Source organism: Marichromatium gracile, assembly GCF_004343155.1.
GTDB classification, from domain to species: Bacteria; Pseudomonadota; Gammaproteobacteria; order Chromatiales; family Chromatiaceae; genus Marichromatium; species Marichromatium gracile.
Window position 1 is genome coordinate 1 of sequence record NZ_SMDC01000006.1, and the last position, 207,512, is coordinate 207,512.

The window sequence follows — 207,512 nt, forward strand, 5'->3', positions numbered from 1 at the left end:
GCCGCCGTCACCGCCATTCGCTACAACCCTCACGTCAAGGACCTCTACGAACGCCTCCTGGCGCGCGGCAAGCCCAAGATGGTCGCCCTCGGCGCCGCCATGCGGAAACTCGCCCACATCTGTTTCGGCGTGTTCAAGAACCGTCGTCCCTACCAGCCCGATTACGCTTCCGCGGCTTGACGGGAAAGACGGTATCTTTGCGGTTCAATCCCTGGCCGCTGGCCGCTGGCCGCTGGCCGCTGGCCGCTGGCCGCTGGCCGCTGGCCGCTGGCCGCTGGCCGCTGATAGAGTGTCCCCACCGAAGAAACTGCTCTGTGGAGGGATCGCCGATGTCGGCTGCGCTGATGATCCGGCGGGGGTTGGTGGTGCTGGCGCTCGCCGGCGCCGTGGTGCTCGGGTTCCGGCTGGTGGAGGATCTCGGGCAGCTGCAGCGGCTCGAGGGCGATCGTGCCGAGCTGCGTCACGCCCGCTATGGCATGCTCGACACCGAGCAGTGGACCCGGCGGTTGAGCGCCGTGCTCGCCGAGCGCATCGCCGACTTCGAACTCGACGAGCGCACCCGGCCGCGCGTCCTCGCCACCCTGACCGAGGCGATCAAGGCGCTGATCGGCGAGATCGAGCGCCAGTTGTCGCTCAACGCGCCGCCCCGTGGCGGTGACTGGCTGACCCAGCTCCAGGGCACGCTGCACCAGCAGTTGCAGTCGCGGCTGATCGACTTCGACGCCCTGCGCGCCCAGGCGCCACGCTATGCCGAGCGGCTGCTCGCGGCGCTCGAGGGGCCGGGCACCGAGGCGGCGATCCGCGCCGAGCTGCTGGGGCTGCTCACCGCCGCCACACCCACCGAGGTCGAGCACTCGCCGGTGCTGAAGGCCCTGCTCGAGCGCCATGGCTGTGCCGAGGTCGGGGCCTGCGCCGCCGCGCTCGAGCGCGAGGCGGCGGCGTTGCGTCCGGCAATCGACCAGCAACTCGGCGTGCTGATCGGTCTCGCCGCGCTGATCTTCGCGCTGGTCGCCTGGGGACGGGTGCAGGAGCGCCGGGTCGACGGTTTCGCGCTGGGCGCCGCGATCGCCATCACCCTGCTCCTGCTGCTCACCGCGCTGTTCAGTCCGATGCTCACGATCGAGGCGCGTGTCGACCGGCTCGGTCTCGAGTTCCTCGGTGAGTCGGTGGTGTTCACCGATCAGGTGCTCTACTACCAGTCCAAGAGTCTGTTCCAGGTGGTCGAGATCCTGATCCGCGCCGGGGGGGCGGACCTGTGGCTGGTGGCGTTGCTGATCACCCTGTTCAGCGTCGTCTTCCCCGCGCTCAAGCTGCTCGCCACCCTGGTCTATCATCGCGCCGCCGGCGCGCCGGTCGCGGCACCGGTGCGCTTCTTCGCGCTGTGCTCGGGCAAGTGGTCGATGGCCGATGTGCTGGTGGTGGCGCTGTTCATGGCCTATCTCGGCTTCGACGCGCTGGTGGCCAATCAGCTCGACACCCTGGGCGCCACCGAGGCGACCGTGCTCACCACCAATGGCACCGCGCTCGCGCCCGGTTTCTATCTGTTCCTCGCCTTCGTGCTCGCCAACCTGGTGTTGTCGAGCCTGATCGAGCGTGGCGCCGGGGAGCGGCGGCGATGAGTCGGCGCTGGGGTCTGGTGTTTGCAGCGGCGCTGCTGATCCCGATGGTCGTGGCGGCCGACGGCGAGTGGCGCGCCGGGCTCTCCGCTGGCGGCGAGGTGCGCGTCGAGCCGGAGACGCGTCGTGCCTGGCGGGTGGGCGAGGACGGTGAGCGTCGGCCGCTGTGGGACGGGGTGCATCGGCTCGAGGACGGCTCGGTGGTGATCGTGCGCGAGGGCACCGTGGTGCCGAGCGCGTCGATGCAGCAGCAGTGGTCGACGGATGTGCCGATGACCGAGGGGGAGACGGTGGCGACACCCTCGGACTGTGATGCGCTGGTCGAGCAGGTCTGTGGTCCGGCCGCCGGCTGTCTGCGCTCCGAGTCCTGTCGGCTGGCGCTGGAGCTGCGCGCGCTGGCGCTGGACGAGGCGCGCGCCGAGGGCGATGCCACTGAGACCCGGGCGCAGTGTCGTGAGGCGCTGGCCGAAGGGCTACTGGGGCGCTGCGGCGATTGAGTGCACCTCAGGGCAGGATCAGGGTCATCCCGGGGGTGAGCCGGTCGGGGTCGTCGAGCAGGTGGCGGTTGCCCGCGAACAGGCGTTGCCAGCGCCCCTCGGTGCCGTAGACGCGCCGGCTGATCAGTGCCAGCGAGTCGTTCTCCTCGACCCGATAGAGACCGCGCGCGTCGGTCAACACGGCGAGTAGCGCCTGATCGAGCTGGAGCTGGGTGCGGGCGCCGGCGACCTCGATCTTCCGTCCTGCGCCACGCGCCGGCTGTTGCAGGGTCTCGACGAGCACCCGGTAGGAGGTCGCCGCGGCCGCGCGCGCCTCGTCGATCTCCAGGGTGCCGCCGAGCGCCGGCGGCAGCCGCCGCAGCAGCTGGTCGAGCCGGTGGGCGTCGGTGCGTGCTTCGTCGAGTGCGGCGCTGGCGTCGAGATGCGCTTGCGATTGGGCACGTAGCGCCTCGCCGAGTGCGGCGCGGGCGTCCTCGCTCCTGGCCAGCTCCTGGCGCAGCCGTTCGAGGGTCTGGGTGCTGGTGGCGAGACGGCGCTCGGCCTCCATCCGCGCCTGATCGGCGGCCTTGCGCGCACCGGCCGACTCGCGCAGCTTGTCCTGCATGCCGGCGATATGGGTCTCCAGCTCCTCGATGCGCGAGGGCGGGGCGACGGGCTCGGCGGTGGTGAGGACGGCGGGCTCGGCGACCGCGCGGGTCGCGCTGCACAGAGCGAGGGCGAGGACGAGGTTACGCAAGGCGATCAACTCCATCCGGCGAGTCGGGACTGTCACCGCCGCCACCGTCCCTGGTGGTGTCGGTGCCGGGGGGCGGTGCGCTGGGCAGCCGAACCCCGGGGCGTGGCGACCGCGTCAGTCGACGCTGGGCAGCCCGGCGAGGGCCATCGCGACCTCGCTCTCGGCATAGTCGAGGTCCTTGAGCTTGCCGCCGAGATAGTCGGTGTAGGCCTGCATGTCGAAGTTACCGTGACCGCTGAGGTTGAACAGGATGGTCTTCGACTCACCCGACTCACGGCACTTCTCGGCCTCGTGGATCGCGGCGCGCACCGCGTGGTTGGACTCGGGCGCGGGCAGGATGCTCTCGGCCTTGGCGAACTGCAGTCCGGCGGCGAAGCACTCGAGCTGATTGTAGGAGCGCGGGTCGATGTGGCCAAGTTCGGTGAGGTGGCTGACCAGCGGCGCCATGCCGTGATAGCGCAGCCCGCCGGCGTGGAAGCCCGGGGGCACGAAGCTCGCACCGAGGGTGTGCATCTTGCAGATCGGCGAGATCTGGGCGGTGTCGCCGTAGTCGTAGGCGAACTTGCCCTTGGTGAGCGAAGGACAGGCCGAGGGCTCGACGGCGATGCACTCGACCTTGCGTCCGCCGCGCAGGTGGTCGCCGATGAAGGGGAAGGCGATGCCGGCGAAGTTACTGCCGCCGCCGGTGCAACCGATGACCATGTCGGGCTCGGCGTCGGCCATCTCGAGTTGCTTCTGCGCCTCGAGTCCGATCACCGTCTGGTGCAGCAGGACGTGGTTGAGCACGCTGCCGAGGGCGTACTTGGTGTCGTCGTTCTGCGCGGCCAGCTCGACCGCTTCGCTGATCGCCATGCCGAGGCTGCCGGTGTTGTCCGGGGTGTCGGCAAGGATCTTGCGGCCGCACTCGGTGGTGTCGCTGGGGCTGGCGATGCAGCGGGCGCCGAAGGCCTCCATGAAGGCACGACGGTAGGGCTTCTGGTTGAAGCTCACCTTGACCATGTAGACCAGCACCTCGAGCCCGAACATCGACCCGGCGAGCGACAGCGACGAGCCCCATTGGCCAGCGCCGGTCTCGGTGGTGAGCCGCTTGACGCCCTCGATCTTGTTGTAGAAGGCCTGGGCGACGGCGGAGTTGGCCTTGTGGCTGCCGGTGGGGCTGACGCCCTCGTACTTGTAGAAGATCTTGGCCGGGGTATCGAGCGCCTGCTCCAGTCGACGGGCACGGTAGAGCGGCGAGGGGCGCCACTGCCGCAGCACCTCGCGCACCGGACCGGGGATCTCGATCTCGCGCTCGGTGCTCATCTCCTGCTCGATCACGCCGCGCGGGAAGATCACCTCCAGCTCGTCGGCGCTCAACGGCTGCCGGGTGACCGGGTTGAGCGGGGGATACATCGGTTCCGGCAGATCGGCGTTGATGTTGTACCAGAAGCGGGGCAGGTGCTGCTCATCGAGCAGGTACTTGACTGGGTCGCTCATGCTGTCGTCTGACCTCGGTGATGGATGGGGCGGCCGATGGCGAATCCGCCGCGCTCTCGTTCGCTCGCGACGCGCGGGTGGTCGCGCGCTTGGGTTTTCTGGTTGCGGAGGGATGCCCCGGATGACGCGATCCCCGGAATGACGGGGGATGGTGGCGCAAAAGCGCGCGGCGCGCGTTGCCTGACATCAATCGGGGGGCGAAATTCCGCCGCATGGCGGGGCGATTGATCGCTGCGACGGCGTTCCGGGGTCGTCCGGCTGGAGGCGTCGCGTCATGCCGGTCGGCGTGGGTGTCGCGCCCGGCCTCTGGGGTTCCGCGCGGTCATGATACCGCGCGATCGTGTGCGGGGTCGAAGCGTGTGTCCGTCGCTCGGTGGCTAGTGGCCCCAGCAGGCGGCGGCGTCGCGGCTGGCGTCGCTGCCGACGCGACGCTGGCCGACATGGTTGAGGGTGAGGGTGCCGCAGGCGTCGCCGCTCATGGTGCCGGTGGGCACCGCCTCGAGCTGGAAGCCCTGGGCGCCGCTGCGGGCGTTGTCGTAGCCGATGCTGTAGTAGGCGCCGCCGCTCGCCGGTACCTGGGTGATCGGCAGCGTGGGCAGGTTGGCGCCGTCGAGGTAGCTGCTGCGCTTGGCGTAGTGACGCTCCAGGAACTGGGCGTTCTGCAGCAGTGCGGTCTTGGCCTCGGCGCGATAGGAGCGCTCGATGTAGATGCGGTAGCTCGGCAGCGCGACGGCGGCGAGGATGGCGACGATGGCCACGGTGATCATCAGCTCGATCAGGGTGAAGCCGTGGGGCCGGGTGTTCTTGGTCTGGTGCATGGTGATGGTGTCGTTGCGCCGACCGGGCTTGCGCGCCCGGTCGGGTGGATGGGTCAGAGGAGCTGGCGCCAGTCGATACGGTGCATCTGGCCCCCGTAGGGCGGCTGGCCCTGCTTCCTCGGGATGTCGTCGGGATCGGCGTTGCCGGTCGAGCTGGCGGTGTAGGTGACGACGTGTCCGCTCTCGTCGCGCATCAGCAAGGCGCCCTTGGTGAAGCCGCTCTGCGGGTCGAGCACCACGCCGATCACCGGGCTGCCGTCGTCGCCGCCGACCCGGTCGCCCGAGTCGAAGCTGCCGTCGTCGTTGATGTCGTAGAGCGAGTCGCCCTCGGGCAGGTCGCCGGTGATCAGCGAGAAGGTGTAGTCGGTCTTGTGACCGCCGCGATCGCAGGGGTCGTTCGAGGGGGTCTTGGTGATGAAGGTCACCCAGCTGGTCGCCTCGCTGAACTGCTGCACATTGGGCATGTAGTCGAAGCGCTCGGCGGGGTTGCGCCCGTCGTGGTCGAGGTCCAGATACCAGCCCCGGTCGTCCATCCAGCTCACCGTGCCCTGGGCGGTGAAGGTCTTCACCCGGCGTCCGTCCTTGACGGTCTCGGTGGTGCGTCGTGAGATGAGATCGGCGCGCTCGAGTCCGGCGCGCCCCTCGTCCTTGTCGAAGATGACATAGAAGCTCTGCTGCTGGGTGTCGGTGATGTCGGTCTGGGAGAGATAGCGCCCGGTGCCGACATAGACGATCACGCCCCCGCCCTCGGGTGAGGTGACGACCGCCGGGCGGGCGGTGATCGGCTGGCGCGCGCCGTCGTCGTCGGTGGCGATGAACAGCGGCGCCGGGGTGCCGCCGGCGTCGGTGGCCACCGCCCAGTCGCCGTCGGACTCGCGCTCCAGCTTCCACAGGTTGCCCTGGAGGTCGCCGACATAGATGCGGTCGACGATGCCGTCGTTGTTGGCGTCATGGAGCGCCGGGGAGGACAGGCCGTTGTCGCCGGCGGTTGCGGGCAGGGTGATCTTCTCGCGATCGGACTTGCCGCCGAGCGAGACCAGATAGAGCACCGCGCGCCCGTTGTCGCTGTTGTAGCCGTTGCCGAAGATCAGCGCCCAGTGATCGGGAGCGGTGGCGGCGATCTGCGGGGCGCTGTAGGTCAGTCCGAGATCGCGGTCGTCGGCGTCGGTGAACTCCCAGATCACGTCGTCGGCGTCGAACGTCTCGGGATCGCTGACGTCGAGCAGGAAGACGCCCCGCCCGCCGCCGCCCAGCGCGCCGGCGAGATAGGTGCGCCAGGCGTCACCGACATGGGCGTCGCCGAGGGTGAGCGGACCGTCGACGAAGGGTCGATGCTGATAATTGATCTCGGGCAGCGCGTCGAGGTCGTGATAGACGGCGTAGGGGACATAGGCGAACAGCTCACGGCCCGAGGCCGGATCGTCGAGATCGGCGCGGAAGCCGTGCAGCATGCCGTCGTTGGCGCCGACATAGAGCATCGGCAGGCGTCGCTCCTTGGCGCGCAGATAGGCCGCGTAGCCGTCCTTGCCGCTGACCCCGGAGCTGGTGGCGCCATAGCCCTGATCGGTGGCGCCGCTGTAGATCGGGTCGGCATTGAGCACGTCGCCGAGCTGGCTGGTGGCGCGGTCGCGCAGGGTGGCGTCGTGGATGCGGCCATAGCGTGGCTGTTCGTCGGCAGCCGGGTCATGATAGCTGCCGACGCCGTTGCAGCCACTCGCCTGCAGGGCGACGCCGAGGGTGTCGGCGGTGGTCTCCACGACCCGGAAGCGTCCGTTGTAGTGCGGCGAGTCCACCGGCCCCTGGTCGTCCTCGACCTGCACCCCGGTGATCACCACCTGGTCGCCGGTGCTGAAGGGGTGTCCCTTGACCGTGAAGGTGGCGAGGGTGTCGCCCGAGGATCTCGAGCAGTCGGCCCCCTCGATGCGCCCGTCGCCGCGCAGCCAGGCCAGTCGTCGCGTGCAGTCGGCGCCGAGTGCCGCGCCCAGGGCGCCGTTGCAGCGGTCGAAGGCGGTGGCGCCGGCGGCGCCGTTGGTGGTGAAGATGCGGCGCGCGTAAGGGGGAGGCAGGCGTTGGGAGGCGCGCCATAGCTCGGCGTCCTCGCGCGCCGGGCTGGTGGCGACGACATCGCCGCTCCAGTCGGCATTGAAGCTGGCGGTGAAGATGGCCGTCCCGGCATCGTTGAGCCACTCACCGTTGGCCGTCGGGGTGGCATAGGTGCCCGAGTCGGTGGTCGAACTGATCGCGCCGATGATCTCCTCGAAGGCCGCGGTGAGCGAGGCGGGGTCCTCGGCGCTGTAGAAACGGCCGCGACTGTTGATCGCCGCGTGCCACAGGTCGTAGACCTTGAGTGGATCGTAGGAGCGGATCTCGAAGCTCGGCCAGGACTTGCTGCCCGCGAGCAGCGCCTGGTAGTCGCCGCCGTAGGTGCTGCCGCCCCAGGCGGGGTCGGTCATGCTCGCCCCCAGCCCCAGGCCGACGGTGAAGTTGGTCATGTGCTGCCAAGTCGCCGGGTCGTTCCTGGGGTTCCAGTAGCGCGTCTTCTTGTCGCCCTGGGTGTCGAACTCGAACACCGGCACCTTGTCGCAGGTGGCGCCGGTGCAGTCGGGCTGGCGATCGCCCGATCCCCGGCGCAGGTCCGTCGCCCAGTAGTAGAAGGCGAGATCGCTGATCGTCGCCGAGTACATCGCGTCCTCGTAGGGCGGCCGGGCTTGGTACTTGGTGCCGTCCGGCAGCGTCCAGTTGCGGTTGGTGGCGTTGGTGGCGCCAGAGAAATTGTTGCCGTGGCCCTCGTCTTTGGAGTTCCAGATGCCGTCGGTCATCATGATGTGAAAGTTGCGCCGACAGCCGTGGGATTCGCGGTTTCGCCCCGATGACGAGTCCTCGTAGGGCGCGCTGGTGGTGAAGTAGTCGCCGGCGCGCTGCATCGCCGGGCGCAGCGGGGTGCCGCCATTGGTCTGGATCTGGGAGACCCAGTCGAAGAAGTTCTCGCGGTGGGTGCCGCTGAAGGTGTCGATGCGGTTGTCGCCACGCCGGAATTGCTGGCGCGTGCCACGACAGTTGCTGTAGCTGTCGAGCGGGCATTGATTGAGCGTCTGCCAGGCGACGCGCGCGCTGTCGTCGAGCCGTGCGAAGCTCAGGGTCGCCGCGGTCATGGTGGCGAGGTTGCGCGAGCGATAGAAGGCGTACCAGTTGGCGAAGTTCCGTCGCTCGTCGCTGCCGTCGGGGCCGGAGTCCTCGTCGACCTGAACCAGGGTGTAGCAGTCGTTGTCGTCGAGCTCGCCGTTGCAGCGCCGGTTGCCCGGCTCGAAGCGGTAGTAGTAGGCACGAACGTCATTGCTCCATCTGCCACCGTAATCGTCGTCGTCGTCGCCGTATCGCCTGACATAGACCTCGTCCGAGTAATGCGGCATCCAGCTCTCCTCGAGCCGGTTGCCGTAGCGCCACGACAGCCTCCGCGTCGGACGATAGTTGTCGGTCAGGTCGCGTGTGCCGTGGTCCGGCTCGTAGCCGTTGCGGTAGGCGGTGGCGAGTGCCCGCTCCGGGGTCGATGTATCGCTCGACGAGGGCAGGGGGTTGCCGTCGCTATCGCTCGGCGGGGTATAGAGGGTCTCGGGATCGTAATAGATGCCGTTGTAGTCGCTCGACTTGAAGTAGCGCTCCTCGAAGTCCTCGCTATCGCGCTGATCCGGTGCATAGCCGTAGCTCATGCTGCCCGAGTCGTCGATGGTCAGCAGGATGTTGGGCTCGACGCCGGCGCTGATGAGGAAGGGCGGGATGTCGGAGATCTCGATCGCCGGTGCCGCCGTGGCCGCCAGCAGCAGTCCGAGCAGCAGCCCGCGCAGTCGTTGTGGGGATCGCGTACGCATGCTCACTCCAATCGATACAGGCTCTGCAGGATGACCACCGAGGCGGGGTCGGCACCGACCCCGCGCGCGCTGACCCGGTAGTAGGCGCACTGTCTGGTGCCTCCCGGTTCGCACGGGGCCTCGGAGAGTCGCTCGATGACGTAACGGGGCTGTTCGGCGAGACCGTCGAGCGCGGTGCTCACGCTGACCACCTGGGTCTGGCCCCAGTTGAAGCGATCGCGCCGGTAGGCGGGCGTGTTGTCGGCATCGTGGGCGATGGTGTGGTCCTGCTCGAACTGGTCTCGGTCACTGATGGTGTCGGCCATCAATGCCTGATCGGCTGCGCGCAGCGCCGCCTCGGCGGCCTGGAAGGCGAGGTCGTGGTTGCGGATGCTGGTGCTCATCCGCTCCTGCTGGGTGTTTTGTACGGCGCTGGTGGTGCCGATCAGGGCGAGCACGGTGAGGAAGATCAGGGCGATGATCAGTACCGCGCCGCGTTGTCGGTGTTGGAGAGGATTTGGGCTCATGGCTGGATCAGGCGGTTTCTCACCGCGATGGTGCCGCTGACGATGCGATCGTCGAGCGTCCCGTCGAGGTCGTTGGTCGGGGTCAGGGTGAGGGTGAGGCGGATGGCGAGGACCCGTCTCCAGTCCTCGGCGCGCGCGCTCGCCGTGGTGGCGCTGCTGACCTGATCGGCGCGGACGTAGCGATCGACACTCTTGTCCGCGTCATCATCGATCCCGTAGAGGATCTGCAGGTCGGAGATGCCCTCGACGAGTTCGGTGTCCGTACCGTCCTGGCGCACCATCAGCGCGGGCTCGCCTTCGTCGTTGGTGCCGACGAAATAGCTGTGGGCGATCAGCGGATAGAGCCTGGGGGTGGCGGTATCGCTGCCGAAGCCGCAGGCGGTGGTCGAGTCCGACACCAGGGTCAGGGTGGTCGCCGAGCCCGTCGCGCAACCGGCGCTCGGGTCGGTGGAGGTCACCGCGAAGGTCTCGGTGAAGTAGGGGCTGGTGGCGATCCAGGTCTGACCGGCCAGGGGGAAGTGGGTGGGCTGACACGCCAAGGTGAAACGCGCCGCGCCGGCGCCGCCCTGGCAGGCCGTGTCGAGCACGAATGCATGATCGGTATCGGCGCGCACCAGATGAAGCACGTCTCCGCCCGTACGCCCGCTCATGGTGATGGTGTCGTGCTCGTCGTCGAGTCCGTGCAGTGGGTTGGCGATGTCGGTGGTCTCGGGCGGCCAGCTCGCGGGGGCGCTGTCGAGCTGGTAGCCACCGGTGTAGCCGGCCATGCGCACGTCGCGGGTCAGCGCGAGGAAGGCGTAGCGCGCGTCCTCCTGGAGCATCGCCAGGGTCTGGGTGGTGCGCTGGGTGGTGCGGGTACTGACCATCACCGCGCCGAGCGCGGCGATCATCATCAGGCTGATGGTGGAGGCGATCATCAGCTCGATCAGACTGAAGCCGCGTTGACGGATCATGGTGTGGGCTCCGGCAGCAGGGTCTCGGTGGCGAAGCTGACCCACTCCAGCGTCGGGTCGGCCTCGGCGCTGGTCGGCAGTCGCGTCTCGCGCCAGCGCAGCGTGATCGCGACCTTGTCGCCGTCGAGGGTGATCCGGCCCTCGCCGCTCGGCAGGTCGGCGGCGAGGGCCTGTTTCCAGCGCTGCAGGTCCTGGGCGCTGACCGAGGTGCCGGAGACGCTGTCGGTGAATCCGGTGGCATAGCTCGCGCGCTCGGCGCGATTGGCGCGCATCGACTCGATGATGTCGTGGGCGTGCAGGGTGGCATAGCTGCGCTGCAGCGCGCCGAGGTTGCTCTTCATGGTCAGCGCCTGCAGCGCGCCGAAGCCGAGCAGCCCGACGGCGAGCACGACCATGGTCACCAGCACCTCGATCAGGGTCAGGCCGCGCTGGCGGCGACCGGTGCGTGGGTATCTAGCCATCACAGCCCTCGTCGAGTCGTACCTGGCCGGTGCGCTTGACCCGCAGACAGCGCTGCTCGCCGTCGGTGACCCGGATGGTGAAGCGGGTCTCGGCGGCCTCGCCCAACGGTGGGGTGAAGACGATCGGGTCGCCGCCGCTGGCGGTGAGGGTGGCGGCCCCGAACGGGCGCACCACCTTGAGCAGACGGTCGTCGGCCCGCCCGTCACCGTCGATGTCGGTCTTGACGCCGGTGGCGTCGGCATCGTCGCGCACGAACACCAGCCAGCCGTCAGCCCAGTCGGTGGTGATGGTGCAGGTTGGCTGATCGGCATCGGCGTCGCCGGTCGCGCAGACGGCGACGGTCTGGCCCCGGCTCAGCGACTCGACCCGGGCCTGCTGGAGGCTGGCGCTGAGGCTGTTGGTGAGGCCGGTGAGTCGCGAGTCCTGCAGCAGGTGCTGGAAACCGGGGACGGCCAGCGAGAGCAGGATGACGGCGATGGCCAGGGTCACCATCAGCTCGATCAGGGTCACGCCACGAAGACGACGGGCCGCTGTCATCGATGTTCTGGGTGCGGCCACGTCGGTTGCTGAGGCCGGCCGGTGGCGGGGAACGGGAGGGACTGCTGACGACTGGGCATCGGGTTCCTTGCTGCTCCTTGCGCAACCGGGGCGTCCAGGTGTCCCGGTATCTGGGCTTTCATTGTACACGGCGTTGATATCGGTGGTGAATTGTGCGTCCGCGGGGTTGATCCGCGCCATTCGAGGCGGTCGCACCGGGTAGCCCCGGTGTCTTTGTGTCGTGGGTCGCGCGCTCGATCGTCAAGCATGGAAGCATGACGGATGAGACGAGGCGCGTCTGCAGGATGGATAAGGTTTCGGACATCGGCGCGCGCGCCGATGTCCGCGGGCGGCTCAGCGCAGCGAGTGCATATAGGCGACCAGGTCGGCCAGTTCCTGCGGCGTCAGCTCGGTCTTGGGCATCTGCGCGCCGGGCAGGGTGGCGGTGGGATCGAGCAGGTAGTCGCGCAGCCACTGCGCGCTGCGCTCGGCGCCGACCTGGTCGAGCGTGCCGCCGAGTGCGGCCATGGGGCCGGACTCGCCGCCCAGGGTGTGGCAGAGGTTGCACATCTTGGCCTCGTAGACCTGGGCGCCGCGTGCGGCGTCGCCGCTCGGGTCGGCCAGGGCGGTGGCGCTCAACAGCGTGGCGCCGATCAGTAGCGGGATGGCACGGACGGACATCTTCACTCCTCGTTCGTGGTGGTGGGAAGGGCGTCGCCGGCGAGGTGTGCGCGCAGATCCTTGTGGCCGACGTGGGGGTGGCAGTCGGCGCAGCTCAGGGCGTTGTCCGGCGCGAAATAGGTGCGGTGTCCGAAGGCCGCGGCCGGGCTCTGCTCGGGGGCGTGTTCGAGTGCGGCGTGACAGTTCAGGCAGGCCGAGTCGTAGAGGAAGTCGTTGCGTTGCTCGAGGCTGGTGACCCAGTCGGGCTCGAAGACGAGCGAGACCACCTGTCCCCAGCCGGCCTTGAGACCGAACAGTCCCTTCTGCACGAAATAATTGGCGGGGCTGTCGTGGGGCAGGTGGCAGTCGGCGCAGTCGGCCCGCAGTCCCTGGGGGTTCTGGCCGCCGTGGACGTCCTGATCATAGGAGGCGACGAAGGCATCCATGGTGTGACAGCTGCTGCAGAATTCACGGTCGGACGTCGCCTGGAGGGCGGTCTCGGTGACCATCCAGCTCCCGCTCGCCAGCCCCGCCAGGAGCAGCACGCCCCCGCTCCCGAGCAGCAGCCATGTGCGTTTCTTCATCGTTTCCTCCACAAGCCCTCGCCGTGGTCGGCGGGAGAACGGCTGCGCCCGCGGCAGCCGACGAAAACAGGGTGCAGGTCTCGTTTCCGTCGAGCTTCAAGGCGTCGCCCAGGGGCGGTGGAGTCTTGCAGTGCGCGGCGGTCGGTGAAACCTGCGACGGCTGACCGGCTCGTCCGCATGACCTTCATGCCTCCGCTGCAACGAGGGCGTCTGCTCGTTGGCGTGGCCGGGTCGAGTGCGGTGGCTCGAGCGATCGCCTGGACTATATCAATTGGATCGGGGGCGATCGCCGAGGTTCGCCGAAAATTACCGACTTGATTGCTTGGGATCATCGCTCGGGTGTTTTTACCCGGATCGCCAGACGTTGCCCGGGGTCGACTCGTTGGCTTACCCTGCCGCGCCGCGACCTCAGACCCTCTCTCCACCGATGAGCCACCGTTCTCTCCGCCACTTGCCGAGATCCATCCAGACCAAGGGCATGCTGCCATGTCGCTGAACATCGAGCTGTCGCTGATCCTCGGCGCCGTGCTGCTCGATGCGCTGCTCGGCGACCCGGTCTATCGGCTCCATCCGGTGCGCCTGCTCGGTGGCTGGATCGCGCGCTCGGAGCAGGCGTTGTTCGCGCGCGGGCTCGACGGCTATCTGGGCGGCGTCCTGCACTGGCTGCTGGTGGTCGGTGGCGCGCTTGCCGCCTGGTGGGGCGTGCGCCTCGGGCTGGCGGCGCTGCACCCGCCGCTCGCGCTCGGCTGGGATCTGTTCATCGCCTATAGCCTGCTCTGCACCCGTGACCTGCTCGAACACGGTCGGCGGGTGCTGGCGCCGCTCGTCGCCGGCGACCTGCCCGGCGCCCGCGCGCAACTGGCGATGCTGGTGGGGCGGGATGTCGAGCCGCTCGGCACCGACGGGGTGACGCGCGCGACCATCGAGAGCCTGTCGGAGAACCTCACCGACGGCGTGCTCACCCCGCTGTGGGCGCTCTGCCTGTTCGGGGTGCCGGGGCTGGTGGTGGTCAAGGCCGTCTCCAGCCTCGACTCCATGGTCGGCTATCGCAACGAGCGTTATCGCCGCTTCGGCTGGGCCGGTGCGCGCTCGGACGATCTGGTGCACTGGCTCCCGGCCCGGCTCTCGCCGCTGGTGGTCGCGCTTGCCGCGGTGCTGCTGCGCGAGCACCCCGGGTTGGCGCTGCGCGCGGCCTGGCGCTATCACGCGCTGCTGCCGAGCCCGAACTCGGGCTGGAGCGAGGCGGCCTGTGCCGGGGCGCTGCGGGTGCGGTTGATCGGACCGGTGTGGTCCGGCGGGCGACTGGTCACCGATCGCTTCCTCGGCGATCCGACGTGGCCGGCGGCGCTCGGCGCCGTCGATCTGCAGCGTGCGCTGCGGCTGCTGGGGTGGAGCTCGGTGGTGGCGCTCGCCTTTGGGTTGGGGTTTGCGGCGCTGGGCTGAGGCCGCTCAGCCCGACTCCAGACGGAAGATCACCGGCACCGTGAGCTGTGCCGCGACCGCGCGTCCGGCCTGCCAGGCCGGTGCGAAGCGCCAGCGCTCGACCGCGCGCAGTGCGGCGTCGTCGAGCAGGCGATGGCCGCTGCTCTCGATCAGGGTGGTGGCGCCGACCCGCCCGTCGGCGCCGACCGCGACCCGGATCAGCACCCGACCCTCGACCCCCTGGCGACGCGCCAGTCGCGGGTAGCGCGGCGGTGGGTTGCCGGCGAGGGGGCGAGCCGGACGGTCGGTGCCGGTCTGCTCGGCGCGTCTGCTCGGGGTCACGTCCGCATGCGTCGTCGAGCTGGGGCGTGCGGGCGCGACGGGCGTCGCCGACTCACTTCGAGTCGGCGGCGGTGGTGGAGGGGGGGGCTTGGCGCTCGCGCGTGGCGCCGCGATACTCGGCTCTGGCTCTGGCTCTGGCTCTGGCTCTGGCTCTGGCTCTGGCTCTGGCTCTGGCTCTGGCTCTGGCTCTGGCTCTGGCTCTGGCGCTGGCGCTGGCGCTGGCGCTGGCGCTGGCGCTGGCGCTGGCGCTGGCGCTGGTTGGGTGGGCGTCGGTTCGGCGCTCGCTGGTGCCGCGTCGGCGATGTCGGCGGGTGCGTCGGGCGTTCCTCTACCCTGGAGCGAGAGTCGGATCTCGCCCGTCCCGAGCGTCGGTTCGCGCAGCGGCGGCAGCAGCCAGGCGAGGGCCAGGTGCGCGCCCAGCGCCAGGATCAGCGCCACGCCCCACAGCAGGCGGGTCGTCGTCCGGCTCATGGCGACTCCCGGGTGATCAGCGAGAGCGCGTCGACCCCCTGCGCGCGCAATATCGCGAGTAGATCGAGCAGGGTTCCGCTCGGGGTGTCGGCGTCGGCCTCGACGGCGATCGCGCGCCCCGGCTCGTCCGCCACGCGTGCGGCGATCTCCGCGTCCAGCTCCGCACGGGTGATCGGCACGCCGGCGAGGGCGAGCCGGCCGTCGGCGGCGAGTACGAGCCGCAGGCGGCCATCGGGCAGGCGCTCGCCCGGCGCGGCCTCGGGGGGCGTGACCGGTAGCGGCGAGGGTGGCTCGAGGGTGCCGACCAGGAGGAAGAACACCAGCAGCAGGAGCACGACGTCGACCAGCCCGCTCATCGGGTCGCGCTGGCGTCTGCGGGGTGGTCCGGGGATCTGCATCCGTGTGCCCTCAGGGCTCGATCAGGGCGAGCTGTTGTGCGCCAGCCAGGCGCGCCAGGTCGGTCATCTGGACCAGGGTCTGGAGCGGTGTCTCGCGCTCGGGGACGATCACCAGCGTGCTGCCCGGTTCCGCGGCGAGCCGCGCGCGCAGCCGTGTCACCAGTGCATCGTGCGGGCAGGGCACGCCGTCGAGCCGCAGCCCGCCGTCGGCGGCGACATCGAGTCGCAGCGTGGTCGCGACGCTGTCGGCGGTGCCGCCGTCACGGGTCTCGATCGGCAATTGTTGCAGTGGGTCGAGTCGGGCGGCGAGCAGGAAGAAGAGCAGCAGCAGGAAGACCACGTCGACCAGCGGCGCGAGTCCGATGCCGCGAGCGCGGCGGCGCAGCGGCTCAATGTGCATCGGCCACCGGCATGGTGAACAGCCGGGTCAGGGCGTCCTCGGTGTCGTGACGCGCGCGCTCGATGATCGCCTCCAGCCAGTGCAGCGCCGCGGCGGCGGGGATGGCGATCGCCAGGCCCGCGGCGGTGGTCAGCAGCGCCTCCCAGATGCCCCCGGCGAGCAGCGCCGGGTTGGCCTGTCCGCCGGCCTGCTCGAGGGTGCGGAAGGCCTCGATCATGCCGAGTACGGTGCCCAGCAGTCCGAGCAGCGGCGCCAGGGTGACGATGGCGTCGAGTCCGCGCAGATGGGCGTTGAGCCGCTGCTGCTGGGCCGCCGCCTCGCGCAGCACCTCCTCGCGCAGCTGCTGCGGGGTGCGCCCGCCGTCCGCCAGTCCGTCGATGGCCACCGCCAGCACCGCGGCGATCGGTTGAGGGGCGGGGGCGAGCGCGCCGCGCGCCTCGTCGAGCCGTCCGGCGGCGCAGGCGGCGAGCGTCGGCGCGATGAAGGCGCGCGCGCCGACCCGCAACCGCGCGAACTGCAGCAGCTTGAACAGCACCAGGGTGAGCGCGAGCAGCGAGAGCGCGCACAACACCAGCATCACCGGGCCGCCGGCACGGACGAATTCGAGCGCGGCCTGTGTGGCGGCAGAGAGCTTGGCGAGATCCATGTCGACGGGCGCCTCCAGGCGGTGTTGCTGGGCGGGGCGGTGGATCTCGGGGGAGGGACTGGACGGTTGGCACGACCGGCCCGGTGAGCGGACGCCGGGGCCGGGCAGGGCGCCAGTGGGTCCCACCCTCGGCACACCCCGTCCGACGGTCAGGCGATCGGTGTCTCGATGGCAGGTCTCCTGGCTCGCGGGTCGGGGTCGGGCGCCCGGCCTTCCCGGTCCGGTTCGGACCAGTGGCGTCATGAGGGGGCGCGGACTCGCCGCTGACAGTTGCGGGGGCAGCCACGGCCTTGGCCCGAACGGGCCGCACCGTGTTCCCTTTTGATCCCCTCGCGGGGAACCATCGCTGGCCGAGCATCATACCGCCGGTCGAGGGCGAGTCAAGCGGTTAGCCAGTGGCGACACGGATTCTGAACCGCGAAGACACAAAGGGCGCGAAGGGAGGGTAAAAGCGAACGGTCGCCGGTCTCCAGTCGTGGACGCCAATCCGCTCTGCCAGCTGGGAGCTGGCAGTTGAGTAAGATCCCTTTGTGTACTTCGCGCCTTTGTGGTTCGACGCTGCCGCGATTCAAGGGTTGCCCGCGTCAGCCTGCCTCCAGCCGTCCCTGGTCGAGTCGGTAGTGGCGGGTGGCGAGGGTCTGGCGCAGTGGGGTGTCGTGGCTGACCAGCACCAGGGTCTGATCGAGGTCGGCGAGGATCTGCAGGAGACGGGCACGGGTGGGGTCGTCGAGCGCGTTGGTCGGCTCGTCGAGCAGCAGCACCTCTGGCTCCATGGCGAGCACCGCGGCGAGGGCGACCAGACGACGCTCACCACCGGAGAGACGGTGGGTGACGCGGTCGCGCAGGTGTTCGAGCCCCAGTCGGGCGAGGGTGCGCTCGACCGTCGCCCGGGCCTGCGCCGGCGACTGACCGAGGTTGCGTGGACCGAAGGCGATGTCCTCGACCACCGTGGGACAGAACAGCTGGTCGTCGGCGTCCTGGAACACCAGCCCGGCGCGCCGACGTACCGCATGGAAGTCGTGCTCGACGCGGCGGGGTGCGCCGAAGGCGACCAGGGTGCCGGCGGCGGGGCGCAACAGCCCGACCATCAACTGCAACAGGGTGCTCTTGCCCGAGCCGTTGGCACCATGGACGGCGATCCGTTCACCGGACCGGATCGTCAGCTCGACCCCGCTGAGTACCGGCGGTCGGCCAGGATAGGCGAAGTGGATGTCGGTGAGTCTGAAGAGTGGATCCATCCGGGATGCTCGAATACGGAAGATGGGGAACGCTATCAGCTTCCAGCTTCCAGCTTCCAGCTTCCAGCTTCCAGCTTTCAGCTTTCAGCCGCCAGCCGCCAGCTACCAGCCGCCAGCCACCGGCGCCAAGCTTTCCCACTGGAGGCTGAGGGCTGGAAGCTGGAGGCCTGCAATCAGCTGCCAGTCGCCAGCCAGCGGCGCCAGGCTTCCCCACTGGAGGCTGGGAGCTGGAAGCTGGCAGCCCGCAATCAGCCGCCAGCCGCCAGCCAGTGGCGCCGAGTTTCCCCGCTGGAGGCTGGGAGCTGGAAGCTGGCGGCTCGCAATCAGCCACCAGCTTGCACGAACCCCGGGCAACTGGCAGATTGACCGATTGTTTTCCAGCCAGCCATCGCCACCTCGATCCGCGCGCCTCAGCATGACAGCCACCATCGTCCCGATCCATTCCGATCTGCCCCGTCCCGAACACGGCGGGCGGCTGCGTCAGGCCGCCGCGCGCTACGACATCCCGCTGACCGACTGGCTCGATCTCTCGACCGGTATCAACCCCAATGCCTGGCCGGTGCCGCCGCTGCCGCGTGCGCTCTGGGCGCGCTTGCCCGAGACCGGCGATGGGCTGGAGCAGGCGGCGGCGAGCTATTACGGCGCTCCCGGCGCGCTCGCGCTCGCCGGCTCGCAGGCGGCGATCCAGGGCCTGCCGCAGCTGCGCGCGCCCTGTCGGGTCGGGGTGCCCGAGGTCGGCTACCAGGAGCACGCCCATGGCTGGCGGCGGGCCGGTCACCAGTTGGTGCGCCTGCCCGATGGCGATCCGCGTGGCCGGATCGAGGCCGACGCCGCCGAGCCGCTCGACGTGCTGGTGGTGATCAACCCCAACAACCCCACCGGGCGGCGCTGGTCGCGCGAGACCCTGCTGAGTTGGCATGCGGCGCTGGCCGCACGCGGCGGCTGGCTGGTGGTCGACGAGGCCTTCATGGATGCCTCCCCCGAGCACAGTCTGCTCGATGCGGTCGGCCGACCGGGTCTGGTGGTACTGCGCTCGCTCGGCAAGTTCTTCGGTCTGGCCGGGGCGCGGGTGGGTTTCGCCTGGACCGAGGCGCAGTTGCGCCAGCGCCTCGACGCCTGGCTCGGTCCCTGGACGCTGTCGGGACCGGCGCGCGAGCTGGCGCGCCTGGCGCTGCTCGATACCGCCTGGCAGGGCTCGGCGCGGTTGGCGCTGGCGCGCGACTCGGCGCGCCTGGCGGCGTTGCTCGATCGTCACGGGCTGACGCCGAGCGGTGGCAGCGCGCTCTTCCAGTGGGTGCGGACCCCGGCAGCGGTACGTCTGCACGAGGCGCTCGCCCGCCAGGGCATCCTGGTGCGCTTGTTCGAGCAGCCGTCGAGTCTGCGCTTCGGTCTGCCCGGGGACGCGGCCCAGTGGCGCCGCCTGGAGCGTGCGCTGGCCGGACTGGCGGTGTCCGAGGGTGCCTTCGGGTGAGGCCGTTGTGGCTGAGCGTGCCCGCTGCCGCCGTGGTGGCGAGGGACGGGCCGGTGCGCTCGGTATGGATGACGTCGAGCGATGTACCCGCCGAACCGAGTGCGCTCGATGGCGAGCGGATCGCGTTGCCCGAGTGCGCTCCGTGCGGCGCGGTGCTCTCGGTGCACCGGCTCGACGTGCTGCTGAGTATCGGTCGACATGCCGCCGAGCGGGCGCGGCTCGCCGGGGTCGCGCGGTTGCGCGGCGAGGGTCCGTTGTTGCGGGTTGCGATACCGCCGCTCGGTGATCCCTACCCATGGCTCGCCCGGCACGGTGATCCGGTGCTGGTCGCGTTGGTGGGGTTGTGCGTCGCCGCCGGGCAGATCGGGCTGCGCGCCACCGTCGACCCGGCGGTGGCGCGCGCCGCGCGCGCCCTGCACCCGGGGGTGGCGCCCTGGCTCGATCATGCGCCGCCGCCGTGCCCGGTGCCGGTGGCGGCGCGGCGCCCGGCGCCGACACGCCCGCCGCTGGTGCTGGCCGGCTGAGCGCGGCCGCACCACGCTGGGGGGCGTCCGTCTATCCCCGCTCGAACCCGATCTCGCAGCTGTCGGGGTGCGCCGGCGGCGCGTCCTCGAGGATGCGCCGCTTGCCTTCCAGCAAGAAGTCGATCGCCCGTTGCAGGTCGGCCTGGGCGACGCGCTGCTCGGACTCGGGACGCATCGCCGCGTAGGAGGCGGCGAGCAGTACCGCGTTCTGGATGTCGCCACCGGCGGCGCCCTCGGAGTGCGCGGCCAGATCCTGATGGTCGACGTCCGCGGCCAGCGGCAGCTCGGCGGGGATGTGTGCGGCCCAGAGACGCGCGCGCTCGTCGGGGCCGGGGAGCCGGAACTCGACATGGGCGAGCATCCGTCGCAGGAAGGCGGTGTCGTAGTTGCCGACCAGGTTGGAGGCGAAGATCACCGCGCCTTCGAAGTTGTCGAGTTCGATCAGGGTGGTGCTGCGCGCGACATTGATGCTGTTGTCGGCCGATTGCGAGATGTCGCGCAGCCGTCGCCCGAGGATCGAGTCGGCCTCGTCGAAGAACAGCAGCGCGCCGCTCTCGCGCGCGCGGGCGAAGGCCGCCTGGATGTTCTTCGGCGTCTCGCCGACATACATCGACTCCAGCTCGGCATAGCTCACCCGCAGGATCGGTCGGTCGAGCAGATCGGCGATGGCATCGGCGGCGAGGGTCTTGCCGGTACCCGGCGGGCCGTAGAAGTTGAGCGCCAGGCGTCGCCCGGTGCGTGCCACCGCGGCCAGGTTCCAGGTGTCGTAGATCAGCCCCTGGGCGAGCAGTACGTTGGTCGCCTCGCGGATGCGGGTGAGGGTCTCGGGGTCGAGGATGAGTTGGTCGAGGCGGTGACGGGGGCGCTCCGGGGTGATCCAGTCGAGCCGTGGCGTGACCGTGGGGGCGGCGCTTGCCGCCTCGGGCGCGGCCGGTTCGGTCGCGCTCGATTCGGCGAGGGCCTCGGGCTCGGGCGCGAGCCCGGCGGCGCGGGCGATCTCGGGGTCGATCGGCGCACCCTCGGGGTTGGCGTGGGCGCGGCGCGCGAGGGTGGCCTGCCAGGGGTTGAAGTCGATGCGGACCTTGGGGCGCAGCAGTGCGCCGGGGAAGCGGCTGCGCGCGAGGGTGCGCCCGAGCCGCTTGATCAGCGCGTTGGTGGCCGCCGGTTCGGCCTCGATGGTGTAGGGCTCGCCCTGCTCGCGACAGCGCGGGCAGTCGTACATGGGCACGCCCACGGCCTCGATCAGCGGGTGGCCGGGGAGGCGCTTCTCGCCCTGGAGGACGAGTTCGAGCGGGCAGTCGTGGGTCGGGCAGCGTGGGGTTCGGTTGATCAGTGACATGGTCGCGGGTCTGGGCGCCGGCCTGGTGTGGCCGGCGCGACTGTGGGCCGTGGATCAGGGATGGTGGGTGAACACCAGGTTCAGCATGGTCAGCGAGACCACCAGGAACAGCACCGTCATGATACCGCCGGCGCGCAGGAAGTCGGCCACCCGATAACCGCCCGGCCCCATCACCAGGGCGTTGACCTGATGGGTGGGGATGAGGAAGGAGTTGGAGGTGGCGATCGCCACGGTCAGCGCGAACAGCGCCGGATCGGCGCCGACCCCGAGCGCCATGTTGACCGCCAGCGGCACCAGCAGCACGGTGGCGCCGACGTTCGACATCACCAGGGTGAAGGCGGTGGCGAGGATCGCGAGCACCGCCTGCACCACCCACACCGGCACCGCGCCGAGCGCCCCGAGCGCCTGATCGGCGATCCAGGCGGCGGTGCCGCTCTGCTCCACCGCCAGCCCCAGCGGGATCAGCGAGGCGAGCAGGAACACCGTCTTCCAGCTCACCGCCGCGTAGGCCTCCTCGATCGACAGCACCCCGGTGAGCACCATGCCCACGGCGCCGGTGAGCAGTGCGACCGACAGGCGCAGGTCGGTGAACAGGATCAGCCCGAGGGTGAGCACGAACAGCGCCAGCGCCACCGGGACCTTGTGCGGGCGCAGCGCCTCGTGCGGGTACTCGGTGGTGACGACGACGAAGTTGCGGTCGCGCTCGAGCCGCGCCAGATCGGCCCAGGTGGTGTGCACCACCAGCGCGTCGCCGGCGGCGAAGGGGGTGTTGCGCACCCCGCCGGTGGTGTAGTTGATGATGCTGCCGCCGCGATGGATCGCCAGCAGCGACAGCCCGTAGGTCTTGCGCAGCCACAGATCGCGCGCGCTCTTGCCGACCAGCGCCGAGCCCGGCGGCACCACCAGCTCGGCGATCCCCGCCCTGGACTCCGAGACGACCTCGGCGAAGTGGTCGAGTTCGGCACTGCGTTCGAGCCGGTTGGCGGCGACGAAGGCGTCCATCGCCGGTGCGGTGCCGATCAGCGCCAGGCGGGTGTCGGCGGCGATGCCGAGGGCGCGGTTGACCCCGTCGGCGCCGACCCTGAGCCCGTCGCCCTTGTCGAGCGCGACCACCCGCACCGTCCAGGTGCGCTCCATGTCGTCGACGCTGGTACCGACCAGCGGGCTGTCTGCCGGTACCCGCAGCTCGTGGACCGCGCAGCCGTCGAGTTGATAGGTCTCGGCGAGATAGGCGCGGGTGGTCGCGGCCTCGTGCAGCTCGGTCTCGCCGCTCCCGCCGCGCGGCAGCACCAGGCGTCCGGCGATGACGAAATAGAGGATGCCGGTGATCAGCAGGGCGATGCCGATCGGGGCGACGTCGAACAGCGCGAAGGTGCGCAGCGGCGCGCTGTCGGCGGGGAGGGCGTCGTTGGCCTGGAGGATGAGGTCGTTGAGCAGGATCAGCGGACTCGAGCCGACCATGGTGATGGTGCCGCCGAGGATGGCGCAGAAGCCCATCGGCATCAGCAGTCGCGAGATCGGTAAGCGGGTGCGCGCGGCGATGCGCCCGACCACCGGGATGAACAGCGCCGCGGCGCCGACGTTCTGCATGAAGCTCGAGATCACCCCGACGGTGCCCGAGACCAGCGGGATGATGCGCGTCTCGGTGGCGCCGCCGAGACGCATGATCAGCCCCGCCACCCAGGACATGATGCCGGTGCGATCGAGTCCGGCGCCGACGATCATCACCGCGATGATCGAGATCACCGCGTTGCTGGCGAAGCCGTCGAACAGGCGCTCGGGCGCGACCAGTCCCTGTTCGAGTCCGATCCAGGGTGCGACCAGGCTGCTCAGACCGAGCAGTACCATCACGCTGATCGCGGCGACGTCGACGCTCACCACTTCGAAGGCGAAGAGGAAGACGGTGAGCAGCAACACGGCGCTGACCCAGGCGATCTCGACCGAGGGGACGATCCCGGCGAGATAGATGGCGAACAGGGTGAAGAGTGCGGCGGCCAGGTGCTCCCTGGGCAGGGCGCGGATGGCGTCGGTCATCGGGGGTCCTCCTCTCGGCGCGGGCGATGGGTGTGAACCGGCGATCGATCATACATTAACGTTTGCTTATATTTTTCGCTTTTTTCGTCGGCCTGTTAGCCTTGCCGCGATGAAGCGACATGCCCTGATGCTGGTGGTGATGGCCGCGCTGGCGAGCGCGGCGGGGGGAGGCGCGCGCGCCGCGCCCGAGGTCGAGGTGGCGAGTGCGCTCACCCGGCTGGCCGCGCGGCACGACTTCACGGTGAGCGGGATCGAGCAGGTGCGCGGACGCCTCGGGCGGCTGCGCGAGGGCGCGCTGGAGCGGCGGCTGCGCCATCTGCTCGCCGGGATCGATCATGTCATCCTGCGCACCGCCGATGGCCGCGTGCAGCGGGTCATCCTGCCCGGCGGTCGGGGGGCGGTCGCGACGGCCTCGGTGGCATTTGCGCCGGCGCCGCGACCGCCGGCGGTGCTGGCGCTGCGCCGCAAGGGCGCGGCACTGGTGGTGGTGCTGACGCTCGAGTCCGCCGAGGGGCGGCCGAGGCCGCAGCCGTTGCTGGTCGATTCGGGGGCCGCGCGCACCCTGCTGCCGGCGCCGCTGTGCGCCGAACTCGGGCTCGATCTGGAAGGGGTGGCGCCGGTCGCGATCGCGCTCGGCGACGCCGAGGTGCGGGCGCTGCCGGGGCGGCTGGCCGCGGTGCGCGCCGGTCCCAGGCGTCTGGTCGAGGTCGAGGTGGGCTGTGTCGAGGGGCGCGCGCTCGGCGGCAACGCATTGCTCGGCGAGGATCTGCTCGGGCGTCTCGGCGCTCGGCTCGATCGCGACGGCGCGCGTCTGGTGCTCGATCCCGCGCCGGGCGACTGAGTGGTCTCAGAGGATGCTCGGTCCCGCCTCGGTCTCGTCCTCGGGATCGAGCGCGACGCGATACTGCTCGACGGCCTCGACCGCGCTCTCCAGGACGCCGAAGCGGGCGATGTGATAGAGCGCCTCGCCCTCGGTGACCAGCGGCAGGTTGGTGCGACCGATGACGATGCCGCTGCAGGGCGCGCGCACCGGCTCGTCGGCGGGGCGGAAGGGGTCGGTGAGCACCCCCAGGGTGTCGCCGCGCTCGACCTGGGCGCCGAGCGCGGTGAGCGAGAGCAGCACGCCGCTCTGCGGGGCGCGCACCCACAGGCTCGAGCGTGCCACCACCGGGGCGCGCACCCGGGCGCGGCGCCCGCCCGAGGCGCGGATCATCCCCAACCGTCGCATCACCCCGAGGATGCCGCGCACCCCGGCGCGGATCGAGAACTCGTCGAAGCGCAGCGCCTCGCCGGCCTCGAACAGCAACAGCGGGATGTCGTGCTCGGCGGCCACCGCGCGCAAGGAGCCCGGGCGTGGGTCGGCGTCGAGGATCACCGGCGCGGCGAAGGCGCGCGCCAGCTCCGAGGTCTCGGGGCTGGCGTCGAGGGTGGCGCGGATCTGGGGCAGGTTCTCGCGATGCAGCGCACCGGTGTGCAGGTCGATGCCGTGGGTCGCCTTGGTGACCACCTCATTGATCAGGGTGGCGGCCAGGCGCGCGGCCAGCGAGCCGGTGTCCGAGCCGGGGAAGCTGCGGTTGAGATCGCGTCGGTCGGGGAGGTAGCGCGACTGGCGGACATAGCCGTAGACGTTGACCACCGGCACCGCCAGCAGGGTACCGCGCAGGTGACGCAGCGCCGGATGGGCGAGCAACCGGCGGATGATCTCGACGCCGTTGATCTCGTCGCCGTGGATCGCCGCGGTGATGAACAGCCGCGGGCCGTCGCGCCGCCCGCGCAGCACGTGCACCGGCATCGCCACCGGGGTCTGGGTGTAGAGGTTGGGCAGGGTGAGGTCGATGCGGGTGCGCTCGCCCGGCGAGATCTCGTGCCCGGCGATACGCACTGGCTCGGTCATGAGCGCTGCTCAGCCCTGCCCACGGGTGCGGGTCTTGCCGGCGGCGGCGTTCTTCTCGATGAAGGCGATCACCTGGTCGGCGACGTCCTTGCCGGTGGCCGCCTCGATGCCTTCCAGCCCGGGCGAGGAGTTGACCTCCATCACCACCGGGCCGTGGTTGGAGCGGAGGATGTCGACGCCGGCGACGTTGAGCCCCATGATCCGCGCCGCGCGGGTGGCGGTGGAGCGTTCCTCGGGGGTGATGCGGATCAGCGAGGCGCTGCCGCCGCGATGGAGGTTGGAGCGGAACTCGCCGGCCTTGGCCTGACGCTTCATCGCCGCCACCACCTTGTCGCCGATGACGAAGCAACGGATGTCGGCGCCCTTGGCCTCGCGGATGTACTCCTGCACCAGGATGTTGGCCTTGAGTCCCATGAAGGCCTCGATCACGCTCTCGGCGGCCTGCTGGGTCTCGGCGAGCACCACGCCGATGCCCTGGGTGCCCTCGAGGAGCTTGATCACCAGCGGCGCGCCGCCGACCATCTTGATGAGATCGGCGATGTCGTCCGGGGCGTGGGCGAAGCCGGTGATCGGCAGCCCGATGCCCTTGCGCGAGAGCAGCTGCAGCGAGCGCAGCTTGTCGCGCGCGCGGGTGATCGCCACCGACTCGTTGAGCGGGTAGACGCCCATCATCTCGAACTGGCGCAGCACCGCGGTGCCGTAGAAGGTCACCGAGGCGCCGATGCGCGGGATCACCGCGTCGAAGCCGGTCAGCTCCTCGCCCTTGTAGTGGATCGAGGGGGCGTGCGAGGTGATGTTCATGTAGCAGCGCAGCACATCGAGCACCTTGGTCTCGTGGCCGCGCGCGCGCGCCGCCTCCACCAGTCTGCGGGTGGAGTAGAGCGAGGGGTTGCGTGACAGGATTGCAATCTTCATCGCATTCACTGGTCCCTGATGAAGAAAAAGGACCGGGGTGTTGTGCCCCGGGTGGACGACCCTCCCTGGTCGTTGCCGGACACGCCGGCATCAGTCCAGGTGGCGCGGTTCGGGCTGCTCGAACAGGGTGACGATCAGCAGGATGACGACCCCGATGCTGATCGCGCTGTCGGCGACGTTGAAGGCCGGCCAGGGGTTGAACAGGTCCATCGGCAGGAAGGGCAGATAGACCTGGACGAAGTCGATCACATGACCGAGCACCACCCGGTCGATCAGGTTGCCGAGCGCACCGCCGAGCAGCAGCGCCAGTGCCGCGGCGCTCCAACGCTGGTCGCGGCGCAGCCGCCCCAGCCAGATCACCAGCGCGACGCTGACGGCCACGGCGATCAGCGCGAACAGCCAGCGCTGCCAGCCGCCGGCACCGGCGAGCAGGCTGAAGGCCGCGCCCTCGTTGAACACCAGGGTGAGGTGCAGGGTCTCGGTCAGCGCGATCACCTGGAAGGGATCGAGCAGACCGTAGACCAGCCACTTGCTGGCCTGGTCGAGGACCAGCACCAGCAGCGACAGCCACAGCCAGGAACGGGCGCCGGACTCAGCCATAGCGGCGGGTCTCGCCGGCGCCGGCGACGTTCTCGACGCAGCGTCCGCACAGCTCCGGGTGCTCGGCATCGGCGCCGACGTCGGCGCGGCGGTGCCAGCAGCGCACGCACTTGGGGTGGCTGCTCGGCGCGACCATCACCCGCAGCCCCTCGAGCTCGGTGTCCTGGGCCTCCGCGGGCGCCCGCTCGAGCGGCTCGAGCCGCACCGCCGAGGTGATCAGTACGAAGCGTAGCTCATCCTCCAGCCGCTCCAGGGTGGCCAGCAGCTCGGGCGCGCAGTAGAGGGTGAGTTCGGCGTCGAGGGCGGCGCCGATTGCGCCGTCCTTGCGCGCGGCCTCCAGCGCCGGGCCGGTGGCGGCGCGTACCGCGATCACCTGATCCCAGAAGGCGCGGCCCAGCGGCTCGTCCTCGGCGAGGGTGAACAGCCCCGCATACCACTGCTCGATGAACGGGGTCTCGCCGCGCTCGCCGGGGATGTGGCGCCAGATCTCGTCGGCGGTGAAGCTCAGGATCGGTGCCATCCACCGCGCCATCGCCTCGATGATGTGATACATCGCGCTCTGACAGGAGCGTCGCGCCAGGCTGTCGGCCTGGGTGGTGTACTGACGGTCCTTGATGACGTCGAGATAGAAGCCGCCGAGATCGACCACGCAGAACTGCTGCAGCTTCTGGCAGATCAGGTGGAACTGGTAGTCGTCGTAGGCGGCGACGATCTCCTGCTGGAGACGCGCGGCGCGATCGACCGCCCAGCGGTCGAGGGCGAGCATCTCGGCCGGGTCGATCAGGTCGCCGGCCGGGTCGAAACCGTTGAGGTTGGCGAGCAGGAAGCGCGCGGTGTTGCGGATGCGCCGGTAGCTGTCGGCGGTGCGTTTGAGGATCTCGTCGCTGACGCTCATCTCGCCGCGATAGTCGGTGCCCGCGACCCACAGCCGGATGATGTCGGCACCGAGGTTCTTGACCACCGTCTGCGGGCTGACCACGTTGCCCTTGGACTTCGACATCTTCTCGCCCTTGGCGTCGACGGTGAAGCCGTGGGTGAGCACCTGGCGATAGGGCGCGTGACCGTGGATCGCGGTGGAGGTCATCAGCGAGGACTGGAACCAGCCGCGGTGCTGGTCCGAACCCTCGAGATAGAGATCGGCCGGGCGACCGAGTTCGGCGCGGCGGTCGAGCACGCAGGCGTGGGTCACCCCGGAGTCGAACCAGACGTCGAGGGTGTCGTGCACCTTGTCGTAGTGCGCGGCCTCCTCGGCGCCGAGGAGTTCGGCCGGATCGAGCGCGAACCAGGCCTCGATGCCCTCGCGCTCGACGCGCTCGGCGACCTGCTCGATCAGCTCGGCGGTGCGCGGGTGCAGCGCCGCCGTCTCCTTGTGGACGAACAGCGGGATCGGCACGCCCCAGGTACGCTGGCGCGAGATGCACCAGTCGGGACGGCCCTGGACCATCGCCTCGATGCGGTTGCGGCCCCACTCCGGCAGCCACTCGACCTTGGCGATCTCGCCGAGTGCCGCGGCGCGCAGTCCGGCCTGCTCCATGCTGACGAACCACTGCGGGGTGGCGCGGAAGATGATCGGCGTCTTGTGGCGCCAGCAGTGCGGGTAGCTGTGGGTGATGCGGGTCTCGAGCAGCAGTGCGCCGCGCGCCTTGAGCACCTCGAGCACGTGCTCGTTGGCCTTGAACACGTGCTCGCCGGCGAACAGCGCGGTGTCGGGCAGGAAGCGCCCGTCGCCGCCGACCGGATTGTCGACCGGCAGGCCGTAGCGCTGACCGACGAGATAGTCGTCGAGACCGTGGCCGGGGGCGGTGTGTACCGCGCCGGTACCGGCGTCGAGGCTGACGTGCTCGCCGACGATCACCGGCACCTCGCGATCGTAGAAGGGGTGGCGCAGGCGCAGCCCCTCGAGATCGATGCCGCGGGCATAGCCGAGCACCCGGTAGCGCTCGATGCCCCAGCGATCCATGGTGTCCTTGAGCAGGCCCTCGGCGACGATCAGCCGCTCGCGTCCGCCCGGGGCGTCATCGTGCTCGGCCTCGACCACCACGTACTCGAGCTCGGCGTTGAGCGCAACGGCCTGGTTGGCCGGCAGGGTCCAGGGCGTGGTGGTCCAGATCACCACCGCCGCCGGGCCGCTGCCGGCACCGTCGGGGGCGGTGTGACAGCGACCGTCGAGGGCGTCGGGGTCGACCAGCTGGAAGCGCACGTCGATGGCGATCGACTGCTTGTCGGCGTACTCGACCTCGGCCTCGGCCAGCGCCGAGCCGCAGTCGACGCACCAGTGCACCGGCTTGAACCCCTTGTGGACGTGCCCATTGTCGATGATGCGGCCGAGCGCGCGGATGATGTCGGCCTCGAAGCCGTAGTCCATGGTGAGATAGGGGTTGTCCCAGTCGCCGAGCACGCCGAGACGCTTGAAGTCGGTGCGCTGACCGTCGACCTGGCGCGCGGCGTAGTCGCGACAGGCGCGACGGAACTCGGCGGCGCTGATCTTCTGACCCGGCTTGCCCTTCTTCTTCTCGACCTGGAGCTCGATCGGCAGACCGTGACAGTCCCAGCCCGGCACGTAGGGGGCGTCGAATCCGTTCAGGGTGCGCGACTTGACGATGATGTCCTTGAGCACCTTGTTGACCGCGTGGCCGATATGGATGTCGCCGTTGGCGTAGGGCGGGCCGTCGTGCAGCACGAAGCGCTCGGCGCCGGCGCGGGCCTCGCGGATACGCGCGTAGAGATCCATCGATTCCCAGCGTTTGAGCATCTCGGGCTCGCGCTGCGCCAGGTTGGCCTTCATCGCGAAGCCGGTCTTGGGAAGATTGAGCGTCTGTTTATAGTCTGTCACGTCGATCTCAGCGGGTCGGAAAGAGTGGGGCGCGCCGTCCCGGGGCGCGCGTTCGGGGCAAGCTACAAGTCGCCCCGATGATAATCAAGCGGGGGCGTCAACCGTCGGTGGCGCGCCTGGGCCCTGTGTTGACCGCCCGGGTCCCGGTCGCTAGCTTACGGCCACGCCGGAGACCGGCGCAGGTGTGGCGCGCTGTGTGGTGTCGGTGCCGTGCGCGACACGAGATCGTCGGTGAGTCGGCGTGACGCGAGCGGGCCGGTTCGAGTGTCGGGTCCAGTGTCGGTCAATGCAGGTTGCGCCGTGAGCGATAACACACAACACAAACCCAGGCTGCGGATCGGGATGTTCGTGCATCTCGATCTGCCCTGGATGGCGCACCCCTTCTTCACCAGCAGTTTCAAGATCCGCACCCGCAAGCAGCTCGAGACGCTGATGCAGCTCGATCTCGGGCGGGTGCGGGTCGATCTGGCGCGCAGCGACCCGGAGCCGGAGGACCTGCCGGCGGACGACGAGCCCGAGGGCGACGGTGACGCCGAGGTACGCGATCAACTGCGCGCCGATCTCGAGGCCTCCCTGTGGGAGGAGAAGAACGCGCGCATCCGCGTGCTCAAGGAGCGGCGCAAGCGGCTCAACCTCTGCGCCAAGCGCTACCGCCAGTCGGTGGTGCTGGCGCGCAAGCTGATGTCGCACCTGCGCTCGGCCCCGGCGCAGGCGGCCGAGGAGGCCGACGCGCTGGTCTCGCAGATGGTCGAGGACCTGACCGCCGATCACGAGGCCACGGTGCAGCTGGTCAACCTCAAGAGCCAGGACGAGAACACCTATCATCACGCCATCAACGTCATGGCCCTGGCGCTGGTGCTCGGGCGCAAGCTCAAGCTCGATCGCGAGAACCTGCGCCTGCTCGGGCTCGGCGCGCTCTTCCACGACCTCGGGCTGCAGCGCATCCCTTCACAGATCCTGCACAAAAAGGGCGACTGGAACAAGCCGGAACGCGCCCTCTACGAGCAGCACCCGCGCTACGGGGTGGAGATCGCCCAGGCCATCGGCACCCTGCCCGATGCGGTGATCGAGGTCATTGGCCAGCACCACGAGCACCTCGACGGCAGCGGCTACCCGGACGGGCTGAGCGGCAAGGCGCTCGGCGCGCTGACCCGCATCGTCAGCGTGGTCAATCGCTACGACAACCTCTGCAACGGTACCTATAGCGGACGCGGACTGTCGCCGCACCAGGCCGTCTCGAGCATGTATACCAAGGACCGCGCGCGTTACGACCCGCGGGTGCTGACCACCCTGATCACCAATCTCGGGGTCTATCCCCCGGGCACCGTGGTGCGGCTCGAGGACGAGCGCGTCGCGGTGGTGATCTCGATCAACCCCGACGACCTGCTCAGGCCCAACGTGCTGGTCTACTCACCCGAGATCCCCAGCGATCAGGCGCTGATCCTCGATCTCTCGGAGGAGGAGGGCGCGATCCGCGAGAGTCTGCACCAGTCCGAGCTCACCGAGGACATCATCGAGTATCTCAACCTCTCCGACAAGCTGAGCTATTACGTCCAGTCGAGTCCGGCGAAGGGGCGCTGAGCCGTGCTCGGTGGTGCGCGACTCCGGGTTGGCGTAAGTTGAACTCGAACCAGGGGGGGCCGCTCAGCGGCGCCGGGCACCTGTCCGGGCGCCCGCGATCTGGCACAATGCGCCGCCTGCGCGTCGGGCCTGCGCCGGTTCGAACCCATCCCGCCCATCGGTCACGGTAACGAGAACATGTCCTATCCGACCATCGAAGACTTCGTCGGCAACACGCCGCTGGTGCGTCTGCAGCGTCTGCCCGGCGAGACCTCCAACCTGATCCTCGCCAAGCTCGAGGGCAACAACCCCGCCGGCTCGGTCAAGGACCGTCCCGCGCTCAACATGATCCGTCGCGCCGAGGAGCGCGGCACCATCCGCCCCGGCGACACCCTGATCGAGGCCACCAGCGGCAACACCGGCATCGCGCTGGCGCTGGCGGCGGCCATCCGCGGCTATCGCATGGTGCTGATCATGCCCGAGAACATGAGCGCCGAGCGCCGCGGGGCGATGCGCAGCTATGGCGCCGAGATCATCCTCACCCCCGCCACCGGTGGCATGGAAGCGGCCATCGATCTCGCCCTGGAGATGGAGGCGCGCGGCGAGGGCGTGCGTCTCGACCAGTTCTCCAACCCCGATAACCCCGAGGCGCACACCCTCGGCACCGGCCCCGAGATCTGGCGCGACACCGAGGGGCGGGTGACCCACTTCGTCAGCTCGATGGGCACCACCGGCACCATCATGGGCACCGGGCGCTATCTCAAGGCGCAGAACCCGGCGGTGCAGGTCGTCGGCGTGCAGCCGGCCGAGGGGGCGAGCATCCCCGGCATCCGCCGCTGGCCCGCAGCCTATCTGCCCAAGGTCTACGATCCGGCCGGGGTCGATCGCATCATCGACGTCACTCAGCAAGAGGCCGAGGAGACGATGCGTGCGCTGGCCGCGCGCGAGGGCATCTTCGCCGGCGTCTCCTCGGGCGGTGCGGTGGCCGCGGCGCTGCGTCTCTCCGCCGAGGTCGAGGACGCGGTGATCGTGGCGATCATCTGCGACCGCGGCGACCGCTATCTGTCGACCGGGGTGTTCCCGGCCTGAACCCAAATCATCCATAAACGAACGAGTATCCAAGTCCGTGTCGAGAAGAAAACGCAAGCCGCTCCCCCAGGACCCGGTCGAGGTCGAGATCGAGAGCCTGACCCACGAGGGTCGGGGCCTCGCCCACCTCGACGGCAAGGCCGTGTTCGTCGACGGCGCCCTGCCCGGCGAGCGCGTCCGCTTCCAGTACACCCGGGTGCAGCGTCGCTACGACGAGGGCCGGGTGGTCGAGGTGCTGCACGCCTCGCCCGAGCGGGTCGAGCCGCGCTGCGCGCACTTCGGGGTGTGCGGCGGCTGCTCGCTGCAGCACCAGGACACGGCGGCGCAGATCCGCGCCAAGCAGGCCAGTCTCGCCGACGTCTTCACCCGCATCGGCAAGGTCGAGCCCGAGCGTTGGCTCGATCCCCTGGTGGCCGATCATTGGGGCTACCGGCGCAAGGCCCGGCTCGGGGTGCGCCGGGTGGAGAAGAAGGGACGCACCCTGGTCGGCTTCCGCGAGCGCGGCAACGCCTTCCTCGCCGATCTCGAACGCTGTCCGGTGCTGCATCCGGCCGTCGGCGAGCGGCTGGTGGAGATCGGCGCGGCGATCGACGCGCTGAGCATCCGCGACCAGGTGCCGCAGATCGAGGTCGCCGTCGGCGACAGGTCGTGCGTGCTGGTGTTCCGCGTGCTGCAGACCCCGACCGACGCCGACCTGGAGGTGCTGCGCGCGCTCGGCGAGCGCGAGGGCTACCACATCTATCTCCAGGAGGGCGGCCCGGAGACGGTGCGCCCGCTGCCCGGGCACGAGATCGACCTGTCCTACAGCCTGCCGCGTCACGGCCTGACCCTGGAGTTCCTGCCCAACGACTTCACCCAGGTCAACCTCGAACTCAACCGCGCGATGATCGACCAGGCGCTCGGTCTGCTCGACGTCCAGCCCGACGAGACCGTGCTCGACCTGTTCTGCGGGCTCGGCAACTTCACCCTGCCGCTGGCGCGCCAGGCCGCCAGCGTGGTCGGGGTCGAGGGTGACGCCGGGCTGGTGGCGCGCGCCGAGCGCAACGCCGCGCGCAACGGCATCGACAACACCCGCTTCCACACCGCCGACCTCTACGGCGAGCTGGAACTCGAGCCGTGGATGCGCGAGCGCTTCGGCAAGGTGCTGCTCGACCCGCCGCGCAGCGGTGCACTGCAGGTGCTCGACTGGCTGCCGCGGCTCGGTGCCGAGCGTATCGTCTATGTCTCCTGCTACCCCTCGACCCTGGCGCGCGACGCCGATCGCCTGGTCAACGGGCTCGGCTATCGGCTGCGTGCCGCCGGGGTGATGGACATGTTCCCGCACACCGGGCACGTGGAGTCGATGGCGCTGTTCGAGCGCGCCTGAACGGACGCGGCGGGCATTGCCCGCCGTGCATCCTGGAGGTCAGTCATGGCAATCGAGATCGAACGCAAGTTCCTGGTGCGCGACGCCGGCTGGCGCGAGGCGGTCAGCCGCAGCACCCGCATGGTGCAGGGCTATCTGGTGGCCGAGCCGGGGTTGACGCTGCGGGTGCGGATCGCCGGCGAGCAGGCCTTCCTCACCCTCAAGGGGGCGAGCCGCGGCATCGCCCGCGCCGAGTACGAGTACCCCGTCCCGGTGGCCGACGCCGAGGCGATGCTGCGCGATCTGGCCTGCACCGCGCTGGTCGAGAAGGTGCGTCATCTGGTGACGGTCGCGGGCCGGGTGTGGGAGGTCGACGAGTTCGCCGGGGCCAACGCCGGACTGGTGCTCGCCGAGCTCGAACTCGAGGACGAACGGGCCGTCTTCGTCCGCCCCGACTGGCTCGGCGAGGAGGTCAGCGACGACCCGCGCTACTTCAACGCGCGCCTCGCCCGTCACCCCTACCGCGACTGGTGAGCGGCGCGCGGTCGCTCGCGCTCGGCGCCGCCGCCGTGCTCGGCGGCTGCGCCCGGGGGGCGCGCGAGGACGCGGTGATCCGCTTCGCGGTGGCGCGCCCGCCGCGCAACCTCGATCCCCGTCTGGCCACCGACGCCACCTCCGAGCGGGTCAACCGGCTGCTATATCGCACCCTGGTACGGCTCGACGCGGCCGCCCGGCCGGTGCCCGGGCTGGCGCGCTGGGAGCAGCTGGGGGCGACCCGTTACCGCTTTCGGCTCGGCGAGCAGGGGCGTCTGTTCAGCGACGGCAGCCGGCTCACCGCGCACGATGTCGTCGCCACCCTGGCCTCGATCCGCGCGCCGGGCTCGCGCTCGCCGCACCGCGCCGCGCTCGCCGGGATCGCGGCGCTGCGCGCGCGCGACGACGACACCCTGGAGCTGGCGCTGCACGCGCCCGACACGGCGCTGCCGAGTCGGCTGGTGCTCGCGGTGCTGCCGGCGGCGGCGATCGCCCGCGACCACCCCTTCGTCACCGCGCCGATCGGCAGCGGACCGCTGCGTCTGGTCGAGCGACCCGGCCCCGACGCGCTGCTGCTCGAACGACGCGCCGACGGTCAGCGGATCGCGCTGGTGACGGTACGCGACCCCAGCGTGCGGGTGATGAAGCTGTTGCGCGGCGAGGTCGATCTGTTGCAGGGCGACCTGCCGCCCGAGCTGGTCGATCATCTGGCGCGCGCGCCGGGCATCGCGGTGCGCGCCGTGCCCGGCGCCAACCTCTCCTATCTCGGCTTCAATCTCGAAGACCCGCGCACCGGCTCCCTGGCGGTGCGTCGCGCCATCGCCCAGGCGATCGACCGCCCCCTGCTGATCGACACCCTGCTCGGTGGTCGCGCGCGACTCGCCGAGTCGATCCTGCCGCCCGAGCACTGGGCGGGGCGGGGCGATCTCGCGCCCTGGCCTCATGACCCCGAGCGCGCCCGAGCGTTGCTCGCGGGCGCCGGGTTCGGCCCCGGGAACCCGTTGCGCCTGACCCTGAAGACCTCGAGCGATCCCTTCCGGCTGCGCCTGGCCGGGGCGCTGCAGGCGCAGCTCGCCGCGGCCGGGATCGCGCTGGCGGTGCAGGGGCACGACTGGGGGACCTTCTTCGGCGACGTCAAGGCCGGGCGCTTCAGCCTCTATGCGCTGACCTGGGTCGGGGTGCGAAGCCCCGACATCTTCCGCTACGCGCTGCACTCCGAATCGCTGCCGCCGGGGGGCGCCAATCGGGGGCGCTATCGCAACGCCTCGGTCGACCGGCTGATTGCGACCGCGGCGCGCGCGCCCTCGCTTGCCGCCGCGCGCGCGCCCTATGCCGCGCTGCAGGCGATCGTCCATGCCGAGCTGGCGTTGGTGCCGTTGTGGTACGAGGATCAGGTGGCGGCGCAGCGCGCGACCATTCGCGGCTATCGACCGGCCGGCGACGGCAACTATGATGGGCTGGCGCAGGTCGTGCGCGTCCCGGTCGCAGCAGAGGAGGAGTGATGAGCGAGCGCCGTATCCTGATCGATGTCCCTACCCAGACCCTGACCCTGTCGGCCGGCACGCGCGTGCTCGCCCGCTACCCGGTCTCGACCGGGCGCAACGGGGTCGGTGAGCGCAACGGCAGCGGTTGCACCCCGCGCGGGCTGCACCGGGTGCGCGCACGCATCGGCGATGGCTGCGCGCCGGGGACGGTGTTCCGGGGCCGCCGACCCACCGGCGAGATCTGCGACGCGGCGCTGCGCGCCGCCCACCCCGGGCGCGACTGGATCACCACCCGCATCCTCTGGCTCACCGGCTGCGAGCCGGGGCGCAACCGCGGCGGCGAGGTCGACACCCTGCGCCGCTATATCTACATCCACGGCACCCCGCCGAGCGAGCCGCTCGGCGAGCCGCGCTCGCACGGCTGCATCCGTATGCACGACGCGGGGCTGATCGCGCTCTTCGATCAGACCCCGGTCGGTACCCCGGTGGAGATCCGCGGCTGAGATGGGCGCGCTGCTCGGGCGTCTCGGCGAGGCGGCGGCGAGCCTGCTCGGGGTCTGCACCCTGGTGTTCCTGCTCATCCATCTGGTGCCGGGCGATCCGGTGGCGGCGATGCTGGGGGAGGGCGCGCGCGCGGTCGATCAGATCGAGCTGCGCGCCGCGCTCGGGCTCGATCGGCCGCTGTGGACGCAGTACCTGGACTATCTCGGCGGGCTCGCGCGGCTCGATCTCGGGGCCTCGCTGCACAGCGGTCGGGCGGTGACGGCGCTGCTCGCCGAGCGCGCCGGGCCGACCCTGGAGCTGGCCGTGGCCGCGCTCGCCCTGGCGGTGGTGGTGGCGCTGCCGCTCGGGGTGCTGGCGGCGCTGCATCAGGGGGGATGGATCGATCGCGTCGCGATGGGCTTCTCCATGCTCGGCGCGGCGATCCCCAACTTCTGGCTCGGGCCGCTGCTGATCCTGGTCTGCTCGCTGTGGCTCGGGTGGACGCCGGTGAGCGGGCGCGACGGGCCGCTGTCGCTGCTGCTCCCGGCGCTGACCCTGGGCACCGGGCTGGCGGCGGTGCTGGCGCGGATGGTGCGGTCGAGCCTGCTCGAGGTGCTCGGCGAGGACTATGTGCGTACCGCCCGCGCCAAGGGCGCGGGACCGGTGCGGGTGTTGTGGCGCCACGCCCTGCGCAACGCCTGGCTGCCGGTGCTCACCCTGCTCGGGCTGCAGTTCGGCGCGCTGCTCGGCGGTGCGGTGATCACCGAGACGGTGTTCGCCTGGCCGGGGCTCGGCAGCCTGGTGGTGGAGTCGATCCAGGCGCGCGACTACCCGCTGGTGCAGGGCGCGGTGCTGGTGATCGCGCTCGCCTATCTCGTCGTCAACACCCTCACCGACCTGCTCTATCTCGCCCTCGATCCGCGTATCCGCAGCCGTTGATCACTCCGAGTAGCGTCCGCGCGAGTTGGCGTCGCGCACGTCGCGGGCGTAGTAGCTCAGCTGTCCCATCGGCACCACCGTCACCCCGCCGGGGCTGATCTGGAAGCGTTCGGCGTCGCGGTCGCGGTCGAAGCCGATGCTGTCGCCCGGCTCGATCATGTTGTGACGATCGACGATGACGTTGCGCAGCCGGGCGCCGCGCCCGATGCGCACGTAGTCCATGATCACGCAGTTGTCGAGCTCGACGTCCTCCTCGATCACCGTCTCGCGACGGATGATCGAGTCGCGCACCCGCGCCCCCTCGTGGATCACCGTGGCCGCGCCGAGCAGGGTGTTGCGCACCTCGCCGCCGAGCAGCTTGGCCACCGGGCCCTGGTAGTTGCTGGAGAAGATCGGCCACTCGGGGTTGAACATGTCGAAGGCGGGATCGGCGCCGAGCACGTCCTTGTGGGCGTCGAAGTAGGCGTCGATGGTGCCGACGTCGCGCCAGTAGACCTGGTCCTCGTAGGGTTGGATGCCGGGGATGCGGTTGGTCGAGAAGTCGTAGGCGTAGAGCCTGTGGGTGCGCAGCAGACGCGGCAGCACGTGCTGGCCGAAATCGGTCTCGCCGGCGTCGCGACAGGCCTTGAGCGCCTCGAGCAGCACCTCGGTGTCGAAGATGTAGTTGCCCATCGAGGCGAAGGCCATCGCCGGGTCGTGGGGCATCGGGGTGGGGGAGGCCGGTTTCTCCTCGAAGCCCTGGATGCGTCCCTCGGGATCGGCGGCGATGACGCCGAAGCTCGCGGCCTCGGCCAGCGGCACCGGCAGCGCGGCGATGGTGACGTCGGCCTGGCGCTCGCGATGGAAGGCGAGCATCTGGCGCACGTCCATGCGATAGATGTGATCGGCGCCGAATACCGCGACCCGGTCGGGGCGGTGTTCCTCGATCAGGTTGATGTTCTGGTTGACCGCGTCGGCGGTGCCCTGGAACCAGTGCTGCCCGGAGAGCATCTGCGGCGGCACCACGGTGACGAACTGGCTCTGCAGCAGCGGCGAGATGGTCCAGGCCTTGCGCACGTGCTCGATGAGCGACTGCGACTTGTACTGCACCAGCAGATAGATGGTCTGGATCTGCGAGTTGACCAGGTTGCTGAGCACGAAGTCGACGATGCGATAGCGCGAGCCGAAGGGCACCGAGGGTTTGGAGCGGGCGGCGGTGAGCGGCTGCAGGCGCGAGCCCTGGCCGCCGGCCATGACGAAGGCGATGATGCGATCGGTGTTCATAGTGTGCTCTCCTCCGGGCCCGTGCCGGGCGGTCTGTTGTCGTGGCGGTGGTGCTGCATCCCGGCCGGACCGATCGGGGCCGGATTCTTGCGCCGATCATAAACCTGTCACCTTAAGGTTTCTTGATGATCGTCATCGATGCGTCCATCTCTGTGCAAAAGGGGGCATGGAGGTCCGGAATCGGGGCGCGACGGGCGATCGACGACCGTCAGCGGTTAAACTAGACGGTTTTCCAGTCGTGTGGACCCATCCCGGTGCCGCGTCCCCACGAACCCGACCGTGTTCCGAGGAGAGAGCGATGAGCGACCCCATGCAGCAACTGCCCCGTCGTCCGGTGATCCTGATCATCCTGGACGGCTTCGGCGTCAACCCGGCCAAGGCCAACAACGCGGTCGCGATCGCCGACACCCCCAACCTCGATCGCTACTTCTCCAGCCATCCGCACACCACGCTGATGGCCTCGGGGCAGGCGGTAGGGCTGCCCGACGGGCAGATGGGCAACTCCGAGGTCGGTCACATGTCGATCGGCTCGGGCTGTGTGGTGCGTCAGGACCTGGTGCTGATCGACGACGCCGTCGCCGACGGTAGCTTCTACGACAACGCCACGCTGATCGCCGCGGCGCGCGCTGCGGCCGCGGCCGAGCGGCCGGTGCAGCTGATGGGACTGGTCTCCGACGGCGGCGTGCACAGTCACGTCAACCACCTCGCGGCGCTGATCGAACTGTGCCGCCGTCAGGGAGCGCGCGCCCAGGTGCATCTGTTCGCCGATGGGCGCGATACCCCGCCGCGCTCGGTGCTCGGCTATCTCGATGCCTTCGAGCCGGCGTTGCGCGAGGCCGGCGGTCAGATCGCCACGGTCAGCGGTCGCTTCTATGCGATGGATCGCGATAACCGCTGGGAGCGCACCGAGCAGGCCTGGCGCGCCATGGTCGACGGCGAGGGGCGGCGCGCGGCCGACGCGCGCGCGGCGATCGCCGCGGCCTATGAGGCCGGCGAGGACGACGAGTTCATCGTGCCGACGGTGCTCGAGGGCGCCGAGCTGATCCGCGACGGCGATCAGGTGATCCACTTCAACTTCCGCAAGGACCGCCCGCGCCAGCTGGTCGCCGCCTTTGCCGATCCCGCGTTCGCCGCATTCGACCGCCGCGGGGTGACCGGCGTGCGGGTCACCGGGATGATGGAATACGACCCCAAGTACGGCCTGCCCGCGGCCTTTGCCAGCGACGCGCCGCGCACCACCCTCGGCGGGGTGCTCGCCGAGGCCGGGCTGGCGCAGTTCCACTGTGCCGAGACCGAGAAGTACGCCCATGTCACCTTCTTCTTCAACGGCGGCGAGAACGAGCCGCTGTCGGGTGAGGAGCGGGTGCTGATCCCCTCGCCCAAGGTCGCCACCTACGACCTGCAGCCGGAGATGAGCGCTCCCGAGGTCGCCGACACCCTGGTCGAGGTGCTCGGGCGGCGCGCCTTCCCCTTCGTCGTCGCCAACTTCGCCAACGGCGACATGGTCGGCCATACCGCGGTGCGCGAGTCGGTGATCCGCGCCGTCGAGACCCTGGACCGCGAGGTCGGGCGGGTGCTCGACGCCGCCGTCGCCGCCGGCTACTCGGTGATCCTCACCGCCGATCACGGCAACTGCGACGAGATGGTCGACCCGGTCACCGGCGCGCCGCACACCCAGCACACCACCTATCCGGTGCCCTGCCTGGTGATCGACGAGCAGCCCTGGCGGTTGTCGCTCAGTGGCGCACTCAAGGATCTTGCGCCGACGGTGCTGGCGCTGATGGGACTCGATCCCGACCCGCGCATGGACGGGCGCTCGCTGCTGCTCGGTCCGGTGGGCTGAGCGATGCGCGTCTATCTTGATTTGCTGCGCGACGTGATCGACAACGGTCACGATCGCGACGACCGTACCGGGGTCGGGACCCGCTCGGTGTTCGGGCGTCAGGTGCGCTTCGATCTCGCCGCGGGCTTCCCACTGCTCACCACCAAGCGCGTCCACCTCAAGAGCGTGGTCCACGAGCTGCTGTGGTTCCTCTCGGGCTCGACCAATGCCGCCGACCTGCAGCGCCACGGGGTCAGTATCTGGGACGAGTGGGCCGCGCCGGACGGCGACCTGGGGCCGGTCTACGGTGCCCAGTGGCGCAGCTGGCCGGCGCCCGACGGGCGTCGCATCGATCAGCTCGCCGAGCTGCTCGAGGCGATCCGCGAGCGTCCGCACTCGCGTCGGTTGGTGGTCAGCGCCTGGAACCCGGCCGACCTTCCCGACGAGGGGCTCGGGCCGCAGGACAACGTCGCCGCCGGGCGCATGGCGCTCGCCCCCTGTCACTGTCTGTTCCAGTTCCAGGTGGCCGGCGGACGGCTGTCCTGCCAGCTCTACCAGCGCAGCGCCGACCTCTTCCTCGGCGTGCCCTTCAACATCGCCAGCTACGCCCTGCTCACGGCGATGATCGCCCAGCAATGCGATCTCGAGCCCGGCGAGTTCATCCACACCTTCGGCGACCTGCATCTCTACCGCAATCACCTCACCGACGACATCGTCCATGCCCAGCTCGCGCGCGAGCCCCGGGCGCTGCCGCGGTTGCGGCTGCAGCGGGCGCCGAGCCTGTTCGACTACCGCTATGAGGACGTGGTCATCGAGGGCTATGACCCGCACCCGGTGATCCGCGCGCCGATCGCGGTCTGATGTCCTGTCGCCCGTTGCCCGAGGATCCCCCGCGATGCCGCCATTGATGGAGTTGTTGTTCGACTACGGATTGTTTCTCGCCAAGACCCTGACGCTGCTGCTGGCGTTTGCCGCGCTGCTGCTGATCCTGGCGCGTGCCCGCGGTGCCGGAGATGCGTCCTCCCCGGTGCGGCTCGAGGTCGTCGATCTCGGGGCGCGGCTGCGCGAGCAGGCCGCGCGGCTGCGTGAGGCGACCCTCGCGGGCAAGGCGCTGCGCGCGTACCGCAAGGCCGAGCGCAAGCGCGACAAGGCGCGCGCCCAGGAGATCGCGACCCGCCCCCGACTGTTCGTGATCGACTTCAAGGGGGATATCCGCGCCAGCGCGGCCGCCGCGCTGCGCGCCCAGGTCAGCGCTCTGCTGCTCGAGGCGCGGCCCGAGGACGAGGTGCTGGTACGCCTCGACAATGCCGGTGGCATGGTCACCGAGCACGGCCTGGCCGCCTCGCAGCTGGCGCGGCTGCGCGAGCGCGGCATCCGCCTGACGGTGGCGGTCGACAAGGTCGCGGCCAGTGGCGGTTACCTGATGGCCTGTGTCGCCGATCGCATCATCGCCGCGCCCTTCGCGGTGATCGGCTCGATCGGGGTACTCGCCGAAATCCCCAACTTCCACCGTCTGCTCGAGCGCCACGGGGTCGACTTCGAGCTGCACACCGCCGGCGAGCACAAGCGCACCCTGACCCTGTTCGGCGAGAACACCGAGGAGGGACGGCGCAAGCTGCGCGAGCAGCTCGAGGAGACCCATGCGCTGTTCAAGCGTTTCGTCGCCGACTACCGCCCCGCGCTCGACCTCGATCGGGTCGCCACCGGCGAGTACTGGCACGGCGCGCGCGCCGTCGAACTGGGCCTGGTCGACGCCATCCAGACCAGCGACGACTATCTGCTCGCCGCGCGCGACAGCCACACCCTGCTGGGGCTGCGCTGGCGCGAGCGCAAGGCCCCGCTCGAGCGGCTGATCGAGGGCGGGCGATCCGTGCTCGAACAGGGCGTGGCGCACTGGTGGCGGTCCGGCGGCTGAGTCCTCGGGAGGCGCGCGCACGCGGTGGGGCGGGAGCTGGCACCGACCGTCACAAAGGCGCAAACTAGCGCACATCGGGTCGGGTACCAATGGAGTTCACCGCTCTGACCCCGCAGGGAATAGCCTGGATGATGCGCGAGGAGAGTCACGAGGAACGCCGAGTCAGGGAGGTTGCGGTCAGCGACCGCCGCGGTCGGGGGCGTCTCGCGTCTTTGCTTGTGTGGTGTTGCATGATTGAAATCAGTGTTGGTGGGGACGTCTCGGTCGATGCGGGGCGGCTCGCCCCCGGGTGTCCCGGGCCGTCGCTCGGCGGGGTGGCCGATGTCCGGGGTTGAGGGCGCAAAGGTGTCGGAGCGTCGGCGTCAGCGCCGCACCCCGGTCGATCTCCCCGCCGAGCTCCGTGCCCCTCATCAGCCCCTGCTCGCCTGCCGGGTCCGTAATCTCTGCAGCGGAGGCGCGTTGCTCGACATGGGCGAGCACGAGGCCGAGCTGCGTGTCGGCGCCGGCGAGCGTTGCGAGGTCCGCTTCAGGGTGGCGCTCGATGGCCGGCAACGCACCCTGCAGGCGGTGGTGGTGCTGGTGCATCGGGCCGAGCACGGGCTGGGCGCGCGTTTCATCCACTTCGCCGCCAATGGCCAGATGCATCTGGAGCGTTTTCTCGCCGGCTTGAGTGCGTCGCCACGACGTGGCGCCGAGGCGAACGGTGCGGCGCGGGCGCGAGGGCTGCTCGAGCAGGTCGGTCGCGCGCGGTTGCCGCCGTTGTTCGATGCCTTGCTCGAGACCCTGATCGATGCGCTGTGGATGCACGCGGAGCGTGCCGCGAACGATGCCCAGCGCGCCCGTTTCGTCGGTGAGCTCGGCCAGCTCGGTCGTACCATCCAGGCCGGGAGCCTGGCGCGGGGTCTGACCGACGAGGTGCTCGATGGCTTGATCTTCGCGCCGACGCAGCGGTTGTCCGACTCCACCGATGAGGCGCCCGGGCAGGCCGCGCTGTCGCTGGTCGAACCACATGAGTTCGAGTTGTGGCTGGCGCGCTCCGAGCTGGTCAACCGACTCGAGCAGGAGCTTGCCGAGGTGCTGCGATCATTGCGCGGGCATCTCGTCGGGGTCTTCGGCGACGCCCAGGTCGCGCTGGAGCCGGAGCCGTTGGTCGAGGCCCTGGCCGGGGCGCTGCGTCGTGGCGGGCTGGAGGACGAGCTGCTCGGACGCGCCCTGCGGCTCGCCGCCACGCCGCTGGTGGGTAACCTCGGCGCCTTCTATCGCGAGCTGTTGCAGCTGTGGCGCGAGCACGGGCTGCCGGCGTGCGCGCCGCCGCCGTTGCGGTCACCCCCTCGAGAGCGGGAGGCTGCGCCATCGTCTGTCGCCTCGCCGCTGCCGAGGCCAGAAGGGCAGGCGGATGCGACCGGGGCGCCGGCGCGAGCCAGGTCCGCGGGACTTGGCCTCGGCGAGTTGCTGACCCGGTTGCAGACGGGGGGCGTGGATGGCGAGGCCGGAGCCGACCTCGACGCCATGGCGCGATTGCTGGCCGCGCGCACGACTGGGACCGGCGATCCGGGGCGTCTGCGTGCACCGAGGGTGCGCGAGCGGGTCGAGGTGACCGACCAGATGCTCTCGCAGATCCTCGACGACCCGCACGCCCCCCAGGGCATCAAGGCGTTGATCCGGCGGTTGTCGATCCACTTCCTGGCGATGGCGGTCAGTGACCCCGGCCGACCGGGCGAGCATGACACCCACCCGCTGGTCGGGCTGATGGATCAGCTCGAGCAGCTCTCCTCCTTCCTGCTCAACGGCGAGGCCGATGACCGTGCCTTGAGCGGCGAACTCGAGGAGTTCGTCCATCGTCTGGTGATCACCGACGCCGGTGATCTCGACACCCTGCGTGCCATCTCTTCCGGCCTGCAGTCACTGCGCGAGCGTGTCGGGTCGCGTTATCGCGCCAATGTCTCGCGCTGGGTCGGCGCCAACGAGGCGCGCGAGTGCGAGCGGCGCGCCCATGAGCGGGTGCGCCAGCGTCTGCAGTCCAGCTTCGGCGGTGAGCCGGTGCATCCGCTGTTGCCGACCCTGCTCGATGCCGGCTGGCGGATGCTGCTCGAGTCGGTCTGCAACTATGCCGGGATCGACGGCGCGCGCTGGCGTCATTACTGGATGCCGCTGTGGACACTGCACCGCGCCAGTCGTGGCGAGACCGAGGTCGAGGACATCCAGGCGTTGGTGGCGACCCTGTACGAGGGGTTGATCTATATCGGTCACGATCCGTTCGGGGCCGAGTCGCTGGTCGAGCGGGTCGAGCAGGTGCTGCGTCGGGCCGCGCGCGGGGCGCTCGATCGCGAGGACTGGGTGGTGTTCGCCATCGATCCGCCGGAAGAGGCCGAGGCGGCGCTTCAGGAGCCCCCGAGCGGGGTGTCCGAGGCCGACTGGCAGGCGGCCCGTGAGCGGATCGAGCAGCTTGCCCTGGGCTCCGTGGTGTGGCTGACCGAGCAGGGTGGCGAGCGCGCCTACCGGCTGATCTGGCGCAGCGAGGACGGGCGTCGTCTGGCGCTGAGCGACCCGATGGGTCGGCGTGTCCGCACCTTCACCCCCGAGCGTCTGGCCGCCGCCCTGGCCGAGTCGCGGGCGCGGGTCGAGGCGCCGCCGCGCCAACCGCTGATGCAGCGCGCCACCGAGGCGACCCTGAGCGAACTCGGCGAGCAGGTGCGCGCGCAGACCGTGGAGGACTCGCTGACCGGGCTGCCCGGCCAGCGTTGTCTGGTCGGGGTGCTCACCGGGCTGCTGAGCCGCACCGCCGCGCCCTGTCCGCATCTGCTCGGTTTTCTCGAACTCGATCGCTTCGATCTGCTGACCGCAGCCCACGGCTATGCCGCCGGCGAGCGGCTGCTGGCGCTGATGGCCGAGCGGCTGCGGGCGCTGCTGCCCGATGCCCCCTGTCTGGCCTATCTCGGCTGGAACCGCTTCGCGTTGATCGCGCCTGCCGAAGGTGTCGAGGCGGCGCAGGCCAGCGCCGAGCGGATACGCGAGGCGCTCGAGGCGGTCTCGCTCACCTGGCTGGGACGGGTCCTGCAGGTCTCGGTGAGCCTCGGGGTGGCTCTGGTCGATGCTGCGTCGGAGAGCCCGGAAGGGGTGCTCTCCGCGGCCAATGTCGCCTGTCTCGCCGCCCAGCACAGCGGCGGTGGTCGGGTGGTGTGCTATGCCGAGGACGATGTCCAGGTCGCCGCGCAGCTCGAGCGCATGCGTGGCTGGGCCCAGGCCGAGGAGGCGATCAAGTCGGGCCGCAAGCGGTTGCGGTTGCAACCGATCGCGACGGTGGGGGAAGGGCCTGAGCACGGCGCCTTTCATCATGGCGAGGTGTTGCTCAGCGTCTATGACGCCGACGATGCCCCGCTACCGCTGGCGGCCTTCATCGCCGCGGCCGAGGCGATGAACCTGATGCACGAGGTCGACCGTCAGGTGATCGAGGAGACGCTGCGCTGGTTGCACGACAACCCCGAGCTGGCGCGCGCCTACGGCGGCGTGGCGATCAACCTCTCCGGTCAGTCGCTGAGCGATCCCGGGCTCGACGCCTTCATCCGTGGGGCCTTCGCGCGTTGGCAGGTGGCGCCGGGACTGGTCGGCTTCGAGGTCACCGAGACCGCAGCCATCGTCCATCTCGATCAGGCGGTGCGGCTGCTCGAGTCGCTCCAGTCGATGGGCTGTCCGATCTCGCTCGACGACTTCGGCTCGGGGATGTCCTCCTACGGTTATCTCAAGCAGTTGCCGGTCGACTTCGTCAAGATCGACGGCTCCTTCGTCAAGGATATCCTCAGCAACCCGCACGACCGGGCGATCGTCAAGTCGTTCAACGAGATCGCGCACTTCATGGGCAAGGAGACCATCGCCGAGTACGTCGAGAACCAGGAGATCCTGGCGCTGCTGCGCGAACTCGGGGTCGACTACGTCCAGGGCTACGGGATTGCGCGCCCCTGCTTCGTCGACGAGCTCGATCCGCCTGCGGCGGTGTGTGCGACGGCCTGATCCCACCTCTATAGATACAGCCGGTCGATCTCGCGGTCGCTGTCGCTGCGCTCCCACATCTGCATGAAGCTCTCGCGGAGTCGTCGTGCCTCGGGGGTGTCGGCGGCGGCCGCGGTCGCGCGCTGGCCGTCGGCGCGGTGCCGATGGACATAGCCCCGGGCATCGACGACGAGAAAGGCGTCGGTACGCGTGCGGTCGTCATCCCCGCTGCGCCGGATGGCGATCCGTGAGGTGAGGCGACGTGCCAGTTCGATCAGGCGATGCCCCTGCTGGAGCGCGTCGCGGGTCTCGTTGACCAGGATGCGCACCGGGAGGTCGGGGCGTTCGAGCGCGAGTCGTCGTATCGCTTCGAGCAAGGCTGGCTGGTCGTAGAGATCGGGCTCGAGGTGGGGGCCGAAGATCAACAGCTCGCGCCGCGCCTGGGTCGCCAGCGCGATGGCAGCGTCGCGGATCGATGCACGTGTCTCGAGAGGGGAGGGCTCGGTGTTGGCGCTGGTCATGAACGCTGCTCCATGGCGAGGGACGACAGGGTGTTGGTTTCCGGACATTTCCGGCCCCGGGGAGGTCGTGGCGATGCGGCGCCGGCGCTGTCAGTAGCTAGCTGTTGTTTTCTGATGACTTTCGTTGTAAATATGTTGCGGTCGGCGAAAAAAGTTGCACTTTTGCGGCGGCTGTAGGCTAGAATGTCTGTGTCCCGAGTGTGGTCCCTGGGGTTCACGGGGTCTGGATCGGATTGAAAACCCGCGTCGGGGGCCAGACATTCAGCATCTGGTGAGATCAACGCACCACGTTGTTGCTTTTTGCTGACATGTGCTACAGCTTGTTAACCTGTCGCCGATCGGACCACTCACCCACCTGAAACAGGAAACCGTGAAGATGCGCAAATTCAAACAGTCCTCCCGCGCCGCGGCCGCCGCTGCCTCCCTGGCCTTGGTCTTGGGCGCCCCGCTGGCGGCCAATGCCGCCGACATGATGGACCACTTCTGGTCGGCCAAGCCGACCGGGACCGCTTGGGTCACCGGTTACGGCGAGTGCTGGCAGAGCACCCAGGGTCCGAACGACCTCGAGCCCTGCGTCAAGCCGGTGCCGGCCGAGTTCGTGGTGCGTCTGAACTTCGAGTTCGACAAGTACCGTATCGAGAACGTGGTCAACGATACCGAGCTGGCGCGTCTCGACGACTACATCGCCGACGTCAACGCCACCCAGTCGCGCGAGCAGCTCACCCTGGTCGGTCACACCGACGCCAAGGGTTCGGAAGCCTACAACGATACCCTGGGGCTGAACCGCGCCAATGCGGTGCGTGACTACATGGTCTCCAAGGGCATCCCGGCGAGCGATATCGTTTCCGTCGAGAGCCGTGGCGAGCGCGATATGCTGCCCGAGTTCGACGTCTACTCGGTCAAGCAGCGTCGCGTGACCATTCGCTCCGAGGTCGAGGGCTGATTCAGCGCCCTCACCGCGCGCCAGGGATCGGCGCCCGCCGCTCCAAGCCGACACGCCGATACGGCCTCACGGTCGGTCGGCGTGTGTGGCGACCCGCCGCGCACTCCGAACTCCACCGTTTTCAGTCGTTCGTCCGGTCTTGCCGGGCGACGCAAGGGTCCAGTTGAGCCCCACTCCCCCCCGACAGGGGCTTGATGGAAGGCCGGTCACGCTCCCCGCGTGACCGGCCTATTTTTTTCGCTGCCCGAGCCCACCGTGGTCGCGCCAGGCGACCACGGTGATCCCGGGTTCAGCTCTCGCGTGCCAGCCGGACGGCGTCGCCGAGATAGCTCGCCGGGGTCAGCGCCTTGAGCTCGGCCTTGGCCGCCTCGGGGATCTCCAGCCCGTCGACGAACTCGGCCAGCGCCTCGGGGCCGATGCGGTGACCGCGGGTCAGCGCCTTGAGCTTCTCGTAGGGCTTGTCGACGCCATAGCGACGCATCACCGTCTGGATCGGTTCGGCGAGTACCTCCCAGTTGTCGTCGAGGTCAGCGGCCATGCGCTCGGGGTTGGCCTCGAGCTTGCCGATGCCCTTGAGCGCCGACTGCAGCGCAATGGTGACGTGGGCGAAGCCGACGCCGAGGTTGCGCAGTACGGTCGAGTCGGTGAGGTCACGCTGCCAGCGCGAGATCGGCAGCTTGCCGGCGAGGTGCTCGAGGATGGCATTGGCGATGCCGAGGTTGCCCTCGGCGTTCTCGAAGTCGATCGGGTTGACCTTGTGCGGCATGGTCGAGGAGCCGACCTCGCCGGCGACGGTGCGCTGCTTGAAGTAGCCGACCGAGATGTAGCCCCAGACGTCACGGCAGAAGTCGATCAGCACGTTGTCGAAGCGCACCACCGCGTCGAACAGCTCGGCCATGTAGTCGTGCGGCTCGATCTGGATGGTGTAGGGGTTCCAGGTCAGGCCCAGCGACTCGACGAAGCCCTGGGCGAAGCCCGGCCAGTCGACCTCGGGGTAGGCGACACGGTGGGCGTTGTAGTTGCCGACGGCGCCATTGATCTTGCCGAGCAGGGCGACCTCGGCGCAGCGTGCACGCTGCCCCTGCAGGCGCCGTGCGACATTGGCCATCTCCTTGCCCAGGGTGGTGGGCGAGGCCGGCTGGCCGTGGGTGCGCGAGAGCATCGGCTGCTCGGCGTAGCGCTGGGCGAGCTCCTGGATCGCGCCGATGACCTGGTCCATCTCGTCGAGCAGTTGCGCGCGCCCGCGCGCGAGCATCAGCCCGTGGGAGAGGTTGTTGATGTCCTCGGAGGTGCAGGCGAAGTGGATGAACTCACCCACGGCGGCGAGCTCGGGCAGCTCGGCGGTGCGCTCCTTGAGGAAGTACTCGACGGCCTTGACGTCGTGGTTGGTGGTGCGCTCGATGGTCTTGATGCGCTCGGCCTCGGCGAGGCCGAAATCGGCGACGATGGCATCGAGGTGCTGATTGGCCGCGTCCGAGAAGGCGGGGATCTCGGGGATCTGGGGGTGCGCGGCCAGTGCCTGCAGCCAGCGCACCTCGACCTGCACGCGATGGCGGATCAACCCATACTCGCTGAAGATCTCCCGCAGCGCGGTGGTCTTGTTGCCATAGCGGCCGTCGACGGGGGAGATGGCGGTGAGTGAGGATAGCTCCATCGGCATGAGTGACTCCGGGTGGTGATGTTCGGTGTCCGGCTGGCTCTGCGCAGCGACGGACGGGTTGTTGGGTGGGGGCGACGTCGTCAGTGGCGACGTCCTCATCCGTGATGCGCGGCTGACGGGTTGCGGCCCGCGCGCGGCGCTGGCGGCGCCTCGTCGTGGCGCGGTGCTGTGTCCATTATGGCGCGCTCGTCAGCGCAGCGCTCAGGGCGCGCGGCGAATTTCGCCTGCACACAACGCAGATCGCCCGAGCCCCGGACGGGGGACTCGGGCGATCGTGCCGGGGCGCCGCGCGCGGCGCCCGTGGGGTCGGCCTCAGCCTGCGGCCAGCTTGCGCAGCACGTAGTGCAGGATGCCGCCGTTGCGATAGTAATCGACCTCGTTGGGGGTGTCGATCCGCACCTTGGCGGTGAAGCGCTTGACGCTGCCGTCGGCGGCGGTGGCGGTGACCTCGACCTGCTTGGCCTCGCCGTTGTTGAGGCCCTGGATGTCGAAGGTCTCGGTGCCGGTGAGGCCGAGCGACTCGGCGCTGTCGCCGTTGATGAACTCCAGCGGCAGGATGCCCATGCCGACGAGGTTGGAGCGGTGGATGCGCTCGTAGCTCTCGGCGATCACCGCGCGCACCCCGAGCAGACGGGGACCCTTGGCCGCCCAGTCACGCGAGGAACCCGAGCCATACTCCTTGCCCGCGACCACGATCGCCGGGGTGCCTTCCTCCTGATAGCGCATCGCGGCGTCGAAGATCGACATCTGCTCGCCGCTCGGCTGGTGCAGGGTGACGCCGCCCTCGGTGCCGGGGGCCATCAGGTTGCGCAGGCGGATGTTGGCGAAGGTGCCGCGCATCATCACCTCGTGGTTGCCGCGCCGCGAGCCCAGGCTGTTGAAGTCCTTGGGATCGACGCCCTTCTCGATCAGGTACTTGCCTGCCGGGGAGTCGGGCTTGATGGCGCCGGCCGGGGAGATGTGGTCGGTGGTGATGGAGTTGCCGAGCAGCGCCAGACAGCGCGCGCCGGTGATGTCACCGACCGGGGCGACGTCGAGCGACATGCCCGCGAAGTAGGGCGGGTTCTTGATGTAGGTCGACTCGGGCCAGTCGTAGGTGTCGGTCTGCGGCGCCTCGAGACCCTGCCAGCGGGCGTCGCCGGAGAACACGTCGGCGTAGGCGGCGGTGAACTCCTCGGCGGTGACGAAGTCGCGGATCGCACCGCTGACCTCGGCCTCGCTCGGCCAGATGTCCTTGAGATAGACCGGGTTGCCCTTGGCGTCGGTGGCCAGCGGATCGTTGAACGGGTCGATGTCGATGCGTCCGGCGATGGCGTAGGCGACCACCAGCGGCGGGCTGGCGAGGTAGTTCATGCGCACCTCGGCGTGCACCCGGCCCTCGAAGTTACGGTTGCCCGAGAGGATCGAGACGGCGCACAGGTCGTTGTCGGCGATCGCCTTGGAGATCGGCGCCGGCAGCGGGCCGGTGTTGCCGATGCAGACGGTGCAGCCATAGCCGACGTTGTGGAAGCCGAGCGCCTTGAGCGGCTCGGTGAGCCCGGCGCGGTCGAGATAGCGGGTGACCGCCATCGAGCCGGGACCGAAGGCGGTCTTGACCCAGGGGGCGCGCTCGAGACCGAGCGCGGCGGCCTTCTTGGCGACCAGACCGGCGGCGATCAGCACGCTCGGGTTCGAGGTGTTGGTGCAGGAGGTGATGGCGGCGACCACGATGGAGCCGTCGGAGAGTTCGAACTGCTTGCCGTCGAGCTCGACCTTGGCCGGACCCTTGGTGGGGATGCCGCGCTCCTCCTTGAGGGCCGAGAGGGCCTTGGGGAAGTGCTCGGTGATGGTGTCGAGGGCGACGCGGTCCTGCGGGCGCTTGGGGCCGGCGAGCGAGGGCACGACGTCGCCGAGATCCAGCTCGAGGGTCTCGGAATAGTCGGCCTCGGCGGCCTCGGCGGTGTGCCACACGCCCTGCGCCTTGCAGTAGGCCTCGACCAGGGCGATCTGCTCCTCGCTGCGACCGGTCAGGCGCAGGTAGTCGAGGGTGATCTGGTCGATCGGGAAGAGACCGCAGGTGGCGCCGTACTCGGGACCCATGTTGGCGATGGTGTTGCGCTCGCCCATCGGCAGCACGCTGATCGCCGGGCCGTAGAACTCGACGAACTTGCCGACCACGCCGTGCTGGCGCAGCCGCTCGACGATGGTCAGCACCAGATCGGTGGCGGTGACGCCCTCGCGCAGCTTGCCGGTGAGCTTGAAGCCGACGACCTTGGGCACGAGCATCGAGATCGGCTGGCCGAGCATCGAGGCCTCGGCCTCGATGCCGCCGACGCCCCAGCCGAGCACGCCGATGCCGTTGACCATGGTGGTGTGCGAGTCGGTGCCGACACAGGTGTCGAAGTAGGCCTGGGTGGCGCTGCCGGCATCCTTGGCGAAGATCAGGCGCGAGAGGTACTCGACGTTGACCTGGTGGACGATGCCGGTGTCGGGCGGCACCACCTTGAAGCCGTCGAGCGCGTTCTGGCCCCACTTGAGGAACTGGTAGCGCTCGCGGTTGCGCTGGAACTCGAGCTCGGCGTTGAGCGCGAAGGCGTCGTCGGAGCCGAAGTGATCGACCTGCACCGAGTGATCGATGACCAGCTCGGCGGGCTGCTGCGGGGTGATCTTGCTCGGGTCGCCGCCGAGCTTGGCCATGGCGTCGCGCATCGCCGCCAGGTCGACCACCGCGGGCACACCGGTGAAGTCCTGCATCAGCACGCGCGCCGGACGGTACTGGATCTCCTTGGAGGGCTCGGCCTTGGCGTCCCAGTTGGAGAAGAACTCGATGTCCTCGCGGTTGACGGTGACCCCATCCTCATTGCGCAGCAGGTTCTCGAGCAGGATCTTGATCGAGTAGGGCAGGCGCTCGCTGCCGGGGACGGCGTCGAGACGGTAGATCTCGTAGTCCTTGCCGGCAACACTCAGGGTGGACTTGGCGTTGAAGCTGTTGGTCATGCAATGGCTCCGGATGTGGCTATCGTCATTTCGCGCAAACGCGAAATTCTAGCGTCCAGGAGGGCGGCGCGCCATACACCGTGCGCTGACGGGGCGCGGCGGATCCCTCCGGGCGGGTGTTGGCGGGGCGTGTTCAGGCCCCGTCGGATGAAGGCGGTTCAGTCTTCGTGACGGTCGAGATAGGTGCGCGCGTCGTCGAGGATCTGGCGGTTGCGCAGCAGCAGGTGCCAGCGCGAGCCGCCGACCTGGCGCCACAGCATGGCGGCGCGGATGCCGGCGAGCAGCAGCGCGCGTACCCGGCTCTGGTTGTCGGGGTTGCCGAGGTGCAGCTCGTTGCCCTGGACCATGACCCGCGGGGTCAGGGTGCTGATGGTCTCGCTGTAGAGGTCGGCGAAGTGACCGAGGATCGCCGGGTGCAGCAGCGGGAAGTGTTCGAGCTTGTCGCGCGCCGCCTCGATGCCCTCGCCGAGTCGGGCGAGTCGTCCGGGTTCGCGCGCGAGCGCACGCTCGAGTCGGATCAGGGTCACCACGTAGCGGGTGAGTTCGAGGTTGCGCTCGGGTTGTCCGGTGAGCTGGGCGATGACCTGGCGCGCGCCGGGGGCGAGTGCGCCGGGCGCGCCGAAGACCGCGGCGGTGCTCTCGGCATCGACCTGGAGCAGGCTGTAGATGCACGGCTCCATCATCTCCACATCGGCGCTGCCGCGGTGGGCGATGCGGGTGACGCAGGCGGCGGCCTGGTGGAGTCCGGCGAAGGCGATGAGCCGGTCGAGGTTGTCGTAAGGCATGGGGCTGGATTCTCCGGTGCGGCTCAGGGCGCGGCGTGCTCGACCACGGCGCCGCCGAGACAGGCCTCGCCCTGATAGAAGACGATCGACTGGCCCGGGGTCACCGCGCGCTGCGGTGCGGCGAAGCGCACCCGGCAGCCCTCGGGGCCGAGGGTCTCGACGGTGCAGCGCTGCAGCGGCTGACGGTGACGCAGTCGCGCCAGACAGTCGAAGGGGGCGGCGGCGGGGGGCTCCCCGGCGATCCAGTGTGGTGGCTGGGCGTGCAGCGATCCGGCCATCAGCAGCGGATGGTGCTTGCCCTGGACGACGATCAGGCGGTTGTGCTCCTGGTCCTTGGCGGCGACGAACCAGGGGGCCTCGTCGCCCCCGGCGATGCCGCCGATGCCGAGCCCCTGACGCTGGCCGATGGTGTAGTAGGCCAGTCCGTGATGCTCGCCGAGCACCTGCCCCTCGGGGGTCTCGATCGGCCCTGGGGTGCGATCGACATAGCGCGCGAGGAACTCCCCGAAGCGCCGCTCGCCGATGAAGCAGATCCCGGTGCTGTCCTTCTTCGCGGCGTTGGCCAGGCCGAGCCGGCGGGCGATGGCGCGCACCTCGGGCTTGCTGAGGTCGTGCAGCGGGAAGCGGGTGTGGGCGAGTTGGTGCTGGTCGAGCAGATGGAGGAAGTAGGTCTGGTCCTTGTTGGCGTCGGCGCACAGACAGAGTCGATGGCCGCTCGCGCCGTGCTCGACCCGGGCATAGTGGCCGGTGGCGATGGCCTCGGCGCCGAGGTCCAGGGCGTGTTCGAGGAAGGCAGCGAACTTGATCTCGCGGTTACACAGGATGTCGGGATTGGGGGTGCGCAGCGCTCGGTACTCGGCGAGGAAGTGCTCGAACACCCGATCCCAGTACTCGGTGGCGAAGTTGACGGTGTGCAGGCGGATGCCGAGCCGTTCGGCGACGGCGCGCGCATCGGCCAGGTCCTCGGCAGCGGCGCAATAGCCGCCGTGCGGGTCGTCGTCCTCTTCCCAGTTCTTCATGAACAGCGCCTCGACCTGATGGCCCTGTTCGAGCAGACGGTGGGCGGCGACGGCCGAGTCGACACCGCCGGAGAGGCCGATGATGATGCGTTCTGGGCGAGATCGGGCGGCGCGGACGGTCATGGCGCTATCAGGGGTAAGAGGACGGATGGGGCGTGCGTCGGACACATCCCGTCGGCCTGGGCGACGGCGGGACGCGCTGCCGATGTGGCATCGGGTCTGCGCAACGAGTAAACGAGGATGGTAGCATATTCCTTTTTGATCACCCGATAGAGAAAACTGCTCATGGCCTACGACAAGATTTCTGTCCCCAACGGCGAGAAGATTCAGGTCAACGCCGATCTGTCGCTCAATGTGCCCGACCGTCCCATCATCCCCTTCATCGAGGGTGACGGCATCGGTGTCGACGTCACCCCGGTGATGCGCTCGGTGGTCGACGCTGCCGTCGAGAAGGCCTACGGCGGCGCGCGCAAGATCGAGTGGATGGAGATCTACGCCGGCGAGAAGTCGACCCGCACCTATGGCGAGGACGTGTGGCTGCCGGAGGAGACCCTGGCGGCGGTCAAGGAGTTCGTGGTCTCGATCAAGGGGCCGCTCACCACGCCGGTCGGCGGCGGTATCCGCTCGCTCAACGTCGCCCTGCGCCAGCAGCTCGATCTCTATGTCTGCCTGCGCCCGGTGCGCTACTTCAACGGCACCCCGAGCCCGCTGAAGAAGCCCGAGGACACCGATATGGTGATCTTCCGCGAGAACTCGGAGGACATCTATGCCGGCATCGAGTGGCAGCAGGGCAGCGCCGAGGCCGAGCGTCTGGTCGACTTCCTGCGCGAGCAGATGGGGGTGACCAAGATCCGCTTCCCCGAGACCTCCGGCATCGGCATCAAGCCGGTCTCGAAGGAGGGCACCGAGCGTCTGGTGCGTCAGGCCATCCAGTACGCGATCGACAACGATCGTCCGTCGGTGACCCTGGTGCACAAGGGCAACATCATGAAGTTCACCGAGGGTGCCTTCAAGGACTGGGGCTATGCCCTGGCCAAGGCCGAGTTCGGTGCCACCGAACTCGACGGCGGTCCCTGGTGCAGCTTCAAGAACCCCAAGACCGGTCGCGAGATCGTGATCAAGGACGTCATCGCCGACGCCTTCCTGCAGCAGATCCTGCTGCGTCCGAAGGAGTACTCGGTGATCGCCACCCTCAACCTCAACGGCGACTACATCTCCGATGCGCTGGCCGCGCAGGTCGGTGGTATCGGCATGGCGCCGGGTGCCAACCTCTCGGACTCGGTGGCGATGTTCGAGGCGACCCACGGTACCGCGCCGAAGTACGCCGGCAAGGACCAGGTCAACCCCAGCTCGCTGATCCTCTCGGCCGAGATGATGCTGCGCCACCTCGGCTGGACCGAGGCCGCCGACCTGATCATCAAGGGTGTCGAGGGCGCGATCGAGGCCAAGCAGGTCACCTATGACCTGGACCGACTGATGGAAGGCGCCACCAAGCTCAGCTGCTCGGGCTTTGGCCGGGCCGTGATCGAGCGCATGTAAGGCGTGAAACGTGCGAGGGGCGCGACCCTGACGGATCGCGCCCCTCGGCATGATGGTCCGGGGCACGGCGGCTCCGGACCGTGATCAGGTGTCAGCTGAGACGATGCACCTTGGCCGCGTGCAGGCCCTTCGGCCCCTGGTTCAACTCGAATTGCACCTTCTGTCCCTCCCTGAGCGTCTTGTAGCCCTCCATGTCGATCGCCGAGAAGTGGACAAAGACGTCTTCGTCTCGCCCATCGGGTTGCACGAACCCGTAGCCCTTTGCGTTATTGAACCATTTAACGACTCCGGTGATCATTGGCGCAGTCCTCCAGGGTTTGCGGGTCTTGCCTTGGTGGTCGATCATCGCTTTTTGTTGTCAGGCGCCATTGCCTTGAATCGGCTCCCTGGCACCCTAGTTCGCTAGTATAGTGAACTGTTTTCGTTGGTCAAACAGGGCGTCGCGCGGTTCCGCGCCGCCGTTGATCGGTCCCCTCGGGGCGCGCATGTGCAGTGCGTTGGCCGGCCTGACGCCCCCTCAATCCTTTGTCTAGAATCCGCAATCATGAGTGACGATATTCCGAGCGAGGACGGCGAGTCCGGGCTGACGTTGCAGGAGGCCCGCCCGCAGTTGCGCCGCCCCCCACAGTTCAAGGTCCTGCTGCTCAACGACGACTACACCCCGATGGACTTCGTGGTCGAGGTGCTCGAGGGCTTCTTCGGTATGAATCGCGAGAAGGCGACCCAAGTTATGCTCCAGGTGCATACGCGTGGGGTCGGGGTCTGCGGCGTCTACACCAAGGATATCGCCGAGACCAAGGTCGCCCAGGTCAACGACTACGCCCGTACCAACCAGCATCCGCTGATGTGCACCATGGAAGAGGCTTGAAATCGGCGCCGCGCGCGCGCATGGCGGCACTCAACCACCACGGTTTTCTCAACCCCCTGCTTGGAACAGGTCGATGCTGAGCAAAGAACTCGAATTTTCGCTGAACCGGGCCTTCAAGGAGGCGCGCGAGAAGCATCATGAATACATGACCGTCGAGCACATGCTGCTGTCGTTGCTCGACAATCCCACCGCCGCGCGCGTGCTCAGGGCCTGTGGCGCGGATGCCGAGCGGTTGCGTCGCGAGATCTCGTCGTTCATCGACGAGACCACGCCGCTGATCCCCGAGCACGAGGATCGCGACACCCAGCCGACGCTCGGCTTCCAGCGGGTGTTGCAGCGCGCGGTGTTCCACGTCCAGTCGGCGGGCAAGAAGGAGGTCACCGGGGCCAACGTGCTGGTGGCGCTGTTCAGCGAGCAGGACTCGCAGGCGGTCTATCTGCTCAACCAGCAGGACATCACCCGCCTCGATGTCGTCAACTTCATCTCCCACGGCATCTCCAAGGTCCCCGGCGAGACCCAGGAGGACGAGGTGCCGGGCGAGGTCGACGAGTCGCGCGCCGAGGACAAGGAGAACGCCAGCCCGCTCGAGAGCTTTGCGACCAACCTCAACGAGCTGGCGCGTCAGGGGCGGATCGATCCGCTGATCGGTCGCGCCGCCGAGGTCGAGCGCACGGTGCAGATTCTTTGCCGGCGGCGCAAGAACAACCCGCTGTTCGTCGGCGAGGCCGGCGTCGGCAAGACCGCCATCGCCGAGGGGCTGGCGAAGAAGATCGTCGATGGTGACGTACCCGAGGTGCTGGAGTCGGCGGTGATCTACTCCCTCGATCTCGGCGGCCTGGTGGCCGGCACCAAGTATCGCGGCGACTTCGAGAAGCGACTCAAGTCGGTGCTCGCCCAGCTCAAGCGTCAGCCGCACGCGATCCTCTTCATCGACGAGATCCACACCATCATCGGCGCCGGCTCGGCCTCGGGCGGGGTGATGGACGCCTCCAACCTGATCAAGCCGGTGCTCGCCTCGGGCGATCTGCGCTGCATCGGCTCGACCACCTATCAGGAGTATCGTGGCATCTTCGAGAAGGACCGCGCGCTGGCGCGCCGCTTCCAGAAGATCGACGTGCCCGAGCCGAGTGTCGAGGAGACGGTGGAGATCCTCAAGGGGCTGAAGTCGCGCTTCGAGCAGCACCACCAGGTGACCTACACCAGTACCGCGCTGCGCGCCGCGGCCGAACTGGCCAACCGTCATATCAACGATCGTCATCTGCCCGACAAGGCGATCGACGTCATCGACGAGGCCGGGGCCAACGTCCAGCTCAAGAGTGGCGCCAAGCGGCGCAAGCGCATCGACGTCGCCGATGTCGAGGCGATCGTCGCCAAGATCGCGCGCATCCCGCCGAAGCGGGTCTCGGCCTCCGACGCCGAGGCGCTGAAGAACCTCGATCGCGATCTCAAGATGGTGGTCTATGGCCAGGATCCGGCCATCGAGGTGCTGACCTCCTCGATCCGCATGAGCCGCTCCGGGCTCGGCAGTCTCGAGCGCCCGATCGGCTCCTTCCTGTTCACCGGTCCGACCGGCGTCGGCAAGACCGAGGTCACCCGTCAGCTCGCACGCATCCTCGGCATGGAGCTGATCCGCTTCGATATGTCCGAGTACATGGAGCGTCACACCGTCTCGCGGCTGATCGGCGCGCCGCCGGGCTATGTCGGCTTCGATCAGGGCGGGCTGCTCACCGAGGAGGTCAACAAGCATCCGCACGCGGTGCTGTTGCTCGACGAGATCGAGAAGGCCCACCCCGATGTCTTCAACCTGCTGTTGCAGGTGATGGACCACGGCAGCCTCACCGACAACAACGGGCGCAAGGCCGACTTCCGTAACGTGGTGCTGGTGATGACCACCAACGCCGGCGCCGAGGAGACGGCGCGGCGCTCGATCGGCTTCACCGAGCAGGATCACTCGAGCGACGGGCTGGAGGCGCTCAAGCGCTATTTCTCGCCGGAGTTCCGCAACCGTCTCGACGCCGTGGTGCAGTTCTCGCCGCTGGCCGAATCGACCGTCGCCAACGTGGTCGACAAGTTCATCTTCGAGCTCGAGCAGCAGCTCGAGGAGAAGAAGGTGGCGCTCAGTGTGGATCAGGACGCCCGTGCCTGGCTCGGTGCCAAGGGCTACGATCCGCAGATGGGTGCACGCCCGATGGCGCGGGTGATCCAGAACCACATCAAGAAGCCGCTCGCCAGCGAGCTGCTGTTCGGCACGCTTGCCAATGGCGGTCAGGTGCGGGTGGGGGTGCGCGACGACGCGCTCGCCTTCGAGATCAACGGCGAGTGGCGTGAGCTATAGGTGCTGGTCGATGGGGTGACGTGGCGGCGAGCAGGTCCCTCGCCGTGGCGGCGCCGTCAGTCTCGGCGATGACCAACCGCGACGCGCAGCCCCGCCGTGCCGACTCGGCCCGATGGCGAGCGGCGAGGTCGCGTGTGACGGTTCGCGCGGTTGCGCGATGAGTCCGGGCGCTCGGCGAGAGCCGGCGCGCGCATGCCCGACGGGCAGGCGTGATCAGCGGGCGCGGTAGACGATGCGGCCCTTGGTGAGGTCGTAAGGGGTCAGCTCGACGGTGACCTTGTCGCCGGTGAGGATGCGGATGTAGTGCTTGCGCATCTTGCCGGAGATATGGGCGGTCACGGTGTGGCCGTTCTCGAGCTCGACCCGAAACACGGTATTGGGCAGGGTCTCGGTGACCGTGCCTTCCATTTGAATGACGTCGTCTTTTGCCATAGTCGAATTACTGAAGACAGCTCCGTTTTTAAAGCCGCCGGATTATACCATATCCATTGTGTCGATCACCGTCGATGCATCGATCCTGTGTTACCTTCCCGCGCACAGGCGAGGCCGGCCTCATGGTTGGCGTAGTACGGCGCCGCGCGCGAGCTGTCTCCAGGCGCGCCCATCCCAGGCCTCGAGCGGGCGAAAGCGCGCCTTGTAGGTCATCTTCTCGCAGCCCTCGACCCAGTAACCGAGATAGAGATAGGGCAGTCCGAGCCGCCGTGCCAGCTCGATCTGGGCGAGGATCGCGAAGGTGCCGGGGCCGAGTACGGCGAGCGCCGGATCGTAGAAGGTGTAGACCGCCGAGAGCCCCTGCTCGAGGCGGTCGGTCACCGCGACCCCGAGCAGTCTCTCCTCATCGAGCCAGAACTCGATGAACAGACAGGGGCCGCCCCAGGGGTCGACGAGGAAGCGCCGATAACTCTCCTCGCTGGCATCGTCGGCCATGGGCCCGTCGCCATGACGTCCCAGCAGATAGTCGCGATAGAGCGCATAGTGCGCCGGCTCGAAACTGGCGGGGCGCTCGCGCAGTGTGATGCGTGGGGCGTTACGCTGCCAGTTGCGTCGTTGCGAGCGGTTGGGGAGAAAGTCCGCGACCGGGATGCGGACCGGCACGCAGCGGGTACAGCCACGGCAGGCCGGTCGATAGATGTGGCTGCCGCTGCGGCGAAAGCCAAGGTCGATCAGCAGCTGATAGGTGGCGGTATCGATCCGGGCGTTGGGGTCGACGAACAGGGTGCGCGCGCGCGTGTCCTCGAGATAGGAGCAGTCGTGCTCGCCGGTGAGATAGAGCGCCAGATGGCGTCCCGGCCGGGTGATGTCGTCCTGGTTCATCGGTTGTGCGCCTCGTCGTCCCAGCTGTGATCATGGCCGGGCAGGGCGCAGAACCGCTCGAGCCGAGCGATGAAGTCACGCCGGGGGATCTCCTCCGCGCCCATCCGCTGGAGATGATGGGTGTGCATCTGGCAGTCGATCAGCCCGAAGCCCCACTCGGCGAGGCGTCGGCACAGCTGTACCAGGGCGATCTTGGAGCCGTCGCTGGCGCGGCTGAACATGGACTCGCCGAAGAACGCCTTGCCCACCGCCACCCCGTAGAGCCCGCCGATCAGCTCATCGTCGCGCCACACCTCGACCGAGTGGGCGAGGCCCTGGGCGTGCAGTCGCTCGTAGGCATCGATCATCTCCGGGACCAGCCAGGTGCCGGCCTCGTCGGCGCGTGGCGCGGCGCAGGCGCGGATGACCGCGGCGAAGTCGCGATCGAAGGTGACCCGATGATCGGCGCGCCGTAGCCGCTTGGCGAGGCTGCGCGAGACGTGCACCTGCTCGGGTATGAGCACGCTGCGCGGGTCGGGCGACCACCACAGGATGGGATCGCCCTCGCTGTACCAGGGGAAGATGCCGTGACGATAGGCCTGGCGCAGTCGCGTGGTGCTGAGGTCGCCGCCGACGGCGAGCAATCCGTTGGGCTCGCGCATCGCCTGCGAGACGTCGGGGAAGTGGATGCGGTCTTGCGGATCGAGCAGGGTGAGCATGTCCGGGCTAGTCCGAGGGTGACGGTGACGGCCTGCGGTACGGGCTGTGGTCCTGCATCCGGCGCAGATACTCGCGCATTCCCAGGGTCTCGCGCTCGAGCGCACGGGCGATCGCCGCGCGCAACTCGGGGTCGGCGATCCAGTGCGAGGACCAGGTCGGTGTCGGCAGGAAGCCGCGGCTGACCTTGTGCTCGCCCTGGGCGCCGGGCTGGAAGTGGTCCAGCCCGGTGGCGATGCAGTGCTCCAGGCCCTGATAGTAGCAGGCCTCGAAGTGGAGACTGTGGAAGGCGTCGCTGCATCCCCAGTGGCGGCCGTAGAGGGTTCGGGCGCCGACCAGGTTGAAGGCTGCGGCGACGATCCGCGCTCCCTGATAACAGAATACCACCAGCAGCGACTCACCCATGGTCTCGCCGAGCGCGGTGAAGAACGCCAGCGACAGGGTGGGGACGCCGCCGCGCCGTTCGAAGGTGTCGCAGTAGAGCCGGTGGAGACTGGCCCACTCGGCGGCGTCGAGCTGGTCGCCGCGCAGTCGTGCGATGCGCAGACCGGCCTCGGCCACGCGTCGGCGCTCGCGTCGCACCTGCTTGCGCTTGGCCGAGGTGAACCGTGCGAGCAGGCCGTCGAAGTCGCGCTCGTCGCCACGGCGCCAGTGGAACTGACAGCCGAGTCGTGGCAGCAACCCCTGGCTCGCGAGCGCCTCGCCCTCCTGCTCGGTGTGGAACAGCCAGTGCATCGATGAGACCCCGAGCCGTTCGGCGAGGTGTCGCGCGCCCTCGATCAGCGCTCGGGCGTGGCGTGGGCGCTCGGCGTCGTCGGCGCTGAGGATGCGCGGTGCGACCGCCGGGGTGTAGGGGGCGGCGATCACCAGCTTGGGGTAATAGTGGAGTCCGCGGCGGTGGTGCGCCTCGGCCCAGGCCCAGTCGAAGACGAACTCGCCATAGCCGTTGGTCTTGAGGTAGCAGGGCGCGGCGGCGCGCAGCACGCCGTCGGCGTCGCGCAGCGCCAGGTGCAGCGGGATCCAGCCGAACGTTTCGCCGACGCAGCCGTGTCGCTCCAGGGCGGCGAGGAAGCGGTGGTCGAGGAAGGGGGCGTCGTCGCCGACCAGTCGATTCCAGTCCGTGGCGGGGATCTCGTCGATCGCGCCGTGGGTGGTGAGTCTGAGCAAGGGGGGAGATGCATCGTGCATGTCCCCTCAGGTTGGGGCGGGTGGTGACGGCGCAAGCCGGTTGCGCGGTCACCGTCCCGGGGTCAGGACTGGGCCTGCTCCAGGGCCAGGGCGTCGAGATACTTCTCGGCGTCGAGCGCGGCCATGCAGCCGGTGCCGGCGGAGGTGATCGCCTGACGGTAGATCTGGTCCATGACGTCGCCGGCGGCGAACACCCCGGGGACCGAGGCGGCGGTGGCGTTGCCCTGCAGCCCGCTGGCGACGCGGATATAGCCGTTGTCCATCTCCAGCTGCCCGGTGAACAGCTCGGTGTTGGGCTTGTGACCAATGGCGACGAACACCCCGGTGAGGGCGAGTTCGCGGGTGCGCGCGTCCTTGGTGCTCTTGACGCGGATGCCGGTCACCCCGCTGGCGTCGCCGAGCACCTCGTCGAGGGTGTGGTCCCAGAGGATCTCGATGTTGCCGTGCTCGGCCTTCTCGAACAGCTGGCGCTGGAGGATCTTCTCCGCGCGCAGGCTGTCGCGGCGATGGATCAGGGTGACCTTGGCGGCGATGTTGGACAGATACAGCGCCTCCTCGACGGCGGTGTTGCCACCGCCGATCACCGCGACCTCCTGGTTGCGGTAGAAGAAGCCGTCGCAGGTGGCGCAGGCCGAGACCCCGCGACCGCGGAAGGACTGCTCCGAGGGCAGGCCGAGATACATGGCGCTGGCGCCGGTGGCGATGATCAGGGCATCGCAGGTGTAGGTCGCCGAGTCGCCCTCGAGGGTGAAGGGGCGGTTGCCGAGGTCGGCGGAGTGGATGTGGTCGAAGATGATCTCGGTCTCGAAGCGCTCGGCGTGGCGGCGCATCCGCTCCATCAGCTCGGGGCCCTGGACGCCGTCCGGGTCGCCGGCCCAGTTGTCGACCTCGGTGGTGGTCATCAGCTGGCCGCCCTGCTCGAGGCCGGTAACCAGCACCGGGTCGAGGTTGGCGCGCGCGGCATAGACCGCTGCGGTATAGCCGGCGGGGCCGGAGCCCAGGATCAGCAGCCGGCAGTGCTTGGTGTCGCTCATGTCGATGGTCACTCCAAAGGGGATGGGTCGCCGTGTCTGCGGGGTGTGCGACAACGGGCGCGAAAACAGTGGCGGCCGGGGCTGGCCCCAGGCCGGTGATGAGTCGCCGTAGACTGTAAGGGCTGGTTTGGGGCGCGTAAAGCAGCGTGCTGGCAGGGGGCGTGATCGGGGGCGCTGCGCGGCGCCTCGCGGGTTGTCGGCGAGGTGCTGTCGAGGTGCGCCCCGGTGCCTTCGGGGCGGCGTGTCGAGCGCTACGCGCCGGCCAGCTTGACAAGCATGTCCGGCTTTTCTAGATGTATGTCATACAGCATCTTAGAAGCGATTGTTGCAATCGACTATGAGAAATAAAGCGATCTCTGCCGGTGTGTTCGCCGGGGCCCTCGTGGCGTTCGTGTCGCTCGCTGGCTGTGCGACCACGGGAGGGGCGCGCCAGCAGGTGGTCGAGGCCGGGCTCGCCCAGCTCGGGACGCCTTATCGTTACGGTGGCGAGGATCCGCGGACCGGGGTCGACTGCAGCGGCCTGACCTATTACGCCCATCATGTCGCGGGGATCGACATCCCGCGTGTCTCGGTGGCGCAGCTCGCCCGCGCCCGCCCGCTCGCCAAGGGGCGGGCGCGCGCCGGCGATCTGGTGTTCTTCCGCACCGGGCCGGGGGTGCACCATGTCGGCCTGATGGTCGATGACGAACGCTTCGTGCACGCCTCGACCTCGCGCCGCGAGGTCCGTCTGGCCCGGCTCGACGCGCCCTATTGGCGGGCGCGCTACCTCGGCGCCGGCACCTATCTCGACTGAGCCGGTCCGTCTCGGCGGTCTCTTGCACTCGCCTTTTAGGGACTCATGTTGCACAATGATCGGCGGCCTCCGGGTTTTCCGGGGGTGTCGAGATCACCAAGTGTGCCTTTTTGAAGGAGTTGATCCCATGTCCGATAAGCCAATTTGCAAGAGCCGTCGTGACGCCGTCAAAGTGATGCTGGGTACCGCTGCCGCAGTCCCGGTGATCAACCTCGTTGGCTTCGGTACCGCGCGTGCCGAGGTTCCTGCAAACGCTGTGACCGAGAGCGATCCCACCGCGGTTGCGCTGAAGTATCACCGTGATGCGGCTCAGTCCGAGCGCGTTGCCGCCGCTCGCCCGGGTCTGCCGCCCGAGGAGCAGCACTGCGAGAACTGCCAGTTCATGCTGCCCGACCAGGGTGCTGACGAGTGGCGCGGCTGCAGCCTGTTCCCCGGCAAGCTGATCAACCTCAACGGCTGGTGCGCTTCCTGGACCCTGCGCGCAGGCTGATCCGGGTTGACGTTCCCCTCCGGGGGTGCACTGACGGGGCCGCATGGCCCCGTTTGTCGTTTCAGGACCGCCACTCGTCGGCGACATCTGGGTCCCGGTTCACGTGGGCGCGCTGACATCCCTGCTTTAATCCAGAGACGGCGACCGTATTCTCTGACGGAAGCACGCTCGCGATCGGGTTCCTGCCTCTTGCCCGATCCACTCCAGGCAGCAACAGCGGTAACCCGGTCATGTCTCTATCCCGCCCCCAAGTCTTCTCCTCCCATTATTGCGATGTTCGCGTCCACGACCGCCTCGAGCCCGCGGTGAGTCGTCATGGGGTGCGCTGGCGACTGCTGTTTCTGCGCACCATCGTCTGGTGTCTGATCGGGCTGATCCATGCCCCGCTGTTCATCGGGCTGGTCGAGTTGCTGCGCGTGCACGGCTGGTCGCATTGGGCCTATGTGCCGGCCGCGGCCCTGGCCGGCGCGATCGGCGCGGTGCTCTACGGTGCGCGCGAGATCTCGCTGATGGCCACGGCCATCGGCGGCGTGGTCGGGGTCGGGGCCTTGATCGCGCTCAACGGCACGCTCGGCTTCATCGAGTCGGCGCTGCTCGCCGCCGTGCTGGCCGCGGTGGTCGGGGCGCTGGTGCCCTTCCGCGCGCGCTGTTCGCGCCATGTGCCGGGCAAGACCCTGGCCGGTCTCATGACCGGCGCGCTGGTGGGTACCGCGGTGGCCCTTGCCGATTCACTGCAGCCTGGTGGTTTTGCGGTGTTCGCGGTGTTGCTGTTTCTGGTCAGCGTCAACGGTGTGCTCTATGTCTCGACGGTGCGCGGCTGGGTCTGTCTGTCGCGCCGGTTGCTGCTCGAGTCACGCCCCTGTCAGCTCATCGAGGCACTGGTGATGGCGCTGCTCGCCGGGGTCGCGGCCGGTAGTGTCTGGCTGATCAGCGGGCCGCTGATCGCCGTCGAGCAGGGTTGGTGGATGCAGGCGAGTCTGGCGCTGCACCAGGATCTCGCCCAGGCGGTGGTGGGCGCCGTACTCGGCGGCGCGCTGGCGGGGATGCTGCTCGAACTCTTCCGTTTTCCCTGGGTCCACGAGTTCTGAGCGCGCCTCGATCGGCTCGGCCGGGCGCGCCGGCCATCCCCGGGCTGTGGTTCAATAGCGCATCCATGCGCGCGGATCCCCCGTGCCGCACCAGTCCACCGGTTTTTCGATCCATGGCAAGAAGCAAGTCCAGTCGTCGCTGGCTCGACCGTCACGTCGGCGACCCCTTCGTCAAGCAGGCGCAGCAGGACGGTTACCGTTCGCGCGCCGCCTACAAGCTGCTCGAACTCCAGGAGCGCGACCGTCTGCTCGCCCCGGGGATGCGGGTGGTCGATCTCGGCGCCGCGCCCGGGAGCTGGTCGCAGGTGGCCGCGCGCCTGGTCGGCAAGCAGGGGCGGGTGGTCGCGCTCGACCTGTTGCCGATCGACCCGTTGCCGGGCGTCGAGATCCTCCAGGGCGACTTCCGCGAGCAGGCGGTGCTCGAGCAGCTCGAGGCGGCGCTCGAGGCCGCACCGCTCGACGTGGTGCTCTCGGATATGGCGCCGAACATCACCGGGACCGCGGTGGTCGACCAGGCGCGGGTGATGTATCTGGTCGAACTCGCCCTGGAACTGGCCCGGGCCCGGCTCAAGCCCGGCGGTGCGCTCGCGGTCAAGGTGTTCCAGGGCAGTGGCTTCGACGACTATCTGCGTACCCTGCGTCAGTCCTTCTCGCGGGTGGTCACGCGCAAGCCGAAGTCCTCCAGATCGGCGAGCCGCGAGGTCTATCTGGTGGCCAAAGGCTTTAATCCTTGAGCGGTCGATGCTAGTTTCATCGGCTTGAGTGACGACATTGCCGCGCCGGCAACCAACCAGACTAAGGGCACCAGGCCGTGAGTGACATGGCGAAAAATATACTTCTTTGGGTGGTCATCGCCATCGTGCTGATGTCCGTGTTCAACAACTTCACCACCACCCAATCGACCTCGAGCAAGCTCGACTACTCGACCTTCATCGAGCAGGTCAAGCAGGGCGACGTCAAGGAGGTGACCATCCAGGGTCGGCAGATCGAGGGTCTGACCGCCTCCGGGCAGCGCTTCACCACCTTCAGCCCGGGCGATGACGGTCTGGTCGGCGACCTGCTCAACAATGACGTGGTGATCAAGGCCGCGCCGCCCGAACAGCAGTCGGTGCTGATGCAGGTGCTGATCAACTGGTTCCCGCTGTTGATCCTGGTCGGGCTGTGGATCTTCTTCCTGCGCCAGATGCAGGGCGGCGGCGGTGGTCGTGGGGCGATGTCCTTCGGCAAGAGCCGCGCGCGCATGCTCTCCGAGGACCAGATCAAGGTCACCTTCCAGGATGTCGCCGGCGCCGAGGAGGCCAAGGAAGAGGTCGTCGAGATGGTCGACTTCCTCCGCGATCCGGGCAAGTTCCAGAAGCTCGGCGGCAAGATCCCCAAGGGCGTGCTGATGGTCGGCCCCCCGGGCACCGGCAAGACGCTGCTGGCGCGTGCCATCGCCGGCGAGGCGCGGGTGCCCTTCTTCACCATCTCCGGTTCGGACTTCGTCGAGATGTTCGTCGGTGTCGGCGCCTCGCGGGTGCGCGACATGTTCGAGCAGGCGAAGAAGCATGCCCCCTGCATCATCTTCATCGACGAGATCGACGCCGTCGGTCGCCATCGTGGCGCCGGGCTTGGCGGCGGGCACGACGAGCGCGAGCAGACCCTCAACCAGCTGCTCGTCGAGATGGACGGCTTCGAGGGCACCGAGGGGGTGATCGTGATCGCCGCCACCAACCGTCCCGACGTGCTCGACCCGGCGTTGTTGCGCCCGGGCCGCTTCGACCGTCAGGTGGTGGTGCCGCTGCCCGATGTGCGCGGGCGCGAGCAGATCCTCAAGGTGCACATGCGCAAGATCCCCGCCGCCGAGGACGTCCAGGCCTCGGTGCTGGCGCGCGGCACGCCCGGCTTCTCCGGTGCCGACCTGGCCAATCTGGTCAACGAGGCGGCGCTGTTCGCCGCGCGGCGCAACAAGAAGCTCGTCGACATGGACGACATGGAGCAGGCCAAGGACAAGATCATGATGGGTGCCGAGCGGCGCTCGATGGTGATGACCGAGGACGAGAAGCGGTTGACCGCCTATCACGAGTCGGGGCATGCCATCGTCGGCCGACTGGTGCCCGATCACGACCCGGTGCACAAGGTCAGCATCATCCCGCGCGGTCGCGCGCTCGGCGTCACCCTGTTCCTGCCCGAGGACGATCGCTTCAGCTACAGCAGGCAGCGGCTCGAGAGCAGTATCTCGAGCCTGTTCGGCGGGCGTGTCGCCGAGGAGCTGGTGTTCGGTACCGAGAGTGTCACCACCGGCGCGCAGAACGACATCCAGCGCGCCACCGAGATCGCTCGCAACATGGTCACCAAGTGGGGGCTGTCCGATCGTCTCGGGCCGCTGACCTACGGCGAGGACGAGCAGGAGGTCTTCCTCGGTCACTCGGTCACCCAGCACAAGAACGTCTCCGACGAGACCAGCCATCTCATCGACGAGGAGATCCGCGACGTCATCGAGCGCAACTATGCGCGCGCCCGCGAGATCCTCGAGACCCATCGCGACAAGCTCGAGGCGATGACCGCAGCGCTGATGAAGTTCGAGACCATCGATTCGGGTCAGATCGACGACATCATGTCCGGCCGCCCGCCGCGTCCTCCGCGCGACTGGGAGGACGATCAGCCGCAGCGTCCGACCGGACCGGATGCTGCGAATCAGGCCGAGGAGGGGCACGTCGGCGGACCGGCGGGTGAGCACTGAATGCGTAGATACTTCGGAACCGACGGCATCCGTGGGCGGGTCGGCGAGGGCATCGTCACCCCCGACTTCGTGCTCAAGCTCGGCTGGGCGGCCGGGCGGGTACTCGGCAATGGCGGTGGCGGCAAGATCCTGATCGGCAAGGACACCCGCATCTCGGGCTATATGTTCGAGTCGGCGCTCGAGGCCGGGCTGGTGGCCGCCGGGGTCGACATCCGCCTGCTCGGGCCGATGACCACCCCGGCGGTGGCCTATCTCACCCGCACCTTCCGCGCCGATGCCGGGATCGTCATCACCGCCTCGCACAATCCCTATCAGGACAACGGCATCAAGTTCTTCTCGTCCGAGGGCGACAAGCTCCCCGACGCCCTGGAGGCGGCGATCGAGGCCGAACTCGAGCAGCCGCTGCGCACGGTCGACTCCAGCGCCCTGGGCAAGGTGGTGCGGGTGGGGGATGCCGGTGGTCGTTACATCGAGTTCTGCAAGGGCACCATCCCGTCGTCGATCAATTTCCGCGGGCTGAAAATCGTCGTCGATTGTGCCAACGGGGCGACCTATAATACCGCCCCCCATGTCTTCGAGGAGCTTGGCGCCAGCGTGGTACGTCTGGGTGTCGAGCCCAATGGGTTCAATATCAATCGCGACGTTGGATCGACCCGGCCCGAGGCGCTGTGCGAGGCGGTGCTGCGAGAGGGTGCGGACCTCGGTATCGCCTTCGACGGTGACGGCGACCGGGTGCTGATGGTCGATTCGCGAGGTGAGCTGGTCGACGGCGACCAGCTGCTCTACATCATTGCCAAGTCCAGGCTCGCGGCCGGTGCGATGCGCGGCGAGGTGGTCGGTACGCTGATGAGCAACCTCGGTCTGGAGCATGCGCTGGCGCGGCTCGGTACCGGGTTCGTCCGCACCAAGGTGGGCGATCGCTACATCATGGAGGCGCTCAAGCAGGCCGATGGCATCCTCGGCGGCGAGCCCTCGGGCCACATCATCTGCCGCGATCGCACCACCACCGGCGATGGGATCGTCTCGGCACTGCAGGTGCTGGCCGCGCTCAACCGGCTCGACTGCTCGCTCGACGGGCTGTGTGCCGAGGTCGAGCGTTATCCGCAGGTACTGATCAACGTGCGTCTCGACCGACGTCGGGATCTCGGTGAGCTGCCGCGGGTGCGCGAAGCGGTCGCCGAGGCCGAGCGCGAGCTCGACGGCGGCGGCCGGGTGCTGCTGCGGATGTCGGGGACCGAGCCGCTGGTGCGAGTGATGGTCGAGGGAACCGACGAGGGGCAGGTGCGCCGTGTGTGCGAGCGGCTCGCGGACGTCGTACGCGAACAGATCGCAGTTTAGGAGTTTCGACACATGGCCGTCACTTCCATCCATGGGATGTGGTCCACACGTCTCGCCTTCATCCTTGCGGCCAGCGGTTCGGCCGTCGGTCTGGGCAACATCTGGCGTTTCCCCTATGCCGCCGGCGAGTACGGTGGCGGGGCATTCGTCCTGGTCTATCTGATCTGCGTCGCCGCCATCGGCATCCCGATCATGATGGCCGAGATCATGCTCGGTCGGCGCGGACGCCAGAGCCCGATCAACACCATGCGCACCCTGACCGCGCAGGAGGGGCGCGCCGGTAGCTGGCAGGTGGTCGGCTGGATGGGCATCGTCACCGCCTTCCTGATCCTGTCCTTCTACAGCGTCATCGCCGGCTGGGCGCTGGCCTATGTCTTCCGCGCCGCCGCCGGTGCCTTCAACGGCATCGACGGCGTCGCCGCCGGCGAGATCTTCGCGTCGCTGGTGGGCGATGCCGAGCGTCTGCTCGCCTGGCACACCATCTTCATGGCGATGGTGGTGCTGGTGGTCTCGCGCGGGGTCGCCAGTGGACTCGAGAAGGCAGTGCGCTATCTGATGCCCGCGCTGTTCGTGCTGCTGGTGGTGATGGTGATCTATGCCGCCAGCGCCGGTGACTTCGCCGGGGCGGTCGACTATCTGTTCGCGCCCGACTTCGAGAAGTTCAAGGGGCATGCCGGCGAGGCCATCCTCAGCGCCATGGGCCAGGCCTTCTTCAGTCTCAGTCTCGGCATGGGCGCGATCATGATCTACGGCTCCTATCTCGGTCGCGACGCCTCGATCGCCCGCAACTCGGTGATCGTCGCCTCGATGGATACCCTGGTCGCGCTGCTCGCCGGTCTGGCGATCTTCCCGGTGGTGTTCGCCAACGGTCTGGCGCCCGACAGTGGTCCGGGACTGATCTTCCAGACCCTGCCGATCGCCTTCGGCGAGATGCCGGGCGGGCAGCTGTTCGGCGCGCTGTTCTTCGTGCTGCTGGTGTTCGCGGCCTGGACCTCGGCGATCTCGCTGCTCGAGCCGCTGGTCGCCTGGCTGGTGGAGAACCTCAGCTTCAGTCGGGTGCGCGCCTCGATCCTCGCCGGGCTCACCGTCTGGCTGCTCGGTATCGCCTGTCTGCTCTCGCTCAACGAGTGGTCCGGCTTCACCGTCTTCGGTAAGGGGATCCTCGACCTCTTCGACTTCCTCACGGCCAACATCCTGTTGCCGCTCGGCGGGATCCTCATCGCGATCTTCGCCGGCTGGAAGATGGCTCGCGCCTCCTCACTCGACGAGCTGCGCCTCGGCGAAGGTCTTGTCTATCGGGCGTGGCGGATGCTGATCCGTTATGTCGCGCCGACGGCGGTGATGCTCGTCATGCTCAATGCCCTGGGCATCCTCAAATTGATTGGTCTTGATTAGTTGTGGCTACAGTCAGAAAAAGCGCCCTGGTGCCGTACTCCGCGGCCCAGATGTTCGATCTCGTCTATGATGTCGGCTCCTATCCGCAGTTCCTGCCCTGGTGCAAGAGCGCCCGGGTGATCTCGGAGAGCGCCGAGCAGATCTGCGGTCAGATCGAGGTGTCGCGGATGGGGATCCATCAGACCTTCAGTACCTGCAACCGCTACGAGCGGCCCGCGCGCATGAGCATCAACCTGCTCGACGGTCCCTTCCGCAAGCTCGTCGGTGGTTGGCGTTTCACCGAATTGCGCGAGGACGCCTCCAAGGTCGAGCTGGAGCTGGACTTCGAGTTCTCCGGGCGGTTGATCGACAAGGCCTTCGGCACCGTCTTCAACCAGATCGCCAACACCCTGGTCGACGCCTTCTGCAAGCGTGCCGACGAGGTGTATCGTGACTGATTACCTGCAGGTCTCGGTGGCCTATGTCGGCGAGCAGGGACAGATGCTGCGTGCCATCGAGGTGGCACGCGGTACCCGGCTCGAGGAGGCGCTGCATCAGTCCGGGGTGCTCGAGCGTTTCCCCGAGATCGATCTGGCGCGCAACAAGGTGGGGGTCTTCGGCAAGCTTGCCAAGCTCGATCAGGCGCTCGAGGACGGTGATCGGATCGAGATCTATCGACCGCTGATCGCCGACCCCAAGGCGGCGCGCAAGCGCCGCGCGGCGGGGGCGGGCTGAGTGCCCGTCGCGCCTACTCCTCGGGATCCAGTCCGACGGCCTTGAGGCCGCGTTCGACCAGCCCCTTGCGTCCCTCGTGGTCGGGCACCTTGACCAGGATCTCCCTGGGCTCGCGTGACTCGGCCCGGGCGGGGTCGGGTTTGATGTCCCCTTCGATCCGCACTAGGCTGTCCTCCGCGAAGTACAGCGTCAGATAGCGGATCTCCATCGGCTGGTGTCCACGCTTGATGGTATAGGTGTAATCCCAGCGATCGTTATGGAAGAAATCGGTCAGCAGCGGGGTGCCGAGCAGGTACTGCACCTGCCGTCTGGTCATGCCCGGCTGGAGCTGATCGATCATCTCCTCGGTGATGATATTGCCTTGCTGCACCGTCATCTTGTAGACGAATGGCAGGTTCTCCAGCATGGAGGATCGGTACTCGTCGGGCCGCTTGTCCCGCGAACAACCGCTCGCGACGATAATCAACAAAGAACCGAGGATCGAAAACGTGAGAATCTTTCGCATTGTTTTGCGTCGATGACTGTGCGAATAACCGTGGCATGATACAGCAGCGCCGGATCCCGATCACCGGGCGGCGCGTGAGCAACGCAGTCCGGGCGGTCGCCGACGCCCCCGGGCTAGACGGGGAGAGCGGTTTTGGAAAATCAACAGATCAAACGTGCGGGCCTCAAGGTCACGGCCCCGCGGGTCAAGATATTGGGCATCCTCGAGAAGAGCCGCAAGCGCCATCTCAGTGCCGAGGACGTCTACAAGCAGTTGCTGAGCCAGGACGAGGAGGTCGGTCTGGCGACCGTCTACCGGGTGCTCACCCAGTTCGAGAGCGCCGGGCTGGTGTGCCGACGCAACTTCGAGGGCGGGCAGTCGGTGTTCGAGCTCAACAGCGGAGACCATCACGACCACCTGGTGTGCGTCAAGTGCGGCAAGGTGGTCGAGTTCGTCGATACCCTGATCGAGGAGCGTCAGTCGCAGATCGCCGCGGACAAGGGCTTCCGTATCCAGGACCACTCGCTGGTGATCTACGGCGTCTGCCCGGGCTGTCAGTCGCAGGACTGAGGCCCGCTCAACGGCCCTCGCCGGTGAGCCGCTCGACGAGCTGTTCGACCTGGCGCAGACGCTGCTCGGGTTCGGGCATCTCGCGATAGAACCTGAGCGTGTCGCCGCCATCGAGTCGATAGACCTTGGGTTGCTCCTGGATCAGCCCGATCAGTCGGGCCGGATCGATCCGCGGGTTGTCCTCGAAGCAGATCCGGCCACTGCCGGCCCCCACCTCGATCTTGACGATCCCCCACGGCTGGACCCGCAGCTTCAGTGCGGTGATCTCCAGCAAACGCTTGGCCGGTTCGGGCAGCAGCCCGAAGCGGTCGATCATCTCCACCTGTAGCTCCCGCAACGCCTCCTTGCTGGTGGCGCTGGCGATGCGTTTGTACATCACCAGTCGGGCGTGCACGTCGGGCAGGTAGTCGCTCGGCAGCAGCGCCGGGACCCCGAGGTCGATCTCGGCGCCGTGGCTGAGCGGTCGATCGAGTTCCGGGGTGCGCCCGGCCTTGAGCGCCTCGACCGCGCGCTCGAGCAGCTCCATGTAGAGCGAGAAGCCGACCTCGGCGATCTGCCCCGACTGGTCGTCGCCGAGCAGTTCGCCGGCGCCACGGATCTCGAGGTCGTGGGTCGCGAGGGTGAAGCCCGCGCCGAGGTCCTCCATCGACTCGATCGCCTCGAGGCGCTTGATCGCGTCCGGGGTCATCGCCTTGGTCGGCGGGGTGATCAGATAGGCATAGGCGCGGTGGTGCGAGCGCCCGACCCGGCCACGCAGCTGATGGAGCTGGGCCAGGCCGAGCTTGTCGGCGCGATTGATGATGATGGTATTGGCGCTGGGCACGTCGATGCCGCTCTCGACGATGGTGGTGCACACCAGCAGGTTGAAGCGCTGGTGGTAGAAGTCGCGCATGATCCGTTCGAGCTCGCGCTCGCGCATCTGACCGTGGGCGACCTGGACGCGCGCGCTCGGGATCAGCGCCTCGAGCTTCTGTGCCTGGTTCTCGATGGTCTCGACCTCGTTGTGGAGGAAGTAGACCTGACCGCCGCGCTTGAGCTCGCGCTGTACCGCCTCCTGCACCAGACCGTCGTTCCACGGGCTGACGAAGGTCTTGATCGGGTGGCGCTCGACCGGCGCGGTGGCGATGATCGACAGATCGCGCAGTCCCGACATCGCCATGTTGAGGGTGCGCGGGATCGGCGTGGCGGTGAGGGTGAGGATGTCGACCTCGCTACGCAGCTGTTTGAGCCGCTCCTTGTGACGCACCCCGAAGCGATGCTCCTCGTCGACGATCACCAGCCCCAGGTCGTGGAAGTCGATGCCCGGTTGGAGCAGCTTGTGGGTACCGACGACGATGTCGATGGTGCCATCGGCCAGCCCGGCGAATACCTGCTTCTGCTCGCGCGCGGTGCGAAAGCGCGACAGGCTCTCGACCTTGATCGGCCAGTCGGCGAAGCGGTCGGAGAAGTTCTCGAAGTGCTGCTGGGCGAGCAGGGTGGTGGGCACCAGCACCACCACCTGTCGCCCGCCGTTGGCGGCGACGAAGGCCGCGCGCATCGCCACCTCGGTCTTGCCGAAACCGACGTCGCCGCAGACCACCCGGTCCATCGGCTTGGTGTCGGCCATGTCGGCGAGCACGCTGTCGATCGCGCGCAGCTGGTCCGGGGTCTCCTCGAAGGGGAAGGCGGCGGCGAAGGCGCCATAGTCGGTATCGGGCGCGGGACTGGCCACGCCCTGACGGGCGGCGCGTCGGGCGTAGACGTCGAGCAGTTCGGCGGCGACGTCGCAGGCCTTCTGCGCCGCCTTGCGCTTGATCCGCTCCCATTGCTCGCCGCCGAGTCGGTGCAGCGGTGCCTGCTCGGGGGTGGCGCCGGTATAGCGCGAGATCAGGTGCAGCGAGCTGACCGGGACATAGAGCTTGTCGCCCTTGGCATAGCCGAGGGTGAGGAACTCGGTGCTGCTGCCGCCGACCTCGAGCGTCTGCAGCCCCAGATAGCGCCCGACGCCGTGCTCCTCGTGGACCACCGGGGCGCCCTCGGTCAGTTCGGTGAGGTTGCGCACCACCGCGTCGCCGTCGCGCTCGCGGGCGCGACGGCGACGCTCCTGGCGCACCCGCTCGCCATAGATCTGGGTCTCGGTGATCAGCGCCAGTCCCTGGTCGGCGAGCCGCAACCCCTGTTCGAGCGGCGCGACGGTGAGCGCGAGCGACAGATCGCCGGCGACGAAGCTGCCCCAGTCGCTGACCTGGGTGGCATGGATGCCGAAGTCGCGCAGCTGTTCGGCGAGCAGCTCGCGGCGTCCGGTGCTCTCGGCCACCAGCAGCACCCGCTGCCCCGGGGTGTCGAGGAAGCGCTGCAGCGCCTGCGCCGGCTCGGCGGCGCGGGCCTGCAGCTCCAGCGCTGGCAGGTCGAGGGTGGCGAAGTTGTCGACCCCGGCATAGCCCTTGGGGCGAGTGTCGAACGGTGCGGTGCGGTAGTTCACCCCGGGCATGCGGTTGAGCGCGGCGGCCAGTTCGTCGGCGCCGAGATAGAGCCGCGCGGGGGCGAGCAGCGGGCGCTCGGCGTCGTGGCGACGCTGCTCATGGCGCTCGGCGACGGTGGCGAGGAAGCCCGCGCCGGCCTCGCGACCGCTCGCCGGTTCGATCGCCAGGGTGGTGGCGGGCAGATAGTCGAAGAGGGTGGCGGTGTCGTCGAAGAACAGCGGCAGATAGGACTCGATGCCGCCCGGTGTGCGCCCCTCCGAGACCTCGCGATAGATCAGGCTGCGTTGCGGATCGCCCTCGATGCTGGCGCGATAGCGGCTGCGGAAACCGGCGATCGCCTGCTCGTCGAAGGGGAACTCGCGCGCCGGCAGCATCCGCACCTGCTCGATGCGGTCGTGCGAGCGCTGGGTCTCGGGATCGAACAGACGAATGCTCTCGACCTCGTCGTCGAACAGGTCGATGCGCAGCGGTTGCTGTCCGCCCATCGGGAAGACATCGAGCAGCGAGCCGCGTACCGCGTATTCGCCGTGTCCCATCACCTGCGAGACACAGCTGTAGCCGGCGTGTTCGAGTCGCAGTCGGGTGGCGTCGAGATCGAGTCGGTCGCCGCAGGCGAGCACCAGCGAGTGGGCGTCGACATAGTCGCGCGGCGGCAGGCGCTGGAGCAGGGTCGCCACCGGCACCACCAGTACGCCACGGGTCAGCCCCGGCAGACGGTGCAGGGTCAGCAGCCGCTCCGAGATCAGCTCGGGCAGGGGCGAGAAGACGTCGTAGGGCAGGGTCTCCCAGTCGGGGAAGCCGAGCACCGGGAGATCGCTGCCGGTGAGGAAGAAGCCCAGCTCGGCGTGCAGCCGTCGCGCCGCCTGCACGTCCTCGGCCAGGGCCAGCACCAGTCCGGGGTGACGTCTGGCGGCGGTGGCGATGGCGAGCGCCGCGCCGGCCCCGTGCAGCCCGCCCCAGCACCTGCGTTCACCCGCCCCTTCGGGCAGCGGTGGTTCGAGCGGGGAGTGCAGGGTGGCGGATGTGGCCTGGTTCACGAACGGGTCCTCGTCATTTCGACAAGCGTGGAATTCTCGCACAGCATGAGCGGATGTGCAGACGGGGCGGCGGGGGCCGTTCTGTATGAGTACGGGCAGGGCAGTCGTCGGTTTTTTTTACGGTTTTCGTGCTCGCTTTTGCTCGTGGTGTGCTGGTTTTGAAGAAACCTTTTAGCCTTCAGTTGGTTGTCTTTATATGGCATGGGACGTGCTCTAAGTGTCGAGTCGGGTGCGCGCCATCGTTGCGAGACGGGATGGCCCCGGTGCGGCGCACGATGCTCCGCGAGGATGGATCCGCCCCGGCACAAGGAAGACAACGGAGTTGAGTCAACATGATGAAGCGAATGGTGATGAAAAAGATGGCGCTGGCTGCCCTGGTGCTAGGGGCCTTGGGCAACGCGGTCGCCGGACCGGTGGTGACCCAGTGGGGATACAGCGCCGATGCACGTTTCGTAGATAATCGGTTCTCAGGGTCGAGTGGTGAGATTCAGGTCACCGGCAGCGAGTTGTCCTGGGGGAGCGGATCTTATTGTTCCGGTATGGATACTTGGCTTGGGTGTTGGGGCACAACGGTGACGCCTGATTTCCGTAGCCCCAGCACCGACGCCGATCACAACCGCAGCGCCTTGACCATCGGCAATGGCGTGACCAATGACCTGACCGGCGGCGGCCCGGCCGTCGGCTCGGTCGCGACGGTCGTCGACGGCAGCGCTGATGACGCCGCCGAGATCGGCGTCGGCACCAGCCTGACCCACTGGAACAATCGGCTCTCGTCGCGCTACTCGACCCTGGAGTGGGGGCGTGTCGCGACCAGTCTGACCTTGACGCCAGAGCTGCCCGCCAGTGGCGCCAGCGTCGATACCCGGACCCTGGACTTCGAGTTCTTCTTCAAGGAAACGGCGAACCAGGGGACGTGTGCCGGCGACAGCACCAACCCCTGTCCTGATCTGTTCGGGTTGCTCGCCGTGCAGACCCTGGATATCCCCTTCCTCTACGATGGCAACGAGTATCTGGTGAGCCTGCTGCTGCAGGATGCCAGCGGCGGGGTCGCACCGATCGCCACCCTGCACGAGGAGGAGTGCGCCGCGCTCGGGCTGGGCGCCGGGTGTCAGGGCTTTCGCACCGCCGAGGAGCAGGCGACCACCTTCCAGTTCGCCTTCGCGGTCAGCACCGAGGCGCTGTTCCCGCCGGCCGCGGCCCAGCCGGTCCAGTCGGTGCCGTTGCCGGCTCCGCTGGGGCTGATTGGCGGCGGGCTCCTTGCCGCGGGGCTGTCGCGTCGGTTGGGTCGTCGCGGCCGCTAGGGCGTGGCGAAGACCCGGGTCGGGGCTTGTCCTCCCCGATCCGGGTTCGACGATCTCGGCGCGATCGCTGCAGGTGTGCGCCGTTTCAATCAGATGGCGCAGATCGACCGGTTTTGGATCGGGCGCCATCAACAGTCGTTCCGCGTGTCGGCGCTCGCCGGTCCCGACGCCGTCGGGCCGGGGCCGTCGCGTGCTGACACCCGCCCGGGCCTCCTCGGACATGGCTGAGCTGAATCAGCGTCTTGGTCTTCATCGCATGCTCCTGTTGTCACGGACCTCGGTGAGGGAGAGTCGACACCCCTGGTGTGACGTCTCCCCCGTGGCGGCGGCCTGGCGCGCTCGCCTGCCATCGCTGTTCGGACATCCCTGAAAAACAGACAAGCCTGTCTTTTTTACCGCCTGTCATGACCCCGGTGTCACATGGGAGTGAAGCAGTGCCGTGGCAGCCCGCGGGGTGCGGGCGCGGATCTTGAAAGCCTTGGCGCTATGCGTAAAACAGACGAGTGAAACCCCGGGCGCGATCACGGTTGCGCCAACCCGGGATCAATCGATTGTTGGGCGGGCATCTTCGGTGCTTCCGCGTCCTCCGGACAGTGCGGTCAGACGTTGCACGCGATTGATCACATTTGACAGTATTCGATGAAGTTGCGCTAAACTGCGCCGCCGTGCAGCGAAATTGATCGCTTCTACGCCGTCCTTTCGGTGACGTCGGTGCCGTGTCGCGGTGTGCATCCTTTGCACCCAGACCGCCTTTGGGTATATTGCTGCAAAGCAGCAAGTGCAGCCGAACGATCCTCACCGTTCTGACTCGGTCCACTGAACCGGCCATTCCTGAGGCTAACCAATGCTTCGAAAGATACTGATCGCGAACCGCGGAGAGATTGCGGTGCGTGTCATTCGCGCCTGCGCCGAGATGGGCATCCGCTCGGTGGCAATCTATTCCGAAGCGGATCGCCATTCGCTTCATGTCAAGAAGGCCGACGAGGCCTATAGCCTGGGCAGCGATCCGCTGGCCGGTTATCTCAATGTCCACACCATCGTCAACCTGGCCGTGGCCACCGGCTGCGATGCCATTCATCCCGGCTATGGCTTCCTCTCCGAGAACCCGGAGCTGGCCGCTGCCTGTGCCCGGCGTGGGCTGACCTTCATCGGTCCGAGCGCCGAGGTGATCGCACGGATGGGCGACAAGACCGAGGCCCGTCAGGCGATGATCCGCGCCGGGGTGCCGGTCACGCCCGGCAGTGATGGCAACCTCGCCAACCTCGACGAGGCGCTGGCCTGCGCCGAGCGTGTCGGCTATCCGGTGATGCTCAAGGCCACCTCGGGTGGCGGCGGTCGCGGCATCCGGCGTTGCGATGACGCCGAGGCGCTGCGCCACAACTACCAGCGGGTGATCTCCGAGGCGACCAAGGCCTTTGGCCGTGCCGAGGTCTTCATGGAGAAGTGCGTGGTCAATCCGCGCCACATCGAGGTCCAGGTGCTCGCCGATCACCATGGTCACTGCGTGCATCTGTTCGAGCGCGATTGCTCCATCCAGCGGCGCAATCAGAAGCTGATCGAGATCGCCCCCTCGCCGCAGCTCGACGAGGCCGAGCGCCAGTACGTCGGTGGTCTGGCGGTACTGGCCGCGCGCGCCGTGGGCTATACCAATGCCGGCACGGTCGAGTTCCTCCAGGATAGCGACGGGCGCTTCTACTTCATGGAGATGAACACCCGCATCCAGGTCGAGCACACCATCACCGAGACCATCACCGGCGTCGACCTGGTCGAGGAGCAGATCCGCATCGCCGCCGAGCTGCCGCTGCGCTTCGCCCAACACGAGATCCAGCGCCGCGGTTTCGCCATCCAGTTCCGCGTCAATGCCGAGGACCCGAAGAACAACTTCCTGCCGAGCTTCGGGCGCATCTCGCGTTATTACGCCCCGGGTGGGCCGGGCGTGCGCACCGATGGCGCCATCTACACCGGTTATACCGTCCCGCCCTATTACGATTCGATGCTCGCCAAGGTCATCGTCTGGGCGCTGAACTGGGACGACGTGATCAATCGTGGCGACCGTGCACTGCGCGATACCGGGTTGTTTGGCGTCAAGACGACCATCCCCTTCTACCAGGAGATCCTGCGTCACCCGGATTTCCGCGCCGGAAGCTTCAATACCAGCTTTGTCGAGTCGCATCCCGAGCTGCTCGAATACTCGACCAAGCGCCGAAGCGAGGATGTTGCCGCGGCACTGGCCGCAGCGATCGCCGCACACGCCGGGCTCTAGCCGCCGGGGCGCGGGCGCCGCTGCCCGTGCGATGCTTCAATCCCTCACGGTGCCGGGCAAGCCCCGGCCGAGAACGAGACCATGCCGAAGATCAATATCACCGACGTCATCCTGCGCGATGCCCATCAATCGCTGATCGCCACCCGGATGCGCACCGAGGACATGCTACCGATCTGTCCCAAGCTCGACGCCATCGGGTTCTGGTCGCTCGAGTGCTGGGGCGGGGCGACCTTCGACGCCTGCGTGCGCTTTCTCAAGGAGGACCCCTGGGAGCGATTGAGCCGGTTGCGCGAGGCGCTGCCCAACACCCGGCTGCAGATGTTGCTGCGCGGTCAGAACCTGCTCGGCTACCGTCACTACTCCGACGACGTGGTGCGTGCCTTCGTCACCCGTGCCGCGGCCAACGGCATGGATGTCTTCCGCATCTTCGACGCGCTCAACGATCTGCGTAACCTCAAGACCGCGATCGAGGCGACCAAGGCCGCCGGCAAGCACGCCCAGGGCACCATCTGCTACACCGTCAGCCCGGCGCACGATACCGCGGGCTTCGTGCGCATGGGACGCGAACTGGCCGAGATGGGTTGCGACTCGATCGCCATCAAGGACATGGCCGGGCTGCTCACCCCCTTCGCCACCGCCGAGCTGGTCAAGGCGCTCAAGGACAGCGTCGAGCTGCCGCTGCACCTGCACTCGCACGCCACCTCGGGGCTGGCCGACATGTGCCATCTCAAGGCGATCGAGAACGGCTGCGACACCATCGATACCGCCATCTCGGCCTTCGCCGGCGGCACCTCCCACCCGCCGACCGAGAGCCTGGTGGCGGCGCTGCGCGGCACCGAGTACGACTCCGGGCTGGACCTGGAGGCGATCCAGGAGGTCGGCATCTACTTCCACCAGGTGCGCAAGAAGTACCACCAGTTCGAGAGCGACTTCACCGGGGTCGACACCCGCGTCCAGGTCAACCAGGTGCCGGGCGGGATGATCTCCAACCTCGCCAACCAGCTGCGCGAGCAGAACGCGCTCGATCGCATGGAGGCGGTGCTCGCCGAGATCCCCAAGGTCCGCAAGGATCTCGGCTATCCGCCCCTGGTCACCCCGACCTCGCAGATCGTCGGCACCCAGGCGGTGCTCAACGTGCTCACCGAGAAGCGCTACGAGAGCATCACCAACGAGGTCAAGGGCTATCTCCAGGGACGCTACGGTCAGGCCCCGGCGCCGGTCGACGCCGCGTTGCAGCGTCAGGCGATCGGCAACGCCGAGGCCATCGACTGCCGCCCGGCCGATCTGCTCGAACCCGAGCTGGCGCGGCTGCAGGGCGAGATCGGCGCGCTCGCCGAGGGTGAGGAGGACGTCCTCACCTACGCCATGTTCCCCGAGATCGGTCGCGCCTTCCTCGAGCAGCGCGCCGCCGGCACCCTCCAGCCCGAGCCGCTCGAGCCGCCGCCGAGCGAGACGGCGGCCAACGCCCCGACCGAGTTCAACGTCGCGGTCCACGGCGAGACCTATCACATCAAGGTCACCGGCGCCGGCCACAAGGGGCAGGCCGATCGTCACTTCTACTTCACCATCGACGGTGTGCCCGAGGAGGTGGTGGTCGAGACCCTCGACGAGCTGGTGCTCACCGGCGGCGCCGAGGGTGCGGTGGCGCAGAAGATCGCCGGCAAGCGTCCGCGTCCGAGCGCGCCCGGGCACGTCACCACCTCGATGCCGGGCAACATCGTCGACGTGCTGGTCGCCGAGGGCGACCGGGTCGAGGCCGGTCAGCCGCTGCTGATCACCGAGGCGATGAAGATGGAGACCGAGATCCAGGCGCCGATCGCCGGCACCGTGACCGAGGTCTTCGTCGCCAAGGGTGACTCGGTCAGCCCCGACGAGGTGCTGATCGCGATCGAGGCCTGATCGCGGCGCCGGGCGTCCTCACCAGGGCGCCCGGCCCCGATCGTGGGCCTCGGCGAGTGCCCGTCCGCGCTGCTCGATCACCCCGCGGGCGCCGAACAGCGCGGCGGCGAACAACAGCAGACAGAGCAGGATCGCGCTGTGCAGCCCGAGCAGCCCCTGCACCAGCCCGATGGCGAGCAGCCCGAAGGCCCCGGCGAGCTTGGTCGCCAACCCCCAGAAGCCGAACAGCTCGGCCGCGCGCGAGCGTGGCGCGAACAGCCCCACCAGGGTGCGGGTCGAGGACTGACAGGCGCCGAGACTCAAGCCCGCCACACAACCGACCACCAGAAAGACGTGCTGCGCCTCCCAGTCGAGCCCGAAGCGGCTCTGCGCCTGGCTGGCGATCTCCGGGGTGAGATAGATCAGCGCGATGGCCGCCAGCCACATCCACAGGGTGATGCGATAGGTGCGCAGCGCCCCCAGCCGATCCTGCACGAAGCCGAAGCCCAGCGCCCCGAGCGCGGCGGTGATCTGCACCAGCACGAACATCAGGGTGCGCACCTCGCCGTCCCAGCCGATCACCTGGGCGCCGTAGATGAAGGCGTAGGTGATGATGATCGAGATCCCGCTCATCGAGAAGAACACCGAGACCAGCAGCAGCGCCAGGTCGGGGTGCCCGCGCAGGTGGGCGAGGGTCTGCGCCACCCGACCCAGACCGAGCCGCAACGCGCCCTGGCCGGGCGGCCGCGGTCGCGGTCGCGCGCGCTCGCGCACCCAGAGGAAGGTCGGGATGGCGGCGAGCAGGAAGAACACCGCCGCCCAGGGACCGACCCAGCGGATGCGCTCGAAGTTCTCGGCACTGACCTCGCCGAGCACCAGCAGCACGAAGATCGCCGAGCACATGCCGCCGATATAGCCGAGCGCCCAGCCGAACCCCGAGATCTTGCCGAGGTCCTCGGGCGGGCCCAGCCCGGGCAGGAAGCTTGCGATGAAGGACTCGCCGAGCGAGTAGGCGAGGTTGGAGACGATCAGCAGCACCACCCCCAGCCAGGCAAGCCCCGGGGCGACGAAATAGAGCGCGGCGGTGGCGAGCACGGTGACCAGATAACTGGCGAAGAGAAAGCGCTTCTTGCTCGCGTCATAGTCCATGATCGCCCCGGCCACCGGGGCGCAGACCACCGCCAGCAGATAGCTCGCCGCCAGCGCCAGGCTCCACAGCAGATTGCCGATGCGATAGTCCGGCGCGTCCCCGACGATCACCCGGGTGAACAGATCGCCGAACACCACGGTGATGATCAGCAGCGTATAGGACTGATTGGCGAAGTCGAACATCGCCCAGCCGAACAGCTCGCGCGCGGGTGCGCGCTGGCGGGAGGCGGTCGGGGTGGTGGTCGTCGCGGTCATCGTCGGCCCAATCCTCGGTCTCGGTCGGGGGATTGAACCGCAAAGGCGGGGAGAAAGCGAACGTCGTCAGCGGCCAGTCGCCAGTCGCCAGTCGCCAGTCGCCAGGGGATTGAACCGCAAAGGCGCGAAGGGTTTTGTCGGGTGGGGGAGGGCGCGGCGTGTCCGCCGGGGGGGCGGCATCCGGTCTTCGGCTCGCAGCTCAGGCGGGTTGCTGTCTGATCGCGGCTCGGGTCGGGTTTTCGCCGAACGTCAAAAGGCCGACCGCTCAGGCCCTCTTTGTGTGCTTTGCGACTCGTGGTTCAAGTCGGTCTTCAGTCGCCAGGGGATTGAACCGCAAAGGCGCGAAGGGTTTTGTCGAGTGGGGGGGTGCGCGGCGTGTCCGCCGGGAAGGGCGGCATCCGGTCTTCGGCTCGCGGCTCGGGCGGGTTGCTGTCTGATCGCGGCTCGGGTCGGGTTTTCGCCGAACGTCAAAAGGTCGAGCGCTCAGGGTCTCTTTGTGTGCTTTGCGGCCTCGTGGTTCAAATCGGTCCCCCGCCGCCCTCGTTGAGGGCTGGCGTCCGCTGGCGGCTGGGGGCTGAAGGCTGGCAGCTCCGCTCCGCGGCTTTGTTCTGGTGCGTCATGCACCGTCAATGACATTTTTTGGTTCTCGCGTATTTGCCTATAATCCCCGTGGACATGGCCGCGCGTCCTGGGCGGGTGGTCGACAACTGGGGGAGGACGATGGCAAGCACCGAGACCTTCTACGAGGTGATGCGCCGGCAGGGGATCAGCCGCCGCAGTTTCCTCAAATACTGCAGTCTGACCGCCGCCGCGCTCGGTCTGGCGCCGAGTTATGCCGGGCGCATCGCCGAGGCGATGGAGACCAAGCCGCGCACCCCGGTGCTGTGGCTGCACGGGCTGGAATGCACCTGTTGCACCGAGTCGTTCATCCGCTCGGCCCATCCGCTGGTGCAGGACGTGGTGTTGTCGATGATCTCGCTCGACTACGACGACACCCTGATGGCCGCCGCCGGGCATCAGGCCGAGGCGATCCTGGAGGAGATCCGCGAGCGTTATCGCGGCAACTACATCCTCGCCGTCGAGGGCAACCCGCCGCTGGCCCAGGACGGGATGAGCTGTATCATCGGCGGGCGGCCCTTCCTCGATCAGCTCCAGGAGGTCGCTGCCGACTGCAAGGCGGTGATCGCCTGGGGTTCCTGCGCCTCCTGGGGCTGTGTCCAGGCCGCCCGTCCCAATCCCACCCGCGCCACCCCGGTGCACGAGGTGATCCGCGACAAGCCGGTGATCAAGGTGCCCGGCTGTCCGCCGATCGCCGAGGTGATGACCGGGGTGATCACCTACATGCTCGCCTTCGACCGGCTACCGCCGCTCGATCGCCAGGGTCGGCCGCTGATGTTCTACGGTCAGCGCATCCACGACAAGTGCTACCGCCGTCCGCACTTCGACGCCGGTCAGTTCGTCGAGTCCTGGGACGACGAGGGCGCGCGCAAGGGCTACTGTCTCTACAAGATGGGCTGCAAGGGCCCGACCACCTACAACGCCTGTTCCACGGTGCGCTGGAACGACGGCGTGTCCTTCCCGATCCAGTCCGGTCACGGCTGCATCGGCTGTTCCGAGCGTGATTTCTGGGACAAGGACAGCTTCTACGAGCATGTCACCGATACCCATGTGTTCGGCATCGAGGCCAACGCCGACCGCGTCGGTCTTGCCGCCGCCGGCACCGTGGGCGCGGCGATCGGGGCGCATGCGGTGGCCAGCGCGCTGCACCGGACCAAACAGCGCGATCAAGCGCAGCACGAGGAGCGTGAAGAATGACGGTGAAGACGCCGAACGGTTATTCCCTCGACGACTCGGGTCGGCGCGTGGTGGTCGATCCGGTCACCCGCATCGAGGGGCACATGCGCTGTGAGGTCAACCTCGACGACGACAACGTGATCCGCAACGCCGTCTCCACCGGCACCATGTGGCGCGGGCTGGAGGTGATCCTGCGCGGGCGCGATCCGCGCGACGCCTGGGCCTTCACCGAACGGATCTGCGGCGTCTGTACCGGGACCCACGCGCTGACCTCGGTGCGCGCGGTGGAGGACGCACTCGGCATCGCCATCCCCGAGAACGCCAACTCGATCCGCAACATCATGCAGTTGACGCTGCAGGTGCACGACCATCTGGTGCACTTCTATCACCTGCACGCGCTCGACTGGGTCGACGTGGTCTCGGCGCTCGACGCCGATCCGCGCGAGACCTCGCGTCTGGCGCAGTCGATCTCGGCCTGGCCGCTGTCCTCGCCGGGCTATTTCCGCGACGTGCAGAACCGGGTCAAGCGCTTCGTCGAGTCCGGCCAGCTCGGTCCCTTCATGAACGGCTACTGGGGCAATCCGGCCTACAAGCTGCCGCCCGAGGCGAATCTGCTGGCGCTCACCCACTATCTCGAGGCGCTCGATTTCCAGAAGGAGATCGTCAAGATCCACACCGTCTACGGCGGCAAGAACCCGCACCCCAACTGGCTGGTCGGTGGCGTGCCCTGCGCGATCAACGTCGACGGGACCGGTGCGGTGGGCGCGGTCAACATGGAGCGGCTGAACCTGATCTCCTCGATCATCGACCGCACCATCGAGTTCATCGATCAGGTCTATGTCCCCGATCTGATCGCCATCGCCGGTTTCTACAAGGACTGGACCTATGGCGGCGGGCTGAGCAGCCAGGCGGTATTGTCCTACGGCGACATCCCCGAGCACGCCAACGACGACTCGGCGGAGAACCAGCTGCTGCCGCGCGGGGCGATCATCAACGGTCGCTTTGACGAGATCCACGACGTCGACCTGCGCGACCCCGATGAGATCCAGGAGTTCGTCGATCACGCCTGGTTCAGCTATCCCGATGAGTCGCGCGGACTCCACCCCTGGGACGGCATCACCGAGCCCAACTTCACCCTCGGTCCCAACACCAAGGGGACGCGTACCCGCATCGAGCAGATCGACGAGCGCGCCAAGTACAGCTGGATCAAGGCCCCGCGCTGGCGCGGGCACGCCATGGAGGTCGGACCGCTGGCGCGCTGGACCATCGGCTACGCCAAGGGCATCCCGGAATTCAAGGAGCCGGTCGACAAGCTGCTGACCGATCTCGGGCTGCCGTTCGATGCGCTGTTCTCGACCCTCGGACGGACCGCCGCGCGCGGACTCGAGGCCTCCTGGGCGGCGCACAAGCTGCGCCACTTCCAGGACAAGCTGATGGCCGCGATCGCCGCCGGCGACACCACCACCGCCAACGTCGAGCGCTGGGAGCCCTCGACCTGGCCGAAGCGCGCCAAGGGCGTGGGCACCAGCGAGGCGCCGCGCGGCGCGTTGGGTCACTGGGTGGTGATCGACTCGGGCAAGATCGAGAACTATCAGGCGGTGGTGCCGACCACCTGGAACGGCTCGCCACGCGATCCCGCCGGCAACATCGGCGCCTTCGAGGCGGCGTTGCTCAACACCCCGGTGGCGCGCGCCGACGAACCGTTGGAGATCCTGCGCACCCTGCACAGCTTCGATCCCTGTCTGGCCTGCTCGACCCATGTCATGGGGCCCGGCGGCGAGGAGCTGACCCGGGTCAAGGTCCGCTGAGGGCGTGCGCTCAGCCCCACCACCCAACAATGCGGAGGTTGCAGCCATGTTGCCAGACGTCCCCACGGTCAAGCAGACGGCGGTCTATGTCTATCAGGCCCCGGTGCGGGTGTGGCACTGGGTCAACGCGCTCTCGATCCTGGTGCTCGCCGTCACCGGCTATCTGATCGGCGCGCCGCCGCCGACCCTCTCGGGGGAGGCGAGCGCGCACTATCTGATGGGTGATATCCGCTTCCTGCACTTCGCCGCGGCCTATGTGTTCGCCGTCGGCTTCCTGTTCAGGATCTACTGGGCGCTGGTCGGCAACGCCTACTCGCGCCAGCTCTTCAGCCTGCCGTTCTGGCGTCGGCGCTTCTGGCGCGAGCTGGTGCACGAGCTGCGCTGGTACGCCTTTCTCGAGCGCGAGCCGTGCAAGTACATCGGCCACAACCCGCTGGCGCACCTGTTCATGGTCGCCATCATCACCGTCGGCGGGCTGGTGATGATCGTCACCGGCTTCGCCCTCTATGCCGAGCAGACCGGTCTCGGCTCCTGGCAGGACGAGCTGTTCGGCTGGGTCATCCCCTGGGTCGGGCAGAGTCAGGACGTGCGCATGTGGCACCATTGGGGGATGTGGGTGATCGTGGTGTTCGTGATGCTCCACGTCTATACCGCCATCCGCGAGGACATCATGTCGCGCCAGAGCCTGATCAGCACCATGATCAGCGGCTGGCGGATGTTCAAGGACGACCGGCCATGAGCGCGCCCGCAGCACCTCCGCGTACCCTGCTGCTCGGTATCGGCAACCTGCTGTGGGCCGACGAGGGCTTCGGCGTGCGGGTGGTCGAGCACATTGCCCGGCACTACCGGTTCGGCCCCGAGGTGCGGCTGCTCGATGGCGGCACCCAGGGGATCTATCTGGTCGATCAGGTGCGCTGGGCCGAGCTGCTGGTGATCTTCGATGCGGTCGACTACGGGCTGGCGCCGGGCACGCTCAAGCTGGTCGAGGGCGAGGCGGTGCCGCGTTTTCTCGGCGCGCGCAAGATGAGTCTGCACCAGACCGGGTTCCAGGAGGTGCTGGCGCTCGCCGCGCTGCTCGGCGACCTGCCCGAGCGGATGCTGCTCGTCGGCGTCCAGCCCGCCGAGCTGGAGGACTTCGGCGGCAGTCTCACCCCCGGGGTGCGGGCGATGATCGAGCCGGCGGTGGCCGCCGCGCGCGACTGGCTCGCGCCCCATGGGGTCGAATGGACGGCGCTGGCGCAGCCCTCGGAGCCGGGCGCGCTCGCCGACCTGCCGCATGGCGCGCTGGCGCTGGGGCGCTATGAACAGGAGCGTCCGAGCGTCGAGCAGGCCTGTCGCAGCGGCGATGCGCGGGTGCTCGAACGGCTGCGTGAGGACTGAGCCATGTGCATCGGCGTACCGATGGAGGTGATCGAGAGCGGTCCGTGCTGGGCCTGGTGTGTCGATGGCGAGCGGCGCTTGCGGGTCGACATGCGTCTGGTCGGCGAACAGCCGCCGGGGACCTGGGTGCTGGTCTTTCTTGAGAGCGCGCGCGAGGTGATGGACGCCGGCGAGGCGCAGCGGGTGCGTGATGCGCTGTTGGCGATGCGTCTGGCGCTCGACGGCGAGTCGGTCGATCATCTGTTCGCCGATCTGATCGAGCGCGAACCCCAGCTCCCCGAGCACCTGCGCGCCAAGGACTGAGTCCCCGGAGACCCTGATGCAACCGACCATCCCCCCGATCCTGCTGGGGCCGGGCAGTCAGGCCGACGAGGCCGATCTCGCCACCCCGATCGGCGTGCCCATGTCGGCGCCGATGCAGACCTATGTGCCGCCTGTCTCGATCGACTCGCCCGGTGGTGTCGCCGAGCAGGAGGCGTTGCGTTGTCTCGACGCGCTGCGGGCGCTGCTCGAGCGTCCCGTGCCCCAGGGGCTGGTGCTCGATTTCTCCAGTTCGAACGCGCGTGCGTTGGTTGCCCAGGCGCTCGGGCGGGGCGAGGTCGAGGTGGCCTGTGCCCACCGGCCCGAGTTCAGTGTCCGCGAGACCCGGCTGACCGGGGTCTGGTGGGTCGTCGATGAGCGAGGGGAGCGGTTGGAGGTGGCACCGATCCCGGCCTGCGTGTCACGGATCGCCGCCGCGGTGGCCGCTGAGCGGCTGCGCGAGGTCGATGACTGGGGGGCGGCGCTGGGCGCGCGTGCGGTCTGCGCCGAGTTGAGCGCGGCGCACGACGGCTGGTGTCCGGGGGATGCCCCGCGGGTGATCAATCTCAGTCTCTCGCCGCGTGGTCCGGCCGACCCGCCGATGCTCGAACAGGTCCTCGGGCGTGGTCCGGTGGCGATCCTGTCGCGTGGTTACGGCAGTTGCCGGATCGAGTCGACGCGGCTGCGCCACTGTTGGTGGGTCGGCCATTTCAACCCCGAGGGTCGGGCGGTGCTCGAGACCCTGGAGCTTGCCGAGGTGCCAACCGCCGCGCTGGCGACCGCCGAGGACATCGCCGACGCCGCACCGCGACTGGACGAGATCCTCGCCGCCTTGCGCTGAGCCGAAGGATTAGCCGTGGCTGGCCAGCCGTGAAGCGCAGGCGCGGATGCGATCGCGGCCCAGGGTCTCCTCGGGCAATCCCTGTGCGAAACCGCGGATGAAGCCGTAGAGATCGCTCACCGAGTGCTCGAAGCGCAACTCCACCTGGTGCAGCGGCGCCCATTCATGTCCGGGCAGTAGCTGGCGCGCCTGATCGATCACCCGCGCGCGCAGGGCCAGCTCGCTGCTCATCTCGGTGCCGGCGATCGACAGGCGGATGCTCTGGTCCTCGCGGTAGGCTGCGGTGGTGGTCACCATCAGCCCGCCGGCGGCGATCTGGCGCAGCACGTCGCAGATGTCGTCGGGGTCGTTGTAGACCAGCTCGAGACGTTCGCTCAGGGGGAGTGCGGCCTGCTGGCCGCCGAGCTGCGCGAGCATCATCTCGAGTCGTTGTTCGCTCATCGGCGGGACGCGGAAGAAGCGGGTGGCGACGATCAAGCGACCGTCGTCGAGCGCCTCGCGACGGACGATCTCGGCGTCGGCGCAGAAGCTCGAGTTCTGCTGCCAGGGGAAGAACAGCCGCAGGGTGTTGCTGCCGGTCTCGAGCGCGCGCTCGGTGACGAAGCGCGCCCCGCCCCAGGAGAGGTCCTGGTTGATCGCCTTGAGCGGCGTGGGGTGGTCCTCGAGCAGCACATCGATCGGCATCTGGATCGGGATGCGCCGTTGGGTGCGCTTCTCCGCCTGGACGAGTTGTTGCAATTGCATGCCCGTGTCTCCCAATGTCGTTGATCGTTCTGATGGTCGTATCCATACAGATCTGACAACCGACCGGGATTCCTTCCCGCGCATTCTCAAGCGTTCCCGGCGCGTCTCGGGACGCGTCGGGCGGGGCCGACCGGTCGTGGTCGGCTTGTTGCGTTTACTCGTCCGATATCTTGACGTCCTCGCCCGCGGCGAGCAGGGCCGCGGTCTTGGCGTCGATATAGTCGAAGGGGTCCGCGTGGTCCTGATAGTGACCCGCGCCGACATACTCGAGCATGCCGATGAAATGATAATGATAAAGCATATTGTCGATGCGCGTTCGCTCCTGCCCCTGATCGAAGAGCACCAGGGTGGGGCGGTAGAGGATATCGAGGTCGCGGGCCAGCGCGCGCGCGGTGGTGGCCGTGCCGTCGGGGGCGATGATCGGTGTCTCGGCCCCGGCATCGAGTCGCACCAGGGTGAAGGCGGCGAGCGCCTCGCGCACCTCGGGATCGGCGAGATGACCGTCGTGGAGTGCATCGCAGGCGCTGCAGGCCGTGTCCTCGAAGAGGATCGCCAGCGGACCCTCGATCGCTGAGAGGTCCGCGATCTCGCGGATCTGCGGGTGCGCGCGCAGCTGGTAGCGCCCCTGCTCGCGGTGGCTGCGCAGATAGTCGGCCAGCGACTGCTCGGTATAGGCGCGCGCGTTGACATAGTCGAGGATGCGCTTGAGGTCCTCCGGATTGCGATAGCCGCCGATCTTTGCCACCGGGGTGTTGGTGGCGTCGAGGAAGATCAGCGTGGGGGTCGTCTCGACCCGATAGAACTCGGCCAGCGCCTTCTCCGGCAGGCGGGTGTCCGGGGTGATGGCGACCTCGCGATCCCCCTTGATGTTGAGCGCGATGACGTCGAAGTGGGTGCGGATGAAGTCGCGATGCGGGCCGTGCTTGAAGTTCTCCTCGACCATCTTGTAGCAGTAGGGGCAGCCGTTCAGCTCCATGTACAGGATCAGGTGGCGCCCGGCAGCAGTGGCCTCATCGACGTCCTCGGCGATCTCGAGGAAGCTCTCCTTGAACCACGTCGGGTGTTCGCTGGTCTTGGCGCCGAGCAATCGGCCCGCCGAGTCCTCGGCCTGCGCCAGGGGGGCGCAGAGCAGCACGGTCAGCGTGGCGAGCAGGGCGGTGGTGCGGGGGCGCTTGCCGGTGGTTCGCATCGCCTATCTCCCTGAATCGGTTGCGATAGGTCGATGCTAACCGCACTCGGTGTGGATGCGCCAGCGTTGTCGTGTGCCGGTGCCCGCGTTCAGATCAGCGGGCCGACGGCGGTGCCGATGAGCAGCACCGCAGAGGCGGCGACGGTGATCAATACATTGTCGTCGATCGGGCCGAACTCGTAGCGCTCGACCACGGTTGCCACCACCGCCGAGATCAGCCCCCACACCGGGATCGCCGGGGTGGCCAGCGCGCCGATGTACCAGCCCATCGGCGCGCTCACCGCGAGCATCGCGATGTTGCCCACCGGGCTCTTGGAGCGGCGCCGGATCAACGCGTTGCGCACCACCCCGGTGACCCCGTCGCCGAAGGCCATGTAGAGCGAGGGCAGGATCGCCAGCCAGGGGTTGTCGAGCAGCCACCACAGCAGCGACACCGACAGCGACCACATCAGCGCGAACTTGACGTCGTTGCGGTTCTCGGTGATCTGGAACCAGTACAGTCGCCAGCCGCTGACATGGGCGACGAACACCGCCAGGGTGAGCAGCAGGCCGCTGACCAGCGGGAACCAGGGGTCGGTGAACACCAGCGGCACCATCAGCGAGCCGACGCCGCCGGCGAGCATGTGGACGATCTTGCGGGTGTAGTAGACGGCGCGGATCGGCTCCATGCCGCGCGCCACCATCCAGGCATAGGGCAGTCGGGTGGCGATGAGCACGACGAGGATGTAGAGCCCGAGGGCGCAGGCCCAGAGCAGTTGGGTCGAGAAGGACATACGGATCAGCATCCCCCTGGATGACGGTGAGACGAGCGGTGGTCCGGCCGCTGGTGCGGTCGGCGCAAAACGTTATATTGTATCTTTTCGTGTCCCCGAATCCATGTCCGCGAGGTCCATCCCCATGTCCCTGATCACGCGCCTGCTGTGCCCGGTGCTGCTGGCCGCGTCGCTGCCGGCGGTGGCCGCCGAGCCCGAACCGCTGGAGGTCTTCGTCAGCCTCGCCCCGCAACAGACCTTCGTCGAGGCCATCGGCGGCGATCGCGTCGAGGTGCATGCCCTGGTCGCGCCGGGCGAGAGTCCGCACCTGTTCGAGCCGCGCCCGCGCCAGATCGCCGCGCTGGCCGAGGCCGACCTCTTCGTGCGTATCGGCGCGTCCTTCGAGGAGGGCTGGTTGGCGCGGTTGCGTGCGGCCAACCCCGAGCTGCCGATCCTCGACGCCCGCGAGGGCATCGAGCTGCGCCAGCTCGCGACCGATCACGACGCCCATCACGATCACGACCATGGCCACGATCATCATCACGGCGAGATCGATACCCACATCTGGACCAGTCCGCCGCTGGTGCGGGTGATGGCCGGACACCTGCGCGATACCCTCGGCGCGCTCGACCCGGCGCACGCCGAGTACTTCGCCGCCAATCATGACCGCTTCGTCGCCGAACTCGACGCCCTCGATGCCGAGCTTCGCGAGCGGCTGGCCGGGCTCGCACACCGTCGATTCATGGTCTATCACCCTGCCTGGGGCTATTTCGCCGCGACCTATGGGCTCGAGCAGGTCGCCATCGAACGCGCCGGCAAGGAGCCCGGGGCACGGGCGCTGACCGCGCTCATCGAGCAGGCGCGGCGCGAGGACGTGCGCCTGATCCTGGTGCAGCCGCAGCTCGATCCGCGCGCCGCCGAGCGCGTCGCCGAGGCGATCGACGGTCGGGTCGAGGTGCTCGATCCGCTCTCGCCCGAGTATTTCGCCACCTTGCGCCGTCTTGCTGCGTTGCTCACCGCCGAGGAGGCTCGATGAGCGCGACCCCGGCGATCGCGGTGCGCGATCTCAGCTTTGCTTATGACGGCGCGCTGATCCTCGAACGGGTCGACCTCACCGTGCTCCCCGGTGAGTTCGTCGGCCTGGTCGGACCCAACGCCGGGGGCAAGAGCACCCTGCTCAAGCTGATCCTCGGGCTGCTCAGCCCGCAGCGTGGTCAGATCCATGTCTTCGGTGAACCGCCGCGTCGCGCCGCGCGTCATATCGGTTATGTGCCCCAGTTCCCCGGCTTCCCGCGCGACTTCCCGATCGCCGTCGAGCAGGTGGTCGCCATGGGACGGCTGGGACAGGGGCCCTGGTGGGGCTGGACCCGTCACACCGATCGTGAGGCGGCGCGACGTGCGCTCGCCGCGGTCGGCGCCGAGGGGCTGGCCGAGCGGCGCATCGGTGCGCTCTCGGGCGGGCAACTGCAGCGCGTGCTGCTCGCCCGCGCGCTGGTCACCGAGCCGCGTCTGCTGATCCTCGACGAGCCCACCGCTAACGTCGACCAGCGCGCCGAGGGCGACATCTTCGACCTGCTCGCCGGGCTCGATCCGCGCCCGACCATCCTCGTCGTCTCGCACGACATCGCCTTCATCTCGGCCTATGTCCACCGGGTCGCCTGTCTCAACCGCACGCTCACCTGCCACCCCACCGACGCGCTCGACGGCGAGCTGGTGCAGCATCTCTACGGCACGCGGCTGCGCGCCGTCGCCCACGATCTGCCGGGCCCCTGTCCCGGCGCGCACCGACACCACAGATGAACGCATTCCTCGACGCATTGATCCACTACGACTTCCTCCAGGGCGCGCTCGTCGCCGGGTTGCTCGCCAGCATCGGCTGCGGCGTGGTCGGCACCCTGGTGGTGGTCAAGCGCATCGCCTTCATGGCCGGGGGTATCGCCCACTCGGTGCTCGGCGGTATGGGCGCGGCGCTGTATTTCGGTGTCGATCCGCTGCTCGGTGCACTGTTCGCGGCCATCCTCTCGGCACTGCTGATCGGCGGCGTGCGCCTGGCCTGGGCGGCGCAGGAGGACACCCTGATCGGCGCGCTCTGGGCCATCGGCATGGCCGTCGGCATCCTCTTCATCGCCAAGACCCCGGGCTATGCTACCGATCTGATCAGCCTGTTGTTCGGCAACATCCTGCTGGTGCCCGAGCGCGCGCTCTGGTTCATGGGGGTGCTCGATGTGGTGCTGCTGGTGGTCGTCGGGCTGTGTTATCGCCAGTTCGTCGCGGTGATCTTCGACGAGGAGTTCGCCCGGCTGCGCGGGGTGCCGGTGGCCTTCTTCTATCTGCTGCTGCTGTGTCTGGTGGCGGTGACCGTGGTGCTGCTGATCCAGGTCGTCGGGCTGATCCTGGTGATCGCGCTGCTCACCCTGCCGGCGGCGATCGCCGGGCACTATCTGCACTCGCTCGGCGCCATGATGGTCGCCGCGACCCTGCTCGGCATGGTCTTCACCAGCGGCGGGCTTGCGCTCTCCTACGGTCCCGACCTGCCCGCCGGGCCGACCATGATCCTGCTTGCCGGTGCCGCCTACGTGTTCTCGGCCCTGGTCGCGCGGCTGCTGGCGCGCCATCGCGCCGCGCAGCGGGCGAGGGCGGGCGGATGAGCGCCGAGGAGCGGCTCGAGCGGGCGACGCGGCTGTGCGCCGGGCGCGGTGCCCGGCTCACCCCGCAGCGCGCCCGGGTGCTGCGCATCCTGATCGAGGCCGAGCGCCCGCTCGGCGCCTACGAGATCCTCGCCGAGATGGCCGAGGGGCAGCGCGCGCTGGCGCCGCCGACCGTCTATCGGGCGCTGGAGTTCCTGCTCGCCCAGGGCCTCGTCCACCGCCTCGAGACCCTCAACGCCTTCATCGACTGCCGTCATCCCGAGCGTCCGCACCCGGCGCAGTTCCTCATCTGCAGCGCGTGCGGCCGGGTCGTCGAGATCGACGACGAGGCGATCGCCGCGCGTCTGCTCGATGCCGCCACGCAGAGCGGCTTCGCAGCGAGCCGCAAGGTGGTCGAGGTGATCGGGGTGTGCGAGGGGTGTCGGTGAGCCTGCGTGACACGCGTGCGTCGGCCTGGCCGTCATGACGTACTGTCGCGATGTCGAGCGCCGTTGTTCCGCCGCCTTTTCCTTGACCGAGGAGACCATCGACGATGGATGACGCTGACCTGCGACTCCTGATCGACCTGCACCGGGACGCCGCGCGCCAGGGGCCGGGGAGCGATGCGGAGACCGCGCGTGCGCTCGATCTGGCGCGAATCGACCGTGCCGCGCCTCTGCGTGTCGCCGACATCGGCTGCGGCACCGGCGCCTCGACCCTGGCGCTCGCGCGCCTGCTGCCGGCCGCCGAGATCGCCGCCGTGGACCTCCTCCCGGCGTTCATCGAGGGGCTCGGGGCGCGGCTGGCGCGCGCCGGGGTGGCCGAGCGGGTGCGACCGCTGTGCCGCTCGATGGATGATCTGCCGTTCGCCGATGCGCAGTTCGACCTCCTCTGGTCCGAGGGCGCGATCTACAACCTGGGGTTCGAGCGCGGCGTCGAGCAGTGGCGGCGCTATCTCCGCCCCGGTGGTGTCCTCGCCGTCTCCGAGATCACCTGGACGACGGCCTCGCGTCCGCCCGAGGTTCAGGCGCACTGGGCCGCCGACTACCCCGAGATCGACACCGCCGCGGCCAAGCTCGCCGTACTGGAGCGTCACGGCTATGCCCCGATCGGCTATCTGGTGCTGCCGGAGTCGTGCTGGGAGGCGCATTACTATCGACCGCTGCGGGATCGTTTCGCGGCCTTCCTGGCGCGCCATGCCGGGGATGAGCGGGCACGCGCGATCGTGGCCGCCGAGGAGGCGGAGATGGCGCTCTATGCGCAATACGGAGCCTTCTACAGCTACGGCTTCTATGTCGCCAGGAGGCTTTAGGCGAGACGAATGGGGTCGGATGCAACGGCGGGTGGCTGCATGGCCTCCGGTGGTGTCGATCGGTTAGGGTGATGTGCCTGATCTCAGCGGAACTGAATCTGTCCCCTTTCCGGGGAGGGAGCCCTCATGCACGAGTCGATCCTCTCGGCCCTACTGATCCTGGCCGGGTTCATCATCCTGCTCGGCGGCGGTGAGCTGCTGGTGCGCGCCGCCTCGGCGCTCGCTAAGGCGATGCGGATCAGCCCGCTGGTGGTGGGGCTGACCGTGGTCTCCTTCGCCACCAGCGCCCCCGAGCTGGCGGTGACGCTGCAGTCGGCCTGGGCGGGCGCGGCGGATCTGGCCGTCGGCAACGTCGTCGGCAGCAACATCGCCAACGTCCTGCTGGTGCTGGGCGCGGCGGCCCTGACCGCGCCGCTGGTGGTGCATCGTCGCGCGGTGCGGATCGACCTGCCGCTGGTGCTGGCCGCCTCGGTCGCGCTCTGGCTGCTCGCGCTCGACGGTGGGGTGGGGCGGGTCGACGGCGGGTTGCTGTTCGCCGCGCTGCTGGTCTATCTGGTGTGGTCGATCCGCCAGGGGCGCGGCGAGGGCGCCGTGGCCGACGAGACGACGGCGCCACATTCGCCCTGGGCGCTGCTCGGTCAGCTCGCACTGCTCGTCCTGGGGCTGCTGCTGCTGGCCATCGGGGCCCGCCTGCTGGTGATGGGGGCGGTCGACATCGCCCGGGTACTGGGTGTCGACGAGCTGGTGATCGGGTTGACGGTGGTCGCCATCGGCACCTCGCTGCCGGAGGTGGCGACCTCGGTGATCGCCTGTCTGCGCGGTCACCGCGATCTCGCCGTGGGCAACGTGCTGGGCAGCAATCTGTTCAACATCCTCGCGGTGCTCGGGCTCGGCGCCCTGGCCGCGCCGGAGACCATCGCCATCTCGCGCCAGACCCTGCTGGTCGATCTGCCGATCATGATCGCCGTCGTGCTGCTCTGCCTACCGCTGTTTCGCGGTGGGATGGCGCTCGGGCGGCGGATCGGCGCGCTGTTTGTCGGCGCCTTCGCGCTCTATCTCGCCCATGTGACGCTACGCGCCACCGGGGCGTCGCTGCTGCCCGTCTTCGAGTTGGTGGTGCTGTCCCTGTCGTTGCCGTTGTTGCTGTGGTCGGGCATGGTGTGGCGGCGCGGCGCGGGTCGTTGAGGATCCGCGTGCCGGTGCGGCGTGGGTGTGTTCCGTGCCGACGCCCCCACATGGAGCCATGGACCCAACAACCCGAGGACGGCGCGCGACGCCAACCAGCCGGAGACCCCAAGCAGTGGCAAAGCATCCCCTGACCCGTATCGAGATCAGCAAGGAATATCTGAATTTCAGCGCCGGACACTTCACCATCTTCTCGTCCGTTGCGCGTGAAAACCTTCATGGACACAACTTTCGGGTCCGCTGCGCCGTGACCGCCGGGATCGGCGCCGATGGCATGACCTTCGACTACGTGGTGCTCAAGCGCGTGCTGCGCGAGCTGTGCGACGCGCTTGACGAACGCATGCTGTTGCCCGAACTCTCGCCGTACCTGCGCATCGAGCGCGGCGAGGGCATGGTGTTCGCGTGCTTCGATCGCGAGCGCATCCCCTTTCTCGAACGCGACGTGCTGCTGTTGCCGTTGCGTAACGTGACCATCGAGGAACTCGCCGAGCTGTTGCTGGCGCGGCTGCGCGATCGCCCCGAGCTGATCGGCGCCGACGTGCGCGGTATCGAGCTGGGGGTCTCGTCGGGGCTCGGGCAGTGGGCCTATTCAACCTGGGAGTCAGAATGAATCGATTGATCGTCACCGGTGCCAGCTCGGGGATCGGGCGCGCCATCGCCACGCGTTTCCTGGTCGACGGCTGGAGCGTACTCAATCTCTCGCGTCGTCCCTGCCCGGATGCGGGCGTCGACAACCTCGCCTGTGATCTGGCCGCTCCCGGCGCGCTGGAGCAGTGTGCCGGGGCGCTGCAGGAGGCGCTCGCCGGTGCCGAGCGGGTGTGTCTGGTGCACAATGCCTCGGTGATGCACGCCGATCGCGCCGATGCGCTCGAGGCCGAGCACCTGCGCGCGGTACTCGAACTCAACCTGGTGGCCGCCGCCACCCTCAACCGGCTGTTGCTGGGGCGGATGGGTGCCGGTTCGAGCGTGATCTATATCGGCTCGACCCTGGCCGAGAAGGCGGTGCCCGGGGTGGCGAGCTATGTCATTGCCAAGCACGCGCTCGCCGGGATGATGCGCGCAACCTGTCAGGACCTGGCCGGGCGCGGCGTCCACACCTGCATGATCTGTCCCGGTTTCACCGATACCGAGCAGTTGCGCGGGGTGATCGACGGCAATGACGAGACCCTGGCGGCCATCACCGGTCTGAGTGCCTTCGACCGGTTGATCGAGCCCGAGGAGATCGCCGAGACCGTGGCCTTCGCCGCCGGCGCGCCGGTGCTCAACGGTGCACTGATCCACGCCAACCTCGGACAGCGCGAGCGATGAGCGCGACGACGCCACGGGTGGTCTGTGTCAGCGGCGGCACCTCGGGGATCGGCGCGGCGCTGGTCGGACGCTTTCTCGAACTCGGCGCGCGGGTCTACACCTTCGGTCGCGACCCCGAGCGCCTGGCGCGGCTGCGCGCGGCGCACCCCGAGGCGGTCGTTGGCGAGCGCTTGCTGGCGCTGGCCGGGGACGCGACCGACGCGGCCTTTCGCTCGCGGCTGGTCGAGGAGATCAGGACGCGTGACGGATGTCTCGACGTGCTGGTCAACAACGCCGGGGTGATCCTCGACTCCGGCACCCTGGAGGCCGATCTCGACCAATGGCGCGCGACCCTTGAGATCAATCTGGTCGCCCCCTTTGCGCTGACCCAGTGTGTCGCGGCCTTGCTCGAGCACAGCGCTGCTCCGGTGGTCATCAACCTCTCCTCGGCCTGCGCCGGGCACCCCTTCGCCAGCTGCACCTCGACCAGCTACTCGGTCAGCAAGGCCGGACTCGACATGCTTACCCAACGCCTTGCGCTCGCCCTCGGCGAGCGTGGCATCCGCGTCAACGGCGTGGCCCCGGGGGTGGTCGATTCGGAGATGTGGGGCGAGGCGCGCGCGCTGATGGCCGAGACGGTGGCACGGCGTCATGTGCTCGGCGCCGAGGTGGTGCGCCCCGAGGACGTGGCCGACGCGGTGGAGTTTCTCGCCTCGGCGCGGGCGCGCCTGATCACCGGCGCGACCCTCAAGGTCGACGCCGGCTATACCCTCGGATGAGGGCGGCGGGCGCGGGTGCGCGCCCGCCGGACTGAATTACTTCAGCTCGTCGGTGTCGACCTGGTGCATCAGGCCGAAGCACTTGATGAAGGGGTTGGCCATGCGCGGATCCTTGAGCATCGCCTTGTAGTCCCCGACCAGGAACTTGAGCTTGCCGGTGGCGAAGGCGCTACCCAGGCCCATCATGCCGACGCCGTTCTCGATCCACTTCAGCCAGTCCTTGAGGTCGGCGCGCATGTCCCAGTTCGCCGCCGGTTCGCTCTCGCTCCAGGCGCCGGCGTGCACGCACTCGCCCTTCTCGACCACGAACAGACCGCGCGGGGTCTCCTCGTTCTTGAAGCCGCAATAGACCACGGAGTTGAAGTCGATCTCGGCGAGGCGATCACGCACCTCGGGCTCGGCGTTCCAGGCGTCTTTGAACTGCTTCATCCAATCATCGGAAAAGAGAGCGGCCATTGGTTCCATATCCTCCTGTGGATTACTGCAAATGGGTGCCGGCCGATTCTATCAGGAACCCGATCACGGGATGGGCCGTCGTTGGAACGGCGACGGGATTACTCGAAACGCAGCGAGAACCCGGCGCTCGCCAGCCGTTCGGCCTCTTGCTCGAGCTCCAGCCGGTTGAGCGGATGCGCCTCGAGCCAGCCGTCGGGGAAGCGCAGCACGAGCGCGCGCTCGCCGGCCTCGATCTCGGGGCAGGGCTTGCGCTCGCCGGAGCGGGCGCGGCGCATCAGCACCGCCAGGCGGAGGATCAGACAGAGCCACTCGGTACTCTCGCGCAGTGATTCGGGCAGTGACTGGATCTCCTGGGTGGGGAACTTGCGCCGGTGCCCGAGGACCAGGGCGGCGAGCACGGCCTGCTCGCGCCGGGTGAAGCCGGGCAGGTCGGCGTTGCGCAGCAGATAGGCGCCGTGCTTCTGGTATTGGCTGTGGGCGACCAGCAGCCCGATCTCGTGCAGCCGCGCTGCCCAGCCGAGCATCAGCTGGTGGGTTGGGTCCTGCAGCGACCAGGGCGCGGCGAGCTGGCGTAGCAGGTCGAGTGCGCTGGCGCGCACCTGTTGGGCGTGGGTCTGGTCGATCTGGAACTGACGCGAGAGGGTGGCGACGGTGCGCTCGCGCACGTCCTCGTGCTGGTCGCGCCCGGCCATCTCGTAGATCAGCCCCTCGCGCAGGGCGTAGTCGCAGACCTGCAGGTGCTCGATGCCGAGGGTCTCGAAGATCGCGCACAGCACCGCCACGCCGCCGGCGAACACCGGGCGGCGCTCCTCCGAGAGCCCCTTGAAGTCGAGCGCCGCGACCCGCCCGCGTGCGACCAGGGCCTCGCGCAACCGGCTCAGCGCGGCCGCCGAGATGCCGTCGTCGCACCATCCCTCGGCGCGCACCACGGCGGCGATCGCGCGGATGGTCCCGGAGGTGCCCACGGCGGTCTGCCAGCGGCTCTGGCGGAAGAGCTCGCGCACCGGGCGGACCTCGAGCGCGCCGGCGAGCGTCGCCTTCTCCATCGCCCGGGCCGTGATCCGCCCGTCCTCGAAATAGCGCCGCGACATGCTCACGCAGCCCATGTGCAGGCTCTCGCGCAGCCGTGGCGAGAAGCCCATGCCGATGATGATCTCGGTGCTGCCGCCGCCGATATCGACCACCAGCCGGCGCTCGGCCCCGGCGGCCAGGCCGTGCGCCACGCCGAGATAGATCAGTCGCGCCTCTTCGCGTCCGGCGATGACATCGACCGGGTGGCCGAGCGCGGCCTCGGCGCGCTCGACGAAGCCGCACTTCGGGTTGATCTGGCGCAGGGTGTTGGTGCCGACGGCACGTACCGTGCCCGGCGGCAGGCTGCGCAAACGCTGGCCGAAGCGCTCCAGACAGGCGATGGCGCGGGCCTCGACCTCGGGGTCGAGGCTCTTGTCCGGACGCAGCCCGGCACCGAGCCGGACCATCTCCTTGAGCCGATCGGTGATGCGCATGTGACCGTCGTCGACCTGAGCGACGATCATGTGGAAGCTGTTGGAGCCGAGGTCGACGGCGGCGACTACCTGGGGCTCGGGGTTGGCGGGTTGCGGGGCGTCTGCGGGCATCGGCTGGATCCGGCGGAGAGAGTCGAGGCGCGAAATGGTAGCAGAAGCAACCGTTGGGCCGTCATCTCGGCATCGCCCGGTGGTGCGATCGGCACGGTGTGGGGGTGGTGAGTCATCTCACAGTTTTGAAAGAAAAATTCGGATTGCAGGGCTTGTTTGACCGCTGTCAAACTCGGTGTGGCATGTCCTTGCGTGTGGTATGGCTTAGGTGCAGAGTCACGGGTTGCTGGATTGCGCGTGTCGCGCGAGGGAATAGAATGCGTTCGAGCTTGGCGGGGCCTGCCGACGAAGTAGGGGCCCTGGCTTGGGATTCAAGCGGTTCGACTGGACGGGGGATGTCCGGGAGCAGAAACCGGCCTTGATCGCGGGCGAGAGACTCGACGCCCCGGGCGTTCGGAATGGGTGGCCTGTGGGTGCATTCTGTCGGGGAATCCGTCCTGTCGCGATCAATCATCAACAAATCAAACGCGCTCCAGAGTGGCCGATTTCGACCGCCATTGACGAGGACTCACAGGTATCCGACATGCGACGTATCAATGACCTGCCGATCTGGGTGCGCCTGATGGCCGCCATGTGGCTGATCCTGGTGCCGGCCTGGACCGGCATGATCTTCTGGGCCGCCAACGAGCAGCGCCAGACCGCCATCGATCAGGCAGCGGCCTTCGCCGACACCCTTCACGAGATGACCATGGCCGGGCTCACCACCCTGATGATCACCGGTACCATCTCCCAGCGGGCAGAATTCCTCGATCAGATCGTCGAGCTGCGCAACCTCAACGACCTGCGGGTGCTGCGAGGCCCCGGGGTCGCCGACCAGTATGGTCCGGGTACCGAGGACGAGCATCCGCGCGATGAGATCGAGCGTGAGGTCATCGCGACCGGCGAACCCTACATGGAGTTGTCGGAGGACGGCAGCGTGCTGCGCTCGGTGGCGCCGGTGTTCGTGCGCAAGGACTATCTCGGCAAGAACTGCACCATGTGTCATTCGCTGCCGCCGGTCGACTCGGTGCTCGGTGCGGTGAGCATGGAGATCAGTCTCGACGACGTCAACGCCAGTGTCGAGCGGTTCGGTATCAGCATCTTCACCGTCGCCACCCTGCTCAGCCTGCCGGTGCTGCTGCTGCTCTATATCTTCACCTCGCGCTTCGTCACCCGACCGATGCGCCAGATGACCATGGGGCTGCGCGGTATCGCCGACGGCGATGGCGATCTCACCCATCGCCTGCCGGTGAAGGGCAGCGACGAGATCGGTCAGGCCTCCAGCGCCTTCAACGCGATGATGGACAACTTCCGCGATCTCATCGGTCGGGTGCTCGCCTCCACCACGCAGTTGACCCAGGCCGCGCGCGACCTCGAGTCGATCACCGACATCACCGACTCGGGCTGCCGCCGGCAGCGCTCCGAGGTCGATCAGATGGCCACCGCGATGAACGAGATGAGCGCCACCGCGCAGGACATGGCGCGCAACGCCCAGCAGGGCGCCGAGGCCACGCGCGAGGCCAACGAGGCGGCGCAGGCGGGTACCGAGGTGGTCTCCGGCACGATGAAACGCATCGAGCAGCTCGCCGAGGAGATCCAGGACGCCTCGACGGTGATCCGCGACCTCGGCGCCGACAGCGACGAGATCGGCAAGGTGCTCGATGTGATTCGTGGGGTCGCCGAGCAGACCAACCTGCTCGCGCTCAACGCGGCGATCGAGGCGGCGCGCGCCGGCGAGGCCGGACGCGGCTTCGCGGTGGTCGCCGACGAGGTGCGCAACCTCGCCAATCGCACCCAGAACTCCACCCAGGAGATCCAGGCGATGATCGAGCGGTTGCAGCAGGCCAGCCGTCGCGCGGTGAGCGTGATGGACGAGAGTCGCGATCATGCCCAGGTCAGTCGCGAGAGCGCCGCCGAGGCCGAGGCCGCGCTCAACGCCATCACCCAGGCGGTGGCCACCATCAATGACGTCAACAGTCAGGTGGCGAGCGCGGCCGAGGAGCAGAGCGCGGTGGCCGAGGAGATCAATCGCAACGTCACCTCCATCTCCGACGTCTCCGACCGCAACGCCGAGGGCGCCAAGCAGACCACCGACGCCTCGGACCGGCTGGCCAAGCTCGCCGCCGAACTCGAGGCCCTGGTCGGCCGTTTCCGCATCTGAGTCCGTTCGGGGCCTTGTCCCGTCACGCCGCCCGGCGTGGCGGGGCGCTCAATCGGCAGCGGGCGTCTCTCCCACCTCCACCCGATCACGACCCGCCGACTTGGCGCGATAGAGCGCCCGGTCGACGCGCTCGATCAGCTCCTCGGGGCGTTCGTGCGCACGCGCCTCGACCACGCCGATCGAGGTGGTCACCGTGCCCACCCCGGAGGCCGGCGGTTTCTGGCGGAAACGGATCGCCGAGACCTGCTTGCGCACCTGCTCGGCCAGCGCCACGGCCCGTTCCAGCCTCCCCTCGACGATGATCGCGAACTCCTCGCCACCGTAGCGGGCGACGAACACCTGCTCGTCGCGCAGATCGGCGAGCAGCTGACCGGTGATCTGCAACACCCGGTCGCCCATCAGATGACCGAAGGTGTCGTTGCACTGCTTGAAGTGATCGAGATCGAGCAGCAGCAGGCAGGTCGGCTGCTCCGGGTCCTGGAGCGCGCGCAACAGGGCGTGGTCGAAGGCGCGGCGGTTGGGGATGTTGGTCAGCGCGTCGACCAGGGCGCGCTGCTGGGTGCGGGCGAGCTCCTGCTTGAGCAGCTCGACCTCGTCGCGGGCCGATTGCAGCTCGCCCTGGAACTCCTGGTGCATGCCCTCGACCGCACGGGTGTCGGCGAGCAGTTGCGAGAGCGTCTCCTGGATCAGCATCGGGTCCGATGCCTGGTCGAGGATCTGGCGCGCCTCGCGCAGCGAGTCGCCGTATTGCTGCGAGCCGGCGAGGTTGCGGGCCACCGCGCGGGCGAGCTGGGCGACCAGACTGACGAGCAGGTTCTGCGCCTTGGGGTTGTTGGGCAGATAGTTCTTGATGAAGTACTTGAAGAACAGCGATTCGCTCTTCTTCGCGCTGTAGCTGCCGGAGACCGGGAACTCGGCGAGCAGCTCGCGGCTGAGTTCGGGGTTGAGCCCCTGGACGTGGGCATACCACAGCGCATAGTTGTAGGGCGTGGGCGGGATGCCGCGCTGGACCATCAAGGGGATGGCCTTGCGCAGATAGTCGGCCGAGGTCTCCAGGTCCTCGTTGAATTCCAGCATGTCTCGACTCACGGCAGGATGCGGATCGGCGTGCCGTTGCGCACCATGCGCCAGATCTCGTCCATCTCGTCGTCCTGGACCGCGATGCAACCGTCGGTCCAGTCGCGCGTGGCGTATTCGCGGCGCACCTGCTCGGAGCGGATGTGGTTGGGCTGGCCGTGGATCATGATCATCCCCCCGGGGTCATGGCCGAGCAGCCGCGCGGTGGCGCGGTCGCGTTCGTTGGGGTAGGAGATATGGATCGACTTGTAGAAGTTGCTGCGCGGGTTGCGCCAGTCGAGCACATAGTCGCCGATCGGGGTGCGCTCGTCGCCGGCGCGGAACTTGTGCCCCACGGGCGCATCGCCGAGCGCCACCCGGTAGCTGCGCAGCAGGGTCTCGCCGTGCCACAGCTCGAGGCTGCGCTCGGACTTGCGCACCACGACGCGATCGGCCTGGTCCGGCATCGGCCCGGGGGTCCCGGCACAGCCGGCGAGGAGCACGATGAACAACAGGATTAGCCACGATTGGTGTGCTGCGGGTGCGCGCCGCTGGGGGCCGGGCGGGTTGGACGAGAGACACGAGGCATCGCGTGGCATCGCAGGGTCCTGGTGGAGAGGTCGATTTCGGCTAGGTGAGGGTGCGAGGGTGGAATTCTAAGCACGGCGCCGCTGCATGCACAGTGCTTTTCGACACCGCGCACATTCGTGCGCGGTGTCGCCGGGTCTGCTCAGAAGTGGGGCAGGGCGCGCATGAAGAGGGTCTTGAGATAGGCCGTCTCGGGGATCGCCGGGTGCACCGGGTGATCCGGTCCCTGCTGACCGACCTCGAGCAGCTGCAGGCTGCGCGCGCTCTTGCGCGCGGCCTGCTGCACGGTACGCTGGAAACCGTCACGGCCCATGTGGAAGGAACACGATGCGGTGACCAGCAGGCCGCCCGGTTCGAGCAGGTCGAGGCCCAGACGGTTGAGGCGCTGGTAGGCCTGGGTGCCGTCCTTCTCGTCCTTGCGACGCTTGATGAAGGCTGGTGGGTCGAGGATCACGGTGTCGAAGCGCGCGCCCTGATCGCGCAGCTCGCGCAACACCTCGAAGGCATCGCCCTGCAGCGGCTCGATACGATCGCTCAGGCCGTTGCGCGCGGCATTGGCCGCGACCCGTTCGAGGGCGCTGGCCGAGGCGTCGACGGTGGTGACCCGGCGCGCGCCGAGATGCGCCGCGCGCAGACTCCAGGCGCCGACATAGCTGCAGACATCGAGCACCCGCTCGCCGACGCCGTAGCGCCCGAGCCGCTGACGGTTCTCGGCCTGGTCGAAGAACCAGCCGGTCTTCTGCCCGGAGAGTGGTGCGACCTCGAACGCCAGTCCGCCCTCGTCGAGCACCAGGGTGTCGGCCGGTTCGCCGAGCGCGATCTCGACCTGTTGATCGAGCCCTTCGAGCGCGCGCACCGCGGTGTCGTTGCGCAACACGATCGCACGCGGGCGCAGCACCTGCTCGAGCGCGGCGAGCAGCTCGCCGCGCACCCGTTCCATCCCGGCGGTGGTGATCTGCACGCAGAGCAGGTCGCCGTAACGATCGACGATCAACCCCGGCAGCCCGTCGCTCTCGCCGAAGATCAGCCGATAGTAGGGCCGCTCGTAGAGCCGCTCGCGCAGCGCCAGGGCATCGCGGATGCGCTGGATCCATAGCGCCGGGGTGAGGTGCTGCTCCGGGCTGCGGCTGACCAGCCGGGCACAGATCAGCGAGTGCGGATTGACATAGCCGTGTCCGAGCCAGCGCTCGCGATTGCTGAGGATCTCGATTGCCTGACCGGGCTCGAGCTGCTTGAGCGGGGTCGCCTTGGTGTCGATCTCATTGCTGTAGATCCAGCAATGCCCGGCGAGCAGCCGGCGCTCCTGGTCCTTGCGCAGCAGGATGGGTTGGGGGTTCATCGTTGGAGCTCTACCGTTGTCTGGTGATCGTCTGCGTGTTCGGTGCGGCGTTCGTGTCTCGGGACAGGGCGGGCACGGCCCTGACGCTCGCTCCGGTACGCCGCCGTCGGCGCATGTCGGCCATCAAGACTACCAGAAGCGCCGATCGCGCGAGCCGGCATGGAAAGGTCGCGCTCGTGCTCCCACTCTTGGAGGACAGACCCCGGACCCGTTCGTCCAATCATCGCGACAGACCAGCAGAGGTGAGTCCATGCCGAGCGTCACGCCCCCCGCCGCAGGCGGCCGCAACCGTCTCGATGGGGCCACCAGCCCCTATCTCCAGCAACACGCCGACAACCCCGTCGACTGGTGGCCCTGGTGCGACGAGGCGCTGGCACAGGCACGCGAGCAGGACCAGCCGATCCTGCTCTCGATCGGTTACTCTGCCTGTCACTGGTGTCACGTGATGGCGCACGAGTCCTTCGCCGACCCCGAGGTCGCGAGCCTGATGAATCGCGCCTTCGTCAACATCAAGGTCGATCGCGAGGAGCGCCCCGACCTCGACGGGCTCTATCAGCGTGCCCACCAGCTGCTCAACGGTCGTGGCGGTGGCTGGCCGTTGACCGTCTTTCTCTCCCCGCACGATCTGCGCCCCTTCTTCGCCGGCACCTATTTCCCGCCGACGTCGCGTCACGGCCTGCCGGCCTTCACCCAGCTGCTCGTCGGGGCCGAGCGCGCCTACCGCGAACAGCGCGACAAGATCCTCCAGCAGGGCGAGAACCTGGTCGAGGCGTTCGCCGGGCTCGAACCCGAGCCCGGCGAACGCCCCCCCGAGCGCAACCTGATCGGTGCGGCGCTGAACCAGCTCGCGGTGAGTTTCGATCCCAGGCACGGCGGTTTCGGCGCCGCGCCCAAGTTCCCGCACGCCCCGGAGCTGGCGCTGTTGCTGCGTAGCGCGGCGCGCGGTGATCGCCCCGGCGAGGATGCGCCCGGACCGCTGGAGATGGCCCGCGTCAGCCTCGAGCGGATGATCCGCAGCGGGCTCAACGACCAGCTCGGCGGCGGCTTCTGTCGTTACGCCGTCGATGCCCAGTGGATGATCCCCCACTTCGAGAAGATGCTCTACGACAATGCCGCGCTGCTCGCGCTCTGCTGCGACCTCCACGCCTGTACCGGCGAGCAGCTGTTTCGCAGCGCCGCCGAGTCCACCGCCGATTGGGTGCTGCGCGAGATGCAGTCGCCCGAGGGGGGGTATTACTCGAGCCTGGATGCCGACAGCGAGGGCGAGGAAGGGCGCTTCTATCTGTGGGAGCGCGAGCAGGTCCGGGCGCTGCTGCCCGAGGCGGAGTATCGCCCCTTCGCCGCGGTCTACGGGCTCGACCGTCCGCCGAACTTCGAGGGCCGCTGGCATCTGCACGGCCATCTCACCCCGGCGGCGGTGGCCGCCGCCCAGGGGCTGACCCTCGAACAGGTGCAGTCGCTGCTCGGCGCGGCGCGCGCCACCCTGTTCGCCGCGCGCGAGCGGCGCGTGCGCCCGGGCCGCGACGACAAGGTGCTCGGTGCCTGGAACGCGCTGATGATCGGCGCCATGGCCCGTGCCGCGCGGGTGCTCGAGCGCGACGACTATCTGGAGTCGGCCGAGCAGGCGCTCGGCTGCGTGCGTGAGCGACTGTGGCGCGATGGCCGCTTGCTGGCGAGCTATCGCGACGGTCGCGCGGCCTTCGACGCCTATCTCGACGACCACGCGTTGCTGCTCGCCGCAGTGCTCGACCTGTTGCAGACGCGCTGGTCGAGCGCTGATCTGGCGTTCGCCATCGAGCTGGCCGAGACCCTGCTCGCGCGTTTCCACGACCCCGAGGCGGGCGGCTTCTGGTTCACCGCCCACGATCACGAACGCCTGATCCACCGCACCAAGCCGCTCGCCGACGAGACCCTGCCCGCGGGCAACGGGGTCGCGGCGCTGGCGCTGCAGCGTCTCGGCCATCTGGTCGGCGAGCCGCGCTATCTCGCCGCCGCCGAGGGCACGCTGCGTCTGGCCGCGACCGCGATGCGCCGGCTGCCCCACGCCCACGCCACCCTGCTCTGCGCCCTCGACGAATGGCTCGACCCACCCGAGCAGTTGGTGATCCGCGCCAGTGACGAGCTGTTGGCGAGCTGGCGGCGCGAGGCGCAGCGCGGCTATCGCGCCGATCGACTGGTGTTTGCCATCCCCGAGGACGCCGAGTCGTTGCCGCCGGTGCTCGCGGCCATGGCACCCGGGCCGCGTCCGCGGGTCTATCGCTGTATCGGCACCCACTGCGAGGCGCCGCGCGAGCAGCTCTGAGCCGCGCGCCGCCTGTCCCTGATGCGCCGCCCCCGGCGGCGCGGTATCGAGACCAATGGATCGCTGCTGCGATCGAGGAGCCCTGGATGACCCGCAACCCACCGCGCCGCGCGCTCGCGCTGCTCGACTGGATCTACAACCCGCTGCGCCGGCTGTCGGTGAGCGCCGTCTACGACCTGCTCGGAACCGACTCCCCGGCCGCCGGCGGGCACTATCTCAACCTCGGCTACTGGGCCGAGGCCGACGAACTCGACGCCGCCTGCCGCGCCCTGGTCGATCTGGTCGGTGCGCGCGCCGGCATGGCGCCGGGCAAGCGGGTGCTCGATCTCGGCTTCGGCTTCGGCGAGCAGGACCTGCAGTGGATGCGCACCCTCGGCCCCGAGGCCATCGTCGGGCTCAATGTCACCGGCTCGCAGGTGGCGCTGGCGCGCGAACGGGTGGCCGCCGCCGGCGAGTCGGCGCGCATCGACCTGCGCCAGGGCTCGGCCACCGAGCCGGGACTCGAGCCGGGGTCGTTCGATATCGTCGTCGCGCTCGAGTGCGCCTTCCATTTCCGTACCCGCGAGCGCTTCTTCGCCGAGGCGCTGCGGCTGTTGCGTCCGGGCGGGCGGCTGGTGCTCGCCGACATCCTGCCGCTGGCGCCGGCCGAGGGCTGGCCGCGGCGGCTGGCGCAGCGGTGGTCGTGGCGCGAGGTCGCCACCAAGTTCGCGATCCCGGCAGAGAACGCCTATCCGCGCGCCGAGTACGCCGAGCGGCTGCGTGCCTGCGGCTTCACCGGGGTCGAGGTCGAGTCGATCCGCGACCGGGTCTATGCCCCGCTGCACGCCTATCTGCGCGCCAATCCCGAGCGGCTCTCGACCCTGCCGCCGGCGCTGCGCACGGCGGTGCGCTTCGGGCTGTGGCTCGAGCCCGAGACCGTGTTCGCCGGACTCGACTACGTGCTCGCCAGCGCCGAGCGTCCGGCGACGGATCAGTAGATCCAGGGGATGAACTTGCTCACCCGGCGGGCATAGTCGGCGTACTCGGGGTGGCGCTCGCGCAGCCACCCCTCTTCCTTGCCGGCCTTGTAGTCGAAGAAGAGGAAGCCGATCACCAGGATCGCCAGATGCGTCAGGCTGAGGCTGAACAGCACCCAGGCGAGCGCGGCGAACAGCTGGCTGCTGTAGAGCGGATGGCGCACCAGGGCATAGATCCCGTGCTGGACCAGCTGGTTGTGCTCGACCGGGTAGGGTAGCGGGGTGAGATAGTCGCGGATGTGCATCGAGCCGACCGCGCCGAGCACCATGGCGAAGGTGCCGAGCGCGATCAGCACCGCCCAGCGCAGCGGCGCCATCGCCTCGAGGATGCCGGGGGTGAGCCAGGGGTTCCAGCTCGGGGTGAGGACGAAGCCGAAGAAGAGCACGAACTGGAGGGCGACGAGGTGCTCGCCGCGTCGGCCCTGGAGACGGGATAAGAGGGACATGATGACTCCTTGCGCGATGGGTGATGGGTGGTCGGTGTGGCCGCCGGTCGGTCGTCGGTGCCGGCTGCGGGATGCCGGATGCGGCGGTTTTCGATACACTGCCGGTCCTTGAGAATCAAGCCATCCGGTGATTTCGAGTTCCGTGCCCACATCCAGCCAACCCGCCCAGTCCGGCTTCATCTGGCCGATCCGTGTCTATTACGAGGATACCGACGCCGCCGGCGTGGTCTTCTACGCCAATTATCTCCGCTTCTTCGAGCGTGCGCGCACCGAATGGTTGCGTGAGCTTGGCTACGAGCAGGACGAGCTGCGCGCACGCGAGGGGGTGTTGTTCGTGGTGCGTCGCGTCGAGATCGACTATCTCGCCGCAGCGCGCTTCAACGAGCGGTTGAACGTCCATACCCGGCTGAGCCGGATCGGCGGGGCGAGCATGGCCTTTGACCAGGAGTTGGTGCGCGAGGCCGACGGCGAACTCTGTTGCCGGGGCACGGTCAAGGTGGGCTGTATCGATGCCGCGGGCGAGGCGCTGCGCCCGACGCGCATCCCGCCCCGGCTGCTCGCCGACATTCGCCGCACGGTCGCGGAGTGACCCATCATGACCTCTGATCTGTCGTTGTTGGCCCTGGTGATGCAGGCAAGCCTGGTGGTGCAGCTGGTGCTGCTGATCCTGGTGCTCGCCTCGGTCGTCTCCTGGACCATGATCATCGATCGCGCGCGGGTGCTCGGTCGGGCGCGCAAGCTCGCCGACGCCTTCGAGGAGCGCTTCTGGAGCGGCGGCGATCTCAGCGCACTCTACAAGGAGCTGGGACAGGATGGGCGCAGTGCGCGCGGGCTGGCGGCGATCTTCCGTGCCGGCTTCAAGGAGTACGTGCGCATGCGCAAGGCCGCCGGCGTCGACCCGATGACCGTGCTGCAGGCCTCCGAGCGGGCGATGCGGGTGGCGCTGAGTCGCGAGCTCGACCGGCTCGAGAACAACCTCGCCTTCCTCGCCACGGTCGGCTCGATCAGCCCCTATGTCGGACTGTTCGGCACCGTCTGGGGCATCATGCAGGCCTTCCACGCCCTCGGTAACGTCGAACAGGCGACCCTGGCGCTGGTCGCGCCGGGTATCTCCGAGGCGTTGATCGCCACCGCCATCGGCTTGTTCGCCGCCATCCCCGCGGTGGTCGCCTACAACCGCTATACCGATCAGGTCGAGCGCCTCAGCAACCGCTACGAGGAGTTCATGGAAGAGTTCTCGACCTTGCTGCAACGTCAGGGGCGGGGCTGAGCCCCGGGAGTATCCGAGCCTTGAGCAGACGCGCGCGCAGTCGCAATCGCCGCCGCTTGGTGGCCGAGATCAACGTCGTCCCCTATATCGACGTGATGCTGGTGTTGCTGGTCATCTTCATGGTGACCGCCCCCATGATCACCATGGGGGTCAAGGTCAACCTGCCGCGTGCCCAGGCCGGGGCGGTCACCTCCGAGAGTGGTGACTCTGTGGTGATCAGCGTCGATCAGTTCGGTGACTACTACATCGACATCGGCGAGGACCGCGACCAACCGGTGGGCGAGGAGGCGCTGTTCGAGCGCATCGGCAAGGTCCTCGACTACGCCCCGCAGACACCGGTGCTGGTCAAGGGCGACAGCGCCGTCGACTATGGTCGGGTGGTCAACGCGATGGTGATCGCCCAGGCCGCCGGGGCCGCCGAGGTCGGACTCATCACCCTGCCGCCGGAGCATGACGGACCCTGACCATGTTGCAGATCCTGCGGCGTGACCCCGGGGCGCTCTACTGGTCGCTGGGGCTGCATCTGCTGTTCGCGCTGCTGCTGTTCGTCGGCGTGCGCTTCACCCAGGACGCGAGCAACGGCGGCGATCGCCCGCGCGTGGTCCAGGCCAGCGTGCTCGGCGACCCGGCACTGAGCGCCCGTGTCCAGGAGGTGCGCGAACGGCTCGATCCGGAGGCGCGCGCCGAGGCCGAGCGTCGCGCCGCCGAAGAGGCCGCACGTCTTGAGGCGGAGCGCCGCGCCGCCGCGGAGGCCGCCCGTCGCGAGGCCGAACGTCAGGCCGCCGCGGCCCGTGCCGAGGCCGAGCGTCGCGCCGCCGAAGAGGCCGCACGCCGTGAGGCGGAGCGCCGCGCCGCCGAGGAGGCCGCTCGTCGCGAGGCCGAACGTCAGGCTGCTGCGGCTCGCGCCGAGGCCGAGCGTCAGGCCGCCGCGGCCCGCGCCGAGGCCGAGCGCCGTGCCGCCGAAGAAGCCGCACGCCGTGAGGCGGAGCGCCGCGCCGCCGCGGAGGCCGCCCGTCGCGAGGCCGAACGTCAGGCCGCTGCGGCCCGTGCCGAGGCCGAGCGCCGTGCCGCTGAAGAGGCCGCGCGCCGTGAGGCCGAGCGCCGCGCCGCCGCGGAGGCCGCCCGTCGCGAGGCCGAGCGTCAGGCCGCCGCAGCCCGTGCCGAGGCCGAGCGTCGCGCTGCCGAAGAGGCCGCACGCCGTGAGGCGGAACGCCGAGCTGCGGAAGAGGCAGCCCGCCGCGAGGCCGAACGCCAGGCCGCTGCGGCGCGCCAGGAGCGCATCGAGCGCGAGGCCGAGCAGATGGCCGAACTCGAGCGGCAGCGATTCGAGGACGAGATCGCGCGCGAGGCCGAGCGACTCGAGGCCGAGGCGGCCGAGACCGAGACCGCGCGCCGATCGCCGCCGGTCGTCGCCGGCGGCGGTGGTGGCGGGCTGAGCAGCGCCGAGCAGCGCCAGGTCGACTACTACAAGGGCGTGATCGGGGACCGTGTCCGCCAGCACTTCGCCTATCCGCCCGGTATGTCCGAGGGGCTGAGCGTGGAGTTCGAGGTGCGGGTGACCTCGGCGGGTTACATCGTCCCGGGGAGCGTGGCGATGCAGCGCTCCAGCGGCACCCCGGCCTTCGATCAGGCAGCGCTCGCCGCGCTGTGGCGCGCCGAGCCGCTGCCGGTGCCCAGCGGGGCGCTCTTCGACCAGTTCCGTGAATTCACCTTTACCTTCCGACCCTGATCAGGGGGGCGTGTCATGACCCGATCCATCTCATCGTTGCTCATCCTCTGCGCCTTCCTGGCGGTCTTGCTGCCCGGCACCGCGCTGGCGCGGCTGAACATCGAGATCACCGGCGGGGTCGAGGCCGCGCAACCGATCGCCGTGGTGCCCTTCGGGTTCGCGGGAGGCGGGAGCGCCTCGGTCGATCCCGGCGCGGTGATCGCCGCCGATCTCGCCCGCACCGGTCGCTTCGCGCCGATGCCGACGCGCGACATGCTCGACCAGCCGACCTCCCACGAGGAGGTCGATCTGCGCGACTGGCGCCTGCTCGACATGAACAACCTGGTGATCGGGCAGGTCGTACGCGAGGGTGCGCGCTACCGCATCAGCTTCATCCTCTACGACGTCTTCCGCGGCGAGCGTCTGGCCGGCGCCACCCTGACGGCCACCGCCGCCGGTCTGCGCAACGCCGCGCACCGCATCGCCGACCAGATTCACGAGACGCTGACCGGCATCCCTGGCGTGGCCGCCACCCGCATCGCCTATATCAGCGCCACCGGCCGCGGCGAGAACGCCCGCGTCACCCTGCAGGTGGCCGACGCCGACGGCTACAACCCGCAGGTGATCGTCTCCTCGACCGAGCCGATCATGTCCCCGGCCTGGTCGCCGGACGGGCGCCGCATCGCCTATGTCTCCTTCGAGAGCCGCCGTCCGGCGATCTATGTACAGGAGCTGGCCAGCGGTCGGCGCGAGCGGGTGGCGAGTTACCCCGGCATCAACAGCTCGCCGGCCTTCTCGCCCGACGGACGGCGTCTGGCGATGACCCTGTCGAAGGACGGCAATCCCGAGATCTATGTGCTCGATCTCGACTCGCGCGCGCTCACCCGGCTCACCGATCACTTCGCCATCGACACCGAACCGGCCTGGTCGCCCGATGGCTCGCACCTGGTGTTTACCTCCGGGCGGGGCGGCAATCCGCAGATCTATCGCGTCCCGGCCAGCGGCGGGGCGGTCTCCCGGGTGAGCTTCGAGGGTGACTACAACGCCTCCCCGGTCTATGCCCCCGATGGTCGCTCGATCGCCATGGCGCGCCGGATCAACGGCGCCTTCCGCATCGCCTTGCTCGACGTCGAGCGCGGCTTCTCGCGTCTGCTCAGTCGCGGGCCGCTCGACGAGTCGCCGAGTTTCGCGCCGAATTCGAGCATGGTAATTTACGCCACCACCCATGGCGGTCGCGCGGTGCTCGCCGCCGCCGCCGTCGACGGCGGTGCCAATCAGCGTCTCACCCAGGGAACCGACCAGGTGCGCGAGCCGGCCTGGTCACCCATGGTGCAGTAAGGAGTCAGACTCATGCGCATCCACCCTTGGTCCCTGTTGCCCGGCGTTCTTCTGCTGGTGCTCGCCGGGTGCTCGACCACGCCTCGCCAGGGCGCCGACGGCGCCGCGGTGGACGGCGCGACAGGGACGCCCGGCGGCGGCGCCGGCGCGGAGGTCTCGACCGCCGGCATCGACGGCGAGGACGCCCGTTACGCCGGTCCCTGGGAGGACCCGGCCAACCCACTCTCCAAACGCGTCATCTATTTCGGCTATGACAACGCCGAGATCGCCCCCGAGTACGTGGCGCTGATCCGCACCCACGCCCGTTATCTCGGCACCCATCCGCAGGTGCGCGTCACCCTCGAGGGTCACACCGACGAGCGCGGTACCCGCGAGTACAACCTCGCGCTCTCCGATCAGCGCGCCGATTCGGTGCGCCGGGTGATGCTCGCCGAGGGGGTGCGCGCCGATCAGCTCGAGGTGATCGGTTATGGCGAGGAGCGTCCGGCCTCGCCGGGACAGAGCGAGTCGTCCTGGCGGCTGAACCGGCGTGTGGTCATCGAGTACTGAGGAGGCGCGAATGCGAGTCCTGCAGAGAGTTCGTGGCGGCCTCGGGGTCGTCGTCACCCTGGTGCTGAGCGCCGCCGCCGCGCCGGTACTCGCCGTCGACGCCCGGCTCGAGGACCGGGTGGCGCGGCTCGAGCGCGTCATCGAACACCAGCGTGGCTCGGACATCGAGCTCCAGCTCCAGCAACTGCAGAGCGAGATGCAGGCGCTGCGCGGTCAGGTCGAGGTCCAGCAGTTCGAGATCCAGCGTCTCGAGCGTCAGTTGCGCCAGCAGTCGATCGACATCGACGCCCGGCTCAACGGCGCCCGCGCGCGCCCCGAGACCCCGGAGCCGCCGGCCGCGCTCGAGGCCCCGGTCGATATCAACCAGCCCGAGCCCGCGCCGGTTCGACCGGCCACGCCCGCCGGCGGTCCCGGCGCCGGCGTCCCCTCGCTGCCGAGCCCGGAGACCGCCGCCGGCGACGAACGCGACGCCTACGGCAAGGCCTTCGATCTGCTCAAGGCGCGCAAGTACGACCAGGCCCGTGCCGCCTTCGAGTCGCTGCTCGGGCGCTATCCGCAGGGACGCTATGCCGACAACGCCCGCTACTGGCTCGGCGAGACCTTCTATGGTCAGCGCGACTACGACGCCGCGCTGACCGCCTTCGAGGATCTGGTGCGCCGTCACCCGGCCAGCCCCAAGGTCCCCGGTGCGTTGCTGAAGATGGGCTACATCCACTTCGAGCAGCGCGATTTCGAGCAGTCGCGCGCGCGCCTCGAACAGGTCATCGACAACTACCCCAACAGCACCGAGTCGCGCCTGGCCCGCGCGCGTCTGGCGCGGCTCGACGAGGTCGAGGGCGCTGGCGGACGCTAGGGTTTACATCGCGCCGATGGTTTACGTATAATTCTCGGTCTTCGGCGCCCTTAGCTCAGTTGGTAGAGCATCTGACTTTTAATCAGGTGGTCGTTGGTTCGAACCCAACAGGGCGCACCAGAAAATGCAACGGCCCGGACGTTCAGCGTCCGGGCCGTTTTTCGTTGTGTCCAGGGCTTTCCGGCCTGCTTGAGCGAGAGGGGCGTCCCTCTCTCCGCCCCGAGCCCGAGGGTTGGGCATTTCCGGCCTGCTTGCGACGGTCTCGGGGCCGTTCATGATCACTCTCCCCGCGACCGTGCTCGGTCGCTGGCGCGCACCTGATGCCTTGAGATGCGTGTGGCGAGCCGCTGCATCGTCCGCCTCCAAGGCTGATACCGTCAGCTCTCGGGCAGGGCCATCGAGTCGATGCTCTCGTCCCTTGCGCATTGCCTGCCGTTGAGCAACGCCGCTTCGTCCTCAGGCCTGTCTTTGTGTTTCGATCGTTTCTGGCTATGGTTAGCGATCGAGGGTGTCGACCAAGGCGGGGCTGGGCTTGATCTCCAGACCCCGATGTCCGGTCGATCCGGCTCGCTTTGGGTTTTGCATACACGATATTGCGCGATGGAGTGCCTGCCATGGACTGGCTTCACGATCTGCTCGCCCGCGACGTCCTGCGTGGGTTGGGTGAGTGGTCCGATCATGCGATCCGGTGGATCGCGACCTTCTTCGACCAGCAGTCCAAGCCGCTCGCAACCCTCTCCGCCGTCATCACCGTGCTGATGGCGGTCGCCACGGTGTTGTCCTGGTTGAGGCGTCGGCTCGCCGTGGCGCGCGGTGCCGAGGCGCGGCTACTGCTCTCGACGCCGACCGACTCGGCCACCCTCAATCGCTATAGCGCGCGTGCGGTGACGGTGCTCGGGCGTGACCGCGAGTGGGGCGAGCTGCTGCGCTTTCTCAAGGCCGAGAGCGCCTTCTGCTGGTTACAGCTCGCCGGTTCCGGCGGACAGGGCAAGAGCCGCCTGGCGTTGGAGCTGATCGATCAGGCGCAGGGCAAGGGCTGGGTGGCCGGGTTTCTCGATGTCGAGGACATTCGCCGGTTCGGGGACGGTTGGACCAAGTGGTGGCCGGACCGGCCGCACCTGATCGTCATCGACTACATCATCGGCAGGGAGGCCGAGATCAAGCCGGTGCTGCAGGGGCTGGCGCGCCGTGCGCGGCTGATCCGCAGGCGACGGCGCGGTCGGGTACGCGTGCTGTTGCTCGAGCGTCAACGTTGGGACCGCGGCGGGATCGGAGGCGCGCGTCATGCCGTCGGCGGAGCCGACCCTGCGCCGGCGATCGCCGGCGAGGCGCGGGCCGAGTGGTTCATCCGTCTCGCCGAGCATCACGACGGTAGCGATGCGGTGCTGATGGAGAGTCGTTTCGAGCGTGGGGTGATCGAGCTGTGCAAGCTCGACCAGGCCGCGCTCGTCGAGATCGTCCGCGCGGTCGCGCGTCAGGCCGCGCCGGCGCCCGAGCCGATGCTGCCCGATGCGGCGCTGATCGCCGAGCAACTGGCGCGGATCGATGGCGAGGGGCGCCCGCTCTATGCCTATTTTCTTGGGCAGATGCTCGCCGACGGGGGCAAGAACACTGGCTGGCAGCGCGATGACCTGCTGGCCGCGACCCTCAATCGCGAGCAGGGCGCGCGCTGGCGGCGTTGTCTGGGGGAGGGCGATTTGCCCTGTCTCGGCGATGGCAGCGGCGCCGAGCGCATGGCGGTGCTGGCGACCATCACCGGGGGGCTCGACTGTGTCGACGCGGTGCGTCGGGGGTTGCTCTCGCCGTTGAGTTCGACCCTCCGGCGTCAGGTACTGGTGTTGGTCGACGGTTGTCTCGATCAGTGCGCCACCGGCCCCTCGCACCAGATTCCGCCGGTGCTGCCCGACCTGCTCGGCGAGTGGTTCGTGTTGAGCGCCTTCGACAAGGGGGTCGCCCCCGAGGAGTTGATGGACCGGGCCTGGCGTCTGGCGCCCCGAGCGACCGCAGGCTTCCTGCAGCGCATCGTCCAGGACTTTCCCGAGCACCCGGTGACCGCCCTGCTGCTGGAGCTGGCCCCGCCGGAGCCGCCGGCCTGGGAGGCCCTGGTCGAGGCCGCGTCGACGATCCTCGCCCATCTCCACCGGGCGCGCCGTCCCTTCCCCGAGCAGATGACGCGGGCGCTGATCGCCGCCGCCGAGACCGGCGATGGGCGAGCGATGTCGAACCTCGGGGTGTGCTATCACACCGGTCAGGGCCTGCCGGTGAATCTGCACGAGGCGGTGCGTTGGTATCGTCGGGCGGCCGAGGCCGGTGTCGGTCGGGCGATGACCAACCTCGGGCTCTGTCACGAGCGCGGCGACGGTGTCGTCGCCGATCCGGCCGAGGCGGTGCGCTGGTATCGCCGGGGCGCCGAGGTCGGTCACGGTCGGGCCATGGTCCATCTCGGGGTGCATTACTCCACCGGCCAGGGCGTGCCGCAAAGCGTCGAGGAAGCGGTGCGCTGGTACCTCCAGGGCGCGCGGGCGGGAGACGGTCGAGCGATGGCGCTGCTGGGCATCTGCTATCAAGGCGGGCAGGGCGTGGCGCGCGACATCGACGTGGCGCTCGACTGGTTCCGACGTGGCGCCGAGGCCGGCGATTGCGGTGCGATGGTCAGTCTCGGGGTCTGTTATCACACCGGCCAGGGTGTGCCGCTGGATCTGCGGATGGCCGAGTGCTGGTATCGGCGCGGGGCCGAGGCCGGCAGCGAGGTCGCCAGACAGCGGTTGGGCCTGATCCAGAGCGAGACGGATACGGCCCGGCCCGAGGTCGCCGCACTCGGGGTGGAGGACATCCGCACCTCGCAGCCGAACTTCACCTATATCCAGGCGTAACGCGCCACGCCTCGCTGTGGTCGCATCTGGCCCGTCGGGGCGCGGCCGCCGTGCGCGTCGCCGCGCCGCACCGCCCGACCATCAGCAGTCCACCCGGCTCGTTACGAGCGTCGCTCCCGGAGTGGGCTGCGGCGCTCGGTCGCCGTCTCTTTGGCCATGACCGCGACTCTCTGATGAAAAGACAGGTCAGCTAGACGTTCATTCCTCCTCTAGATGGCCCCGTTGCAGGATGCCGGATTGCCGTTAGGCACGATGTGTGGCGTTGTCGTCCCTCCTTCGGGAGGGCTGCGTTGCGGTCTCGGTCGGCTGGAGTGGTCGTCGGGTCGATGCTCCGTCGGCGGACCGCTCGTCCGTCGCAAGCCGATCTTTTGGGGCACGTTCGACAAGGTTGTCAGCCATTCGCATCTCGGCTAGACCACGGTAAGGTGGGCCGGTGTGGCGCCGCCCGGCGGGCGTTTGCGGCGCTTCTGTCAAACTGCGGCGTTTCTCGGGCGTCAACGCCCGGTATACTGGGCCGCTTCGTTGCCAGTCATGCGGCGCTGGTCTGTCATGGATGGAGTCCGGCGCGTGATTATGTTTTGGTTGAGCAGGACATCGTGTCCATCGGGCCTGCGGCAGGCGGTGGGCGGTGGGCGCACAAGGATAGAGATGATTCAATGTCTCCAGCCGATTTTGCGATACGGGGCCGGCGCTGCATGGATGATCCCGAGTGGACCGCGCGGGCGGTACGGACGGCCCTGCGCGGCGATGTCGGCGAGCTGCCGCCGGCACCGGCGGCGGCGGTCAAGCTGCTGCGTCTGACCAACGACGAGAGCAGCGATATCGCCGCCATCTCGCGGGTGATCGAGACCGAACCCGCGCTCACCGCCAAGGTGCTGCAGGTCGTCAACTCCGCCTTCTACGGTTTTCCCCGACGTATCCGCTCGATCTCGCGGGCGGTCACCCTGCTGGGCTTTTCGGCGGTCCGTCAGGCGGCGCTGCACGCGTTGTTCTTCGAGGGCATGGTCGGGCGCGGCGGGCAGGGCGGTTTCGATCGCATCTACTTCTGGCAGCACTGTCTGCTGGTCGCCATCCTCAGCCGCAGCATCGGTGAGCGCGTCGGCCACCCCGACCCGGATGCGCTCTATGCCGCCGGGCTGCTGCACGATCTCGGCAAGGTGATCCTCGAATCGCATGGCCGGGTGCGCTACAGCGATTTTCTCGCCGCCGCGACCAACTCCGGCAACCCCATCCGCGACGACGAGCAGACCTTCTTCGGCGTCTCGCACGATCAGGTCGGTGCGGTGGTGTGCGGGGACTGGGATCTGCCGGAGCTGATCTGTCGGGTGCAGTCGCTGCACCATTGCGCGATCGCCGACAGCGGGCTCGACGCCGAGCGCGCGCGCGAGGTGGCGATCGTCTCGCTGGCCGACTTCATCGCCTGGACCCAGGGGATCGGCTCGGTCGATCTGGTCGGCTGCCCGCTGCTCGCCCCCGAGGTGCCGGCGCTGATCGCGCTCGATCAGCTCGACCTGGCCGAGCTGCTCGCCCAGGCCGATCGCGAGGTGAGCGAGATCGGCGGCTTCTACGGTGTCCGCTTCCCCTCGGTGATGCAGCTGCGCGCGAACATGATCAATACCGCCATCGGGCTGTGTCGCCACGATGCGCCGCCGTTGCCGTACGGTGGGCGCAGCAGCCATACCGCGCCGCACCATAGCCTGGAACCCGACGAGTTCATCCCCACCACCCTGGAGGCGTTGCGCGCCGAGTTCGGCATCGAGCAGCTGCTGATGATGCAGATCGAGTCGCGCCGTCGCAGCCTGGTGACCACCCACGCCCTGCCGCGGGCGTTGCTGATGCGCGAGACGGCACCGATCGAGCTGAGCATCCCAGCGCTCACCGGCGATCTGGTGCGCGCGCTGCGTGCGCGTCAGCCGGTGCTGGTGCCGGATACGCCGGAGAACCTGCGGCTACTCGACCGGCTCGGGTTGCAGCAGGCCGCGGCGGTGCCGGTGTTGAGCAATGGACGCATCCTCGGGGTGCTGTGGCTCGGCGGCGGTGAACAGCCCTTCACCCTGCGCCTGCTCGAGGAGGTGGGGGTGGTCGCCGGCGAGCTGGGGATCGCGATCGAACGCAGCCAGACCTTCGCCCGCGAGCGGACCCGGGCGCAGATCGATGCGCTCACCCGGCTGCACAACCGCAGCGTGATCGACGAGTATCTCGACAGTACCTTCGCCCAGAGTGCCGAATCGGGGCGCGGCTTCGCCCTGGGGCTGCTCGATATCGACCGCTTCAAGGCGTTCAACGATCGTTTCGGCCACCAGACCGGCGATGACGTGTTGCGGATCGTCGCCGACACCATGCGCGGCCTGACCCGACCGAGCGATTTCCTCGCCCGCTACGGCGGCGAGGAGTTCCTCTTCCTGCTCCACGACACCGGCGGGAGCGGGGCGCTCAACTATGCCGAGCGCATCCGCCACCAGATCGAGCGCCGCGGTCAGCTCCTCGGTGAACGCTTCCCCGGTCATGCCCTGACCGCCAGCATCGGCGTGGCGCTCTATGATCCCTCGCAGCCCGACCCGAAGACGTTGATCGCCACCGCCGACCGCGCCCTCTATCGCGCCAAGGAGACGGGCCGCAACCGCGTGGTCGCGGCCTGGATGGAGTAGGGACGCCCCAGCCGCCAGCCGCCAGCCGCCAGGATCGAACCGCAAAGCCGCGAAGCGCGCAAAGTGAATGATGTGTAATGTCGGCGGGAGGCCACAGGCGACGCGGGTCCGCACCTGCTGGCGGCTGGTCGCTGGCGGCTTATTCCCCTTTGCGCCCTTGGCGCCTTCGTGGTTCAAACCAGCTTCCAGCGATCAGCTTCCAGCCTCCAGTCGGGGAGGCTGGTGTGCATGATCGGCGATTGACGGGCAAGACGGTATCTCGTCGTGGGTGCTCTCGCCGCCCGCTCCGGCCCTTTGAGCCGGTGCGTTGTGGCGTGCTCCAATAGCCGCTCCGTCACCCTCGAATCTGGAGCCCGCCATGGGCCATCTGGCCGGTAGCAAGTCCTCGCTGATCCCGTTGATCGATCGTCTCAACCAGTACCCGATCGGGTTGGTCGACAACGCCCATCTGCGCGAGATCCTGTCGATCCTGTTCTCGCCCGAGGAGGCGCGGGTCGGCGCCGCCTTCCCGCTGCACGAGGCTACGCTCGACGAGCTGGTCGAGCGCACCGGGACGCCCGCCGAGGCGCTCGCGCCGGTGCTCGAGTCGATGGCCGACAAGGGGCTGGTGATGGACATGGATTACGCCGGTCACACCTATTATCTGTTGGTGCCCGGGCTGATCGGCTTCATGGAGTTCACCTTCATGCGTCGGCGCGCCGACACCGAGCTGCCACTCGAACGTCTGGCGCAGCTGATGTCGGAGTATCTGCACGAGCAGGGGCGCGGGGGCCAGCCCGCCGAGTTCTTCGGCAGCCCCACCCAGCTCACCCGCGCCCTGGTCTATGACGAGCACGTGCCGGTGAACTCGCGCATCACCTCTTACGAGGACGCGCGCGCCATCCTCGAGCAGGCCGACTATCTCGCCGTCACCCTCTGTTACTGCCGCCACAAGAAGGAGCACCTCGGCGAGCACTGTCGCAAGGGGGCGCCGGTCGAGGACATCTGCATGGTGCTCGGCGAGGGCGCGCGCTTCCTGGTGCGCCGTGGCTTCGCTCGCGAGTGCGACCTGCCGACCATGCTGGAGAAGCTGGAGCTGGCGCGCTCGCTGGGGCTGACCCATGTCACCGACAACGTGCGCGAGCAGCCCTCCTTCCTCTGCAACTGCTGTCGCTGCTGCTGCGAGCTGATGGCCGGGGTGCAGATGGGCTTCAGCGACGGTATCGCCAAGACGCCCTTCCTCGCCGAGATCGACCCCGAGCGCTGCGACTACTGCGGCGCCTGCTTCCCGGTGTGCAACGTCAAGTGCATCGGTCTGGCCGAGGGGCTGCGCGGGGTGGCGCGTGCGCAGCGACATGCGGCGATCGACCCGGCGGTCTGTCTCGGCTGCGCGGCCTGTCTCGATGCCTGTCCGCAGGGTGCGATCACCCTGGTGGCACGCTCCAATCCGGCGACCCCGCCGCGCGACAAGGGGCGGATGTTCGCCCGCATCCTCTGGGAGAAGGGGCGGCTGTGGCCCTTCGTGCGCGACCGGGTGGGGCAGGGCGTGCGTCGGCTGCTCGACCCGGGGCGTCGATCCGGCTAGGCTATGGCGTTCGCCCGAATCCCGGTCCTCGGGGCGGTCGCGTCATCAGCCGTCGAACCAACGCGCCTTGCGCGAACGAGTGCTGATGGCCGGGCCCCGCGTCCCTTGCTGTCTTGTCCCGTGTCCATGACCCAGCCGCAGATCCGTCGCCGTGGTGGCGATGCCCCCTTCGTCGATGTCCACTCGCCCGCCGAGCTGCTCGCCAGGCTCTATGCGTTGCGCTCGGGCGAGGCGCCGCCCGGGCTCGGGGCGCTGGCGGCCTTCGCCGCGTTGCGCGGGTTGGATGCCGCGCTCGACACCCTGGAGGGGGCGCTGCGCGACGGCGCGCACCTGCTGGTGGTGGGTGACTATGACGCCGACGGCGCCACCGGCACTGCGCTGGCGGTACGCGGGCTGCGCGCGCTCGGCGCGGCGCGGGTCTCCTATCTGATCCCCAGCCGCTTCGACTTCGGCTACGGGCTGAGTCCGGCGGTGGCCGAGGCCGCGCACGCGCTCGGCCCGGATCTGCTGATCACCGTCGACAACGGCATCTCCAGTGTCGCCGGGGTGGCGCGGGCTCGCGAGCTGGGGCTGGCGGTGCTGGTCACCGATCATCACCTGCCGGGCGAGCGATTGCCGGAGGCGGCAGCGATCGTCAATCCCAACCAGCCCGGCTGCGACTTCCCGAGCAAGGATCTCGCCGGCGTCGGGGTGGTCTTCTATCTGCTGATGGCGCTGCGCGCGCGTCTGCGCGAGCGCGGCTGGTTCGGCGCCGGGCGCGCCGAACCGAACCTGGCGACGCTGCTCGATCTGGTCGCGCTCGGCACCGTCGCCGATGTGGTCACCCTCGATCGCAACAACCGTATCCTCGTCGAGCAGGGGCTCAGGCGCATCCGCGCCGGGCACTGCGGTCCCGGGGTGCGCGCGCTGTTGCGGGTGGCCGGGCGCGACCCGATGCGCGCGAGCGCCACCGATCTGGCCTTCGCCGCCGCGCCCAGGCTCAATGCCGCCGGGCGGCTCGAGGACATGTCGGTGGGGGTCGAGTGTCTGCTCAGCGACGATGCCGAGCGGGCCAATGCGCTGGCCCAGCAGCTCGATGCGATCAATCGCCGCCGGCGCGAGATCGAGGGCGAGATGAAGGCCCAGGCCGAGACGGCGGTGCAGGCGCTCGATCTCGCCGAGGCGGGGTTGCCCGCGGCGCTCTGTCTGTACGGTGCGGACTGGCACCAGGGGGTCTCGGGGATCGTCGCCGCGCGCATCCGCGAACGCTATCATCGTCCGGTGATCGCCTTCGCCGACGGCGGCGACGGGCTGCTGCGCGGCTCGGCGCGCTCGATCGACGGGTTGCACGTGCGCGACGCCATCGATCGCGTCGACCGGGCCGAGCCGGGGCTGATCGCGCGTTTCGGCGGTCATGCCATGGCCGCCGGGCTGAGCCTGCGCGCCGAGGCCTTCGAGCCCTTCCGTGCGCGTTTCGCGGCGGTGGTCGAGGAGATGCTCGAGGGCGTGGCGAGCGGCCCCGAGCTGGTCTCCGACGGCCCGTTGCCGGCGCGGCTGCTGACCCTGGAGACGGCCGAGACGTTGCGTCTCGGCGGTCCCTGGGGCAAGGGCTTCCCGGAGCCGCGCTTCGACGGCGAGTTCGAGGTGTTGCAGGCGCGTCTGGTCGGCGAACGTCATCTCAAGCTGCGCGTGGCGCCGCCCGAGGGCGGCTCGATCGAGGCCATCGGCTTCGATCTGGCCGAGCAGCTCACGCTCGCGCACGGGCGGGTGCGTTTGGCCTACCGGCTCGACGTCAACGATTATCGGGGCCGTCGGAGCCCACAACTCATCCTGGAATCAGTACAACCGATATGACCACAGACCACGATCCCACCGTGACCGAGGACGAGCTCGAACAGGATCTCGGCCCGAGCAGGAGCCAGATCAAGCGCGAGCGCCAGGCGCTGCAGGCGCTCGCCGAGCGCATGGTGGGGATGCCGCGCGCCGAGCTGTTGCGGCTGTCGCTGAGCGAGGCGACCTGGGCGGCGATCGACGAGACGCCGCGGATCAAGGATCTGCGCGCGCGCAAGCGTCACTGGAAGCGGATCGCCAACCTGCTCGAACGCGAGGACATGGATGCCGTCCACGCCCTGCTCGACGAGGCCGATGCGCGCGAGCGCGCCGCCTCCGCGCGCCATCACCAACTCGAACGCTGGCGCGAGCGCCTGATCGCCGAGGAGGCGGCGCTCGGCGAGTTCATCGACGCCTGCCCCCAGGTCGATCGTCAGCACCTGCGTCATCTGGTGCGTGCGGCGCGGCGCGACGCCGAGCAAGGGCGTCCCGAGGCGCCGCGCAAGCTGTTTCGCTATCTGCGTGAGGTCATGGACGCCGCCGCCGACTGAGCGGGATACTGCGCGCGGCCACCAGGTCCCGGCAGTCGCTGCCCGGTCTTCGAACTCAACCGAATGGATCCCTGTCTGCGATGAGCACCCCAGATCGAACCCCCTCCCGGCCGTCGCTGTCGGTCGTCATCCCGATGTACCAGGAGCTCGACAACGTCGAGCCGATGCTCGAACGCGTCCACCAGGGGCTGGCGGACTATGGCGCGCCCTGGGAGCTGATCTGTGTCGACGACGGCAGCCGCGACGGCACCGGCGAGCGGCTGCGCGCCTGCGCCGAGCGCCGGGGCGGGCACGTGCGGGTGATCCGGCTGCGGCGCAACTTCGGCCAGACCGCGGCGATGCAGGCCGGATTCGAGAGCGCGCGCGGCGAGCTGATCGCCACCCTCGACGGCGACCTGCAGAACGACCCGGCCGACATCCCGCGGATGGTCGACGCGTTGCTCGAACGCGATCTCGATCTGTTGCAGGGCTGGCGGCGGCGGCGCCAGGACGCGCTGGTGATGCGCAAGATCCCCTCGCGCATCGCCAACAAGCTGATCGGCAAGGTCACCGGGGTGGCGCTGCACGACTACGGCTGCAGCCTCAAGGTCTATCGCGCCGAGGTCATCCAGGAGGTGGCCCTGCTCGGCGAGATGCACCGCTTCATCCCGGTATGGGTGGCGGGGGTGACCGCGCCGCAGCGTATCGGCGAGATCGAGGTCGCGCACCAGGCGCGCCAGTTCGGCACCTCCAAGTACGGCATCTCGCGCACCTTCCGGGTGCTGGTCGACCTGCTCTCGGCCTTCTTCTTCCTGCGCTTCGGGGCGCGCCCGGGGCACTTCTTCGGCTTGATCGGGATCGCCTTCGGGGTGATCGGCGGGCTGCTGATGACCAACCTGCTGTGGGTGAAGTTCTGGCTCGGCGAGGACATCGGCGGCCGCCCGCTGCTGATCGTCGCCATCCTCATGCTGCTCGCCTCGGTGCAGTTGCTCACCACCGGGGTGCTGGCCGAGATGCTCACCCGCACCTTCTTCGCCTCGGGTGATCGCAGCCACTTCCGTATCCGCTGGAGTTCGCCCGTCGAGACCGCCGGGTGGAAGGAGCCCGAGGCATGAGCCGGCCGGAGACCTCCCCGCTGACGCGGGCGCTGACCTCGCCGTGGCTGCTCGCCGCGGTGGTGCTGTTCGCCTTCTACTGGCAGCTCGGCGCGGTGCCGCTCTACGACCTCGACGAGGGCGCCTTCACCGAGGCGACCCGCGAGATGCTCGCCAGCGGCAACTTCATCACCCCGCACAAGGACGGCGAGCCGCGCTACGACAAGCCGGTGCTGATCTACTGGCTGCAGGCGCTCTCGGCCTCCAGCCTGGGGTTCGACGAGTTCTCGCTGCGCCTGCCCTCGGCGCTGGCCGCCACACTCTGGGTGATGGCGCTGTGGGGCTTCGTGCGCGCCCGGCTCGATGCGCCCACGGCGACCGTCGCCGCGCTGGTGATGACGCTCTCGCTGCAGGTCTCGCTGATCGCCAAGGCGGCGGTGGCCGATGCGGTGCTCAACCTCTTCATCGCGCTCGCCTTCTTCGAGATCTATCGCTATTTCCTCGATCCCGGCGCGCGCCAGAGCCGCAACGCGCTGCTGCGCGCCTATCTGTGGATGGGGCTCGGCTTCCTCACCAAGGGGCCGGTGGCGGTGTTCTTCCCGGTGGTGGTGAGCTTCCTGTTCTTCTGGTCGCAGGGGCGGCTCGAACGCTGGCTGCGCGCGGCCTTCGCGCCGCTCGGCTGGCTGGTGTTCGTGCTGGTGGCCGGTCCCTGGTACCTGGCGGTCTATCTCGATGACGGCGCCGGGTTCTTCCGCAGCTTCTTTCTCGAACACAACGCCGGGCGCTTCGGCGGCACCATGCACGGCCACTCGGGCTTCCCCGGCTATTATCTGGTGGTGCTGCCGCTGATCCTGTTGCCCTTCACCGGCTGGTTCCTCAGCCTGTTGCCGCGGTTGCGCGCGAGCTGGGCCGATCCGCTCGATCGCTTCCTGTGGCTGTGGTTCGCCACCGTGTTCCTGTTCTTCTCCTTCTCCGGGACCAAGCTGCCGCACTATCTGCTCTATGGCGCCGCGCCGCTGTTCATCCTCATGGCGCGCCACCGTGACGCCTTGACCAGCCGCGCGCTGGCGATGGTCCCGCCGCTGGTCTTCCTCGCGCTGCTGCTGGCGCTGCCGCTGGTGGTGCAGGTCGCCGCCGGGCAGGGCGGGCGCGCCCACGAGATCGCCCAGTTCGAGCTGGCGCTGCCGCTGCTCGGCCCGGCCTATCTGGCGCAGATCGCGCTCGCCACCGCGCTGGTGGTGGCGCTGGCGCTGTGGTCGCGCCCGGCGCTGTGGCAGCGTCTGGTGCTGGTCGGGCTGATCCAGACGGCGGTGGTCTATGGCACGGTGGTGCCGCGGGTGTTTGCGGTGATGCAGGCGCCGGTGAAGGAGGCCGGGCTGCTGGCGCGCGAGCTGGATCGTCCGACCGTGGTCTATCGCACCTCGATGCCGAGCTTCAGCGTCTATCGCGACGCCATCACCCCGCACCGTCCGCCGCGCGCCGGTGATCTGGTGTTCCTCCGCCTCGACAAGCTCGACCGGCTCGCCGAGGACTATCCGCTGCTGCGCGGCGAGCAGCTCTACCGGCGCGGCCCGGTGGCGCTGGTGTTGATGCACCCGCGCGAGCAGGCACGGGTGCCGGGAGGTGAGGGATGAGCGATTGGCGCACACGCCTGAGCATGCGGCTCGCCGCGCGGGCCGGGGCCGAATCGGCGGCGCTGCCGGGGGCGCGACGGCAGTGGCGCTGGGCGCTCGGCTGGCTGGCGGTGGGGGTGTTGCTCTATCTGGTCTGCGGCTATCACGCCGGCTTCCTGCGGCTCAATGCCGCGGCGGCCCTGGCCCCGGACTGGCTGTGGCAGTGGTTGACGCTGTTCGGCGACGAGCGTGTCGCCTTCGCGCTGGCGCTGCTCTTCTCGTGGCGGCGGCCCCGGTTGTTCTGGGCGCTGGTGCTGGCGGCGCTGCTGGCGATCCTCTACGCCCGTGGGCTCAAGCCGTTGGTCGATGCGGCACGCCCGCCGGCGGTGTTCGGCGCCGATGTCTTCAACCTGATCGGACCGGGACACACCCGGCACAGCTTCCCCTCCGGGCACAGCGTCACCGCCGGGGTCTTTTTCGGGGTGCTGGCGGTGCACGCCCGCGCCTGGGGCTGGGTGTGGCTCGGTTGCGCCCTGCTGGTCGGCGCAAGCCGGGTGGCGTTGGGGGTGCACTGGCCGGTCGACGTCGCCTTCGGCCTCGCCGGTGGTGGGCTGGCGGCGTTGCTCGGGAGTTGGCTGGCCGCGCGCTGGCCGGGCGGCGCGACGCGCCCGCTGCCGCACCTGCTGCTGGTCGGCGTGGCCGCGCTGCTCGCCGTCTCGCTGCTGCTCGACAACGGCGGCTACGCCGCCGCGACCTGGCCGCTGCGACTGATTGCCGTGGCGGCGCTCTTCAGCGCGGTGGTCGGCTATCTGCCGGTGTGGCGGGGGGGAGAGGTCAACCACGAAGGCGCGAAGGACGCGAAGTGAGATGAGGGAAGAATGCGGTCGGTTGTAAGCTGCCAGCTACTTTTCAGCGGCTAGTCGTCAGCCGCCAGCTATCAGCCGCCAGTCGCCAGTCGGCGCTGCCTGTGAGCAAGGTATTGTGCTGGCGGCCGTCGGCTGGTCGCTGATGGCTCGAAAAATCTTCGTGTTCTTCGCGTCTTTGCGGTTCAAAGCAGCCGCCAGCCGCCGAGTGACTGGAAGCTGGTGGCTGCTCGCTGCCCTCAATGATACTGCTCGGTGGTGTACTGCCCCGGGGCGTGGCGGCGGTGGCGTTCGAGTCCGCGTGATTCGAGGATCGCCTTGGATTCCTTGATCATCGCCGAGTTGCCGCAGAGCATGACGTGGCTGTCCTCGGGGGTGATGGTGGCACCGGCGCGTGATTCCAGGGTGCCCGAGACCAGCAGGTCGGTGATGCGGCCATAGAGCGCGTCCGGGGCCTCGGCGCGGCTGATCGCGGGGATGAAGGTGAAGCGCTCGCCATGGTGCGCGGCGATCTCGGCGAGGGTGTCGCCATAGGTGAGGTCGCTCGGCTGGCGCACGCCGTGGACCAGGACCACGCGCTCGAAGCGCTCCCAGGGCGTGGCGGTGCGCAGGATCGACAGATAGACCCCGAGCGCGGTGCCGGTGGCGAGCAGCCACAGGGTCTTGGCCGGTTGCACGGTGTCGAGGGTGAAGATGCCGCTGGCGCGCGTGGTGAGCCACACGGTATCGCCCGGCTCGAGGTCGGAGAGCCGGGGGGTGAGCGGCCCCTCGGGGATGGCGTTGAAATAGATCTCGGGTTCGGTCTGCCCGGGTGGATTGACCAGCGAGTAGGGGCGACCGACGCGCTCGCCATCGATGTCCATCGCCACCTTGATGTACTGTCCGGCGCTGAAGGGCTCGAGCGTCGCCTCGAAGCGCATGCTGTAGAGCCCCTCGGCCCATCGCTGCTTGGCCGTTACCCTGCCTTTGACCCAGTCGCTCATCTTGGCTCCTCGAATGCTGTGCTGCTCATGACCCGCAAAGCGACGCGGGCGTGTTGATGGGTTCGGAGTAGGGGATGTGGGCGCGCCCTCGAGATTTTCCAACCAATTTGGTAGGAAATTATTGCAATGACGCGCACGGGCGCCATGTCTCGCTCCATGTCCGTCGATACCTCAGGAGAGATCCACCATGAGATTGCCACTGTTCGCCCTCGGTCTGGCCGCGGCGACCCAGGTCGCGGCCGAGTCCCCCGCCTGTTCGTCTTTGCTCGACCTGGAAGTCCGTCGGCTCGCCGGGGACGAGCGGGTCAATCTCTGCGAGGCCTATCAGGGTAAGGTGATCCTGGTGGTCAACACCGCCAGCAAGTGCGGTTTCACCCCGCAATACGAGGGGCTGGAGGCGCTCTATCGCGATTACGCCGATCGTGGTCTGGTGGTGCTCGGCTTCCCCTCCAACGATTTCGCCAACCAGGAGCCGGGCGACGAGGCCGAGATCCGCGACTTCTGTCGTCTGACCTACTCGGTGGAGTTCCCGATGTTCGAGAAGGTGAGCGTCAAGCGTGGTCGTGCCGCGCCCCTGTTCGAGCGCCTGGCCGCCGCCGGGGCGCCCTATCCGAAGTGGAACTTCTACAAGTATCTGATCGATCGCGAGGGCAATCTGGTCGAGAGCTATTCGAGCATCACCAAGCCGCAGAGCGGTCGGCTGGTGCGGGCGATCGAGCGTTTGCTGTGAGCCGGGGAGGGCGCGCCCCGGCGCACGGGCCGGGGCACGTGGGGATCAGCCCGCCTGTTCGAGCGCGGCGATACGCCGTTCGAGCGGCGGGTGGCTGCTGAACAGGCTGCCGATCTTGCCGGAGATGCCGAAGGCGGCGAACTCCTTGGCCTGAAGGTCCTGCGGCTCGTGGACCCGCTGCAGCGCGCGCAGCGCGTCGGCCATCTGGCGGCGGCTGGTGAGCGCGGCACCGCCGGCGTCGGCGCGGAACTCGCGATAGCGCGAGAACCACATCACGATCATGGTGGCGAGCACCGAGAGCAGGATCTCGGCGATGATCGAGACGACGAAGTAGCCGATTCCCGGTCCCTCCTCATTCTTGAAGATCACCCGGTCGACGGTATGGCCGATGATCCGCGCGAGGAACACCACGAAGGTGTTCACCACCCCCTGGATCAGTGCCAGGGTGACCATGTCGCCATTGGCCACGTGGCTGATCTCGTGGCCGACCACCGCCTCGACCTCCTGCTTGTTCATGTGTTGCAGCAACCCGGTGCTGACCGCGACCAGGGCGTCGTTGCGGTTCCAGCCGGTGGCGAAGGCGTTGGGCTGGGGTGAGTCGAAGATGCCGACCTCGGGCATGCGGATGCCGGCGCGCTCGGACTGGCGGGCGACGGTCTCGAGCAGCCACTGCTCGAAGGGCGTCGACGGCTGCTCGATGATCTGCACCCGCATGCCGTGCTTGGCCAGCGTCTTGGAGAGGAACAGCGAGATCAGCGAGCCGCTGAAGCCGATGATCGCCGCCATCAGCAATAGCGCGCCCATGTCGAGCCCGCCCTGCTGGACCACACCGTCGATGCCGAACAGGCGGAAGGCCACGCTGATGACGACCAATATCGCGAGGTTGGTCGCCAGGAAGAGGAAGATACGCATCATGGAACGAGGCTCCTGGATCGTCGAACAAGGGGGCTACCACCCGGTTGGTTGAACCGATGGGGTAGGGTTGCGCTCCCTTGGACAGGCGGGATGAAAAAAATTTCCGCACAGGGGTAGACAAAGTCAAAAGATGTGCGTAGCATACGTGGTCTCAGGTCGCTGGGGCCATAGCTCAGCTGGGAGAGCGCAACACTGGCAGTGTTGAGGTCGGCGGTTCGATCCCGCCTGGCTCCACCAAAATTCGGTAGTTCGGATCGGATCGCCTAGGCAGGCCCGGTCTGCAAGACTGAAAACGTTTCAGTCCCCATCGTCTAGTGGCCTAGGACACCGCCCTTTCACGGCGGTAACCGGGGTTCGAACCCCCGTGGGGACGCCAACAAGCATAACGGGTTAGCGATTCGGCTGGCTAGTTCGTTGGAAGTACAAAGCCGGGGCCATAGCTCAGCTGGGAGAGCGCAACACTGGCAGTGTTGAGGTCGGCGGTTCGATCCCGCCTGGCTCCACCAAATTCAGCCAAGAAAGACAGGATCGCCTAGGCAGGCCCTGTCTTGACTGAGACCGAGTTTCAGTCCCCATCGTCTAGCGGCCTAGGACACCGCCCTCTCACGGCGGTAACCGGGGTTCGAACCCCCGTGGGGACGCCAACAAGCATACGGGCCAGTCGCGAAAGCGGCTGGCCCGTTTTGCGTTTGGGGGCGGGCAAGGCGGCCCGCTCCGTGACCCTGCCGCAGGAGCCTTCCGTGCCCGCGCCCTTCTTCTCGCGCTATCTGGGGATCGACTATTCCGGGGCCGGCACCCCGGAGCAGCGATTGCCCGGAATCCGTGCCTACCGACTCGACGCTGACGACGACCTGCCGTCCGAGGTGTTCCCTGAGGGTTGTGCGCAACGCTGGAGTCGCCGTGCCCTGGCCGCGTGGCTCGAAACGGTGCTGCGCGAGCCGGTGCCGACCCTGGTCGGGGTCGATCATGCGCTTTCCTTTCCGCTCGACTACTTCGTCGCGCATGGGCTGAGGCACGACTGGCCGGTCTTCCTCGACGACTTCCAGTGTCACTGGCCGACCGATGGCGTCGGTGTCAGGGTCGAGGATGTGCGCCGCGGGCGCGTCGGGGCCGGGGCTGCGCGCAGTGGTGATGCGCGCTGGCGGCGCCTCACCGACCGTCGCGCCAGGGGCGCCAAGTCGGTGTTCCATTTCGACGTGCCCGGCTCGGTGGCCAAGTCGACCCATGCCGGGCTGCCCTGGGTGCGTCTGTTGCGCGCGCGGCTCGGTGGGCGGCTGCACTGCTGGCCGTTCGATGGCTGGACCCCGGCGCCGGGCCGGTCGGTGCTGGTCGAGGCCTATCCCGCACTCTATCGCGACGATGGCGATTGCATCGGGCTCACCCCGGATCAGTGCGATGCCCGTGCCGTGGCCTTGTGGCTGATGCGCGCGGATCGCGCCGGGCGACTCGATGAGCTGTTCACGCCTCCGCTCGATGCCGACGCCCGCCTCCATGCCGCCATCGAGGGTTGGATCATCGGCGTCGGCGCCCGCCGGGACTGAAGAGCTGAACCAACGAGTCGCGGCGGAGACCAATCGGTGTCGTCACGGTCGCTGACGGCGGGGCTCGGGGGCGGCGCGCGCAACGTGTGCGCTCGACTGGAACCGCGCTCGCGGATGCGAGAGGATGGAGGGCTTGCCGTGGCCTGGTCACGGCGGTTCATCACTTCGTTTCGTGCCGCCCGCGCACGCAGTCTGCGCGGGCGGTCTGTTTTGGTCGCGATTCGCACGAGAAGACACCGAGGAGATCGGAATGCCACGTATCAAGCTCGAGTTTCCGAACGCCGCAGGGCACCGACTGGCGGGGCTGCTGGAGATGCCGCCGGAACGGGTGCCGACGCGACGTTATGCGCTCTTCGCCCACTGCTTCACCTGCAGCAAGGACATCGCCGCGGCGAGCCGGATCAGTCGCGCCCTGGCCGATCGCGGGATCGCCGTGCTGCGCTTTGACTTCACCGGGCTGGGCAACAGCGACGGCGATTTCGCCAACACCAATTTTTCCTCCAACGTCGAGGACCTGCTGGCTGCGGCGCGCAAGCTCGAGGAGGACTTCCAGGCCCCGGCGCTGCTCATCGGTCACAGCCTCGGCGGCGCGGCGGTGCTCGCCGCCGCGCCCCAGCTGCCTTCGGTCGAGGCGGTGGTGACCATCGCCGCGCCTGCCACCGCCTCGCACGTCCAGCATCTGTTGAGCGACGCCCGCGACGAGCTCGAGGCGCGCGGCGAGGCCGAGGTCAAGATCGGGCTGCGCCGTTTCCGCATCCGCAAGCAGTTGCTGGAGGACCTCGCGCAGTACGGTGCGGCCGATCACATCCGCGACCTCGACCGGCCGCTGCTGGTGTTCCACTCGCCGCTCGACACCATCGTCTCGATCGACGAGGCGGCCAAGATCTATCAGGCCGCGCGTCACCCCAAGAGCTTCATTTCGCTCGACAACGCCGACCACATGCTCAGCGATCGCGAGGACGCCGAGTACGTCGCCGAGACCCTGGTGGCCTGGGCCAGCCGCTATCTCGGCCTCGGCGGTCATCGCTTCGAGCAGAGCCTGGGCACCGCGCCCAAGGTGGGCGCGGGCGAGGTGCTGGTCACCGAGCTGCACGCCCGCTTCCTGCGTGGACTCTATACCGGTCGCCATCAGTTGCTCGCCGATCAGCCCTCGGCCGTCGGCGGCAGCGGGCTGGGTCCTGATCCCTATGAGCTGATGCTGATGGCGCTCGGCGCCTGTACCTCGATGACGCTGCGCGAATACGCCACCGCCAAGGGCTGGGATCTCGACGACGTCGAGGTGCGTCTCGCCTTCGATCGCAGTCACGCCGCCGACTGCACCGCCTGCGAGCGCGAGGAGGTGCGTGTCGATCGGGTGCAGCAGCGCATCAACCTGCTCGGCCATCTCACCGCCGGGCAGCGGGCGCGACTGCTGGAGATCGCCGAGCGTGCCCCGGTCAACCGCTCGCTCGAATCACTGATGCTGATCCACAGCGAACTCGACGACGAGCGCCTCGACTGAGCCCGGCTCAGTCGCCGAGCGGGGCGTAGCGATAGAGCCGCCAGATGTGGAGCGGGCGCGCGCAGGGCGCGCTCGCCCCCTGGTGGAGCGGCTGTCCCGCGCAATCCTGGAGGACGCGCCGCTCGGTCACCCGGAAGCCGGGGAGCGCGGGCGGATGACCGGCGCGCGAGACCAGCCAGAAGGGCTGGTCGATGCGCGCCGGGTCGAGCCGTGGCGCGATGCGCCCGTGCAGATACTCCGAGGGGCGGTGCAGTCCCGGCCACTGGCTGGTGGTGGCCGCAAGCCCCGGGGCGTGGAAGCGCAGCATCGCGACGAGCTGATAGCGGTCGGCATGGACCGGGGCGTCGAGTCCGGCGGCGACCTCGGCCAGCGCGGCGAAGCCGTGGGTCTCGCGCAGCACCCGGTTGGCGCTGTCGGGCAGCGGCAGCGCGGCGCTCGCCGCGTGCACCGCATAGAGCGTGACCAGGACGAGGTTGGCCCCGGCGCCGCCGAGCAGCCAGCGCGGTCGTTGCAGCAGTCGCGGTGCGAGCAGCGCCGGGGCGGCGAGCAGATAGACCACCGGCCAGTTGGCCTCGACCTCGCTGAAGCTGGCGATGACGGCGAAGAAACCGAGCGGGAACAGGGTCGCGGCGATCAGCAGGGCGCGGGCGTGACGGGTGAGTCGCGGGCGCGGTGGCGTGCCGCCACCGCCGCGCAGCGCCATCACCAGCACCGGGACCAGCAGCCCCCAGAAGGCGAGCTGGGCGCCGAGATAGCCGCCGAGGCTCGCCAGGCGCTCGACGAGCGTCTGCGGGCCGCTGTGGGCCATGGTGCCGGCGCCCAGGGTCTCGGGTGCGGCCAGCTCGGTGGAGAGCCCGTGACCGAGCTGGAAGCCGAGGCTGAGCCAGTCGTGGCTGGCGTTCCACCACAGGTTGGGGGCGAACACCAGCAGCGCGGCCAACGCACCGAGATAGGGCCAGCGGGTGCGCAGCGCGCGCGGATCGACCCAGAGGATCGCCCACAGCAGCACCGGTCCGATCAGCACCATGGTGTACTTGCCGAGCAGCCCGATACCGACCGCGATGCCCGCCGTGATCCAGCGCCGGCGCTCACCGCCGAGGGCGCGCTCGGACTCGTGCAGGGCCAGCGCCCAGGCCAGCGCGAGCACGGTGTCCGGGGTGGTGACGACGCCGCCGATCAACCCCGGCAGGGTGGCGCAGGCGAGCAGCAGCGCGCTCGCCAGGGTGGCGGTGGTGGTCAGCCCGGCGCGCCAGTAGAGCCGGGCGAGCACCACCAGGGTGAGGACGCCGGCGAGCAGGGTGCCGAGCCGTGCGGCGAGCGCCGAGCCGGGCTCGAGCAGGGTGCCGAGCCCGAGCGCGGCGACCCCGGGCGGGTGATCGAAATAGCCCCAGCCGAGCGTCCGCGCCCAGTCGAAATAGTAGGCCTCGTCCTGGGTGACCGGCAGGAGCGCGGCGATGGCCAGGCGCAGTGCGCTCAGCGCGAGGATCAGCAGCGCGATCGGGCGCCAGTCGAGGGGCTCGGCAGCGGGACGACTCGGGGTGGCGGTGGACATGGCGGGCACGGGTTCGATGGACGAACGCGTTAGAATGCCGCCCACCAGGGTCGTCGCGCAACCGAGCCGCGTGCGCGATCGCCGCTCAGTCATGCCGCGTCCGGTACCGCCGAGGCGCCAAACCCCTTGTTTCAGGTTGTTCGGATCCATGCCACACAGACCCCCCCACCAGCCGCCCCAGCTCGCCGTCGTCGTGCCTACCTACAAGGAGGCGGGATCGGTCCCCGAGCTTGTCGAACGTGTCCGTCGGGTGCTCGACGGGCTCGCCTGGGAGCTGATCTTCGTCGACGACGACTCGCCCGACGGCACCGCCGAGCGGGTGCGCGAGCAGGCCCGGCAGGATCCGCGGGTGCGGCTGATCCGGCGCGTCGGGCGGCGCGGGCTGTCCTCGGCCTGTATCGAGGGGATGCTCGCCACCACCGCGCCCTGCGTGGCGGTGATGGACGGTGACCTGCAGCACGACGAGTCGCTGTTGCGCCAGATGTACGACACCCTCGACGCCGAGCCCGAACTCGACCTGGTGGTCGGCAGCCGCTATGTCGGCGGTGGCGGGGTCGGTGAGTGGAACGCGCGGCGCCAGGCGATGAGTCGCTTCGCCACGCGCGTCGGGCAGCGACTGCTCGGGGTCGAGCTGGCCGACCCGATGAGCGGCTTCTTCATGGTCCGCGCCGCCGCCTTCCAGGGCTGCGTGCACCGGCTCAGCGGGGTCGGTTTCAAGATCCTGCTCGACATCGTCTCCTCGAGCGAGCGGCCGCTGCGCTGTCGCGAGCTGCCCTTCACCTTCCGCGAGCGTCACGCCGGGACGAGCAAGCTCGACAACGCGGTGCTCTGGGAGTATCTGCTGATGCTCGCGCAAAAGACCCTGGGCTCGGCGATCCCGGTGCGCTTCCTCGCCTTCTCGCTGATCGGCGGGTTCGGCGTGTTCGTCCACATGGCGGTGCTGTGGCCGCTGCTGGCGGTGCTCGGCGAGGGCGCCTTCCTCGCCGGTCAGGCCACCGCCACCCTGGTGGCGATGACCAGCAACTTCTTCCTCAACAACCTGCTCACCTATCGCGACATGCGTCTGCGCGGTCGCGCGCTGCTGCGCGGCTGGCTCTCCTTCGTGGTGGTCTGCAGCGTCGGTGCCCTGGCCAATGTCGGCATCGCCAACTATCTGTTCGTCGAGGGGCTCTCGGGCTGGTTCCTCTCGGCGCTCGCCGGCATCCTCGTCGGCGCGGTGTGGAACTATGCGGTGACCGCGGTCTACACCTGGCGCCGCCCGCAGCCGGCCTGAGCCGGCTCAGCCGTCGAGCCGTTCGGCCAGCGAGCGCGGGAGCTGGCGCAGCTGGGCGCGCAGCCGGGGGACGAGCTGTTCGTAGAGCAGCTCGACCTCGCTGGTCCCGGCGCGTCCGAGTAGCGCCAGATAGGCATCGAGGAAGAGTCCGGGGTCGCCCGGGGTGTGACCGTGTAGCCGCGCGAGCAGTCGGCGCGCGAGATAGAGCACGGCGACGTTGTCGCGCACCGTCTCGGGGAGCCGCGCCGGGGGCGCGAACTCGGGGTGATGCTGGTGGTGCAGGCTGTCGCACACCATCGCCGGCAGGTGCCAGCTGCGCAGTAGCGCGGCGCCCATCTCGGCGGGATCGAGCAGGTCGAACAGGGGCTTGAGCCGGGGGTTGGCGCTCTTGAGCAGCGCGTTGATCACCAACCCGATGTCGGCGAGGATGCCGAGGGTGGCGACCTCCGCTGGGCGCCCGACGGCAAGCGTCTGGGCGAGGGTGAAGGCGAGGCGCGAGAGCTCGACGGCACGCTGGTGGATGTCCGTGAACAGCTCGGTGTTGGGCAGGCTGCGGCGCATGCTCTCGGTCATGATCACCTGGTAGACGGCGTTGTGACCGAGCAGGGCGATGGCATGGCTGACGCTGGTGACCTGGTGCTGCAGCCCATAGTAGGGCGAGTTGATCGACTTGAGCAGGGTGCTGGTGAGCGCCGGGTCCATGGTCACCAGCTCGACGATCTCGCCCTTGGTGGTGCGCTCGTCGAGCATCTTGTTGAGCAGCGCGGTGGTCGAGATCGGCAGCGCCGGGACCTTGGCGAAGAGCTGACGTGCGGTCTCGGTCTCGGCAAAGCCTGCGCCGCCGGCGGTGCGCGCGGCGATCAGCGCATCGGTGAGCGCCCGGCTGTGACGCGCGAGCGCCGCCTGGCGTCGCTGTGCGCGGTACAGGCGCTGGAGACCGAACTGGTGCGCGCGGTGCCGGAGGTAGTCCTGCAGCGCGGGTTCGAGGTCGGCGATGGCGCTGCGTTCGAGTGCCAGCACCTGGCTGTGGGTGAGGGCGGTGGCGGTAGCGGCGTGGATGCCGGGTTGCGTCAGGTCGAACTCGCAGATCCAGTCGCCCGGGCCGAAACGCTCGGCGTCCGAGGCGGCGGTGTCGCCGATGACGATCTCGCCGGTGCTGATCACATAGAGCCGCTCGGCGCGGCTGTCGGCGCGAAACAGCACATCACCCGGGGCGAGACGCAGCGGGAGGGCGCGATTGTGCAGTCGCACCACCTCTGCTTCGGAGAGATCGGGAAAGGCGGTTGTCTGTTCGGCGTGAAGGGCGGGCGGGCCGGAGCGGGTCTCGCTCCTGGGGGCGGTGAGGTGTTTCCAGAGGTTGCGCATCGACTCGATCCCGGGGCGGTCCCGCACGGCTGGCCGTGGCAGAGAGGCTAGCCGAAAACGCCGTCGACCGCTCGTCGACGACCCTGCCCGGGACTCAGTGGAACAGCGCCTCGGCGGCCTGACGCAGCGTCTCGGCCTGGTCGGCGGGCGCGGCGGCGCCGGTCTGGTGGCGCGGCTCGAACAGCTCGCAGAAGTTGGCGCGGACCTTGTCCGTTACCGGTTCGGCGATCGGCTCGATGCAGTCGTTGGCGCGTCCCGGGGCGTGGTGCCGGCAGTTGCGGCAGCAGTGGGTGGCGCGCTCGCAGTTCGGGCAGCGGCCCTCGCGGGCGTAGTCGAGACGGGTCAGGGGACTGCCGCAGTGCCAGCAGTTGCCGAGGCTGGGGTCTGTCATGATGGCGAGGTCCGGGGCGCCAGGCCCCGCTCCGTGGCTGGTCGGTGCACGCAATTCTAGCGCTCGCTCCGGTGCTTCGCGACGACGAAAAAAGGGGGCCGTGCGGCCCCCGAAGACTCCTCCTCCTTTGGTCCCTCTCGCGGGCGCCCGCCTCGTGGCGGGTCAGCCGAAGGTGTCGTGGGTGATGTTGTTGTACCAGCTGTAGGCGTACTGCACCTCGCGGGCCAGTGCCCAGTCGGGAGCGTCGCTCGGGGTCAGGCCGCCGGCGCCCTCGACCGGGGCGATGGTGGCGCCGTCCTCGCTGAGGCGGTAGACGGCGGCGATCGAGATGCCGTAGTCGGTGCCGATGATCGAGTAGCAGGTGTTGATGTAGGAGGGCGTGCCCGGCTCCTCGCCCTTGAGCAGCGCGGCGATCGCCGCGGCGGCGACCTTGCCCTGGCTGTTGGCCGAGTAGCCGGACTTGGGCATCTTGGTGGCGATACAGGCGTCACCGATGACATGGATGCCGGGATGGATGCTCGACTCGAAGGTGCGCTTGTCGACCGGGCACCAGCCGCTGTCGTCGGCCAGGCCCGCCACCTGGGCGATCTTGCCGGCGCGCTGCGGCGGGATGACGTTCATCACGTCGGCTCGGATCTCGTCGCCGAAGCTGGTCTCGGCGACCATGCCCTCGGCGTCGACCCTGACCACGGCGGCGTCCGGGCCGGGATGCCACTCGATCAGGCTGTCCTCGGTGCCGAAGCCGTAGAGTCGCTCCCAGCCCTGGGTGAACAGTCCCTGCTTGGAGAATGCCTGCTTGCTGTCGAGGATGATGACCTTGGACTTGGGCTTGTGGCCCTTGAGGTAGTGGGCGATCTGGCTGGCGCGCTCGTAGGGACCGGGCGGACAGCGGAAGGGGTTGGGCGGGGCGACCAGCACCACGGTGCCGCCGTCGGCCATCTCCTCGAGCTGGCGGCGCAGCAACGCGGTCTGGGCGCCGGCCTTCCAGGCGTGCGGCAGGGTCTCGGCGGCGGTCTCGCTGTAGCCCTCGATGCGGTCGTAGAGCAGCTCGATGCCCGGGGCGACGACGCAGCGGTCGTACTCGAAGCGCTCGCCGCCGGCGGTGTCGACTGCGCGCGCCTCGGGGTCGATCGCGGTGACGGTGTCGTGGACCACGCGGATACCGTGCGCGCGCAGCCCGTCATAGCCGTGCTCGAGGGTGTCGAGCTGGCGGTCGCCGCCAATCACCTCGTTGCTGAGATAGCAGGTGTAGTAGGTCTGGTTGGGCTCGATCAGGGTGACCTCGATCGCCGGGTCGGCGCGCTTGAGGTACTTGGCGGCGGTGGCCCCGCCGGTGCCGCCGCCGACCACCACCACCCGGTGGCTGGCGGCGCGGGCGAGATAGGGGGCCGAGAGCAGGCCGAGGGCGGCGGTGGCAGTGGCGCCGGTCTTGACGAAATCGCGTCTGCTGAGCTTCATCGCGTGCTGATCCTCCGATGTCCTTATTGTTGGCTGGCGTAGAAGGCGTACAGGGCTTCGAGACCGTCCTCGCCGTGGCGCTCGAGCAGGTCCTCGAGCTTGCTGCGCATCTTCTTCGGCAGCTCGCGACGATCGGCGCGGAAGTCCTCCATGGCGTAGCGCAGATAGGGCATCCACTGTCCGGCGAGGATGTTGTAGTCCTCCTCGTCGACCAGCGGGATGCCGCCCTCGGCGTGGCACTTCTCGCAGAAGCGGTCGTGGAGCTCGGCGCCGGTGTCGACCAGTGCCGCGTCGTAGTCCTGGGGGGCTGGGCGATAGGGCTGGGCATGGAAGTATTCGGCCATCGCCTCGAACTCGGCGGTGTCATAGCCCTTGGCGATGCGGCCCATCACGGTCGAGTAGGTGTCTCCGCTCTTGAACGCCTCCATGGTGTCGACGAATACCAGCGGGTCCATCGCCGAGATGCTGGGCGCCGCCGGCCCCATGCTGTTGCCCTCGGTGCCGTGACAGCCGGCACAGGCGTTGGCGAGCATCTCCGGGGTGGCGTCTCCGGCCTGTGCGGCGGAGACGAGTCCGAGCGCGAGGAGTCCCGCGGTCAGGGACAGTCTGTTGCGGATCGAGTCGGCCATTCCTTCCTCCTGTTGCATCTTTGCGGTAGACCGACGCCCTCCGGGGCGTCGGCGGCTGAGGGGTAGCGGCCTGGGCCACTGCCTCTTGAGCAAGTGCGCGGTGCGCGGAGTCGTGTCGTCGCCCGGCGGCGAGCGGGATCAGTGACCGCGGGCCAGCAGCTCGATCGCCTCGCGATTGTCGAGCTGGCGGGCGCGGTCCGCCGCGGTGCGTCCCTGCGCATCCTCGAGAGCGGGGTTTGCGCGATAGTCGATCAGGAGATCGATCAGGGCGTTGTGATCGGTCGAGATGGCCTCCATCAACGCCGTGGTGCCGTCGCTGTCTTGCAGATTGGGGTTGGCGCCCTGTTCCAGCAGCAATCGCGCCAGCTCGTGGTGGCCCTGACTGGCGGCGAGGATCAGCGCGGTGGCGCCGAGCGCGTCGCGGGCGTTGACCTCGGCGCCGGCCTCGAGCAGGGCGCGGGCCATCTCGAGCTGGCCGCGGTCGGCGGCGATCAGCAGCGCGGTGGCGCCGTCGCGGTCGCGCGACTCGAGCTCGGCGCCGGCCCCGAGCAGCGGTGCGACCAGGGCGACATGGCCGCGTTCGGCCGCCTGCATCAGCGCGGTGCGACCGTCGCGATCGGCGGCCTTGGGATCGGCGCCGCGGAACAGCAGCTGTTCGACCATCTCGAGGATGCCGTGACGCGCGGCGATCATCAGCGCGTCCCAGCCGGCGCGGGTGCGGTCGTGGACATGGGCGCCGCGTGCGATCAGCAGCGCCGAGATGCCGATGTGTCCGCCCTCGGCGGCAAAGGTCAGCGGGGTGCAGCCGGCGACGGTGCGGGCGTTGACCGTTGCGCCACGGGTCAGCAGCAGCGCCACCGTCTCCAGCTCGTCGGCCTCGACGGCGAACATCAGCGCGGTCTTGCCGAAGGCGTTGGCGGCATCGACGGGGGCGCCGCGGTCGAGCAGTTCGGCCATGGTCTCGGTGTCTCCGACCATGGCATTGAGCCTGAGCTCGGTGGCAAGGTCGGCCGCCCCGGCGCCGCCCGCGCCGAGCAGCAAGGCGGCGAGCAGGGAGATCCTCGGGGCGCGGCGGCAGGTCCTGTTGCTGGTCATCATCTCCGGCCTCGTCGTTGCGCGGGCGCCGACCTCAATCGGCGGCGGCCGTTTCGGGCAGCGGCTCGTAGGGCTCTTCGTGGACGATGCCCTTGTGACAGTCGATGCAGGTCTGTCCCTTGTCCTCGGCGGCGGCGTGACGGCTACGCGCCGAGCGCCCCTGTTCGGAGAGGTCCATGCTGGAGAAGTCGTGGCAGGTGCGGCACTCGCGCGAGTCGCTGCGCTCCATCTTCGCCCAGACCCGCGAGGCCATCTCCCAGCGACGCGCCTCGAACTTCTCGGGGGTGTCGATGGTGCCGACCAGCTCGTGGTAGACGTCCTTGACGGCGATGACCTTGGTGACCAGCTTTGGCCACAGCGCCTTGGGGACATGGCAGTCGGCGCAAGTCGCCTGTACGCCCGAGGGGTTTTTGTAGTGGAGTGTCTCCTTGTACTCCTCGAAGTTGGTATGCATCGTGTGACAGGAGGTGCAGAACTCCATGGTGTTGGTGGAGCGGATGCCGAAGTCGAGCGCGGCGACGAAGCCGATGCCGGCAAAGAACATCAGAACCAGGACTGCCATGGAGAATCTGCGCCGAGACGTCTTGCGCTGGGGCATACGAACCATCCTCCCCGACGGCGGTTGGTGACCGGTCCCGAGCACGCCCAGGAGGTCGCTCCGCCTTCTTGATAATTGTCATTGATCTTAAGTGAATTGGTCTATGGTTGCCAAGGCCGGCGCCCGTGTCCGAGGTTGGCGGGCGTATTCCGGACGTGGACGTGTGCCGGGAACGCCGCCGTGAATCACTGGTCGGAGGTGGAGTGGTGCTATCGCAGTTGATCCCCGCTCATGGGGTCTCCGTGAGCCCCGATGTCGTGCGGCAGGTGCTCGCCACCGCCTTCGCGATCGACGATGGACTGCTCGGTGACGCCGTCACGATCCGTGTCTCCGGTGTCTCCGACGACCAGAACGCCATGCTGATGGCCGAGCTGCTGCTGGATCGTCTGTGCAGGGTCTCGGGGCGGGTGCTGGTCGATGTGCGCCGGCTGCACGGCCGTCCCTCGCTGGCCTCGGTCTACTTCCTGATGCGCGAGTTGCCGCTGCGCCAGCACCCGCCGCGTGAGGTCGCGATCCTGGAGCGTGAGGCGCTGCGTGCCCATGCTGAATTCCATCGCACGACCGCAGCCAACACCGGGGTGTGTTTCACGTACTTCTTCGACGTCGCCGCGGCATGTGCCTGGCTGGCCGCCGGGCGTTGAGTCGGTAGCGACGGCGGATCTCTCGGGGGATGGGGTGCATGCAAGGACGTTGTTGCATCATCAAGGTCGGCCGGACCTTCGGCGAGCTGGTCGCGCGTCGAGGTGACTTCGAGGACTGGATCCGCACCGGTCTCGGCAGCGATCGCGCCTGGCGGGTGGTCGACGCTGCGGCGGGCGCATCCTTGCCCGCGCCCGATGAACTCGCCGCGGTGGTGATCACCGGCTCGCACGCCATGGTCAGCGAGGCCGCGCCCTGGAGTCTGGGCATCGAGCGGTGGCTCTCGGGGGTGTTGGCGCGCCGGGTGCCGGTACTCGGGATCTGCTACGGGCACCAGTTGCTCGCCCGCGCCTGCGGCGGCGAGGTCGGCTTCAATCCGCGCGGACTCGAACTCGGCTGTGTCGAGGTTCGGCTGAGCGCGGCGGCGCACGACGATCCGCTGTTCGGTGGGCTGCCCGATCGCTTCGTGGCGCCGGTCACCCATGCCCAGTCGGTCTTGCGCCCCCCGCCCGGTGCCCGGGTGCTGGCAGCCAACGACCACGATCCCCATCAGGCATTGCGCCTGGGTGCGTCGGCCTGGGGCGTACAGTTCCATCCCGAGTTCGATCGCGAGGCGACCCAGGTCTATGTCGATCGCCAGATCGACGCCCTGGGCGCGCGCGGGTCCGAGGTCGAGGTCGTCGACACTCCCGAGGCGGCCGGCCTGCTCCAACGCTTCGCCGCTTTGGTGAGCGGGCGGTAGGGTGCCCAGCCGCCAGCCGCCAGCCGCCAGCCGCCAGCCGCCAGCCGCCAGCCGCCAGTCGCCAGTCGCCAGCGCCCAGCCGGGGAGATTGAACCGCGAAGGCGCGAAGGGCGCAAAGAGCCTCAAGTCGTAAGCGGCCAGTCTCCAGCAGCCAGTGGGAGCGCACCCTCGACGAGGGCACGTCTTGCCCGCATCCGTGGTGCAGGTCTTTGGCACCAGCGCTTGAGGGTAGTCAGCCACTGGTGGCTGGTGGCTGGTGGCTGGTGGCTGGTGGCTGAAGGCTGGTCGCTGGTCGCTGGCGTGATGGCCTCTAGCGCTGCGCGGAGAAATCGAGCATGCGCTGGATCGGGCGTACCGCGCGTTCGCGGATGGCGTCCTCGACCTGGATCTCCTGGTCGCCCTCGCGCAGCACGCGCTCGAGGTTCTGCAGCGCGTTCATCGCCATCCACGGACAGTGCGCGCAGCTCTCGCAGGTCGCGCCCTCGCCGGCGGTGGGGGCCGGGATCAGCGTCTTGTGGGGGGCGAGCTGACGCATCTTCCAGAAGATGCCGGTGTCGGTAGCGACGATGAACTCGGGGTTGGGCAGCTCGGTGACCGCGCGGATCAGCTGGGTGGTCGAGCCGACCACGTCGGCCTGCTCGACCACCGCATCGGGTGATTCGGGGTGGACCAGCACCGCCGCGTCGGGGTGTAGCGCGCGCACGCGTTCGAGGGCGTACGACTTGAACTCCTCGTGGACCACGCAGGCGCCGTCCCACATCAGCATCTCGGCGCCGGTCATGCGCTGGACATAGTGGCCGAGATGGCGGTCAGGCGCCCACAGGATCTTTTCGCCGCGCTCTGCAAGGTGGCGCACCACCGGGAGCGCGATGCTCGAGGTCACCATCCAGTCGGCGTGTGCCTTCACCTCGGCGCTGGTGTTGGCGTAGACCACCACGGTGTGATCCGGATGGGCGGCGCAGAAGGCGGCGAAGTCTGCTGGCGGGCAACCCTCGTCGAGTGAGCAGGTGGCGCTCAGATCGGGCATCAGCACCCGCTTCTCGGGGTTGAGGATCTTGGCCGTCTCGCCCATGAAGCGCACCCCGCAGACGACCAGGGTGCTGGCCTCGGTCTGGGTACCGAAGCGCGCCATCTCGAGCGAATCGGCGACCCGGCCGCCGGTTTCCTCGGCCAGTTCCTGGAGGTCGCCGTCGGTGTAGTAATGGGCGACCAGTACCGCGTCCTGCGCCTTGAGCAGTTTGGCGATGCGCTCCTTGGTGGCGCGCTTCTCGTCGGCGCTGAGGATGGGCCATTGGGGCTGGGGCGGTACCTGGACAGTGGGGCGGGAGCCACCCCCCGTGGTCGCGTTTGGCATGGTCGTTCTCTAGTGGTTCGTCTGGGGTCCGGCCTGGCGCCGCAGACGGGTTCGTCGCGGGCCGATGTCATGGCATTGGACCGGTCTCGGGTATGAATGCTCCCGTCCAGGCGTGTCGCCGCGCCGTGGCGAGCAGCGCCATCCGTGGGCTGGTGGACGGGGGTGCATGGTGGCGCCGCAGCGCCGTGTCGCCACCGGCCGGGGTCGGCCGGTGGCAAGCTCTCCTCCGGGCGAACCCGGAGCGGTCAGGTCAGGCCGAGGCGGAGTCGCTTTCGGTTGCGGACTGCCCCCGGCGCGGCTTGTCGGGCAGGCCGCGCGGGTTGGTGAAGCGCTCGTTGAGGGTCTGGATATAGTTCTCGCAGTTCTGCAGCACCTCGTCGATAGTGTTGCGGCTCCTGCGACTCCAGCCGATCGGCGAGCCCGAGAGCACGGTGCGCCAGAAGCGGGTGTTGCGCTGGAAGGCGCCGATCACGTCGCCCGGCGGGTTGTGCTTCTCGACCTGCTTGCGCAGCCAGGGCATCACGCTCAGCGCCGCCAGTCGGCGGATGGTGAAGTGCCCGCCGATCACCAGCACCGCGATCACGCCCTCGAGCCCCCACAGCCCCCAGGAGACGGTGGTGAAGAGGTCGAGCCACTGCGGGTCGTAGACCAGCCCGTGCCAGTGTCCGGCCCGCAGGCTCCAGACCATGAAGGCGCCGGCCAGCAGCGCGAGCAGGATGGTTTCGGTGACCAGGGTGCGACGACGCCAGCGACGCTTGGCCTGTTGCAGCAGCGCCATCGAGCCGTCGGTGAAGTCGGTGGCGGTCTTGCGCAGCGCGGCGACGATGCGGTAGGCGCGCTCGATCTCGACGCGCTCCATGCGCAGATAGATCTCGGCGAGATCCTCGTCGCGCTTCTTCTCGAAGCGCGCGCGCCGGTGCTCGTCGGCGATGGTGGTGCCGGCGTCCGGGCTGTAGACGGTGTAGAAGCGCCCGGCGGTGAGTCCGGCCTCGCCGAGCGCGCGCAACCAGGCGGCGACCACGTCCTCGGGGTTATCTTCGGTGGCCGCCGAGTCCATCTGGTTGAGGATATAGAGGAACTTGCCCGAGTCGGCCCGGTTGATGGTGTCGCGCACCAGGTGCTTGAGGGTGTCGCGCATCGCCCCGGGCTCGGGGTGACGGGCGTCGAACATCACCAGCACCAGGTCGGAGAGGTCGATCATGTGATCGGTCAGGCGCAGGATGGTGGTGCGCTGGGCATCGGCGTCGAAGCCCGGGGAGTCGATCAGGATCTTGCCGCGCAGCCGGTCGCTGTGACAGGTCTTGAGCTGCAGATAGGTATCGATGCGGTTGCCGTCGCCGCTGTCCTCGGCGGTGTCGACATGGGCGATGTCGCGCGACATCTGGTAGAAGGGGAAGCGCGGGTCGGAGTCGAGCGAGACCCCGGGCAGCGAGTGGCTGATCGGGTCGGCGCTGTAGACGACGACGGTGAAGCGGTCGTCGACGGCCTGGTTGCCGGTGCGCTGGAGCTTCTCGCCGAGATAATGGTTGATGAAGGTCGACTTGCCCGCCGAGAAGGTGCCGAGCACCGAGATCAGCGGCCACCAGGGGATCTGACTGGAGAAGGTCTGATTGGTCTGCAGAACGCCGGTGGCGTAGGCGACCTCGTCGATCTCCCGGAAGCTCTGCACGGCACTGAGCAGGACCGGGTTCTCCTGCTCCAGGTGGGACTCCAGTTCCTTCAGGCGCTGCTGCACAGCGTCAGCGGTAGACGGCATGGATTGGGTTCCTCTCTGCGATGGTCCGTGCGCTTGTCGCTTGCGGGTGTGTGCCGGGCACGTCGCGGCGGACGCGCACTTCAGTATCGGGCTCACCTGCGGTTTCCCGGCGCGCGATGGCCCGCGATGTTACAACGAACCCCCAGGCCAGTGATAGTCGACCGCGCGGCGGTCTGCATGTCCCCGGGAACGGGCCCGTGGCCTGGGTTGAATGTCTCGCGGCGACACAGGCATACTGGACAACTGCGCCGTCCGGAGCACAGGGATGCGGCACCTGGCATGTCTCGCAGTACCCGGCCGAAGATCGCCTGGTCCATGAAAAGACGGACGCGCGCCGGGCTCAACGACCCTCCCCCCCGACGGTGTCCGAGTTCCGCTCCGAACCGCAATCGCGCCCTTCGGGCTTCCGACTCAACACACAGCGTTTGGTGTGCGATCCGATGGCAATACAGATGAGAAAGGCCTCAGCCGCGTGGCTGTTCGCCCTCGCCCTGGTGGGCGCCGCAAACACGGCGCAGGGGCAGGGCGGTCCGGACGAGACCTTCGTCGTCCAGCAGGCGCAGGGTGCGCCGACGGTCTCCATCGGCGGGACCGTGGTCCCCTACAAGGAGGTGATGCTCGCCGCCCAGCTCCCCGGGCGCGTGACCTTCATCGCCGGTCGCGAGGGCGACGCCTTCGATGACGCCGAGCTGCTGGTGGCCATCGGCGACGCCGAGTTGCTGGCTAAGCGCCGTGCGCTGCTCGCGCAGATGGCCAGCGCCGACGCCCAGCTGCGCAACGCCGGGGTGCAGTACACCCGCGAGATCTTCTCGCCGCAGTCGCGCGCGGTGCCCGGCGGCATGGGTCTGCCCAACCTGTTCGATCAGATGTTCACCCGTCCGGTCGAGTCCTTCATCGGCGAGCGTGATCGCAGCGCCGAGCGCTCGGCCGACCTGTTCGCCTCCGGCGTGCAGATCCAGGAGGCGCAGAACCTGATGCTGCGTCTGCAGGCCGAGCTGCAGGCGCTCGACGCCAAGATCCGCGATGCCCGCGGCATCGCGCCCTTCGACGGTGTGATCGTGAAGAAATTCGTCGAGGTCGGCGACACCGTGCAGCCGGGGCAGCCGCTGCTCAACTATGCCGACATTGAGTATCTCCAGGTCGAGGTCGACGTCCCGGCGCGACTGCGTGCGGGGCTGCGCGAGGGGATGATGCTGCAGGCCGAGATCGACCCCTCGAACCAGCGCGTGCCGGTCCGGGTGGCGCAGATCTTCCCCATGGCCGACCCCCAGCGTCACACCATCAAGATCAAGTTCGACCTGCCCCAGGGCGTCTCCGAGCCGGGGATGTACGCCAAGGTGCTGGTGCCCGATCACAACGCCCCGGCGCGTGCCAACCCGGTCGTGCCGCGCTCGGCGGTGCGCTACAACGGCAGCCTGCCCGGGGTCTATGTGCTCGACACCGAGGGCGCAGCCAAGCTGCGCCTGATCCGTGTCGGCGAGTCGCTCGAGGGCGGTTTCATCACCGTGCTCAGCGGGCTGCGCCCGGGCGAGCGAGTGCTCGCCGACCCCGGTCCCGGGGTGAGTGCCGGCTGGGCCCGAGGCGAGGACGCCGGGCACTGACGGATCAACCGGTCGCGGCGCGCAGGACCGCCCGCGACCCGGCGTGACGGCCTGCGACCGTCGCGCCGCTGGGCAGCGACGCCCGCTGCGGGCGTCCGCCGATCGCCGCCACGCCGCGCTGGCCCGTACAAGCTGGATTCGACATGAGCCAAGACGTAACCCCCATGACCTCGGATCAAGACACCCGTCTCGCCGACGACGCGCATCTCGGCATCGCCGGGCGCACCGCCCGCTTCTTCATCCGCTCGCCGCTCTCGCCGCTGTTCTACGCGGCGATGCTGATGATGGGGCTGCTCGGGTTGATGATGACCCCGCGCCAGGAGGATCCGCAGATCTCGGTGCCCATGATCGACATCATGGTGCAGTACCCGGGCGCCTCGGCGCAGCAGGTGGCCAACCTTGCCACCCAGCCGCTGGAGCGGCTGATCAGCGAGATCCCCGGGGTCAAGCACGTCTACTCGGCCTCGCGGCGCGGCGAGGGGCTGGTGACCGTCGAGTTCGACGTCGGCGAGGAGATGGGCCCCTCGTTGGTCAAGGTCAACGACAAGCTCGCCTCCAACATGGACCTGATCCCGCCGGGTGTGCTGCCGCCCCTGGTCAAGAGCAAGGGGATCAACGATGTGCCCATCGTCACCCTGACGCTGTGGTCGAAGGATCTCGACGACAACGGCATCGCCGACGTCGACGACGGCCAGCTGCGCCTGCTCGCCCAGGACCTGCTGCAGGCGCTCAAGCAGGTCGAGGACACCGGCAACGCCTTCATCGTCGGCGGGCGGCGCGAGCAGGTCACCATCGACGTCTCGCCCGAGCGGCTCTCGGGCTATCGCATCAGTCTCGACCAGGTGGCGCAGACGCTGAGGAGCGCCAACGCCGAGACCACCGCCGGCGACGTCGAGTCGCGCGGCGCGCACTTCACCGTCACCACCGGCGCCTTCCTCACCGGGGTCGAGGACATCAACCGGCTGGTGGTCGGCACCTACAACGACATCCCGGTCTACATGCACGATGTGGCCGAGATCCGGCTCGGACCCGAGGACGCCAGCCAGCTCGTCACCTATTACACCGGACCTGCCGCCGAGATCGAGACCCGCGCCGACGGTCGTCCCGCCGTCACCCTCGCCATCGCCAAGAAGGAGCTGAGCAACGGCGTGACCGTGGCCGATGCCATCCTCGAGCGGGTCGAGGAGCTGCGCGGCACGCGCATCCCCGACAACGTCGAGGTCAGCGTCACCCGCAACTACGGTGAGTCGGCCGATCAGAAGGTCTCGGAGCTGATCTGGAAGCTGATCAAGGCCACCCTGTTCGTGGTGGTGCTGGTGCTCATCGCCTTCCGCGCGGTGCGCCCGGCGCTGGTGGTGATGCTGGTGATCCCGGTGGTGCTGTTCATGACGGTGTTCATCGCCTGGGTGGGCGAGTTCACCATCGACCGGGTGAGCCTGTTTGCGCTGATCTTCTCCATCGGCATCCTCGTCGACGATGCCATCGTGGTGGTCGAGAACATCTACCGACGCTGGCTGGCCGAGGGCCGCACCGACGAGGCCACCGCGGTCGACGCGGTGCGCGAGGTCGGCAACCCGACCATCCTCGCCACCTTCACGGTGATCGCGGCGCTGCTGCCGATGGGCTTCGTCAGCGGCATGATGGGGCCCTACATGGCGCCGATCCCGGTGCTCGGCTCGGTGGCGATGTTCGTCTCGCTGTTCGCCGCCTTCGTCTTCACCCCCTATCTGGCGATCTCCAAGTGGCTGCGCCCCTCGATGGGCTATCTCGCCGCCGCCGAGCGGCGCGAACATCGCGACGCCGAGCGACTCGAGCGCTTTTTCCGCCGCGTGCTCACCCCGCTGATGGAGAGCCGCGCCAAGCGGCGCATCTTCCGCCTGGTGCTCTGGGGCACCTTCCTCTTCGCCTGCTCCTTCTTCTACTTCAAGTGGGTGGCGGTGAAGATGATGCCGCTCGACAACAAGCCCGAGTTCTCGGTGGTGATCGACATGCCCGAGGGCACGGCGCTGCCGGTGACGGCGAATCTCGCCCACCGGCTCGCCGAACAGCTGCGCACCCTGCCCGAGGTGACCGCGATCCAGCTCTATGCCGGCACCGCGCGACCGTTCGACTTCAACGGCATGGTGCGCCACTACTATCTGCGCTCCGACCCCTGGCAGGGCGAGCTGCAGGTGCAGCTCACCGACAAGCACGCGCGCGAGCGCAGCAGCCACGAGATCGCGGTCGCCGCGCGCGAGCTGATCACCGCCACCGCGCACCAGGCCGGGGCGCGGATCGCGGTGGTGGAGATGCCGCCGGGACCGCCGGTGCTGCAATCGGTGGTCGCCGAGATCTACGGCCCGACCCCGGAGCTGCGCCGCGAGTTCGCGCGTGACGTCACCGCCTTCTTCGGGCAGGCGCCGAGCGCGCGCGATGTCGACAACTATCTGCGCGACGACTTCGACTACTGGCGCTTCGAGGTCGATACCGAGAAGGCGGTGCGTCGCGGCATCTCGGTCGACACCATCAACCGCAACCTCGAGATGGCCCTCGGTGGCGCCACCATGGGCGACATCAAGCAGCAGAGCGGGCGTCAGAGCGGTCACGAGCCGACCCGGATCGTCATCCAGGTGCCGCTGGCCGAGCGCTCGCAGATCGAGCGTCTGGGCGATCTGCCGATCCTCTCCAACCAGGGCTTCACGGTGCCGTTGAGCGAGCTCGGGCGCTTTGTGCTGACCCCCGAGGAGGATCTGATCTATCACAAGGATCTGCGCCCGGTCGAATACGTCGTCGCCGATGTCGGCGGGCGTCTGGCCGCGCCGGTCTATGCCATGTTCCAGGTCCAGGACCTGATGGCCGAGCAGGACTACCTCGCCCCGGACGGCTCGCGTCCGAACGCCGGCGGCGGTTTCGGCGATGCCTTCCACTGGCTCGGCGCGCCGCCCAACGACGGGCGTCTCGCCTGGCAGTGGGCCGGTGAGTGGACGGTCACCTTCGAGACCTTCCGCGACATGGGCGCGGCCTTCGCCGTCGCCCTGGTGCTGATCTACATCCTGGTGGTGTGGGAGTTCGGCAACTTCCGCATCCCGCTGGTGATCATGGCGCCGATCCCGCTGACCCTGCTCGGCATCATCCCCACCCACGCGCTGGTGTTCGCGATGGGCATGGGCGGCGAGTTCACCGCCACCTCGATGATCGGCTGGATCGCCCTGGCCGGGATCATCGTGCGCAACTCCATCCTGCTGGTGGATTTCGCCATCCACGAGATCCAGAAGGGCGTGCCGGTGGCCGAGGCGATGATCCGCGCCTGCAAGATCCGCACGCGCCCGATCCTCATCACCGCGCTGGCGCTGGTCGCCGGCTCCAGCGTGATCATCACCGACCCGATCTTCCAGGGCATGGCGATCTCGCTGCTCTCGGGCGTGGTGGTCTCGACCCTGCTCACCCTGATCGTGATCCCGCTCGGCTGTGTCGCCGCGAGCGAGGCCATGTGCGAGGTCGCGGCGGCGAGCGCGCCGCCCGGGGTGCGGGTGCCCTGTCTCGCCGAGCGCGAGGAGGCCGCCGAGGCCGCAGAGCGCGCGCGTCCCGATGCCGCGCCAGGCGCGGGGCGGATGCGCCGGATCGCCGCCCAGGCCGGTGAGATCCTGGTGATGGTGTTCTATGCGGTGCGCGCGATCTTCGTGCTGCTGTTCGAGGCGCTCAAGGGGATGCTCGGGCGTTGGCGCGAGCGGCGCCGGCCGCAGCGCCCGGCGCCGACGCGGACCACGGCGCCGCCGCCGAGCGACACTCCGGCAGCGGCTGCGTCGCCCACGACGCGTGCCGCCGAACCGGAACCGGAACCGAAACCTGAGCCTGAGTCCGAGTCCGAGTCGCCGGCGAAGAGGACGACCGCGAAGAAGACGACGGCGAAGAAGGCCACCGCGAAGAAGACGACGGCGCGCAAGACCACCGCGAAGTCGACCACGACGCGCAAGACCGCCAAGCGCAGCGGGCGGCGTGGCATCCAGTTGAAGGATGACGCCCAGGAGCCGCCGAGCGATGACTGAGTCGTCTCCGTCTGGTCGCCTGCCGGGGCGGTCTGCTAAGGTCGCTGCGTTGCACGTCGCCGCATGAGCGTGCGCAAGGAGTCACGTTCATGATGCGTCGGTTGTCGGCCGCCACCCTGGTGTGCGCGCTCTGGTGCGCGGCCCCCGGGGCCGCCCAATCGCTGTGGTCGGCCCCCGATGGGGCGGATTCACCCTATCGCCAGGGCTTCGAGCAGGGGCTCGAGCAGGGGCTCGAGCAGCAGGCCGCACCGCCTGTCTGGTCAGCGCCGCCGCGCGCTCGCGACGACGGCTATCGCTTCCGCCCCTGGGGCGCTGAGGAGGCGAGGACGGATGAGGTTCCGGGCTATCGCTTCCGTGAGCCCGGGCGTCGCGCCGATGCGCCATTGGTGGTGCCGGGGGAGGGGATCGAGTATCGCTTCCGACCGCTGACCGAGCGCGAACGCATGCAGCGTGATGAGACAAGGAGTCGCGACTGGCGGCCGCGACGACAGCGTTCGAGTGACGGCCAGGCGCCGCCACCCCTCGGTTGGCCCGCACCCTGGTCCGTGGACTGACCTCGGCGGCGTGGTCCCGATCACCATCCCACACACCATCAGGAGGAGCTGACGTCATGCGGTTGAAACAATGGATGCAGACGGCCGTCGCCCTCGGCGCCGGTCTGGCCGCGATGGCCCAGGGGGCCTCGGCGGCGACCGAGTTCTCCGCCGAGATGCTCAGTCGCGCCCCGGACGGGCAGACGACCTCGGGGCGGATGTATGTCGGCGACGGACGGATGCGCGTCGAGATGACCCGCGAGGGGCGGGAGATGGTGCGCATCGTCGATCGTGACCAGGGGCGCGAGTGGTTGCTGCTGCCGGCGCAGCGCGTCTACATGGAGCGCAGCCTCCCGCCCCAGGCGGGCAATGATCCGCTGCCCGCGCCCTCGGCCGAGCGCAATCCCTGTGCCGGGCTGCCGGAGATGAACTGCCGGCGCGCCGGCGAGGAGACCGTCGGCGGTCGTGCCGCGGTCAAGTGGGAGATGACGATCAGCCGCGACGGCCAGACCCTCACCGGCGCCCAGTGGCTCGATGTCGAGCGCGGACTGCCGCTGAAGTACGAGATGCCCGATGGTCGGCGCATGGAGCTGCATCTGGTCGGCGAGGAGCGGCTCGACGGGCGGCAGGTCGAGAAATGGGAGGTGACCGCCAGCGCACCGAACCAGCAGCCGACCCGGACCTTCCAGTGGTTCGATCCCGAGCTGGGGCTGGCGGTGCGCGAGGAGTTCCCCGGGGGTTACGTACGCGAACTCGACGCCATCCGCGTCGGTCCGCAGCCCGATCACCTGTTCAGCGTCCCCGAGGGCTATAGCCGCGCCGAGCCACAGCAGCAGCGCTAGGGAGGAGGCGCCGCCGGGCGTGGCGGCGCAGCCCCGCCCGGTTCGCCCGGGGAGCAGTCGTTGAGGAGTTGTGCAGCATGATCACCATCGTCGGCAGTCTCAAGGGTGGCTCGGGCAAGAGCACCGTCACCTTCAATCTTGCGGTGTGGCTGGCCATGGCCGAGCGCCGGGTGCGGCTGATCGATGCCGACCCCCAGGCCACCCTCAGCGACGTGCTCGAGGTGCGCCGGGAGGAGGGGTTCGAGCCGGCGCTGGCGGTCGAGCCGCTGGCCGCGCTCGATGATCCCGCGCTGGGCGAGGCCGATGAGGTGCTGATCGATGTCGGCACCGCCGACATGGCGGCGATGCGCCGGGCGCTGGCGGTGTGCGACCGGGTGCTGGTGCCGGTGCAGCCGTCGCAGGCCGACATCTGGTCGGCACAGCGCTACATTCGGCTGATCGCCGAGGAGGGGCTCGCGCGCACGCCCGAGATCCTCGGTTTCATCAACCGCGGTGATACCCATCACGCGGTGCGCGAGACCGCCGAGGCCGCCGCCGCGCTGGTCGCGCTCCCCGGTCTCCGTTTCATCCGCCCGCGCCTGTCGCAGCGCACCCTGTTCCGGCGCTCCTTCAGCGAGGGGCTGGCGGTGTTCGAGCTCGAGCCCCGGGGCAAGGGCGCGCGCGAGTTCCTGGCGCTGGCCGCGGCGCTCTACCCCGAGCTCGTCTGAACCAGCCGACCGGCTTCGTACGGTACTTGGCCGTTTCCACTGGGATCGTCCGTGTTGCCCGTCGCGGCAATTCTGTTAATCTCGAAGATCAGCGTTCCGAGCCGGTCGTCCGGCCCTGGCCGGTGGACAATCACAACGAGCAGTCTGTCTCATCATGGCCGATCATCAGAACCCAGCGGGCGAGGAGGAGGCGCGGGGACGCGCCGGCAACGAGACCATCGACGAGGTCGCCGCCGAGTCGCACCTCAACGCCTACGCGATCGAGCGCCTCTCGCAGGCCTTCGAGACCAGCGCCAAGCGCTGGGAGCTGATCGTCTACCCGACCCTCTTCGCCTTCATCATCCTCGCCGCCTACGGCTTCTATCTGGTGTTCAGCCTTGCCAAGGACGTGCACTATCTGGCGATCAGCGTCGACACCAACATGACGGTACTGGCCAGCAACATGCAGTCGATCTCCGACAACATGGGCCAGATGACCGCCACCATGCGCAACATGGGCATCGGCGTCGACTCGCTCGCCCATGACGTCAACACCCTCGAGCCGATGCTCGACAGCCTGCAGTCGATGGACCGCGCGATGCAGCACATGACCTACTCGACCTCGTCGATGCGCAACGACATGGCGGTGATGAACCAGAGCATCAGCCGGCCGATGCAGTTCATGAACTGGTTCATGCCCTGGTAGCGGGCTGTCGGGATGATGACGGAGATGGATGAGGTGCGGCTGGTGGTGGCGATCTCCTCGCGCGCGCTGTTCGATCTCAGCGCCTCGCACCGGGTCTTCGAGGAGGAGGGCGTTGACGCCTACCATGCCTACCAGATTGCCCACGAGCAGGAGATCCTCGAACCCGGCGTGGCCTTCACCCTGGTGCGCAAGCTGATGAGCCTCAACGACCTGCTCGGTGATCGTGGCCGGGTGGAGGTGATCCTGCTCTCGCGCAACAGCTCCGATACCGGGCTGCGGGTGCTCACCTCCGCTCACCAGCATGGGCTCGATATCGAGCGCGCCGCCTTCACCGGGGGCGAGAGCCCCTATCGCTATGTCGCCGCCTTCGGCGCCCATCTGTTCCTCTCGGCCGATCCCACCGATGTGCGTCTGGCGCTCGATGCCGGTTGCGCCGCCGCGACCGTGCTGCCGAGCAGCGCACCCGCGCACGGCGACGACGACGCCCAGTTGCGCATCGCCTTCGACGGCGACGCCGTACTGTTCTCCGACGAGGCCGAGCGACTCTATCGCCAGCAGGGGCTGGCGGTGTTCAACGCCAGCGAGTCGGCCGCCGCCCACGATCCGCTGCCGGGCGGGCCCTTCAAGGGGTTTCTGGTCGCGCTGCATCGGCTGCAGCGGCTTTTCCCGGCCGCTGCCGCGCCGCTGCGTACCGCCCTGGTGACCTCGCGCGGCGCGCCCTCGCACGAGCGGGTGATCCGCACCCTGCGCGCCTGGGGGATTCGGCTCGACGAGTCGCTGTTCCTCGGTGGGCTCGGCAAGTCACCCTTCCTCGAGGCCTTCGACGCCGACATCTTCTTCGACGATCAGGCCGAGCACTGCGAGGCGGCGCGGTTGCGGGTGGCCACCGGGCACGTCCCGCACGGCGTGGCCAACGGTTGAGCTGCTCAGCCGGTGCGCCGCCGTGACCAGGGGGTCAGTGCGGCGAGACCGAGCCCGATCAGCACCCAGGGGGCAGGGGTCGGGATGCTGCCCGATGGCGCTGCAAAGGTCGCGAAACCGGTAGCGATCAGCGGCGGCGTGGTGCCGGTCAGCTCGCCGAGCAGCTTCGACGAGCCGATACCGTCGAAGACCCCGCCGGCGATGCTCTGGACCCGCAGCCCGATGCGTTGATCGGTCAGCGCCGCGCTGCTCAGTCCGGGCAGCACCAGGTCGAAGGTACGCTGCTGCTGGAAGCCGTCGCGACCGCCGTTGAGCCCGAGCAGCAGGCCGATATCGAAGCCCGTCGCCACGCCGCCACCGCCATTGAGGTTGTTGCCGCCGCCGAGGCTGCCGATCGCGTCGGCGTCGAACCAGGCATCGAGTACGCCTCCGCTCGGGAACACCTGGCTGGCATCGTCGGCGAGGCTCGCGGTCGCACCGCTGGTGTCGAGACGGGTGAACGTGGGCACCAGCGCGGGATCGGCGAGATCGAACCAGAGGGCGAGCAGGTCGGCCTGGGTCAGCCCCGGATTGACCGGATCGGAGACATCGAGGGTGATGCGGATGCGGTCGGGGCCGAGATCGCTGACCCGTACCTCGGCGAAGAAGCCGCCGCCGTTGGTGAAGTCCTCGATCCTGGTGGTGATGCTCCCGGCGGTGGCCGGAGCGATTCCGCCGAACAGCAGGGTCAGCGCGAGCAGCAGGGTGGTGTTGTGCATCATCTCGGCCCTCTCCGACAGGTCAACCTGCCCGTTGGGTGCCCGCGCCATGTCGTCGTCGGTGGCGCGATGCGGTGTTGGTCGGTGCGTCTCCGGAAAGAACAAAGCATGAACTGGACCAGTTTTTATGTCGTTGTTTTCATTGTTTGATGATCGGGGCAGCATGATCGCTTGACAAGAATTCTGACGTTTCTTGTCAGTTTTGTCCGCGTTTGTCTGGACACCCCACTGTCGCCCTGTCTATGCTCGAGAACCCCGTCCTGCGCTAGCGAACGAGGTCCCGTGTCATGTGCCGCTGCCCCCATGCCGTGCTGCTGATCCTGCTGCTCCAGGCGCCGCTGCCCGTGGTGGCCGACGAGACGGCGCGCTATGCCGAGCTGGCCGGGCGCATCGCCGATGGCATCGGACTCGACCGGGATCTGGTGCAGGCGGTGATCGCCGCCGAGTCGGCCTATGACCCGGACGCGGTCTCGCCGGTCGGTGCGGTCGGCTTGATGCAGGTGATGCCGGAGACGGCGCGGGACTATGGCGTCGAGGGTCAGGCCCGTCTCGCCGAGCCTGCGACCAACCTGGCGACCGGGATGCGTCATCTCAAGCGGCTGCTCGAGAAGTACGACAACATCGGCCAGGCGGTGATGGCCTACAACGCCGGCGAGGGGGCCCTGGCACGAGGCGGCGGGCGGGTCGACTACCCCGAGACCCAGCGCTACACCCATCGGGTGCTCACCGACTATCTCGGACGCAAGGGCGTTGCACCCTACTCGGAGGCAGCGCGCGCGCTGCTCGGGATCGAGCTGTCCCCGGCGATGGCCCGGGCCGGGGGCGAGCGGAGCGGGGCGAGCGGCGCGCTGCGCCCGGTGCTCGCGCGTACCGCGTTGCGTCCCGAGATGGCGGCGCGGCATGCGGCCGCGAGCGCCACGCTCGCCGCTCGTCGGGACGGTGCGCAACGGCTCTCCGCGCCGCGCCTGAGACGCGCGCCGCCGGGCTATCTGCGGGCGCCGCCGACGGCGCGCTAGCCGCCGCTGGAGACCTCCAGCGTCGGTGAGGGGCGCTGCAGGAAGTTGCCCTGCACATAATCGACCCCGGCGGTCCACAGCACCGTCAGGGTGCGCGCATCCTCCACCCCGGTGACCACGCTCTTGATGTTGAACTCGCGCGCGAGGTTGGCCAGCTCCATCACCCGTTTCTGCTTCTGCTGATCGTCGGCCAGACGCTGGGAGAAGTCGGGCATCAGCAGCACGAAGTCGAGTGCCAGCCCCTGCAGCAGCATCTCCGGGCGTTCGGCCATGCCGAAGCGATTGATCGCCACCCGGCACTTGATCTTGCGCAGCGCCTCGACCAGCTTGCTCAGGCCGGCGAGGTTGGCCGCGACCAGCGCCTCCTGGAACTGGAAGGTCAGCCAGTTGCCGCGCACGTCGAACTCGCGCATGCAGTCGCAGATCCACAGCACGATGCTGGGGTCGCGGAAGGTATCCTCGGAGAGGTTGATGAAGAAGCTGATGTTGTGACCGGCGCGACGCTGTTCGCTGAGTGACTGGATGGCGGCGCGGATGGCCCACTTGTCGATGCGCTCGATCAGCCCGCGACGGATCGCCGGACCGATGAAGTCCTTGGCCTCGAGCATGTCCTCGTCCTCGTCGAACAGCCGCACCAGGACACTGTAGTGCTCCTGGTTGTCGCCCATCAGACTGATGATCGGCTGATAGACCAGACGGAACTGGTCGTGCTCGAGGGCGTACTCGATGCGTTCGGCGATCTGCTCATCGCCCTCCTCGGCGCTCTGCTTGGTGCGCGAGGCGAGCGAGGTCGGCTTGCCCATCCCGCCCTGACCCGGGCCGCCGGCGAGCAGGCGCAGACAGCGCTGATGAGCGAGGTTGACGATGTCGCTGGGTTCGCGTGCGCGTAGCTCCACCAGCACGTGGGCGACGACACAGTCGGCGGCCTCGTCCTCACGCTCGCCATTGCGCCCGCGCTGGAGACGGGCCTCGTGCTCGATCCGGGCGGTGATCTGCTCGACCGTGGTGGTGTCGAGTCCGTCGATCAGCAGCATGAAACCGTCGTCGCTGACCTGCGCCAGCATGCCTCCGGCATGATCGGCGAGGATGCCCTGGAGTGGTTCGCGCAGGCCCTCGATCAGCGTCAGTGCGGTGGTCAGGCCGAGGTCGCGCAGCAGTTCGGCGCGGCCCTTGATCTGGATGAAGAAGAGCGCGAAGGGATGCCTGGGGCGGTGCTCGGCATCGAGTCGCGCGGCGATGGCGGCGATCATCTGCGCGCGCCCCGGCATCGCCTCGGCGCTGTGGTTGTCGCTCTCGATGAGCGGCGCCGCCGCGCCCGCCGCCGGTCGCACCAGGATGCGCAGACAGGGCTCTTCGTCGATCTCCGAGCTGGCCGCGCGCAGCCGCGCGGCGAAGGGCCGACGGTCGGCGCCCTGGCACTGGGTGTCGAGCTCGGCGCCGTCCTCGCGATCGGAGTACTCGACCGCGCGCAGGAACTCGCGCACCCGGGGGCGTTGCTCGGCGGGGATCAGGTCGAGGAAGGTGGCGCCGGCCAGCGCGTCGGCGTCGGCATAGCCGAACAGCGACAGATAGGCGGCATTGGCGTGCAGGTGCAGCCCCTCCTGGACGAAGGCGATGGCGTCCAGGCTGCCCTCGATGAACTCGCGCGCGCGGCGCTCGCACTGGCGCAGCCGGGTGGCGAGCGCGCGTGCCTCGCGGCGCTGGTAGAGATCGGCCAGCTCGCGCTTGGCCACCAGCTGGAGGTGCTCGGGGTCGTCGCGCCGGACCAGATCGCGGGCGCCGCCGCGACGGGCGCGAAGCGATTCGGTCGCGTCGCTCTCGGGGCCGGTGATGACGATCAGCGGGGTGTCGCTGTCGAGCCTGCGGTGGGCGGCGAGGGCCGCTTCGAGATCGATGTCGCGGTCGTGGGCGCAGCACAGCACCAGATCGCAGGGGGTGCGTGCGAGTAACTCGCCGAGTCGCTCCACCTGGGCGCTGACCATGCCGCGCGCCGCGATGCCCGCCTCGCGCAGGGTGGCGACGAGGCGCTCGGCCTCGCTGGACTCGGCGGTCAGGATGAGCAGTGTGACGGCTGGATTCGGGGCAGGCATGCTGGGCGACCGGTTTCAGGAACGCAAGAAAAGGCTTGCATCGATTATCGGGGTTTGCGCCGCCGATGAAAACGACCGTCGACCCAGTGATGGCTTCGGCGGCCTCAGATCTCGTCGCCGACGGCCAGCGGCAGCTTGGCGACGGCGCCGGGGCGCTCGCGTACCAGACGCGGCACCAGATAACCCGGCAGCCGGGCGCGCAGCGTCGCGACCAGGGCGCGCGCCTCGGTGTCGTCGACCTGGAAATGGGCGCCGCCCTGGACCCGGTCGAGCTGGTGCAGATAGTAGGGCAGGACGCCACAGCCGAGCAGCCGCTCGCTGAGCGCGCACTGTGCCGCGACGCCGTCGTTGACCCCGCGCAGCAACACCGCCTGGTTGAGCAGCATCGTCCCGGTCTCGCGCAGTCGCGCGAGCGCGGCGGCGGCCGCCTCGCCGAGCTCGTTGGCGTGGTTGGCATGGATCACCACCACCGTCTCCAGCCGGCTCCTCGCCAGGCGGGCGCAGAGCGCCTCGGTGATCCGTGCCGGCAGCACCACCGGCATCCGGGTATGCAACCGTACCCGCCGTAGCTGGCCGATCGCCTCGAGCCCGTCGAGCAGGGCGTCGAGACGATCATCGTCGAGCATCAGCGGGTCGCCGCCGCTGAGGATCACCTCGTTGATCGACCCGTCGGCCGCCAATCGCGCGAGCGCGGCGCGCAGGCGGGTCTGGCCGGTCTCCGGGGCGGCGTGCGGGTAGTGACGGCGGAAGCAGTGGCGGCAGTGCAGGGCGCAGGCGCCGGTGGCGATCAGCAGGGCGCGACCGTGATACTTCATCAACAGCCCGTCGCCCTGGTCGGCGGCGGCGTCATCGACCGGGTCGGCGCTGAAGCCGGGCACCACCACGCGCTCGCGGGCGAGCGGCAGTACCTGACGCAGCAGCGGGTCGTCGGGGTCGCCGGGACGCATCAGCGCGACGAACGCACGCGGCACCCGCAGGCCGAAGGGGCGCGGGTCGGGATCGAGCGGCGGCAGTCGGTCACGCTCGAGGCCGAGCGCGTCGAGCAGGACGTCGGTCTCGGTGATCGCCTGACGCAGCGCCTGCTTCCAGTCGCGGGTCTGACAACCGCTATCGCTTCGCGGTAAGATCGTAGGGTTTAACTCTCGATTAATTGAGGATGACATGGCGACTTACAGCACGAATGAATTCAAGGGCGGGCTCAAGATCATGCTCGACGGTGATCCATACACCATCGTCGAGAACGAGTTCGTCAAGCCCGGCAAGGGGCAGGCCTTCAACCGCGTCCGGGTGCGCAATCTCAAGACCGGTCGCGTGGTGGAGAAGACCTTCAAGTCCGGTGAGTCGGTCGAGGCGGCCGATGTCCATGATACGGAGATGCAGTATCTCTACAACGATGGCATCGAGTGGAACTTCATGGACCCCGACACCTTCGAGCAGCTGATCGCCAGCGAGCAGGCGGTCGGCGAGGCGGCGAAGTGGATCAAGGAGCAGGACCTCTGCAAGGTCACGCTGTGGAACGGCGTGCCGCTGTCGATCGAGCCGCCGAACTTCGTGGTGCTCGAGATCACCGAGACCGATCCCGGCCTCAAGGGCGACACCTCGGGCGGCGGCGGCAAGCCGGCGACCCTCGAGACCGGCGCCGTGGTGCGCGTGCCGCTGTTCGTGCAGACCGGCGAGCTGATCAAGGTCGACACCCGCACCGGCGAGTACGTCTCGCGCGCCAAGGAGGCATGAGCCCCGCCGCCCGGGACACGGCCGCGGCAGGGCTGCCGTGGCGCCCGTGCGCGACCCGCGAGATGCTCGAGGCGCGCGCGGCGATGCTCGCGCGCATCCGCGCCTTCTTCGCCGCCGCCGGGGTGCTCGAGGTCGAGACCCCGCTGCTCTCGCGCGCGGCGGTCACCGATCCGGCGCTGACCAGCCTGGCGGTGCGCCCCGGTACCGGGGTCGCCGGGGGCTATCTGCACACCTCGCCCGAGTTCGCGATGAAGCGCCTGCTGGCCGCGGGCTCGGGGCCGATCTACCAGATCTGCAAGGTGTTCCGCGACGACGAGCGCGGGCGCTGGCACCACCCCGAGTTCAGCCTGCTCGAATGGTATCGCCCGGGCTGGGACTATCAGCGCCTGATCGACGAGGTCGCCGCGCTGGTGCGCGCCGCGCTCGACCGCCCGGCGCTCGCCGTCGAGCGGGTGAGCTATCGCGCGCTGTTTCGCGACGGGCTCGGCATCGACCCTTGGGAGACCTCGGTGGCGGCGCTGCGCGACTGTGCGCGCCGCGTCGGGATCGGCGGGGTCGAGGGGCTGGAACTCGACCGCGACGGCTGGCTCGACCTGCTGCTCAGTCATCGGCTGGAGTCGGGGCTGGGGCGCGGTCGGTTGAGCTTCGTCCACGATTATCCGCCGAGCCAGGCGGCGCTGGCGCGGGTGCGCCCGGGCGCGGCCCCGGTGGCCGAGCGCTTCGAGCTCTATGTCGAGGGCGTGGAGCTGGCCAACGGCTTCCAGGAGCTGACCGATGCCGCCGAGCAGCGCGCCCGCTTCGACGCCGACCTCGACTGGCGCCGTGCCAACGGGCAGGCCGAGGTGCCGACCGATGTGCACTTCCTCGCCGCGCTCGAGGCTGGGCTGCCGGAGAGCGCCGGGGTCGCCCTCGGGCTCGATCGGTTGCTGATGATCGCCACCGGCGCGCCCGACATCGACGCCGTGCTCGCCTTCCCGGTCGAGCGCGCCTGAACTGCCCGGGCGGTCGCCAGCCGGCGACCTGTCCGGTGCTGTTATCCTCATCTTCCTTGCCAAGTCCGTCGACATCAACGCCTTGACCGAGCAATCGTTCCCCGCCGATTCCGAACTGGAGCGCTGTCTGCTCCAGGACCGCCCGACCCTCGGGCGCCGTCTCAAGGGGCTGCGCCGCCGTGCCCGCGCCGGTCAGCCCTTCGAGCGCGGTCTGCACGCGCTGTGGCAGCGCCTGCGCGCCTCGCAGGCACTGTGCGAGCGCCGTGGCGCGCTGGTCCCCGCGATCGACTATCCGCCGGCCCTGCCGGTCAGCGAGCGGCGCGAGGAACTCGCCGCGCTGATCCGCGAGCATCAGGTGGTGGTGGTCTGTGGCGAGACCGGTTCGGGCAAGTCGACCCAGCTCCCCAAGCTCTGTCTCGACCTCGGTCGCGGCCGGTTCGGGCGCATCGGTCATACCCAGCCGCGGCGCATCGCCGCGCGCAGTCTGGCCGCGCGGGTGGCGCAGGAGCTCGGCGGCGAGGTCGGCGCCCTGGTCGGCTACAAGGTGCGTTTCCACGACCGCGTGCGCCCCGAGACCGCGATCAAGCTGATGACCGACGGCATGTTGCTCGCCGAGGTGCAGCAGGATCGCGATCTGCGCGAGTACGACACCCTGATCATCGACGAGGCCCACGAGCGCAGCCTCAACATCGACTTCCTGCTCGGCTATCTGCGCGGGGTGCTGGCGCGGCGCCCCGAGTTCAAACTGATCGTCACCTCGGCGACCATCGACCCGCAGCGCTTTGCCGATCACTTCGCCGACGCCGCTGGAAATCCGGCGCCGGTGATCGAGATCTCCGGGCGCACCTACCCGGTCGAGGTGCGCTACCGTCCGCCCGAGTCGCCGCACGCCGGCGAGCGCGACGAGTCGATGCAGCGGGCGATCTCGGACGCCGTCGGCGAGCTTGCCGCCCAGGGTCCGGGCGACGTGCTGGTGTTCCTCTCTGGCGAGCGCGAGATCCGCGAGACCGCCGAGACCCTGCGCAAGCACCATCCGCCCTCGACCGAGATCCTGCCGCTGTTCGCCCGTCAGGGGCCGCGCGAGCAGGCACGGGTGTTCCAGCCCCACAGCACCCGTCGGGTGGTGCTCGCCACCAATGTCGCCGAGACCTCGCTGACGGTGCCGGGCATCCGCTATGTGATCGACCCCGGCTTCGCCCGTATCAGCCGCTACAGCCACCGCACCAAGGTGCAGCGGCTGCCGGTCGAGCGCATCTCGCGCGCCTCGGCCGACCAGCGCAAGGGGCGCTGCGGGCGTGTCGCCGAGGGCATCTGTATCCGGCTCTACGACGAGGAGAGCTTCGCCGAGCGCGCCGCCTTCACCGAGCCGGAGATCGTGCGCACCAACCTCGCTGCGGTCATCCTGCAGATGAAGCTGCTCGGTTTCGGCGCGATCGAGCGCTTCCCCTTCATCGATCCGCCCGACGGGCGACTGGTGCGCGACGGCTACCGCACCCTCGAGGAGCTGGCGGCGATCGACGCCGCGGGCGAACTCACCGAGCTGGGACGACGGCTGGCGCGGCTGCCGGTCGATCCGCGCATCGGCCGGATGCTGCTCGCCGGGGCCGAGCGGCGCTGTCTGCGCGAGGTGCTGATCATCGCCGCGGCGCTGAGCGTGCAGGACCCGCGCGAGCGCCCCCACGATCAGCAGCAGGCCGCCGACGAGATCCACGCCACCTTCGCCCACGAGCATTCCGACTTCCTCGGCTTCGTCAATCTCTGGACCTTTCTCGAGCGCGAGCGCCATGCGCTCTCGCGCAACAAGTTCACCAAGCTCTGCCAGCGTCACTTCCTCTCGCCGACCCGGGTGCAGGAGTGGCGCGATGTTCACGCCCAGCTGCGCGAGCAGATGCTGGAGATGGGCGACAAGGAGGACAGCACCGAGGGCGGCGAGGAGCAGATCCATCGCGCCCTGCTCAGCGGGCTGCTCGGCAACATCGGCTTTCGCGATGGTCAGCGCGAGTATCTCGGCGCGCGCAACAGCCGTTTCCACCTCCACCCCAGCTCGGGGCTCTTCGCCCAGCCGCCGAAGTGGGTCGTCGTCGCCGAGCGGGTCGAGACCACGCGCCAGTACGGGCGCACCGTGGCGCAGGTGCAGCCGGCCTGGATCGAGGAGGCCGGGCGGCATCTGCTGCAGCGCAGCTACAGCGAGCCGCACTGGCAGTCGCGCGCCGGTCAGGTGGCGGCCTTCGAGCGCGTCACCCTGTTCGGCGTCACCCTGGTGGCGCGCCGGCGCGTCAACTACGGCCCGATCAACCCCGGCGAGGCGCGCGAGATCTTCCTGCGCTTTGCGCTGGTCGAGGGCGACTTCAGCACCCGCGCGCCCTTCTGGCGGCACAATCAGGCGCTGATCGAGGAGATCCGCGCGCTCGAGGCCAAGTCGCGCCGCCGCGACATCCTCGTCGACGAGGAGGCGATCTACGCCTTCTATGCCGAGCGCGTGCCCTCGGGCATCTACTCGCGCCCGCAGTTCGAGCGCTGGCTGCGCGAGGCCAGCCGCGACAACCCCAAGCTGCTGCACATGGGGCGCGCCGATCTGATGTGTCACGATGCCGCCGGGGTCGATGCGGCGCGCTTCCCCGACGCGCTCGCCGTCGGCGCCGCGCGGCTGCCGCTGGCCTATCACTTCGAGCCCGGCAGCGATGACGACGGGCTGACCCTGTCGGTACCGGTAGCGCTGCTCAACCAGGTCTCGGCCGAGCGCCTGGAGTGGCTGGTGCCGGGGCTGCTCGGTGAGCGCATCGAGGCGCTGCTGCGCGCGTTGCCGAAGTCCATCCGCCGCTCGCTGGTGCCGATCCCGGACACCGCCGCGCAACTGGTCGCGCGGCTCCAGCCCGGCGACCGGCCGCTGCTCCAGGCGCTCGGCGAGGCGATCCGCGCGGTCAAGGGGGTGCACATCGCCGAGGACGCCTGGGACCCGACGGCGGTCCCCGAGCACCTGCGGATGAAGATCCGGGTGCTCGGCGACGAGGGCGCGACCCTGGCCGTCGACAGCGACCTGGCGCGGTTGCGCCGACGTTTCGCCGCGCACGCCGAGCAGGGCTTCGCCGATCTCCCCGATCCCGGGCTGGAGCGCGACGGCCTCACCCGCTGGGATTTCGAGGCGCTGCCCGAGCGCGTCGAGCTGGAGCGCGGCGGGATCCGTCTGAGCGGTTTCCCGGCGCTGGTCGATCAGGGCGAGACGGTGGCGGTGCGGGTGCTCGACGCCGAGGCGCGCGCCGCCGCGGCGCATCGTCACGGGGTGCGACGGTTGTTCGCGCTGCATCTCGGGCAGGAGCTGCGCCAGTTGCGTCGTCAGTTGCCGCAGCTCGATCGGATGCGGCTGCAGTACGCCAAGGCGCCGCAGCCCGAGTCGGCCGACGGCGAGGAGGGCGCGCGACGACTGCGCGAGGCCGATCTCGCCGAGGCGCTGATCGCGCGCGCGCTCGATCGTACCTTCCTCGCCGAGGACGACGCGCCGATCCGCACCCGCGCCGCCTTCGAGGCGCGCCTGGCCGAGCGCCGCGGCGCGCTCGCCGCCGAGACGCGTGCGGTGTGCGCGCTCGCCGGCGAGATCCTCGACGTCTACCAGCGGGTGCGCAAGACGCTCGCCGGGATCAATCAGATCAACTGGATGCATGCGGTGCTCGACATCCGCGCCCAGCTCGACGCCCTGGTCTTCCGCGGTTTCCTCGATGCCGTGGCGCCGGAGCGGCTGCGCCACTACCCGCGCTATCTCAAGGCGATCGAGCAGCGTCTCGACAAGCTGCCGCTGGGCGCTGCGCGCGATCGCCAGTGGATGAACGAAATGGCCCCGCTGCAGTCCCAGTGGCGCGAGCGGATGGAGGCGGCGCGCGCCGCCGGTCGCGACGACCCGCGCCTCGACGAGATCCGCTGGCTGCTCGAGGAGTTGCGGGTGTCGCTGTTCGCCCAGCAGCTCGGCACCGACGGCCCGGTCTCGGTCAAGCGCATCCGCGCGCGCTGGCGCGAACTCGGGTTGTGAAACAGACGGGCGTGGATGCGATGAAGGAGCGTGAGCAATGACGACGCCACTACTCGAGGCGTGCGAGCTGGTCAAGGTCTATCCCGGTGGCGTGCGCGCCGTCGCGGGTATCGGCTTCGCCGTCGGCGCCGGTGAGTGCTTCGGCCTGCTCGGTCCCAACGGCGCCGGCAAGACCACCACCCTGGAGATGCTCGAGGGGGTGCTGGCACCGAGTGGTGGCGAGGTGCGTTATCGTGGCCGGGCGCTCGACGCCGGTTATCGCGAGGTGGTCGGCATCCAGTTCCAGGCCACCGCGCTGCAGGACTTCCAGCGCGTCGGCGAGGCGCTGGAGATGTTCGCGCGGCTCTATCGGCGCAGCGCCGATCGCGACGAGCTGATCGCACTCTGCGACCTCGAGCCCATCCTCGGGCGCGACACCCGACGCCTCTCCGGCGGTCAGCGTCAGCGCCTGCTGCTCGCCATCGCCCTGGTCAACGACCCCGAGCTGATCTTCCTCGACGAGCCCACCACCGGGCTCGATCCACAGGCGCGCCGCAACTTCTGGCGGCTGATCGAGCGGGTGCGCGCGCGCGGCACCACCATCGTGCTGACCACCCACTACATGGAAGAGGCCGAGCGGCTGTGTGATCGCATCGCCATCGTCGACCACGGTCGGGTGATCGCCGAGGGTACGCCGGCGGCACTGCTGCGCGCGCACCTGCCGGCGGCGGTGGTGCGGCTGCCGGCGGCGGACTGGCCGGCGGGGCTGGCGCTGCCCGAGGGCGCGCGCCGGGTCGACGAGACCCTGGAGATCGCCACCGCGCAACTGGCCCCGGTGCTCGCCGAGCTGGCTGCCAGCGGCGCCGACCTCGATGCGCTGCGGGTCAAGGCGCCGACGCTCGAGGACCTGTTTCTGAAACTGACCGGTCACGCACTGCGGGGGTGATGACGATGTGGCACCGGATCCTTGCCGTGCTGGTGGCGCGCAATCGCGAGTTCTACCGCGATCGCGCCGGCCTGGGGTGGAACGTGGTGATGCCGCTGGTGATCGTGGTGGCGCTGGCGGCGATCTTCCGCGCCGGCCCCGAGCCGGTGTTCAAGGTCGGGGTGCTGGGCGAGGGGGGCGCCGCGTCGCTGCCGCTGCTCACCCTCGAACACGTCGAGCAGGTGGCGGTGAGCGATCCGGCGGCGGCGCGCGCCAAGGTCGAGCGCCATCAGCTCGACCTGGTGGTCGACCTCACCAGCGAGCCGCCCGGCTACTGGGTCAACGACGACTCGCCGAACGGCTATCTCGCCGAACGACTGCTGCTCGGCGGGCAGGGCGACGCGCCCGCCGAGGCGGGCCCGGCGCTCGAGGTCGAGCGCCGCGCGGTCAGCGGCGCGGCGGTGCGCTATATCGACTGGGTGCTGCCCGGGGTGCTGGCGCTCAACCTGATGTTCTCCAGCCTGTGGGGTGTCGGCTGGGTGATCGTGCGCTATCGCAAGAACGGGGTGCTGCGCCGACTCAGCGCGACCCCGCTGCGCGCCGCCGAGTTCCTCGTCGCCCAGGTGCTGTCGCGGCTGCTGGTGGTGCTCGGCTCGACCCTGGTGGTCTATCTCGGCGCGTCGGTGTTGATCGACGTGCCGATGCACGGCTCCTATCTCGCCCTGGCGCTGGTGTTCGCCTGTGGCGCGTTGGCGATGATCAGCCTGGGGCTGATCGTCGCCGCGCGGCTGCGCACCGAGGAGCTGGCCGACGGCGTGCTCAACCTGCTGGTGTGGCCGATGATGCTGCTCTCGGGGGTGTGGTTCTCGCTGGAGGGCACCAGCGCGCTCGCCCAGGCGGTGGCGCCACTGCTGCCGCTGACCCACGTGGTCGACGCCGCCCGCGCGGTGATGATCGACGGCGCCGGGGTCGTCACGGTGCTGCCCGAGCTGGGCATCCTGCTCGCCTTCGCCGCCGCGCTGCTGGCGATCGCCGCCCGGCTGTTTCGCTGGGAGTAGAGCCGCCAGCCACCAGCTGCCAGCCGCCAGGAAGTTTGAACCGCAAAGCCGCAAAGAGCGCGAAGATTCAAGTTTCGGGCGATCGGCCTTCAGTCGCCAGCGGGTGTGCGCCTTCGACCACGGCACCGCCCGCTGTCAGCCGTGGCGCATGATCCAGACAGCGGTCGTTGAGCGCAGCGCCGCTGGCGGCTGAAGGCTGGTCGCTGGAGGCTATTTTCCCCTTCGCGCTCTTCGCGGCTTGGCGGTTCAATCCCTTGATCGCTGGTCGCTCTTACGACCCGCGTCGGCCGGGCACGCTGAGGATCTCGACGCGGACCCGCGCCAGTCCCTTGTGGAGCATGTCGAGCTTGGCGGCGGCGGCGCGCGAGAGGTCGATGATGCGGCCCTTGATGAAGGGGCCGCGATCGTTGATCCGCACCACGATGCTCTTGCCGGTGGCGGTGTCGGTGACGCGCACCTTGGTGCCGAGCGGCAGGGTCTTGTGCGCGGCGCTCAGTCGGTTCTTGTCGTACGGGGTGCCGCTGGCCGTCGGTAGCCCGTGGAGGCTGTCGTGATAGTAGGAGGCGATGCCTTTCTGGACGTCGCCGGGGGTGACCTTGGCCGAGACCTGGGCCGCGGGGAGGACGAGCAGCGCGGCGAGCGCGCCGCTACGGAGGATGCCGGGGATTCTGTGCATGAGGCCAACCTGATTCTGTTGTATTGCGGCGCATGGATACCCCGTCCCGCGCTGGTGTGCGGGACGGGTGAGCGCCGTGATTCAGAGGTTGGCGCGAGTCTATAGGGAAACCACCTAGGGGTAAACCCTTAATCCGCTCGGGCGGATGCTTCCGCCGTGTCCCTGGGGCCGTCCATCAGGTCGCCGAGGTGTCGTCGGAGGGCTGCAGTCGTTCGCACTCCATCGTCCCCATCGGGCCGACCAGGCGTGCCGGCAGTCGCGGTGCGGCGCTGATCAGCGAGACCACCACCGAGGCGAGATAGGGGATCGACTGCACCAGCAGCACCGCCGCCCAGATGCGCACGTCGAGCATGTAGCCATCGTCACGCAGCAGCACCAGCACCGCGCCGAGCCATAGCGCGACCACGAACAGCGCCTCCTCGCGGGCGTCGAGCAGGGCGCGCACCGCGGCCGGCGCGCTGGCGAGCTTGGGGGTGCGGAAGAAACCGAGCCTGCCGCTGGCCAGGGCGCCGAACATCGCCCGCGAGATGGTGTGCGAGAGCGCCAGACCGGCGAGGCCCGCGGCGAGGCTCTGGCGCAGGGTGGCGGTGACGCGGCGGCGATAGAGGAAGAAGCTCTTCGACATCTTGAAGCCGAACATCACCAATGGGACCAGGGCGACGGTGATATAGGGCGGGGTGACCTCGCTCGGGAACATCACCATCGCCACCGTCCAGCCGAGCGCGGCGAGGTTGAACAGCAGGTTGATGCCGTCGGCGAACCACGGCAGCCAGCCGGCGAGGAAGTGATAGCGCTGCCCGGCGGTGAGCGCGGTCTTGCGCAGCCCGAACAGCTCGCGCCAGTGGTGGATGAGGATGCGCACCGCGCCGTAGGCCCAGCGATAGCGCTGTTTCTTGAAGTCGGAGAAGGTGTCGGGCATCAGCCCGCGGCCATAGGTGCAGGGGATGTAGAGGGCCTTGTGGCCGGCCTCGAACACCCGCAGCCCGAGCTCGGCGTCCTCGGTGATGCACCACTCCGACCAGCCGCCGTCCTCGAGCGGTCCGCGCCGGATCATCGTCATGGTGCCGTGCTGGATGATGGCGTTGCGCTCGTTGCGGGTGACCATGCCGATGTGGAAGAAGCCGCGATACTCGGCCATGCACATCGCCTTGAAGGCGTTCTGGTCGGCGTCGCGATAGTCCTGCGGGGCCTGGACGATGCCGACCTCGGGATCGGCGAAGGCCGGCACCAGGTCGCGCAGCCAGTTCGGCGAGACGATGTAGTCGGCGTCGATCACCGCCACCACCTCGGCGTCGGGATGGGTGTGGCGCAGCGCAAAGTTGAGCGCGCCGGCCTTGTAGCCCTCGAGTGGCGCGACGTGGAAGAAGCGGAAGCGCGCGCCGAGCCGTGCGCAGTGTGCCTCGACCGGGCGCCACACCGCCTCGTCCTTGGTGTTGTTGTCGATCACCAGGACCTCGAAGCGCGGATAGTCGAGCGCGGCCAGGGCATCGAGGGTCTCGATCAGCAGCTCCGGGGGCTCGTTGTAGGCCGGGACCTGGACCGAGACCAGCGGCAGTGCGTCATCGGGCAGTTGGTGGCGCGGGAAGGCGCGGCGCCAGCGGCGCAGCCACAGCGATTCGGCCCACTCGTGCGCCTCGGCCGAGACCAGCACGATCACCCCGACGCCGCCGAGCAGCAGCAGGATGCCGACGACCGCAGTCGCCGGGGTCATGTACTGACGGGTGTAGTCGTAGACGATCCACACCGCGGCGGTGGAGATGGCGTAGGTGACGATCGCCAGGAACCCCTTGCCCTTGCTCGACAGGGTGGCGCTGTCGCGATAGAGGAAGGCGAGCAACAGCACCGCCATCAGCACCGAGAGCGCGGCCAGTTCCTGCCAGTCGGGGATGCGCACCACCGGCTGGGTGAGGGTGAACTTGGGCTGGCGCTCGACGTCGTAGACGCCCCAGTAGGTGCCGATCGAGCCCTCGATCTTCATCTTCCAGGGTTGATCGAAGGCCTCCATCACGTAATAGACATAGCCCTCGGCCTCGGCGTGGGCGAGGAAACGTCGCAGGAAGCGGGTCTGGTTGGCCGGCGAGGGCTCGGCGCCGCGGTTGCGCCGGCCGTTGCTCGGCCAACCGACCTCGCCGATGATCACCTGCTTGTCGGGGAAGGCGGCCTTGACCTGTTCGTAGCGCGAGATGGCGTAATCCACCGCCTCGTCGTAGGGCACGCCCTCCCAGTAGGGCAGCAGGTGAATGGTGATGAAGTCGACGTGTTCGGCGAGCTTGGGATATTTCAACCAGACGTGCCAGGGCTCGGCGGTGCTCACCGGCAGCCAGGTGGTCTTGCGCACCTGGTCGAGATAGTCCATCAGCGTCGCCACCGAGACGTCGCGGCGCAGGATTGCCTCGTTGCCGACGATCACCCGCACCACGTTGCGATAGCCCTCGGCGAGCACCTGGTGCAGGCGTTCGAGTTCGCGCTCGTTGACCTCGGTGTCCGGGCCGACCCAGGCGCCGAGGGTGACGTTGAGATCGTGCGCGGCGGCCAGCCGGGGCACTGCCGCCAGGGTGTCCTCGACGGTATAGGTGCGCACCGCATAGGCATCGCCCTGGAGCAGCGCCAGATCGGCGTCGATCTCCTCGACCGAGGGGTAGATGTGCTCGCTGGGGTCGTCGTCGGCGTGCATCGGCGCGAACGAGAAGCCCTGGATGCGAGAGGGCCAGGGTGGCTCGTCGTCGGGCTGGTTGAGCAGCGCCCAGGCGGCGATGGTGAGCAGGGCGATCAGGATCGGGATGAGGAAGTTGCCGGCGCGTCTCATCGGCTGGCTCCGCTGTCTGGGGTTGGGCCGGCCTCGGGCGTGGCAACGAACCACTGCCAGGTCGGCGCGATCGGGGTGATCCGGTGGGTCGGTGCGAGCTGCGCGCGCAGCGACTCGGAGGGGGTGAGCAGGTAGTAGGTGCGCTCCGGCGCGGGCGTGATCGCGGCCGGGTCGGCGAGCTGTCGCAGTCGGGTCTCGGGGGCGAGCTGGTGGGCGAGCGAGAGCAGCTCGCCGGCGCTCACCCCGCTGGGACTGGCCAGCACCTCGACGCCTGTCGCCTGGCGGTTGATCCGCTCGGCGATGGCGGCGTTGTCGGCGCTGAACTGCTTGGTCCGCCAGGTCTCGGCCTCGAGGATGGCGTGCTGCGAGCCGAGCCCGAGCGCGAGCAGCAGGAGCAGCGCCAGGGCGGCGACGTGAGCTGTCGGTCCCGCGGCCTCGAGCGCCCGTCCCAGCGACCAGGCGAGGATCAGGCTGAGCGCGAGCAGCGCCGGCAGCGCGTAGCGCAGGTGCAGCGAGCGGCTGCCGCCGAGGACCAGGTCGGGCCCGAGCACGATGCCCAGATGGACCAGGATGGTCGCGAGCAGGAGCCTCACCGCCGCGCCGGGGGCGGTGACGACGAAGCGCCACAGCGCCCAGACGAGGGTCATGAGCAACAGCCCCACCGCCCAGCCCGGCAGCCGCGTCGGGCCGAGATCGACGAAGGTGTGCATCAGGTGATCGCGCCAGGCGGCGAGGATGCGTGCGCCGTCGATCGGACGCTGCATCCAGGCGGTGAACTCATCGATGCGCTCCGGGGCGAAGGCCATCACCGCCACCCAGGGCAGGAACAGCACGCCTGCCGTCACCACTGCGATGAACCAGCGTCGCCACCGCTCGCGTCGCGCCAGAACCACCAGGGCGTGTACCGGCAGCATCAGTACGAAAAGCAGATGGGTATAGAGCCCGAGGGTGAGCAGCGCACCGTAGCCCCACCAGTCGCCGCGCCGGTCGTGTCGGCAGGCATGCAGCAGGGCCGCGCTGGCGGCGACGACGAGCAGCAGCCAGAGCGCGTACTGGCGCGCCTCCTGGGCATAGAGCAGTTGCACCGGGGAGACGGCGACCAGGGCCGCGGCGACCCAGGGCGTGAGCCCGCGACCGCCGAGTTCGCGTGTCAACCAGAACACCGCCGGGACCAGCAGCACGCCGAAGAGTGCGGCGAGCCCGCGCAGGCCCACCACCGGGTCGGAGGCGAGGCCGCCGGCGACGCGTCCGAGCAGGTAGTAAAGCGGGGCGTGCTCGGGGTGCGAGGCCAGTGCCCGCAGTGTCGCCGCCCAGCCGAGCGCGGGGTCGGGGCGCTGGAAGCGCAGCAGCTCGGCGGCGCTGATCGGTTCGGCGGCCTCGAGTGCCGCCTGCAGCGCCTCGAACGGATGACCGAAGATCCGCAGCAGGGAGAAGGTTTCGTCGTGCCAGACCGGCAGCCCGGCGAGATCGAGCGCACGCGCGCCGCTGCCGAGCAGGATCACGACCAACAGGGTCAGGCGTAGCAGGGTGGCGCGGGACATCGGGCTGGAAGCGGATGGCAGGGGCAAGGCTTGATCGTCCTGATGACGCCTCGTCGGGCCAGGGGTCGGCGCGCGTGGCACGAGGCTGCCACCGGGTGCGCCGGTGAATGATAACGCGTTCGCGCGCCGGCGCCGATGATTCGGGTCAGGCTGTGCCCAGCCGCCAGCCGCCAGCCGCCAGCCGCCAGCCGCCAGCCGCCAGCCGCCAGCCGCCAGCCGCCAGCGGGAAAGACTGAACCGCCAAGGCGCGAAGGGCGCGAAGAAAGCGACCAGCCTTCAGCACCCAGCCTCCAGTGTTGGTTTGCACTCAACTGCGGCGAGACCAACCGCGCCTCCCTCACTGGAGGCTGACGGCTGGAGGCTTTTCTTCTCTTGGCGTTTCAATCCCCCCGGCCGCTGCCTGTCAGGCAGGCGTGTCGGGCTGGTCCTCGTAGCGGTAGCCGACGCCGTAGACGGCGTGGATGAGTTCTCGGTCGGGGAGGAGTTCGGCGAGCTTGCGCCGGAGCTTCTTGACATGACTGTCGATGGTGCGGTCGGAGACCACCCGGCGGTCGCGATAGATGCGCTCCATCAGCTGTTCGCGCGAGTAGATCCGTCCTGGCGCGCGGTGCAGGGTCTCGAGCAGCGCGAACTCGACCGCGGTGAGTTCGACGGTGCGCTCGCCGTCGCTGACCCGCAGACGTGCCGAATCGAGGTCGATGGCGCCGGGCAGCGCGCGGACCGGCTCCGCGCTCACCTGCTGGCGCCTGAGCACGGCCTTGACCCGGGCGACCAGCTCGCGCGGGCTGTAGGGCTTGCAGACATAGTCGTCGGCGCCGAGTTCGAGTCCGAGCAGGCGGTCGATCTCCTCGACGCGCGCGGTGGTGATGATGATCGGTATCTGGCTCTCGGCGCGGATCTCGCGGCACAGGGTCAGCCCGTCGCGTCCCGGCAGCATCAGGTCGAGCAGGACCAGTGCGGGCCGGTGGTCACGGATCCATTCGAGCACCTCGGTGCCTTCGGCGAGATGGGCGCTGCGATAGCCGCCGGCGTGCAGGTAGTCCGCGAGCAGTGCGGCGAGACGCTGCTCGTCCTCGACGATCAGGATCAGCGGGGCGTTGGTGTTGTCGGTCATCGGTCGCTGCGTTGTCCGGGGGCGGATGGGAGTTCGAGACGGATCCACAACCCGCCGAGCGGCGAGGGGCGGGCGCTGATGGTGCCGCCGTGCGCGCGCGCCACGTTGTCGGCGATCGCCAATCCCAGCCCGGCGCCGCCGGTGTGGCGGTTGCGCGAGTCCTCGACCCGGTAGAGTCGTTCGAACAGACGTGCGCACTGCGCCTCGGGGACGCCGGGGGCGGTGTCCTGGAGGTCGAGGGTCAGCCCGGCGGCGGTGCGTGCGATCCGGATCTCCAGCCGTCCACCGGGGTCAGTGTACTGCAGGCTGTTGGCGAGCAGGTTGCGAAAGAGCTGAGAGAGACGCTGGGCATCGGCCATCAGGATGGTCTCGCCCGGCGGCGTGGCGACGAGCGCGAGGCTCAGCCCGGCATGTTCGTAGCGCTCGGCGAAGGCCTCGCAGTCGGCGCGCAGCAGCGCAACCGGATCGGTCGGCTCGAAGCGGTAGCCGAGCGCGCCGAGATCGGTGGTGGTGAGTTCGTAGAGATCGTCGACCAATCGGCCGAGTCGCAGCGCGTCGGCGTGGAGTTGATCGACGGTGTCGGCATCGATTGGTCTGACCCCGTCCTGGACCGCCTCGAGCTGGGCGCGCAGCAGCGCGATCGGGGTGCGCAGTTCGTGCGAGATGTCGGCCACCCAGCGCCGACGCGCCTGTTCGTTGCTCTCGAGCGCGGCGGCCAGGGCGTTGACGTCGCGCCCGAGCCGGGCGAGTTCGTCGTCACCTCGGGGCTCGGCGCGTGCGGCGAAATCCCCCGCGGCGAGTCGGCGGGCCGTCTCCTGCAGCTCGCGCACCGGGCGCACCAGACGTCGCGAGAGCGGATAGGCGAGGGCGGCCGAGAGGGCGAGCATCGCCACCGCGATCAGCCACAGCCGATCGCCCTGACGAGCGCGAAAGCGCAGCTCGGCGACCTCGGTCACCGGGCGCCCGGGGAGGATGGCGAGCGTCCCGATGATCTCGCCATCGAGGCGCAGTGGCTGGCGGCGGGCCTCGGCGAGCAGTTCGCTGCGGCCATAGACGATGCTGCCCTCGGCGTCGAGCAGCATCAGGCGCAGCTCCAGTGGGGTCGGGCGGTCGTGATGACGCAGCCGCTCGAGCGCGTGCGGTGGCGGCCAGGCACCGCTGCCGAGGCCGCCGTGCATGGGAGGACGGCGCCCGGCAGGTGCCGTGCCGCGGCCGCTGATGGCGTTGAACCACAGCCAGGGCTCGTCGCGCAGTACCTGCCAGTCGCCGTGCTCACGATAGCTGTCGATCAGACGTTCGCCGACCTGCTCGAGCCGCGCCTGCTCGCGCGCGTCGACCAGCTCGACCAGACCGCGCTCGAGCGACCAGTGCATGAACGCCTGGGTGCCGACCAGTACCAGCACGCAGGCGAGCAGCAGGGTGAGGAAGAGTTTGGCGCGGATCGAGAGCCTCATGCCGTCATGATCGCGCCCCAGGGTGCAAGAAATATGGACGCAGGTTCAGTGTGGCGAGGACTCCGTCGGGGCGACGGGCTGGAGGAGATGGTGCTCGTTGAGGTGGCGTCGCAGCAGCCAGCGGCGTTGTTGCAGGCGGCTGCGGGGACGGGAGCGGACCAGCGCGAGCACCAGGCTCAGTAGCCGGGAGGGGGGAGCGGGGTGAAATCGGCGCTGTTTGGTCATACCTCTCTCCTCAGGCTCATTCGCAGGCACAAGGTGACGCGGCTGCGCCGTCGGGTGCGTCGAGACGCGTGGCGCGCAGCAACTCGTGGGCGCAGCGCGCGCAACGTCCGCACGGGCCCGGGACGGCCAGGGTTCGGCGCAGTTCCGAGAGCGAGGAGATGCCGTTGGTGGCGGCATCGCGGATCTGGCGGTCGGTGACGGCATTGCAGACGCAGACGTACATGGTGGAATCGGACCCGTGATCGAGGAGAATTGTGGTTGAGAAGAAAAATAGGAATTATTCGCGATTCCTGCAACCCCTCTGTTCGTAGGCTCAATTCAGGGCGAGGCGGGTGTCCCGGCACCGCCGTGTCTTAATCCAAGGAGGCTGCCCAGGCATGAAGATCGATCCAGCGATGAACCGTCAGCTCAATGCGGTCATCAAGGAGGCGTTGACCGCGATCAACCAGTCCTTCCTCCACGCCCGCATGCTCGGTCACTGGGGATTCCCCGGGATCGAGAAGCGACTCTATGACTACTCGATCCTGGCGATGCGTCAGGCCGACCGTCTGATCGAACGGGTGCTCTTTCTCGAGGGGCTGCCCAACCTGCAGGATCTCGGCAAGCTGCATGTCGGCGAGGACGTGCCCGAGCAGCTCGCCGCGGAGCTGGAACTCGGCCAGCGCTATCGCACCGCGCTGGGGGAGTGCGCGGCCCGTGCCGAGCAGCTCGGCGACTATGTCAGTCGGGCGCTGTGTGAGTCCCTCAACGGCGAGGTGGAGGAGCAGATCGACTGGCTCGAGACCCAGCACGCCCTGATCGATGAACTCGGACTCGAGCGTTATCTCGAGACCCAGGTCTGAACCACGGATCCAGGCGAGGTATTTCCCATGCAAGGCAATCCCAAGGTGATCGAGCACCTGCAGCGGCTGCTCGCCAACGAGCTGGCGGCGATCGATCAGTACTTCATCCATGGCCACATGTACGAGGACTGGGGGTATGCGCGGCTGCAGGCGCGCATCCTTCACGAGAGCGAGGACGAACGTGGTCACGCGGCGTTGCTGATCCAGCGGATGCTGTTCCTCGATGCCATCCCGGACATGAGTCAGCGTGATGGTCTGCGGGTGGGGCGCGACGTGCCCGAGATGCTCGCCAACGATCTGCAGCTCGAGTACGCGGTGGTCGCCGCGCTCAAGGAGGCCATCGCCTGTTGCGAGCAGGAGCGCGATTACCAGACGCGCCAGGTGCTGCTCTCGATCCTTGCCGATACCGAGGAGGATCACGCCTACTGGCTCGAGCAGCAGCTCGGGCTGATCGATACCCTGGGTCTGGAGAACTATCTCCAGACCCAGGTCCACGCCGACTCGGCTCCGGGCGCCTGAGTCCTTCTCCCGCTCCCGCGCGGGAGCGGGTGTGCCGGTCTCGCTTCAGGAGTGCGCCTCAGGGCGCACCCGATCCTTTCTGCTCTGCTCTCGACTTCTCGCGCTCCCGGGTCGGCCAGGGGCGTGCCGCGTCAATGACAAGCGCGGGTCGCGTCAATACAATCCCTCGAATCTTGTGGGCAATTGGTCGGTCCGGATCGACGCCGGCCGCCGTCAGGCGGTCTTGCCCTGCGATGCGTGTCCGCTCGTGCCGGTCGGTGCAGTGGATGCGCCCGGCCCCGCGCCACAGTGGACGGATCCAGAACACCAGGGTGCGGGGGCGTCGTTGTCAATCCATCTTGTCGAGAGGAAACGCGCGTGAAGTATGCGGCAAAGAGAACCTGGCCCCTGCGCTCCCCGTCCTGGGAGCACGAGGGTGAGGCGGAGAGTTTCAAGGCGTTCGCGACCGAGTTTGCGGCCGTCGAGCGGCTGGGTGCGGACGGAGAGTTCGTCGTCATCGATAAGTCGAGCGATGAGGCCGAGTCGCGCTTCTTCCGCGTCGTCACCATCGCCCCCTATCAGGTCGAGGAGACCGAGCCGCGCAGCAGCGCCCCGGCGCCGGAGGCTGGTCAGACCGAGGGCGCGCAGCCGGCCGCGGAGCAGGATTACAGCTCCGCGCTGCGTCCGGCCATCTCGATGCTCGTCTACATGGGCAAGGTTGCGGTGATCGCCGTTGCGGTGATCACCATCGCGGCCTTCGGAATCGGCTACATCAAGGATTTACTTGCATAAAGTCGTGTTTCGGTCCTCGACGATGCCCTTTTGCGATCGCAGTGGTTTTTTGTCAGAAGTCTGTTTTTATTGGTTTTTTTGGGGCAGCAAAAAGTCTGTTCTCGTCATGTAAAACCTTCTTGACATCCGGTCATGTCAAGCTAAGATGACACACGGGATCCACGCAGGGTCCTAGAGTCCAGGACGAGGACATGACCGGCCCCGCATCGCTCGCGATGCATCGTCGAGGTCGATCTCGTCCGATCCCTAAGGTTGCGAGTGCCGCATACGGTATTCGTTGATTTCTACAGGAGGCTAATAATGGCTGATCAGAAGAGTCTGTCGGGTCTGACCGAGCAGCAGGCGAAGGAATTCCACGAGCAGTTCAAGGTGACCTACACCGCATTCGTCGGTCTGGCTGCGCTGGCGCACCTGTTCGTCATCGCTGCCAACCCCTGGTGGTAATCGGTCGTCGTCGAGGATAAGAACATGCAGATCATGGGCTACAAGCCGCTGGAGCAGGACTACCGCTTTTGGCTGGTGGTGAATCCGGCTACCTGGCTGATCCCGACGCTGGTTGCCGTCCTGGTGGTGGCACTGGCTGTTCACGTCTACGCCTTCTCGCTCCCCGATCAGGGCTGGTCCGCTCCGGCTCCTGAGGCCGTCGAGGCGGTCGCAGCTGAAGAGGCTGCTCCGGCTGAGTGATTGATGGCGTCGCGATCATGTCGATCGCGTCCGTCTGGTTTGCCGCGCGCATCTCATGAGTTGAGTGCGGTAATGTTTTAAACCCCATAGAGAGGGTAGTTCCATGACTGGACTGACTGAACAGCAGGCAAAAGAATTCCACGAGCAGTTCAAGGTGACCTACACCGCTTTCGTCGGCCTGGCGGCGGTCGTTCACCTGTTCATCATCGCTGCGAACCCCTGGTTCTAATCGAACCTCGGTTCAACGCACCCTAACCTAATTCAACGAGGTCAAAACAATGAGCGACATCGCAAAGCCGAAGAACCCGGAAGACGATTGGAAGATCTGGATGGTTGTCAATCCTGCCACCTGGCTGATGCCCATCCTGTTCTCCGTGCTGGTCGTCGCACTGGCCGTGCACGCGGTCGTGTTCTCGATCGGTCTGGGCTGGTAACAGCCTGACGGCGGTTGCGCCCGGCGCGACCGACTGTCTCACCGGCTGTCTCGTACAGCACGGTACACGGCAGACGAGGTTGTCCTCGTCTGCCGTCGCCCAGTGGTGCAACGCCACTGTAGAGCACTGAGTCCGAGCCACGCGGAGTCCTGGCTCGGACGAAGAGACGTCTCTCGACACCTTGCCCTCCCAACCTTTCCTCCATCGCTGACCGGTCGCTCTTCAGCCGATCGTCGCTGCGCGCGCGTTCTGGCCGCGGCCTTCTGCGATCCGGCATTTTCTCCTTTCGCTGCAATTTGCCGTTTTTTATCGGTTTTTCGCCTCAGAAGCGGCCTGTTCGGAAAGGCTGTCAGGAACCTGCGGCGATCTGTTGTCTATTAGTCTTGACATTCACCTATGTAAAGCTAAGATGACACCCAAGATCTGCGCTGACCCCTGGATCCACCGGAGTCCCGCGCAGCGCATGAACCACTGGTTTCGCGGCCAGAGGGTCGCGAAAAGATTCAAGTCGTTTGTAACGGCGCGATTTCATTAGGAGGCCAACATGGCTGATCAGAAAAGTCTGTCGGGTCTGACCGAGCAGCAGGCGAAGGAATTCCACGAGCAGTTCAAGGTGACCTACACCGCATTCGTCGGTCTGGCGGCACTTGCGCACCTGTTCGTCATCGCTGCCAACCCCTGGTGGTAATCGGTCGTCGTCGAGGATAAGAATATGCAGATCATGGGCTACAAACCGCTGGAGCAGGACTACCGCTTTTGGCTGGTGGTGAATCCGGCTACCTGGCTGATCCCGACGCTGGTTGCCGTCCTGGTGGTGGCACTGGCTGTTCACGTCTACGCCTTCTCGCTCCCCGATCAGGGCTGGTCCGCTCCGGCTCCTGAGGCCGTCGAGGCGGTCGCGGCCGAAGAGGCTGCTCCGGCAGAGTGATTTATGGCGTCGCGACCGATCCGGTCGCGTCCGTCTGGTTTGTCGCGCACATCGATGAGTGCGGCAATGTTTATAACCCCTTAAGCTAGAGGGTATTCCAATGTCTGGATTGACTGAGCAGCAGGCAAAAGAGTTTCACGAGCAGTTCAAGGTGACCTACACCGCATTCGTCGGTCTGGCGGCACTTGCGCACCTGTTCGTCATCGCCGCGAACCCCTGGTGGTAATCGAACCGCCCCGGTTCAACGCACTTTAACCTAGTCCAACGAGGTCAAAACAATGAGCGACATCGCAAAGCCGAAGAACCCGGAAGACGATTGGAAGATCTGGATGGTCGTCAATCCTGCCACTTGGCTGATGCCGATCCTGTTCTCCGTGCTGGTCGTCGCACTGGCCGTGCACGCGGTCGTGTTCTCGATCGGCCTGGGCTGGTAAGCACCAGTTCCTGATGGCGACCGCCCACGGTGGTTGCCATGACGCCCGGATGTGCTCCGCATGTCCGGGCGTTTGCGCAGGTGGTCCCATACCTGTCGCAGCGATAACCGATGTCCATCCCGGTGCGCACTGAGCCACGCCACATCGGTGTTCCTTCCCGTCCGTTTCCTTGACCGCCGCTATGTTGTCGTCGCCACCGCGTCCCGGTCGCACGCAGGCATGGCTTCCTCGCGCGTCGAATTTGCCCCTGCCTCTTGGTTCGATCGTATGCCTGGCAAGCGTTCATGGCCGGTCGGAAGAGGCCTCGGTGCATGCTGGCCGACGCAATCGCCGGCTTCCTTCGTGCTTGCCAGGAGCGTACCATCGCCTCCACCGTGTCGACCCCAGCGGCGCGATGCCACGTCTCGCGCACGGGTCGCATCTTCGCGTGGTGAGCGGGGGAGAGGCGATGACGCTTCTGCGCCGAGCCGCGCGTTTCTCTGTATCAACCCCTGTTTGGAGCTGATTCTGGCATGAGTCGCCCTGATGATCCTTTGGCAGCCGCGTTCCGCGAGTTGCTGCCCAAGATCCTGCCCTTCGCCGATGTGGCGACGGCGGATCTTCCGCTGCGCCGCCTGCTGCGCCTGTCGTTGTTCCAGGTGTCCGTGGGCATGGCGATGGTCCTGCTCACCGGTACCCTCAACCGGGTGATGGTCGTCGAACTCGGCGTCTCGACCTGGCTGGTGGCGACCATGGTGGCCCTCCCGCTGGTGTTCGCACCGCTGCGCGCGCTGATCGGATACCGCTCGGACTATCATCACTCCGCCTTCGGGCTACGCCGTATCCCCTATATGTGGATGGGGACCATGCTGCAGTTCGGTGGTTTCGCGATCATGCCGTTCGCACTGCTGCTACTCGCCGACGCCGAGAACAGTCTCAATGTCATGGGTCAGATCGGCGGTGCCCTGGCCTTCCTGTTGGTGGGTGCGGGCCTGCACACGGTGCAGACCGCCGGGCTCGCGCTGGCCACCGACCTCGCGCCCGAGGACAAGCGCCCGCGCGTGGTGGCGCTGCTTTATGTGACCCTGCTGCTGGGGATGGGCGGTAGCGCGCTGCTGTTCGGTCAGTTGCTGACCAACTTCTCGCAGCAGTTGCTGATCCAGTTGATCCAGGGGGCGGCGGTTGCGACCCTGGTGCTCAACGTGATCGCACTGTGGAAGCAGGAGGCGGTTGATCCGGAGCGCGCCGCGGCGAAGATCGAACGCCCGCCCTTTGCCGACTCGTGGAAGCAATTCGTCTCCGGCGGTCGGGCCAGTCGCCTGCTGGTGGCCGTCGGTCTCGGCACCGCCGCCTTCACCATGCAGGACATCCTCCTCGAGCCCTATGGCGGCAAGGTGCTGGGGCTGAGCGTATCGCAGACCACCATGCTGACCGCGATCCTCTCCGCCGGCACCCTGCTGGCCTTTGGTCTCGCGGCGCGGCTGCTCGGGCGTGGTACCGTGCCCTATCGGATCGCGACCATCGGCGCGTTGTTCGGGGTGTTTGCCTTCGCCGCGGTGATCACCTCCTCGGCGCTCGATCTGCCCTGGCTCTATCGGACCGGCGCCGGGATGATCGGTTTCGGCTCGGGGTTGTTCCTGATCGGGACCCTGGTGGCCGCGATGGCGATGTCCGAAGGCGGACACAGTGGTCTGGCGCTGGGCGCCTGGGGCGCGGTACAGGCCACGGCCACCGGTATCGCCGTCGCGCTCGGCGGCAGCCTGCAGGACATCTTCGCCGCGATGGCCGCACACGGTGTCTTCGGGGCCGAGCTGATGGGGCCGGCGGTCGGCTATGACATGGTCTATGCGCTGGAGATCGTCCTCCTGGTGGTGACCCTGGTCGTACTGGTGCCGCTGCTGCTCAAGCCCACCGACGCCAAGCGCGCCGCCGATGGCAAGATCGGTTTCGAGCACATGCCCTGACCGGGTGCGGGGTGGACGGTCGCTGCCCCGGCGCGGTCGTCCACCTCGACGCTCCGCGTCGCGTTTTCTGAAAGGGGGTGACGCTGTACGGTTGCGCCCCTTCCTTGTCCGAGAACCGGAGATCGCACATGAATGGATGCATGCTCAAGACCCAGACGCGTCTGCTCGGCGCCTCGCTGTTGCTCTGTCCCTGGCTGGTGGCACAGGCCCATTTCCAGACCCTGATCCCCTCGCACGAGATCCTCGATGCCGCGACCGGCCCCGAACTCTCGCTCGAACTCGAGTTCACCCACCCGATGGCCGGCGGGCCGCGGATGGACATGGCGCCACCGGTGCGTTTCGAGGTGCTCGGTCCACAGGGGCGCGAGGATCTCGGCGATCGGCTCGAGGTGGTCGAGCACCCCGATGGGGTGCGTGGCTATCGCGCCGACTATCGGGTGAAGGGGCCGGGCGATCATCTCTTCATGGTCGAGCCCGCCCCTTATTGGGAACCGGCCGAGGGGGTGATGATCGTCCACTACACCAAGGTGGTGGTCGATGCCTTCGACGCCCAGGACGGCTGGGAGCGGCTGCTCGGTTTGCCGGTCGAGATCGAGCCCTTGACCCGTCCCTACGGGCTCTGGACCGGTAACCTGTTCCAGGGCGTGGTGCGCCGCGCCGGCGAGCCGGTGCCCTTCGCCGAGGTCGAGGTGGAGTGGCGCAACGACGGCAGCATCGAGGCCCCGGCGCCGGCCTTCCTCACCCAGGTGGTGCGGGCCGACGGCGACGGGGTGTTCAGCTATGTCATGCCCTTCCCGGGGTGGTGGGGCTTCGCCGCGCTGCTCCCCGGCGAGCAGCCGATGACCAACCCCGAGGGCGAGGCGGTGCCGGTCGAGCTCGGTGCCCTGATCTGGGTGCGGGCGCGTGCGCCCGAGTGAGCCGCGGGTGCTGCTGCTGGCACTGCTGATGCTGTGCTGGCAGCCGGCCTGGGCGCATCGGCTCAATCTGTTCGCAGGCGTCGAGGGGATGCGGATCAGTGGCTCGGTCTACTTCTCCGGCGGGGCTCCTGCCGTCGGCGTGCCGATCGAGCTGTCGGGGGGAGAGGTGTCGCTGGCGTTGGTGAGTGATGCCGAAGGGCGCTTTGCGCAGACGGTGGCGCGAGCGGCCGACTATCGACTGGTGGCCCGGACCGCCGACGGTCATCGCGCCGAGTGGCGGATCGATGCTGCCGAGTTCGTGCCCGCTCAGCCCCTTCAAGCCGCGACCCAGACGGTCGCGCCGACGCCGGTGGCTGATCCGGCGCTGCTCGCCGCGATCGAGCAGGCGGTGGCGCGTCAGCTGCGTCCGCTGCGCGAGGAGCTGGCCGCCGAGCAGGCGCGCGTCCGGCTGCGCGATCTGCTCGGCGGGCTCGGTTACATCCTCGGGCTCACCGGGTTGGCGTTGTGGTGGCGCGCGCGGCGCGGCTGACGTCGGCCTGTCGCTGCGGGTTCAATAACCCCCCTTGCGCCTGACCTCGGGGAGCCCGGCGATGCGGGTGCCCTGCTTGGTCGGGGCGAGCGGGAAGAGCTGATAGAGATCCTTGCTCGTCGGCTTGCTGCCCCAGCGTTGTGCCATCGCCTTGAGCACCGCGCGCTCCATCGGCTGGTTCTGGCCGTTGTCGAAGTATTCCTCGCGCAGGTAGCGGATCACGTCCCAGTGGCGTTCGCTCAGCTCGACCGACTCCTCGGCGGCGAGCGCCTCGGCGACGGCCTCGCTCCAGTCGGTTGCGTTCTCCAGATAGCCATTGGCGGTGGTGGCGATGGTCTTGCCGTTGACCTCGATGGCCATTGCATACTCCTCCCTACTGCTGGCTCGATGATCACCGGCGCCAGGTGCGCCGGTTCGGATATCTGGTGTTTCTGCGCGGTCGAGTGTTCAGCCCGGACGGACCGGGTCGATGCCCTTGTGTGCGATGAACAGCCCGCAACCGAGATGGCGGTGCGATCCGAGCCCGTGCTGCTGGAGCCGGATCGACTCGTCGGCCGGCAGATTTGCCAGCAGCAGGCTGCGGGTGTGAAGGGGGCCGTCGGCGGTGGCGAGCGTGAGGGCGCGACCGCACAGCGCCTTGCGCATCCCGACCTCGATCCGGGCGAGCGTCTCGGCGGCGCGTTCGAGGAAGGCGTTCTCGTCCTCCTCGGCGCTGCAGACGACATGACGGGCGAGCTGCGTGGGGTTGGGATCGAGCGATCGGATGCGTCCCTGCCCGATGGTGAGCGGATGACCGGCGACCTCGATGCGGCTGCCCGGCAGTGTCGCCAGCAGCGAGTCGGACAGGTGTTGCGGGACGCGCAGCCGCAGCTTGGTGCGGCGCGAGAGCTGCAGGCAGGTGTCGGTGCCGTGCGGCGGGCGCTCCCAGCCGTTCTGCGAGCCGGCGCCGTGGATGCTGTGGATGCCGAGTCCGGCGGTCTCCGCCAGCCAGGGCTGGGCGACGATCAGTGCGCGATGCAGGGCATCGGCATGATCGACCGGGAGCGCCCGGCAGTCGATCGCGAAGACCAGTTCGACAACGTCTGCCGGGACCCTGAAGTCGTCTTCCTGCTCGGGTTCTTGCCAGTACATGGTGTCAGCGTCCGAAGGGTAGGCGGTCCTGCAGCGCCTGGCGGTCGAACCACCAGTCGTCCTGGACCAGCACGTCGACGACGTTGCGCAGTCGCACCAGGAACTTCTCCGGTTCCTTGAGTTCCAGCCGCTCCATCCACTGATCGAGCTGCTCCGGGCTGTCGACGCCGCTGTGGCGTCGGGCCACGGTGCCGAGCATCTGGGTGGCGAAGAACATCAGGTCCTCGCGCTGGTGTCCGGCGGCGCGTACGTCGGCGAGGAACAGCGCGGTGGTTGCGGCGACCGCGGCGCCATCGGCGTCATCCGGGGTCTCCTCGATGACATGGGTGAGCAGTTCGGTGGTGAGTTCGGGGTCGATCGGGCAGGTGACCGCCAGCCAGATGCCCTGGCCGAGGGCGGTGAGTGATTCGGGGCGGTTGCACTGGAAGAGGATGTCGCAGGCATCGGCGGCGAGTTCGAACTGGTCGTGCTCGATGAAGGTGTCGAAGACTGTGCGGGCGAGCGACCAGGCCTCGTCGCTGCGACCCAGACCGACCAGGGCGCGGGCCATCTGGAGTTGCGCGTCGGCCAGCACGTCGCATGGCGCGTTGCTCTGTTCGAGCTCGGCAAGCCGTTCGGTGAGCGCCTGCAGATGCGCCTGCAACGCCGTTTGTTCGGCGCCATGACCGATCACTGAGTCGGCGGCGGTGTCGATCAGGTGCTCGGCGAATAGATCGAGATGCTTCATGGGGCTGGCCTGCGGCTAACGGATGAGGCCGTTGAAGGCGGCTTCGAGGCGGTCTTCCCAATCATCCGGTGTGTCGGGGTAGGGGGGGCGGACGTCCATGCGGAAGAAGCGTTCTCCGGTGCGTGCGACGGTCTGGACCAGGGGCAGGAGTTCGTCGAACGATTCTAGGTCCTGGTTGGCGATGAGGATGTCACTGAGCTTGAGCATGGGTTGACGCAACCGTTCCTTCTAATCGTGGTGTGGGGCGTCTGCTGGAGACTGTGCCTGGCGTACCGGTCGTTGCGGGGGCGGCGGACCCCGCTTGCGGGATCGACCGGGGCGTGACCGTGTCTCGTACCCGCGACGACAGGCGAGGGCGATACGATTATACCGTCCACAAATCGGGGTTGACCCGGTCGGTGTAACGGATCCGCAACAATTCACGTGCCCGCCCTTCTTGAGCGGCGGGTGCGAAGGCCATTCTGTTGTGCAGCACATTGTTGCTGATCAGTCCCTCGCCAGCGGCCATTCTGTGGGTGAATGTGAAGACAGTCTCGCGCGAAAACAACTCGTCGAGCGCGGCGCGGGCGGCGGCGGTCTCCGGGGTGTCGCGCCAGCACACGTTGCGGCGACGTGCCGAGTAACGCATGTGCAGCCGACCTTGCTGGATCGAGAACACCGGTCCCCGGCTCTCGGCGCGCTGCACCCGCCCGTCGATCACGTGGGCGGGGATGGCGAGCGCCTCGGGGTGCATCAGCGCGGCGATGTGGTCTGGCGAGGCGTCGCGCAGCCGGATATAGGCGATCTCGGGATCGAGCAGCTGGTTCTCGCCACCCTCCCGTGCGGGGTGGAGGCAGAACAGCATCCAGGCCCGTACCTGCTGCCCGGGCGGGTTGTAATAACCGTCGGTGTGCCAGTTCAGTGCCCGCTCGGTATAAGGAATGTAGTCGCCGCGTCCATCCCCCGGGCCGTCGGTCGGGGTGATCCGGCTCACCGCCCTGGCGTCGGCGAAGTGGTTGGCCTCGGTGCGGCGCAGCCCGAGCGCGCGCCCGAGCGCCAGCAGCGATTCGGCCCCGAGCTGCTCGGGTGCGCAGCTGACCAGCGCCATGCCGTCGCTGGCGATCCGTGCGCCGATGGCCGCGAGTTCGGCGCGGCTGGGCGCCGCCGGCTGCTGTACCCGTACCCGCAGGCGTGCCGCGCTCGGCGCCGGGCGCGCGAGCCTCACCGCGCGCCAGCGCTGGTAGGTCGACTCATCCGTCAGCGAGAAGGGATTGGACATGAGGTTTTTTTATCAGTAAGTTCTTATATTATTCAATCTTTATCCGAGCCTAACAGCTGTGGGGATTGCATGCAGCCGTCGTGTCGAGTGCGTTGGGACGAACGGTGGGGACCTATCCCGAAAGGGATAGACGGAGGCCCCGCATCCACCCCGATCGTGGAGTGTGCGGCCACGCGAGCGCCCGGTACAGTGATGCTCAGACGATGGAGTTCCCGAGATCGACAGGGTCTCGGTTCCGAGGGCCCATCCTCGCCACAGACGCGACGCGATGCATCGAGCCGCCGCTCGCAGCGGCCTTGAGGGGGACCGGTTCGATCTCGCACGCACGCCACTTTCCTGGTTCACAGCGTAGGAGAGACAGCGCAATGTCCATCGATAAGCACTCCACCCCGATGCTCGATCAGCTCGAGAGCGGGCCCTGGCCGAGCTTCATCTCCGGGATCAAGCGGTTGCGCGATCAGCACCCGGAAAACCGCATCAACGCCATGGCCAATGACCTGCTCGGTCAACTCGAGCACTCCTACGAGACCCGCAAGGGGTACTGGAAGGGCGGCACCGTCTCGGTCTACGGCTATGGCGGCGGCATCATTCCGCGCTTCTCCGAGGTCGGCAAGGCGTTCCCCAGCTCCAAGGAATTCCATACCCTGCGGGTACAGCCGCCGGCGGGCAACCATTACTCCACCGCGATGCTGCGCCAGCTCGCCGACAGCTGGGAGAAGTGGGGCTCGGGGCTGGTCACCTTCCACGGTCAGACCGGCAACATCATGTTCATCGGCTCGAGCACCGAGAACACCCAGCACTTCTTCGACGAGATCAACGACTACGGCTGGGACCTCGGCGGCGCCGGTCCCTGCGTGCGCACCGCGATGTCCTGCATCGGCGCGGCGCGCTGCGAGATGTCCTGCACCAACGAGCTCAAGGCGCACCGGCTGCTGGTCAACAACTTCACCGACGACGTGCATCGTCCGGCCTTGCCCTACAAGTTCAAGTTCAAGATCTCGGGCTGCGCCAACGACTGTCAGAACGCCATCGAGCGCTCCGACTTCGCGGTGATCGGCACCTGGCGCGACGACATGAAGGTCGACCAGGACGAGGTCCGCCGTTATGTCGCAGAGAAGGGCCGGCAGTACTACATCGACAACGTCATCACCCGCTGTCCGACCCAGGCGCTCTCGCTCAACGACGACGATACCCTCGCCGTCGACAACCGCGACTGCGTGCGCTGCATGCACTGTCTCAACGTCATGCCCAAGGCGCTGCACCCCGGCGACGATCGCGGCGTGACCATCCTCGTCGGCGGCAAGCGTACCCTCAAGATCGGTGACCTGATGGGCACCGTGATCGTGCCCTTCAAGAAGCTCGACACCGAGGAGGATTACGCGTCGCTGGTCGAGCTGGCCGAGACCATCATCGACTTCTGGGCCGAGAACGGGCTCGAGCACGAGCGCTGCGGCGAGATGATCGAGCGCATCGGTCTGGCCAACTTCCTCGAGGGCATCGGTATCGAGCCCGATCCCAACATGCTCAACCATCCGCGTCAGAGCTCCTATGTGCGCATGGACGGCTGGGATCAGGCCGCCGAGGCCTGGTTCGAGCGTCAGGCCGAGGCGGCGGGCTGAGCGGCGAGGTCGCGGCCCGTGCCGGGTCGCGCACGAGCGATGGCTGACTGAGACAACTGGAGGACAAGGCAATGGCCGACATGCGCGAGCCGATCGAATCCGGATGCCCGGATCCCTGGCAGTACATGCATCCGGTGATGCGCAAGAACTTCGGGCAGTGGAAGTACCACGAGCACCCGCGTCCCGGCGTGCTGCTGCACGTGGCCTACAACGGTGATCGGGTGTGGACGGTCAAGGCCGGCACCCAGCGCATCCTCGACGTCTTCACCCTGCGCAAGCTGTGCGACATCGGCGACACCTTCGCCGAGGGTCACGTGCACTTCACCCTGCGCTCGAACATCGAGTACCTGGTGACCGACGAGTCCAAGGTCACGCCGCTGATCGAGGCCCTGGAGGACGCCGGCTTCATCGTCGGCGGCACCCAGAACTCGGTGACCATGATCTCCCACACCCAGGGCTGGCTGCACTGCGACATCCCCGGCACCGACGCCTCGGGCGTGGTCAAGGCGATGATGGACGAGCTGGTCGAGGAGTTCCGCAACACCAACATGCCCAACCGGGTGCACATCACCACCTCCTGCTGCCAGATCAACTGCGGCGGTCAGGGCGATATCGCGATCAACGTCCAGCACACCAAGCCGCCGAAGATCAATCACGACCTGGTGGCCAACGTCTGCGAGCGCCCCTCGGTGGTGGCCCGCTGTCCGGTGGCGGCGATCCGCCCGGCGATGGTCAACGGCAAGCCCTCGCTGGAGGTCGACGAGCGCAAGTGCATCTGCTGCGGCGCCTGCTATCCGCCCTGTCCGCCGATGCAGATCAACGACGCCGAGCACACCAAGCTCGCCATCTGGGTCGGCGGCAGCCACTCCAACGCGCGCAGCAAGCCGAGCTTCCAGAAACTGGTCGCCGCCGGCATCCCCAACAACCCGCCGCGCTGGCCCGAGGCCACGGCCATCGTCAAGCGTATCCTCAAGGCCTACAAGGAGGGCGCGCGCGACTGGGAGCGGATCAACGAGTGGATCGAGCGCATCGGCTGGCCGCGCTTCTTCGAGGAGGTCGAGCTACCCTTCACCAAGTATCACATCGATACCTGGCGCGGCTCGCGGGCGAGCTTCAACAGCTCCTCCTACATCCGTTTCTGAGGCCGTGCGGCCCCATCCACTCCGAGCGAGGACGTCATGAAGTTCGCTCTACAGATCAACGAAGGACCCTATCAGCACCAGGCCGCCGACTCGGCCTATCACTTCGCCCGGGCGGCATTGGAGAAGGGACACGAGATCTTCCGCGTGTTCTTCTATCACGACGGTGTCAACAACGCGACGCGCTTGACCACCCCGCCGCAGGACGACCGCCATATCGTCAACCGCTGGGCCGAGCTCGCCGAGCAGCACGACCTCGATCTGGTGGTGTGCGTGGCCGCGGCGCAGCGTCGCGGCATCGTCGACGAGGGCGAGGCCAAGCGCAACGGCAAGGATGCCACCAACATCCACCCCAGGTTCCGCATCTCGGGTCTCGGGCAGCTGGTCGAGGCGGCGATCGCCGCCGACCGGCTGGTGGTCTTCGGCGACTAGGGGGAGGAGACGATGTCTGAAACCGTGAAACAATTCCTCTATCTCAACCGCAAGGCCCCCTACGGCACCATCTACGCCTGGGAGGCGCTCGAGGTGGTGCTGATCGGCGCCGCCTTCGATCAGGACGTCGGGGTGATGTTCCTCGACGACGGGGTCTATCAACTGGTCAAGGGCCAGGATCCCCGCGAGATCGGCATGAAGAACTTCTCGCCCACCTTCCGCACCCTCGGCGACTACGAGGTCGGGCGGATCTATGTCGACGGTGAGTCGCTCGCCGCGCGCGGTCTCACCCGCGAGGATCTGGTCGAGATCGCCTGGGAGGATCCGGAGACCGAGGAGGAGGTCGACAACATCGTCGAGGTGGTCGACCGCACCCGGGCGCGGGCGCTGATGGACGAGGCCGATGTGGTCTTCAGCTTCTGAGTCGGCGCCGGTCGCCGGGGGGAGACCGGCCCCGTCGTCGTATCCATGTATCGCGGGGGCGGCCGTTGCGGGCGTCTCCGGCAAGGGGGACGCATGAGCATCCTGCATACCGTCAACAAGTCACCGTTCGAGCGCAATTCGCTAGAATCCTGTGTGCAATTCGCCAGCGATGGCGCGGCCGTCCTGCTGTTCGAGGACGGCGTCTACGCGGCCCTCGCCGGGACCGGCGCGGAGTCACGGGTTCGCGAGGCACTCGGCAGACTCAGGCTCTACGTGCTCGGGCCCGACCTCAAGGCGCGCGGATTGTCCGAGGATCGCATCATCGAGGGAATCGGCGTCGTGGACTACGCCGGCTTCGTGGATCTCGCCGCGGAGCACGACAAGGTCCAGGCCTGGTTGTAACTCAATTCACGCACCGAAGAAGGAGACATCACCATGTCCGACACCATCGAAGTTGACGGCAAACAACTGGCCGTGGACGAGGAGGGCTACCTGGCCGACCTCAACGACTGGGTGCCCGCGGTGGCCGACGTGATGGCCAAGCAGGACAACCTGGAGTTGAGCGAGGAACACTGGGACATCATCAACTTCCTGCGCGAGTACTACGAGGAGTACCAGATCGCTCCCGCGGTGCGCGTGCTGACCAAGGCCGTGGGTAAGAAGCTCGGCAAGGAGAAGGGCAACAGCAAGTATCTCTACAGCCTCTTCCCCTACGGGCCGGCCAAGCAGGCCTGCCGCTTCGCCGGGCTGCCCAAGCCGACCGGCTGCGTCTGAGTCCGATGTCCGGGGCGGGTGCGCCCGCCCCGGCGTCGACGGACGGCGTCGGGCGACCGGCGACGTCTCTCCGGCAACCGCAGAGAGATCACCCTAAAGGGAGCGGAAGTATGGCGTTCCTGACCCATTTCTACGCCGTCCTGTTCTATGTCGCCGCCTTCGTGCTGGTCTCCGGCCTGGTCGTCAAGGTGGTGCGCTATGCCCGCACCCCGGCCCCGCTGAAGATCCCCACCACCCCGGCGCCGACCAGCCGCAGCGGCGTGGCGCTACGCATGACCCGCGAGGTGGTGCTGTTCGAGAGCCTGTTCCGCGGCAACAAATGGACCTGGATCTTCGGCTGGATCTTCCACTTCGGACTGTTCCTGGTCACCCTGCGTCACCTGCGTTATTTCATCGAGCCGGTGTGGGCGCCGATCGCCCTGGTCCAGCCCTTCGGCATCTATGGCGGGATCGCCATGGTCATCGGGCTGATCGGGTTGTGGGCGCGTCGCTTCCTGGTCGATCGGGTGCGCTATATCTCCTCGACCTCCGATCATCTGATGCTCGCCCTGCTGGTGCTGATCGGCGCGAGCGGGCTGCTGATGAAGTTCGTCTTCCACACCGACGTGGTCGCCATCAAGAGCTTCTTCCTCGGTCTCTACGCCCTCGATCCCCAGCCGCTGCCGGCCGATCCGCTGCTGTTGCTGCACCTGCTGCTGGTGGCGCTGCTGATGATCGTCTTCCCCTACAGCAAGCTGCTCCATGCCCCGGGTCTGTTCTTCAGCCCGACGCGCAACCAGGTCGACGATCCGCGCGAGCGTCGCCACCTCGCGCCCTGGGCGCGAGAACTCGAGCAGCAGGCGCCCGCCGCGTCGTCCGATCCGCGAGGTTGAGCCATGGCCAAGGCAACATTCGACGTCCCCGAGCTGACCCCCTACACCGAGGTGCCCGCGGTTACCCCGGAGGCCATGGCTCACAGCGCCCCCTTCGTCTCCAAGGCCGAGTTCCAGGCGCCGCTCGGCTTCCCCGGCGAGCTGGTCGAGGACTGGCAGACGCGGGCGATCGACAAGATGGGCGAGCTGCTCGGCAAGTATCGCTCGCTGCGCGTCTATCTCGACTCCTGCGTCAAGTGCGGGGCCTGTACCGACAAGTGTCACTACTTCCTCGGCACCCAGGACCCGAAGAACATGCCGGTGGGCCGCCAGGACCTGATGCGCAAGGTCTATCGGCGCTACTTCACCCTCGGCGGTCGGTTCTTCCCCAAGCTCGTCGGCGCCGAGGACTTCACCAAGGAGGTGCTCGACGACTGGTACAGCTATTTCCACCAGTGCTCGCAGTGTCGGCGCTGCTCGGTGTTCTGTCCCTATGGCATCGATACCGCCGAGATCTCGATGGCCGCGCGCGAGATCATGGACAGCATCGGGGTGGGGCAGAAGTACTGCAACGAGATCATCGGCAAGGTCTACAAGATCGGCAACAACCTCGGCCTGCCCGGCCCGGCGCTGGTCGATACCCTCGAGGGTCTCGAGGAGGACGTCTTCGACGAGACCGGCGTCAAGGTGCGCTACCCGATCGACGAGGAGGGCGCCGAGATCCTGCTGGTCACCCCCTCGGCCGACTTCTTCGCCGAGCCGCACGTCGACGGGCTGATCGGCTACGGCAAGGTCTTCCATGCCGCCGGGGTGTCCTGGACGCTGAGTTCGCACGCCTCCGAGGCGGCCAACTTCGGCATGTTCATCGGCTCCTACGACAACATGCGCCGGGTCGCCCAGCGCATTCGCGAGGCGGCCATCGCGCTCAAGGTCAAGCGCATCGTCTTCGGCGAGTGTGGCCACGCCTGGCGGGTGGCCTACAGCTTCCTCAACACCCTCGCCGGGCCCTGGGACTTCCTCGACCCGCGCTATCCGGTGCCGCAGCACATCTGCGAGTTCACCCACGACCTGATCGAGCAGGGGCGGCTGACCTTCGACAAGTCCGAGAACGACGACAAGGTCATCACCTTCCACGACAGCTGCAACGTCGCCCGCGCCTCGCGCATGGGCGAGGTCCCCGGCGGCCAGTTCGAGATCCCGCGCGCGATCATCCGCGCCACCTGCAATCACTTCTACGACATGGACGAGGACACCATCCGCGACCGCACCTTCTGTTGCGGCGGTGGCGGCGGGCTGCTCACCGACGACCTCATCGAGCTGCGGGTGAAGGGGGCCAAGCCCCGGCTCGATGCGCTCAACAACGTGATGCAGGAGAAGGGGGTGACGCACATGGCGGCGATCTGCGCCATCTGCAAGAGCCAGTTCACCAAGGTGCTGCCCTACTACGGCATGGAGATGGATCAGATCGTCAGTCTCCACCAGCTCGTCTCCAACGCGATCGTGCTGGAGGGCGGCGAGGACGACGACGAGGAGGACGCGCCCGCGGCGGCCTGATCCCGGGCCGGCGACGGGACGCGCGCGACAAGACACCCGGGTCGGTCATCCGGGGGCAATTCGGTCACTAGAGAGAGAACCCTATGGCGACTTCCAGCGACGAGATGAAGACCAAGCCTTCCTGGCGCCGCTTCGAGGACGGGGCCAACGTCTGGGAGGATCTGACCGACAAGATCTTCATGGAGGACAGCTCCCACAAGTGTCCGACCTATGTCCACAAGACCCCGCCCTGTCAGGGCAGTTGCCCCTCGGGCGAGGACATCCGCGGCTGGCTGCAGATCGTGCGCGGGCTCGAGCAACCGCCGGCGGACATGGACTGGCGCGAGTACGCCTTTCGCCGCTCGACCGATGCCAACCCCTTCCCGGCGATGATGGGCCGGGTCTGTCCCGCACCCTGTCAGGACGGTTGCAACCGCAACGCGCTGGAGGACTTCGTCGGCATCAACGCCGTCGAGCAGTTCATCGGCGACTCGGCCATCGACAACGGCTACCGCTTCGCCCCGCCGCCGCCGGACACCGGCAAGCGGGTGGCGATCGTTGGCGGTGGTCCGGCGGGGCTGGCCGCCGCCTATCAGCTGCGGCGCCGGGGGCACGCCTGCACCATCTTCGAGGCCAACAGCGCGCTCGGCGGCATGTTCCGCTTCGGCATCCCCGGCTATCGGGTGCCGCGCGACCGGCTCGATGCCGAGATCCAGCGCATCCTCGACCTCGGCCAGGTCGAGGTGCGGCTCAATACCCGGGTCGGGCGCGATCTCGCCGTCGCCGAACTCGAGCGCGACTACGACGCCGTGCTCTGGGCGCTCGGCTGTCAGAGCGGGCGCGGGCTGCCGGTACCGGGTTGGGAGGGCACGCCCAACTGTGTCTCCGGCGTCGCCTTCCTCAAGGCCTTCAACGAGGGGCGGATGAAGGTCACCGCCGCCAAGGTGGTCTGCGTCGGTGGCGGCGACACCTCGATCGACGTGGTCTCGGTGGCGCGTCGTCTCGGCCACCTGCCCGAGCACGCCAAGCGCGACCTCCCCGAGACGGTGATCCACGACGGCTATCTCGCCCACGACACCGCCGGCGCGGCCGCCGCCGAGGGCGCCGAGGTGACCCTGACCTCGCTGTTCTCGCGCGAGCAGATGACCGCCGCCGAGCACGAGGTCACCGATGCCACCCGCGAGGGCGTGACCATCCTCGATGGGGTGATGCCGCTCGAGGTGCTCAAGAACGCCGAAGGGCGCGCCACCGGGCTGCGGGTCGCCGACTGCCGCATGGAGGAGGGGCGGCCGGTGGCGGTCGAGGGCACCGAGCGGGTGCTCGAGGCCGATCTGATCGTCTCGGCGATCGGCCAGGGCGGTGATCTCTCCGGCCTCGAGACCCTCGACAACGGTCGCGGGCTGATCGACGCCGACAAGTTCCATCAGGTGCCGGGCCGTCCGGGACACTTCGTCGCCGGCGACATCATCCGTCCCCACCTGCTCACCACCGCCATCGGTCAGGCCTGGGTCGCGGTCGAGTCGATCGACGCCTATCTCGGTCAGGTCGAGCAGCGGCGCCGCCCCAAGGTCGACGTCCATCACTTCAACCTGCTCGACAAGCTCGCCGAGGTCGAGCGCGCGCCGCAGCCCTTCGTCGTCGGCGAGGCCGGCGACCTGCGCGGCACCTCGGCGGCGGACTATGCGGTGCACAACTACGAGGACCGCTCCGGGGCCGAGGTCATCCCCCATGAGGAGCTCTATCTCGGTCACTTCAACCACCATGCCCGCAACCTCCGTCAGGAGCAGGTGCCGAGCGCCGAGCAGGTGCTCGCTCACTTCGCCGAGCGGGTTGCCGGGTTGAGCGAGGCGCAGGCGATCGACGAGGCCAAGCGCTGCATGAGCTGCGGGATGTGCTTCGAGTGCGACAACTGCGTCATCTTCTGTCCGCAGGACGCGGTGTTCCGGGTCGACAAGGCCGCGCGCACCACCGGACGCTATGTCGACACCGATTACAGTCGCTGTATCGGCTGTCACATCTGCGCCGACGTCTGTCCGACCGGCTACATCAAGATGGGACTGGGCGAATAGTCCCGAGGGAGAGGCGCCGATGGTCAATGCTGTATCAACCACCCGGACGCTCGCCGTGGCCCTGCTGTGGATGCTCGCCGTCCTCGCGGTGGCGCCCTCGGCCAGCGCCCGCAACTATGTGGTGCCCGGCTCCGAGGCGGCCGGGCTCGGTGCCTGTGTCGAGCCCACCGAGCTGATGCGTCGCCAGCACATGGAGTTCATCAAGCACCAGCGCGATCGCACCGTGCACAGCGGTATCCGCACCAGCAAGTACAGCCTCGCCGGCTGTGTCGAGTGCCACATCGGTCACGATGTCCGGGGACAGGCCGTGCCGATCAACCGCGCCGACCAGTTCTGCGGCGCCTGTCATGCCTATGCCGCGGTCGATCTCAACTGCTTCGATTGCCATGCGGCGGTACCGCGTGGCCCCATGGCCGGGCCCATGGCCGAGGCCGCGCGGCGCGCCGTGGGCGAGGCGCACCACGGTCAGGGAGCGGGACAACCATGAGCGAACAACGAGCGGAGATCGATCGGGAGCGGCGTCGGCTGCTCGGGGCGGCGGCCGGCGCCGGGGCGGCGCTGGCCGCGCCGGCGGTGGTGGTGCGCGCGCTCGAGACCACCCCGCGTGACAACCCGGCCGACGGCCGGGTGCGCTGGGGGCTGGCGATCGACACGGCCAAGTGTGCCGCGGGCTGTACGGCCTGTGTCGATGCCTGCGCCCATGAGAACGGGCTCGACCTGCAGCGCCCGCCCGAGGGGGCGACGCCCGCCGATTGGGCGGCGCAGCGCGCGGTGTGGGTCCGCAAGGTCCGGCTGCGCGACGACCAGACCGGGCGCGAGACCAATCTGCCGCTGATGTGCCAGCACTGCGAGCATCCGCCCTGTGTCGACGTCTGTCCCACCGGCGCCTCCTTCAAGCGCGCCGATGGCATCGTCATGGTCGACCGTCACACCTGCATCGGTTGTCGCTACTGCATGATGGCCTGCCCCTACAAGGCGCGCAGCTTCATCCACGAGGCGCTGAGCGATCAGCTCAGTCACGTGCCGCGTGGCAAGGGCTGTGTCGAGAGCTGCAATCTCTGCGTCCACCGGCGCGACTTCGGCATCCCCTCGACGGCCTGTGCCGAGGCCTGCGCCGAGACCGGACACGGCGCCATCCTGTTCGGCGACCTGGCCGACCCGGACAGCGCCATCAGTCGGTTCCTCGCCAGCGAGCCGACCCGCCAGATCCGCGAGGACCTGGCGCTCAATACCGGGGTGCGCTATGCCGGCGTCTGATCCCGGCGGGAGAGTCTGAGCATGAAGCGAATCGTCTATCGCGAATGGCGTCTCGCCCCGGCGCGCTACTGGGGCATCCTCGGCGTGCTCGCCCTGATGGTGGGGGCCGGGCTGCTCGCCTTCGCCTACATGGAGCACGAGGGACACTGGGTCACCGGGATGAACAACGCGGTGGTCTGGGGCACGCCGCACGTGTTCGCGGTGTTCCTCATCATCGCCTCGTCCGGGGCGCTCAACATCGCCTCGATCGGCAGCGTCTTCCGCAAGCCGATCTACAAACCCCTGGGACGGCTCTCGGGGCTGCTGGCGATGGCCCTGCTCGCCGGCGGACTGATGGTGCTGGTGCTCGACCTGGGACGCCCGGAACGCCTGGTGGTCGCGCTCACCACCTACAACTTCAAGTCGATCTTCGCCTGGAACATCTTCCTCTACACCGGCTTCATGGCGATCGTGATCGCCTATCTGTGGAGCATGGCCGACCGCAAGGGCGACCCCTTCATCCGTCCGGTCGGGATCTTCGCGCTGGTCTGGCGTCTGGCGCTGACCACCGGCACCGGCTCCATCTTCGGCTTCCTGGTGGCGCGTCAGGCCTATGACGCGGCGATCCTCGGCCCGATGTTCGTGGCCATGTCCTTCGCCTACGGGCTGGCGCTGTTCGTGCTGGTGTTGATGTTCGGCTTCGCCGAGGACCGGCGTCCGATCGGCGCGCGGATGCTGCGCCGACTGAAGAACCTGCTAGCGGTGTTCGTGCTCGCCGTGCTCTATTTCACCCTGGTCTATCACCTCACCAGCGCCTATGGTGCCAAGGACCAGGGGTTCGAGGGCTGGCTGCTGTTCGGCGGCGGGGTCTACACCTTCCTCTTCTGGGTCGGCTGGATCCTGCTCGGCTCGCTGGTGCCGCTCGGCATCCTCTACCACCCGGTACGCGGCGCCGAGGCACCCTGGGTCGCCGCCGCCTGCGTGCTGGTGATCCTCGGCGGTCTGGCCGCGCTCGCGGTGGTGATCATCGCCAGCCAGGCCTATCCGTTGCAGCTCTTCCCCGGCAAGACCATCCTCGAGTCCGGTTTTCTCGACGGTGTCGGTGGCCAGCCGGCGCCCTATCACCCGACCCTGCCGGAGCTGCTGCTCGGGTTCGGCGGGGTGGGGCTGGCGCTGCTGATCACCGCCGTCGGGGTGCGGGTGCTGCAGTTCCTCCCCGAGTCGCTCGCCGACGAGGTGTTGCCGATCGACGAGGAGACCATCGAGCAGCCGGTCGCCAAGGCCGCCTGACCCACCCGCGTCCGCGTCGCTGCCGAGTCGGCGACGCGGACCTTGATCCGCGATCCCGAATGGCCCACCTCTATCTCTCCGCGCCGCAGAAGTCCTCGGGCAAGACCACGCTCGCCATCGGTCTGTGTCGCGCCTTGCGCGGGCGTGGCCTGGCGGTACAGCCGTTCAAGAAGGGACCCGACTATATCGACCCGCTGTGGCTGAGCCAGGCCGCCGGGCGCCTCTGTCTCAACCTCGACTTCAACACCATGGATCGCGCCGAGATCCTTGCGGCCTTCGGGCGCGAGTGCGCCGGGGCCGATGTGGCGCTGATCGAGGGCAACATGGGGCTGTTCGACGACACCGCGCTCGACGGTGCCAACAGCAACGCCGCGCTCGCCCGGGCGCTCGCCGCGCCGGTGGTGCTGGTGGTCAACTGTCAGGGCATGGGGCGCGGCATCGCGCCCCTGCTGCTCGGCTACCAGACCTTCGACCCCGGGCTGCGGCTCGCCGGGGTGGTGCTCAACCGGGTCGGCTCGGCGCGTCACGCCGCCGGTCTGGTGCGCGCCGTCGAGCACTACACCGACCTGCCGGTGCTCGGGGTGATCGAGCGCGACGCCGCGCTCGCCATCGACGAGCGCCATCTCGGGCTGATGCCGAGCATCGAGACGGCGAGCGCCGAGTCGACCATCGACACCCTGGCGCGCCGGGTCGCCGAGCAGCTCGATCTCGATCAGTTGCTGGCGCTCGCCGAGTCGGCCCCGGTGCCGCCCGCGCCGCCGCCCGAGCCGGCGGTGGCGCCGCACGGCGCCGGGCTGCGTATCGGCATCGCCCGCGATGCGGTGTTCGGGTTCTACTACCCCGACGACCTGCGCGCGCTCGCCCGCGCCGGTGCCGAGCTGGTCCCTTTCAGTCCACTGGTCGATGCCGAGCTGCCGGCGGTCGATGCGCTGTTCATCGGCGGCGGCTTCCCCGAGCTGCGGATGGCCGAGCTGGAGGCCAATCGTACGCTGCGCGCCCAGATCGCCGAGTTCGTCGCCGCAGGCCGACCCGTCTATGCCGAGTGCGGCGGGCTGATGTATCTCTGCGCCGGGCTGCATTGGCGCGGCGAGCGCCGCGCCATGGTCGGCGCGCTCGCCGCCGAGGTGATGATGCACCCGCGCCCGCAGGGGCGGGGGCTGGTGCGGCTGCGCGAGACCGGGGATCATCCCTGGCCCGGTGGCGGGGCGGGTCGCGAGCTGGCCGCGCACGAGTTCCATCACTCGGCGTTGATCGCGCCCGACCCGGGCTGGCGCTATGGCTTCGAGGTGGTGCGCGGCAGCGGCATCGACGGTCGGCACGACGGCGTGGTACAGCAACGGCTGCTCGCCTGCTACAGTCATCTGCGCGACGTCGGCGGCAGCGGCTGGACCGGGCGCTTCCTGCGACAGGTCGCCCGCAGTCTCGGCGGGCCCTAGCCCGTGAGGTGCTGCGGCGCGGTGTCAGGGAACACGACTGAAGACCAAGGGGATGAGATGTTCAGACTCACCACGGCGGCCGCCCGACAGGTGCTCGAGGCGGCCAGACAGGGCGGGACCGAGGGGCTGGCGCTGCGGCTCGCCGCGCACCAAGGGCCCGATGGCGGGATCGACTACCGCATGGGTTTCGACGAGGTCGGCGAGGAGGATATCCGCTTCCAGACCGAGGGGATCGAGGTCTGCATGGCGCCCGAGCACGTGCCGTTGCTCGATGAGGCGACCATGGACTATGTCGAGCTGGAACCGGGCCAGTTCCACTTCATCTTCCTCAACCCCAGGGATCCGCACTATCAGCCACCCGCCGAGGGTTGAGCGCGCGCCGCCTCAGCGCTGCTCGCGGCGACGACCGCGATAGGCGCTGATCCGGCGGACGATGTGCTCGAAGGGCAGTGCCTCGAGGCTGCCGTAGCGTGCGCGTGCCTCGACCAGCAGGGCATGGACGTCACGGATCGCCCGGGTCGAGGCGTCGGGTGCCAGCGCGGTGGCGATGCCGCGCAGCCCGCCGAGCTGCAGCCGCAGGCTCTGGGCGTGTGACAGCCGCTCGCGGGTGCCCGGGGTGGCGAGCGCGAAGCGCGCGCGCTCGCGCAGCAGCAGCCGCAACGCGCGACAGCGCCGCCAGGGCGACTCGGCACCACAGCGCACGCCGCTGCGCTCGCCGATGCAGTAGCGCTCGGCATGACTGCAGTCGTGCGCGTTCAGCAGCGCCAGCGCGAAGGCGCACTCGCGCGCTGCCTCTCGCACCTCGCCGGGCTCCTCGTCCAAGCGTTGTTCACTCCTGCCCGTGGGACGGGTCGGTGAAGCGGTGGATCTGCCGTCGGTCGCGCTTGGTGGGGCGTCCGCGCCGGTCGTGAATCTCGCCGCGCTCGCGCCGTTCGTGCACCAGCGCCTGACGGCGCAGCCGGCTGGCCTCGTCCTCGACATAGAGGGTGGCGGCCTCGGTCGCGCCACGACGTTGACGATCGATCGCCACGACCTCGATCTCCCAGGTCAGGGTGCCCTTGTGGATTTCCAGCCGGTTGCCGGGACGGATGGTGCGTCCGGGCTTGGCGCGCTGGCCCTCGACATGGACCTTGCCGCCGTTGATCGCCTCGACGGCAAGCTGGCGGGTCTTGAAAAAGCGCGCCGCCCACAGCCACTTGTCGAGTCGCAGGCTGTCGAGCGCCCGGGCGTCGCCGGCGCTCATGCCGCGAGCAGCGGGTCGAGGTCGCCGCAGACGTCGAGTTCGGCCATGTCGTCATAGCCGCCGATATGACGCTCGCCGATGAAGATCTGCGGCACCGTGTGGCGACCGCTGCGCTCGATCATCACCGCGCGCTGTGCCGGGTCGTCGTTGATGTCGATCTCCTCGTAGACGACGCCCTTGCGCTCGAGCAGCCGGCGGGCACGGATGCAGTAGGGACAGGTCTGGGTGGTGTAGAGGGTGACTCGGGGCATGGTTTCGCTCTGTCGATGGCTCGGGTAGTAACATGTCGATGAAGGCCGCGGGCGGTTGAAATCGCGCCGGTCCGCCGGAAAGCTTCAAGCAGAAGCAAGGCGCGCGGTCTCCCGCCGTCGTCTCGTCGACTCGTCATCAGGATCATCATGTATCGTAACAACCCGCACCCTGTCCATCTCAAGGATTACCGTCCACCCGAGTTCCTGATCGATACCGTCGATCTGCGTTTCGAACTCGATGCCGACCGGACCCGGGTCGAGGCGCGTCTGGCGCTGCGTCGCAATCCCGCCGCCACCCGCGGCGACGGTGATCTGCGGCTCGACGGCGAACAGCTCGAACTCGAGTCGGTGGCCCTCGACGATCAGCCGCTGACCCCGGCCGAGTATCGGGTCGAGCCTGAGTCGCTGACCATCCACCGCGTCCCCGACCGCTTCACCCTCACCACCCGGGTGACGATCAGCCCGAGCCAGAACACCGCGCTCGAGGGGCTCTACCAGTCCGGCGACATGCTCTGCACCCAGTGCGAGGCCGAGGGCTTCCGCCGCATCACCTATTTTCTCGATCGCCCCGACGTGATGGCGCGTTTCACCACCACGCTGATCGCCGACACCGAGCGCTATCCGGTGCTGCTCGCCAACGGCAACCCCGCCGAACAACGCACCCTCGACGACGGTCGCCAGCTGGCGCGCTGGGTCGATCCCTTCCCCAAGCCCTGCTATCTGTTCGCGCTCATCGCCGGCGACCTGCGCGCGGTCGAGGACCGCTTCACCACCGCCTCCGGGCGCGAGGTGGCGCTGCGCATCTATGTCGAGCCGCACAACCTCGACAAGTGCGACCACGCAATGCGCTCGCTCAAGCAGTCGATGCGCTGGGACGAGGAGCGCTACGGGCGCGAGTACGACCTCGACATCTTCATGATCGTCGCCGTCAGCCACTTCAACATGGGCGCGATGGAGAACAAGGGGCTCAACGTCTTCAACGACAAGTACGTGCTCGCCCGCCCCGACACCGCCACCGATCAGGACTTCCAGGGTATCGAGGGGGTGATCGCCCACGAGTACTTCCACAACTGGACCGGCAACCGCATCACCTGTCGCGACTGGTTCCAGCTCAGTCTCAAGGAGGGCTTCACCGTCTATCGCGACCAGGAGTTCTCCGCCGACATGGGCTCGCGCGGGGTCAAGCGCATCGCCGACGTGCGTCTGCTGCGCGCTCACCAGTTCGCCGAGGACGCCAGCCCCATGGCTCATCCGGTGCGCCCCGAGTCCTATATCGAGATCAACAACTTCTACACCGTCACTGTCTACGAGAAGGGCGCCGAGCTGGTGCGGATGCAGGCCGCACTGCTCGGTCCCGAGCGTTTCCGTCGCGCCACCGACCTCTATTTCGAGCGCCATGACGGTCAGGCGGTGACCACCGACGACTTCGTGCGCTGCATGGAGGACGCCAGTGGCTGCGATCTCGGTCAGTTCCGTCGCTGGTACAGCCAGGCCGGCACCCCGGAGCTCGAGGTCGAGGGTCATCACGACGCCGGATCGGCGACCTATCGGCTGCGGGTGCGTCAACACACCCCGTCGACCCCGGGGCAGCCGGAGAAGGCGCCGCTGCACCTGCCGCTGGCCCTGGCGCTGCTCGATGCCGAGGGGCGCGAGCTGGCGCTGCGCCTCGACGGCGAGGACGGGGCGGCGCCCGCCGGCACCCGGGTGCTGGAGCTGCGCGAGGCCGAGCAGTGCTTCACCTTCGTCGATGTCCCCGAGCCGCCGGTGCCCTCGCTGCTGCGTGGATTCAGCGCCCCGGTGCGGCTGCGCTTCGACTACAGCGATGCCGAGTTGATGTTCCTGATGGCCCATGACGGCGACGGCTTCAACCGCTGGGATGCGGCCCAGACGCTGATGCAGCGTCTGTTGCTGCGACTGGTGGAGGATCCCGCCGCGGTGATCCCCGAGTCCTTCTTCGCCGCTTTCGCCCAGGCGCTCGACGATCGCACCGGCGATCCGGCGCTGCTCGCCGAGGTGCTGACCCTGCCCGCCGAGTCCTATCTCGGCGATCAGCTGGCGGTGGTCGACGTCGACGGTATCCATCGCGCCCGTTGTACCCTGGAGCGGGCCATCGGCGCGCGGTTGCGCGATCGGTTGCTGGCGGTCCACGCCGCCCATGACGACACCGGCCCCTATCGCCTCACCCCCGAGGCGATCGGTGCGCGGGCGCTGAAGAACCGCGCCCTGGGCTATCTGCTCGCCGCCGGCGACGCCGAGGGGCTGGCGCGCTGCATCGCCCAGTTCGAGGCCGCACGCAACATGACCGACTGCATCAGCGCGCTGCGCCTGCTGGTCGACCATGGCGGCGAGGCCGGGCTGGAGGCGCTGAGCAGTTTCCACACCCGCTGGTCGGGCGAGCCGCTGGTGCTCGACAAGTGGTTCAGCGTCCAGGCCACCAGCCCACGGCCCGATACCCTGGCGCGGGTCGAGCGGCTGATGCGCGACCCCGACTTCTCGCTGCGCAATCCCAATCGTGTGCGCAGCCTGATCGGCGCCTTCTGCAACGCCAACCCGGTGTGCTTCCACGCCGCCGACGGCAGCGGTTATCGCTTCCTCGCCGATCGCGTGCTCGAGCTCGATCCGCTCAACCCCCAGGTCGCCTCGCGGCTGATGCGCGCGCTGGTGCGCTGGCGGCGCTTCGATGCCGCTCGCCAGGCGCTGATGCGCGCCGAGATCGAGCGCGTGCTCGCCGCCGAGGCGCTCTCGCGCGACGTCTACGAGGTCGCGGCCAAGGCGCTCGAGGACTGAGCGCGCCAGGGCCCGCCACCCGCGGCGGGTCCTGTCATCCCCTTGTCAAAGCCGCGCCGACCCACTACCGTGCTCGGCTTCCCATCGATCCACTCAGGAATTCACCATGTCCGATTACCCGCGTTGCCCTCGGTGTGAGAGCGAGAACACCTATTCCGACGGCATGCTCTACATCTGCCCCGATTGCGCCCACGAGTGGTCGATGCATGAGGAGGAGACGGAGGAGCAGGCCGAGGCCGGGGTGCGCGACGCCAACGGCAACCTGCTCGCCGACGGCGATACCGTGGTGGTGATCAAGGACCTCAAGGTCAAGGGCAGCTCCTCGCCGTTGAAGGTCGGTACCAAGATCAAGAACATCCGTCTGGTCGACGGCGACCACGAGGTCGACTGCAAGACCGATCTCGGCAACCTGATGCTCAAGGCCTGCTATCTGCGCAAGGCCTGAGCGCCTCCTCGATCACCGGGGTCGGTCGCCGATGGCGGCGATCGGCCCGCGCGTGTCAGAATGACACCGCTCGGGTAACGGAAACGCCATGCTCGGAATCGTCGATCGCTATGTGCTGCGGGAGGTGACCAAGGTCTTCCTGGCCATCGTGCTGACGCTCGCGCTGATCGTCGCCAGCATGTTGTTGCTGCGCACCTTCGAGGAGGTCAACGTCGGCGCGCTGAGCGTGACCCTGGTGTTCCGCTTCCTTGGTTATCAGCTGGTGCGCGATGCCTCCAGCCTGTTGCCGCCGGCCTTCTTCCTCGCCGCGCTGGTCACCCTCAGCCGCCTGGCGCGCGACAGCGAGCTGATCGCCATGCACGCCTGCGGGCTCGGTCCCTCGCGCACCTATCGCGCGCTGCTGCTGCTCGCCGTCCCGGTCGCCGCGCTCACCGCCTGGTTCGCCCTGGTGCTCCAACCCTGGGCGGCCACCGGCATCCAGGACATCCGCATGCAGCAGAAGGAGCAGGCGGCGCAGATCGCCGGGCTGCAGCCGGGACGCTTCTATGTCGAGGAAGAGGGCGATGTGGTGGTCTATATCGGCGCGATCGACCGCCATCGCTCGCTCGGCGACGTCTTCCTGCTCGATCGGCGCGGTGGCACCAACCGCATGGTGGTCAGCGAAGGCGGGGTGCACCGGCTCGAGGAGGGCAGCGGCGACCATCTGGTCACCCTCACCAGCGGTCATCGCTTCGACGGCAACCCCGGAGAGGCCGCCTTCATGATCGGCGACTTCGATGCCTACGAGATCCGTATCCGCGCCAAGGAGCGCGCCGCGCGCGCGCGCGGCAAGCGCTCGACGGTCCCGACCTCGGAGCTGCGCGTCGCCGCCGACCTGGCCGATCGGGTCGAGTTCGAACACCGTCTGGCCGCGCCGCTGGCGATCTTCACCCTGGCGGTGCTGGCGATCCCGCTGGTGGCGGTCTCGCCGCGTCAGAGTTCGACCGGACGTCTGGCGCTCGCCTTCCTCGCCTATTTCTGCTTCTTCAACCTGCAGCGTCTCGCCGAGGGTTGGCTCGAGGAGGGCATCACCCCGCTATGGCTGAGCAGCCAGTGGTATCAGCTGTTGATCCTCGTCGTCGTCTATCTCGCACTGCTCCCCGACAGCCTGTGGGCGCGCCGGGTGCTCGGACGCTGGCGGCGCGCGGATTAGTCCGCCCAGGGCGATGGAGCTCCTGCCCTGGCAGCCGTTGATCGCGGGTCTGATGCTGGGCGTGGCGATCGCTGCTCCCCCTGGTCCGGTGGGGCTGCTGTGCATGAGCCGTACCCTGGCCCACGGCGCACGCAATGGCTTGGCGACCGGTCTGGGTGCGGCCCTGGCCGATGCCTGCTACGGTGCGCTGGTGGCCCTCGGCGCCACCGCCCTTGCCGAGCTGCTCACCGCTCATGCCGCCGGGCTGCGCCTGACCGGTGGCCTCCTGTTGATACTGCTGGGCATGCGTCAGCTGGTCGATGTCGCAGTCGTGCCGTCGGCGGTTCCAGCGCCCCCGCGGCACGGCTCGGCGTTGCTCTCGGCCCTGGCCCTGACCCTCACCAACCCGATGACCCTCTTCGCCTTCGTCGTCGCCCTGGCCGCCTTCGGTCAGTCGGGGGCGACCATTGCCAGTAGTGGGGCCTGGGCCCTGGTCGTCGGGGTGTTGCTCGGCTCGATGCTGTGGTGGTGCCTGCTGGTCGCGCTGGTGGTGTGGCTCGGGCGTCTGCTGTCGGCGTCTGCCCAGCGCCGTATCCGCCTGCTCTCGGCGCTGGCGCTGATGGCGCTGGGCGGCGCGGTCCTGCTCGGTTGAACCAGGCTCAGGCGAGCAGCAGCGCGGTGTCGGCAACGGTGCCGAGTCGTCCCTCGGCCGCGCCCCAGAGGACGAAGTGCGAGGTGGCGTCGAGCCCGGCTGCGGCGACGTCGGGGTTGGCCGCGAGATAGGCGGCGGTGTCGAACCAGGGGCCGGGCGCGCGGTTCTCGTCGGCGCCGTAGGACCAGTAGTGCTCGATGGCCGAGGCGAAGGTGCCGTCGGCGACGGCGGCGGCGACGTCGGGGTTGTCGGCGAGGTAGTCCTCGCCGTCCCAGAGCGCGTGCGGTGCGCGCCCCTCGGCGATGCCCCATTGCTGGAAGTGGTCCAGGGCGGTGGCGAAGGTGCCGGCGGCGACGGCGGCGGCGACGTCCGGGTTCTCGGCGAGATAGAAGCTCGCGTCGAAGGCGTTGCCGTCGGTGAACTGGCGCGCCGCCGAGAAGGTCTGCACCAGGGTGATGGCGCCATCGGCGGTGCTGACCAGCAGCTCGACATCGGCGCCGAGGGTATCGGTGCCGGTGGGGCCGAGCAGGGTGGCCGAGCCGTCGGCCGCGCGCGTCAGCGTCAGCTCGGTCATGGTGGCGGCGACCTCGGCGGTGTCGGCGCCAAAGCCGCCAGCAAGCTGGTCGTTGCCGCTGCCGCCGACGAGGATATCGGCGCCGAGTCCGCCGTCGAGC

General features: G+C 68.6%; 191 protein-coding genes, 5 tRNA genes, 2 pseudogenes and 1 riboswitch. Of the genes and pseudogenes, 124 read left to right on the plus strand and 74 right to left on the minus strand.

The genetic code is table 11. The annotated features are described in order from the left end of the window. The 3 genes and pseudogenes from EDC29_RS09895 to EDC29_RS09905 all read left to right on the plus strand — a co-directional run. Positions 1–180, plus strand: a pseudogene (locus EDC29_RS09895) (IS110 family transposase); the annotation flags it as partial. 149 nt (positions 181–329) lie between these two features. Further along, entirely contained in the window at positions 330–1,619 is a 1,290-nt protein-coding gene (locus EDC29_RS09900) for a paraquat-inducible protein A (protein ID WP_132229688.1), read from the plus strand. Continuing rightward, complete coding sequence (locus EDC29_RS09905; RefSeq protein ID WP_123139739.1) at positions 1,616–2,113, plus strand: hypothetical protein; 498 nt, start codon at positions 1,616–1,618, stop codon at positions 2,111–2,113. Before EDC29_RS09900 ends, EDC29_RS09905 begins: the two co-directional genes overlap by 4 nt. A 7-nt stretch (positions 2,114–2,120) precedes the next feature. Here the strand turns inward: EDC29_RS09905 and EDC29_RS09910 are convergent, their stop codons facing one another. The 10 genes from EDC29_RS09910 to EDC29_RS09955 all read right to left on the minus strand — a co-directional run bounded on the left by EDC29_RS09910 (position 2,121) and on the right by EDC29_RS09955 (position 12,711). Further along, positions 2,121–2,849 carry a LysM peptidoglycan-binding domain-containing protein gene (locus EDC29_RS09910; protein ID WP_132229690.1) on the minus strand — a complete coding sequence of 243 codons (729 nt, stop codon included), beginning with the start codon at positions 2,847–2,849 and terminating at the stop codon, positions 2,121–2,123. A 114-nt stretch (positions 2,850–2,963) separates the two neighbouring features. After that, the gene (locus EDC29_RS09915) at positions 2,964–4,325 is read right to left on the minus strand and encodes a TrpB-like pyridoxal phosphate-dependent enzyme (RefSeq protein ID WP_123139741.1); all 1,362 of its coding nucleotides are present in this window, start codon (positions 4,323–4,325) and stop codon (positions 2,964–2,966) included. Positions 4,326–4,702: 377 nt separating this feature from the next. Then, on the minus strand, positions 4,703–5,143 hold the full coding sequence (locus EDC29_RS09920) for a type IV pilin protein (protein ID WP_132229692.1): 441 nt from the start codon (positions 5,141–5,143) through the stop codon (positions 4,703–4,705). A gap of 53 nt (positions 5,144–5,196) precedes the next feature. Continuing rightward, a complete protein-coding gene (locus tag EDC29_RS09925; RefSeq protein WP_132229694.1) occupies positions 5,197–9,009 on the minus strand; it encodes a pilus assembly protein in 3,813 nt (1,270 codons plus the stop codon). Positions 9,010–9,011: 2 nt separating this feature from the next. Further along, a complete protein-coding gene (locus EDC29_RS09930; protein WP_132229696.1) occupies positions 9,012–9,515 on the minus strand; it encodes a pilus assembly PilX family protein in 504 nt (167 codons plus the stop codon). Beyond that, entirely contained in the window at positions 9,512–10,468 is a 957-nt protein-coding gene (locus EDC29_RS09935) for a PilW family protein (RefSeq protein WP_132229698.1), read from the minus strand. Before EDC29_RS09935 ends, EDC29_RS09930 begins: the two co-directional genes overlap by 4 nt. Further along, entirely contained in the window at positions 10,465–10,929 is a 465-nt protein-coding gene (pilV, locus tag EDC29_RS09940) for a type IV pilus modification protein PilV (RefSeq protein ID WP_123139747.1), read from the minus strand. Before pilV ends, EDC29_RS09935 begins: the two co-directional genes overlap by 4 nt. Beyond that, on the minus strand, positions 10,922–11,467 hold the full coding sequence (locus EDC29_RS09945) for a GspH/FimT family pseudopilin (protein ID WP_165913492.1): 546 nt from the start codon (positions 11,465–11,467) through the stop codon (positions 10,922–10,924). The genes pilV and EDC29_RS09945 overlap by 8 nt, the downstream gene beginning before the upstream one ends. A 354-nt stretch (positions 11,468–11,821) precedes the next feature. Continuing rightward, positions 11,822–12,148: a c-type cytochrome gene (locus tag EDC29_RS09950; RefSeq protein ID WP_123139749.1), complete on the minus strand. Its 327-nt coding sequence runs from the start codon at positions 12,146–12,148 to the stop codon at positions 11,822–11,824. Positions 12,149–12,150: 2 nt separating this feature from the next. After that, positions 12,151–12,711, minus strand: a complete 561-nt coding sequence (locus EDC29_RS09955) for a cytochrome c3 family protein (RefSeq protein WP_132229700.1) — start codon at positions 12,709–12,711, stop codon at positions 12,151–12,153. 486 nt (positions 12,712–13,197) lie between these two features. Here EDC29_RS09955 and cbiB point away from each other — a divergent pair, with 486 nt between their 5' ends. Beyond that, a complete protein-coding gene (cbiB, locus tag EDC29_RS09960; RefSeq protein WP_132229702.1) occupies positions 13,198–14,154 on the plus strand; it encodes an adenosylcobinamide-phosphate synthase CbiB in 957 nt (318 codons plus the stop codon). Positions 14,155–14,160: 6 nt separating this feature from the next. Here the strand turns inward: cbiB and EDC29_RS17285 are convergent, their stop codons facing one another. From EDC29_RS17285 to EDC29_RS09985, 5 genes are all read right to left on the minus strand, one after another. Continuing rightward, positions 14,161–14,475: an energy transducer TonB gene (locus EDC29_RS17285; RefSeq protein WP_165913488.1), complete on the minus strand. Its 315-nt coding sequence runs from the start codon at positions 14,473–14,475 to the stop codon at positions 14,161–14,163. A gap of 467 nt (positions 14,476–14,942) precedes the next feature. Next, positions 14,943–15,344: an ExbD/TolR family protein gene (locus EDC29_RS09970; protein WP_123139753.1), complete on the minus strand. Its 402-nt coding sequence runs from the start codon at positions 15,342–15,344 to the stop codon at positions 14,943–14,945. Positions 15,345–15,354: 10 nt separating this feature from the next. Beyond that, positions 15,355–15,744, minus strand: coding sequence for an ExbD/TolR family protein (locus EDC29_RS09975; protein ID WP_132229706.1), 390 nt, complete (start codon positions 15,742–15,744; stop codon positions 15,355–15,357). Continuing rightward, entirely contained in the window at positions 15,734–16,390 is a 657-nt protein-coding gene (locus EDC29_RS09980; protein ID WP_123139755.1) for a MotA/TolQ/ExbB proton channel family protein, read from the minus strand. Before EDC29_RS09980 ends, EDC29_RS09975 begins: the two co-directional genes overlap by 11 nt. Positions 16,391–16,543: 153 nt before the next feature. Further along, positions 16,544–16,750, minus strand: a riboswitch (cobalamin riboswitch). A gap of 224 nt (positions 16,751–16,974) precedes the next feature. Continuing rightward, complete coding sequence (locus EDC29_RS09985) at positions 16,975–17,628, minus strand: energy-coupling factor ABC transporter ATP-binding protein (protein ID WP_123139756.1); 654 nt, start codon at positions 17,626–17,628, stop codon at positions 16,975–16,977. Between the two features lie 415 nt (positions 17,629–18,043). Here EDC29_RS09985 and cobD point away from each other — a divergent pair, with 415 nt between their 5' ends. Both cobD and EDC29_RS10000 read left to right on the plus strand, forming a co-directional pair. Continuing rightward, positions 18,044–19,099: a threonine-phosphate decarboxylase CobD gene (gene cobD / locus EDC29_RS09995; RefSeq protein ID WP_123139758.1), complete on the plus strand. Its 1,056-nt coding sequence runs from the start codon at positions 18,044–18,046 to the stop codon at positions 19,097–19,099. A 68-nt stretch (positions 19,100–19,167) separates the two neighbouring features. Continuing rightward, positions 19,168–19,623, plus strand: a complete 456-nt coding sequence (locus EDC29_RS10000; RefSeq protein ID WP_132229710.1) for a hypothetical protein — start codon at positions 19,168–19,170, stop codon at positions 19,621–19,623. Positions 19,624–19,654: 31 nt separating this feature from the next. Here the strand turns inward: EDC29_RS10000 and EDC29_RS10005 are convergent, their stop codons facing one another. Further along, positions 19,655–20,962: an ATP-binding protein gene (locus EDC29_RS10005; protein ID WP_123141300.1), complete on the minus strand. Its 1,308-nt coding sequence runs from the start codon at positions 20,960–20,962 to the stop codon at positions 19,655–19,657. A 54-nt stretch (positions 20,963–21,016) separates the two neighbouring features. Then, the gene (locus EDC29_RS10010) at positions 21,017–22,996 is read right to left on the minus strand and encodes an SLC13 family permease (RefSeq protein WP_132229712.1); all 1,980 of its coding nucleotides are present in this window, start codon (positions 22,994–22,996) and stop codon (positions 21,017–21,019) included. Positions 22,997–23,105: 109 nt separating this feature from the next. On the opposite strand from EDC29_RS10010, the gene EDC29_RS10015 reads away from it, so the two are divergent. Then, on the plus strand, positions 23,106–23,837 hold the full coding sequence (locus tag EDC29_RS10015) for a retroviral-like aspartic protease family protein (RefSeq protein WP_132229714.1): 732 nt from the start codon (positions 23,106–23,108) through the stop codon (positions 23,835–23,837). A gap of 6 nt (positions 23,838–23,843) precedes the next feature. Here EDC29_RS10015 and EDC29_RS10020 read toward each other — a convergent pair whose 3' ends face one another. The 4 genes from EDC29_RS10020 to ileS all read right to left on the minus strand — a co-directional run bounded on the left by EDC29_RS10020 (position 23,844) and on the right by ileS (position 29,238). Further along, the gene (locus tag EDC29_RS10020) at positions 23,844–24,890 is read right to left on the minus strand and encodes a succinylglutamate desuccinylase/aspartoacylase family protein (RefSeq protein ID WP_132229716.1); all 1,047 of its coding nucleotides are present in this window, start codon (positions 24,888–24,890) and stop codon (positions 23,844–23,846) included. 9 nt (positions 24,891–24,899) lie between these two features. Then, positions 24,900–25,805, minus strand: a complete 906-nt coding sequence (rimK, locus tag EDC29_RS10025; RefSeq protein WP_062273506.1) for a 30S ribosomal protein S6--L-glutamate ligase — start codon at positions 25,803–25,805, stop codon at positions 24,900–24,902. A 90-nt stretch (positions 25,806–25,895) separates the two neighbouring features. Further along, the gene (gene lspA, locus EDC29_RS10030; protein WP_123141297.1) at positions 25,896–26,405 is read right to left on the minus strand and encodes a signal peptidase II; all 510 of its coding nucleotides are present in this window, start codon (positions 26,403–26,405) and stop codon (positions 25,896–25,898) included. Beyond that, entirely contained in the window at positions 26,398–29,238 is a 2,841-nt protein-coding gene (gene ileS, locus EDC29_RS10035; RefSeq protein ID WP_132229718.1) for an isoleucine--tRNA ligase, read from the minus strand. Before ileS ends, lspA begins: the two co-directional genes overlap by 8 nt. 300 nt (positions 29,239–29,538) lie before the next feature. Here ileS and EDC29_RS10040 point away from each other — a divergent pair, with 300 nt between their 5' ends. The 7 genes from EDC29_RS10040 (at position 29,539) to nikB (ending at position 36,672) form a co-directional block, all read left to right on the plus strand. Next, positions 29,539–30,819, plus strand: coding sequence for an HD-GYP domain-containing protein (locus EDC29_RS10040; RefSeq protein WP_223806105.1), 1,281 nt, complete (start codon positions 29,539–29,541; stop codon positions 30,817–30,819). A 177-nt stretch (positions 30,820–30,996) separates the two neighbouring features. After that, a complete protein-coding gene (cysM, locus tag EDC29_RS10045) occupies positions 30,997–31,887 on the plus strand; it encodes a cysteine synthase CysM (protein WP_123141294.1) in 891 nt (296 codons plus the stop codon). 37 nt (positions 31,888–31,924) lie between these two features. Then, a complete protein-coding gene (rlmD, locus tag EDC29_RS10050; protein WP_123141293.1) occupies positions 31,925–33,253 on the plus strand; it encodes a 23S rRNA (uracil(1939)-C(5))-methyltransferase RlmD in 1,329 nt (442 codons plus the stop codon). A gap of 45 nt (positions 33,254–33,298) precedes the next feature. Further along, a complete protein-coding gene (locus EDC29_RS10055) occupies positions 33,299–33,766 on the plus strand; it encodes a CYTH domain-containing protein (protein ID WP_123141292.1) in 468 nt (155 codons plus the stop codon). Then, the gene (locus EDC29_RS10060) at positions 33,763–35,268 is read left to right on the plus strand and encodes an ABC transporter substrate-binding protein (protein WP_132229720.1); all 1,506 of its coding nucleotides are present in this window, start codon (positions 33,763–33,765) and stop codon (positions 35,266–35,268) included. The genes EDC29_RS10055 and EDC29_RS10060 overlap by 4 nt, the downstream gene beginning before the upstream one ends. Then, complete coding sequence (locus EDC29_RS10065; RefSeq protein ID WP_132229722.1) at positions 35,268–35,753, plus strand: L,D-transpeptidase; 486 nt, start codon at positions 35,268–35,270, stop codon at positions 35,751–35,753. Before EDC29_RS10060 ends, EDC29_RS10065 begins: the two co-directional genes overlap by 1 nt. A 1-nt stretch (position 35,754) precedes the next feature. Further along, complete coding sequence (nikB, locus tag EDC29_RS10070) at positions 35,755–36,672, plus strand: nickel ABC transporter permease (RefSeq protein ID WP_132229724.1); 918 nt, start codon at positions 35,755–35,757, stop codon at positions 36,670–36,672. Here nikB and EDC29_RS10075 read toward each other — a convergent pair whose 3' ends face one another. Continuing rightward, positions 36,673–37,935, minus strand: a complete 1,263-nt coding sequence (locus EDC29_RS10075; protein ID WP_123142726.1) for a glucose-1-phosphate adenylyltransferase — start codon at positions 37,933–37,935, stop codon at positions 36,673–36,675. Positions 37,936–38,233: 298 nt separating this feature from the next. Here EDC29_RS10075 and gpmI point away from each other — a divergent pair, with 298 nt between their 5' ends. From gpmI to EDC29_RS10095, 4 genes are all read left to right on the plus strand, one after another. Next, positions 38,234–39,778 (plus strand): 2,3-bisphosphoglycerate-independent phosphoglycerate mutase, encoded by a 1,545-nt coding sequence (gpmI, locus tag EDC29_RS10080; RefSeq protein ID WP_132229726.1) that lies wholly within the window; start codon positions 38,234–38,236, stop codon positions 39,776–39,778. A 3-nt stretch (positions 39,779–39,781) separates the two neighbouring features. Continuing rightward, positions 39,782–40,618, plus strand: a complete 837-nt coding sequence (locus tag EDC29_RS10085; protein WP_123142725.1) for a thymidylate synthase — start codon at positions 39,782–39,784, stop codon at positions 40,616–40,618. A 34-nt stretch (positions 40,619–40,652) separates the two neighbouring features. Next, on the plus strand, positions 40,653–41,672 hold the full coding sequence (sohB, locus tag EDC29_RS10090) for a protease SohB (RefSeq protein WP_123142724.1): 1,020 nt from the start codon (positions 40,653–40,655) through the stop codon (positions 41,670–41,672). Between the two features lie 345 nt (positions 41,673–42,017). Next, positions 42,018–45,680 carry a DUF1631 family protein gene (locus EDC29_RS10095; RefSeq protein WP_165913489.1) on the plus strand — a complete coding sequence of 1,221 codons (3,663 nt, stop codon included), beginning with the start codon at positions 42,018–42,020 and terminating at the stop codon, positions 45,678–45,680. An 8-nt stretch (positions 45,681–45,688) separates the two neighbouring features. Here the strand turns inward: EDC29_RS10095 and EDC29_RS10100 are convergent, their stop codons facing one another. Next, the gene (locus EDC29_RS10100; RefSeq protein WP_132229730.1) at positions 45,689–46,180 is read right to left on the minus strand and encodes a DUF7931 domain-containing protein; all 492 of its coding nucleotides are present in this window, start codon (positions 46,178–46,180) and stop codon (positions 45,689–45,691) included. A 376-nt stretch (positions 46,181–46,556) separates the two neighbouring features. Here EDC29_RS10100 and EDC29_RS10105 point away from each other — a divergent pair, with 376 nt between their 5' ends. Then, positions 46,557–47,123, plus strand: a complete 567-nt coding sequence (locus tag EDC29_RS10105) for an OmpA family protein (protein ID WP_123141282.1) — start codon at positions 46,557–46,559, stop codon at positions 47,121–47,123. A 289-nt stretch (positions 47,124–47,412) separates the two neighbouring features. On the opposite strand, the gene purB is transcribed toward EDC29_RS10105, so the two are convergent. From purB to mnmA, 4 genes are all read right to left on the minus strand, one after another. Beyond that, the gene (purB, locus tag EDC29_RS10110) at positions 47,413–48,777 is read right to left on the minus strand and encodes an adenylosuccinate lyase (protein ID WP_123141302.1); all 1,365 of its coding nucleotides are present in this window, start codon (positions 48,775–48,777) and stop codon (positions 47,413–47,415) included. Between the two features lie 318 nt (positions 48,778–49,095). Further along, a complete protein-coding gene (acnA, locus tag EDC29_RS10115) occupies positions 49,096–51,759 on the minus strand; it encodes an aconitate hydratase AcnA (RefSeq protein WP_123142722.1) in 2,664 nt (887 codons plus the stop codon). A gap of 158 nt (positions 51,760–51,917) precedes the next feature. Beyond that, a complete protein-coding gene (gene hflD, locus EDC29_RS10120) occupies positions 51,918–52,544 on the minus strand; it encodes a high frequency lysogenization protein HflD (RefSeq protein ID WP_123141280.1) in 627 nt (208 codons plus the stop codon). 23 nt (positions 52,545–52,567) lie between these two features. Next, positions 52,568–53,686, minus strand: coding sequence for a tRNA 2-thiouridine(34) synthase MnmA (gene mnmA / locus EDC29_RS10125; RefSeq protein ID WP_132229732.1), 1,119 nt, complete (start codon positions 53,684–53,686; stop codon positions 52,568–52,570). 162 nt (positions 53,687–53,848) lie between these two features. Between mnmA and icd the strand changes: the two genes are divergently transcribed. Next, the gene (gene icd / locus EDC29_RS10130) at positions 53,849–55,102 is read left to right on the plus strand and encodes an NADP-dependent isocitrate dehydrogenase (RefSeq protein ID WP_132229734.1); all 1,254 of its coding nucleotides are present in this window, start codon (positions 53,849–53,851) and stop codon (positions 55,100–55,102) included. Positions 55,103–55,193: 91 nt separating this feature from the next. Here the strand turns inward: icd and EDC29_RS10135 are convergent, their stop codons facing one another. Then, the gene (locus tag EDC29_RS10135; protein WP_005223619.1) at positions 55,194–55,400 is read right to left on the minus strand and encodes a cold-shock protein; all 207 of its coding nucleotides are present in this window, start codon (positions 55,398–55,400) and stop codon (positions 55,194–55,196) included. A gap of 246 nt (positions 55,401–55,646) precedes the next feature. Here EDC29_RS10135 and clpS point away from each other — a divergent pair, with 246 nt between their 5' ends. Both clpS and clpA read left to right on the plus strand, forming a co-directional pair. Further along, positions 55,647–55,970 (plus strand): ATP-dependent Clp protease adapter ClpS, encoded by a 324-nt coding sequence (gene clpS / locus EDC29_RS10140; protein WP_123141277.1) that lies wholly within the window; start codon positions 55,647–55,649, stop codon positions 55,968–55,970. Positions 55,971–56,043: 73 nt separating this feature from the next. After that, positions 56,044–58,305, plus strand: a complete 2,262-nt coding sequence (clpA, locus tag EDC29_RS10145; RefSeq protein WP_132229736.1) for an ATP-dependent Clp protease ATP-binding subunit ClpA — start codon at positions 56,044–56,046, stop codon at positions 58,303–58,305. A gap of 213 nt (positions 58,306–58,518) precedes the next feature. Here clpA and infA read toward each other — a convergent pair whose 3' ends face one another. The 5 genes from infA to trxB form a co-directional block, all read right to left on the minus strand. Continuing rightward, on the minus strand, positions 58,519–58,737 hold the full coding sequence (gene infA / locus EDC29_RS10150; RefSeq protein WP_005223622.1) for a translation initiation factor IF-1: 219 nt from the start codon (positions 58,735–58,737) through the stop codon (positions 58,519–58,521). Positions 58,738–58,857: 120 nt separating this feature from the next. Continuing rightward, entirely contained in the window at positions 58,858–59,619 is a 762-nt protein-coding gene (locus EDC29_RS10155) for an arginyltransferase (RefSeq protein WP_123141275.1), read from the minus strand. Then, the gene (aat, locus tag EDC29_RS10160) at positions 59,616–60,317 is read right to left on the minus strand and encodes a leucyl/phenylalanyl-tRNA--protein transferase (protein ID WP_123141274.1); all 702 of its coding nucleotides are present in this window, start codon (positions 60,315–60,317) and stop codon (positions 59,616–59,618) included. The genes EDC29_RS10155 and aat overlap by 4 nt, the downstream gene beginning before the upstream one ends. A gap of 7 nt (positions 60,318–60,324) precedes the next feature. Then, positions 60,325–61,503, minus strand: a complete 1,179-nt coding sequence (locus EDC29_RS10165; RefSeq protein WP_132229738.1) for a GNAT family N-acetyltransferase — start codon at positions 61,501–61,503, stop codon at positions 60,325–60,327. Between the two features lie 62 nt (positions 61,504–61,565). Continuing rightward, positions 61,566–62,537: a thioredoxin-disulfide reductase gene (gene trxB / locus EDC29_RS10170; protein WP_123142734.1), complete on the minus strand. Its 972-nt coding sequence runs from the start codon at positions 62,535–62,537 to the stop codon at positions 61,566–61,568. Positions 62,538–62,928: 391 nt separating this feature from the next. Between trxB and EDC29_RS10175 the strand changes: the two genes are divergently transcribed. The 9 genes from EDC29_RS10175 to EDC29_RS10215 all read left to right on the plus strand — a co-directional run bounded on the left by EDC29_RS10175 (position 62,929) and on the right by EDC29_RS10215 (position 71,077). Beyond that, entirely contained in the window at positions 62,929–63,330 is a 402-nt protein-coding gene (locus EDC29_RS10175; RefSeq protein WP_338086184.1) for a C40 family peptidase, read from the plus strand. 127 nt (positions 63,331–63,457) lie between these two features. After that, on the plus strand, positions 63,458–63,820 hold the full coding sequence (locus EDC29_RS10180; protein WP_062273554.1) for a high-potential iron-sulfur protein: 363 nt from the start codon (positions 63,458–63,460) through the stop codon (positions 63,818–63,820). A gap of 305 nt (positions 63,821–64,125) precedes the next feature. Continuing rightward, positions 64,126–64,908, plus strand: coding sequence for a hypothetical protein (locus EDC29_RS10185; RefSeq protein WP_223806104.1), 783 nt, complete (start codon positions 64,126–64,128; stop codon positions 64,906–64,908). 113 nt (positions 64,909–65,021) lie between these two features. Beyond that, on the plus strand, positions 65,022–65,642 hold the full coding sequence (rlmE, locus tag EDC29_RS10190) for a 23S rRNA (uridine(2552)-2'-O)-methyltransferase RlmE (protein ID WP_062273555.1): 621 nt from the start codon (positions 65,022–65,024) through the stop codon (positions 65,640–65,642). A gap of 86 nt (positions 65,643–65,728) precedes the next feature. Continuing rightward, on the plus strand, positions 65,729–67,630 hold the full coding sequence (gene ftsH, locus EDC29_RS10195; protein WP_190287972.1) for an ATP-dependent zinc metalloprotease FtsH: 1,902 nt from the start codon (positions 65,729–65,731) through the stop codon (positions 67,628–67,630). After that, positions 67,631–68,968 carry a phosphoglucosamine mutase gene (gene glmM / locus EDC29_RS10200; RefSeq protein ID WP_123141269.1) on the plus strand — a complete coding sequence of 446 codons (1,338 nt, stop codon included), beginning with the start codon at positions 67,631–67,633 and terminating at the stop codon, positions 68,966–68,968. Between the two features lie 12 nt (positions 68,969–68,980). Then, a complete protein-coding gene (locus tag EDC29_RS10205; protein ID WP_123141268.1) occupies positions 68,981–70,363 on the plus strand; it encodes a sodium-dependent transporter in 1,383 nt (460 codons plus the stop codon). Positions 70,364–70,365: 2 nt separating this feature from the next. Then, complete coding sequence (locus EDC29_RS10210) at positions 70,366–70,800, plus strand: type II toxin-antitoxin system RatA family toxin (RefSeq protein WP_123141267.1); 435 nt, start codon at positions 70,366–70,368, stop codon at positions 70,798–70,800. Next, positions 70,793–71,077, plus strand: coding sequence for an RnfH family protein (locus tag EDC29_RS10215; RefSeq protein WP_123141266.1), 285 nt, complete (start codon positions 70,793–70,795; stop codon positions 71,075–71,077). Before EDC29_RS10210 ends, EDC29_RS10215 begins: the two co-directional genes overlap by 8 nt. Positions 71,078–71,090: 13 nt before the next feature. Here EDC29_RS10215 and EDC29_RS10220 read toward each other — a convergent pair whose 3' ends face one another. Beyond that, a complete protein-coding gene (locus tag EDC29_RS10220; protein ID WP_062273567.1) occupies positions 71,091–71,582 on the minus strand; it encodes an outer membrane protein assembly factor BamE in 492 nt (163 codons plus the stop codon). A gap of 132 nt (positions 71,583–71,714) precedes the next feature. Between EDC29_RS10220 and fur the strand changes: the two genes are divergently transcribed. After that, complete coding sequence (gene fur, locus EDC29_RS10225; protein WP_062273570.1) at positions 71,715–72,131, plus strand: ferric iron uptake transcriptional regulator; 417 nt, start codon at positions 71,715–71,717, stop codon at positions 72,129–72,131. A 7-nt stretch (positions 72,132–72,138) separates the two neighbouring features. On the opposite strand, the gene mfd is transcribed toward fur, so the two are convergent. Beyond that, positions 72,139–75,630, minus strand: a complete 3,492-nt coding sequence (gene mfd / locus EDC29_RS10230) for a transcription-repair coupling factor (protein WP_132229740.1) — start codon at positions 75,628–75,630, stop codon at positions 72,139–72,141. 332 nt (positions 75,631–75,962) lie between these two features. Here mfd and EDC29_RS10235 point away from each other — a divergent pair, with 332 nt between their 5' ends. The 3 genes from EDC29_RS10235 (at position 75,963) to oadA (ending at position 81,093) form a co-directional block, all read left to right on the plus strand. Continuing rightward, complete coding sequence (locus EDC29_RS10235; RefSeq protein WP_132229741.1) at positions 75,963–76,931, plus strand: THxN family PEP-CTERM protein; 969 nt, start codon at positions 75,963–75,965, stop codon at positions 76,929–76,931. 844 nt (positions 76,932–77,775) lie between these two features. Continuing rightward, the gene (locus tag EDC29_RS10240) at positions 77,776–79,194 is read left to right on the plus strand and encodes an acetyl-CoA carboxylase biotin carboxylase subunit (RefSeq protein WP_132229743.1); all 1,419 of its coding nucleotides are present in this window, start codon (positions 77,776–77,778) and stop codon (positions 79,192–79,194) included. Between the two features lie 81 nt (positions 79,195–79,275). Further along, positions 79,276–81,093 carry a sodium-extruding oxaloacetate decarboxylase subunit alpha gene (gene oadA, locus EDC29_RS10245; RefSeq protein WP_123141616.1) on the plus strand — a complete coding sequence of 606 codons (1,818 nt, stop codon included), beginning with the start codon at positions 79,276–79,278 and terminating at the stop codon, positions 81,091–81,093. A gap of 18 nt (positions 81,094–81,111) precedes the next feature. On the opposite strand, the gene EDC29_RS10250 is transcribed toward oadA, so the two are convergent. After that, positions 81,112–82,476, minus strand: coding sequence for an MFS transporter (locus EDC29_RS10250; RefSeq protein WP_132229745.1), 1,365 nt, complete (start codon positions 82,474–82,476; stop codon positions 81,112–81,114). Positions 82,477–83,196: 720 nt separating this feature from the next. On the opposite strand from EDC29_RS10250, the gene EDC29_RS10255 reads away from it, so the two are divergent. From EDC29_RS10255 to EDC29_RS10280, 6 genes are read left to right on the plus strand one after another with little or no spacing between them, the layout of a single operon-like run. Further along, positions 83,197–84,291, plus strand: a complete 1,095-nt coding sequence (locus EDC29_RS10255; RefSeq protein WP_062277457.1) for a hydrogenase small subunit — start codon at positions 83,197–83,199, stop codon at positions 84,289–84,291. Continuing rightward, entirely contained in the window at positions 84,288–86,078 is a 1,791-nt protein-coding gene (locus EDC29_RS10260) for a nickel-dependent hydrogenase large subunit (protein ID WP_123141619.1), read from the plus strand. The genes EDC29_RS10255 and EDC29_RS10260 overlap by 4 nt, the downstream gene beginning before the upstream one ends. 46 nt (positions 86,079–86,124) lie before the next feature. After that, complete coding sequence (gene cybH / locus EDC29_RS10265) at positions 86,125–86,817, plus strand: Ni/Fe-hydrogenase, b-type cytochrome subunit (RefSeq protein ID WP_123141620.1); 693 nt, start codon at positions 86,125–86,127, stop codon at positions 86,815–86,817. After that, positions 86,814–87,458 (plus strand): HyaD/HybD family hydrogenase maturation endopeptidase, encoded by a 645-nt coding sequence (locus tag EDC29_RS10270; protein ID WP_132229747.1) that lies wholly within the window; start codon positions 86,814–86,816, stop codon positions 87,456–87,458. Before cybH ends, EDC29_RS10270 begins: the two co-directional genes overlap by 4 nt. Positions 87,459–87,461: 3 nt before the next feature. Next, complete coding sequence (locus EDC29_RS10275; RefSeq protein WP_123141622.1) at positions 87,462–87,761, plus strand: HypC/HybG/HupF family hydrogenase formation chaperone; 300 nt, start codon at positions 87,462–87,464, stop codon at positions 87,759–87,761. Between the two features lie 16 nt (positions 87,762–87,777). Continuing rightward, on the plus strand, positions 87,778–88,599 hold the full coding sequence (locus EDC29_RS10280; protein ID WP_132229749.1) for a hydrogenase expression/formation protein: 822 nt from the start codon (positions 87,778–87,780) through the stop codon (positions 88,597–88,599). Positions 88,600–88,608: 9 nt separating this feature from the next. Here the strand turns inward: EDC29_RS10280 and EDC29_RS10285 are convergent, their stop codons facing one another. From EDC29_RS10285 to EDC29_RS10295, 3 genes are all read right to left on the minus strand, one after another. Beyond that, positions 88,609–89,343: a PilZ domain-containing protein gene (locus EDC29_RS10285; RefSeq protein WP_165913490.1), complete on the minus strand. Its 735-nt coding sequence runs from the start codon at positions 89,341–89,343 to the stop codon at positions 88,609–88,611. A 154-nt stretch (positions 89,344–89,497) separates the two neighbouring features. Next, a complete protein-coding gene (locus tag EDC29_RS10290; RefSeq protein ID WP_123141625.1) occupies positions 89,498–90,532 on the minus strand; it encodes a thioredoxin family protein in 1,035 nt (344 codons plus the stop codon). 89 nt (positions 90,533–90,621) lie between these two features. After that, positions 90,622–91,305, minus strand: a complete 684-nt coding sequence (locus EDC29_RS10295) for a hypothetical protein (protein WP_123141641.1) — start codon at positions 91,303–91,305, stop codon at positions 90,622–90,624. A gap of 124 nt (positions 91,306–91,429) precedes the next feature. Here EDC29_RS10295 and EDC29_RS10300 point away from each other — a divergent pair, with 124 nt between their 5' ends. From EDC29_RS10300 to EDC29_RS10340, 9 genes are all read left to right on the plus strand, one after another. After that, the gene (locus EDC29_RS10300; RefSeq protein WP_132229753.1) at positions 91,430–92,320 is read left to right on the plus strand and encodes a metal ABC transporter solute-binding protein, Zn/Mn family; all 891 of its coding nucleotides are present in this window, start codon (positions 91,430–91,432) and stop codon (positions 92,318–92,320) included. Then, the gene (locus tag EDC29_RS10305; protein WP_132229755.1) at positions 92,317–93,084 is read left to right on the plus strand and encodes a metal ABC transporter ATP-binding protein; all 768 of its coding nucleotides are present in this window, start codon (positions 92,317–92,319) and stop codon (positions 93,082–93,084) included. Before EDC29_RS10300 ends, EDC29_RS10305 begins: the two co-directional genes overlap by 4 nt. Beyond that, positions 93,081–93,932, plus strand: a complete 852-nt coding sequence (locus EDC29_RS10310; RefSeq protein ID WP_123141628.1) for a metal ABC transporter permease — start codon at positions 93,081–93,083, stop codon at positions 93,930–93,932. Before EDC29_RS10305 ends, EDC29_RS10310 begins: the two co-directional genes overlap by 4 nt. Next, a complete protein-coding gene (locus EDC29_RS10315; RefSeq protein WP_123141629.1) occupies positions 93,929–94,360 on the plus strand; it encodes a Fur family transcriptional regulator in 432 nt (143 codons plus the stop codon). Before EDC29_RS10310 ends, EDC29_RS10315 begins: the two co-directional genes overlap by 4 nt. Before the next feature lie 104 nt (positions 94,361–94,464). Beyond that, positions 94,465–95,223: a class I SAM-dependent methyltransferase gene (locus EDC29_RS10320; RefSeq protein WP_132229757.1), complete on the plus strand. Its 759-nt coding sequence runs from the start codon at positions 94,465–94,467 to the stop codon at positions 95,221–95,223. A gap of 126 nt (positions 95,224–95,349) precedes the next feature. Then, positions 95,350–96,408, plus strand: coding sequence for a calcium/sodium antiporter (locus tag EDC29_RS10325; RefSeq protein ID WP_123141631.1), 1,059 nt, complete (start codon positions 95,350–95,352; stop codon positions 96,406–96,408). A 115-nt stretch (positions 96,409–96,523) separates the two neighbouring features. Beyond that, positions 96,524–97,018, plus strand: a complete 495-nt coding sequence (locus EDC29_RS10330; protein ID WP_123143026.1) for a 6-pyruvoyl trahydropterin synthase family protein — start codon at positions 96,524–96,526, stop codon at positions 97,016–97,018. Next, positions 97,015–97,716 carry an SDR family NAD(P)-dependent oxidoreductase gene (locus tag EDC29_RS10335; protein ID WP_123141633.1) on the plus strand — a complete coding sequence of 234 codons (702 nt, stop codon included), beginning with the start codon at positions 97,015–97,017 and terminating at the stop codon, positions 97,714–97,716. The genes EDC29_RS10330 and EDC29_RS10335 overlap by 4 nt, the downstream gene beginning before the upstream one ends. Then, a complete protein-coding gene (locus tag EDC29_RS10340; RefSeq protein ID WP_123141634.1) occupies positions 97,713–98,474 on the plus strand; it encodes an SDR family NAD(P)-dependent oxidoreductase in 762 nt (253 codons plus the stop codon). The genes EDC29_RS10335 and EDC29_RS10340 overlap by 4 nt, the downstream gene beginning before the upstream one ends. Before the next feature lie 36 nt (positions 98,475–98,510). Here the strand turns inward: EDC29_RS10340 and EDC29_RS10345 are convergent, their stop codons facing one another. Together EDC29_RS10345 and EDC29_RS10350 are read right to left on the minus strand one after the other, a co-directional pair. Then, a complete protein-coding gene (locus EDC29_RS10345; RefSeq protein WP_123141635.1) occupies positions 98,511–98,930 on the minus strand; it encodes an SCP2 sterol-binding domain-containing protein in 420 nt (139 codons plus the stop codon). A 98-nt stretch (positions 98,931–99,028) separates the two neighbouring features. Beyond that, positions 99,029–100,546: a Ppx/GppA phosphatase family protein gene (locus EDC29_RS10350; RefSeq protein WP_132229759.1), complete on the minus strand. Its 1,518-nt coding sequence runs from the start codon at positions 100,544–100,546 to the stop codon at positions 99,029–99,031. A 523-nt stretch (positions 100,547–101,069) separates the two neighbouring features. On the opposite strand from EDC29_RS10350, the gene EDC29_RS10355 reads away from it, so the two are divergent. Continuing rightward, entirely contained in the window at positions 101,070–102,686 is a 1,617-nt protein-coding gene (locus EDC29_RS10355; RefSeq protein WP_123141637.1) for a methyl-accepting chemotaxis protein, read from the plus strand. 48 nt (positions 102,687–102,734) lie between these two features. Here the strand turns inward: EDC29_RS10355 and EDC29_RS10360 are convergent, their stop codons facing one another. From EDC29_RS10360 to EDC29_RS10370, 3 genes are all read right to left on the minus strand, one after another. Next, the gene (locus tag EDC29_RS10360) at positions 102,735–103,763 is read right to left on the minus strand and encodes a GGDEF domain-containing protein (RefSeq protein ID WP_123141638.1); all 1,029 of its coding nucleotides are present in this window, start codon (positions 103,761–103,763) and stop codon (positions 102,735–102,737) included. A gap of 8 nt (positions 103,764–103,771) precedes the next feature. Next, complete coding sequence (locus EDC29_RS10365; protein WP_326491010.1) at positions 103,772–104,245, minus strand: L,D-transpeptidase family protein; 474 nt, start codon at positions 104,243–104,245, stop codon at positions 103,772–103,774. Positions 104,246–104,472: 227 nt separating this feature from the next. Continuing rightward, positions 104,473–105,669 (minus strand): class I SAM-dependent rRNA methyltransferase, encoded by a 1,197-nt coding sequence (locus tag EDC29_RS10370; RefSeq protein ID WP_132229761.1) that lies wholly within the window; start codon positions 105,667–105,669, stop codon positions 104,473–104,475. Positions 105,670–105,919: 250 nt separating this feature from the next. On the opposite strand from EDC29_RS10370, the gene EDC29_RS10375 reads away from it, so the two are divergent. Both EDC29_RS10375 and EDC29_RS10380 read left to right on the plus strand, forming a co-directional pair. After that, on the plus strand, positions 105,920–107,971 hold the full coding sequence (locus EDC29_RS10375) for a thioredoxin domain-containing protein (RefSeq protein ID WP_132229763.1): 2,052 nt from the start codon (positions 105,920–105,922) through the stop codon (positions 107,969–107,971). A gap of 86 nt (positions 107,972–108,057) precedes the next feature. Further along, entirely contained in the window at positions 108,058–108,948 is an 891-nt protein-coding gene (locus tag EDC29_RS10380) for an SAM-dependent methyltransferase (protein ID WP_132229765.1), read from the plus strand. Here EDC29_RS10380 and EDC29_RS10385 read toward each other — a convergent pair. Next, complete coding sequence (locus EDC29_RS10385) at positions 108,942–109,433, minus strand: methyltransferase family protein (RefSeq protein WP_123142153.1); 492 nt, start codon at positions 109,431–109,433, stop codon at positions 108,942–108,944. The genes EDC29_RS10380 and EDC29_RS10385 overlap by 7 nt on opposite strands. 142 nt (positions 109,434–109,575) lie before the next feature. Here EDC29_RS10385 and ybgC point away from each other — a divergent pair, with 142 nt between their 5' ends. The 16 genes from ybgC to EDC29_RS10465 all read left to right on the plus strand — a co-directional run bounded on the left by ybgC (position 109,576) and on the right by EDC29_RS10465 (position 128,148). Further along, on the plus strand, positions 109,576–110,022 hold the full coding sequence (ybgC, locus tag EDC29_RS10390) for a tol-pal system-associated acyl-CoA thioesterase (protein ID WP_132229767.1): 447 nt from the start codon (positions 109,576–109,578) through the stop codon (positions 110,020–110,022). A gap of 6 nt (positions 110,023–110,028) precedes the next feature. Then, positions 110,029–110,703, plus strand: a complete 675-nt coding sequence (tolQ, locus tag EDC29_RS10395; protein WP_123140536.1) for a protein TolQ — start codon at positions 110,029–110,031, stop codon at positions 110,701–110,703. A 20-nt stretch (positions 110,704–110,723) separates the two neighbouring features. After that, on the plus strand, positions 110,724–111,167 hold the full coding sequence (gene tolR / locus EDC29_RS10400) for a protein TolR (protein ID WP_005223674.1): 444 nt from the start codon (positions 110,724–110,726) through the stop codon (positions 111,165–111,167). Between the two features lie 2 nt (positions 111,168–111,169). Next, complete coding sequence (tolA, locus tag EDC29_RS10405) at positions 111,170–112,432, plus strand: cell envelope integrity protein TolA (protein ID WP_132229769.1); 1,263 nt, start codon at positions 111,170–111,172, stop codon at positions 112,430–112,432. A 15-nt stretch (positions 112,433–112,447) separates the two neighbouring features. After that, positions 112,448–113,749, plus strand: a complete 1,302-nt coding sequence (gene tolB / locus EDC29_RS10410; RefSeq protein ID WP_132229770.1) for a Tol-Pal system beta propeller repeat protein TolB — start codon at positions 112,448–112,450, stop codon at positions 113,747–113,749. Positions 113,750–113,761: 12 nt separating this feature from the next. Beyond that, positions 113,762–114,298 (plus strand): peptidoglycan-associated lipoprotein Pal, encoded by a 537-nt coding sequence (gene pal / locus EDC29_RS10415; protein ID WP_123142149.1) that lies wholly within the window; start codon positions 113,762–113,764, stop codon positions 114,296–114,298. 10 nt (positions 114,299–114,308) lie between these two features. Further along, positions 114,309–115,151, plus strand: a complete 843-nt coding sequence (gene ybgF / locus EDC29_RS10420) for a tol-pal system protein YbgF (RefSeq protein WP_132229772.1) — start codon at positions 114,309–114,311, stop codon at positions 115,149–115,151. A 44-nt stretch (positions 115,152–115,195) separates the two neighbouring features. Beyond that, positions 115,196–115,271, plus strand: a tRNA-Lys gene (locus EDC29_RS10425). Positions 115,272–115,765: 494 nt separating this feature from the next. After that, positions 115,766–118,024, plus strand: coding sequence for a tetratricopeptide repeat protein (locus EDC29_RS10430; RefSeq protein WP_132229774.1), 2,259 nt, complete (start codon positions 115,766–115,768; stop codon positions 118,022–118,024). Positions 118,025–118,719: 695 nt separating this feature from the next. Continuing rightward, positions 118,720–120,672: a sensor domain-containing diguanylate cyclase gene (locus EDC29_RS10435; protein WP_123140583.1), complete on the plus strand. Its 1,953-nt coding sequence runs from the start codon at positions 118,720–118,722 to the stop codon at positions 120,670–120,672. Between the two features lie 358 nt (positions 120,673–121,030). Beyond that, a complete protein-coding gene (locus EDC29_RS10440) occupies positions 121,031–122,236 on the plus strand; it encodes a 4Fe-4S dicluster domain-containing protein (protein WP_123142145.1) in 1,206 nt (401 codons plus the stop codon). A 126-nt stretch (positions 122,237–122,362) separates the two neighbouring features. Further along, the gene (recJ, locus tag EDC29_RS10445; RefSeq protein ID WP_132229776.1) at positions 122,363–124,069 is read left to right on the plus strand and encodes a single-stranded-DNA-specific exonuclease RecJ; all 1,707 of its coding nucleotides are present in this window, start codon (positions 122,363–122,365) and stop codon (positions 124,067–124,069) included. Beyond that, positions 124,066–124,596: a ribosome biogenesis factor YjgA gene (gene yjgA / locus EDC29_RS10450; RefSeq protein WP_123140586.1), complete on the plus strand. Its 531-nt coding sequence runs from the start codon at positions 124,066–124,068 to the stop codon at positions 124,594–124,596. Before recJ ends, yjgA begins: the two co-directional genes overlap by 4 nt. An 80-nt stretch (positions 124,597–124,676) precedes the next feature. Next, positions 124,677–125,690, plus strand: a complete 1,014-nt coding sequence (locus EDC29_RS10455; protein WP_123140587.1) for a glycosyltransferase family 2 protein — start codon at positions 124,677–124,679, stop codon at positions 125,688–125,690. After that, positions 125,687–127,303: an ArnT family glycosyltransferase gene (locus tag EDC29_RS10460; RefSeq protein ID WP_132229778.1), complete on the plus strand. Its 1,617-nt coding sequence runs from the start codon at positions 125,687–125,689 to the stop codon at positions 127,301–127,303. Before EDC29_RS10455 ends, EDC29_RS10460 begins: the two co-directional genes overlap by 4 nt. Then, on the plus strand, positions 127,300–128,148 hold the full coding sequence (locus tag EDC29_RS10465) for a phosphatase PAP2 family protein (protein WP_123140589.1): 849 nt from the start codon (positions 127,300–127,302) through the stop codon (positions 128,146–128,148). The genes EDC29_RS10460 and EDC29_RS10465 overlap by 4 nt, the downstream gene beginning before the upstream one ends. A 236-nt stretch (positions 128,149–128,384) precedes the next feature. Here the strand turns inward: EDC29_RS10465 and EDC29_RS10470 are convergent, their stop codons facing one another. Continuing rightward, positions 128,385–129,128: a ferredoxin--NADP reductase gene (locus EDC29_RS10470; protein ID WP_123140590.1), complete on the minus strand. Its 744-nt coding sequence runs from the start codon at positions 129,126–129,128 to the stop codon at positions 128,385–128,387. Between the two features lie 187 nt (positions 129,129–129,315). On the opposite strand from EDC29_RS10470, the gene EDC29_RS10475 reads away from it, so the two are divergent. After that, positions 129,316–129,858, plus strand: a complete 543-nt coding sequence (locus tag EDC29_RS10475) for a glutathione peroxidase (protein ID WP_062277565.1) — start codon at positions 129,316–129,318, stop codon at positions 129,856–129,858. Between the two features lie 45 nt (positions 129,859–129,903). On the opposite strand, the gene htpX is transcribed toward EDC29_RS10475, so the two are convergent. Beyond that, on the minus strand, positions 129,904–130,773 hold the full coding sequence (htpX, locus tag EDC29_RS10480; RefSeq protein WP_062277569.1) for a protease HtpX: 870 nt from the start codon (positions 130,771–130,773) through the stop codon (positions 129,904–129,906). Positions 130,774–130,934: 161 nt separating this feature from the next. Here htpX and EDC29_RS10485 point away from each other — a divergent pair. The 6 genes from EDC29_RS10485 to EDC29_RS10510 all read left to right on the plus strand — a co-directional run bounded on the left by EDC29_RS10485 (position 130,935) and on the right by EDC29_RS10510 (position 133,815). Continuing rightward, positions 130,935–131,010, plus strand: a tRNA-Ala gene (locus EDC29_RS10485). Positions 131,011–131,073: 63 nt separating this feature from the next. Next, positions 131,074–131,149, plus strand: a tRNA-Glu gene (locus EDC29_RS10490). Positions 131,150–131,203: 54 nt separating this feature from the next. Continuing rightward, positions 131,204–131,279: transfer RNA gene (locus EDC29_RS10495), tRNA-Ala, on the plus strand. 62 nt (positions 131,280–131,341) lie between these two features. Beyond that, positions 131,342–131,417 (plus strand) — tRNA-Glu (locus EDC29_RS10500). A gap of 96 nt (positions 131,418–131,513) precedes the next feature. Continuing rightward, a complete protein-coding gene (locus EDC29_RS10505; protein WP_132229780.1) occupies positions 131,514–132,314 on the plus strand; it encodes a hypothetical protein in 801 nt (266 codons plus the stop codon). A gap of 250 nt (positions 132,315–132,564) precedes the next feature. Next, on the plus strand, positions 132,565–133,815 hold the full coding sequence (locus EDC29_RS10510; protein ID WP_123140592.1) for a bifunctional alpha/beta hydrolase/OsmC family protein: 1,251 nt from the start codon (positions 132,565–132,567) through the stop codon (positions 133,813–133,815). Positions 133,816–133,822: 7 nt separating this feature from the next. Here the strand turns inward: EDC29_RS10510 and EDC29_RS10515 are convergent, their stop codons facing one another. Beyond that, positions 133,823–135,367: a glycosyltransferase family 39 protein gene (locus EDC29_RS10515; RefSeq protein WP_242465953.1), complete on the minus strand. Its 1,545-nt coding sequence runs from the start codon at positions 135,365–135,367 to the stop codon at positions 133,823–133,825. A 148-nt stretch (positions 135,368–135,515) separates the two neighbouring features. On the opposite strand from EDC29_RS10515, the gene EDC29_RS10520 reads away from it, so the two are divergent. Then, positions 135,516–136,640, plus strand: coding sequence for a glycosyltransferase (locus EDC29_RS10520; RefSeq protein ID WP_123142140.1), 1,125 nt, complete (start codon positions 135,516–135,518; stop codon positions 136,638–136,640). A 6-nt stretch (positions 136,641–136,646) separates the two neighbouring features. Here EDC29_RS10520 and EDC29_RS10525 read toward each other — a convergent pair whose 3' ends face one another. The 6 genes from EDC29_RS10525 to EDC29_RS10550 form a co-directional block, all read right to left on the minus strand. Next, complete coding sequence (locus tag EDC29_RS10525; RefSeq protein ID WP_132229784.1) at positions 136,647–138,005, minus strand: HDOD domain-containing protein; 1,359 nt, start codon at positions 138,003–138,005, stop codon at positions 136,647–136,649. Positions 138,006–138,099: 94 nt separating this feature from the next. Beyond that, a complete protein-coding gene (locus EDC29_RS10530; RefSeq protein ID WP_123140596.1) occupies positions 138,100–138,396 on the minus strand; it encodes a hypothetical protein in 297 nt (98 codons plus the stop codon). Positions 138,397–138,558: 162 nt separating this feature from the next. After that, a complete protein-coding gene (locus EDC29_RS10535) occupies positions 138,559–139,854 on the minus strand; it encodes an NAD(P)/FAD-dependent oxidoreductase (RefSeq protein ID WP_123140597.1) in 1,296 nt (431 codons plus the stop codon). A gap of 23 nt (positions 139,855–139,877) precedes the next feature. Then, complete coding sequence (locus EDC29_RS10540) at positions 139,878–140,483, minus strand: c-type cytochrome (protein ID WP_123140598.1); 606 nt, start codon at positions 140,481–140,483, stop codon at positions 139,878–139,880. 138 nt (positions 140,484–140,621) lie between these two features. Continuing rightward, on the minus strand, positions 140,622–141,581 hold the full coding sequence (locus EDC29_RS10545; protein ID WP_123140599.1) for an ankyrin repeat domain-containing protein: 960 nt from the start codon (positions 141,579–141,581) through the stop codon (positions 140,622–140,624). A gap of 31 nt (positions 141,582–141,612) precedes the next feature. Continuing rightward, positions 141,613–142,176, minus strand: coding sequence for a NapC/NirT family cytochrome c (locus EDC29_RS10550; protein ID WP_123140600.1), 564 nt, complete (start codon positions 142,174–142,176; stop codon positions 141,613–141,615). A 242-nt stretch (positions 142,177–142,418) separates the two neighbouring features. Here EDC29_RS10550 and EDC29_RS10555 point away from each other — a divergent pair, with 242 nt between their 5' ends. Further along, positions 142,419–142,817: a hypothetical protein gene (locus EDC29_RS10555; protein WP_123142135.1), complete on the plus strand. Its 399-nt coding sequence runs from the start codon at positions 142,419–142,421 to the stop codon at positions 142,815–142,817. Positions 142,818–142,855: 38 nt separating this feature from the next. Further along, positions 142,856–143,557, plus strand: a complete 702-nt coding sequence (locus EDC29_RS10560; RefSeq protein ID WP_123142134.1) for a glutamine amidotransferase — start codon at positions 142,856–142,858, stop codon at positions 143,555–143,557. A 310-nt stretch (positions 143,558–143,867) separates the two neighbouring features. Here the strand turns inward: EDC29_RS10560 and nadA are convergent, their stop codons facing one another. Further along, positions 143,868–144,911 carry a quinolinate synthase NadA gene (gene nadA / locus EDC29_RS10570; protein ID WP_123140602.1) on the minus strand — a complete coding sequence of 348 codons (1,044 nt, stop codon included), beginning with the start codon at positions 144,909–144,911 and terminating at the stop codon, positions 143,868–143,870. Positions 144,912–145,161: 250 nt separating this feature from the next. Next, a complete protein-coding gene (locus EDC29_RS10575; protein WP_123140603.1) occupies positions 145,162–146,667 on the minus strand; it encodes a dynamin family protein in 1,506 nt (501 codons plus the stop codon). A 452-nt stretch (positions 146,668–147,119) separates the two neighbouring features. Here EDC29_RS10575 and EDC29_RS10580 point away from each other — a divergent pair, with 452 nt between their 5' ends. From EDC29_RS10580 to EDC29_RS10610, 7 genes are all read left to right on the plus strand, one after another. Then, entirely contained in the window at positions 147,120–148,268 is a 1,149-nt protein-coding gene (locus EDC29_RS10580) for an efflux RND transporter periplasmic adaptor subunit (protein WP_223806043.1), read from the plus strand. 143 nt (positions 148,269–148,411) lie between these two features. Continuing rightward, on the plus strand, positions 148,412–152,293 hold the full coding sequence (locus EDC29_RS10585; protein ID WP_132229786.1) for an efflux RND transporter permease subunit: 3,882 nt from the start codon (positions 148,412–148,414) through the stop codon (positions 152,291–152,293). 89 nt (positions 152,294–152,382) lie between these two features. Next, positions 152,383–152,847 (plus strand): single stranded DNA-binding domain-containing protein, encoded by a 465-nt coding sequence (locus EDC29_RS10590; RefSeq protein ID WP_132229788.1) that lies wholly within the window; start codon positions 152,383–152,385, stop codon positions 152,845–152,847. Positions 152,848–152,903: 56 nt separating this feature from the next. Beyond that, positions 152,904–153,668, plus strand: a complete 765-nt coding sequence (locus tag EDC29_RS10595) for a LolA-like protein (protein ID WP_123140607.1) — start codon at positions 152,904–152,906, stop codon at positions 153,666–153,668. Between the two features lie 77 nt (positions 153,669–153,745). Further along, a complete protein-coding gene (locus EDC29_RS10600) occupies positions 153,746–154,375 on the plus strand; it encodes a ParA family protein (protein WP_132229790.1) in 630 nt (209 codons plus the stop codon). Positions 154,376–154,529: 154 nt separating this feature from the next. Next, positions 154,530–155,060, plus strand: a complete 531-nt coding sequence (locus EDC29_RS10605) for a hypothetical protein (protein ID WP_123140609.1) — start codon at positions 154,530–154,532, stop codon at positions 155,058–155,060. A gap of 24 nt (positions 155,061–155,084) precedes the next feature. After that, complete coding sequence (locus EDC29_RS10610; protein WP_123140610.1) at positions 155,085–155,981, plus strand: 5'-nucleotidase; 897 nt, start codon at positions 155,085–155,087, stop codon at positions 155,979–155,981. A 5-nt stretch (positions 155,982–155,986) separates the two neighbouring features. Here EDC29_RS10610 and EDC29_RS10615 read toward each other — a convergent pair whose 3' ends face one another. Next, the gene (locus EDC29_RS10615) at positions 155,987–156,742 is read right to left on the minus strand and encodes a hypothetical protein (protein WP_132229792.1); all 756 of its coding nucleotides are present in this window, start codon (positions 156,740–156,742) and stop codon (positions 155,987–155,989) included. Between the two features lie 284 nt (positions 156,743–157,026). Here EDC29_RS10615 and EDC29_RS10620 point away from each other — a divergent pair, with 284 nt between their 5' ends. Beyond that, on the plus strand, positions 157,027–157,755 hold the full coding sequence (locus EDC29_RS10620; protein WP_132229794.1) for a lytic transglycosylase domain-containing protein: 729 nt from the start codon (positions 157,027–157,029) through the stop codon (positions 157,753–157,755). Here the strand turns inward: EDC29_RS10620 and EDC29_RS10625 are convergent. Both EDC29_RS10625 and epmB read right to left on the minus strand, forming a co-directional pair. Beyond that, a complete protein-coding gene (locus tag EDC29_RS10625; RefSeq protein ID WP_123140613.1) occupies positions 157,752–159,845 on the minus strand; it encodes an EAL domain-containing response regulator in 2,094 nt (697 codons plus the stop codon). The two genes, EDC29_RS10620 and EDC29_RS10625, sit on opposite strands and share 4 nt — an antisense overlap. Positions 159,846–159,949: 104 nt before the next feature. Beyond that, entirely contained in the window at positions 159,950–161,008 is a 1,059-nt protein-coding gene (epmB, locus tag EDC29_RS10630; protein WP_132229796.1) for an EF-P beta-lysylation protein EpmB, read from the minus strand. Here epmB and efp point away from each other — a divergent pair. The 5 genes from efp (at position 161,007) to EDC29_RS10655 (ending at position 168,554) form a co-directional block, all read left to right on the plus strand. Then, entirely contained in the window at positions 161,007–161,579 is a 573-nt protein-coding gene (gene efp, locus EDC29_RS10635; protein ID WP_025275289.1) for an elongation factor P, read from the plus strand. The two genes, epmB and efp, sit on opposite strands and share 2 nt — an antisense overlap. Continuing rightward, on the plus strand, positions 161,576–162,571 hold the full coding sequence (gene epmA, locus EDC29_RS10640; protein ID WP_132229798.1) for an EF-P lysine aminoacylase EpmA: 996 nt from the start codon (positions 161,576–161,578) through the stop codon (positions 162,569–162,571). Before efp ends, epmA begins: the two co-directional genes overlap by 4 nt. Before the next feature lie 82 nt (positions 162,572–162,653). Then, positions 162,654–166,592 (plus strand): ATP-dependent RNA helicase HrpA, encoded by a 3,939-nt coding sequence (gene hrpA / locus EDC29_RS10645; RefSeq protein WP_132229800.1) that lies wholly within the window; start codon positions 162,654–162,656, stop codon positions 166,590–166,592. Positions 166,593–166,629: 37 nt separating this feature from the next. After that, positions 166,630–167,517 carry an ABC transporter ATP-binding protein gene (locus EDC29_RS10650; protein ID WP_123142125.1) on the plus strand — a complete coding sequence of 296 codons (888 nt, stop codon included), beginning with the start codon at positions 166,630–166,632 and terminating at the stop codon, positions 167,515–167,517. 5 nt (positions 167,518–167,522) lie between these two features. Further along, complete coding sequence (locus EDC29_RS10655; RefSeq protein WP_132229810.1) at positions 167,523–168,554, plus strand: ABC transporter permease; 1,032 nt, start codon at positions 167,523–167,525, stop codon at positions 168,552–168,554. Positions 168,555–168,825: 271 nt separating this feature from the next. On the opposite strand, the gene EDC29_RS10660 is transcribed toward EDC29_RS10655, so the two are convergent. The 6 genes from EDC29_RS10660 to EDC29_RS10690 form a co-directional block, all read right to left on the minus strand. Continuing rightward, positions 168,826–169,230, minus strand: a complete 405-nt coding sequence (locus EDC29_RS10660; RefSeq protein WP_123140618.1) for a septal ring lytic transglycosylase RlpA family protein — start codon at positions 169,228–169,230, stop codon at positions 168,826–168,828. A gap of 175 nt (positions 169,231–169,405) precedes the next feature. Continuing rightward, positions 169,406–172,036 carry a glycosyltransferase gene (locus tag EDC29_RS10665; RefSeq protein ID WP_123140619.1) on the minus strand — a complete coding sequence of 877 codons (2,631 nt, stop codon included), beginning with the start codon at positions 172,034–172,036 and terminating at the stop codon, positions 169,406–169,408. After that, entirely contained in the window at positions 172,033–173,604 is a 1,572-nt protein-coding gene (locus EDC29_RS10670) for a glycosyltransferase family 39 protein (protein WP_132229802.1), read from the minus strand. Before EDC29_RS10670 ends, EDC29_RS10665 begins: the two co-directional genes overlap by 4 nt. A 376-nt stretch (positions 173,605–173,980) precedes the next feature. Next, entirely contained in the window at positions 173,981–174,691 is a 711-nt protein-coding gene (locus tag EDC29_RS10680; RefSeq protein ID WP_123140621.1) for a response regulator, read from the minus strand. Further along, positions 174,688–176,145 (minus strand): ATP-binding protein, encoded by a 1,458-nt coding sequence (locus EDC29_RS10685; RefSeq protein WP_123140622.1) that lies wholly within the window; start codon positions 176,143–176,145, stop codon positions 174,688–174,690. Before EDC29_RS10685 ends, EDC29_RS10680 begins: the two co-directional genes overlap by 4 nt. Positions 176,146–176,386: 241 nt before the next feature. Next, positions 176,387–176,593 carry a (2Fe-2S)-binding protein gene (locus tag EDC29_RS10690; protein ID WP_062277649.1) on the minus strand — a complete coding sequence of 69 codons (207 nt, stop codon included), beginning with the start codon at positions 176,591–176,593 and terminating at the stop codon, positions 176,387–176,389. Between the two features lie 154 nt (positions 176,594–176,747). Between EDC29_RS10690 and bfr (EDC29_RS10695) the strand changes: the two genes are divergently transcribed. The 14 genes from bfr (EDC29_RS10695) (at position 176,748) to EDC29_RS10760 (ending at position 184,371) form a co-directional block, all read left to right on the plus strand. Next, entirely contained in the window at positions 176,748–177,212 is a 465-nt protein-coding gene (gene bfr / locus EDC29_RS10695; protein WP_123140624.1) for a bacterioferritin, read from the plus strand. A gap of 27 nt (positions 177,213–177,239) precedes the next feature. Further along, positions 177,240–177,731 (plus strand): bacterioferritin, encoded by a 492-nt coding sequence (gene bfr / locus EDC29_RS10700; RefSeq protein WP_062277655.1) that lies wholly within the window; start codon positions 177,240–177,242, stop codon positions 177,729–177,731. Between the two features lie 357 nt (positions 177,732–178,088). After that, a complete protein-coding gene (locus EDC29_RS10705) occupies positions 178,089–178,502 on the plus strand; it encodes a hypothetical protein (RefSeq protein ID WP_132229804.1) in 414 nt (137 codons plus the stop codon). A 300-nt stretch (positions 178,503–178,802) separates the two neighbouring features. Then, positions 178,803–178,946 (plus strand): light-harvesting antenna LH1, beta subunit, encoded by a 144-nt coding sequence (gene pufB / locus EDC29_RS10710; RefSeq protein WP_062277660.1) that lies wholly within the window; start codon positions 178,803–178,805, stop codon positions 178,944–178,946. 24 nt (positions 178,947–178,970) lie between these two features. Continuing rightward, positions 178,971–179,186, plus strand: a complete 216-nt coding sequence (pufA, locus tag EDC29_RS10715; RefSeq protein WP_062277663.1) for a light-harvesting antenna LH1, alpha subunit — start codon at positions 178,971–178,973, stop codon at positions 179,184–179,186. A 103-nt stretch (positions 179,187–179,289) separates the two neighbouring features. Next, on the plus strand, positions 179,290–179,415 hold the full coding sequence (gene pufB / locus EDC29_RS10720; RefSeq protein ID WP_062277666.1) for a light-harvesting antenna LH1, beta subunit: 126 nt from the start codon (positions 179,290–179,292) through the stop codon (positions 179,413–179,415). A gap of 49 nt (positions 179,416–179,464) precedes the next feature. Beyond that, positions 179,465–179,620 (plus strand): light-harvesting antenna LH1, alpha subunit, encoded by a 156-nt coding sequence (gene pufA, locus EDC29_RS10725; RefSeq protein WP_082806268.1) that lies wholly within the window; start codon positions 179,465–179,467, stop codon positions 179,618–179,620. A 544-nt stretch (positions 179,621–180,164) separates the two neighbouring features. After that, complete coding sequence (gene pufB / locus EDC29_RS10730) at positions 180,165–180,308, plus strand: light-harvesting antenna LH1, beta subunit (protein WP_062277660.1); 144 nt, start codon at positions 180,165–180,167, stop codon at positions 180,306–180,308. Positions 180,309–180,332: 24 nt separating this feature from the next. Next, on the plus strand, positions 180,333–180,548 hold the full coding sequence (gene pufA, locus EDC29_RS10735; protein WP_062277663.1) for a light-harvesting antenna LH1, alpha subunit: 216 nt from the start codon (positions 180,333–180,335) through the stop codon (positions 180,546–180,548). 100 nt (positions 180,549–180,648) lie between these two features. Continuing rightward, the gene (pufB, locus tag EDC29_RS10740; protein ID WP_062277669.1) at positions 180,649–180,774 is read left to right on the plus strand and encodes a light-harvesting antenna LH1, beta subunit; all 126 of its coding nucleotides are present in this window, start codon (positions 180,649–180,651) and stop codon (positions 180,772–180,774) included. A gap of 52 nt (positions 180,775–180,826) precedes the next feature. Beyond that, entirely contained in the window at positions 180,827–180,982 is a 156-nt protein-coding gene (gene pufA / locus EDC29_RS10745) for a light-harvesting antenna LH1, alpha subunit (protein ID WP_082806268.1), read from the plus strand. A 512-nt stretch (positions 180,983–181,494) separates the two neighbouring features. Then, positions 181,495–182,925, plus strand: coding sequence for a BCD family MFS transporter (locus tag EDC29_RS10750; RefSeq protein ID WP_123142122.1), 1,431 nt, complete (start codon positions 181,495–181,497; stop codon positions 182,923–182,925). A 128-nt stretch (positions 182,926–183,053) separates the two neighbouring features. After that, positions 183,054–183,842, plus strand: coding sequence for a DUF4198 domain-containing protein (locus EDC29_RS10755; RefSeq protein WP_369957844.1), 789 nt, complete (start codon positions 183,054–183,056; stop codon positions 183,840–183,842). After that, complete coding sequence (locus EDC29_RS10760) at positions 183,829–184,371, plus strand: carboxypeptidase-like regulatory domain-containing protein (RefSeq protein ID WP_123140628.1); 543 nt, start codon at positions 183,829–183,831, stop codon at positions 184,369–184,371. Before EDC29_RS10755 ends, EDC29_RS10760 begins: the two co-directional genes overlap by 14 nt. A 21-nt stretch (positions 184,372–184,392) precedes the next feature. Here the strand turns inward: EDC29_RS10760 and EDC29_RS10765 are convergent, their stop codons facing one another. The 5 genes from EDC29_RS10765 to EDC29_RS10785 all read right to left on the minus strand — a co-directional run bounded on the left by EDC29_RS10765 (position 184,393) and on the right by EDC29_RS10785 (position 187,487). After that, positions 184,393–184,731: a TusE/DsrC/DsvC family sulfur relay protein gene (locus EDC29_RS10765; RefSeq protein ID WP_123140629.1), complete on the minus strand. Its 339-nt coding sequence runs from the start codon at positions 184,729–184,731 to the stop codon at positions 184,393–184,395. 87 nt (positions 184,732–184,818) lie between these two features. Further along, positions 184,819–185,502 (minus strand): type I-MYXAN CRISPR-associated protein Cas6/Cmx6, encoded by a 684-nt coding sequence (gene cas6 / locus EDC29_RS10770; RefSeq protein WP_123140630.1) that lies wholly within the window; start codon positions 185,500–185,502, stop codon positions 184,819–184,821. Positions 185,503–185,506: 4 nt separating this feature from the next. Continuing rightward, on the minus strand, positions 185,507–186,229 hold the full coding sequence (locus EDC29_RS10775) for a hypothetical protein (RefSeq protein ID WP_062277683.1): 723 nt from the start codon (positions 186,227–186,229) through the stop codon (positions 185,507–185,509). 15 nt (positions 186,230–186,244) lie between these two features. After that, the gene (locus EDC29_RS10780) at positions 186,245–186,436 is read right to left on the minus strand and encodes a hypothetical protein (protein ID WP_062277686.1); all 192 of its coding nucleotides are present in this window, start codon (positions 186,434–186,436) and stop codon (positions 186,245–186,247) included. Between the two features lie 157 nt (positions 186,437–186,593). Continuing rightward, positions 186,594–187,487: a TauD/TfdA family dioxygenase gene (locus tag EDC29_RS10785; protein WP_123140631.1), complete on the minus strand. Its 894-nt coding sequence runs from the start codon at positions 187,485–187,487 to the stop codon at positions 186,594–186,596. 365 nt (positions 187,488–187,852) lie between these two features. Here EDC29_RS10785 and dsrA point away from each other — a divergent pair, with 365 nt between their 5' ends. From dsrA to EDC29_RS10855, 14 genes are all read left to right on the plus strand, one after another. Continuing rightward, positions 187,853–189,106, plus strand: a complete 1,254-nt coding sequence (gene dsrA / locus EDC29_RS10790; protein ID WP_123140632.1) for a dissimilatory-type sulfite reductase subunit alpha — start codon at positions 187,853–187,855, stop codon at positions 189,104–189,106. 71 nt (positions 189,107–189,177) lie between these two features. Further along, a complete protein-coding gene (gene dsrB / locus EDC29_RS10795; RefSeq protein WP_005223288.1) occupies positions 189,178–190,248 on the plus strand; it encodes a dissimilatory-type sulfite reductase subunit beta in 1,071 nt (356 codons plus the stop codon). A 36-nt stretch (positions 190,249–190,284) separates the two neighbouring features. Then, the gene (gene tusD / locus EDC29_RS10800) at positions 190,285–190,677 is read left to right on the plus strand and encodes a sulfurtransferase complex subunit TusD (RefSeq protein WP_062277694.1); all 393 of its coding nucleotides are present in this window, start codon (positions 190,285–190,287) and stop codon (positions 190,675–190,677) included. Between the two features lie 12 nt (positions 190,678–190,689). Continuing rightward, on the plus strand, positions 190,690–191,100 hold the full coding sequence (gene tusC, locus EDC29_RS10805) for a sulfurtransferase complex subunit TusC (protein WP_123140633.1): 411 nt from the start codon (positions 190,690–190,692) through the stop codon (positions 191,098–191,100). Positions 191,101–191,193: 93 nt separating this feature from the next. Next, positions 191,194–191,502 carry a sulfurtransferase complex subunit TusB gene (gene tusB, locus EDC29_RS10810; RefSeq protein ID WP_005223294.1) on the plus strand — a complete coding sequence of 103 codons (309 nt, stop codon included), beginning with the start codon at positions 191,194–191,196 and terminating at the stop codon, positions 191,500–191,502. Between the two features lie 33 nt (positions 191,503–191,535). Continuing rightward, positions 191,536–191,874, plus strand: a complete 339-nt coding sequence (locus tag EDC29_RS10815) for a TusE/DsrC/DsvC family sulfur relay protein (RefSeq protein ID WP_005223295.1) — start codon at positions 191,536–191,538, stop codon at positions 191,872–191,874. 110 nt (positions 191,875–191,984) lie between these two features. Further along, positions 191,985–192,746: a respiratory nitrate reductase subunit gamma gene (locus EDC29_RS10820; protein WP_123140634.1), complete on the plus strand. Its 762-nt coding sequence runs from the start codon at positions 191,985–191,987 to the stop codon at positions 192,744–192,746. A gap of 3 nt (positions 192,747–192,749) precedes the next feature. After that, positions 192,750–194,279, plus strand: coding sequence for a sulfate reduction electron transfer complex DsrMKJOP subunit DsrK (dsrK, locus tag EDC29_RS10825; protein ID WP_123140635.1), 1,530 nt, complete (start codon positions 192,750–192,752; stop codon positions 194,277–194,279). A gap of 83 nt (positions 194,280–194,362) precedes the next feature. Continuing rightward, the gene (locus EDC29_RS10830; protein ID WP_123140636.1) at positions 194,363–196,327 is read left to right on the plus strand and encodes an NAD(P)-binding protein; all 1,965 of its coding nucleotides are present in this window, start codon (positions 194,363–194,365) and stop codon (positions 196,325–196,327) included. A 19-nt stretch (positions 196,328–196,346) separates the two neighbouring features. Further along, a complete protein-coding gene (locus EDC29_RS10835) occupies positions 196,347–196,814 on the plus strand; it encodes a hypothetical protein (RefSeq protein ID WP_005223301.1) in 468 nt (155 codons plus the stop codon). Next, positions 196,811–197,584 carry a sulfate reduction electron transfer complex DsrMKJOP subunit DsrO gene (gene dsrO / locus EDC29_RS10840; protein WP_005223303.1) on the plus strand — a complete coding sequence of 258 codons (774 nt, stop codon included), beginning with the start codon at positions 196,811–196,813 and terminating at the stop codon, positions 197,582–197,584. The genes EDC29_RS10835 and dsrO overlap by 4 nt, the downstream gene beginning before the upstream one ends. 21 nt (positions 197,585–197,605) lie before the next feature. Continuing rightward, on the plus strand, positions 197,606–198,853 hold the full coding sequence (gene nrfD, locus EDC29_RS10845) for an NrfD/PsrC family molybdoenzyme membrane anchor subunit (RefSeq protein WP_062277718.1): 1,248 nt from the start codon (positions 197,606–197,608) through the stop codon (positions 198,851–198,853). Between the two features lie 59 nt (positions 198,854–198,912). After that, positions 198,913–200,289 carry a cobyrinic acid a,c-diamide synthase CobB gene (locus tag EDC29_RS10850; RefSeq protein ID WP_123140637.1) on the plus strand — a complete coding sequence of 459 codons (1,377 nt, stop codon included), beginning with the start codon at positions 198,913–198,915 and terminating at the stop codon, positions 200,287–200,289. A 57-nt stretch (positions 200,290–200,346) separates the two neighbouring features. Next, positions 200,347–200,661 carry a HesB/IscA family protein gene (locus tag EDC29_RS10855; RefSeq protein WP_123140638.1) on the plus strand — a complete coding sequence of 105 codons (315 nt, stop codon included), beginning with the start codon at positions 200,347–200,349 and terminating at the stop codon, positions 200,659–200,661. A gap of 12 nt (positions 200,662–200,673) precedes the next feature. Here EDC29_RS10855 and EDC29_RS10860 read toward each other — a convergent pair whose 3' ends face one another. Genes EDC29_RS10860 through grxC form a run of 3 tightly spaced genes read right to left on the minus strand, consistent with a single transcriptional unit; the run spans position 200,674 to position 201,783 of the window. Further along, entirely contained in the window at positions 200,674–201,111 is a 438-nt protein-coding gene (locus tag EDC29_RS10860; protein WP_123140639.1) for a hypothetical protein, read from the minus strand. Between the two features lie 7 nt (positions 201,112–201,118). Beyond that, positions 201,119–201,532: an RNA-binding S4 domain-containing protein gene (locus tag EDC29_RS10865; protein WP_132229806.1), complete on the minus strand. Its 414-nt coding sequence runs from the start codon at positions 201,530–201,532 to the stop codon at positions 201,119–201,121. Next, complete coding sequence (grxC, locus tag EDC29_RS10870; RefSeq protein ID WP_123140641.1) at positions 201,529–201,783, minus strand: glutaredoxin 3; 255 nt, start codon at positions 201,781–201,783, stop codon at positions 201,529–201,531. The genes EDC29_RS10865 and grxC overlap by 4 nt, the downstream gene beginning before the upstream one ends. 147 nt (positions 201,784–201,930) lie before the next feature. On the opposite strand from grxC, the gene pepN reads away from it, so the two are divergent. The 4 genes from pepN (at position 201,931) to EDC29_RS10890 (ending at position 206,838) form a co-directional block, all read left to right on the plus strand. Continuing rightward, a complete protein-coding gene (pepN, locus tag EDC29_RS10875; protein WP_132229808.1) occupies positions 201,931–204,570 on the plus strand; it encodes an aminopeptidase N in 2,640 nt (879 codons plus the stop codon). A gap of 106 nt (positions 204,571–204,676) precedes the next feature. Continuing rightward, on the plus strand, positions 204,677–205,015 hold the full coding sequence (locus tag EDC29_RS10880; RefSeq protein WP_005223319.1) for a zinc ribbon domain-containing protein YjdM: 339 nt from the start codon (positions 204,677–204,679) through the stop codon (positions 205,013–205,015). An 88-nt stretch (positions 205,016–205,103) separates the two neighbouring features. Further along, the gene (gene lptF / locus EDC29_RS10885; protein WP_123140643.1) at positions 205,104–206,207 is read left to right on the plus strand and encodes an LPS export ABC transporter permease LptF; all 1,104 of its coding nucleotides are present in this window, start codon (positions 205,104–205,106) and stop codon (positions 206,205–206,207) included. Positions 206,208–206,259: 52 nt separating this feature from the next. Beyond that, the gene (locus EDC29_RS10890) at positions 206,260–206,838 is read left to right on the plus strand and encodes a LysE family transporter (RefSeq protein WP_223806047.1); all 579 of its coding nucleotides are present in this window, start codon (positions 206,260–206,262) and stop codon (positions 206,836–206,838) included. A gap of 7 nt (positions 206,839–206,845) precedes the next feature. Here the strand turns inward: EDC29_RS10890 and EDC29_RS17295 are convergent. Next, positions 206,846–207,512 (minus strand): annotated as a pseudogene (locus tag EDC29_RS17295) (hypothetical protein); the annotation flags it as partial.

Bases quoted from the DNA above. Each gene is read 5' to 3' on its own strand.
- EDC29_RS09900 (WP_132229688.1), top strand. From the start codon at position 330: ATGTCGGCTGCGCTGATGATCCGGCGGGGGTTGGTGGTGCTGGCGCTC.
- EDC29_RS09905 (WP_123139739.1), top strand. From the start codon at position 1,616: ATGAGTCGGCGCTGGGGTCTGGTGTTTGCAGCGGCGCTGCTGATCCCG.
- EDC29_RS09915 (WP_123139741.1), bottom strand. From the start codon at position 4,325: ATGAGCGACCCAGTCAAGTACCTGCTCGATGAGCAGCACCTGCCCCGC.
- EDC29_RS09920 (WP_132229692.1), bottom strand. From the start codon at position 5,143: ATGCACCAGACCAAGAACACCCGGCCCCACGGCTTCACCCTGATCGAG.
- EDC29_RS09925 (WP_132229694.1), bottom strand. From the start codon at position 9,009: ATGCGTACGCGATCCCCACAACGACTGCGCGGGCTGCTGCTCGGACTG.
- EDC29_RS09930 (WP_132229696.1), bottom strand. From the start codon at position 9,515: ATGAGCCCAAATCCTCTCCAACACCGACAACGCGGCGCGGTACTGATC.
- EDC29_RS09935 (WP_132229698.1), bottom strand. From the start codon at position 10,468: ATGATCCGTCAACGCGGCTTCAGTCTGATCGAGCTGATGATCGCCTCC.
- pilV (WP_123139747.1), bottom strand. From the start codon at position 10,929: ATGGCTAGATACCCACGCACCGGTCGCCGCCAGCGCGGCCTGACCCTG.
- EDC29_RS09945 (WP_165913492.1), bottom strand. From the start codon at position 11,467: ATGACAGCGGCCCGTCGTCTTCGTGGCGTGACCCTGATCGAGCTGATG.
- EDC29_RS09950 (WP_123139749.1), bottom strand. From the start codon at position 12,148: ATGTCCGTCCGTGCCATCCCGCTACTGATCGGCGCCACGCTGTTGAGC.
- EDC29_RS09955 (WP_132229700.1), bottom strand. From the start codon at position 12,711: ATGAAGAAACGCACATGGCTGCTGCTCGGGAGCGGGGGCGTGCTGCTC.
- cbiB (WP_132229702.1), top strand. From the start codon at position 13,198: ATGTCGCTGAACATCGAGCTGTCGCTGATCCTCGGCGCCGTGCTGCTC.
- EDC29_RS09970 (WP_123139753.1), bottom strand. From the start codon at position 15,344: ATGCAGATCCCCGGACCACCCCGCAGACGCCAGCGCGACCCGATGAGC.
- EDC29_RS09975 (WP_132229706.1), bottom strand. From the start codon at position 15,744: ATGCACATTGAGCCGCTGCGCCGCCGCGCTCGCGGCATCGGACTCGCG.
- EDC29_RS09980 (WP_123139755.1), bottom strand. From the start codon at position 16,390: ATGGATCTCGCCAAGCTCTCTGCCGCCACACAGGCCGCGCTCGAATTC.
- EDC29_RS09985 (WP_123139756.1), bottom strand. From the start codon at position 17,628: ATGGATCCACTCTTCAGACTCACCGACATCCACTTCGCCTATCCTGGC.
- cobD (WP_123139758.1), top strand. From the start codon at position 18,044: ATGACAGCCACCATCGTCCCGATCCATTCCGATCTGCCCCGTCCCGAA.
- EDC29_RS10000 (WP_132229710.1), top strand. From the start codon at position 19,168: ATGACGTCGAGCGATGTACCCGCCGAACCGAGTGCGCTCGATGGCGAG.
- EDC29_RS10005 (WP_123141300.1), bottom strand. From the start codon at position 20,962: ATGTCACTGATCAACCGAACCCCACGCTGCCCGACCCACGACTGCCCG.
- EDC29_RS10010 (WP_132229712.1), bottom strand. From the start codon at position 22,996: ATGACCGACGCCATCCGCGCCCTGCCCAGGGAGCACCTGGCCGCCGCA.
- EDC29_RS10015 (WP_132229714.1), top strand. From the start codon at position 23,106: ATGAAGCGACATGCCCTGATGCTGGTGGTGATGGCCGCGCTGGCGAGC.
- EDC29_RS10020 (WP_132229716.1), bottom strand. From the start codon at position 24,890: ATGACCGAGCCAGTGCGTATCGCCGGGCACGAGATCTCGCCGGGCGAG.
- rimK (WP_062273506.1), bottom strand. From the start codon at position 25,805: ATGAAGATTGCAATCCTGTCACGCAACCCCTCGCTCTACTCCACCCGC.
- lspA (WP_123141297.1), bottom strand. From the start codon at position 26,405: ATGGCTGAGTCCGGCGCCCGTTCCTGGCTGTGGCTGTCGCTGCTGGTG.
- cysM (WP_123141294.1), top strand. From the start codon at position 30,997: ATGTCCTATCCGACCATCGAAGACTTCGTCGGCAACACGCCGCTGGTG.
- EDC29_RS10055 (WP_123141292.1), top strand. From the start codon at position 33,299: ATGGCAATCGAGATCGAACGCAAGTTCCTGGTGCGCGACGCCGGCTGG.
- EDC29_RS10065 (WP_132229722.1), top strand. From the start codon at position 35,268: ATGAGCGAGCGCCGTATCCTGATCGATGTCCCTACCCAGACCCTGACC.
- nikB (WP_132229724.1), top strand. From the start codon at position 35,755: ATGGGCGCGCTGCTCGGGCGTCTCGGCGAGGCGGCGGCGAGCCTGCTC.
- EDC29_RS10075 (WP_123142726.1), bottom strand. From the start codon at position 37,935: ATGAACACCGATCGCATCATCGCCTTCGTCATGGCCGGCGGCCAGGGC.
- gpmI (WP_132229726.1), top strand. From the start codon at position 38,234: ATGAGCGACCCCATGCAGCAACTGCCCCGTCGTCCGGTGATCCTGATC.
- EDC29_RS10085 (WP_123142725.1), top strand. From the start codon at position 39,782: ATGCGCGTCTATCTTGATTTGCTGCGCGACGTGATCGACAACGGTCAC.
- sohB (WP_123142724.1), top strand. From the start codon at position 40,653: ATGCCGCCATTGATGGAGTTGTTGTTCGACTACGGATTGTTTCTCGCC.
- EDC29_RS10100 (WP_132229730.1), bottom strand. From the start codon at position 46,180: ATGACCAGCGCCAACACCGAGCCCTCCCCTCTCGAGACACGTGCATCG.
- EDC29_RS10105 (WP_123141282.1), top strand. From the start codon at position 46,557: ATGCGCAAATTCAAACAGTCCTCCCGCGCCGCGGCCGCCGCTGCCTCC.
- purB (WP_123141302.1), bottom strand. From the start codon at position 48,777: ATGGAGCTATCCTCACTCACCGCCATCTCCCCCGTCGACGGCCGCTAT.
- acnA (WP_123142722.1), bottom strand. From the start codon at position 51,759: ATGACCAACAGCTTCAACGCCAAGTCCACCCTGAGTGTTGCCGGCAAG.
- hflD (WP_123141280.1), bottom strand. From the start codon at position 52,544: ATGCCTTACGACAACCTCGACCGGCTCATCGCCTTCGCCGGACTCCAC.
- mnmA (WP_132229732.1), bottom strand. From the start codon at position 53,686: ATGACCGTCCGCGCCGCCCGATCTCGCCCAGAACGCATCATCATCGGC.
- icd (WP_132229734.1), top strand. From the start codon at position 53,849: ATGGCCTACGACAAGATTTCTGTCCCCAACGGCGAGAAGATTCAGGTC.
- EDC29_RS10135 (WP_005223619.1), bottom strand. From the start codon at position 55,400: ATGATCACCGGAGTCGTTAAATGGTTCAATAACGCAAAGGGCTACGGG.
- clpS (WP_123141277.1), top strand. From the start codon at position 55,647: ATGAGTGACGATATTCCGAGCGAGGACGGCGAGTCCGGGCTGACGTTG.
- clpA (WP_132229736.1), top strand. From the start codon at position 56,044: ATGCTGAGCAAAGAACTCGAATTTTCGCTGAACCGGGCCTTCAAGGAG.
- infA (WP_005223622.1), bottom strand. From the start codon at position 58,737: ATGGCAAAAGACGACGTCATTCAAATGGAAGGCACGGTCACCGAGACC.
- EDC29_RS10155 (WP_123141275.1), bottom strand. From the start codon at position 59,619: ATGAACCAGGACGACATCACCCGGCCGGGACGCCATCTGGCGCTCTAT.
- aat (WP_123141274.1), bottom strand. From the start codon at position 60,317: ATGCTCACCCTGCTCGATCCGCAAGACCGCATCCACTTCCCCGACGTC.
- EDC29_RS10165 (WP_132229738.1), bottom strand. From the start codon at position 61,503: ATGCACGATGCATCTCCCCCCTTGCTCAGACTCACCACCCACGGCGCG.
- trxB (WP_123142734.1), bottom strand. From the start codon at position 62,537: ATGAGCGACACCAAGCACTGCCGGCTGCTGATCCTGGGCTCCGGCCCC.
- EDC29_RS10180 (WP_062273554.1), top strand. From the start codon at position 63,458: ATGTCCGATAAGCCAATTTGCAAGAGCCGTCGTGACGCCGTCAAAGTG.
- rlmE (WP_062273555.1), top strand. From the start codon at position 65,022: ATGGCAAGAAGCAAGTCCAGTCGTCGCTGGCTCGACCGTCACGTCGGC.
- ftsH (WP_190287972.1), top strand. From the start codon at position 65,729: ATGGCGAAAAATATACTTCTTTGGGTGGTCATCGCCATCGTGCTGATG.
- glmM (WP_123141269.1), top strand. From the start codon at position 67,631: ATGCGTAGATACTTCGGAACCGACGGCATCCGTGGGCGGGTCGGCGAG.
- EDC29_RS10205 (WP_123141268.1), top strand. From the start codon at position 68,981: ATGGCCGTCACTTCCATCCATGGGATGTGGTCCACACGTCTCGCCTTC.
- EDC29_RS10220 (WP_062273567.1), bottom strand. From the start codon at position 71,582: ATGCGAAAGATTCTCACGTTTTCGATCCTCGGTTCTTTGTTGATTATC.
- EDC29_RS10235 (WP_132229741.1), top strand. From the start codon at position 75,963: ATGATGAAGCGAATGGTGATGAAAAAGATGGCGCTGGCTGCCCTGGTG.
- EDC29_RS10240 (WP_132229743.1), top strand. From the start codon at position 77,776: ATGCTTCGAAAGATACTGATCGCGAACCGCGGAGAGATTGCGGTGCGT.
- oadA (WP_123141616.1), top strand. From the start codon at position 79,276: ATGCCGAAGATCAATATCACCGACGTCATCCTGCGCGATGCCCATCAA.
- EDC29_RS10250 (WP_132229745.1), bottom strand. From the start codon at position 82,476: ATGACCGCGACGACCACCACCCCGACCGCCTCCCGCCAGCGCGCACCC.
- EDC29_RS10255 (WP_062277457.1), top strand. From the start codon at position 83,197: ATGGCAAGCACCGAGACCTTCTACGAGGTGATGCGCCGGCAGGGGATC.
- EDC29_RS10260 (WP_123141619.1), top strand. From the start codon at position 84,288: ATGACGGTGAAGACGCCGAACGGTTATTCCCTCGACGACTCGGGTCGG.
- cybH (WP_123141620.1), top strand. From the start codon at position 86,125: ATGTTGCCAGACGTCCCCACGGTCAAGCAGACGGCGGTCTATGTCTAT.
- EDC29_RS10270 (WP_132229747.1), top strand. From the start codon at position 86,814: ATGAGCGCGCCCGCAGCACCTCCGCGTACCCTGCTGCTCGGTATCGGC.
- EDC29_RS10275 (WP_123141622.1), top strand. From the start codon at position 87,462: ATGTGCATCGGCGTACCGATGGAGGTGATCGAGAGCGGTCCGTGCTGG.
- EDC29_RS10280 (WP_132229749.1), top strand. From the start codon at position 87,778: ATGCAACCGACCATCCCCCCGATCCTGCTGGGGCCGGGCAGTCAGGCC.
- EDC29_RS10285 (WP_165913490.1), bottom strand. From the start codon at position 89,343: ATGCAATTGCAACAACTCGTCCAGGCGGAGAAGCGCACCCAACGGCGC.
- EDC29_RS10290 (WP_123141625.1), bottom strand. From the start codon at position 90,532: ATGCGAACCACCGGCAAGCGCCCCCGCACCACCGCCCTGCTCGCCACG.
- EDC29_RS10295 (WP_123141641.1), bottom strand. From the start codon at position 91,305: ATGTCCTTCTCGACCCAACTGCTCTGGGCCTGCGCCCTCGGGCTCTAC.
- EDC29_RS10300 (WP_132229753.1), top strand. From the start codon at position 91,430: ATGTCCCTGATCACGCGCCTGCTGTGCCCGGTGCTGCTGGCCGCGTCG.
- EDC29_RS10305 (WP_132229755.1), top strand. From the start codon at position 92,317: ATGAGCGCGACCCCGGCGATCGCGGTGCGCGATCTCAGCTTTGCTTAT.
- EDC29_RS10310 (WP_123141628.1), top strand. From the start codon at position 93,081: ATGAACGCATTCCTCGACGCATTGATCCACTACGACTTCCTCCAGGGC.
- EDC29_RS10315 (WP_123141629.1), top strand. From the start codon at position 93,929: ATGAGCGCCGAGGAGCGGCTCGAGCGGGCGACGCGGCTGTGCGCCGGG.
- EDC29_RS10320 (WP_132229757.1), top strand. From the start codon at position 94,465: ATGGATGACGCTGACCTGCGACTCCTGATCGACCTGCACCGGGACGCC.
- EDC29_RS10325 (WP_123141631.1), top strand. From the start codon at position 95,350: ATGCACGAGTCGATCCTCTCGGCCCTACTGATCCTGGCCGGGTTCATC.
- EDC29_RS10335 (WP_123141633.1), top strand. From the start codon at position 97,015: ATGAATCGATTGATCGTCACCGGTGCCAGCTCGGGGATCGGGCGCGCC.
- EDC29_RS10340 (WP_123141634.1), top strand. From the start codon at position 97,713: ATGAGCGCGACGACGCCACGGGTGGTCTGTGTCAGCGGCGGCACCTCG.
- EDC29_RS10345 (WP_123141635.1), bottom strand. From the start codon at position 98,930: ATGGCCGCTCTCTTTTCCGATGATTGGATGAAGCAGTTCAAAGACGCC.
- EDC29_RS10350 (WP_132229759.1), bottom strand. From the start codon at position 100,546: ATGCCCGCAGACGCCCCGCAACCCGCCAACCCCGAGCCCCAGGTAGTC.
- EDC29_RS10355 (WP_123141637.1), top strand. From the start codon at position 101,070: ATGCGACGTATCAATGACCTGCCGATCTGGGTGCGCCTGATGGCCGCC.
- EDC29_RS10360 (WP_123141638.1), bottom strand. From the start codon at position 103,763: ATGCTGGAATTCAACGAGGACCTGGAGACCTCGGCCGACTATCTGCGC.
- EDC29_RS10370 (WP_132229761.1), bottom strand. From the start codon at position 105,669: ATGAACCCCCAACCCATCCTGCTGCGCAAGGACCAGGAGCGCCGGCTG.
- EDC29_RS10375 (WP_132229763.1), top strand. From the start codon at position 105,920: ATGCCGAGCGTCACGCCCCCCGCCGCAGGCGGCCGCAACCGTCTCGAT.
- EDC29_RS10380 (WP_132229765.1), top strand. From the start codon at position 108,058: ATGACCCGCAACCCACCGCGCCGCGCGCTCGCGCTGCTCGACTGGATC.
- EDC29_RS10385 (WP_123142153.1), bottom strand. From the start codon at position 109,433: ATGTCCCTCTTATCCCGTCTCCAGGGCCGACGCGGCGAGCACCTCGTC.
- tolQ (WP_123140536.1), top strand. From the start codon at position 110,029: ATGACCTCTGATCTGTCGTTGTTGGCCCTGGTGATGCAGGCAAGCCTG.
- tolA (WP_132229769.1), top strand. From the start codon at position 111,170: ATGTTGCAGATCCTGCGGCGTGACCCCGGGGCGCTCTACTGGTCGCTG.
- tolB (WP_132229770.1), top strand. From the start codon at position 112,448: ATGACCCGATCCATCTCATCGTTGCTCATCCTCTGCGCCTTCCTGGCG.
- pal (WP_123142149.1), top strand. From the start codon at position 113,762: ATGCGCATCCACCCTTGGTCCCTGTTGCCCGGCGTTCTTCTGCTGGTG.
- ybgF (WP_132229772.1), top strand. From the start codon at position 114,309: ATGCGAGTCCTGCAGAGAGTTCGTGGCGGCCTCGGGGTCGTCGTCACC.
- EDC29_RS10430 (WP_132229774.1), top strand. From the start codon at position 115,766: ATGGACTGGCTTCACGATCTGCTCGCCCGCGACGTCCTGCGTGGGTTG.
- EDC29_RS10435 (WP_123140583.1), top strand. From the start codon at position 118,720: ATGGATGATCCCGAGTGGACCGCGCGGGCGGTACGGACGGCCCTGCGC.
- EDC29_RS10440 (WP_123142145.1), top strand. From the start codon at position 121,031: ATGGGCCATCTGGCCGGTAGCAAGTCCTCGCTGATCCCGTTGATCGAT.
- recJ (WP_132229776.1), top strand. From the start codon at position 122,363: ATGACCCAGCCGCAGATCCGTCGCCGTGGTGGCGATGCCCCCTTCGTC.
- yjgA (WP_123140586.1), top strand. From the start codon at position 124,066: ATGACCACAGACCACGATCCCACCGTGACCGAGGACGAGCTCGAACAG.
- EDC29_RS10455 (WP_123140587.1), top strand. From the start codon at position 124,677: ATGAGCACCCCAGATCGAACCCCCTCCCGGCCGTCGCTGTCGGTCGTC.
- EDC29_RS10460 (WP_132229778.1), top strand. From the start codon at position 125,687: ATGAGCCGGCCGGAGACCTCCCCGCTGACGCGGGCGCTGACCTCGCCG.
- EDC29_RS10465 (WP_123140589.1), top strand. From the start codon at position 127,300: ATGAGCGATTGGCGCACACGCCTGAGCATGCGGCTCGCCGCGCGGGCC.
- EDC29_RS10470 (WP_123140590.1), bottom strand. From the start codon at position 129,128: ATGAGCGACTGGGTCAAAGGCAGGGTAACGGCCAAGCAGCGATGGGCC.
- EDC29_RS10475 (WP_062277565.1), top strand. From the start codon at position 129,316: ATGAGATTGCCACTGTTCGCCCTCGGTCTGGCCGCGGCGACCCAGGTC.
- htpX (WP_062277569.1), bottom strand. From the start codon at position 130,773: ATGATGCGTATCTTCCTCTTCCTGGCGACCAACCTCGCGATATTGGTC.
- EDC29_RS10510 (WP_123140592.1), top strand. From the start codon at position 132,565: ATGCCACGTATCAAGCTCGAGTTTCCGAACGCCGCAGGGCACCGACTG.
- EDC29_RS10515 (WP_242465953.1), bottom strand. From the start codon at position 135,367: ATGTCCACCGCCACCCCGAGTCGTCCCGCTGCCGAGCCCCTCGACTGG.
- EDC29_RS10520 (WP_123142140.1), top strand. From the start codon at position 135,516: ATGCCACACAGACCCCCCCACCAGCCGCCCCAGCTCGCCGTCGTCGTG.
- EDC29_RS10525 (WP_132229784.1), bottom strand. From the start codon at position 138,005: ATGCGCAACCTCTGGAAACACCTCACCGCCCCCAGGAGCGAGACCCGC.
- EDC29_RS10530 (WP_123140596.1), bottom strand. From the start codon at position 138,396: ATGACAGACCCCAGCCTCGGCAACTGCTGGCACTGCGGCAGTCCCCTG.
- EDC29_RS10535 (WP_123140597.1), bottom strand. From the start codon at position 139,854: ATGAAGCTCAGCAGACGCGATTTCGTCAAGACCGGCGCCACTGCCACC.
- EDC29_RS10540 (WP_123140598.1), bottom strand. From the start codon at position 140,483: ATGGCCGACTCGATCCGCAACAGACTGTCCCTGACCGCGGGACTCCTC.
- EDC29_RS10545 (WP_123140599.1), bottom strand. From the start codon at position 141,581: ATGATGACCAGCAACAGGACCTGCCGCCGCGCCCCGAGGATCTCCCTG.
- EDC29_RS10550 (WP_123140600.1), bottom strand. From the start codon at position 142,176: ATGCCCCAGCGCAAGACGTCTCGGCGCAGATTCTCCATGGCAGTCCTG.
- EDC29_RS10560 (WP_123142134.1), top strand. From the start codon at position 142,856: ATGCAAGGACGTTGTTGCATCATCAAGGTCGGCCGGACCTTCGGCGAG.
- nadA (WP_123140602.1), bottom strand. From the start codon at position 144,911: ATGCCAAACGCGACCACGGGGGGTGGCTCCCGCCCCACTGTCCAGGTA.
- EDC29_RS10575 (WP_123140603.1), bottom strand. From the start codon at position 146,667: ATGCCGTCTACCGCTGACGCTGTGCAGCAGCGCCTGAAGGAACTGGAG.
- EDC29_RS10580 (WP_223806043.1), top strand. From the start codon at position 147,120: ATGAGAAAGGCCTCAGCCGCGTGGCTGTTCGCCCTCGCCCTGGTGGGC.
- EDC29_RS10585 (WP_132229786.1), top strand. From the start codon at position 148,412: ATGAGCCAAGACGTAACCCCCATGACCTCGGATCAAGACACCCGTCTC.
- EDC29_RS10590 (WP_132229788.1), top strand. From the start codon at position 152,383: ATGATGCGTCGGTTGTCGGCCGCCACCCTGGTGTGCGCGCTCTGGTGC.
- EDC29_RS10595 (WP_123140607.1), top strand. From the start codon at position 152,904: ATGCGGTTGAAACAATGGATGCAGACGGCCGTCGCCCTCGGCGCCGGT.
- EDC29_RS10600 (WP_132229790.1), top strand. From the start codon at position 153,746: ATGATCACCATCGTCGGCAGTCTCAAGGGTGGCTCGGGCAAGAGCACC.
- EDC29_RS10605 (WP_123140609.1), top strand. From the start codon at position 154,530: ATGGCCGATCATCAGAACCCAGCGGGCGAGGAGGAGGCGCGGGGACGC.
- EDC29_RS10610 (WP_123140610.1), top strand. From the start codon at position 155,085: ATGGATGAGGTGCGGCTGGTGGTGGCGATCTCCTCGCGCGCGCTGTTC.
- EDC29_RS10615 (WP_132229792.1), bottom strand. From the start codon at position 156,742: ATGATGCACAACACCACCCTGCTGCTCGCGCTGACCCTGCTGTTCGGC.
- EDC29_RS10620 (WP_132229794.1), top strand. From the start codon at position 157,027: ATGTGCCGCTGCCCCCATGCCGTGCTGCTGATCCTGCTGCTCCAGGCG.
- EDC29_RS10625 (WP_123140613.1), bottom strand. From the start codon at position 159,845: ATGCCTGCCCCGAATCCAGCCGTCACACTGCTCATCCTGACCGCCGAG.
- efp (WP_025275289.1), top strand. From the start codon at position 161,007: ATGGCGACTTACAGCACGAATGAATTCAAGGGCGGGCTCAAGATCATG.
- epmB (WP_132229796.1), bottom strand. From the start codon at position 161,008: ATGTCATCCTCAATTAATCGAGAGTTAAACCCTACGATCTTACCGCGA.
- epmA (WP_132229798.1), top strand. From the start codon at position 161,576: ATGAGCCCCGCCGCCCGGGACACGGCCGCGGCAGGGCTGCCGTGGCGC.
- EDC29_RS10650 (WP_123142125.1), top strand. From the start codon at position 166,630: ATGACGACGCCACTACTCGAGGCGTGCGAGCTGGTCAAGGTCTATCCC.
- EDC29_RS10655 (WP_132229810.1), top strand. From the start codon at position 167,523: ATGTGGCACCGGATCCTTGCCGTGCTGGTGGCGCGCAATCGCGAGTTC.
- EDC29_RS10660 (WP_123140618.1), bottom strand. From the start codon at position 169,230: ATGCACAGAATCCCCGGCATCCTCCGTAGCGGCGCGCTCGCCGCGCTG.
- EDC29_RS10665 (WP_123140619.1), bottom strand. From the start codon at position 172,036: ATGAGACGCGCCGGCAACTTCCTCATCCCGATCCTGATCGCCCTGCTC.
- EDC29_RS10680 (WP_123140621.1), bottom strand. From the start codon at position 174,691: ATGACCGACAACACCAACGCCCCGCTGATCCTGATCGTCGAGGACGAG.
- EDC29_RS10685 (WP_123140622.1), bottom strand. From the start codon at position 176,145: ATGAGGCTCTCGATCCGCGCCAAACTCTTCCTCACCCTGCTGCTCGCC.
- EDC29_RS10690 (WP_062277649.1), bottom strand. From the start codon at position 176,593: ATGTACGTCTGCGTCTGCAATGCCGTCACCGACCGCCAGATCCGCGAT.
- bfr (WP_123140624.1), top strand. From the start codon at position 176,748: ATGAAGATCGATCCAGCGATGAACCGTCAGCTCAATGCGGTCATCAAG.
- bfr (WP_062277655.1), top strand. From the start codon at position 177,240: ATGCAAGGCAATCCCAAGGTGATCGAGCACCTGCAGCGGCTGCTCGCC.
- pufB (WP_062277660.1), top strand. From the start codon at position 178,803: ATGGCTGATCAGAAGAGTCTGTCGGGTCTGACCGAGCAGCAGGCGAAG.
- pufA (WP_062277663.1), top strand. From the start codon at position 178,971: ATGCAGATCATGGGCTACAAGCCGCTGGAGCAGGACTACCGCTTTTGG.
- pufB (WP_062277666.1), top strand. From the start codon at position 179,290: ATGACTGGACTGACTGAACAGCAGGCAAAAGAATTCCACGAGCAGTTC.
- pufA (WP_082806268.1), top strand. From the start codon at position 179,465: ATGAGCGACATCGCAAAGCCGAAGAACCCGGAAGACGATTGGAAGATC.
- pufB (WP_062277660.1), top strand. From the start codon at position 180,165: ATGGCTGATCAGAAAAGTCTGTCGGGTCTGACCGAGCAGCAGGCGAAG.
- pufA (WP_062277663.1), top strand. From the start codon at position 180,333: ATGCAGATCATGGGCTACAAACCGCTGGAGCAGGACTACCGCTTTTGG.
- pufB (WP_062277669.1), top strand. From the start codon at position 180,649: ATGTCTGGATTGACTGAGCAGCAGGCAAAAGAGTTTCACGAGCAGTTC.
- pufA (WP_082806268.1), top strand. From the start codon at position 180,827: ATGAGCGACATCGCAAAGCCGAAGAACCCGGAAGACGATTGGAAGATC.
- EDC29_RS10750 (WP_123142122.1), top strand. From the start codon at position 181,495: ATGAGTCGCCCTGATGATCCTTTGGCAGCCGCGTTCCGCGAGTTGCTG.
- EDC29_RS10755 (WP_369957844.1), top strand. From the start codon at position 183,054: ATGAATGGATGCATGCTCAAGACCCAGACGCGTCTGCTCGGCGCCTCG.
- EDC29_RS10765 (WP_123140629.1), bottom strand. From the start codon at position 184,731: ATGGCCATCGAGGTCAACGGCAAGACCATCGCCACCACCGCCAATGGC.
- cas6 (WP_123140630.1), bottom strand. From the start codon at position 185,502: ATGTACTGGCAAGAACCCGAGCAGGAAGACGACTTCAGGGTCCCGGCA.
- EDC29_RS10775 (WP_062277683.1), bottom strand. From the start codon at position 186,229: ATGAAGCATCTCGATCTATTCGCCGAGCACCTGATCGACACCGCCGCC.
- EDC29_RS10780 (WP_062277686.1), bottom strand. From the start codon at position 186,436: ATGCTCAAGCTCAGTGACATCCTCATCGCCAACCAGGACCTAGAATCG.
- EDC29_RS10785 (WP_123140631.1), bottom strand. From the start codon at position 187,487: ATGTCCAATCCCTTCTCGCTGACGGATGAGTCGACCTACCAGCGCTGG.
- dsrA (WP_123140632.1), top strand. From the start codon at position 187,853: ATGTCCATCGATAAGCACTCCACCCCGATGCTCGATCAGCTCGAGAGC.
- dsrB (WP_005223288.1), top strand. From the start codon at position 189,178: ATGGCCGACATGCGCGAGCCGATCGAATCCGGATGCCCGGATCCCTGG.
- tusD (WP_062277694.1), top strand. From the start codon at position 190,285: ATGAAGTTCGCTCTACAGATCAACGAAGGACCCTATCAGCACCAGGCC.
- tusC (WP_123140633.1), top strand. From the start codon at position 190,690: ATGTCTGAAACCGTGAAACAATTCCTCTATCTCAACCGCAAGGCCCCC.
- tusB (WP_005223294.1), top strand. From the start codon at position 191,194: ATGAGCATCCTGCATACCGTCAACAAGTCACCGTTCGAGCGCAATTCG.
- EDC29_RS10815 (WP_005223295.1), top strand. From the start codon at position 191,536: ATGTCCGACACCATCGAAGTTGACGGCAAACAACTGGCCGTGGACGAG.
- EDC29_RS10820 (WP_123140634.1), top strand. From the start codon at position 191,985: ATGGCGTTCCTGACCCATTTCTACGCCGTCCTGTTCTATGTCGCCGCC.
- dsrK (WP_123140635.1), top strand. From the start codon at position 192,750: ATGGCCAAGGCAACATTCGACGTCCCCGAGCTGACCCCCTACACCGAG.
- EDC29_RS10830 (WP_123140636.1), top strand. From the start codon at position 194,363: ATGGCGACTTCCAGCGACGAGATGAAGACCAAGCCTTCCTGGCGCCGC.
- EDC29_RS10835 (WP_005223301.1), top strand. From the start codon at position 196,347: ATGGTCAATGCTGTATCAACCACCCGGACGCTCGCCGTGGCCCTGCTG.
- dsrO (WP_005223303.1), top strand. From the start codon at position 196,811: ATGAGCGAACAACGAGCGGAGATCGATCGGGAGCGGCGTCGGCTGCTC.
- nrfD (WP_062277718.1), top strand. From the start codon at position 197,606: ATGAAGCGAATCGTCTATCGCGAATGGCGTCTCGCCCCGGCGCGCTAC.
- EDC29_RS10850 (WP_123140637.1), top strand. From the start codon at position 198,913: ATGGCCCACCTCTATCTCTCCGCGCCGCAGAAGTCCTCGGGCAAGACC.
- EDC29_RS10855 (WP_123140638.1), top strand. From the start codon at position 200,347: ATGTTCAGACTCACCACGGCGGCCGCCCGACAGGTGCTCGAGGCGGCC.
- EDC29_RS10865 (WP_132229806.1), bottom strand. From the start codon at position 201,532: ATGAGCGCCGGCGACGCCCGGGCGCTCGACAGCCTGCGACTCGACAAG.
- grxC (WP_123140641.1), bottom strand. From the start codon at position 201,783: ATGCCCCGAGTCACCCTCTACACCACCCAGACCTGTCCCTACTGCATC.
- pepN (WP_132229808.1), top strand. From the start codon at position 201,931: ATGTATCGTAACAACCCGCACCCTGTCCATCTCAAGGATTACCGTCCA.
- EDC29_RS10880 (WP_005223319.1), top strand. From the start codon at position 204,677: ATGTCCGATTACCCGCGTTGCCCTCGGTGTGAGAGCGAGAACACCTAT.
- lptF (WP_123140643.1), top strand. From the start codon at position 205,104: ATGCTCGGAATCGTCGATCGCTATGTGCTGCGGGAGGTGACCAAGGTC.
- EDC29_RS10890 (WP_223806047.1), top strand. From the start codon at position 206,260: ATGCTGGGCGTGGCGATCGCTGCTCCCCCTGGTCCGGTGGGGCTGCTG.